Source organism: Brucella pituitosa, from assembly GCF_965577835.1.
Taxonomy (GTDB): Bacteria; Pseudomonadota; Alphaproteobacteria; order Rhizobiales; family Rhizobiaceae; genus Brucella; species Brucella pituitosa.
Genome location: NZ_OZ264092.1, coordinates 1,756,212 through 1,984,049, shown reverse-complemented (window position 1 = coordinate 1,984,049; position 227,838 = coordinate 1,756,212). Strand labels below are relative to the sequence as shown.

The window sequence follows — 227,838 nt, the reverse complement described above, 5'->3', positions numbered from 1 at the left end:
TTGCGCCCTACGCCGCTCAACTCAAGGCAATATTTTAATTATTCAGCGTCGAGCGGCTCGGTGCCAGCAGGCTGACCATCGCGACCGATGCGGATTTTCTCAACTTTGTCTTCAGCCGATTTCAGCAGCGTGTCGCAATGCTTTTTCAGCGCTTCGCCGCGCTCATAGATGCGAATGGATTCCTCCAGCGGCACATCACCCCGCTCCAGATCATCGACGATCTTCTCAAGCTGCTTCAAGGCATCCTCGAAGCTCATAACTGCAATGTCGGTGTTGGACGGTTCGGTTACCATGGTTTATCCTTTCAACAGCCGCGTAATATGAGAAGACGCGGACTGCGACAAGCCCTCAAGATCATATCCACCTTCAAGCACACTCACCAGTCGGTGATTGCAGAACCGTTCAGCACGTTCCATGAGCTTGCCCGTCGCCCAATCGAAATCCGCCTCATCGAGATTGATCTCGGCCAGAGGATCGCGGAAATGAGCGTCGAAGCCTGCTGAAATAAGGATCAAATCGGGCCGGAAGTTGTCCAAAGCGGGCAATACACGACTATTAAACGCCTCGCGAAATTCGCGGCTGCCGGTATTGGGCGAAAGCGGTGCGTTGACGATATTGCCCACACCCACCTCATCTTTCCCACCCGTACCCGGAAAGAGCGGAAACTGATGTGTCGAGCAGTAGAGAACACTCGGATCGTCTTTGAAAATATCCTGTGTACCGTTGCCGTGATGCACGTCCCAATCGACGATTGCGACACGCTCGGCACCGTGACTACGCTGCGCATGGCGGGCGGCGATGGCAACATTGTTGAAAAGGCAGAAGCCCATCGCTGTAGAAAGTTCGGCATGATGGCCGGGTGGACGTGAAGCGACAAACACATTATCCGCCTGCCCGGAAAACACATCATCGACTGCAGCGTTGGCCGCACCAATTGCCAGCAGGGCCGCTTCCCAGCTTTTCGGGCTCACATAGGTATCGACACCGAGCTTGTTGATCGGTTGCGGTGCGTCTTCGTCATCAATGAGGTCGGGAATCTCATTGCGGATCGTTTCGACATAGCTTTCTGGATGCACAAGCAGAATGGCATCTTCCGAAGCAGCCCGTGCTTCCACACGATCAAGACGGTAAAAATCCGGTCCTTCCAGCTCACTCATCAGCGCACGAATGCGGTCGGGCCGCTCGGGATGTCCGGGCGGTACGCGATGTTCAAGATAGATCGGATGCCAATAAAGCCGTGTGGTCATGGCGCTCCTGTAGCATCTTTAACAGACAGCACTATGTCAGATGATTTCCGTGCGCGATATGTTGATGCCGAAACCTTCGAGCCCGACATAGTGACGCTCCCGCGATGCCAAAAGCACGATCGAAGTGATACCAAGATCTTTCAAAATCTGTGCACCCAGACCGATCTGGCGCCATTCTTCCTCGCGGGCAACGGCTTCCGCATGAGCTTCATGTTCCGCCAGCAAAGCTTCACGCGCACGCGCATCGCGGTGATCTGCACGCACACCGACCGAGCCTTCACGCAGATAAACCAGAACGCCGCGGCCTTCCTTGCCCATACGCTTCATGATCTCGTCGAGATTGTTGCCGCCTTTGCCGAAAACATCGCTCAGCACATCTTCGCGGTGCAGGCGGACAGGCACATTCTCACCATCACGAATATCACCGAAGACCACCGCCACATGCTGCATCGGCTCCCATGGGAGTTCGTAAGTATAGGCATGCGCCGCGCCAGCACAGGTGCCGATTGTAGCGTCACCGACCCGCTTGACCAGCGTTTCCTTACGCTGGCGATAGGCGATGAGGTCCGCGACCGTTACGCGATGCAGCGCATGCTTTTCAGCAAATGCTGTCACGTCAGGACCACGCATAACCGTGCCGTCATCATTGATCAGTTCGCAGATGACGCCGATGGGCGGCAGGTTTGCGAGTTTGCAGAGATCGACTGCCGCTTCGGTATGGCCAGAGCGCATCAGCACACCGCCTTCACGCGCAATAAGCGGGAAAATATGGCCGGGACGTACGAAATCGCCAGCGCCAGCATTGGGGTTCGCCAGATTGCGCACCGTAAGCGTGCGGTCGTCAGCTGAAATGCCGGTCGTCGTACCGTGACGGTAATCAACAGTAACGGTGAAAGCCGTCGTATGAGCGGATTCGTTTTCAGCAACCATTGGCGCAAGATTGAGTCGCTTGGCCTCTTCACGTGGCATCGGCGTGCACACGATGCCAGACGTATAGCGCACAATAAAGGCCATCTTTTCGGGCGTGCAGTGAACGGCGGCAACGATCAGATCGCCTTCGTTTTCGCGTCCGTCATCATCCATGACCACAACGATTTCGCCACGTTCGAAAGCGCGCAGCGCATCAACGACCTGTTTCTGATTATAGCTCATTTCAGCCTCAATGGTTGTACCACAGCTTCAGTCGAAAACCGGCCCTCAGTTCCTGAAACTATTCTCTTCATACCAAGGCGCTAAGATGCTGACGCATCACGCCTGGAAAATGTTCAGTCGCCATACAGGCTTAATCAATACCCAACGAGTTGCACCGATGGGGTATTGGTCTTACCCGTCACACGCGCCCCGTCTGACCGCGATGACGCAAATAATGATCAGCAATTGCGCAGGCGACCATCGCTTCGCCAATCGGCACTGCGCGGATACCCACGCAAGGATCATGACGCCCCTTGGTCATCACGTCCACTTCCTTGCCGTCCTTATCAATGGATTTGCGTGGCGTGAGGATCGATGAGGTTGGCTTCACTGCAAAACGCGCAACAACTGGTGCGCCCGTTGCAATACCGCCCAGAACCCCACCCGCATGATTGGACAAGAACAGTGGCTTGCCGTCATTGCCCATACGCATTTCATCAGCGTTCTCTTCGCCTGTCAGGCGTGCAGCTTCAAAACCATTGCCAATTTCCACGCCCTTGACGGCATTGATCGACATGAGCAGGCTTGCGATATCCTGGTCGAGCTTGCCATAAATCGGCGCGCCGATGCCAGCAGGCACGCCTTCAGCGACAATCTCAATGACCGCGCCAACCGACGATCCGCTCTTGCGAATGCCATCGAGATACTCCGCAAACAGCTCGACCGAACCAGCATCGGGCGAGAAGAAAGGATTGTTATCCACTTCCGACCAGTTCCAGCGGCGACGGTCGATGCCGTGCACACCCATGGCAACCAGCGCACCCTTGACCTCGAGGCCCGGCACAATCTTGCGAGCGATAGCGCCGGCTGCAACGCGTGCAGCCGTTTCGCGCGCAGAAGAGCGACCACCGCCGCGATAATCCCGAATGCCATATTTGACGTCATAGGCATAATCGGCATGGCCCGGACGGTATTGGCGCGCGATATCGCCATAATCTTTAGAGCGCTGATCGGTGTTTTCGATCATCATCGAAATTGGCGTGCCGGTGGTGGTCATGGTCACACCATCATCGCCCAGCAGTACGCCGGACAACACGCGCACCTGATCCGGCTCGCGGCGCTGTGTTGTGTATTTCGATTGGCCGGGCTTGCGCTTGTCGAGATAGGCTTGGATTTCGGCTTCCGTGAAGGTGATGCCGGGAGGGCAGCCATCCACCACACAACCAAGCGCCGGACCGTGGCTTTCGCCCCAGGTTGTTACGCGGAAGAGATGACCAAAACTGTTATGAGACATTGCTAAGCCCGATTAAGGAATGCGCCTTTTCAGGCAGGATACGGGCTGGTTTTATTGGCCTTTTCAGCCATGGTCAAATTATAGCTCGGAATAGGCGCATTGAGATCGCAAAAAATCCTTCGGATCATCCATATACCGCATTCTTTTTGACACATTCCACCGACTAAAATGGGGGAAATAATCACATTGCGCTGCCCCTTTTCTACTCGTACAGTCAAGCAATACAACCAGAGGGAAGCGATCGCGCAAAATGCAATTCGTGTCGAATCGGTCAGTTGACGGTCGGGCACTCAAACGGAGGATGACACCCATGCAGTATATTGTGGGACTGATCTTCATCATTGCCTCTCTTTTTTCGACCGTCGCCATGGCGGATGATGTCGAGGGTAAGATCACTGGCATTAATCAAGACAAAGAGACAATCACGCTGGATGATGGCAAGACCTATAAATTGCCCGGCGAGTTTGACTATTCCGCCATTTCCAAAGGCATGAAGGTTATCATTCTCTATGATGAGGCTGACAATACCCGCTTCATTACCGACATTCAGGAAGCGCCTTAAATATCACTTAGAGCGGTTCCCGCTCTAAGTATTTGTTTAAGCATTGACCTTACGCAAGACCGGTCTCCACTGTTACTGGGGATGCTTTAACCTCAAGCACCGTACCCGTGTCGTATTGACGAACAAAATCGACGCGGGCTCCGTTCCAGTGATAGCTGTAATGTCGTCCCTGAACGGGAATCGTTACAACATTCGGCCAAAAAACCCCGATACAGAACCCGCCGCGCATCCGCACACTTGGCCATAGCAGCCCATGGCTCCCCTGAGCGCGCAGTTCTCGCCCTTCGACATGTGAAGCCACATAATCAACCGGATCAAGCACATCCGGCACCTTGCTCACATCATCGAGTTTCCGGTCGACACTCCCAATCAGCGCCCGAAAGTCTGAAGTCCAGCCAGGTTCTTCATTGGTCGCGCGCATGAATTTTTCATGATGGTGGATGGTTTCAGCAACTGCCACATTTTCTCGGTCCGCAGCATAATAAATACCGTAACTTCCGTCGCTAAAGCGACCGGGTCGCTGCGTGGAGCAATGCACGAACGGCGCCATCAAGTATGATGCACCATGACCCGCTACTCGCCGGTCGGCAGGCACTTTGCCGAGATCACCGATCTCGAAACGAATACGCGGATTGGTTTTTTCTTCAACGGAAGCCAAGGCCTCCCAATCGCGGGGGTCGGCAATATCTTCAAAAAGATCAATGGGGGGATGGATAGAACGGATGATGCGATAGGTCTGCGGCCAGTGAACGTGGCGCTTTACGGCCAGCCCACTTACCATGCACCGCGCTCCGCATTCAGCCAGTCACGAAGGGCAGCGAGATCGGAGATTTCACCACGCAGCATGAGATCAAGCGCCGAAAGCCCGCCAAAGGCAGCATTCGGCTTCCTGATCCAGGCATAACCGCGCGCTACATCTCGAAACAGATAACGCAGGCCTTTGTGAATGCCCATGAGATGCGCCATCCGCATCCGCAGATCGCGATCGATGCGGCCTATAGTGCCTTCTTTCCAGCGCGCCCAGGTGCGCGGGGACATATCGCCCAAAAGCGTGCAGGCCTCAGCATCCGACAGCTTCCATGCCTTGAGCAAATTAACCGTGGTCCTTGCAAGTGCACCCGCTTCCTCGTCGGTGATCACGCTTGTCAGGCCGCCTGCGGGCGTTATGCTGATTGGTTGAAGTTCCATCGCTCATCTTCCTTATGGCGGAAAGATAGCATATTTTTGCCAAATGGCAATAAAGGCGTTTTACGACCTACGACCCTATGCCTTCCGAAGCCATCCGCTGCGGATGACACGAGCCCATTCCGGCCTGCCCGCTTGTTCGGCCAGCGAAGCCATACGTGTCGTATCATAGGGAATGCTACGGAACATGACCTGCCAGCCCAACGCACCGCTTTCGATTATGGCATAAGAGGCATTCGGCGTTCCGGTCTCGACAATATGCGGCACCGGCTGGTCATCATCATAGCCCGGGCAGCCTACGCTTCCGGGATTGACGATCTGACGACCGTCACTCAAACGCACCACGCGCGGCGTATGCGTATGACCGCAAAGAATAAGCGAGGCAGCAATATATTCTGCTTCCGCTTCAATTTCATCACGACCGCGCAGAACGACATCGCCGGTTGCTGTGACGGTTTCCAGCCAGTAAGTCGTGTCGCTCGTCGGTGTACCATGGCAGATGAAAATCTGCCCATCCGCCAATGTCAGCGCGACGGGCAAATTGCGGAGCCATGCAAGGTGCTGCTCTTCGATTTGCTCAAAAGCAACGCGATCCGAAGGCCCCATCTCGGCGACAGGTTCTTCCACCAACCAGCGGTCATGATTACCACGAATGGAGATCATCTCGCGCGCCATCAGCATGTCCGCCGTCTCACGGGCCGCGAGTGGCCCGCTCAGATGGTCACCAAGATTGATAATGGTTTCAATACGCAAGGCATCGATATCAGCCAACACAGCCGCCAATGCATCGCTGTTGCCATGAATATCTGCAATAACTGCAAAGCGCTTGAAGGGCATATTTTTCTCGCAAGATGAAGCTTTTCAGCGCGAATATAACGACACCGCTTCATAGACCTGAAAAGCTATCCGGCTTTTTAAACCCACTCAAGCTTGCCGTTTTCAAACTTCAGAATTTTATCCTGTGGAATGGAGAGGTTTGCGGCGGCGTGGCCGTCCATATCGCCATAGAGATAAAACAGGGTGCGTATGCAGCCGCCATGCGTCACGCAAACAGTTGGCCATTCCACCGCTTCAACCCAGCGACCAATCCGCTGTGAAAGCCGCATATAGCTTTCTGCAGTTTCACCCGGCGGGATGAAATTCCATTTATCGCGGGCGCGGGCTTCGACGAGATCGATGCTCTCCTGGGCAATGTCTTCCATCATGAAGCCTTGCCAGTCGCCGAAATTCACTTCCATCAACTGCGGATCGGTGCGAAAGTCGTAAGGGTCGAGTCCCATGCGTAAACGAATACGTTCCATGGTTTCGCGCGTGCGGCGCAGCGGGCTTGCCACGAAATCGTAACCTGCCCCATTGCCGATCAGCGATTTCAGCATATCACCATTGCGATCGGCCTGCGTGCGACCATGGGCGTTGATATCGATATCGAGTTGCCCCTGAATGCGCTGCGAAACATTCCAGTCGGTTTCACCGTGACGCGAAAAGTAGATGATCTCCCGAGCCAAAAGCCTACCTCTATCTGCCGCTTGATTTCATCGTATAACGCGCAGTTTTGCGCATGTGCTCTTTACTCGATAGCCTTCCTTAACCGGAAAGACATAAGAAAAATCCCGAAAAGTCGGTCAACTTTTCGGGATTTGGTATTATCCGGCTCAGTCTTTGATGACCGAAATATCCGGCGCATCGACCGCCTTCATGCCGATGACGTGATAACCACTGTCGGCATGGTGCACTTCGCCGGTAACCGAGCGAGACAGGTCGGAGAGGAAGTAGAGACCGACGTCACCTACTTCATCGATAGTCACAGTACGGCGCAGCGGCGCATTATATTCGTTCCACTTGAGAATATAACGGAAATCGCCAATGCCGGATGCGGCAAGCGTCTTGATCGGGCCAGCTGAAATCGCGTTAACGCGAATATTCTGTGGTCCAAGATCGACTGCGAGATATTTTACGCTTGCTTCAAGTGCTGCCTTTGCAACGCCCATGACGTTGTAGTTCGGCATAACTTTTTCAGCACCATAATAGGTTAGCGTCAGAATAGAACCACCGTCAGCCATCAGCTTTTCTGCACGGCGCGAAATTGCCGTCAGCGAATAAACTGAAATCAGCATCGTGTTCTGGAAATTGGCTTCGCTTGTGTCGACATAACGGCCAGTCAGTTCATCCTTGTCGGAGAAACCAATCGCGTGCACGACGAAGTCGAGCTTGCCCCACTTCTTTTCAAGTGCTTCAAAAACAGCATCAATGCTTGCACCGTCAGCGACATCGCAATGTCCAGCGACGAAAGCGTCCAATTCTTCAGCCAGTGGCTCGACGCGCTTCTTCAACGCATCACCCTGATAAGTGAATGCGAGTTCCGCACCAGCTTCACGAGCAGCCTTGGCAATTCCCCAGGCGATGGAACGGTTGTTGGCTACGCCCAGAATCAATCCGCGCTTGCCCTGCAACAAACCTGACTTTGCGGTCATTAAGGGTCCTCATCGAAATATAATCAACTAGATGCCCTATCGCACAGGCTTGCAACAGCTTCAAGCAATTGCGCGTAAAAAGCCGGGTATTGTGATTTTATCGCACAACAGAGTTGTGCTCGTGCATCGGCTAAAGGTGGGGAATGTGCCAGCACGGGTAGTTTCCGGGGCTGAATGCAGCAACTGCTTCCAGCCCCGGTACAGTTTAGTCAGCCTTACGCTTGCGCAAAAACTCTTCCAGCTCTGCGTCGCCGCCTTCCGGCAGCATGATACGGACATGGACATAGAGATCGCCATGACCACCAGCTTTGAGTGGCAGGCCTTTGCCTTTCAGGCGCAGCACCTTGTCGGAACTGGACCATGCCGGCACCTTGACGGCGATGCGTCCGTTGAGTGTATCGACTTCCGCTTTGCCTCCAAGAACCGCATCGGCAAGCTCGACCGGAAGATCAACATGAACATCGCGGCCTTCAAGCTTGAAGCGCGTGCTTGGCTTGAAGTGGATTGTCACCAGAGCATCGCCGGGCGTACCGCCCACGATGTGTTCACCCTGCCCTTTAAGCCGGATAGTCTGGCCATCTTCAACAAACTGCGGGAGCTTGATCTTCAGATGCTTGCCATTCGGAAATACGGCTTCGACCTTGTCGGCCCCGGCTGCCTGCTCAAGCGTAATGTTGATCGACGCAGAAAGATCACTGCCTTTCACAGGGCCGCGCTGCTGACGTGCGCCACCAAAAGCACCACCGAACAGATCGTTCAATATGTCTTCCGCACCGCCAAAGCCGCCCTGCGGACCACCCCCACGCTGGCGAAAGCCTGCAAATGGATCACCGCCGCCGCCGAAGCCAGCATGCCCGTCAAAGCCGCCCTGCCCGGCAAAACCCTGAAAGGCAGGCTTGCCTTCGGCATCAATCTCACCACGGTCAAACTGCCCGCGCTTGTCTTTGTCGCCAACGATCTCGTAGGCTTGGTTGATCTCCGAAAAACGCTCCTGTGCCTTTGGGTCATCCTGGTTCTGATCCGGATGGTGCTTTTTGGCCAGCTTGCGAAAAGCCGATTTTATTTCTTCGGGCTTCGCCGTTTTGGCGACGCCCAGCACGCTATAGGGATCGCGCATAAAAGTCCTCATTCAGGAAAAATGACTGTAATCTCAGTCGTTAGACTCAGTTTGCCATAATATGCGCACTAAGCTCAGAAACTTCCAGAGTTACAGAGGCCAGTTTCCCAAAAAGCTTAGAGCGGTTCTCGTTAAGATTGAAACGTTGGAACCCCTCTATCTATTTGTTTTGCGCATGTCCGAACGCAAAACCGGTTCCCACTTTTGCTGGAAATGCTTTAAATTGGTGCAAATGAAGTCACCGTCCACTGACCGCCGCGCTGCATGCAGGCTTCACCGCGATAGATGGAAACGCCGTCGAAGGCTTCACGCGACGTCTCAAACTGGCGGCACAGACCATCGCCAGACTTTGTCTCAGCAACCGTCGTGATTGTTCCCTGACTGCCAGTATCCGGATTTGCCCACGGAACTGGCGTCTTGCCCCATTGGGTGAAATCGAGCGCCGATACGATACTCTTGATGGTCGACTGATCGGAGAGCTTGCCTGTATCCGTCTCAGTTTTCTGCGCAGGTTTCACTGACCCCGTGATCGTTGAAGAATCAGGCGCCGCCTTCTCGATACTGACTCCACCCATGGCACAACCAGCCAACGACAGAACAACCATAGCAAGAGCCGCATGACGCAGAAGTGCCATACCAGAAACTGTAGAGTCGTCATATTTTTCGCGGCGAGCGGATAGAGCAGCCAACGGTCTTCCCTTAAATACATCCTAAAGATGTAGGAATTATGGGGGATATGGAGTTAACAAGCGGTTCGCGGGCAAGGTAAACAAATCAATACCAAAGGACAACGGTATAAAATTGGTGGGCACAGCTTCTATCACTCAAACTCTATCCTTGTTTGCGAGCAGCTAAAGCCGTTTCACACTTCTAGGGATGTGCTCTAAATCTGCCATCATTGATTTTCAGATTGCAAAAATACCGATCCAAGGAGGAAAATGTGATTTCCCGCCGTGGCTTACTTTTTGGTGGCGCAGTCATTGCCACAACAATCAACATGCCTGTTTTGGTCGCAAAGGCACAAAGCACCAGGATTTCGCTCTGGCCCAACTCCCCACCCGGTGGTGGTGGCCCGAGCGGCTCTTCACAAGTCAGTGCAAAAGGTGCCGTCACGAACATTGCCGTGCCAGGTCTCGAGGTTTTCGTTCCTGACCGTCCAAACGGTGCTGCTATGATCATTGCCGGCGGCGGCGGATATAAGCGCATCGAGGAAGGCAAAGAGTCCAACCCTGCAGCGCGCTGGCTTGCTGAAAGAGGCATTTATGCCTTTGTGCTGACCTATCGCTTGCCCATCGAGGGCTGGACAAATGGGCCACTGGCACCGCTGCAAGATGCGCAACGTGCTTTTCGTATTGTTCGTACACATGCTTCAAACTGGAATATCGACCCGCACAGGATCGGTGCGCTTGGCTTTTCAGCGGGTGGCCATCTGATGGGCCTCACCGCCACGCGCTCAGCTTACGCATCCTACGAGCCCGTCGATGGTGTCGACATGCAATCTGCGCGGCCAGATGTTGCGGCACTGATTTATCCTGTTATCACACTCGAAGCGCCGTATGACCACACTTCAACACGGCGCTCCCTCGTAGGGAAGCATCCCAGCAACGCAGCGGTTCGGCAATGGTCGGTTGAGAGCCATGTGGGCAAAAACTGCCCGTCAATTTTTCTGACACAAGCCGACGACGATAAGATTTCAAACCCTGCAAACAGTCGCATCATGCAGCGGGCTTGCGAGCAGGCGAACATTGCAGTGGATTTTCACCCCATCATATCGGGAGGTCACGGCTTTGGCATGGGTCGCCCCGGAACGCCGACTGAAGTGTGGCCAAGCTTGTTTGAAAACTGGCTCCGCGCGCAAAACATGCTTGTGTAATCTGCCGCAACAACCAGGCATGGACAAAGCTTACGAATTGGACGAGGTTCCTAACCGCAAATAAGCGAACATGCTTTCCAATCGAACTGCGAAACAGAAGATATGACCAGCGCCACCGAAGATTTCACCCAAAGCTCAGAACCATTCAACCTCTTCGCTGAATGGCTCAATGATGCAACCAGGAGCGAACCGAACGATCCGAATGCACTGGCTCTGGCCACTGTCGATCCGGACGGCCTGCCCAATGTGCGCATGGTGCTGCTCAAGGATTTCGATGAGCACGGCTTCGTCTTCTACACCAATTATGAAAGCACGAAGGGACAGGAAATTCTGTCTGCCGAGAAAGCCGCGATGTGTTTCCATTGGAAATCATTGCGCCGTCAGGTGCGAGTGCGTGGCCCTGTCGAGAAGGTCAGTGACGCAGAAGCCGACGCTTATTATGCCTCACGCCCGCGCGGCAGCCGCATCGGTGCCTGGGCATCCAAACAGTCGCGACCGCTTGAAAGCCGCTTTGCACTCGAAAAGGCCGTTGCCGAATATACGGCCCGATATGTCATTGGTGATATTCCTCGCCCTGCTCACTGGTCTGGTTTCCGCATTCGCCCAACTTCCATTGAGTTCTGGCATGACCGTCCCTTCCGCCTGCATGACCGCGTGTTGTTTACGCGACCCACGCCGGATGGCGACTGGAACAAGGACAGGCTCTATCCATAAAGGAACAATAAAAAGGCCACCGTTTTGGTGGCCTTTTTATATATTCTAGACCAGCGGTTTGACCGCCACCCAAAGACTTCCCAGCACGAGGCCTAAAAAGATAATCAACCCGACAATGTTGTTCGATTTAAACAACCTCAGACACTGATCCGGGTTATCAATATCGAGCACAATGATCTGGCGATAAAGATGTGCACCTGCGGCAAGCAGACCTGCCAGCGCAGGCATTGGCACCTGAGCCACAGCGAAAGCCGCCGCGAAAAACCCGATCGCACCACCATAAAGCACCATCAGCGCTGTCTTCGTATGTTTTCCGAAGAGGCGCGCAGTCGAGCCGACGCCGACCAACGCATCATCTTCCTTGTCCTGATGAGCATAGATCGTGTCATAGCCGATCACCCACAGGATCGAACCAATATAAAGCAGCACAGGCGGAAGCGCGAGTGAACCTTCCACAGCTGCCCAGCCCATCAGCGCACCCCAGGAGAAGGCAAGCCCAAGCACCACTTGCGGCAGATTAGTAAATCGCTTCATGAAAGGATAGGCCGCGACGATCAGCAGTGAGCCAACCCCAAGCCCGATCGAGAACCAGTTGAACTGCAACACAACAGCCAGCCCGACCAGGGCCTGTAAGACCAGGAACAGCTTGGCCTGTTTGCGCGTCACTTGCCCTGACGGCAGCGGCCGCGACCGGGTACGATCAACTTTGTCGTCAATATCCTGATCGGCAAGGTCGTTATAGGTGCAGCCGGCACCGCGCATAGCGACGGATCCAATAAAGAATAATACGAGATGCCAGAGTGATGGCATGACCGCCCATGCACCGTCGCCCGGCTGTGCACCGGCGCCTGCAACCAGTGCCGCCGACCACCAACATGGCCACAGCAGAAGCTGCCAGCCTATTGGCCGATCCCAACGCGCAAGCTGAGCATAAGGCCAGAGCCATGGCGGCAGAATACGGTAGACCCAATGGCCAGATGGCGCGTCCTTGACCCTTCCGCGAGTTTCCCGCGACTGGACATCCGAATTTGCCTCTAAGTGCTGCATGATTGCCTGCTTTCCTGAAACTGCGACGGCCTCTCCCGCTTTTTATCGAAAAATTGCGATACTACCCTTGCTCGCACGCGCGATGGGCAATAGAGACCCGAAGTAACTACAGCATCGGCCCAAAAATCGGAATCGATTTTTGGGAAACACGATGCGTAGATTAAATAAGGTAGAGCGTCCTTGTGTAGCTCCCAAGAGGGCGCACGGCGCTCTAACTGGTTATTTACTTATCTCACGCGCAGGGAGCAAGGCATGAAAGTTCTGTTGATCGGTTCTGGTGGCCGCGAACATGCACTGGCATGGAAACTTGCCGCATCTGCAAAGCTCGAAAAGCTCTATTGCGCGCCCGGCAATCCCGGCATTGCCGAATATGCGGAACTCGTCGCACTTGATGTGACCGACCACGCAGCCGTCATCGCCTTTGCCAAAGAAAAAGCCATTGATCTTGTTGTCGTAGGTCCGGAAGCGCCGCTTGTAGCAGGCCTTGCCGACGATCTCGCTGCGGCCGACATTCGCGTTTTCGGACCATCAAAGCTCGCAGCCCAGCTTGAAGGCTCCAAAGGCTTCACCAAAGACCTTTGTGCCCGCTTTGATATTCCGACTGGTGCTTACGGTCGCTTCAACAATGCGCCAAAAGCCAAAGCCTATGTCCGTGAAATGGGCGCCCCCATCGTTGTCAAAGCCGACGGCCTTGCCGCAGGCAAAGGCGTGGTGGTTGCCATGACACTTGATGAAGCGCTCGACGCCGTCGATGCATGCTTTGAAGGCGCATTCGGTTCCGCTGGTGCCGAAGTGGTCGTGGAAGAGTTTCTTGACGGCGAGGAAGCCAGCTTCTTCTGCATTTGCGATGGCAAGACCGCACTGCCACTCGGCTCAGCACAAGACCACAAGCGCGTCGGCGATGGCGATACGGGTGTAAACACCGGCGGCATGGGAGCCTATGCCCCTGCCCCTGTGATGACACCGGAAATCGTCGAGCGCACCATGCGCGAGCTGATCGAGCCAACCATGCGTGGCATGGCAGAAATCGGGGCACCTTTCTCCGGCGTACTTTTCTTAGGGCTGATGATCGGCAAAGACGGACCCAAGCTCATTGAGTACAACACCCGCTTCGGTGACCCTGAATGTCAGGTGCTGATGATGCGCCTTGAAACAGACCTGCTCGACCTCATCAATGCAGCCGTTGATGGTAAACTCGATGAAGTTTCGCTTGAATGGAAAGACCAGCCAGCGCTTACGGTCGTCATGGCTGCGGAAGGCTATCCAACCAACGTGAAAAAAGGCAGTGTCATTCGCGGCCTCGACAAACTCGAAGGTATCGAAGGCCTGAAAGTCTTCCACGCTGGCACAGCAGAGAAAGACGGCAAGCTCATTGCCAGCGGCGGGCGCGTGCTTAACGTTACAGCTATTGCCGAAACGGTCGCTGAAGCACAGGCCAATGCCTATGATGCAGTCAAAAAGATCGACTGGCCGGAAGGTTTCTATCGCTCGGATATTGGCTGGAGAGCTGTCGAACGGGAACGCTCAGGCAAGTAATTCAAGCGATATGGACGCGGTTTCGTCCTGCCTTCTTGGCCTGGTAGAGTGCTGCATCTGCGCGACGCATCGTCTCATAAAAGCCCTCGTCGTCCACTTGCTCAGCCACACCAAAGCTTGCAGTAGGCCCCCAATCCGGCGCCTTTCCTGCAAAACGCATTTCAGACAATGCCTGGCGCAGGCTTTGCGCCAGAGATTCGGCAGCAGCCATATCGCTATCTGGAATGAAGACAACAAATTCTTCTCCACCCATACGCGCAGCCACGGCTGATCGGGGCAATCGTGTTTTGAGCAATTTGCCAAAGGCCGCAATCACTCGGTCGCCGCCATCATGTCCGTAGGTGTCATTGACGCGTTTAAAGAAATCCAAATCGCTCATAATCACCGAGTAATGAATACGCGCGCCCTTACGCACCAGCACGCGGGAAACATGGCGATCAAAACCACGTCGATTATAAATCTGAGAAAGCTCATCGACTTCTGATTGCTCACTGGCCTCCCCCACCATGTGTGAAACCGTGCTCAACAGCAGCAATAGTCCGCGGGCGACTTGCACGAAAACGCCAATAGAAAGCGAGACAAGCACATGTAGTGTATTGGCTTCATCCTCAGGCCGCATATCAGATCCAGGCCAAGTGATGAGAAAGGCTTTCGACAGATAATGAAGGCAACTGAAGGTCGCGAGGGCCATCATCAGTTTATCAACCAGACGCGGCATTCCAGAGCGATAGATCACCCTGATCATCAGAAGCTGAACAAGACAGAGTGGCAACTGATAGAGAAAACGATGCAGGAACGATGTGCGCGGCAGCTCGTAAATCAAAACATTGCAAACAATGGCGGCAAGAAAGAACCCGCCAATAAGCTTCCAGTCCGTCTTTTGCCTGTAGATGCTTTGCAGGCCAAGAATTATTGCGAGAAAGGTTGCTATCAGAAGCGCGAATGAAACAGGCACAAGCAGCCGTGGATTGGTTGCAAGCGGAATCCAGTATCCGAAGATTGCGACGAGTGCGGAGGATATAGACGCGAGCGTGAACCAGCGTGGGGCAGAGTAATTGCGTTCCTGAATAGCAACAAAAGCAAAAGTCAGGATAAAGACGCATGAAACCGTCAGATTAACAGTCAGGAAGTACGGTACGAACGTCATATAACGGTCCCTTTGAACATGCTGATATTCTAATTTAAGACCAAGAAAATTTCGTAAACGCCGGAATTTCCATATGCCGTTATTCTGGTTGTGATTTACAAACCCCCATGCGTTAAGCTCGAAAAGCTATATAGTTGCAACGTTCCTTCGCAATATTCGGGTTACAATATTTTATATTGATAATAGTATTTTTATGATTTTTGGAAAAGCGCCTTGTAAAAGCCGGGAATGCCGCATATATATCGGGCATCGATTTTGTTTTCGAATGTTGCGGCGTGCTTTCGCCACCCGGTATTTCTTTCAAACTCGTGAAATTCGGCGATGGATTTCGATCCATTATATTTTAACCGTGCGATTTGAAAGGAATTCAACATGGCAAACGGAACAGTAAAATTCTTTAATTCAACCAAGGGCTTCGGCTTCATTCAGCCTGATGACGGCGGCGTAGACGTGTTCGTACACATCTCGGCTGTTGAGCGTTCGGGCATGCATTCGCTGAACGAAGGCCAGAAGGTTAGCTTCGACGTGGTCGCAGACCGTCGTTCGGGCAAGAACGCTGCAGAAAACCTGCAGGCTCTCTAATTATTTTTTGGGCGAGGCTCTAAACAGCTTCGCCCAGATAATAGAGCAAAGAGATTTGTCTCCGACCTTTGACCACGGATGTACTGGCACTGATCGTTGAGACAATATGAAGGTCGGGTATTGCCCGGCCTTTTTATTTTTACCGCTGTTCTTTGCTGAGTCCCCAAAATTCCTCTGGAGCACTTACAAAAAGGGTCAAGCGGTTTGCATGGGCAATGCGTGAAGACCAACAGTTTGAGCGCCAATCTGATTCAGCCAGACCCAGATGCTCTCCAGCACATTAGAGCGCAACGCATTTTATCATATCCGTGCGCTACACTTTAAGCCTTTGCTTTTACGCATGTCTTTGTTCCAAAATCCATTTCCACTTTTGAGAGACATGCTTCAAATGTGCCGCGTAACATCGCCTTCGAGCTAACATGGTGTGAGGCATTGGACTGATGAAAGTGGCGCAATCAAATATAGCGAAGCTGTAATAGGGTCTTTGGAGAACCACTCATGTCAGATAACGAAAAAGAAAACCTGACCAAAGATACGCTCTTCAAGTCCAATCCTTCGAGAATGGAAGCGAAGAACGCGACGACAGATAAGGCCGCCAGAGCCATTCTGCAGAGCGAACGCGATGCCGTAGATGCGAAGACCGCTCGTCTGCGTGCGGCACGTCTCAGTCGCGACCAAGCTGAATAATGCCACAACCATTCTTCAAACTATCGATAACTTCATCGTGTGAATATTGACGTTTACGTAATAAGCCGATAGCTCTTACTTATGACCAGCCATTGGGCTGAACGGATTGTCGGAGGTCTACAGGCAATTCGGAGCCTTTTGAGGAAGAGGTTTTTAGGAGGAAAGATGTATCGCGCGCCGGTTTCTGAAATTTCGCATACGCTGATGAAGGTCGCAGGCCTTGAGAAGGCGATTGAAGACAACCGTTTTCCCGAATTGTCCGCCGATCTGGCGGAAGCTATTCTGGAAGAAGCAGGCAAGTTTGCCGCCGAGCGCGTCGAGCCGCTTCGCATTACCGGCGACAGGCATGGTGCGACCGTCAAGGACGGCGTTGTCACCACGGCGCCCGGCTGGAAAGAGCTTTATCGCGACTGGATTGATGGTGGCTGGAACTCGCTAACCGGAAATCCCGAATATGGTGGACAAGGTCTCCCGACCATGATGTCGGTCGCCGTCAGCGAAATGTGGAATTCCGGTACACTTGCTTTTGCTATCGCTCCCACGCTCACGATGGGCGCGGTTGAAGCCTTGGAAAAACACGCTTCGAAAGAACTGAAAGACACCTATCTTGAAAAGCTCATCACCGGCGAGTGGATGGGCACTATGAACCTGACAGAACCGCAAGCCGGTTCTGATCTGGGCGCTTTGCGAGCACGTGCAGAGCGCAGCGACGATGGCAGCTACCGTATCTTTGGCCAAAAGATTTTCATCACCTATGGCGAGCATGACCTGACCGACAATATCGTGCATCTGGTTCTGGCCCGCCTGCCCGATGCGCCTGCTGGGACCAAGGGCATATCGCTGTTCCTCGTACCGAAGTTCCTCGTCAATGCGGATGGTTCGCTTGGACGACGTAATGATCTGTTCTGCTCCGGCCTTGAGCACAAGATGGGCATTCACGCCTCCCCTACCTGCACCATGATCTATGGCGATGGGTTTGTGAAAGGCGAGGAAACAGGCGCTGTCGGCTATCTGATCGGCGAAGAAAATCGCGGTCTCGCCTGCATGTTCACCATGATGAACAATGCCCGTCTGTTGGTCGGCATTCAGGGTGTCGGCGTTGCAGAAGCCGCGTATCAGCAGGCACTTCATTATGCCAAGGAACGCAAACAGGGCCGCGCCGTCGGCGCTGATCCAAAAGCTGGCATGAGCCCGATCATCGAACATCCGGATGTGCAACGCATGTTGCTCACCATGAAGGCGCTGACACAGGTTGCCCGCTCCGTTACCTATTCCTGCGCTCATGCTATCGATATGAGCCATGCAACCGAGGGTGCTGACGCGCAATTCTGGTCGGATCGTGCAGGTCTTCTCACGCCTTTGGCCAAAAGTTTTGCAACCGATGTCGGTGTGGATGTTGCTTCGCTTGGCGTGCAAATCCATGGCGGCATGGGCTTTATTGAAGAAACCGGCGCTGCACAATTGCTCCGCGATGCGCGTATTACCCCGATCTATGAAGGCACCAACGGCATTCAGGCTATAGACCTCGTGTTGCGCAAATTGCCGCTTGGTAATGGGGAGCATATTGCGGGCTTCTTCGCAGAATTGCAGAAAGAAGCAGACAAGGCCAAGGCCTCAAACCGTCCTGAGCTTGGTGAAACAGGATTGCGTCTGTCCACTGCCATCAATGAAGCCCGCGAAGCCACGGAATGGTTGCAGAAAGCAGCAAGCGAAGGCCGGACAGAGGAAGCGTTGGCTGGTGCCACGCCTTACCAGCGTCTGCTGTCGCTGGCCGCTGGCGGTGCTTATCTGGCGCGTGCAGCCCTTAACAGTGACGATGCAGGCCGTGCTGCCCTTTGCCGCTTCTTTGCCGAAAACATGCTAGCCGAAGTCAGCTCGTTGAAGGATACGGTCATCACCGGCGCATCCAGCCTCGCTGCGGCCAAATCTGCATTGGAGGCCTGATCATGAGCGAGCATGTTCTGATCGAACGCAAAGGTGCTGTGCAAATCATCCGGCTTAACCGCGCTGACAAGAAGAATGCCATTACACGTGCCATGTATGCCACCATGGCCAAGGCGCTTATTGATGGCGATGCGGATGAAGACGTGCGCGTACATGTGTTTCTCGGTGTTCCGGGTGCTTTTTCGTCCGGCAACGATATGCAGGATTTCATGGCTGCGGCTTCTGGCGGCAGCATGGGCAATGATATTCTGGATTTTCTTGGCGCCCTTTCGGGTGCGAAAAAGCCAATTGTCTCAGGCGTCGATGGCTTGGCCATTGGGATCGGCACAACAATTCATCTTCATTGCGATCTGACATTTGCCACCAGCCACGCGCTGTTCCGCACGCCATTTGTTGATCTTGGACTTGTACCGGAAGCGGCATCCAGCCTGCTTGCGCCGCCATTGATGGGCCACCAGAAAGCATTCGCACTTCTGGCGCTGGGCCATGGCTTCGACGCACAGGCAGCCCTTGAGGCAGGCATTGTCTATAAGGTCGTCGAAAGCGGCGAGCTGGAAACAGAAGTGCTAAGAGCGGCTGAAGAAATTGCCGCCAAACCTCCGCAGGCCATGCAGATTGCTCGCAGCCTGATGCGGATGCCTGCCGAACCCGTTGCTGACCGCATTGCACGGGAAGCAAAGCATTTTTCCGAACGGCTTACCTCGAACGAAGCGCGCGAAGCCGTGATGGCGTTTCTCAGTCGTAAAAAGTAATCTGAACAAAAAATTACCCGGATGGAGTTACCATCCGGGTGGCTTGCTGGAGGTCAGCCAAGTTGGTTGCTCCGGCATCGGGGCCTTTAATGTCTGGAAAGGTCCTTCATCTTTCCAGACGACCACCGAGCGGCGCGTTATTCTTTAGATAGTGTAGAAATCCGACGAGAACGTGTTCACACGTGAATGTGATGACTGCCTTAGAGCATTTCCTGTTTTTCTTGAATCATTGGAAATGCTCTATCTCTTTGTTTTTTCGCATTATCCGACGCAAAACCGCTTCGCACTTTGCTGGAAATGCTCTAGTTTCATTTCAATTTCTAGCGATAATCTCACGGCCTTCAATGACCATGCGCACACCCAGCGAACCGGTCTTGCGACGAGCAAGGAAGCGTGGGCGACGGCGGCGCGGTTCCTGTCCCTGACGCCGCGCCTGTGGCTCTCCCGTGCGAACCGGGCCAGTGCTTTCATAAAGTGGACGAGCAACGCCATCTTCTTCCACCAGCATCATTGGCAGGCTGAAGGCTGCTGCCCATGCGCGCCAGTCAGCCGCGACATCGGTCAGATCATGAGCAACCAGCAGTGGCACGGAAAGCTGCGGATCTTCGTGCATCAGCTCGAGCGTTACGGTGATTTCACCAAACTCATCTTCCACAGCACGGGCAGCTACACCAACAAACGCATTAATCGGCAGTGCGATCGACATGGGCAGGCCACTCGAAGGCAGGATTTGCCGAATGACTGCACCACGTTCACTGATGGTGAAGGTTACGTCTGCATCGCAATCCTCTGCCGCATAGGTCACGACCTGCGGAAGATGAAACGGATCGAGCCGAAGTTCCTGACCTGCCCATTCTGGCTTCTTAAGTCCGCTGCTCATCATTTTGACGCCTCTGTCTATCTCTGCCTGTTTTTATTTTTTGAGAGCCAGTTATTCCGGCTTCTCTTTTTGAGCGATGGTTCGCTCTTGTTGATTTGGAGAATAGACCGCGATTATTACCGATGCGCTTAACGCGTTAGGTTAACTTTTCCCTGCTTTTTCATTTGGTTACCGGTTTGCAACCAGGTGTAAGAAGTCGGTAATTCTTGCTAATTTACGTTTACATAAATGAAAAGGCGGACAGTTACCTGCCCGCCTCGATATTGCCTTATTTGCTGAAATTACAGCACTTTACCCGGGTTCATGATGCCCAACGGGTCGAATGATTTCTTAATACGACGCATCAATTCGAGCGCGACATCCTGCTTGAAGAAGGCAAGTTCCTCACGCTTCAAGACGCCAATGCCGTGCTCGGCGGAGATCGACCCGGTATAAGATGCAACAATTGTGTGAATGCGGTGATTAAGGTCATGCCAGCGATCAAGGAAAGCCTGCTTGTCGGCACCGACTGGCTGCGACACATTATAATGCAGATTGCCGTCGCCAATATGGCCAAAGCAGACAATACGCGAACCGGGAATCATTTCGAGCGTCGCTGCATTGGCTTCGTGGATGAAGGCCGGGATTGAAGAGACTGGCACAGAAATGTCGTGCTTGATCGAGCCGCCTTCCGGCTTCTGCGCCCAGGACATTTCCTCACGCATTTTCCAGAACATCTGCGCCTGCGCCACACTTTCGGCAATCGCCGCATCCTGAATGATGTCGTTCTCAAACGCTTCCGTCAGGATGGTTTCAAGTGTCGTGCGGGCATCGTCTTCCGAGCGCGAAGATGAAATATCAACCAGCACATACCAGTCATGCGGGCTTTCCAGCGGATCGCGAACGCCGTCCACATGGGCAACAGTGAACTCAACGCCCACGCGCGGCATCAGTTCAAAGCCAGTCAGCGACGGGCCTGCATGTTCGGTCGCAAGCTGGAACAAGCGCAGCACGTCTTCCGGGCTACGCAGGCCGGCATAGGCCACGCCCTTTCCCTTTGGCTGCGGGAAAATCTTGAGCACTGCAGCCGTGATAACGCCAAGCGTGCCTTCAGAACCGACGAACAGATCCTTCAGGTCATAGCCGGTATTGTCTTTCTTCACATAGCGCAGATCGTTGAGGATTTCGCCGCTTGGCAGAACCACTTCAAGACCGAGGCAAAGCTCACGCATATTGCCATAGGCAAGAACGGCAGTGCCACCTGCATTGGAACCGAGATTGCCGCCAACCTGACAGGAACCTTCGGCACCAAGCGACAGCGGGAACAGACGGCCCACTTTCTGCGCTTCATCCTGAAGGTTTTTCAGGATCACACCGGCTTCCACTGTCACCAGATTGCCAACCGGATCAACCGAGCGCACCTTGTTCATGCGGCCAAGCGACAACACAACAGTGGTGTTGCTTTCATCAGGCGTCTGACCACCAACAAGACCGGTATTGCCGCCCTGCGGAACGACCGGCGTTTTGGTTTCCGAAGCAAGCGCCATAATTGCGGAAACTTCTTCCACCGAAGCCGGGCGCAGAACCAGTGGCGAACGGCCCTGATAGAGATCGCGCTGTTCGATCATAAACGGTGCGATGTCTTCCGGCGCGGTCAGTGCATTCTTTTCGCCAACGATGGCTGCGAAACGTTCGATCAGGGCGGTGTCGAGCATGTGCTTCTCTTAAGTCTTGGGGGAATTAGCGCGGCGCGGCCGCGCGTTTAAGACGATCATTGATGGCCTCACCGAGACCGTCAAAGGGAATGGGTTCAACGGCGATGGTGCGTGCGCCACTTGCATCGAGCCTGCGCATGAAATCAAACAGATTGCTGGCTGCTTCGCGCAAATCACCCGATGCGCTGAGGTTCAGCACTGCGACCGCTTTGTCGGCATCGGCCACGCGCAAAGGTCCAAAAGCCAGAAGCGCCTCGCCCTGCTCAACATTTTCAGCATTCAACCGCACGGCAGCATTGGGCGCATAATGCGATTCCATCATACCCGGTGCCTGAATTGCGGCCTTATGCTCAGCGCGTTCGAGCTTCAAACCTAACAGCGCTTCAATCTCTTCTGCAGCCAGACCGCCGGGACGCAGCAAACGCACACGCTCGCCTTCGACCTTGATGATGGTGGACTCAACACCCACGCCACAAGGACCGGCATCGAGGATCATATCGATCTTGCTGCCCAGATCATCGGCCACAGCCTTGGCCGAAGTCGGGCTAATGCGACCCGATGTATTAGCGCTTGGTGCGGCAACAGGACTGTCGAGCTGGTTGATGACATCGCGAACCCGCCCGGTGGGCATACGAATGGCTAGCGTATCAAGCCCAGCCGTCACCAGCGGATGGATGGGGCGCGACGTATCCTGCTTGGCCTTAAGCGGCAGAACAATCGTCAGCGGCCCCGGCCAGAAGGCTTCAGCGACTTTGCGTGATATCGGATCGAAAATCACATAGCGCTCAGCCATGGCGATGCTGTCGACATGGGCGATGAGCGGATTGAATTGCGGACGACCTTTGGCGGCGAAAATACCGGCCACGCCTTCGCCATGCGATGCATCGGCAGCAAGGCCATAGACCGTTTCTGTCGGAATCGCGACAAGTCCGCCACGGGTGAGCACAGCCACCGCACGCAAAACAGCTTTATCGTTGAATTCCAGAATATCGGCCAAGGTCATTCTCCTGCCGCCTTAGCTACACAAAGCGTCGCTTTTGAGCAAGGGACTCCGATGCTGAGTTGATGCAAGATCGGAATGAGTTACAAAAAGAAAGGGCGCTTGAAAGCGCCCTTTTGTTGTTTATCCGGCGATTTTCGAGAAATCGGCCACCTTGCTGGTGGCAGTGCGGATTTGTTCAAGCAATGCCAGACGATTGGCACGGACTTTTTCGTCCTCGTCATTGACCAAAACCTTCTCAAAGAAGGTATCGACCGGACCGCGCAGCTTGGCGAGTGCCAGCATTGCGCCGCCGAAATCTTCACGGGCAATGGCTTCTTCGGCTTCCGTGGAGGCAAGGTTCACAGCCGCATAAAGCGCCTTTTCCTCATCAAGCTTCAGCAGAGCAGCATCGACGTTAGCCGCTACCTTCGTGCCCTTCTTTTCTTCCGCAGCCAGAATATTGGCAGCGCGCTTAGTGCCGGCCAGCAGGTTCTTGCCGTCTTCTTCGTTGATGAAGACGATCAGCGCTTCCAGACGACGGGCAACCAGCAGAAGATTATCGGCATCCGATGTCAGAACCGCATCAATGGCATCGTAACGAGCGCCTTCGTCTTTCAGGTAAACCTTGAAGCGATCTTGGAGGAAGGAAAGGAGATCAGCTAGCGGCTCTTTCGACTTATCCCAAATCTCGCTTTCATTAGCTGATGTATCACCATCAGTCACCATGTCATAAAGCTTCGTCAGACGAGCGTGTTCAACCAAAGGAATTAGTGGCGAAGAGCCCTTAGTCGGTTTTTTTTCCTCAACCTCTTTGCTCTTTAACTGAATAAGGATTGAAAGAGTATGCTGATGTAAAATACGTCCGGCCAATTCCAAGCGAACATCGTTATCCAGCAACAAACGGATCACGCCAAGCGCCGCACGGCGTAGCGCAAATGGGTCTTTCGAGCCGGTTGGCTTTTCGTCAATCGCCCAGAAGCCGACCAGCGTGTCGAGCTTATCAGCAAGTGCAACAGCAACCGAAACCGGGTTCTTCGGCACGAAGTCAGACGGACCCTGTGGCTTGTAATGCTCTTCGAGAGCGCTCGCCACGGCTTCGTCTTCGCCCTGAAGAAGCGCATATTTGCGCCCCATTGCACCCTGAAGCTCAGGGAATTCACCCACAACTTCCGTGGTGAGGTCAGCTTTCGCCAGCACGGCTGCGCGGGCAGCAAGCTTCGGATCAGCACCGACCAGCGGTGCAACCTGGCTTGCAAGCTCACGGATGCGTTCGACGCGTGCTCCCTGAGTGCCAAGCTTGGCATGGAAGGTCACATTGAGGCTATCGAGGCGCGCCATGCGCTGATCGAGCGGCTTTTTGAGATCAAGGCCGAACTTCTCACCAGATAGCACAAGCTTGTCGAGATCAGGCAGATCATGCTGATCGGTGTTCCAGAAATAGAGCGCATCGGACAGACGTGCACGAACAACCTTGCCATTGCCATAAGCGATTTCCGTCCCGCCATCGCACGCTGCAATATTCGACACCAGAATGAACTTGTTCGACAGTGCCTCCGTTTCACCCTGCTTGCGGGTGACGAAGCACTTCTGGTTCACGCGGATGGTCAGCTGGATGACTTCCGGCGGGATCGCGAGGAATTCTTCTTCAAATTCGCCCATCAGCACAACCGGCCATTCGACCAGACCCGAAACTTCTTCGAGAAGCCCGGCATCTTCAACCAGTTCAAGACCGGAGGCGAAAGCGAGATTATGTGCGTCCTGCGAAATGATTTCCTTGCGGCGCTCGGCGTCCAGCACCACGAAAGCCTTCTCAAGCTTATCGACGTAATCCTCAAAACGGCGCACCTTGATCGCCTGACCATCGCTTAGGAAACGATGACCATAGGTGACATTGCCCGACTTGATGCCGTCAACGTCGAATTCAACCACAACGGTTTCTTCGGTTTCAGGACCAAAGGTGCAGAGGATCGATTGCAGCGGACGCACCCAGCGCAACGCACCCGGCTTGGATGACGCAGCACCCCAGCGCATGGATTTTGGCCATGGGAAGTTGCGGATCGTTTGCGGTACGAGTTCAGCGATAATTTCTTCGGCAGCGCGGCCCGGCTTTGTCAGATGGGCAACGTAGAAATCGCCCTTCTTTGGATCGGAATGCACATGTGCTTGAGAAACGTCGGTCAGTCCGACTTTCTTCAAAAAGCCGACAATCGCCTGTTCGGGTGCAGTAACTGACGGACCCTTCACGTCTTCATGTACGTCTTTCGAGCGCACAGTCAGGCCACGAATATCAAGCGTCAGACGGCGTGGAGTCCAATAGGCAGTGGTTGCCTCATAGGTGAGACCGGCTTCCACCAGACCATCGGTGATCATCTTCTTGAAATCACCTGCAGCCTTGCGCTGCATACGAGCCGGGATTTCCTCGGAGAAAAGTTCGAGCAACAAATCAGGCATAATAATTACTCGCCCTCACGCTTGAGATTAAAACCACCGGCATCCGTCAACAGAAATGCTTCGCCGCACTGACGCGCGAGATTGCGCACGCGCAGAATATAGCTCTGGCGTTCAGTAACCGAGATCACGCCGCGCGCATCCATCAGATTGAAGACGTGGGATGCCTTGATGCACTGGTCATAGGCCGGGAACACGCATTTATGCAGCGAACCTTCGCCCGTGCTGCCTGCCTTCAGAATGGCTTCGCATTCGCGCTCTGCATCGATGAAGTGCTGATGCAGAATTTCGGTGTTCGCCATTTCAAAATTGTAGCGGGAATATTCCTGCTCGGCCTGCAAGAAAACATCACCATAGGTGAGCTTTTCGTCGCCTTCGAGACCATTGAAGTTCAGGTCATAGACATTGTCAACGCCCTGCACATACATTGCGAGGCGTTCAAGACCATAGGTCAGCTCACCCGCAACCGGCGAACATTCAATGCCGCAGACCTGCTGGAAATAAGTGAACTGCGACACTTCCATGCCGTCGCACCAACATTCCCAGCCAAGACCCCAAGCGCCAAGCGTTGGGCTTTCCCAGTCGTCTTCCACAAAGCGCACATCATGCAGGGTCGGATCAAGACCGATAGCGCGCAGCGAACCGAGATAAAGATCCTGAAGGTTCGGCGGCGATGGCTTGATGATCACCTGATACTGGTAATAGTGCTGCAAGCGGTTTGGATTTTCGCCATAGCGCCCATCCTTTGGGCGGCGCGATGGCTGCACATAGGCAGCTTTCCAAGGCTTTGGCCCGAGCGAACGCAGCGTCGTCGCCGGATGGAATGTACCCGCCCCCACTTCCATGTCGTAAGGCTGCAAAATAGCGCAACCATGTTCCGCCCAATAGTTATGGAGCGTCAGGATCAGGCCCTGAAAGGAACGGGTGGGATGCATATGTGCTGGCAACGTACTGGACACGGGGTCAGGCCTTGTTATTGAAATGATGGCCCGGTCTAATTTGTCCGTCACGCAGGGTCAAGCATGCGAGCCATTGCGCGCGGTAAAATCAACGCGCAATGGATGGTTTGTGCCTGGTCTGCGTTAGTTTGCAGCAGGTTTTTCTGTTTCAGGCTTTGTAGCGTCTGGCTTGGCAGCATCAGCTTGCGCAGGATTGGCTGGATCAGCAAGGCCCGACTTCAGCTTTTCCTCGATCTTGGCGAGTTCTTCCGGCTCCGGCTTACCTGCAATGGCATGGTTCCACTGGAACGTTGCCTCAAGCTGACGATCCGCACGCCAGTAAGCGTCACCAAGATGGTCATTGATCGTCGGATCTTCCGGGCGCAGCTTGACGGCTTTTTCAAGCTCCACGACTGCTTCCGGATAACGACCAAGCTGATAATAAGCCCAGCCGAGTGAATCGACGATATAGCCATCCTGTGGGCGCAACTCGACTGCCTTCTTGATCATCAGCAGCGCCTCATCGAGGTTCTCGCCGCGATCAACCCATGAATAGCCGAGATAGTTCAACACCTGTGGCTGGTCAGGATAAAGCTCCAGCGCCTTCTTGAAATTTGGCTCTGCCTGATCCCATTCCTTCAAACGCTCATGTGCGATGCCACGCTGATAGAAGACCGGCCAGTCCTTGCGTTCAGGTGACTTGATCTGCTCAACGGCCGCATCGTAGATTTTTGCGGCATCAGCAAAATTCTTGTCCTGTGCATAGACACCGCCCAGTGCCAGATAGGTACGAAGATCGGTCTTGTCGCGGTTGAGCAAGGTTTTCAACTGCTCAATCGCTTCGCCTGTCTTTTCATTTTCAGCGAGATTAAGCGCCCGCTGCATTTCTGCATCGCGCCTATAGGGCGACTTTTCAGGAACGCGACCGTAATATTCGACCGCCCTTTCAGGCTGGCGCAGCTTCGCCGAAATATCGCCAAGTTGATAAAGCGTAGCATCATTATCGGGACGCAATGGCAGTGACATTTGCAGATAAAGCTTGGCAAAAGCTTCCGCACCGCCACGGTTGATCGCAGTACCGAGCGTATAAAGCACTTCGCCCACACCCTGCTGCGGCGTCTCGATCAGGCGAGGATATTTCTGTCCAGCCTCGATCTTTTCGCGCATCTCGGTAATGGTCATGCGACCGTTCAGAAGCTCTTCAGCATCTTTCAGAATCTTGATCGCGCCATCCTTGTCACCCTGACGCAGCTTGAAGGAGGCATAGGCCATCACAATGCGTTCATAGGTATCAGGTGCAGCACTTCCGCCCGGACGGTCGTCAATCGCCTGCTGGTAATAGTTACGTGCATCCTGCTTGTCACCAGCGATGTCGGCAATCAGCGCCGCATTATAAATGCGGAACAGGCCATACCATTCAGGGCCGTTGATCTTCACGACGTCTGCAAGCGCGCGCTTCGGATTACCCTGCCCGACCTTAACCCATGCGCCCATGAGGCTGGTCGCAAGCTGATCCATATCGGACTGTATCGACAGCATCAGGAGTGGGCCAGTCTTGCGATACTGCTTCCTGGAAATGGCGTCGATTGCCAGAGCGACACGCGAAAAGCGTTCAATCTCAGGCTGATTCTTCAGCTCTTCCGCAAGCGGCAAAGCATCCTTGAAACGGCCTTCTGTCAGAAGTGCAAGAAGCAGGTTCTGTTTGATAATATCGTTGCCGGGGTCAAAGGCCATGGCCTGACGGTAGAAATCTACCGCAGCACCAATGTTGTTGTCGGCTTCTGCCGTGCGGGCTGCAAGATAGGCACCTGCAAACGAACCGGCGCGCACTTGCGACACAGGATCAGGATTGGTTTTAGCCATTGCCGCATTTGCTGGCAGCGCTACTCCCGCTAGAGCCAAGAGAAGCAATCCGTAAAGCGGACGACGTTTCAATCCCTGCCGCATAAAGCCCAGTCCTCTTTCCAATTCCGCATAAGTTCCCCTATTCAGAGGCACCTCAAGCATGGCCTTTTTGGGGTACACGCGCAAGAAAAGCATCCGTGATGGATGCTTTTCTTTTCATTGTGACTCCGCATGTCGTTATCCCGAAACCGCTTCCCACTTTCGGGCGACATGCTCAACAAAGCATCCCTAATGAATGCTTCGTCGTTGTTTAATCTTGGTTTTAATTAACGCGGCTGATGCAGAAATCGATCACTTCGATCAGTGCGTCTTTCTCAGGTGTTGCCTTGAGCGGCGCCAAGGCATCGCGGGCGATTTCACCGAAATGCCGCGCGCGCTGTACCGTATCGGCAATCGCACCGTGCTTCGTCATCAGACCAATGGCCTTTTCAAGTGACGCGTCGTCGCTGGCACCCTCTTCAATCGCGTGCTTCCAGAATGCGCGCTCTTCATCGCTACCCCGACGATAGCTCAGGATAACCGGCAAGGTGATCTTGCCTTCACGGAAATCGTCGCCTGTGTTCTTACCAAGATCGGCAGCCGAGCCACCATAATCCAGCGCATCGTCAACGAGCTGGAAGGCGAGGCCGAGATTGAGACCGTAGTCGCGCAGCGCTGCACGATCCGAGCGCTGTGCCTGAGCAATGATCGGACCGACCTCAGCAGCCGCTGAGAAAAGAGCGGCAGTCTTTGCCTTGATCACAGCGAGATATTCGTCTTCGGTGGTTTCCATGTTCTTGGCTGCAGCAAGCTGCATCACTTCACCTTCAGCGATAACCGAAGCGGAGGTTGCGAGAACATCGAGTGCATCAAGCGAACCAACGTCTACCATCATCTTGAAGGCCTGACCGAGCAGGAAGTCGCCAACCAGAACACTGGCCTGATTGCCCCAGATCATACGCGCCGTGCTTTTGCCGCGGCGCAAATCGCTTTCGTCAACCACATCATCATGCAGAAGCGTTGCCGTATGCATGAATTCAACTGAGGTTGCGAGACGGACATGACCGTCGCCTTCATAGCCAAACATGCGGGCTGCCGCGAGCGTCATCATAGGGCGCAGGCGCTTGCCACCAGATGAAATGAGATGGTTAGCCACTTCCGGGATCATCTCGACATCGGAACCTGCACGGGACAGGATCATTTCGTTCACGCGGCCCATATCGGCCTTCGTGAGATCGACCAGAGGCTGGACCGACCCTTCCTGTTTCTTTTTCCCGTCGAGATTCAAAACCACACCCAATGTCGTTACTCCTAGCTGCTGACCACACTATGTGTGCGGATCAGAATGCTCAAGACGCTTAAAAGCCCCCTGCACGCCCAAGCTTTTCATTCAGAGCCTGTTCACCATTGAAGGAAGCAGTTGTCAATGCGGTCTATTGATTACACATTGTCGAAATGATCGAACTTATGCGCACAAATGATTCCGTACTGCTGTCCGTCGCCGAAGCGCTGATGAAAGAGGCAGGTATCATCTATTTCATTGCCGACACCAATATGAGCATCCTCGAAGGTTCGCTTGGCATTATACCGCGGCGATTTCTGGTCGAAGAAGACAAGCTGGACGAAGCCCGGCGTTACCTCATCGACGCTGGCTTGGAACACGAATTAAAAGACCATGGCAAATAACATTTCCGAGCACCAGCCTTACACGGTCGATGAAACACTCGATGTGTTCCATCGTGGTGCATTTCACCTCGTACAGCCTGCCATGAAGGGACATCGCTCCGGCGTGGACGCGATGATTCTCGCAAGCAGCGTCCCGCAGGGTTTTTCAGGTCAGCTCGCTGATCTCGGTAGTGGCGCAGGTGCTGCCGGACTGGCTGTGGCCGCCCGTTGCAAGCATGCGCACGTCACACTTATTGAACGTTCTGGCTTCATGCTGAACTTCGCGCATAAAAGCGTCAGCCATCCACTGAATGCAGCCTTGCTTGATCGCGTCGATATTCTCGAAGCAGATGTCTCGCTGACTGGAAAGGCACGCGCTGCCGCTGGCCTCGTCGATGATAGTTTCGACTTTGTCATCATGAACCCACCTTTCAATGAAGCCAGTGACCGCTCCACGCCCGACCCCGTAAAGGCCGAAGCGCATGTCATGCCTGCAGGCATGTTTGATCAGTGGTTACGCACCGCATCGGCAATCCTTCGGCCAGGCGGTAGCGTGTCTATTATTGCGCGTCCGGGTTCACTCGCCTCGATATTAGAAGCTCTGACGGGTCGTTTTGGTGGAGTGAAAATCATTCCGGTACTGCCGCGTCCCGACAGTGCGGCCATCCGCATTGTGATTATGGGCATTCGTGGCAGCCGTGCAGGACTTTCGCTGATGCCTGCACTCATCCTTCATGGCGATGAAGGCAATGATTTCACGGAGCGCGCCACCGCCATCAATAACGGGCAGACTTCGCTGCTTTAAAATTTGCCGCACAGAAGCGAGGCATTCATGGAAATCAGACCAGTCAGAATCGATGATGCCGATGGCATGAGCAAGGTGCTTAAAGAAATTATCGACGCGACCGGACGTGAGCGCAAATATGACCGCGATCATGTCATCGAACTCTATATTGCCGACCCCAACCGTATAGAATGTTACGTGGCGGTTGTTGATGGCGAAGTATTGGGGTTTCAGTCGCTGAAACATGCAACCGAGGGCAATTCTTACGGCGTTGCTGTCGGATGGGGCATTATCGGAACCCATGTCAGCCCACGTGCTGCCCGTAAAGGCTTGGGTTCCGCGTTGTTTGCCGCAACACGCCAAGCTGCAAAAGGTGCCAGGATCACCGATATTGACGCAAGTATCGGCGACGACAACGATATGGGGCTCGCTTATTACGAAGCGATGGGATTTCGCACCTACCGAACCTCACCGGGCCGGATCTGCAAACAATATAAAGTGGAAAATTGAGGACATGCTGCTGATCGTCGGAACCGTGCGACTGCCCGCTGAAAAATTAGAAGACGCACGCCTTGTAATGCAGCGCATGATCCAAGCAAGTCGTGCGGAAAGTGGCTGCATTGAATATTCATATGCTCAGGACATTCTTGATCCCAGCCTCATCCATGTAAAAGAACTCTGGCAAGACCGGGTTTCACTGGACAAACATTTCACTTCTGGCCACATAGCAGACTGGCGTTCCGAGTGGCCACGACTGGGCATAACGGATCGTAATCTCATGCTCTACGATGTAGACGCTCCGGAAATAACCTGAAAAGAAATCAATGACGCCCAATCCGAAGCCCGTTCGCCCCGTTTCCATCATGCGCCGCTTTCTTGATAGTGAATCGGCCGGTGGCATCGTCCTTATGTTCTCTGCGGCCCTTGCACTCATCGTTGCGAATTCACCTTTCTCAAAGGCTTATTTCGACGCTTTGCATTTCTACATCGGACCGCTCAGTCTTGCGCATTGGATCAATGATGCGCTGATGGCTATCTTCTTCCTGCTGGTCGGGCTTGAGATCAAGCGTGAGTTTCTCGATGGTCAGCTTGCAAGCTGGCCCAATCGCATGTTGCCGGGGATTGCTGCTGCGGGTGGCGTTATTCTGCCTGCGCTGATCTTTGTCGCATTCAACTATGGCGACCCTGAAAAAGTGCACGGCTGGGCTGTACCATCTGCCACCGACATCGCATTTGCACTCGGCGTTTTATCGCTGCTGGGTTCGCGCGTGCCTTCGAGCCTCAAAGTCTTTCTGGCAACGCTTGCGATTCTCGATGATCTGGCGGCTGTTGTCATCATTGCTATTTTCTACACTGCCGAAATTTCCATGCCTTATCTTGGTGCGGCATTCGCAACGGCTGCGGTGATGTTTGCAATGAACCGACTTGGTGTAGCCAAGTTACTGCCTTACCTCATCGGTGCGGCGGTGTTGTGGTTCTTCGTGCTCAATTCCGGTGTCCATGCGACGGTTGCGGGGGTTGTGGCAGCACTTATGATCCCGCTCAAGCCCGCCAAGGCGAAGCCAGACGATATGAGCTCACCGCTCCATATCCTCGAACATGCATTGGCAAAGCCGGTTGCCTTCTTCATCGTGCCCGTTTTTGGCTTTGCCAATGCGGGTATTTCCTTTGCCGGGATGAGCCCTTCCATCATCTTTGATACGCTGCCGCTCGGCATCATGCTTGGCCTGTTTGTCGGCAAGCAGATAGGCGTGTTTGGCGCAGCCTGGCTTGCGATCAAATCAGGGCTGGCACAAAAACCAATGGGCGCAAGCTGGGCTCAGCTTTATGGTGTCGCCGTCTTGTGCGGTATCGGCTTCACGATGAGTATCTTCATCGGTCTTTTGTCGTTCCCGTCGGAACTGTTGCAAGCGGAAACGAAAATCGGGGTTCTCACAGGCTCCGCCTTGTCAGCAATATGTGGCTACATACTGCTTAGAATGCTGGCAAAGCCGAAAAAGTGATACGCGATGAATGCCCGGAACACTTTTCCGGGCATTTCTCTTTGTATTTCCAAGATTGATTTCTACATTTGAATGAAGAAGCTTTTTCAACTGGAGTTTGATTTGTCCGGAATATTGACCCGTTTCATTCCGCGCCGTTTTCGCAAAAAAGAAATTGAGATCCCTGTTGTGCGCCTGCATGGCGCCATCATGACTGGCGGCTCGTCTTTCCGGCCGGCACTCTCGCTTGCCACCGCAGCAGGCGTTCTGGAAAAGGCGTTCACCGACAAGGAAACACCGGCGGTTGCGATTTCTGTCAACTCACCCGGAGGCTCTCCGGTTCAGTCGCGTCTTATTTATCGACGCATCCGCGATTTAGCCGATGAACATCAGAAACGTGTCTTCATTTTCGTCGAGGATGCCGCCGCATCAGGCGGTTATATGATCGCGCTTGCAGGCGACGAAATCATTGCAGACCCCTCTTCGATTGTCGGCTCCATCGGCGTTGTTTCGGCATCCTTCGGCTTCCCGGAACTGCTCAAAAAGATCGGTGTTGAGCGTCGCGTTTATACCGCCGGACAGAATAAAGCCGTGCTCGACCCATTTCAGCCGGAGAAAAAGGCAGATATTGATCGCTTGAAAAAGCTTCAGCTTGAAATCCATGAGACCTTTATTGACATGGTCAAGGAACGTCGCGGAAGCAAGCTTACAAATGACCCCGATCTTTTCACCGGCATGTTCTGGACCGGTATAAAGGCCAGGGAAATTGGTCTTATTGACGGGATTGGTGATATGCGCAGCTTTTTGCGCAAGACTTATGGGGACAAGGTGAAGCTCAAACTCATAGAGCCAAAGCGCGGGTTGCTTGGACGCAAGGCACCGGGTGTCGAGATGAGCCTCGGTCTGGGACTTGACCCGACCAGCATTGCCACCAGTCTTGGTGAGGGTTTACTGTCGGCTGCCGAAGAAAAAGCGCTCTGGGCACGATATGGGCTTTGAATTCCATCGTTTCACCATGATATGATGCATAATTGGGTGGATCAGTGTTATGCTATTCGCCAAGACTTTTCCCTGCGTGGTCCCGAGATGGCAATTTCGGGATCTTGTGCAAGCCTGAGGACTAGAGGCCATGCCCCAGCTTATTTTTCTGCTGTTGATCATCGCTGCCGCCTGGTACGGCTACCGTTCCTTCAAACGCGAAGCGGTACGCGTTACCCAGCGCGTGCGCCGGGCAGAAAAAGAAGCGCAGAACCGCGCTCATGGCACGCTCGTTCAGGATCCTAAGACCGGCGAATATTACGTCAAAAAAGATTAGAGCCGTTCCAGTTAAGACTGAATCATTGGAACCGCTCTATCTATTTGTTTTGGCGCATTATCCAACGCAAAACCGCTACGCACTTTTGCTGGAAATGCTTTAATCCTGCTTTTTCTGAATGCATCGTTTTACTGAGGCCGCCGCTCTGGTTCGTCATCCTGTTCATCGTGTGGCACCGGCCAAGATTAATCTCGCGCTGCATGTAACAGGGCGCCGAGATGACGGTTATCATCTGCTCGACATGCTGGTGGTGTTCGCCGATTATGGCGACCGCATAAGCGTTGAAGAAGCGCATCATGACAGTTTCAGCATCGATGGGCGCTTTGCTCAGGGCATACCGCTTGATAGCGGCAATCTGGCCATCAGGGCCCGCGATGTTTTAAAGCAATATGCAGGTCGCGATCTCACGCCCGTTGCAATACATCTTGAAAAGAACCTGCCAGTAGCTTCTGGCATCGGCGGCGGCTCAAGCGACGCAGCAGCAACACTTCTTGCGCTCAATGAAATCTGGCAGCTTGGTCTCGACTTAGACACACTGACGGAACTTGGCCTCAAGCTCGGTGCTGACCTTCCTATGTGTTTGCATGGCGCGGCTGTTGGCACTCCACTCGTTGCGCGCGGCATTGGTGAACACCTGACTACGGTCGCGCAAATACCCCCTCTTCCCTTGCTGCTTGTTAATGATGGCACGGCCGTTGCCACGCCCGATGTCTTCAGGGCATTGACAAAGCGCGACAACCCTTCCCTCCCGTCGCCTTCAGAAAGCGGCATAGAAACAATCTGCGCCTACCTCGGCTCAACCCGCAACGATCTCCTGCCAGCAGCCCTGACGCTTGCTCCACAAATCGAGAATAAGCTCGATCTATTGCGTATGCAGGGCGCACTTTTTGCGCAGATGTCGGGCTCGGGTGCGACGTGCTTTGCCATCTTCAAAGACCGGCAAAGTGCAGATGATGCGGCTTCCAAAATTCAGGCGCAAAAGCCTGACTGGTTTGTGGTTTCCACCCAAACAACGGCATCGTAATTCCGGCGTCAGATAGCCATTTTTCGGCCTCATACTGTTCACATATACTTGAATAAATCGTGTCATATTGGGCATTCAGCCCGCCTCAAGGCTTTATTGTTCACACCTTGCGATACATTCTGTGAACCATATGCTGTCTAGGCGCTGCCGATGGAAAGGCCTATCTCTTGCTCATCGAAACGACGAACACACCGTCGCTTCACACAAACCAAGGAGATAGAAAATGAAAAAGTTTGCTCTTGCTGCCGTAGCCGTCGCCCTTAGCGCCGGTGCAGCACTCGCTGAAAATCCACATGTTGGTGAACCTGCCGATCTTTATGCAAATGATCGCACGCCAGTTGCAACCCAGCAGGTTGATAACACTGCAACCGCTTCCATCGGCCAGTCGTCGTTCCAGGATGGTTCGGCTCATCGCTTCGGTGATGCATCGCCTTCGAGCTTCCAGAACTAATATCGGCGGAAGCAGGTCCAATACAAAAAGGCGAAGTCTCTTCAGGCTCCGCCTTTTGTTGTTTGTGGGGGTATAATGATTTGCGGCAACCGAACAGGCTTCAACTGGCGCGGTAAGCCTTCCAGCTCAAGCCCATTCGATGGCAACGAGCCAAGCGCTTCAAGCCTCACGAGCAAACCAGAGTCCAAAGATGGCTTGCGTGCAAAGAGTTTGCCCAGCAATCCCAAACGCGCCTCTTGCTGCAAAGTAAACCTGGCCGGACCCCAACTTTCTCCCATGTGGCGACGCACAGCTTCTTCCCAGCCGTCTGCCAATATTGCCCCGGGTTGCAAAATCAACAGCCACTCCGTTCGTAACGCATCAAGCGCCTCGGTCAGCTCATCCTCGTTATAAAGAGCACAGCCTGCTCCTTCTGCCACCAGCCTTGTCTCATCGGTCGAGCCTTGATCGACCACAACAACGCGACGCAAAAGCCCTTCGACCACTGCTGGCACCAATGCCGACAACGTGTTCGCCAAAAGCTTTTCAGAATTTAGAGTGACGATAAGAACGGAAAGCATGATCCGTTCTATATCAAGACCTCGTGATCGAAAAGCTGTCTTCCTGTATGTTCTTGCTTTGTTCCTTTCTTTGCGATAGGAATAGATTCATCAACAAGAGAGTCGGTTATGGAAATCATCCAGCAGGCAGATAAAGCAGCATTCGGAACAGGGCGCGCGGAACACGCCAATGCGCTCGTGAGCGAGGCAGGCCTGCGCATTGACCATTCACGTCGTCGCGGGCGCGGCGCTGGCATCAATCCCACAGGGCGATTTGAACCCACCACACGACATGAATTTGACGATGGATGGGAGACGCTTGAAGACCTTCCACCCTTCAAGACAGATGTTCAGGTTGAAAAGCCGCGTACCATCATCACACGCAATGATTCACCTGACATCAGCTTTGATCGGTCCATCAATCCCTATCGCGGTTGTGAGCATGGCTGCATCTATTGCTTTGCGCGGCCAACGCATAGCTATATGGGGCTCTCGGCGGGCCTTGATTTCGAAGCCCGGCTATTCGCCAAGCCCGATGCGCCACGCTTGCTTGAACGGGAACTGGCAAAGCCCGGTTATCAGCCAAAGACCATAGCCATTGGCACCAATACCGACCCTTATCAGCCTATAGAGAGAAAATGGCGCGTCATGCGCGAGGTTCTCGAAGTACTGGAAGCTGCCAACCATCCGGTAGGCATCGTGACCAAGTCGGCACTGGTGGTGCGCGATATAGATATATTGAGCCGCATGGCAGAAAAGGGCCTTGCAAAGGTCGCGCTTTCAGTCACCACGCTTGACGCCAATCTTGCCCGCACGATGGAGCCACGCGCATCGACGCCGACCCTGCGCTTGCAGGCTATTCGTAAGCTCACTGATGCTGGCATTCCGACCAATGTGATGATGGGGCCGATCATTCCCGGCATCAACGATCATGAAATTGAGCGCATTCTGGATGCCGCCTATGCGCAAGGCGCACGCGAAGCAGGCTACGTCCTCTTGCGTCTGCCGTTGGAAGTAGCGCCTTTGTTCAAAGACTGGCTCTTGCGCAACTATCCCGATCGTTATCGCCATGTCATGTCGCTTGTGCGTTCCATGCGTGATGGCAAGGATTATGATGCCGAATGGGGCAAGCGCATGCGTGGAACTGGGCCTTATGCCTGGCAGATCGGTCGCCGCTTTGAGATTGCCGCACGCAAGCTCGGCTTCAATTCCAGACGGCTTCATCTTCGGACAGATCTGTTTGAGCCGGTCGAAAAGGGTGGCAAGCAGCTTTCGCTTTTTTAAGTTTGCGCGCTCACCGTCTCGAACGCGAGCAGTTTGCATGAGTTACGCGTTGCGTATTCAATCCCCGTCTGATGTCCATTTCAGACGGAAGGTCCCTGCTTTTACGCCACCTTCCTCGGCAGGGACCTTGCGGAGAACCAGAAGCAATGCGAGCATTGCCGCCAAATGAAACGCTTGTCTTCTGATTCTCCGCTCCTTTTTGACATCCCGCTCGCACCGGACTTCTCGGAAGAGAAGAAACATCTGGCGCGCGGACTTCTTCATATTGCAGGCATCGACGAAGCAGGTCGTGGGCCTTTGGCCGGTCCTGTGGTGGCGGCGGCTGTGGTGCTTGATCCCAATGATTTGCCTGAAGGACTGGATGACTCCAAGCGGCTTAAGGCTGCCAAACGCGACGCCCTCTACGAAATCATTCTTGCCAAGGCATTGACCGTCTCAGTCGCGAGCTTAAGTGCGCGCAGCATTGACGCCAGCGACATTCGAAAGGCCGCGCTTGAGGCCATGCGTCGCTCATTTATGGGGCTTACCCTCAAACCTTGCCATGCGTTAATCGATGGACGCGATGTACCGCCCGGCTTGACCTGCCCCGGCTCTGCTTTGGTGAAAGGCGATCAGCGCTCAATTTCCATCGCTGCCGCCTCCATCGTGGCTAAGGTCACGCGTGATCGCATGATGGTCCGGGCAGGCAATGCCCATCCTCCCTACGGACTGGAAGTTCATGCGGGTTACGGAACCGTCAAGCATCGGACTGCCATTGAGACAGACGGCCCTGTACCCGGCATTCATCGCTACACATTCGCACCGATCAAAGGGCGCTTTTCCTGCTAACACTTCGGTCTGAACCGAAGCATGTGCGAGCAGCGGACTGCTAGAGAGCAGTACAACCGCTTAAACATGCAGGAAAAGATGAGCCATAAAACCAATATCGTCGTCGAACTAGGATTGCTGTTGTTACTGGCCGCTCTTTGGGGTGCATCCTACAGCTTCATTAAAATCGGCGTGACTACGATCCCACCTATTACCCTCATCGCCGCCAGAACCTTGATCGCAGGATTGATATTAATTGTCATAATCAGGCTGCGCGGTCTGAGGCTGCCAACCGACGTGCTGACCTGGAAATACTTTCTGGTTCAGGCCTGCCTGAACAGCGTCGTACCATTCACCGCAATTGCATGGGCGGAACAGACGACGGAAGCAGGCCTTGCTGCAATCCTCAACTCAACAACACCGATCTTTACATTTCTCATCACGCTTCTGATCACACGCCACGAAGCTGTAACCAGCCGCAGGCTATTCGGCGTTGCAGCAGGCCTTGCGGGCACCTGCCTCATTATAGGTGTGCAGGCGCTTACCGGATTGGGCAATGAATTATGGGCGCAGCTCGCAATTATCGCTGCCACCATCTGCTACGCAGGCGCCGCAATCTTTGGCCGGAATTTCAAAAGTCTTGATCCGATGCTGCCAGCCGCAGGCTCTCTCATCAGTGGCGCGATTATTCTGATCCCATTGAGCCTCATCATCGACCAACCATGGACTCTGACACCCAGCGCTAACTCAGTATTCGCATTGCTCGGCCTTGCGGTGTTTTCAACGGCGGCTGCTTTCACAATCTATTTTCGGCTCATCCACACATTGGGGTCTGTTGGCACCACAGCGCAAGCCTACCTCCGCGTTCCCATTGGTGTCGGTATCGGTGCGATCTTTCTCGGAGAGAGGCTGACATCAACTGCGTGGCTGGGTCTGGCTTTCGTCATCATAGGTGTCATCGCGATGACGCTGCCACCGAAACAGGAACCCTGAAATTTGGTAGGCTCCCCAAATACCATAAACAAAAAACGCCGCCCTTTTGAGGCGGCGTTTTCAAAATTCAATGACTACTGCAGTTAGTTCAGATTGCTCTTAACCTGACCAAGCGCATCCTTGAACAGGGTGCCTGCAACCTTGGCGTCAACCTTGTCAGCAACGATCTTGCCAGCAGCAGCGACAGCCAAATCAACAGCCGAAGCACGGACTGCATTGATTGCATCGGTTTCAGCGGTTGCAATCTTCTGCTCAGCAAGCTTGTTGCGACGAACAACATATTCCTCGGTCGCACGCTTGGCATCTTCAAGAAGAGCCTTTGCTTCGCGCTCTGCAGCAGCGACAATGTCGCCAGCTTCTTTTTCCGCTTCCTTGCGCTTGCGATGATATTCAGCAAGAAGCTGCTGGGCTTCTTCGCGCAGGGTGCGGGCTTCTTCGAGTTCCTTCTTGATGTTTTCGGCGCGCTCATCGAGCGAGCGACCGATCATGCCCGGAACCTTCAGGTAAACAATCAGTGCAATGAAGAGAAGAAGAGCAATAAATGCCCAAAATGTTGAATCCATTTTCGTCTCCTCAGGCGTTTGCGGTTTTGACTGCTGCGGTCACGTCAGCCTTGTCGGCCTTGGTTCCCAGAAGCTGTTCAACAATCGCAGACGTGGTTTCTTCGGCGATAGTACCGACATCGCTCATGGCCTTGGCCTTGATTGCGGCGATACGTTCTTCCGCTTCAGCAAGCTTGCTCTCAAGAGCAGCTTCCGCAGTGGCACGTTCGGCCTCTGCTTCGCCCTTGCCTTTTTCGTGAGCAGCTTCAGCAATCGAAGCGGCCTTGGTGCGCGCAGCAGCCAGTTCCTGCTCGTAAGCAGCAATGGCGTTGTCCGCATCCTGCTTAAGGCGGGCAGCCTGCTCGAGATCCTGTGCGATACGGTCACGACGGTTTTCGATCACGCCGCCGATACGTGGCAGAACCACGCGGGACAGGAACAGATAGAAAAGACCGAAAGTGATCGCCAGCCACAGAAGCTGCGAAGCGTAATGGGTGGAATCAAACGGCGGGAATACGCCGCTGCCGTGTCCGGCATCGTGCGCGACCCCGGTTTCGGTGTGCACAGCATCGGCTGCGCCGTGCTCACCAGCAGCTGGTGCCGGTTGCGATTCGGTGGCGGTTTGGGCAAACGCCGTGGACACGAACATCCAGATTTCCCCTTCAATCCAGCATGCTCTTTTCCGGAAAGAAGTTCCGGATTTATAGAAACATGCTCACTTAGACGTCATATGCAAAGGCCAGCCGCGCTGCATTTCAAGATACAGATCGCGGCAGGCCAGTTTCTTGCGACTGTTTATTAAACAGCGAAGAGGAGCAGAAGCGCGATGAGCAGCGAGAAGATGCCCAGAGCTTCCGTCACAGCGAAACCGAATACCAGACGGCCGAACTGGCTGTCAGCAGCGGATGGGTTACGCAGAGCGCCCGAGAGATAGCTACCGAAAATGTTGCCGAGGCCGAGAGCCGTACCGGCCATACCGAAACAGGCGAGACCGGCGCCGATGTACTTTGCTGCTTCCGCTTCCATGTTAAAGCTCCTTCTGGATTGCAAATTAGTGCGGATTTCTGTTCTGGCGGAAACCCGCCGGCTAGAACCTCAAAGCGCATCACTTTAATTGTATCGATGCGAAGCGCTTTAAATGTTTTCATAACGCATGTTGTTGTCGGAAAACCGGTAAACCACTTTTCCGCAACATGCTTTAGTGACCCGGATGTACTGCGTCGTTGATGTACATGCAGGTAAGGACGGTGAAGACGTAGGCCTGGAGGAATGCAACCAGGAACTCAAGCGCGGTGATCGCGACCGTCATGATAAGAGGCAGGATCGCTCCGCCAACACCAAGTGCACCAAGTGAGCTCAGCGAGACAACGAAGCCTGCGAAAACCTTGAGCGTGATGTGGCCTGCCAGCATGTTCGCGAAAAGACGAACAGAAAGGCTGATTGGGCGCGAGAGGAACGAAATGATTTCAATGGCAACAACCAGTGGGATGATGATGCCCGGAACACCGCTTGGCACGAACAGCTTGAGGAAGCCAATGCCATGCTTGTAGAAACCGTAGATAATTACAGTGCCTATGACGAGCAGCGACAGTGCAAATGTAACGATGATCTGGCTGGTAATCGTATAGAAATACGGGAACAAACCGATAAAGTTTGCGACCAGAATGAACATGAACAGCGAGAAAACGAAGGGGAAGAACTTCATGCCCTTCGACCCGGCCGAATCTCTCAGGCTCGACGCCACAAATTCATAGGCCATTTCCGAAACCGACTGAAGGCGACTTGGGATCAGTCCACGGCTCGACGACGTGAAGTAAAGAAAGCCTGACGCAAGCACCACCGTTGCGACCATAAAGGCCGAAACATTGGTGAACGACAGGTCCAAACCACCGACGTCGATCGGAATCAACCGGGAAACCTGGAACTGATGGATCGGATCGTTGGCCAACTTAACCTCGTCTGTCGTTCCTGCCCTAAGGCGTTTCAGTCGCGAACCAAAGGCTCGCCTGGGCGTTTCAGTCTCGGGCGAACCGCCCGCTTGTCTTAAGTGTCTATACGCGAACATTTTCGTGATGTCCGCGAAGACTTATTCCTTATCGCTCTTTTCCACGCTAGACTTATTATTGCCTTGATCGGCAACATAACCTGCGGAACGGAGCACGTTGAGGGTGCCAGCGCCAAAGCCCAGAAGGAGAAATACTATCAACCCCCATGGCGACGTGCCTGCGTAGCGATCAAGAGCCCAACCAATTACTGCGCCAACCACGATACCAGCAATAAACTCGCTGGAGAGTTTCATGGCCTGCGCGACGGAACTGGATGTTTCCGAACGCTCATCCTCAGAAGCCGGTGGTTTAAGCACCCTCTTTTTGGCCAGTTCGGCCTCAAGGCGGTTCAAACGCTGATCCAGCCCCCCGGAAACAGTTTTGCGGTCCACATCCCTGCCTACACCGGATGACTTTCCGGGCTCAGTGCCGCTCGTCATTGGCAGCTCCTTTTGCAAGAAATGCGGGCCTTAAAAGCCCATTTCCAAGTTGCGCGCAACATATTGACACACCGCGCGCTAGTCAAGGCGGTCAAGCAGTTGCTTCAAAAGGTTTTTTCTCTAGGAAATGCAATGATTTAGCCGATGGTGCGACTCATTTTCCGCCCAAAGTCGGAGTTCATGCAGCAATTCGGCTTCAAAATTGGAATCGAATTAGGCGAAGCTCCGCACATGGATTCATCAATGTGCACCTGTTTCAAGCGACGTTCGAGACAAATAAATGTGTCCGAAAGTGATTTCGTAGCAAGCCACTTGAACAGACGACTGTTATTAGCTCCAGCCGCCGCCATAAGTGCGATAGAACACATGAAGGCCGATCTTGGTCATCTTCTTCATGGTGGGCGCCCAGAACGGGCTGACATAGGTCGCGTGATAATGGGTGGAGGAACCAACCTCCGGCAGCCAGATCTGACCGGCGGTGACTGTTTTGGCGACCTGCTGCGCCATGCGCCATTGTGGCATTTCAGTTACGCGATGCTTTTGCCCATCGCAGGCAAACGAAAACTGGCATGCATTGAGCCAGTTGCGATTCTGATAGACCACATCGCAAATGGTTCCCGGATAAGACGGGTTGCGAACGCGATTGAGTACGACCTGCGCTACGGCTACCTGTCCTTTGACGGTTTCGCCGCGCGCTTCATAGTAGACTGCCTCTGCGAGACACTTCTGCTCTTTCGAGCCAAACGATTCTGCAGGCAAAGGCGTAGCCGCCCATGCGTGGTCCTGTTCACTGATCGGCGGCACAAAACGACCGCTATCTGCTTCCGGCGTCAGAATACTTTCGAAGGGCGAAGTTTTGCCGTAGTCGGGCTTAGAAGGCGCATAGCCCAACGCGAGAACGTCGGGCTCATTATTGTTGATCAGCTTTGCCAGCTGCACAGGTATGTCCTGTCTGGATTTGGGTGGTTTGACCGCGTGGAACGCCATCGCGATCTCAACCTCCTTCCCTTCAATGCTGGATTTTGAGAAGGCCATGCGCGCATCGATTTTTTCGCGCGGCGCTGTGATCATGCTGATTTTCTCAAACATGCTGCCCGCGTTGAAAGCCCGCGCCGGAGCCTTAGGCTTCACAGAAACGATGCGACCGGTCTTGTCCGTACGATTGATGCGATTCTCATCGGGATTGGGATCATCGACGCCGAGCTTGGCGGTCTTCTGACCACCAGAAAGTGCAACGCGGCCAATGCCCGGCACCTGAATACCTGTTGCAGCAATACTGCCTGTGACCGTCGTTGCATCGACAAAAGGCATTTCGGCCTGATGCAGCGAGCCGACCGGAGCTTTGGCGACAAAGGCGGTCCAGCGATGCCCTGCCACGTCTGCAGTCGGTACAAGGCTTGCCATATCCTGAAAGGCGATTGCATTGGAGTTGAACAGATAGGCGATCGCAGCCAGCAAAAGCGGCACCAGACGATGCGGCTTGCGCACGACATGACGTGGCTTGGCGCGAACAGCGTAATAGCGACCATCCTCGGGACAATAGCCCGTTACCGGATAATGCCATACCGGCTCGGCAGCGGCCTTTGACCGGCCAAACAGCGCTCGTATGGAACCAAAACGCACCGCAAACTCCACTCGCAACGATTACTTAACTATAGCGAATAATGGAGTATTAACCTTGATGGATGGTTAACGGTATTTTGTTTACCCTTTGAAAAGATTGATTAATTTTGAATTAACGCCGTTCCCGGAGGTTTGTTTTTATTTGCTTTTTTAGCTATCCCAATAGCAAATGCGTTCAGGCAAGAGCGTGCTGGATTTATCTGGAATGCAAAAGGAATTTAAAATGGTCGGCAAAAAGACATTGAATACAATGGTGGTGGCACTGATTGTCCTCCCCTTTCTGGCTTCAAATCTTAATGCTGAAACCTTTGATCGTGTGGTGATCCTTGCCAATACACCCAAAATCACCCGTTGGGCCGTCATTCATCAGAAACCCGATCCGGCTCACAATGACCCTTATTATCATTTGGAGGCGTTCGAACATAAGAAGGGCGCTCAGCCTTGGGTGTTCAAGCGGCTTGCACATCATATGGTGATCACCAGCGAAGCGCTCGAGAAGAGCCGCAACAAGAAGCGCGCTGGCACATATGCCTATAAGGATGTCGAGTTCTGGATCACATACAAAATGTGGCGTGATAATCCGGAAATCCGTGCGCAAACGCCCATTTGTGAAACGAGCATCAAAGACTGCCTTGAACGCGCCACAGACCCAAAATAAGCGACCAATATGATCAGGAAAATTCTTTTCGCCGTCGTTCTCATCGCTGTCGGCTTGTTCGGCTACACCAAGGTCATGGCGCGCGTCGGTTCAGGCGAGCCGCCACAATCTCTCCCTGCGGAACAACAGGCAGACGCCATAAAGGTTTATAAAGGTGAGCGTCGGATGACGCTGCTGCGCGATGGTGCCGTGATCGGCACATATCGGATTGCACTCGGCGGCAACGGCGATGGGGGACATAAGAGCCGCGAGGGCGACCAGAAAACACCTGAGGGCGCTTACATCATTGATTGGCGCAATCCGCGCTCAATGGCCCATCTGAGCCTGCATGTTTCCTATCCGAATACTGCAGACCAGAGTGCAGCCGATGCGGCAGGCTATGCACCCGGCGGCAATATCATGATCCACGGCCTGCCTAATGGCTGGGGATGGCTTGCCTCTGTGCACCATCTCTGGGACTGGACGGACGGCTGCATCGGCGTGACCAACACGGAGATGCGCGAAATCTGGTCGAAGGTGCCAAATGGCACCCCCATCGTCATCGAGCCCTAATTCAGCTTCACTGCCCAGCGCTCGATATCGGCACTTTGACCGATCAGGGCCAGACCATTGGCAATCGAATCAAACTGGTTCGAGCTTGTGACCATTGCATCCGGGAAACGCTTTTCAAAAGCCTCGCGGATGGCAGGCACGAAGGATGTGCCGCCCGTCAGGAAGACACGATCGATACCCGCAAAAGTAAGCCCCGCATTCTCCACAGCCTGCTCAACTGATTGTTCGATATTCGCCACGTCATCGGCAATCCAGTTGTCAAAATCGTTGCGGGTGATATCGGACCTGATCTCGAAATCATCAGCTTTGAAATGAAGCTCAGATATTCTTTCCGATGACAAGCGTACTTTGAGGTTTGAGACGGCGCGATAAATCTCATAACCGTAGTCGTTCTCGATCAGGTTGATGAAATGCTCGAGCGGTTCGGGATCGACGGCATTCTTCGCAAGATCGGTCAGTGCGCGAATGGTGGCTGGCGAGTTCATCAGGAACAGCGTATTCCACCGTGCGAAGTTCGCATAATAATGACGCGGTATCGGCAGGCGTTTGCCGAAAGATTTATATTCGCCATTTTTACCCAGAAGCGGGGAAACCGCATTGTCGATAATGCGATAATCGAATGTGTCGCCTGCAATGCCGAGACCGGTCTGGCTCAATGGCGTGAAACTTAGGCCCTGCGCACCCACTTCAAATCGCACGATAGAAAAGTCGCTCGTACCGCCGCCAAAGTCGGCCACAAGAACAGTCGATTCGGCCTTCAGCTCCTGCGCGTAGAAATATGCAGCCGCCACAGGCTCATACACATAATGAATATCGGTAAATCCAAAAGCGCGAAATGCTTTTTCATAGCGCTGCATGGCCAGCTCTTCGTCCGGCGAAGCCCCGGCAAAAATGACCGGACGACCAATGACAACACGATTGCCCTTAGGGGGCAAACGATCCCCAAGGCGCGCTGCAACTGACTCCAGAAAAGTCTCGAGAATGTCCTCAAACTTGAAGCGCTTGCCGTAAACCGGCGTGTCGGTAAAGGATTTTTGGGCTGCAAACGTCTTGAAGGATTGCAACATACGGGTTGAGTGCGGCGCGTTGACGAACGCGTCCATTGCCCATGGACCACTTTCCGACGTGCGTTCGCCGGTTTCGCGATCCTGCCAGAAACAAAGAATCGAGCGATAGCCGGTTACATCAACGCCATCTTTCGGCACGCTCAGTACTGCCGTCGAACCATCGGGTGAAGCCAGCGACAGGACAGTGTTTGTCGTGCCAAAATCGATGCCCATCGTGACACCGCTGAACTGGCTCTCGCTAACTGTCATCATAATCTGCCTCTGGTATTGGGGAATTTCAGGAGGCGGCGACGTAGCAGACCGATTAGAGTTTCTCAAGGCAAGAAACTTTAATAAGAGACAATCAGAATTGATAGTTTAAAGGAGCACCAATGTCCCGCTTTGAAAACACAACCGCAGTTATAACCGGTGCTGCGCGTGGTCTGGGGGCTGCTCTTGCCTTTTCGCTGGCTGAAGCCGGATGCAATATCGTGCTTTGCGGGCGCAGCATGAACGCGCTTGAAACCACGGCGAAGAGTATTGCGCAAAATACTGGACAGAAGGTCGAAACCGTTCAGGTTGACCTCGCTGATACCGCAAGTGTTGCGACTGCCATTGAAACTATCAAGGCGAAGCATTCCGCAATCGACATTCTCATCAACAATGGTGCGATGTGGCTTGAAGATAGGCAGGAAGACTATTCCGAAGTGGAAGTTGCAGGCGTGATTAATGCCGCCGTCACCGGCACATTCCTCTTCACACAAGGACTGCTGCCACTTCTAAACGCTTCACCGCGCCCGGATATTGTCACCATCGGCTCGATCAGCGGCTTGCCGAACGCACCATTGCAGACAGTCTCGATTCCGTTTTATGCAGCAAAGCGCGCGCAGGCGGCACTGGCAGACGGTCTGCGGCAAAAACTTGCCGGAACGCCGGTGCGTTCCATCGTCGTGCATCCGCCTTATCTTGAAGATGCGTCGCCGCTGGAAGACAACTGGCAGGCCTCAGCTAAGCGGAAAAAGGGCGAAGCTGCCACTAGCCGCGATATTGTCGAATCGGTTCTGTTTGCCCTCACCCGCCCGCGCCATGTGTCACTGTCGATCACTGTCGATGCGGATGAAGGTGGCGTATTTGGGTAAGACAACAGCACCTATTATAAAAATGACATCACAAATAAAAAAGCCCGGTCTCACGACCGGGCTTTTTGCTTATTTCTTCTTCTTCGCACGACCCGCGAACGGATTATCCGATGTCTTTAGCGACAGGCGGATCGGTACGCCCGGCATTTCGAATGTCTCACGCAGGCCGTTGATAAGATAGCGCACATAGGATTGCGGCATCGCATCAGGACGCGAGCAGGAAACCACAAAGCCCGGCGGACGGGTTTTGATCTGCGTCATGTACTTGACCTTGAGACGACGTCCGGAAACAGCCGGTGGCGGCTGATGCGCAATAACGCCTTCAAGCCAGCGGTTCAGGCGGCCTGTCGAGATACGACGGTTCCAGATTTCATGCGTCTTAACGACGTTTTCCATGAGCTTATCCAGCCCCTGGCCACGCTCGCCTGAAATCGGCACAGCGCGAAGGCCGCGCACCTGTGGCAGAAGCCGTGCAGTCTTTTCGTAAAGATCTTCGAGAACCAATTGGCGATCTTCGATCAGATCCCATTTATTAAACGCGATAACCGGTGCACGGCCTTCGCGAATGATCAGATCGGCAATCTGCAAATCCTGTTTTTCAAACGGGATCGTTGCATCAAGCACGATGATAACAACCTCAGCAAAGCGAATCGCACGCAGGCCATCGGCAACGGAAAGCTTTTCGAGCTTTTCCTGCACGCGCGATTTGCGGCGCAGACCGGCCGTATCAAAAAGCTTGATGTTACGTCCGCGCCATTCCCAGTCAACGGAAATCGAGTCGCGCGTGATACCGGCTTCAGGGCCCGTCAGCAAACGGTCTTCGCCAAGCATCGTATTGATCATTGTGGACTTGCCTGCATTCGGACGTCCAACAATGGCGATGCGCAGTGGCTTGGTTGTATCGTATTCCGGAATGATTTCTTCATCCGGGTCTTCGATATCATCGCCTATCAGCTCACCGACTGCCTTCGGTGTGAAGACTTCATCGGCTGCTTCTTCTTCACGCTCATCTGCAAAGACACGTTCTTCGCCCAAAAGCTCGACAATCGCATCACGCAGGTCAGGCATGCCCTGACCATGCTCAGCAGAGATCGGGCAAGGCTCACCCAAACCAAGCTGGAAAGCATCATAAAGACCCGACTGCGCACCGCGTGCTTCCGATTTGTTTGCTACCAGAACAACCGGACGGTTTGAACGGCGAACAAGTTCGGCAAAGGTTGCATCGGTCGGCGTAATGCCAGCCTTGGCATCGATCACAAACAGGATCGCATCGGCTTCCTGAATGGCAGCCTCAGTCTGCGCGCGCATGCGCGCTTCCAGACTGTCATTGGCAGCTTCTTCAAGACCAGCAGTGTCGATAACCTGAAACTTCAGATCGTAGAGCTTTGCATCATGGATGCGCCGGTCGCGCGTAACGCCCGGCAAGTCATCGACCAGCGCCAGCTTACGGCCGACGAGGCGATTAAACAGTGTGGACTTGCCGACATTGGGACGCCCGACGATGGCGAGAGTGAAACCCATAGGTTCGTATTACTCCGAAGATAAGCGCGGCTTAAAGCGTTTCGCGCTTATATTAGTGTTGCTAAACGCTTTAAGCATTTACTTCTTTGCTTGTCGTTATCGGAAAACCGGTACCCACTTTTCCGCGACAAGCTTTAGCCTTGTTGAGCTTCCGGCATCTTGATGCCAGCGCCGCGCATGAGATCTAGCATTGTGTTGGCGCGTTGGCGGATATTCGCCGGCGCCAGATTGTCATTAGCAATCTGCTGATAGAGCTTGGCAGCATCGTCGAAACGCTCTGCCTTCCAAGCAGCAAGGCCCAGCGCTTCGCGAGCGCTGGAACGCATTGGATTGCCATCTGCCGAAAGGGTTTCAACGCGCTTTGCGACATCATCATAAGAACCAGAATCAACAAGCAGATAAGCCGCACGCAGGCGAGCGACATCACGCATTGGAGCAGGTACAGCATTGTCGGCAGAAACAGCATCAAAGGCTGCAACGGCTGCTGCCACATCGCCCTTTTCTGCCTGAACGGAGGCCGCACGCAGACGTGCCAAAACCGGATAAGAGCCGTAACCGGTCTTTTCCAGATCATCGAGCGCAGCAATAGCTTCATCGTTCTTGCCGGAAGAAGCCAGATCGAGTGCTGCCAGGAACCTGTCACCGGAAGCGGAGGCTTTGCTGTCAGTCCAATGCTGATAGCCAACCCAGGCGGCCGTACCGATAACGACCGCAACCGCACCGCCGATCAAGATGGGGCCGAAGTTTTTCCAAACCTGCTTTGCCCGTTCCGAACGGAGTTCCTCGTTTACCTCGCGAATGAAACTGTCGTCTGCCATGGACCTGCCATCTTTAGTAGAGTGCAACGGATTTGAAGCCGCGCTCTAAAACCCGTTGATCTTAATTTATCTATTCTGGCGCTTTTAGTCGGAATTCACGCCATATGTAAGACCTGTCGGCGAAATAAGCTGTAAGTGCAAGAAACAATGTACATCTATGTCGGAGCTTCGCCATATTTTGTGACTAACAAGCAACTTTTCCAGTCAGATTGCGTTCATTCCCCCATGCGCCTCATCACTCCCGCCGTCATCATCGCCTCCTCACTCGCTGCAAGCCCCGTCCTCGCCCAGACGACGAAGCCACAATATGTGCTGATTTCGTTTGACGGCGCGCATGACAACAAGCTTTGGACGCGTTCACGGGAGCTGGCGAAAAACAACAATGCACATTTTACCTATTTTCTGTCCTGCGTCTTTCTGATGGAAAAGAAAGACCGCCGCGATTATCAGCCCCCGCGTAAGCGTGCTGGCGCATCCAATGTCGGCTTTGCACTGAGCCATGATGAAGTTGTGACCCGCCTCGACAATATCTGGAAGGCACATCTGGAAGGCAACGAGATCGCAAGCCATGGTTGCGGCCATTTTGATGGCACCAGCTGGTCAACCGCAGACTGGAACAAGGAAATCAAGGAATTCCGTCGCATCACGGCAGACGCCTATAAGAACAACAGCATCGAAGGCGAGCCGGAAGGCTGGCAGGAGCTGGCCCGCAAGGGCATCAACGGTTTCCGCGCGCCTTATCTCGCGGCATCTAAGCCGGTGCAGGATGCGTTGAAAGCCAATGGCTTTCGCTATCAGGCTTCGTCCATCACACGTGGACCGGAACTGCCACAGATAAATGGCCAGTTCGCATCCTTTGGCCTGCCGCTTATTCCTGAAGGGCCATCCCAGCGCGCTATCGTCGGCATGGACTACAATCTCTATGTTCGTCACTCAAAGGGCAAGGAGCTACCTACCCAATCAGCAGAGTTTGAGGACCGCGCCTACAAGGCGTTTCGTACCGCTTTCGACAAGCAATATGACGGTGAGCGCATTCCGCTACAGCTCGGTTTTCATTTTGTGCTGATGAATGACGGTGCCTATTGGCGGGCCATGGAACGACTGGTTGCGGAAGTCTGCAACAAACCAGATGTCAAATGCACGACCTATAATGATTATCTCAACAGCAGCACCGACGCACACTCCGATGGTCTGGGCGACAGTGCAGCTCAGAGCAGAGCACAGGCTTTATGACATGAGGCCCAGATTTTCCTGATCCAGTACAGGCGCTGGCGGTCCTTCAATAGCTGCCTCAAAGCCACGTAAACGCTTGTAGATTGAAAGCAGCTCAATAATCGTCGTCCATGAGTTGACGAGATATTGGAACGAGGTCCGCACCTGCTCGAAAACATTGGAAATCTGGCTCATCAAACCAAGCGTCAGCTTACCTGCTACGATAGAGGGAATGAGGATCAGGAGCGGAAAGATATTATCCGCCTGCAGATAGAAAATACGTGCGACGTTGAAATAGACATAGTGGAAATAGAGCCTGAAATAATTGTGGCGAACATTGGTGAAAAGCTCGCGCATGGTGACAGGCTCTGCGCGATTAGCATGGTCCTCGCCATAAACCAGTTCCTTACGGTAGGCCGCTTCCACGCGCTGATTGTTGAATTCCAGACCCGGTAGCTTGATACCAACGAGCGCCAGAAAGCCCGTCCCGAATATAGCCCAAACTATCGCAGCCCAGACCAGCGCATGTGGAATTACGCCAATTATTGGAAGTTCGCTGACCTTTTTGGAGAAGGTGAACAACACTGGCAAAAAGGCAATCAACGTCATAACCGATTTTACAAGGCTTACACCCAGCTGTTCCAGCGTGGTGGAAAAGCGCATTGTGTCTTCTTGCACGCGCTGGGCGGCACCTTCGATATGACGCAATTTCTGCCAATGCAGCATGTAATAATCGTTCATGGCCGTACGCCAGCGAAAAATATAATGACTGACGAAGAACATGCTCAAGACGCCGATGGTAATGGCCAAAAAGGCAATCCCGGCAAAGTCCAGTGCGCCCCAGTAAAAATCAACAGCAGATACAGCACCCGGCGTACTCAACCCCTTCTGCACCATGTCATAGAACGGCCCATACCAAGTGTTGATCGCGACACTGACCTGAACGCTGAAATAGGTTGTAAACAGGATGAGAGCCGAACCAAGGATCGACCAACGCTGCCATGGGTGCGACGAGAACGCACTCCAGAAAGCATAGAACGCAAACACCGCAACGGCAAAATAAATGTAGAACCACAAAAATGGTGCGGACCAGAAGACGCTAGCGCCGATGATCGGCGCAGACTCTGCCGCTGCACGTGGCAGGCCGACAAACCGTCCAAGAGTGCTCCCCCCATCATACCAGCCAATGACAGCAAGTAGTGTCCAAAGAAGAGCTGAAGAAAAGAGCAGTTTGGGACGCGGAAAGAATGATACGAACATCAGGAAAATCCAAAAATGCAATTCTGCATTTATGAAATGCCTGTCCAACGTCCTTTACCAGTTAAATTTTTGTAAGGTTTCCCGTTACTTGGCAGCCTTGCCAGCGGCAAGGCCTATGAAAGCTGTGACCAGCAACGCAAAAGCGGCGATCAGACTTGGCAGGGTAAACGAGCCGGAATATTGCGCCATGAAGCCGGCAACCAACGGCCCTGCAATCTGGCCAATACTGAAACAGACTGTCATGCGCCCAAGTGCGCGCTTTGGCGAATGGGGTGCGAGAACACGCGCAGCCTGAAGGCCAAAGGCAGTCAAAGCCATGAACGTCAAACCCAACAATGCACCGCCAATCAGTGGGCCAAAAGGTGCGGGCAGAACCACACTTGCGGCAACGCCAATCGCTTCCAATACGGCAGTCAGAGCAAAGGCAGAAAACAATCCGAATTTTCTGATAGCAGGCGACCATAGCCAGATTGAGGGTGCAGCGCACAATCCGGTTATGACCCAGACCGCCGCTTCCATCAGCGGCCCGCCCTCATTGGAACGCACGATGGCAATGATGAATGTCGCCGTAATCACATAACCAAAACCAAAAATGCCATAAGCCAGCGCAATTGCATTGAACGCGAAACTGTTTGGCAAAGCCGGTTCACGCTTGCCATTCGTGCCACCGACCGGGCCTTCCTTCACGAGATAGGCCACGAGAGCGGCCAAGATTACGCTCAGAACAGCCGCGCCCATCCAGTCTGCTTTCCAGCCAAGGCCGGACAGCCGAATGGCAGCCACCATTACTGCGGAAATTGCAATACCCGCACCCACGCCACCGAAATGCAGTGCACCGAGCCCTGCCCGCTCCGCTGCCGTGATATGGCTCAACACGATTGCGGTTGCGAGAATCATGGTGACGGCACTGATGAAACCTGCTGCAAACCGGATGATTGAGAACAGCCACACGCCATCGACCAGTGCCATGAGCGCACAAAGCACGGCACTGATGATCAGCCCCACAAGCACGCTGGCGCGTTCAATACCGGCAGACCAGCCATAGCCGCCAACAACCGCCCCAAGCAGATAACCGACATAATTGGCTGATGCGATGAAACCGGCATCGGCAGCATTAAAGCCCACATCCGCCATCATGCCCGGCAGGATTGGCGTATAGATGAAGCGACCAATACCCATTACCGCGATCATGGCGAGGAAGCCGCCAAAGGCATAACGGAGTGCAATCTGGTGCGGGTATGTCTGGGAGAGTGTCTTGTTCATGGCGGGGAAAATACGCTTCGCGCGAAGCCATACAATTGAATTTTTCTGATGGGATCAATCATCCGAATTCAGTTCAACTTTCCGGCATCGAATGCGGAAGTCATACCGATGACACGTCCGTGTTTGGTTTGGGCGGGCGCACCGGTACACTGTCAGGCTGGGCCGAATGCAGGAAATGCAGCAGTGTTTCATTCACCGATTGCAGACGGAAAGCCGTATCGCGCCAACTGAAATCAATGTCCTGCGGCACAGCTGTCAGGCGTTCCGGCACCTCGCCTTCATCCAGATTGCAATTGTGGATCACCGATTGCAACGCCTGTGCAATCCATTCTGGTGGCGAAGCTTCTTTCTTGCGCAGCGCATTGCCGAGAGCTTCGCCGAACAACAGTGCCGATGCATAAAGACGAATGCCACGACGATCATAGCGGCCTGCCATTTCGCTGACCTCACGTGCGACAAGGCGCCCGCGGAGCGACCAGCGCGCATTGGATCGCGCCAATGCAATCCCATCACCCAGCGCATTGACTGCGCGTTGGGCCTGCGTGAACTGGTTTATGGCGCTTTGCGCATGAACAACGTCTTGCTTTTCAAGGGCAATCGCTGACTGTTTCAATCCTTTCAGAATATTATCGACCAATCCCCGCACGGCTCTGTCAATGAGTCTCACCGGATCGGGCGTCACCAATATCTGACTGAACAGAAGCCCGACGCCAGCACCGACCAGCACATCAATGAGACGCGTCATACCAGCGACCTGCGGCCCCATAGCCAGAACCAGAATGGCGGAAACGCCCGATTGGATGGCGATTGCGGGTGCCAAGCCGAATGTCGTTGCAAGCACCATGGCTATGCAGGTGACAACACTCATATGCAGAACCGGAATTGTTTCCGGCAGAAGCAGCGACAACTCCCCTACCACAACACCTGTTGTAACGCCGGTAATGACACCAATCGCCTGTTTGCCATGATTGGGAAGATTGGGTGCCAAGCAGATAACGGCTGTCACCATTGCAAAGACAGGCCGTGGCTGGCCAAGCATCCACTGGCAAACCAGCCACGCGACCGCACCGGCAACAGAGGCAATCAACGCATCCCGCCAACTGACCGACCATTGCTGGAAAATTTTGTCTATCCGCTTATGCATGGTTTGGCCTGCCTGCTATCGTCATGTGAAGACATATTATCTAAGGCAAACCTTGAGATGCTCAAGCTTTGAAGAACGCTTCGTATTGATCTGGCTTGAAGCCGATGGTTAGTTTTCCGTCCTTATCGAGTACCGGGCGTTTGACCATGGAAGGCTGCGCCAGCATCAGCTCCCGCGCCTTCGCAGCATCGACATTCTGACGTTCTTCTTCTGGCAGTTTGCGGAAAGTGGTGCCCGCACGATTGATCAGCTTTTCCCACTCAACATCTTTCAGAAACCGGTCAAGTGTCGCGGCATCGAGGCCTTCCTTCTTGTAGTCGTGGAAGGCGTATTCGATGCCACGATCTTCAAGCCAGGTGCGCGCCTTCTTCATGGTGTCACAGTTTTTGATACCGTAGATGGTCACGCTCATTTCCGACTCCTTTGATCTTGTGTCGCGATCAAAAGCTATCAACCGAAACGTTGCAACCCCTTATCGTGCATCATGAAATATAATGCCCAGCGTATGACGCTTACCTGAGCGCAGACGACTGACGCCGTGCCGCATCTTGACGCGATAATCGCCCCGCGTGCCACGCATCGGTCGATCATTGACTGCAAAAACAACCGCATCTCCTTGTTGCAGGGACACGACCTCGGCTCTGCTTTGCATACGCGGACGCTGTTCCGTCAGTACAAACTCACCGCCGGTGAAATCCTCGCCCGGCCGTGACAGCAGGACTGCCACCTGAAGCGGAAAAGCGAGATCGCCGTAAAGATCCTGATGCAGGCAATTATAGTCACCTTCGACATATTGCAGGATCAGTGGAGTCGGGCGTGTCTGCCCTGCTGCATGGCAGATTGCGAGATATTCATCGTGGCTTGCCGGATATTCCACTCCACTTCCCAGACGTTCGCTCCAGCGATTGGCCAGGGGGCTTAGCCGCGCATATAGCGCCTTGCGGGATGCGCTGATGATCTCAGGCAGCGGATTGGCAAAATACTTGTACTCACCGAGTCCAAAACCATGCCTTGCCATTGAGATAGTCGAGCGAAACGCATCAGAAGCATCATAGAGGCCGACGAGTTCGTTACATTGCTCTTCGGAAAAGAGTTGCCCTAGCGTCGCCGTTCCGAACTGGTCCAGTTCATCGGTGACTTTTTGCCAGTCGTAAGAGGCCAGCTTCTCCTTCATGACTGGCGCTCTCTTTCGAGCAAATCACGCTTGCGTTCAACACCCCAGCGATAACCGGACAGGCCGCCATCATTGCGCACCACGCGATGGCAAGGAACCGCAACTGCAATCTTGTTGGCACCGCAGGCTTGTGCCACCGCACGCGTTGATTTGGGCAGACCGATCGTTTGGGCAAGCTCGCTATAACTTACTGTTTTGCCAAGCGGAATCTCGCGCAAGGCCCGCCACACGCGCTGCTGAAAAGCTGTGCCTCTTAAATCAAGCGGCAGATCGAATCCTATGCCGGGATTTTCGACAAAGCCGATGACCTGCGCGATGTGATTCTCGAAATCGCGATCTGCGCCCACAAGCTGCGCTTTCGGAAAGCGCTTTTCCAGATCAACAATCAGCTCCTGCGGATCCTCGCCCATCAGAATGGCACAGACCCCCTTCCCGCTTTCGGCTACCAAAACAGCACCGAGGGCGGATTGTCCGATGGCAAAGCGGATGGTTTCGTTTTCACCGCCGGACTTGTAAGCCTTCGGCTTCATGCCGAGGATTTTGTCCGAAGCCTCATAGAAACGGCTGGAAGAATTATAGCCTGCCTCGTAGATCGCGTCCGTTACGCGACTGTCATTGGCTTTGAGGGCTGCGCGCATTTTTCCTGCACGATGTGCATCGGCATAGGCCTTCGGCGTCAGACCAGTAAAGCTTTTAAAGATGCGATGGAAATGTGCTGGGCTGGCACCAGCAACGCGTGCAATCTCCTCAAGTGCCGGAACTTCATCAGCATTTTCGATGAAGCGGCAGGCGGCGGAAACCATATCCGCGTAACGCGCAGTATTTTGTGTCTCCAGCGTTGCATCGAAATGCGGCTTGCACCGCATGCAAGGGCGAAAGCCAGCGTGCTCCGCATCGTCGCAAGTGATAAAAAACTGAACATTTTCGCGTTTACCACGGCGCGATGGGCACGACGGACGGCAATAAACGCCCGTCGTGCGTACAGCGTAAACGAATTCGCCATCTGATGCCTTGTCGCGCGCCAGCACTTTTAGCCAACGGCTTTCATCAGTGTCATTGTTGCTTGTCAGCGTGCGTGTCATCAGGTTCATGTCCGTTATCCTTCTTACTATGAAGGAAAGCTAACGCTTAACAAGACCGACAACACTCCGCTGCTTGCTTTCAAATTTTTGAAACGCTTTTTATACCAAGGCGGCTCAAGATGCTAAGGCATCACGCCTTGATAAAGTTCAAGCGCCACTCGGGCTTAACCAAAGTCCAATGAGTTTCACTCAATGAACTTTGGTATTAGGCCTTACGCGCTTCCTTGATAGCGTCGATCAGGCTCTGCTCATTCATCACGCCACCATAAAGTCTGGTGCCTATGACAAACGATGGCGTGCCGCCAAAATTAAAGGCTTCACCCTGTTCCATGTTGCGCTCAAGAATACCGTTGATCCGAGCAGCGTCGACTTTGTAAGCAGCTTCAAGCTTTTTCGGATCAAGACCAGCTTTCTTAAGTGCTGCATCCGTCTGGTCCTTGGTCAGACGACCCGGTGTTAGCATCATGGCTTCCATCGCCTTGACATAATCACCGGACTTTTCGGCTGCCAGCACCAGTCGCGCCGGATAGGCAGAGTTGTCACCAAAGATAATCCAGTCTTTCAGCACCAGCCGCACCTTGCCGTCATTTTCGACAACCCGCATCAGTTCAGCGTGGCCCTTTTTGCAGTAGGGACACTGATAGTCGAAATATTCAACGATAGTGACATCGCCATTGGGATTACCGAGAACCGGGATTTCCTTGTCATAAAGAACATCGGCGACGGTCGGCACACGCTGAGCGAAGCTCTCGCCGCCAGAAATGGCTATTGTTGCGGCACCGGCTGCGGTTGCTGCCAGCATCTGACGACGATTGATCATTAGCTTTCTCCTTGCCCAGACTGGGACCTAGATTGAGACTTGTCCAGAACGACGACACGGCTTCCGCTGGAAACACGCTTGTGAAGGTCGAGAATGTCCTGGTTGAAAAGACGGATGCAGCCTGAAGATGCGGCTTTACCCACGGACCATGGCTCATTCGTACCGTGGATGCGATAGAGCGTATCTTTGCCGTCGCGATAGAGATAAAGGGCTCGCGCGCCGAGTGGATTGCGGATGCCGCCTTCCAGACCCTTGGCATATTTCGCATAGTGATCAGGATTGCGCTTGATCATATTCTGCGTCGGTGTCCAACGCGGCCACTGCGCTTTATAGGCAACTTTTGCTTCGCCGCTAAAAGTCAGGCCAGCGCGACCAACGCCCACGGAGTAGCGCATGGCCTTGCCGCCGGGCTGCACGAGATAAAGATAGCGTGCATAGGGATCGACGATGATGGTTCCAACCGGATGGCTGGTCTGGTAGTTCACTTGCTTGCGCAGATTACGCTCGGCGATTTTGCTCAGATCAAGTGCCGCAATCTGATTACCGCCATCATTGACCGCACCATACATGACCTCATATTCGCTCTTTGCCGTCTGCACTTCAGGCTCTGGCAAAGGCTCAACAACAGGTGCCGCCGCCACGGGCTGAGGAGCGACAGCAACCGTCTCTGGCATCGTCACTGCGATCGGCCTATCTGACGATGTCGTCGTGCAAGCCGCAACTGCAAACGGCAGAAGGCTGATCAATATCAGTCGCGCTAAGGACGCAGTTGAGCGCCCCTTTTGATTGTGAGTGGTCAATGCCCCATACCCCAAATGTCCCCGAGCCATGTTCAATTTAGAGCGCATTTCGATCTGATTGAATCAGATCGGCGCTCTAACCTTTCGTTTTGACGCGCGTCTTGTTCCGAAAACCGGTTTCCACTTTTCGGGACGCGCTCTCATAAGCCTTGTTTCTGACCGGCCTTTAGAAGTCCGACAGAACGTTCAATGGTTGCCGACGATACATCGCCGACCAATCTTGTTCCTTCAGGCTCTTTGCTGGCATTGTTGAAGAAAACCATGGTTGGCGGACCTGCCACTTTGAGCTTTGCCATGAGATCGGCATTGCCCGCATTGAGGTCCGAGACATCCGCCTTGATAAGCTGATATCCGCCAAGCGCTTTCTTCACGCCTGCATCCGGCAGGACGCGCCGCTCCACAGTGGAGCAGCTTACGCACCAATCTGCCGTAAAATAGACCAGCGTCGGCTTGTCGCCGCGCGCCGCATCCAGCTTTTCCTGAAGGGCAGAAACCGTTTCGACCGGCGCGAATCGCAGCTCGGCCAAGTTATGGTTAACGTCACGATTAACCAATGCCGCCAGCGGTTGCAATGGATCGCGACCACCAGAAGCCACCCCGAGCATCAAAATGACGCCATAGACGAAGGCCGTCGTGCCAATGGTGCGGGCGACGACACTGCGCCCCGGTATCTTGAGAAAGGCAAAGCTTGCAACGCCAAACAGCAGCAAGGCCCAAAGCACCATATCCACGCCCGAAGGCAATAAAGGTGCCGCCATAAAAATAGCGGTTGCGAGAAAACCAAAGCCAAAGACCTGCTTGAACATTTCCATCCACGCCCCGGCACGTGGCAAGGTGCCTGCGCCAAGCGTAGCGAATGCGATCAAAGGCAAGCCTTTACCAATACCAAGCGCGAACAAGGCGCTGGCTCCAAGGGCAACATTGGCGGTTTGTGCGATATAAAGCAGCGCACCTGCCAAGGGCGCCGTAACACAAGGGCCGACGATCAGCACCGACGAAAAGCCGAGAACTGCGGCGGAGAGCTTTGAACCGGTGCGCTGCCCGGTTTTAGCTGAAACTGCGCTCACCCAAGAGGATGGCAGCTGTATTTGGAACAGGCCAAACATCGACAGGGCAAGCAAGGTGAATATTCCGGCAAGTGCCAGCGCCATCCATTTGGACTGCAGTACCATTTGCAGGTTTTGGCCGGACCAGCCCGCAATCGCGCCGATGACTGCAAAACCAAGTGCGAGGCTGACGACATAGGTACTGGACAGAACGAAGCCACGTCGTGCAGTAAGTTTTTCGCCTTCTCGCGCCAGAGTTCCCGCAACAATCGGATAGATTGGGAACACGCAAGGCGTAAAAGCCAGCAGCCCGCCGAAAGCAAGAAACGCAGCAATCACCAGCGCTGAACCGCCCTGATCGAGAAGACTTTCGACCATGCCTTTTTCAGGAGCGAGTGCGAAAGCTTTGCCTTGGTCATTCGGAGTTGAGGCGGCCGTAAATGGAGAGCCTTGCGAAAAAGCCTTACCCATCTGGCTGCTGACTGCGAGCGTCACCGGATCAATGGTACGGGTTTCAGGGCGATAGCAGATTCCATCTTCCTGACACCCTTGATAGGTCAGCTGAATGGGCTCGCTACCCACCGGAACACTGGCACTTGCTCGCGTGTAATAGACTTCGAGCCGTCCGAAATTCGGATCATCCTTGGCGATGCCCGGTTGCGTATCGACGGTAAGTGCTACGCCTTTTGCATCTTTTGCTTCGATATGATCGCGATAGAGATAGTAGCCGTCGGAAATCTGCCAGTTCAGCAGGAGCCGGTTGTCGCCATCCTTCGCTACACTTAAACCAAAAGCATCATCGACCGGCAGCGGGCTTGCAGCCAGCACAGGTGAAAAAGCAAACATAAGAAAAGCGGCGAGTATCGCGAAAAAGCGCATTCGGGTTATTCCGGGTAATTTGATTCGTGCAAAATAGTTTAGGTTGTAAAAAGCAAATGCTGCCGTCACCTTAAGGCAGCCTTAAGCTGGCAAAGCGAGAAGCCGCTTACAGATGAAACAAGGCGGAAACAGGAAGACACATGCGCATTCTGGTGGTTGAAGACGATGCAATCCTGCTCGACGGGCTTTCCGTGGGTCTGGGATTAGCCGGATTCACCGTGGATGCTGTTGCAAACTGTGGCGATGCGGAAGCAGCGCTTGCCGCCCAGAATTACAACGCGGTTGTGCTCGACCTGATGCTGCCGGATGGCTCAGGTCTCGACATCCTGAAATCCATGCGTCAGGCACGGGATGAAACACCGGTCCTCTTGCTGACCGCACGCGATCAGGTGCCCGAACGCATTGCAGGGCTTGATGCAGGTGCAGATGATTACGTCGGCAAACCCTTCGATCTGCACGAGCTTGCTGCACGCGTTCGAGCCATTGCACGGCGCGGCTCAGGTCGCGCCAGTGCTACACTTGAATGGCAAGGCGTAGAACTTGATCCGGCTGAAATGTCGGTACAATTCAAGGGCGAGCCGCTTCGTCTGACACGACGTGAATTTTCGATATTGCGTACTTTGATGGAACGCCCGACAGCGACGGTTTCCAAGTCATCGCTCGAAGAAGCGCTTTATGGCTGGCAGGAAGAAGTCGAAAGCAACGCAGTCGAAGTGCATATTCATCACCTGCGCTCCAAGCTTGGTTCAGGCTTTATCGAGACTGTGCGCGGTGTCGGTTACAGGCTCGCGGGAGCTCAGGCATGAACTCCATTCGCAGTCGCCTCACCGGTATATTGATCGGCATCACCTGTCTCGTCTGGTTATTTGCCGTGATCTGGATTCATGTGAGCACCCAATCGCGACTTGAAAAAGTGCTGGATGCGCGCCTCATGGAAGCCGCCCGCATGGTCAATTCGCTTTTGATCGAGCGGCGCGTTGAGGTTAATCCCGATGGCGACGGCGGACAGCTTTCACTCAAGCCGATGGATGATTTTCCCCACTATGACCGCCAGCTTTTCTGCCAGATCTGGGCAATCGACGGAAGGCTTGTTGGGCGGTCTGAAAGCGCTCCGGGCGAACGCCTGACCGATGTGGCCAATGGCTTTTCAGATACAGTTGTCGCTGGCGACCGCTGGCGAGTATTTGCGGTTGAAAATACAAAGCTCGGACTGCGTGTCATGGTGGGCGATAGCCTTTCAGTGCGTGAGCGGCTTGTGCAAAACGTGGTGACAGGCGTCGTACTACCGGCACTGCTTCTGCTGCCGATCCTTGCCAGTATGATCTGGCTGTGTGTGCGGCGTGGACTCAACCCATTGAGCAATCTTGCAGCAATCTTGTCCAAACGGGATGCGAGAGACTTACGGCCACTCCGAGAAGAGAAGCTTCCGTCAGAAATTGCCCCGGCTGTTTCGGCGCTGAACGGGCTTTTCCATCGTGTGGAAGAAGCGCGGGAACGCGAACGTAATTTCGCAATCTTTGCCGCACACGAATTGAAAACCCCGCTTGCGGGCCTCAAAACGCAGGCTCAGATTGCCGAGAGTGCAAAAGACGATACCATGCGTATCAATGCCGTTCGTCAGATTGCAGCTGGCGTGGATCGCACCAGCCGTCTGGTCAACCAGTTGCTTGATCTGGCAGCGCTCGAAACAGGCGACGAAATGGAGCCGCCAGCGCCCGAACCCGCTTGCCAGCTTCTGGTTTCTATCTCAACGGATATGCGAATGCTCGCGGCGCATCGTGGCGTCAAAATAGAGTTACCAGGTAATCTGCCGCTGGTCACAATGCGATACCCGCACCTCTTTACGCTCGCTATGCGCAATCTGATCGAGAACGCCGTCAACCATTCGCCGGAAGGCGGTTCGGTACGATGCAGCCTTTATCAGGATGGCGAACATCTCGTCTTCACTGTTGAGGATGACGGGCCTGGCATACCGCCGGAGGAAATGACCCATGTGACCGAACGTTTCTATCGCGGTGCGAATAGAAGCGAGAACGGCAGCGGTCTTGGCCTTCCCATTGTCCAAATGGCAGCAACACGTATGGGCGGTGAGGTGCAGTTGCATAACCGTGCTGAAGGTGGCCTGCGTGCCCTCCTCATTATTCCGACACAAGCTGCGGCATAATACCAAGGCGCTGAGATGCCGACGCATCACACTTGGCAACTGACTTCCCCCGAAACTCCCAATTCATCGCAGGCGCTCCGATCTTTTTGTTTTGGCGCGCATCTTGTCCGAAAACCGTTTCACACTTTTCGGGATGCGCTCTAACGCTCGTTGATTTAGATCAATGACACCCTTTCGCAGAGAGCCGATAGAGAACTATCGCTATAGCTGTCTTCACTTCGACAGCTTCTGACTTGCGCTGCGAGGGGATTAGATGAACTACGCCGCTGGAACAGTCCTTTCTGGTCTGGGAGCACTTTTTGCCGTGCTTCTGGCCGGATTTTCTCATGATGAGTTGTTCAGAACCCATATGTGGATTCTGTTCGCTACACTTGCCATCTTCGCCATTTTGCTGATGCGGAACGCCGATTATGGCCTGACGCCAAAGAAGGTTGACCAGTCCACCTATATGGACGGGCCGATCCGCTATGGCGTGATCGCAACAGTATTCTGGGGCGTTGTTGGCTTTCTGGTCGGTGTACTTATCGCGGCCCAGCTCGCTTTTCCAGATCTCAATCTGGAACCTTATCTGAACTTTGGCCGCTTGCGTCCGCTGCACACCTCAGCAGTTGTTTTTGCATTTGGCGGTAACATCCTGATCGCCTCATCCTTCTATGTCGTGCAGCGCACCTGTCGCGCCCGCCTCATTGGCGGCGATCTGGCCTGGTTCGTGTTCTGGGGCTACCAGCTCTTCATCGTGATGGCTGCAACCGGCTATCTGCTCGGCATCACGCAGAGCCGCGAATATGCTGAACCGGAATGGTATGTCGATATCTGGCTTACCATCGTCTGGGTCGCCTATCTCGTTGTCTTCCTCGGCACCGTGTTGAAGCGCAAAGAACCACATATCTATGTGGCAAACTGGTTCTACCTGTCGTTCATCATCACCATCGCCATGTTGCACATCATCAACAATCTGGCGATCCCGGTATCGTTCCTCGGCGTGAAGAGCTATTCGGCCTTCGCAGGCGTGCAGGATGCCGTGACACAGTGGTGGTATGGTCATAACGCAGTTGCGTTCTTCCTGACCGTGCCATTTCTCGCGATGATGTACTATTTCGTACCCAAGCAGGCGAACCGTCCGGTCTATTCCTATCGCCTGTCGATCGTTCACTTCTGGTCGATCATCTTCCTCTATATCTGGGCTGGCCCTCATCACCTCCATTACACGGCTGTTCCCGATTGGGCGCAGACGCTCGGCATGGTGTTCTCGATCATGCTCTGGATGCCTTCATGGGGTGGCATGATCAACGGTCTGATGACGCTTTCCGGCGCATGGGACAAGGTTCGTACCGATCCGATCATCCGTCTGATGGTTGCAGCGATTGCCTTCTACGGCATGGCAACCTTTGAGGGTCCGATGCTTTCGATCAAGGCAGTCAACTCGCTGTCCCACTACACGGACTGGACCATCGGTCACGTTCATGCGGGTGCGCTCGGCTGGAATGGCATGATCACATTTGCTGCCGTTTACTACCTCACACCAAAACTATGGGACCGTGAACGCCTCTATTCGATCCGCATGGTCAACTGGCACTTCTGGCTCGCAACACTCGGCATCGTGCTCTATGCCGCCGCCATGTGGGTTGCCGGCATTCAGCAGGGCCTGATGTGGCGCGAATACGACGATCAGGGTTTCCTCGTCTATTCCTTCGCCGAAACCGTGCTCGCAATGTTCCCTTACTACGTGATCCGTACGGCAGGCGGTCTGCTTTACCTCGCCGGTGGACTGGTGATGGCATGGAACGTCTACCAGACCATTCGCGGCAATCTGCGCAAAGAAGCCCCAATGGGCGGTGCCCGGCCTGTAGCCGGCACCACGATGCAGCCAGCCGAATAAGGAGTGTGATTTATGTCTATTCTGAAAAAACACTCCAAGCTGGAGAGAAACGCAACACTGCTGCTGATCGCCTCGCTCGCTGTGGTTACGGTCGGTGGTATCGTTGAAATCGCGCCGCTGTTCTATCTCGAAAACACCATCGAGAAGGTGGAAGGGATGCGTCCTTATTCTCCGTTGGAACTCGCGGGCCGCGACATCTATGTGCGTGAAGGCTGCTACCTCTGCCACAGCCAGATGATCCGTCCGTTCCGCGACGAAGTGGAACGCTACGGTCATTACAGTCTGGCGGCGGAATCCATGTACGATCATTCGTTCCAGTGGGGCTCAAAACGCACGGGGCCGGACCTTGCGCGCGTCGGCGGACGTTACTCCAATGAATGGCACGTACAGCACCTGATCCGCCCGCGTGACGTGGTGCCGGAATCGGTCATGCCAAGCTACGCTTTCCTCAAGGATCGTCCGCTTGATGCCAACAACATCGCTGCGAACCTGAAGGCCAATGTGGCAGTCGGTGTGCCTTACACGCAGGAGATGGTCGACAACGCGCTTGCTGATCTGAAGGCGCAGGCCGATCCAAACGCCGATACGTCCAGCGTCGAGGCCCGTTACCCTAAGGCACGCGTTGGCGATTTTGACGGCAATCCGCAGGTCATTTCGGAGATGGACGCGCTGATCGCCTATCTTCAGATGCTCGGCACCCTCGTTGACTTCTCGACCTACGATCAGTCCCCCAAAGCGAGATAAAGCGGAGATTTAGCGATGGATTACAATACCCTACGCACTTTCGCCGATAGCTGGGGCCTGCTTGCCATGGCGCTCTTCTTCGTCTTTGTCATTCTCTTTGCCTTCCGCCCCGGAAGCAAAAAGAAAGCCGATGAAGCGAAGGAAATTCCATTCAAGGACGACAAAAATGACTGACAAACAGATAGATGAAGTCAGTGGTGTAGAGACCACCGGCCACGAATGGGATGGCATTCGGGAACTCGATAATCCTATGCCACGCTGGTGGCTCTGGACCTTCTACGCGACCATCGTTTGGGCACTTGCCTATGTCATTGCCTATCCGGCATGGCCGCTGATCTCCAACTCAACAGCAGGCCTGATCGGTTGGTCGAGCCGCGGCGATTTCTGGAAAGAAAACGCCGCGATTACTGCCGATCGTCAGGGTATTATCGACCAGATCAAAGCCAAGGATGTGCATGAGATTCTGGCCGATGAAAACCTGCGCCAATATGCGATTGCAGGTGGGGCGGCCGCTTTCCGTGTCAACTGCGTGCAGTGCCACGGCTCAGGCGCACAGGGTGCGCCCGGCTATCCAAACCTCAATGATGATGATTGGCTGTGGGGTGGTTCGGTTGACGACATTCTCACAACCATTCGCCATGGGGTGCGCTCCCCTGACGATAGTGAAACGCGCGTTTCGGAAATGCCCGGCTTTGCCGATGTTCTCGAACCCGCGCAGATACGCGATGTCGCAGCTTACGTGGTCAGCCTTTCCGGCACGCCACATGATCCAGCCATGGTTCCAGAAGGCCAGAAGGTTTTTGCTGAAAACTGTGCCGTCTGTCACGGCGCGGATGCAAAGGGCTTGCGTGAATTTGGCGCACCAAATCTCACCGATGCCATCTGGTTCTACGGCTCTGGTGAAGACGCTATTGCGCGTCAGGTCACGCGGCCAAAACATGGTGTGATGCCTGCTTGGGAAACACGCCTTGGTGATGCGACCGTTAAACAGCTTGCAATTTTCGTCCACTCGCTCGGCGGTGGTGAATAACGACTACTGGCCCCTTTCCGGGGCCAGTTAAAATAAAGGGCAGCTCCAGTTGAACGGCAAATCGGGGCTGCACTCATGTTACTGCATCGGAACGGACGGCGAATAACCACCCCGCTCTCAATTGTTGCAAGTGCGATCTACCGGCAAGCCAGCTTCTGTCTGTCCGGCATCGTGCTTCAGGAGCAAGGCAAATGTCAGATGATGTCGAACGCATAGACGTTCAGGCAGTCAATTCCCCCAAGACCCGCCCCCCAATGAGTGGGAAGTCGCTCTATGCGGCGCGGGTAAAGATATTTCCGAAGCGCGTGCAAGGCAATTTCCGCCGCTTCAAATGGATCATCATGTTTATCACATTGGGGATCTATTACCTGACGCCGTTTCTTCGCTGGGATCGTGGGCCATATGCGCCCGATCAGGCAGTGCTGATCGATCTGGCCAATCGCCGCTTCTATTTCTTCTTCATCGAAATCTGGCCGCAGGAATTCTATTATGTTGCAGGTCTGCTCATCATGGCGGGCCTTGGTCTGTTTCTGGTGACATCGGCGGCTGGGCGCGCCTGGTGCGGCTATACCTGCCCGCAGACCGTCTGGGTCGATCTTTATCTGGTTGTCGAGCGCGCCATTGAAGGCGACCGCAATGCCCGCATGAAGCTCGACAAGGCACCATGGAGCTTCGACAAGGTCTGGAAGCGCGTAACCAAGCACGCAATCTGGATTGTCATCGGCGTTCTGACAGGCGGCGCATGGATTTTCTATTTTGCCGACGCGCCCACCCTTCTCATGGATTTTGTGACCGGTCAGGCAGCACCCGTCGCCTATTTCACCGTCGCGATCCTGACGGCTACGACCTATGTTTTCGGTGGTCTGATGCGCGAGCAGGTCTGCACCTATATGTGCCCATGGCCGCGCATTCAGGCAGCGATGCTTGACGAAAACTCGCTGACCGTGACCTATAATGACTGGCGCGGCGAACCGCGCTCACGCCATTCCAAGAAGGCATTGGCTTCAGGCGAAACCGTTGGCGATTGCGTCGATTGCAATGCCTGCGTTGCCGCCTGCCCGATGGGTATCGACATTCGTGACGGTCAGCAGCTTGAGTGCATCACCTGCGCGCTCTGCATTGATGCCTGCGACAGCGTGATGGACAAGGTTGGCAAGGAACGTGGTCTGATTTCCTATGCAACGCTTGCCGATTACGATTGGAATATGGCGCTCGCCACCAACAATGGCACCGCCCCTATTGATCCGGCACGCGTTTATGAAGCGCCGAACAAGCTCTCCGGTGCCGTTGAGCATCTGTCGTGGAAAAAAGTCTTACGTCCGCGCATCCTGTTCTACTTCATCGTCTGGGCGCTAATCGGCCTGACGCTGGTTATCTCGCTTTCGATGCGTCAGCGCATCGGCATCAACGTGCTGCATGATCGCACACCGCAATATGTGTTGCTGTCCGATGGCTCGATCCGCAACGGTTATACGGTCAAGTTGCTGAACATGATCCCCGTTCCGCGCACCTTCCGTCTTTCAATCGAAGGTCTGCCGGGTGCAACGCTGACTGTTCAGGATGAAAACATCGATGCGGACGGCAATTATGATGTGCCAGTTGAACCAGACAGACTGAAGACGCTGCGCGTTTTCGTAACCCTGCCGCATGATGCTATCATGGAGCCCCGCTCTGACTATGAAATCGAAGTGCGCGACGCAGACGGCTCTGAAAGCGCACGCTACAAGGCAACCTTCATGGCCCCGGAGAAGAAATGATGTCAGTAAAATCGAAAACGTCAGGTACTTTTACCGGCTGGCACATGCTGGGCATCATGATTGCTTTTTTTGGCGTCATCATCGCTGTCAATATGACCATGGCTTACAAGGCTATCAGCAGCTGGAGCGGGCTTGTGGTGAAAAACACCTATGTCGCAAGCCAGGAGTTCAACGACAAAGCCGAGACCGGCAAGGAACAAGCTGCACTCGGTTGGCAGTCACAGCCATCTTATGCAGAAGGTGTGTTCAGCTGGAAACTTGCGGATCGCGACGGCAAAGCCATAAACGTGACCGGCGGCACGGTTGAATTCAAGCGCCCGGTCGGTGATGTCCATGACACCAAAGTCACTCTCAGCGCGGGTGACGAGGGTGTGCTGACCGCGCCGCTTGAACTTGGCGAAGGCGCGTGGATCATGGAAGTCAATGCCGATACCAATGAAGATTATGGTCTTGAAGATCCCTATCGCCACATCATCCGCGTTCTTGTGAAGGACGGGAAGATCTTATGAGTTGCTGCGTTGAAAATGCTCAGATAGCCACTGCCATTCAAGCTGTCTCGCCAGATGAAATGCTGGTTGCGAGCCGTGCGTTGGGCGATGGCCTGCGCCAGCTTGACCTCTCGGTTCCGGGCGTTCATTGCGGCCTCTGCATCAAGACCATTGAAGAGGCGCTCGGCAAGCTCAAGGGCGTCGCTTATGTTCGCGTTAATCTCACAGCGCGCCGCGTCACCATTCGCTGGAAGGACGGTGAAACACCGCCCGATGTGGTCGATCCGCTGCGCCGCCTTGGCTACGAGGCGCATATTTTCGATATGGTTCAGGATAAGGACCCGACCTTCACGCGGCTGTTGATTGCACTCGGCGTTGCAGCCTTCGCATCCAGCAATGTGATGCTACTGTCGGTTGCAGTCTGGTCGGGTGCGGATGCCGCCACCCGCGATATGTTTCACTGGATTTCCGGTCTTATAGCGCTGCCGACACTGATTTATTCGGGTCGAATTTTCTACGTTTCTGCATGGAATGCCTTGCGCACCCGACGCGTGAACATGGATGTGCCGATTGCGCTCGCCATCTCGCTCGCCTTTGGCATGAGCGTTTATGAGACGATGAACCATGGGCAGCACGCCTATTTTGATGCCTCGGTTTCACTGCTGTTCTTCCTGCTGATTGGCCGCACGCTCGACTATCTGATGCGTGCACGTGCGCGTTCTGCTGTTCGCGGTCTGGCGCAATTGAGTCCGCGCGGTGCGGTGGTGATTGGTGACAATGACGAGCGCAACTATCTGCCGGTCAATGAAATCCGCCCCGGCATGCGGATTATCCTTGCCGCTGGCGAACGTGTGCCGGTCGATGCCAAAGTCGAAGATGGTCGCTCAGAACTCGATTGTGCGATTGCATCTGGCGAAAGCGATGCGGTTCCAGTTGGCCCCGGTTCAGACATTCGCGCCGGAACCATGAACCTCTCAGCCCCGCTCGTCATTCGTGCGACCGCTGAAGCAAAGGATTCGTTCCTCGCCGAAATGGTGCGTCTGATGGACGTGGCCGAAGGTGGTCGCGCCTATTATCGTCGCCTCGCTGATCGCGCCTCGGAGCTTTATGTGCCGATGGTGCATACGATAGCCTTTGCGGCATTTGTCGGCTGGATGATCTATACCGGCGGCGACTGGTATCGCTCGATCTATATTGCGATCTGCACACTCATCATCACCTGCCCCTGTGCGCTGGCACTTGCCGTGCCAATCGTTCAGGTGGTTGCAGCTCGCCGCCTGTTTGAAAATGGCATCATGATCAAGGACGGCTCCGCCATGGAGCGGATGGCTGAGATCGACACTGCTGTGTTCGACAAGACCGGTACGCTGACACTTGGTCAGCCACGCCTGACTAACCGCGATGCGATCAACCCGAACCACCTCGAAATTGCTGCTGAACTGTCGCTTTATTCGCGTCATCCATTGTCGCGGGCGCTTGCGCTGTTTTCAGGCGCAAAGCCAATGACGGCCTTCACCCGCATTGAGGAAATTCCTGGTGCTGGCATTGAAGCCGAACTGAACGGCACAATCTATCGGCTTGGCAAGCGCGAATGGGCGGACAACCATGCAAATGCCGCTCTTTCTGATGGCCCAGAAACCTGCCTTTCCATCGACGGCAAGCTGGTTGAAACCTTCCGCTTTGAAGACCAACCGCGCGAAGATGCGGCGGCCGCCATCGGTGCGTTGAAACGCAATGGCTTGAAGCTTGAAATCATTTCCGGCGACAAACAGCCTGCCGTGCAAAAGCTGGCCGGTTATCTGGGTGTTGATACTTATCGTGGCGAAGTTCTGCCTGCTGACAAGTCACAACTTGTGCAGGAACTCACCGCCGATGGTCGCAAAGTTCTGATGGTCGGTGACGGGCTGAACGATGCGCCAGCGCTCGTCGCGGCCCATGTTTCCATGGCCCCGGCAACGGCTGCCGACATTGGCCGCAACGCTGCCGATTTCGTGTTCCTGCGCGAAAGTCTCTCCGCCGTACCGCTGGCTTTTGCTGTATCAAAAGAAGCAGGCCGATTGATAAGCCAGAACTTTGCGCTTTCCATCGGCTATAATATCATTGCTGTGCCGATTGCGATTTTCGGCTATGTAACGCCGCTGGTGGCGGCACTTTCGATGTCGCTGTCATCGATTGTGGTAGTGAGCAACGCCATGCGACTTAGGGCCGGAAAACAAAAGCAGCCGGTGCAGACCAGCGTTGCACCTGCTGTCGTTCTCAAGGAAGCGCACAAATGAGCGGACTGCTTTTCCTTATTCCTATCGCGCTGGGCCTGGGGGTTCTGGGCCTTGCGGGATTTCTATGGTCGTTAAAAAACGGCCAGTATGAAGATCTGGATGGCGCGGCTACGCGCATTCTGATCGACGACGAAACTAAGCCAATATCAAAATAGCCCTGAAATCATTGACGTTTGTTCCGGTAGGACCGGGCATGAACAGATCATCGATTGCGTCAAATGCCGCCCATGCATCATTGGCATTAAGCCGGGTCGCACCATCTTCGCCAGCCTTTTGCAGCCGTGAAACCGTTGTACCGTCGGCAAAAGCTCCGGCATTATCTTCCGAACCGTCAATGCCATCGGTATCTGCTGCCAGCGCATGAATATTCGCATAGCCATCAATATCGAGCGCAAAAGCCAGCAGAAACTCGCTGTTGCGGCCACCCTTGCCGCCTTTGGCACGGATGGTCACGGTGGTCTCACCACCGGAAAGCAGAACAACCGGCTTTTTAAACGGGCGATCACGATCCGCCACTTCACGCGCGATTGCCGCATGAACATGCGCTACTTCGCGCGCCTCGCCTTCCATTGAATCGGACAGGATCACCGCTTCAACACCATGGCGCTCGGCTTCCTTGACTGCGGCCTCCAGTGAGACGGCTGCTGACGCAATCACCCGCACTTCATTGTCGGCAAAGATCGTGTCGTCAGGCTTCGGCGCATGAGCCTTCTCGCTTTTGATATGCGCGAGCACCGCCTCCGGCAGTTCAAGCTTGTAGCGGTCGATGATTTTGAGGGCTTCGTCACGGCTGATTTTATCAGGCACCGTCGGGCCGGATGCGACAAAGGCAGGGTTATCACCGGGAATATCCGAAACCACCAGCGAGAAAACCTTTGCCGGATGTGCGTGCGCTGCCAGCCTCCCGCCCTTGATGGTCGAAAGATGTTTTCGCACGGCATTCATAGCCGAAATCGGCGCACCAGATGCCAGCAGCGCTTTGTTGACCGCAATCTCGTCCTCAAGCGTCAGGCCTTCGGGCGGCGATGGCAACAAGGCAGACCCTCCACCAGAAACAAGCGCCACCACAAGGTCATCTTCTGTGAGGTTCGACACTGCATCGAACAGTCGCTTTGAGGCCGCAAGCCCGGCATCATCAGGCACCGGGTGCGATGCCTCAATGATCTCAATGGTTTTGCAGGGCGCACCATAGCCATAGCGCGTGACGACAATGCCTTCGAGTGGTGCGTCCTCCCCCTCATGCCGCTCGGCCCATGCCCGCTCGAATGCAGCCGCCATCTGTGCCGAACCCTTACCTGCACCGATCACAATCGTCCGGCCCTTGGGCTTGGCAGGCAGATTGGCGCGGATCACCAGTTCAGGATCAGCAGCAGCAACCGCTGCATCGAACAGGCTGGTCAGAAACTTCTTCGGATCGGTGATGGCGGTCATGAGATTCCCGATTTTGTTTATTGTTTCACAGCACTATTTCGTGCCGCGCATATAAAAGCAATGGAGCCGGCCATCTCCCTCCAGATAACCAGCTCCATGTTCTCCCCTCCAGAGAAATCAAACTTGGGGATTATGCAACGTCATGGTTTGCCATGCGTTCCAGCGCACGCACCAGTCCAGAATGATCCAGACCGTCGTCACCATGAGCCGCACAAGAGTTGAACAATTCCTGTGCTGTCGCGGTATTCGGTAGCGAAACGCCCAAAGCCTTCGCGCCCTGCAAAGCCAAATTCAAATCCTTCTGGTGCAGCGCAATGCGGAAACCCGGATCGAATGTGCGCTTGATCATGCGTTCGCCGTGTACCTCCAGAATACGCGAGGAAGCAAAGCCACCCATCAGCGCTTCACGCACCTTGGCCGGATCGGCACCCGCTTTGGAGGCAAAGACCAGCGCTTCGGCGACAGCTTCAATATTGAGCGCGACGATAATCTGGTTTGCGACCTTGGTGGTCTGGCCATCACCGCAATCGCCCACAAGCGTGATGTTCTTGCCCATCAGTTTCAGCAGAGGCAGTGCGGCATCAAAACTTGCCTGTGCACCGCCTGCCATGATGGAAAGGCTCGCGTTCTTCGCACCGACCTCGCCGCCTGACACTGGTGCATCGATATATTCCGCACCGGTTGCCCGGACTTTTTTCGCAAACTCCTTGGTTTCGATAGGCGAAATCGAGCTCATATCGATGAGCGTCTTGCCCTTGCCCAAGCCTTCCACAACACCATTCTCACTAAACAGAACGTCGGCTACCTGCGGCGTATCCGGTAGCATGAGGATGATTGTCTCACATTCCGCAGCCACTGCCTTGGGCGTATTGAGAACAGTCAGTCCTGCATCCAGCAAGTCTTTATGCGGGGGCTGCGTATGCTTTGAGGTAAAAAGCTGGTGGCCTGCATTTTGCAAATGCTGCGCCATTGGCTTGCCCATGATCCCCAATCCGATGAAGCCGATCTTGGCCATTTCGCTTACTCCCTATTCTAACTTATGCACTCAACCGTTCAGCTTCATATTGTTTGAACCAGCCAAGACCTTCCTCGGTTGTGGTCTTGGGCTTATATTCGCAACCGATCCAGCCCTTGTAACCGGCGGCTTTCAGAGCTTCGAACACATATGGATAGTTGATTTCGCCGGTGCCCGGCTCGTTACGACCCGGATTATCAGCAAGCTGAACATGCGCAATCAGCGGCTTGTAGCGTTCATAGGTGGCGATCAATTCACCACGCGTGCGCTGCTGATGATAGAGATCATACTGGATGAAGAGGTTGTTGCTGCCGACCTCGTCAATGATCGAAACTGCCTGCTCCACCGTATTGAGATAAAAGCCCGGAATATCATAGTGATTGATCGGCTCGATCAGCAGGCGGATGCCATGCTTGCCCAGTTCCTTTGCGGCAAGCCGCAAGTTGCTGACGAAAGTTGCGCGTAGCACATCGGGATCAGCGCCCTGTGGGGCAATACCTGCGAGGCAATTGACCTGCGAACAGTTAAGCGTTGTCGCATAATCAATCGCGTCGGCAACACCACGGCGGAACTCATCGATACGATCAGGCAGAACAGCAATACCGCGTTCGCCACCACCCCAGTTGCCTGCAGGCAAATTGTGCAACACCTGCGCCAAATTGTGCTTGGTGAGTGCGGCTTTCAGCTCATGGCGGTTGAAGTCATAGGGGAAGAGATATTCCACCCCTGTGAAACCGGCTTTGGCGGCGAGAGCGAAGCGATCCATGAACGGCACTTCGTTGAAAAGCATGGTGAGATTGGCTGCAAATCTTGGCATTTCCGCCTCCTCTATTTTTCTAGGCAATTGTGAACGGAAAACCGCTTCACACTTTTCCTGCAATTGCTCATTTTTAATCCAGCAGCATGGCAATCGCCGTTGGCGCATCTTCGCCACGTTCGGCGAGCTCTTCAAACTCGACGACCTGATCGATATCCACCCCCATGGAAATATTGGTGACACGCTCAAGGATGAATTCCAGAACAACCGGCACCTGATGCTCTTCCATCAGCGCCTTGGCCTGTTCAAAACCTTCCGCGAACTGGTTCGGACTGCGAACCCGGATCGCCTTACAGCCGAGGCCTTCCGCAACCGCTACGTGATCGACGCCGTAACCCTTTTCCGCGTCACCCGATGCGTTGATGTTGTCGAAGGCGAGACTGACCTCGAAATCCATATTGAAGCCGCGCTGCGCCTGACGAATGAGGCCGAGATAGGAATTGTTCACGACCACATGAATGTAAGGCAGCTTGTGCTGTGCACCGACCGCCAGTTCCTCGATCATGAACTGGAAATCATAGTCGCCTGAAAGCGCAACGATTGGGCGATGAGGATCGGCAGCGCGGACGCCGAGAGCGGCGGGCAATGTCCAGCCCAATGGGCCAGCCTGACCACAATTGATCCAGTTGCGCGGACGATAAACATGCAAGAACTGCGCACCGGCAATCTGGCTCAGACCAATGGTCGTGACATAACAAGTGTCGCGGCCAAAGGCCTTGTTCATCTCTTCATAGACGCGCTGCGGCTTGAGCGGCGTCTGATCGAAATGGGTCTTACGCAGCATGGTTTTCTTGCGGGTCGCACATTCCTCGGCCCAGCCCGACCAGTCGCGCAGCTTGCCAGCGGATTTCCATTCGGTCGCAACGTCGAGCAGCAATTTCAGAGCTTTAGCAGCATCCGAAACAATACCGAAGTCCGGTGCGAAAACACGGCCAATCTGGGTCGGTTCGATATCGACGTGGATGAACTTGCGGTCTTTTTTATAGGTTTCGACATTGCCGGTATGGCGGTTTGCCCAGCGGTTTCCGATGCCTATGACTGTATCTGACGCAAGCAGGCTGGCATTGCCATAACGGTGCGACGTCTGAAGACCGCACATGCCCGCCATCAGGCGGTGATCATCGGGGATGACACCCCAGCCCATCAAGGTTGGAATAACCGGAATGCCGGTGATTTCGGCGAACTCAACCAGAAGATCGGAAGCATCGGCATTGATGATGCCGCCGCCTGCAACAATCAGCGGACGTTCCGCTGCGTTGAGCATGGCAATGGCCTTTTCGGCCTGTGCACGGGTTGCTGAGGGCTTATATGCTTCCATCGGCTGATAGGTATCGATGTCAAACTCGATTTCGGCGAGCTGGACATCGATCGGCAGATCGATCAGAACCGGGCCGGGACGACCCGACTTCATGATATGAAATGCCTTCTGGAAAACAAAAGGCACCAGTGCTGGCTCCATAACCGTAACCGCCCATTTGGTAACGGGGGCTGCGATCTTGGCAATATCGACTGCCTGGAAGTCCTCTTTGTCGAGGCGCGCGCGGGGGGCCTGGCCTGTAACGCAGAGGATTGGAATTGAATCGGCGGATGCCGAGTAGAGGCCGGTGATCATATCCGTACCAGCTGGGCCGGATGTGCCGATGCACAGACCAATATTGCCGTACTTTGCGCGGGTATAGCCTTCAGCCATGTGTGAAGCGCCTTCAACATGGCGTGCAAGAATATGGCGGATAGAACCACGCGCTTTCATGGCGGAGTAAAATGGATTGATCGCTGCGCCCGGCACACCGAAAGCGCAATTGATCCCTTCTTTTTCCAGCACAAGTACGGCTGCATCGACTGCACGCATTCTGGCCATGACGGCTTCCTCCTATGGAATAATTCTCCATTTACAAAATCTATAGCCAAAAAATGGAAATGCATACCATTATACGGAAATAAAGATTTTCAACAGAATGGAGATAATCGCCACGCCCTTTTCGAGGTCATGGGGATAAGGTAGTGATAGAAAAACAAGGAATCGGAGGCGGCTGATGGAACAGGTAAAAGCGAAGCGGGGCCGCAAGGCAGCGGAAAACGCGGCACCTTCATCCGTTCAGGTTCTGGATCGCAGCCTCAAGCTTTTGGCACTTATTGCCGAGAATGACGGTTCGACATTGACCGATCTGTCTGATGCAAGCCACATGGCACCTTCAACCGTGCATCGACTTCTTTCATCACTCGCAAATCACGGCATGGTTTCGCATGATGCGGAGAGCGGCGACTGGACCATCGGCGTCAAGGCATTTGAAATCGGTAATGCCTTTCGCCGCTTCCGCAAGCTCGGCACTCTGGCGCGACCTTATCTCAAGCAATTGATGGAAGCGAGTGGCGAGACCGCCAATATCGGCGTCGAGGACGGCGGCGATGTCGTGTTCATCTCGCAGATCGAAAGCCATGCGCCGATGCGCGCTTTTTTCCGCCCGGGGCGCCGTGGACCGATCCATGCATCCGGCATCGGTAAGGCTGTGCTTTCGACATGGTCGGATACAGAGATTGCGCGAACGCTTTCGGGAAGAACACTTGAGCACTTCACACAACGCACACTCGACACGTTACCTGCCCTGTTGAAAGACATTCAGGAAACCCGCACCCGTGGCTGGTCGATTGACGATGAAGAACATACGCTCGGCATGTGCTGCATCGCAGCACCTATTTTCAACGAGTATGGGGAAGCAATTGCGGGCATTTCCGTTTCTGGACCTGCCGTGCGTTTGCCTAAGAAAAAGCTGGAAGAACTTGGGCCGATGATCCGCAAGACAGCCGATGAGCTGACCCGAACCATGGGTGGCAAGCGCCCGGAAGAGCTTTAGAACGCGCATCTATTCCGCAAACCATTTCACACTTTTCGGGATACGCTTCAAAAACAGAAGAACCCGCAGCAGATTGCTCCGCCACGGGTCCTCCCTCTCCCTCCTCCAGAGATTTCTTTAGGCGAGTTCGGCCTTCAGCGGCTTTCCCGCGATATAGGTCTCGACAATCGCACGGTCATCACCGACCGTTTGCAGCAGGAACAACTCCTGTTCAAGCGTTGCCCCTGCAGCCATGCGAAGACGCATCGGCGATGTCGCTGCCGAATCCAGCACCACGATATCGGCTTCGGTGCCCTCATCAAGCGTGCCGATCTTGTCTTCCATTGAGAGCGCGCGGGCATTGCCGAGCGTCATCATGTAGAATGACTGGAACGGATTGAGACGGCTTCCGCGTAGCTGCAAAACCTTGTAGCCCTCATCCATCGTGCGCAGCATCGAAAAGCTAGTGCCGCCGCCGACATCGGTTGCGACTGCCATGCGCACGCCCGATGCTTTCAGGCGGTCGCGATCGAAAAGGCCGGAGCCGAGAAACAGGTTCGAAGTCGGGCAGAAAACCGCAACCGAGCCGGTCTCCGCCATCACCTGCACTTCACGCTCTTCAAGATGGATGGAATGGCCAAGCAACGTCTTACTGCCGAGCAAACCATAATGCTCGTATATGCCGAGATAATCAGGTGCATCCGGGTAAAGCGATTTTGTGAACTCAATCTCTTCGTGATTTTCCGAGAGATGCGTCTGGATGAAGCATTCAGGATGCTCGCGTGCAAGCGCCTGACTTGCTTCCAGCTGTTCTGGCGTCGAGGTAATCGCAAAACGCGGCGTGATCACATAATCGAGGCGATCCTTGCCATGCCAGCGGGCTATTAGCTGCTTGCTGTCATCATAACCCGATTGAGCGGTATCACAGAGTGCGGGCGGCGCATTGCGGTCCATCATCACCTTGCCGCCAAGCATACGCATATTGCGATGCTGCGATGCACGGAAATAGGCATCAACGCTCTGCGGGTGTACCGAGCAATAAGCGACAGCCGTGGTGGTGCCATGGCGGATCAATTCGTCCAAAAAGCGCTCAGCGATAAATTCCGCGTGCTGCTCATCGGCGAATTTTTGCTCTGCCACAAATGTATAGGTGTTGAGCCATTCGAGAAGATTGGCCGCGTAGGACGCAACAACCTGCGTCTGCGGATAATGGATGTGTGTATCAATGAAGCCGGGCAGGATGAGATGTGGGCGATGATCGGCAACCTTTACGCCGCTGCCTGCTTCAGCACTTATCTCGGCGTAGTCTCCGAGACGCGTGATGCGGCCATTTTCGACAAGCACGGCACCATCTTCGATATAGCGATAGGATTGACTGTCATCCAGACTCTGCGGTTCGTCACGAAAGGTCAGCACGCGGCCACGGATGAGAAGTTTGGTCATTATTGCTTTGCTCCAGAAGTCGCAGATTCATACCAGGAAGCGAGCAGCTTGCGCTCCTCATTGCTTACGCCGGTAACATTGGCGGGCGGCATGGCATGGGATCGACCAGCCTGCAAATAGATTTCGCGCGCATGCGCGGCAATTTCCCTATCAGTTTCAAGGACTACACCTTTAGGTGGCACAATGATGCCTTCCCAACCCGGCTCCTTTGCATGGCACATCGCACAACGTCCCAGAACGGTATCCCGCACTTTTTCAAAGTGCGGGTCCGAGATGAAAGTCTGCTGCAGCGATGAAACCTTTTGTTCTTCTGGTTCACCCGTCAGAATCTTCGGTACAGTCGACAGCCACATGATGATGATGAACAGGATAACCGTCACCAGCCAGGTCCATGTCGGGCTACCCTTGCGGGCGTGCTGCGTATTGAACCAATGGCGGATCGTGACGCCCATCAGGAACACCAGCGAGGCGATGATCCAGTTGAACTCAGTCCCGAATGCCAGCGGATAGTGGTTCGACAGCATCAGGAACAGAACCGGCAGCGTCAGATAGTTGTTATGCGTTGAGCGTTGCTTGGCGATCTTGCCGTATTTCGGATCGGGCTTGCGGCCTGCAATCAGATCCGCCACCACGATTTTCTGGTTCGGAATGATGACCATGAACACGTTGGCAGACATGATCGTCGCGGTGAAAGCACCCAGATGCAGGAAAGCTGCACGACCCGTAAACAGATGCGTATAGCCCCAGGCCATCACCACCAGAATGCAGTAGAGGATGACCATCAGGAGCGTATCGCTCTTGCCGAGCATCAGCTTGCAGATCGTGTTATAGGCGATCCAGCCGAATGCCAGCGAGGCAATCGAAATAGCGATTGCAACCGGTGCTGAGACATCGAGCACATTCGGATCGACCAGATAAAGATCGGCGCCCGCATAATAGACGATGCAGAGCAAAGTGAAGCCTGACAGCCAGGTGGCGTAGGATTCCCATTTGAACCATGTCAGATGCTCGGGCATCTCGGCAGGTGCAACCAGATATTTCTGGATGTGATAGAAACCGCCGCCATGGACCTGCCATTCTTCGCCATAGGCGCCGACCGGCAAGCCTGGACGCTGGCGCAAGCCAAGGTCCAGCGCGATGAAATAGAAAGACGAGCCGATCCACGCAATCGCGGTGATGACGTGTAGCCACCGCACTGCGAAGCCCAGCCAGTCCCAGGCCACGGCAAGATCATACATCCGGCACTCCCATTCTCAGAGCGCCATGCGCCCAAAAGGACGCATAAAGGACGCTCTGTCTCGTTTTCGTTGACGCATCGCGCTTTCCAAAAATCCATTTCGATTTTTGGGCCGATGCGGTGGCCCCATTGTTCGTTACTTTATTATGTGCCAAAGCTTGGCCCTTATGGGAACGTCACATCACGACCATCACTTTCAAAAAAATATATACAATGGTGGAACGGACGCATGTCTTATCTTGATAATCTGCGCGTTTTTGTGCGCGTTGTCGAATTGGGAAATTTGTCGGCGGCAGGTCGCGACCAGCGCGCTTCGCCAGCTGTTGCAAGTAATCGAATCAAGGAGTTGGAGAAGCATCTTGGTGTGCGGCTTTTCAACAGAACGACACGCAAGCTGACGCCAACCGAGCACGGTCGCATATTTTATGATGGTGCTTTAAAAATTCTCGAAGCCGTGGATGAAGCCGAAGCAGCCGTTGCTGAACTGGCAAAAAACCCAAAGGGTTCGATTCGCATTACAGCACCTCTGGGGCTGGGTCGAAGGCTCATCGCATCAGGGATTCCGGAGTTTCACGACAAATATCCGGACATAGAAGTGCGCCTGCGACTATCTGACCATGAGATCGACATCATGAGTGAAAGCGTTGATGTTGCTTTCAAATTGGGTGTTCTGGAAAATTCGAACCTGCGGATGCGCGGCATTCTGAACTGCGAACGTGTGATCTGTGCTGCACCCGAATATCTGGAAAAGCATGGCATTCCGCAATCGCCCGAGGAACTTCTGGGCGACAAACACGATTGCCTGCTCCTGCGCTTTCCCGGTTCGAAAGAATATTTCTGGTCTCTGCAAACACCGGAAGGTCTGCGCAAATTCGAAGTCACCGGGCCTTACGATTCCGATGATGGCGACGTATTGACGCAATGGGCGCTCGGCGGGCGCGGAATTATCAACAAGCCGCTGTTTGAAGTGAAGGAATATATCCGTGACGGGCGGCTGGTTCCTATTCTTGCAAGCACGCCACCAGCGTCGATCCAGCTCGCTGCGATCTATCCGCATAAGCGGTTTCAGGACCCGAAAGTCCGTCTGATCATCGATTTCATGACAGAGCGTTGCCAGCGTCTGATCCGCGAGGCACTGGCTTAAAAAGACGCCCGCCTAATCAATTGAGTTAGGCGGGCTGTAAAACTTTACTGGAAACCAGAACGGCGGTTAAAACCTCGGCCGCAGCCAATGCGGCAATAACTTCCGGTCGCTTGTCTTTAACGACCGAGCCGCCAACCGGACAGACGAGATTTTCAAATAATTCTGCGCGACCGATTTCGCGTTTCAACCAATTTTTGAAAGTGGCCTTCTTGGTCTTCGAGCCGATCATACCGACATAGACGGCATCGTCACGCTGCAAAGCTTCCGTCACGATCAGGAAATCAAGCGCATGGTCATGGGTCAACACGATGAATGCGCTGCCGGGTGGGGCCGAACGCACCACCTGTTCGGGCATGGCTGCAAGACAGGTTTCAACGCCGGGCGCATCAACGGCCATCAGTTCCGCTTCACGCGTATCAACCAGGATAACCCGCACGGGTGTCAGTGAGAGCGTATAGGCGAGAGCATCACCGACATGGCCTGCACCAAAGATATAAACATGCGGACGGGTGGCGATTTCGGCATCGACCTTTGCGATTAGTTCTTCAGCCAGTCCGCGATTGACGCGCCGGAAGCTCAACCCAACACGACCGCCGCAGCACTGGCCGATTTCTGGGCCAAGTGGTACATCCATGGGGGAATCTTTACCGCCAGCCAAAATCTTGCGGGCATGGTCGATTGCCATATATTCGAGCTGCCCGCCGCCAATGGTGCGAAAAATCATATCGCGGGCGACAAGCATCCACGCGCCCGCATCGCGCGGGGCCGAACCTCGGACATCGGTGACTTCAATCAGAACACTATCGGGCCGCTTGTTGAGAAACGCCCTGATGTCGTCCCGCCTGCCCAGCATCGCATCAGCCTTTCTGACTTCGCAGCCGCTCGATTGCCATCAACACGCGCTCCGGCGTTGCTGGCGCATCAAGGCGCGGACTAATTTTGTGATCGGCAACGCTCGCCACCGCATCCGACAGCGCATAAAGCACCGACATGCCATGCGGCAGCGGCGGCTCGCCAACCGCCTTTGAACGATGGATTGTTGGCTCATAAGCCTCCGACCAATCGGTCAGCGCGACATTGAAAATCTTTGGACGGTCTGATGCCAGCGGGATCTTATAGGTCGATGGTGCGTGGGTGCGCAGCCTTCCTTTGTCATCCCAGACAAGCTCTTCCGTGGTCAGCCAGCCCATGCCCTGCACGAAGCCGCCTTCCACCTGACCAATATCAATCACACGGTTCAGCGAACGGCCCGTATCGTGAAGAATATCGGTGCGCTCCACCACATATTCGCCGGTCAGCGTATCGACCGATACTTCCGAGCAGGCCGCGCCATAGGCATAATAATAGAAGGCGTGGCCTTTACCCTTGGCACGATCCCAATGGATTTTCGGTGTCTTGTAATGCCCCGACGCAGAGAGCTGCACACGGCCAATATAGGCTTGCTTCACCAGATCATTGAAGCTGATTTCCTGATTACCAACGCGGATACGGTTAGGGAGGAAGACGACCTGATCTTCCGGCACCTGATGTTGCTGCGCGGCAAAGCGAATGAGGCGTTTCTTGATCTGACGCGCCGCATCCTGTGCGGCCATACCGTTCAAATCGGCCCCGGACGATGCTGCCGTTGGTGCAGTGTTCGGCACTTTCGCGGTTGTTGTTGCGGTAATCTTCACACGATCAAGATCGATCTGGAATTCTTCGGCCACTACCTGCGCCACTTTGAGATGAAGCCCCTGCCCCATCTCCGTGCCGCCATGGTTCATATGCACCGAGCCGTCATTATAGACATGCACCAGCGCGCCAGCCTGATTGGATTCCGTCTTGGTGAAGGAAATCCCGAATTTCACTGGCGTCAGTGACATGCCGCGTTTGACATAGCGGCTTTTCGCGTTGAATTCGCGGATTGCCTCGCGACGCTTCGCGTAATCCGCACTGTCTTCCAACTCAGCAACAATGCGCTGGATGATGCAGTCTTCCACCTTCTGGTGATAGGGCGTCACATTGCGCGTGCCACCTTCGGTGCCCATGGCATCGTAGAAATTGAGCTTGCGGATTTCGAGCGGGTCTTTGCCGACAGCAAAAGCCACTTCCTCAATCACGCGCTCGGCACCCACCATGCCCTGCGGACCACCGAAGCCACGGAATGCCGTGTTGGACACGGTATTGGTATAAAGCGGGGCGGACTGCGCATGAACAGCCGGAAAGAAATAGGCATTGTCGCAATGAAATAGTGCGCGGTCGCCAACCGGACCGGACAGATCGGCAGAGAAACCAGCATTTAGTGCAAACAGATAATCGACACCGAGAATATTGCCCTCATCGTCAAAACCGACTTCGTAATCGATCATGAAATCATGACGCTTGCCGGTCGAGGTCATATCCTCATCACGGTCGAGCCGGATTTTCACAGCGCGCTTATGCTTCTTGGCCGCAATGGCTGCAATGGCTGCCCATTGATTGGCCTGCGTTTCCTTGCCGCCAAAACCGCCACCCATACGCCGCACTTCAACCGTCACCGAATGGCTCGGCACGCCAAGCGCATGGGCCACCAGATGTTGCGTTTCGCTTGGCCCCTGCGTCGAGCAATAGATGGTCACATCTTCATCTTCGCCGGGGATGGCAAGTGAAGCCTGTCCTTCGAGATAAAAGTGATCCTGTCCACCGACAAGCATCTGCGCTTTGACCTTGCGCGGGGCGTCGTCAATGGCCTTGCGGGCATCGCCGCGAATAAGCGTGAGTGGCGTGAAGACCAGCCGATCCTTGTAACCATCAAGACCCGCAATCGAAAACAGGCCGGGCATTTCTTCATATTCGACTTTGGCAAGACGTGCAGCGCGGCGTGCCTGATCACGCGTGCGGGCAACAACCGCAAAAATCGGCTGACCATGAAACTGCACGTTATCGACCGCGAAGATCGGATCGTCATGCATGCCCGATGGCGAGACATCGTTTTCGCCCGGCACGTCCTTATAAGTCAGCACATCGACAACGCCGGAGGCCGCGCGCACAGCCGATAAATCAACCGCAATGATTTTGGCATGGGCAACAGTCGAACAACCTATACCGATATGCAGCGTGCCTTCGGGTTCTGGAATATCGTCGATATAGACCGCTTCGCCCGTCACATGCTTATGCGCGGAATCATGGCGCTGATCGGTTGCGACACCGCCTTTAATACGGGCGGCTTTTATTTCATTTGCAGGATGCTTGTTCATGTCATCCTCCCTATGCGGCAACAACGTTTGGCTTACGCAAAGGTTCGGCTTGCCCTTGCGTTTCAGCATAAAAGCGACGGAGCAAATTCTTGGCGACCAGCAAGCGATAATCAGCCGTCGCGCGCATATCGCTCAAAGGCTGATAATCAATTGAATAGGCATCAAGTGCAGCCTCAACCGTTGCATCATTCCATAGCTGGCCCATCAGTGCCGCTTCAACGGCCGACGCCCGCTTTGGCGTTGCTGCCATTCCACCATAGGCGATACGGATGGATGCAACCTTGCCCTCATTATCGAGTGTCAGATGGAAGGCACCAAGCGTTGCCGTGATGTCTTCCTCAAAACGCTTGGAGATCTTGTGAATGGCAAACTGGCTGCGCTCATCTGGCACCGGCACATGCACGGCTTCCACAAATTCGCCGGGCTGGCGATCCTGTTTGCCATAGGCAATGAAATAGTCTTCGAGGGGAATTGTCCGGCGTTCGGCACCTTTGCGCAGCGTCAGCTTTGCATCAAGCGCGATCAATGGCGGTGGCGTATCGCCAATCGGCGAACCATTGGCAATGTTACCGCCGATGGTGCCCATATTGCGCACCTGTTCACCACCAATGCGATTGATGAGATTTCCCAGCGCCGGAATGCGTTTTGCGAGGAAGGAGAAAGCTTCCGTATAAGTCACACCCGCACCAATGGTGATGACCCCGTCTTTTTCGCTGACGGTGCGCAGTTCTGCGAGATGACCGATAAAGACGACCGGCGAAATATCGCGCATCATCTTGGTGACCCAGAGGCCAACATCGGTTGAACCAGCAACGATTGTTGCCTTGGCTTCGGCTGCATAGATAGTGGCAAAATCATCGAGGTCGGCAGGCACGACCAGACGATCCTTACCACTACCCACTTCAACCCGCGCGCCATCACGCAAGGCGTTAAGCTGGCTGATGACATGCGCACGTTCAGCCGCAAGCGGATCTTCCATCAGCGTACCATAATCAGAGATTGCGCGGGCCGCGCGCATGATGGCTTCATAGCCAGTGCACCGGCAGAGATTGCCTTGCAACGCCTTTTCAATCTCAACGTCTGCAGGCTTTGGATTGCGCATCCAGAGACCATAAAGCGACATGACAAAGCCCGGCGTGCAGAAACCGCATTGCGAGCCGTGAAAGTCGACCATCGCCTTTTGCACCGGATGCAGGCCACCGTCGGACCCGCGCAGATGCTCGATGGTCACGACATGGCAACTATCCAGCGAGCCGACAAAACGGATGCAGGCATTCACGCCTTCATAGATCAGCTCGTCGCCCACAATCTTGCCGACAAGGACCGTGCATGCACCGCAATCGCCTTCGCCGCAACCTTCCTTGCTGCCACGAAGTTTGCAGGCAAGACGCAGATAATCGAGCAAAGTTTCGTCAGGCGAAACGCGGTCGAGCTCTACCGTCTCGCCGTTCAGCAGAAAGCGGATATTGTGTCGGACTGCTTGACCCATATCGCTTAGCTCCCGCGATAGGTTGAATAGGAAAATGGCGAAACCAGAAGCGGCACATGATAATGCGCCTTTTCGTCAGAAATGCCAAAGCGCAGCGGCACAACATCCAGAAATGACACGATGTCATCGCTCTTTCCGAAATATTCGCCAACATGGAAAAGCAGCTCATACGAACCAGTATGCAGCGCATCACCTGCGAGCAGCGGCTCGTTGCAGCGACCATCCGCATTTGTGCGTATCTCACGAAGCGTTTCTGACTGCTGATTCCCGATGCGGCGTAATTCAATGCGTAAGTTTGCTGCTGGCTTGCCGCTCACCGTATCGAGGACATGCGTCGTCAATCGGCCCTGACCGCTCATTTCCTGACCCATTTATACTCCTGCTGCCTGCACGATTCTTCCGACCCTACCGTTAGGACCATTGCAAGCAATTGTTTTTGTGTGATTTATTTCACGCAAGACGTGAACGTTTGCGAACCACACTTGTTCCCGATTTTGAGTATTTACCGAAGTTCTGTCCTGGGAAAGATGATAATCGTTGGATGTCTTTCAAAATTTTGAGGGGGAATGGTCCGCGTAATTCTTTATTATCATAAGAAAAACCATGAATAATTGAGGGAAGACCATATGAGTTATCCGCGCAATCTGGTTGGCTATGGCCGCAACACACCAGACCCACGCTGGCCGGGCGGGGCCAATATCGCCGTGCAATTCGTCGTAAACTACGAAGAAGGTGGCGAAAGCTGCATTCTCGATGGTGACCCTGCATCCGAAAACCTGCTTTCCGAGATCGTGGGCGCACAAGCGTGGAATGGTCAGCGCAACCTCAATATGGAATCCATCTACGAATATGGCGCCCGCTCCGGCTTCTGGCGTTTGTGGCGCGCTTTCACGCGACGCAACATGCCGGTGACGGTCTATGGCGTGACCCTTGCCATGGACCGCAACCCCGAAGCCATCAGTGCCATGAAAGAAGCGGACTGGGAAATCGCCAGTCACGGCCTGCGCTGGTGGGAATATAAGGACGTTCCCGAAGACGTGGAACGCGAACATATTCGCGAAGCGGTGCGCCTGCATACGGAAATCACCGGCTCGCGCCCTCTGGGTATTTATCAGGGCAAGCCTTCGGATAACACGCTGAAGCTGGTGATGGAGGAAGGTGGCTTCCTCTATTCGGCCGATTCCTATGCGGATGAGTTGCCTTATTGGGTGAAGGGGCCGAAGGGTCCACATCTGATCGTGCCTTATACGCTCGACACCAATGATATGCGCTTTGCGACCCCACAGGGTTTTAACTCCGGCGATCAATTCTACACCTATCTTAAAGACACGTTCGATGTGCTTTATCGCGAGGGTGCGGAAGGTGCGCCAAAGATGATGTCGATTGGTCTTCATTGCCGTCTCGTCGGGCGTCCGGGTCGTGTGGCAGCGCTTGAGCGCTTCCTCGATTATGTGCAGAGCCATGACAAGGTGTGGGTTGCGAAGCGCATCGATATTGCCCGCCACTGGCACGAGCACCACAAGCCGAAACAAGTCGATGTGGTGCCATCCAAGGCCAGCAAGACGGATTTTGTTGCGCGATATGGCGGCATTTTCGAACACTCGCCATGGATTGCCGAACGCGCCTATGACACCGGCCTGACGGAACTCGCCGATTCTGCATCCGGTCTTCACACGGTTCTGGTCCGCGCTTTCCGTGCGGCATCAGACGATGAAAAACTCGGCGTGCTGTGCGCGCATCCTGATCTTGCCGGTAAACTCGCAGCGGCCAAACGCCTGACGCCTGAATCCACCTCCGAGCAGGCATCCGCCGGTCTTGATGCGTTGACGGACGATGAGCGCAAAACGTTCACCGAACTCAACGACGCTTACACGCAGAAATTCGGCTTTCCTTTCATCATCGCGGTCAAGGGCCGCAACAAAAGAGAAATTCTCGACGCTTTCAAGCGGCGCATCGAGAACACGAAAGCTGCCGAGCTGGAAACGGCGTCCGAACAGGTTGAGCGCATCGCGCTGCTGCGGCTCAAAGATATTCTCCCTGAGACACTTTACTAGGATAAGACAATGAGCCGTAATTATTATGCACCGACCGGCGGCCTGCCGCCCCAGACGCAACTCCTGACCGATCGCGCCATGTTCACCGAAGCCTATGCGGTTATTCCGAAAGGCACATTCAGCGATATCGTCACGAGCTTTCTTCCCTTCTGGGACAAGACGCGGCTGTGGATCATCGCCCGCCCGCTATCAGGTTTTGCCGAGACTTTCTCGCAATATATTATGGAAGTGCAGCCCGGCGGCGGCAGCGATCGCGCGGAACTCGATGACGGTGCGCAGGGTGTGCTGTTTGTCGTTGAAGGCGAAATCACCGTCACGCTTGCAGGTAAGAATCATGTGCTGACCGAAGGCGGTTATGCCTATCTGCCGCCCAAAAGCGGTTGGACGCTTCGCAACAATTCAGGCGCTGTTTCGCGCTTTCATTGGGTGCGCAAGGCTTATGAATATGTCGACGGTCTTGATGTGCCGGAGCCGCTTTTCCTCAATGAAAAGAACATCGCACCGACGCCAATGCCAGACACCAATGGCGCATGGGCCACAACACGCTTTGTCGATCCGAACGATCTGCGCCACGACATGCATGTGACGGTCGTGACTTTCGAGCCGGGCGGCGTCATTCCATTTGCTGAAACCCATGTGATGGAACACGGGCTTTATGTGCTCGAAGGCAAGGCCGTCTACCGGCTCAATCAGGATTGGGTGGAAGTGGAAGCCGGGGACTTTATGTGGCTGCGCGCTTTCTGCCCGCAGGCTTGCTATGCCGGTGGTCCGGGCAAATTCCGCTATCTGCTTTACAAGGACGTAAACCGACACATGAAATTGTCGCGATAGACGCCACGCATCACTCTCCTGACAAAGGCCGGATTTGCTCCGGCCTTTTCTTTAGAGCGTAATTCTGATTGCTTTCCCAAATAAAAACGGCGGGCCGAAGCCCGCCGCCACCATTCTTCTGACTGGAGATCAGATTAAAATAACAAAGCAGTCCTTCTACTTTGTCGAATGGTATCTCTGTATATCTAGTTTTCTAATTGCATATAATACCAATATATATTGAGAATATTTGCATTAATATTAGTAAACTGGAAAATTAGGATTATCAAATTTCGTGTACTGGCCGCCACGTAATGTAACGGCCAGCGCACTTATTAGCCAGCGCACTTATTAGAACGAACGCTGGAAGCGAACCATGCCCTGCCATGCGTCCTTACCCTTGAGGTAGGACTTGTCGTCCTGCCACTTGGTGTAGGAAACTTCTGGAGTAACAGTGAAGCCAGGCACCATTTCATAGGCAACATTAGCGGTTGCAGCAAAGGTGCTGCTGCCGTCATAAGCAGCCTGCACATTGAAAGTCGCCTGTTCGGTTGCCTTGAATGCAGCACCACCCCAGACAGCCCAATCGCCACCCCATGTGCCGTAGAAGCTGCTGATCGCCCGGACCTGACCGACAACGTTGCCGGAGTCATCCTTCACGTCGAAATACTTGTCCTTATTCGACTTGTAACCGCCCATAACCCAGAGCGAGAAGCGATCCGTGAGGTTTACGTCGCCACGCAGCTTGCCTGCCCATTCTTCGTTACGAGCGTCATAAGCTGCAACAGCTGCAATCTTGCCCCAGCCCTGTTCATATTTCACACCACCAACGACATGCGGGGCGTAATCCTTGATGACGCCGTCGTAGCCGTACTTGCTATCAGTATCGGCGTTGTTGCCCTGTTCAAGCGACAGAATTGCCGACAGGCCATTGTCACCATTGAAGGTATAGCTGATAAGGCCGGTGCGATAACCACCTGCAAGGATCACGTCATCGTTGATGACATCGCCAAGGTAACCAGGGAAGGTAACGAAAGCCGACTCGTCGAGACCAACGCGAAGACCACCGAGCTGGATATAGCCGTAACGCAGTGAGCCGGATGCGCCTTCTACGCCGTTGCCCCAGTCATAACGGGTTTCAGCAAAGGTCTTGAGGGTGCCAAGTTCAGTTTCCGAAGCCGTGCTGAAGCGGAGTGTGAAGCGAGCCTTGTTGTCCCAGGTCTTACGCTTGTATCCGTCACTCGCAAGGGCAGCGCCGTCGCGATCGGTAAATCCACGGCCATATACATCGTTGCCACCAGTCAGATCGTAACGAACATAGCCGGAGACGCGCAGGCATGTCTCGGTGCCGGGAATGTAGAAATAGCCTGCACCATATGCATCGCAAACGCGTACGTATTCAGCGGCCTCTGGTTCTGGTGCAACGATTGCATCGGCAGCTTGAGCCGCACCATTTCCCGCAGCGATGACTGCTGCCGAACCCAGAAGAAAACCCTTAATAGTCATTTTGATATGCCTCCAGCAAATATGAATAATTAACACTATCGACTGATAGAATGAATCCAATACAGATCTCAATTACAACTTATCAATCATGGAAATAATAAATAACCATGTGGCAAATCCAGCACTATTTAACAGTATATTATATTTAACCAACTAATATTTACTTAAAGTATAGGCTATTTATATTAAACTATATTCCTTTACCAATTAATTGGTTATTATCTTACGAATACCAATTTTCTAATTCATGCCTGACCGCTTTAAAGGCCTGAACCTTGCGAAGGCAGTTCTCTTATCCGAGAAGACCAACCTTTACGATAAGCCCCGGCCTGCCCTTGATTGCAGAACTACGACAAACTTACAAAGTAGAATATTCAATTTTTTATAATCTATATTTTAGAAATCAATTACATTGCCGACTTCACGCAATATATTATCTATTGCATTTAATTTGACTTTGTGATTATTAATATATCATGGTCGGTAAGTTGTTTAACGACCTTCTCTCATTGCCACTCAGAAGAGAATGTATTAATGAAAACTTATAGCCTGATCGGCCTTGCAATTGGCTTTGCTGTGGTTTCGAGTATTCCGGCGTTTGCCGCCCCTCTCCCAGGCGGCGCAAGCACCCTCCAGGAAACATATCAGGACTGGACTGTTTCCTGTCAGTCCGAAAAAGAAACAACTGTCTGCGCTATACGGCAGGATCAAAGCAGCACTCAGACGGGTCAGCGCGTTCTGACTGCCGAGTTGCGCAATATACCTGGTGGTAAGGTTGAAGGTGTCATTCTAATGCCATTTGGCCTTGATCTTGTAAAAGGCGTTGCACTGAAGATCGATGAAGCTGACGGGCCGCAGCTGACATTTTCAACCTGTCTGCCGCAGGGCTGTCTGGCACCAGTGAGTTTTGATGCCAAGCAAGTGGCCGCTTTGAAGGCCGGCACTAATTTGAACGTGAATGCGACTGCGCTTAGTCCAAGTCAGGCTGTGGCTTTCAAAATTTCGTTGAAAGGTTACGGCGCAGCACTCGACCGTATTATTGCACTCACGAAATAATTTGGGGGCATTTGATTTTAGCGGATACATAGGGATATCCGCAGCCTCACAGATCATGCCGTATGGTTTCTACCGTACGGCATTTTTTTGTGATCCGCGCTGATTGAAAGTTTCACACTTGTCCAGCCTGAAAAGACCTTTCAAATTTAGAGCGGCTCCAGTGGATAAAGAACCCTTGGACCCGCTCTAAATATTTGCCTTTGCGCAATATACCACGCGAAATTGTTTCGCGTTTGTGGCTCAAATGCTCGTAATTATTTTGATACGACACTGATGCGCATGAGAGAGCGTCGCCAGCGCATGGTCATCAGCACAGAAACTATCGCAAGCCCTGCCGCCAGACCAAGCCAGACTCCTGCCCCACCAAAGCCAAACTGGAATGCAAGCAGCGCACCGAACGGCAGTCCTACACCCCAATAGCCGACCAATGCCAGATACATGGGTACGCGGGTATCTCTGAGGCCACGCAGCATACCTGCAGCCACCGCCTGTGCTCCATCGACAATCTGGAAAAGTGCCGCGAGCGCAAGAAATGTCACGGCCAGTTCGATAACGGCAAAGTTTTCTGGATCTTTGAGATTAAGAAACACACCGATAAACAGACGCGGAATCAGAATCATCAACAAGCCCATGATCGCCATGAAACCCACGCCAAGCGCATAGGCGCTCCAACCGGCATAGGCCACGGCCTGAGCGTCGCCACGGCCGTAAGCCCGCCCCACGCGCACGGTTGCAACCTGACCGAACCCGAGTGGCACCATGAAACTCAGAGAAGCGACTTGTATAGCAACTGCATGAGCAGCCATGGCAGTGGGGCCGATATAGCCCATCATGACAACGGCTGCATAAAAGATCGACGTTTCAAACACAAAGGTCAGCGCCATCGGAAAACCTATGCGCCAGAGCTCAACGAAACGCGGCCAGTCCGGACGCCAGAACCGCCCAAACAGCCGATACCGACGGAACCGGCGGTGACGCATGGTAATGAAAGCCATGCCCAGAAACATCATCGTACTCGACAGGGTAGTGGCGATACCCGCGCCATGGAGTTCCATTCTTGGAAAACCGAAATGGCCGAAAATCAGTGTCCAGCCAGCCAGCGCGTTAAACCCGATAGCGACGGCTGCAACAATCAGCGTCCACATCGGCTTTTCCATCGCCGCAAAGAATGAGCGCAGCACGATATAAAACAGATACGGCAACAGTGCCCATTGCAACGTATGCATGAAATCGGTCGAGCGCGCGGCGATATCCGGTTGCTGACCAAGGAAGAGGAATATTTCCTCGCAATGCCAGAGCACGATCCAGATCGGAATCGAGATGATAATGGCCGACCACATGCCCTGACGCACGGTACGGCGCACATCGCGCACCGAATGACGGTTCCTGCCAAGTGCAATGGCGATCATCGGCATCACAGCCGAAACCAGCCCCATCGAGAAGATCATCAGGGTGTGATAGAAACTCGTCGTCAGGAGCGCCGAAGCCAGCGTGTCCTTGCCAAGACGGCCAATGAAGATCACATCGGTCGCAGTCAATGCTGCCTGTGAAAGATTGGTCAGAATCAGCGGCCAGCCCAATTTGAGAGCCATCCCCATTTCCCGGGTCCAGCGCTGAACGCTGCTCATGTGAGGCTCATGAAAGCCCGCATCAAATGTATTGGTCACAAACTTACTCCCGGGGCACACCCCGTACCATCCGTGGCCGTCAACCCATCGGACAATCCATAACGAAAGCACGCGCCGAGACATCAAAGGCTCAGAGACCAGGTCGATCTGAGGAGAATGGCGTGTGATACGAGTATCGATCGCCCCATGCCGGCTAAGAGCGTTCATCGCTTCAAAAGCGACTTCGCCCCAACTTTTCGGGTTATTCAATTTCTATTGGGAACGTTGTGGATGTTCCAGAAATTGATCCGGAGCCAGGCGGGCTGCGCATCGATTTGCACAAAATTAGAGCACAATGGATATCAGACTTGCTTAAAGAAGCAACACACCTTGGGAAGTAAATTCTGATCTCCTGACATGCATGGAAATCAATTTCCAGACATGTCGCAAAAATGCACTTTCTGGTCTGCAGAACAGTTGACCGTTACATCTGATTATCTAGGAATGTCGCGGATGCAATTTTGCGAGGGAAATCATGCGCAGCACCAAAGTCATCCATATTGTCGGCTGTCACGCAGAAGGCGAAGTTGGTGATGTCATCGTCGGTGGCGTGGCCCCTCCTCCGGGCAATACAGTGTGGGAGCAGTCGCGCTTCATCGTCAGTGACGAGACCTTGCGCAACTTCGTGTTGAACGAGCCGCGTGGCGGCGTGTTCCGCCATGTCAATCTGCTGGTTCCACCAAAAGATCCGCGCGCGCAGATGGGTTTCATCATCATGGAACCCGCCGACACCCCGCCCATGTCCGGCTCCAATTCGATCTGTGTCTCCACGGTTCTTCTGGATAGCGGCATTATCCCTATGCAAGAACCAGTCACGCGCATGGTGCTGGAAGCGCCGGGCGGGCTCATCGAGGTGGAGGCTGAATGCCGTAACGGCAAGGCTGAGCGCATCAGTGTGCGCAACGTACCGTCTTTCGCGGACCGTCTGGATGCATCGCTGGAAGTTGAAGGCCTCGGCACGATCACCGTTGACACAGCCTATGGCGGCGACAGCTTCGTTATTGTTGATGCAGCTTCTATCGGAATGAAGATCGAGCCGGGCCAAGCGCGGGAACTCGCCGAGATTGGCGTGAAGATTACCAAAGCCGCTAATGAACAGCTTGGCTTCCGCCATCCTGAAAAAGACTGGAACCACATTTCCTTCTGCCAGATCACCGAGCCGATGACGCGCGATGGCGACGTACTGACCGGTATAAATACAGTTGCCATTCGACCGGCGAAACTGGATCGTTCGCCAACCGGCACCGGCTGCTCGGCGCGCATGGCCGTGCTTCATGCAAAAGGCCAGATGAAAGTCGGCGAGAAATTTATCGGAAAGTCCGTGCTGGGCACAGAGTTTCACTGTCGGCTGGACAAGGCTCTGGAGCTTGCTGGCAAACCGGCCATCAGCCCGATCATTTCCGGTCGCGCATGGGTGACGGGAACTTCGCAGCTCATGCTCGATCCGAGCGATCCGTTTCCAAGCGGCTACCGTCTGTCGGATACTTGGCCAAATATGCCTGAGTAAGCCAGAGCGAGGCACCAATAAAAAACCCCGCACAAAGCATGGCATTGGGCGGGGTTTTCTTTATTCATTCAGATTGAGCTTACGCGAAATCCAATGCACGGTCGCCGTCTTCGTCCTTGATGCGCGATGGCAGGCCTATCTGGTTCAGGATGTGGAGGAAAGGCTTCGGGTTCAGCTCTTCCACATTGACCATCTTCTTCACATCCCATTCACCCGAGGCGATCAGGATTGCGGCCGCAACCGGCGGAACGCCAGCGGTATAGGAAATGCCCTGCGAACCCACTTCGTTGTAAGCGTCCTTATGGTCGGCAACGTTATAGATGAAGACTTCCTTCTCCTTGCCGTCCTTGGTGCCTTTGACGAAATCACCAATGCAGGTCTTGCCGGTATAATCAGGTGCCAGCGACGAAGGATCAGGCAGAACAGCCTTAACCACCTTGAGCGGGATAACTTCCAGACCTTCAGCAGTTTTCACCGGCTGTTCGGACAGAAGGCCCAGATTGTTCAGCACCGTGAAGACGTTGATGTAGTGATCGCCAAAGCCCATCCAGAAACGCACATCGGCGTTCGGATAGTTCTTGGACAGCGAATGCACTTCATCATGGCCGGTCATATAGGCCTTGCTCGGGCCGACGACAGGCAGGTCGAAAGTGTGACCAACTTCGAACATCTTGTTCGACTGCCATTCACCACCCTGCCAGGAATAGACCGTACCGGTGAATTCGCGGAAATTGATTTCCGGATCGAAATTGGTCGAAAACCAGCGGCCATGCGAACCGGCATTGATGTCAACGATGTCGATGGATTTAACTTCATCGAGATAGTCGTCGGCAGCCAGACGCGCATAAGCATTGACCACGCCCGGATCAAAGCCGATGCCGAGAATGGCGGTGATGCCCTTCTCTTCGCATTCCTTCAGGTTCTTCCATTCGTAGTTGCCATACCATGGCGGGGTTTCGCAGATTTTCTTCGGATCTTCATGGATCGCGGTGTCCATGTAAGCCACGCCCGTATCGATACAGGCGCGAAGAACCGACATATTGAGGAAGGAAGATCCGACATTGATGACGATCTGAACGCCGATTTTCTGGATCAGAGCCTTGGTGGCTTCAATATCCAGAGCGTCCAGCGCATGCGCTTCCAGTTTCACCTCGGTCTTGAGGCTCTTCTTTTCATGCACGCTATCGATAATCTTGCGGCATTTCTCAACCGTGCGGGACGCAATATGGATATCGCCCAATATGTCAGAGTTTTGCGCACATTTATGTGCAACAACCTGTGCCACGCCCCCGGCGCCGATAATGAGAACGTTCTTCTTCATTTTCTGTCGATGCTTCCTCTTCCAGCGGTTTCCCGCCATCTGTTTCGCGTCCCCGGCGCTCTCAGCCGCGGAACCTGTTTAAGTTTTACGCCGCTGAGTAATACCGCGACGCAGGGTTCAGGAGAGCGAACCCTCGAAATCCGCATAATCAAATTCGCGGACAATTTTGACCGTGCCGTCGAGTTCACGCACGGCAATGGCTGGCATTTTCACGCCATTAAACCAGTTCTTCTTGACCATCGTATAACCGGCCGCATCTTCAAATGAGAGGCGGTCGCCAATGGAGAGCTCCTTGTCGAAATTGAACTCACCGAAAATATCGCCAGCAAGGCAGGACTTGCCGCAGATCATGTAGCTATGATCGCCATTGTTGGGTGCCATCTTCGCCTTTTCGCGATAGATGAGCAGATCGAGCATATGTGCTTCGATCGAGCTATCGACGATGGCGAGGTTCTTGCCGTTATAAAGCGTGTCAAGAACCGTCACTTCCAGCGTCGTGGTTTTGGTGATCGAAGCCTCACCCGGCTCCAGATAGACCTGCACGCCGAACTTTTCCGAAAACGCCTTCAGGCGTGTGCAGAAATCATCGACCGGATAATCGTCTCCAGTGAAATGAATACCGCCGCCAAGGCTGACCCATTCAACGCGATGCAGAAGTGAGCCAAACTTTTCTTCAATATCGGTCAGCATCTTGTCGAAAAGACCGAAATCGGAATTCTCGCAATTGTTATGGATCATGAAGCCGGTCACGCGGTCCATGACCTTTTCAACCTTCGCAACATCCCATTCGCCAAGACGGCTGAACGGACGCGCCGGGTCAGCCAGATCAAAGGTCGAAGACGAAATGCCCGGGTTCAGACGCAGGCCACGCTTGATATGTGCTGCCTTGTCGGCAAAGCGCTCCAGCTGGCCAATCGAATTGAAGATGATCTTGTCAGCATGCGAAATGACTTCATCGATCTCGTTATCGGCATAAGCCACGCTATAGGCATGGGTTTCGCCGCCAAATCTTTCATGACCGAGACGCACTTCATTAAGCGAGGACGACGTGGTGCCGTCCATATATTCGCTCATCAGATCAAACACCGACCATGTGGCAAAGCATTTCAGCGCCAATAGCGCCTTTGCGCCGGATTTCTCGCGCACATAGGCAACCTTTTCCATGTTGCGCTTCAGCTTGGTCTTGTCGATCAGATAGTAGGGCGTCTGGATCATGAGCGTTCCGGGTCGTCAATTGGGGAAATATGGCCTGTCCAGCTAGGCTGGCGAGCACGTTGTTTGAGTCTGGCGCGCATCTCATCCGAAAACCGCTTGCACTTTTCGGGACACGCTTTAAAGCCGCTGTTGGTACAGGCTTATAGGAAGCTTGTGACAGAAACACAAATCCGCCACAGACGTTTAGAGAAAAAATTCTCCGACGCGGCAGCGGATTCTGTAATTCTTAGCTTCATATAGAGTTTTTCTGCCAAATTTGAACCCCTTTGAATTTTTATTGAAGCCGTTTTACTTCATTCCCCATTCCGAAGATCAAAAAAGCATTTTATAAGGCCAGCCAACGCGTGCGGACAGCGGGCATCAACCCGCCTCTGAAATGCGGGATAGGACCAGGGAAAGAAATGCAGATCGAAAATCCAGCCGCCACTGCCACAGCAGGGGCTACTGCAGGCTGGGGAGAATTGTTCGCGGGCAGGAATGCGATCCGTTCGCTAACACTTGTGGGCGGCGTTGCGCTCCACGCTATCAATGTTTTCATTGCTACAACCATATTACCAACCGTTGTCGCCGATATTGGCGGCATGGACTATTACGCCTGGAACACGGCGCTGTTTGTAACAGCCTCGATTCTTGGCTCGGCCCTTGTGCCAAAACTTCTTTCGCAGGCCGGGCCGCGTAACGCCTATCTTGTAGCCGCCATTATCTTTGCAGCCGGAACACTGGCCTGTGGCTTAGCACCTTCCATGCCAGCCATGCTCGCGGGTCGTGTTGTGCAGGGACTTGGCGGTGGCATGATGCTGGCGCTGTCCTATGCCATGATCCGTATCGTCTTTGATGAATCGCTCTGGCCTCGCGCCATTGCGCTCGTTTCCGGCATGTGGGGCGTGGCAACGCTTGTTGGCCCGGCTATTGGCGGCATTTTTGCTGAACTTGGCGTGTGGCGCGCAGCCTTCTGGTCGCTTGTGCCGGTGATCGGTATTTTTGCCATCATGGCGACGCTCATCCTGCCAAAACGCGCGGGCGATGATGAAGCCAAAGACAAGCTTGCCTGGCCACAGCTTATTCTGCTGACGGCAGCCGTGCTGATCGTCTCGGCGGCGAGTATTTCAGCAAGCACGTTCTGGAATGTCGCTGGCGTTGTAATTGCTTTTGCTGTGCTGCTGTTGCTTGTCATTGTTGAACGGAAGGCCACGAAACGCATTCTGCCGAAAGGCACTTTCAGCATCAAGCGACTTGGTGCGCTCTATATGACGATGGGCTTTCTCGGTGCATCAGTCACAAGTTCGGAAGTCTTTGTGCCACTGTTTTTCCAGGTATTGCATAACCAGTCACCATTGGTGGCAGGCTATCTTGCAGCACTCATGGGCGGCAGCTGGACGCTTGGTTCCATCGGCTCATCGGGTGTATCCGGTGCCCGTGTGAACCGTGTCATCCTTGCAGCCCCTGTTATGGGAATAGCCGGCATGGTGACACTTGCGATTCTCGTCCCTCCGGGCAGCGAAGGACATTGGTATGATCTTCTACCGATCTGTCTTGCCATGGCAATTATAGGCTTTGGTGTCGGCATGACATGGCCGCATCTGCTCACCCGCGTCTTCAAACGTGCTGAAGCTGCGGACCAGAATCTGGCTTCTGCGTCACTAACCACGGTGCAGCTGTTCACGACGGCCATGGGGGCAGCGCTCGCTGGCATGGTTGCCAATCTGGCAGGGTTAAGCAATCCCGGTGGCGTAGCAGGCACTGCCAATGCAGCGCTCTGGTTGTTCATCGGATTTTCCGCCCTTTCAGGCATCGCACTGCTTTCTGCCATAGCGCTTGTTCGCAGCTCGCGCTGACACACAAAAAGCGGCTTCCGGAGGTACAACATACTCCGGAAGCCACAGCGATTAGAAAGCAATTCCTTGAGGCTGCGTTTGAATTCGATTTAATTGCGCGGAGAATACAAACCGATGACTCTTGATGTCGGGACGCAGAAGCATTATTCCAACTTCCGTAATCTTCGTCCGGCTATGGCGCAGCATACCGGCAAATCACGACCTCGCGGAAGCCACCCTGAAGGCAGCCAGACGCGATCCCCTATGATTGCGATTAGAACGCTCGCTTCTTGAGAAGCGAGCACCGTGAAAAGCGAAACAGAGACAGTTCCGACAATGAGCAGCAATTTTAATCAGGAAACCGTTCTTGACGTTCACCACTGGACCGACAGGCTGTTTTCCTTCCGCACCACGCGCGACCAGGGCTTTCGCTTCCAGAGCGGCCAGTTCATCATGATCGGCCTTGAAGTGAACGGCAAACCGCTGTTGCGCGCTTATTCGATTGCTTCCAGCGTCTACGACGAACAGCTCGAATTTTTCTCGATCAAGGTGCAGGACGGCCCACTGACGTCGCGCTTGCAGCATCTGAAAGAGGGCGACAAGATTCTCGTCGGTAAGAAGCCGGTCGGCACATTGCTTTATGATAATCTCATTCCGGGTGACAATCTGTGGCTGCTTTCGACGGGCACCGGCCTAGCACCGTTCCTCTCAATCATCCGCGATCTTGAAGCCTATGAGCGCTACAAGAAAATCATCCTGGTTCATGGCGTGCGTGAAGTGAACGAGCTTGCCTATGCAGACCTCATCACCAAAGAACTGCCGGAAGATGAATTCCTCGGCGAGATGGTGCGCGAGAAGCTCATTTATTATCCGACTGTGACCCGTGAAGAGTTCCGCAATCAGGGTCGTCTTACGGATCTGATCAGCTCGGGCAAGATTTTCGAGGATTTGGGCCTGCCAAAGTTCTCCGAACAGGACGACCGCATGATGCTCTGCGGAAGCCCGGAAATGCTTGCCGACATGCGCCAGATTCTCGAAGGCCTTGGCCTCGAAGAAGGTAGCCAAAGCGAAGCCGGTCACTTCGTCATCGAAAAGGCTTTCGTCGAAAAGTAAGACTTTGCGCTCAGGCGATGTTTAAAAGGGTGGCCAAAGTGCCGCCCTTATTTTTCGTATCTTGCTTTATCCGGCACCAGCACTATGCTCACAGCCATGATAAAGTGTTCGAGTACCCCCTGCATCGCGCTCCTGTGATTTCATCACAAGTTTCATCACTGGGAGCATGAACGTAAGCAACCACACGGTTTCTTGCGGGGTTTTCGTTTGCATATACGCAAGCGGACAAATGCCGATCTGATCGGCGATTACGCATTATCCCAAACAAAGCTGCTTCGTCACTTTTGCCGGATATGCCTGATGCAGTGAGCACTCTCATGAAAAATTACTTTGAAAGCCCGTTTAAGGGAATCACCCTCGATAAGCAGGTCACACATCCAAACATCATCGTAGGGCGTTACAGCTATTATTCCGGCTATTATCATGGCCATAGTTTCGACGATTGCGCCCGCTTTCTCCTGCCCGATGAAGGTGCCGACAAGCTCATCGTCGGCAGCTTCTGCTCAATCGGATCGGGTGCCGCCTTTATCATGGCGGGCAATCAGGGTCATCGACACGACTGGATCAGCACCTTCCCGTTCTTCTTCATGCCAGAAGTGGACATATTTACGGGTGCTGAGAACGGCTACGCTCCCTCTGGCGATACAGTCATCGGCAATGATGTGTGGATTGGCTCTGAAGCCATCATCATGCCCGGTGTGAAGATCGGCCACGGTGCAATCATTGGCACGCGAGCGTTGGTCACGCGCGACGTAGAACCCTATGCGATTGTCGGTGGCAACCCTGCCCGCACAATCCGTTCGCGTTTCAACGAAGCAAGCGTCAGCATGCTTCTGGAAATGCAGTGGTGGGACTGGTCCGACGATCAGTTGAAGGGCGCCATGCCTATTTTGACCGGCGGTGATATTGCAGCGCTTTATCACTATTGGCAGAGCGTTGTTCACTGCAGGTGACATGGGGCCTGCTCGCAATTTGCGAGCAGGCTTTCTCCACGCGATACAGCTGTGAAGTCTAGAGCACATCCCGAAAAGTGCGAAGCGGTTTTCGGAAAAAGATGCGCTTAAAAACAAATGGATAGAGAATTTCCAATGATTCAATCAAAACAGGAAATTCTCTAGAGCATAATTCCTTAAACTTGGATCAGTTTAAGGAATTATGCCCTGATTTTAAAGGGTTAGAGCGACCTTTGGGCGTCCTATAGGACGCCCGGTGCTCTAATCTTCGGATCATGTAAAGCCAGCTCATATCTCACATATGAAAAAACATGATTGCAATATTCATATTTACATGGCAGTTATAACTGACTGACTATCAGTCAGTCAAAGCAACAGCCTGAAAGGTCGGCTAAAGTGTGCGTGCAGGTCTTTCAGGTTGTCGTCCTCAAAAATCAACCAAAGATAAGCGCTGCGGCTGGTTTAGAGCGCAGTTCGATCTGACTGTTTGTTTTTTAGCGTGTTATCCCGAAATCATCTCACACTTTTCGGGATGCGCACGGTCCAATGTTAACGCGCATCTTCTCCGAAAACCGTTTCACACTTTTCGGGATGCGCTCCAAGACTGCTGCGGCAGAAGCGAGATCCTATGTTACACGATACAGAACAATGGCCTTACATAGTTACCCTTGCCAAAGGCCCCTCTACGATTGAAGACGTGCGTGCGTTTTTCGACAGCTGGAACGCATGGCTGGATGAAGGAAAGCCGTTCATTGCCATTCGTCGCTTTGTTGACGAGGCAGCACTTGTTCATCCAGATGGCGCTCCACGCGAAATCAAACAATGGTTTCAGCAAAATGCCGAACGTATCCGCAATCAGGTTATGGCGATGATTAGCATCGTGCCAGAATCCGTGTATGAGGAAGCAAGTCGTATGGATGCGGAAAAGCTGTTTCGCGTGCCAGCAGGAACATTTTCTAATGTGGATGCAGCACTGCACTGGCTCGAAGACAGAGTTGTGCGTCCCAATCAGCTTGCCTTTGACAGAGTAGCGATCCGCACAAAACTGGAGACATAGATTTGCCAGCAGCCAAGCCCAAGCCCCGCACGAAACCGGCCGAGATACGCCGTAGCGAGCTGATGGCGGCTGCTGAAACGATCTTTCTGGAAAAAGGCTTTGCGGCAACAAGCGTCGATGAGATCGTACGCAAAGCCGATGTTGCCAAGGGCACATTCTATCTGCATTTTCGCAGCAAGGATGATATTCTGACCGCGCTGCGTGAGCGGTTTGTTACATCCTATTGCGAAGACCTCGACAGGGAATTGGACGCAGTACCGATGGGTGACTGGAACGGGCGTCTTTCGGCCTGGGCCGCGACCGGGGTCGCAGGCTATCTCGATAATTACCGCGTGCATGATCTGGTTTTTTATGATTTTCACCCACCCATGCGGCATGTGAAGCAGGAAAACCCGGCCGTCCTTCGACTTGAAAAACTTCTGAGAGATGGTCAAGCTGCGGGAATCTGGAAGATCGATAACACACGCTTGCTGGCAACACTTCTCTTCCATGCATTGCATGGCGCGGTCGACGACTTCATCATCCGCTCAAACATCACAGAACGCGATGAAATGGTTCGCGGCGTGCAGGATCTGTTTTTGAAAGCAGTCAGATCTTAGGCTCAGCTATTTCTTAACGCCAAACACATGTTCAGGCCCCGGAAAAGACCGCGCGCGCACTTCTTCCGCATAGGATTTTGCGGCATCAGAAACCTGCGGAGCAAGCTCGGTAAAGCGCTTGACGAAACGCGGTGTAAAATCCTGAAACAGTCCCAGCATATCATCTGATACAAGGATTTGGCCATCGCAGGCGGATGACGCACCAATACCAATTGTTGGAATTGTCAGCGTCTTAGTGAGCTCACGAGCCAATGGCTCGAAAGTGCCTTCTATTACCAGCGCAAAAGCACCTGCATCCGCAATTGCCTGTGCATCGCGGCGAATTTGATTGGCTTCCTCATCATCGCGGCCCAGCGAGCGAAAGCCGCCGACCGTATTGACCTGTTGTGGCATCAGCCCGACATGGCCGAAGACCGGAATGCCACGTTTAACGAGGAATTCAACCGTCTCGGCCATTTCCTCGCCACCCTCAAGCTTCACGCCGTCGCAGCCTGTTTCCTGCATGATGCGCGCTGCGTTGCGGAAAGCCTGCTCTTTCGATTCCTGATAAGAGCCGAAGGGCATATCAACAATTACGCAAGCATGCTCGACGCCACGCATAACCGCCTGCCCATGCGCAATCATCATGTCGAGCGTAACGCCAAGGGTCGAATCCATTCCGTAAAGCACCATGCCAAGCGAGTCGCCCACCAGAAGCAAATCGCAATGTGGATCGAGCAGGCGCGCAATTGGCGTCGTGTAGGCCGTGAGGCTGACAATCGGGCGCTCACCCTTCATCGCTTCAATCGCCTTTGGCGAAAGGCGCTTCTTTTTAACAGTCGCGCTCATTTCAGGCTGCCTTTTCCTGCGCTTTAAACGCTATCACCCGATTATCAAGAAGGCGCGTTGAACCGAGCCGCACAAAAAGCGCCACCAGGACCGGCCTGCCCTGTACCGAAGTCAGACGCTCCAGCGTTTCAGGATCGCGTAATGCGATGACTTCCGGTGTCGCCAGCGATTCCGTTTCAATGAACACACGGATTGCAGCCTCAAATGCTTCCGGATCGTCGATGCCGGAACGATAAAGTCGCTCAGCTTCGTTCAGTGCCTTTGGCACGATGATCGCAGCCGCGCGTTGCTCGGATGTCAGATAGACGTTGCGTGACGAACAGGCGAGCCCATCATCTTCACGCACGGTTTCAACACCAACCACACGCACAGGGATCGCCATATCCTCGACCATGTGGCGAATGATGACGAGTTGTTGAAAATCCTTCTCGCCAAAATAAGCAGCGTCAGAGCCGATAATGTTGAAAAGCTTGCTGACAACTGTTGCGACGCCTGCAAAATGGCCGGGGCGCGCCTCACCTTCCATCTGGTTGCCAAGTGTCGGCACGTCCACCACGGTCTGCATCGGGCGCGGATACATATCCGACACCGCAGGTGCAAAAAGGAAATCCACATTTGCATGGCGCAGCAGATTTGCGTCACGTTCGAGATCACGCGGATACTTGTCGAGATCTTCATTGGCGCCGAATTGCAGCGGATTGACGAAAATCGAAACGACCGTGACGTCATTTTCCGCACGTGAACGGCGAACAAGTTCGAGATGCCCTTTGTGAAGATAGCCCATCGTCGGCACGAGACCGATGGTTTTACCGCTCTTGCGTGCGGCGCCAAGCGCCTGCCGCAAATCTTCAATCGTATGGATGATCTGCATGAGGATCTCCCTGCCAGCAACCGGATTTTAGTCGCCAGTCCTATAGCGCGCCCTCAAATATGACAACAGCACTTTTGTTAGTGAATATCCGAGAAGAGCGAAAAACCTCAGTTTCCGACTGTACCGCTCACCGTATTGCTAACCGTTCTACCAAACCTATCAATCTGCTCATCATAGGTTCGGCGCGTATTCGGATCAAAGACTGCAATCGGCGCACTCACGACGAGCGAGGCGGCACTGCCCACGCCTTGCGCAGTACCAAGTGCAACAGCACCCAGCCGTTCGCCCAACCCGATATCAGAATCGGTGATAGTCTGGCCTGTTACGAGACGTTGACCGATCAGCTGAACAACCTCAGGACTTGATGCAAACTTGCCGTGATTGAGCCTGTCACCGGCTTTAAGCTGGGTCAGATCGATAACAGTTATGCCAGCCTTTTCAAGCTGTGACCTGTACGGCTCAACCGAAGGATCAATCTGCCCAAGTCGGTCAACATTGCCGGAGATGAAGCGTGAAGCGCGCAGTGCACGGTCATCGCGTGACGTGAAAAGCGTGAACCGTGGGTGGTCCTTACCCATGGCGCTGAACTGCTTATTGAATACATCCACATCAAGATCAGGCGACGCAAGAATGACGTCGGAAATCTTCGGATTGACACGCTTATCGCGGATCGCCATCTGACGCAGCGCCTCAACCGTCAGCCAGCTGCCCATGGAGTGGGCCATGACGGTGATGTCTTTCACACGCGGATCTTCGGCGATTTTGCGCAGGGTCGTTTCCAGCGCATCGCGCGAATAATTCGTGCTTTCCTTGTCGTAATTATAATCGAACACGCTACCGCGCGACGGCCATGTGAAAATGACGGGCGCTACTTCAGCGCCAGAATCGTGCACGATCTGCGCAAAGCGATAGACCGAGTCCTCATAAGTATTATTGAAGCCGTGAACAAAAACCATGACCCGACGGGATTTCGGCAGGCTATGATCAAGCCATTGTCGCGCGCCGGTTTCCGTGTTGATCGCTTTTACTTCAACGGTCGTGAAATCCTTCAGCGGATTGGCTGGCAGCTTTTTAGGCCACTGAACCTCACCAACCTTGCGGTTCTTTTCTGGCGGGATGGAAACCATAATCTCCGTCAGGCTAATTTCCTGATCACGTTCACCGGAAAACAGCGTTCCGGGATTACCGGACGGTGCACGGGTCGTCGCCACCATAAGATCGACCTTCGATGCGCCCGGCACACTTTCCGCAACTGGAATAAGGACGCCGTCAGGACGGCTGGCACAGCCCGCGATCAGGGTCAGACAGACAAGCAATGCCGGGGCAGTACGACGAATGATGCTCCGCAAAACCCAACTCTCCTGACAAAATCCAAACCCAGATAACGCCAATCCAAGGCGAGGCGTGCAGTTAATATATTCTTTACCTGAGAGGATAAGCCAAGTCCTAATTGTCAGGGCCTGTGGAAAGATGCTGTTGCTGCGGCTTCTCGGTTACACACTGTTTCCGTAACCAACACTTTCCCGCACGCCTCTTGCGCCCAATATTGGAACCAACAGTGCAAACAATTTCATTTATGCGCAGGAGGACACAAAATGACTTCAGACCTTACCCCACAACTCACAGGGCTGCATCATCTGACAGCCATCACCGCAGATGCACCTGGCAACAGGCGCTTCTATACAGACACGCTTGGTCTTCGCCTCGTCAAGAAGACGGTCAATCAGGACGATACCAGCGCCTACCATCTGTTTTACGCCGATGGACTGGCATCTCCAGGAACCGACATCACGTTCTTCGACTGGCCCGTACAGCGTGAACGGCGTGGCACGCATAGCGTTTCCCGTACCGGATTGCGCGTAAACGGCGTTGAAAGCCTCGACTGGTGGCGCAACCACCTCAATGAAAAGGGCATCGAAACCGGCGATATATTCGAAGTTGCTGGTCGCGCAGTGCTCGATTTTGAGGATCCGGAAGGTCAGCGCCTGCGTTTGACCGATGATGGAGGCACCGGTGCAGCACATAGCTGGGAGAAAAGTCCGGTTCCTGCTGAGCGGCAGATACGCGGCCTTGGTCCCATTACGCTAAGCGTTCCCGATCTGGCACCGACAAAAATCGTGCTGGAAAAGGTAATGAACATGCGTGAAGCCGGTGACTATGCTTCGCCCGATGGCGAAGGCCATGTCCACGTGTTTGAAATGGGCTCAGGTGGTGCCGGCGCAGAACTGCATATCGCCGTGCAGCCCAATCTATCACCAGCCGGTCAGGGCGCAGGTGCCGTGCACCATGTTGCATTCCGCACACCGGATCAGGAAACCATGCAGGAATGGGTGGATCGCCTCCGGGCTTTCCGCATCCCATCCAGCGGTGAAGTCGAGCGCTATTACTTCCGCTCGCTCTACTTCCGTGAACCCAATGGTGTGCTGTTTGAAATTGCAACTGATGGTCCCGGCTTTGCAGTTGATGAACCGCTGGAAAGTCTCGGAGAGAACCTGTCGCTACCACCCTTCCTTGAAGGAAAGCGCCAGGCAATTGAAAAGGGCTTGAAGCCACTTGATTAATACAAAAGGCCGCCGGATTTCTCCGGCGGCCTTTTTTGGGGTTTAACATACAGAGGTCAGAGCTTGCGCTGCAGCCATTCACCAGCCAGACGAACATCTTCATCTGTCAGTCCATGACCACCTTCGGTGGAGAGAACATCAAGTTCTGCACCATCAGCCCGCAAGGCTTGCTCCAGTTTGCCGGATGCATCGCCAAACGGATCGCCAATCCCGTTGAGCAACAGAATCTTAGCATCCGAAAGGTCCGCAACCGGTTGCTCTTCCAGAACGTCCGTTGCACGCAACAACACGGCTTTGCGTACGACATGTGGATGGAGCCGCATAAAGGCCGCAAGCAGATTGGCGCCGTTGGAGTTTCCAATGAACGCAGTCCGTTCCGGATCAATACCGTAGGCAACAATCGCACCTTCGACAAAAGCCTCGAAAGCCTCGGCCTCAGACCGAATGTCCTCCTGGTCGAACCGTTTCAGATCGAAACGGCGAAACCAGCGCTGAATGCCTTCTTCCGTGCTGCGTCCCCGAACACCCAGAAGCGTTGCGCGCGGTGCAGCCAGACGAGCAAGCGGCATGAGGTCGTTTTCATTGCCGCCGGTGCCATGCAGCAGAACAAGCGTACTGCCATCCGGGTTTTCCGGCTGATGGATACGATGCACAAAAGGCAAATCGCGATAGATCACCCTTTCCTCACCCGGCAAGCCAAATTGCGGCATACGGGATCGGATCGCATCCGCCTGCTGCTCGTTGCCCGGTGGCACGAACAGAACCCGACCCAGCGATTCCACTGGTTCATCCAGGGTAAAGCCGGGAGCATCGGTGGCAAATTCAAACAGGGTTCCGCCCGGCTCACGGACATAGAGCGACGTGAAGTATTTACGGTCATGTACGTTGACTTCACTGGAGTTAAGCTTTGAAAGCTCCTTCTCAAGCTTTGTCACATCATCCGTTATAGCCGCACGAAACGCCACGTGGTCAGCAATGCCTGTTCCGGGAATACCCGGCCAGAAGCCACTTGCATCGCGAACGTCAATCACATCGCCTGAATCAGAGACCAGACGATCAATCGTGCCTTCCCTGGCCTGAGCGCGGAAACCGAAATAGCGTTCGATGAAGCCAACTGTCTGTTCTGGTGCCTCAGACAAAATGGTTGCCGAGCGTATCCGGCGCACAACATGTTCCGCAGGAATATCGCCTGAAACCCATGCGTCATTGGCTGCAAGATCGCTGCCGACCAGCTTGACGATAACGCCATCCGGATCGCGCAAGCGAAGCACCGGCTCGCCAAATTCCTGTACCGGACCTTCAGACTGCACGTGATAGCGCAATGCCCGCTCCAGCCAAAAGCCGACCGAGGTGCGGTCGATCGCAAGGGCAATTTCGCTAACCTGACCATGACCGACACGGCCCCTTGCACCATCTTCCCAGACGAGGAAAGTGATCAAAGACCCCGGCGTTCCAGAACGGTCGCCATAGAACAGGTGCAGCTGTTCCGCATCTTCAAATCCACCTGTCCGCTTGACTATACGCAGACCGAGAAAGCCAGCATAGAAGTCGACATTGGCCTGAACCTTGCGCGTAATCAGCGTGAGGTGATGGATCCCACTGGTCATGATTGCAATCTCCCGCGTTTCGTGGCGGCAAGTCTCTCAGACGGAGACAATCACCGCAAATGTGAAGTTACCCGAGAGATAGTTCACATTGGCTCGAATGCCCATGGGGCTGTGCGGCGACGCACTGTTAACAGTTCAGCATTTGGGGAGGTTCAGAAAAGAAAAAGGCCGCGCGGGAGGAGGATGCGCGGCCTGATCTTGAATACGGCTGGGAGGAGGAGTGCCGTATCCCGCATCGGGTTCTGGGAGGAGGAGTGAACCCGATGACTAATAATTACCCGCAGCCTCTTTATTCAACAACGGTCAATAACGCATATCAGTTATGCAAATACGCCGATGCTTAAGATTGTTGCAGAAACACAAACGCACACAATATGCTTATATTATAAGCATATTGAACAAAATATGCTGAAAAATCAGCACTTCAGAGAAGCTGGGCGATGAACGGCGCAGCCAAAACATTGACCAAACCGACCAGAACCATGACGAGACCTGCAATCGAGCCTTCCTCGCTGCCGATCTGATGGGCCTTGGCAACACCAGCCCCATGCGCGCCCATACCGAACAGTGCGCCGCGCGCGAGAGCCGAGCGAAGCGGCAACCAGTTGAGCATCACCTCACCCAGCGCTGCACCGAATACACCGGTCAGCACCACGAAGATGGCTGTCAAATCAGGCGTCCCGCCAATATCGCCGGAAACCGTCATGGCGAAAGGTGTACTCATGGAGCGCGGCATCAGGCTGAGGCTTATAGCGTCATTCAATCCAAGAAGATGCGCAAGCCCCCAGGCCGAAAGCATCGCAGAAGAGCTGCCAACCACGACACCAACCAGCAGAACCGGCCAGTAACGACGAATAGTTGCGCGTTGCTGATAGATGGGAATGGCAAAGGCCACCGTTGCCGGGCCAAGGAGCGCGACCAGCCAATGCGTCGCACTGAAATAGCCGCGGTAGTTTTCATTAAGGCCGATAAGCAAGGCCATCAGCAGCAGTGGAGTGATCGCAAGCGGCGTCAGCCACCACATGGGAAAACGGCGATAAACGCGCTTTGCAGCAAGATAGAGAAGGATCGTAGCCGCCGACCAGAATAGTGTCGCCACATAGGGGTTACTTAGTGGCATAGCGAGCGCTCAGACGATAGCAGAAGTCTACAGTCAGTGCCGTCACAGTCATAACGGTCAGAGTTCCAACCAGAATGACCGCCATAATCTTCACACCCAGCATACCGAGCAGTTCCTGATGTTCCAGAACTGCCAGAACTGCAGGCACAAAGAACAGCAGCATTTCAGCAAGAAACCATTCAGCACCGCGCTTCATGCTGAATAGGCTTACACGTCCACTCAGAAGCAACGCCAAAACCAGCGCCATACCAACAATGCCGCCAGGCAGTGGCAGACCGCTTAAACGAACAAACGCCTCACCGGCCAACCAGAAACCGACCAGCGTCGCAATCTGCATCAAGCGGCTGTTGTGCAGCGCATAGCGAAAACGGATCATCAGGTTATGGGCATTCATGGTCATGTTCCAATGCTGGTATTTGTGAAACCAATATAGGCCCGAAATCGATATTCCAGAAATGAATTGATTTCATTGCAGCTATTCCATTATAGAATAGCTTATGAACTTACGTGGCTTTCAGGCATTCGTGGAAGTGGTGCGGCAGGGCGGCTTTTCCGCCGCGGCCCGTACCATCAATGCTACACAATCGACCGTCAGCAAGACGGTGCGGCAGCTCGAAGACGAACTCGAAATCATTCTGCTGGACCGCGAAACCACCCCTCCCCGTCTGACAAGCGCAGGTGAAATCGTCTATCGGCGCGCACTGGCTATGCTGACGGAAAAGGACGACATGCTGACTGAGCTTGGCGAGTTGCGCGGGCTGAAGCGCGGTCTTTTGCGCCTCGGATTGCCACCCATCGGTTCGAGTGTATTGTTCGCCCCGGTCTTTGCGACCTTTACCAAACTTTACCCGGATATCGACATTCAGCTCGTCGAGCATGGTAGCAGGCGGCTGGAGGAATTGCTTCTTGCAGGCGATATCGAACTTGCCGCTTCGCTTCTGTCGCTCGAAAGCAATTTTGAATGGCAGGCGGTGCGTCGGGAGCCGGTGGTGGCACTGCTTCCTGCCAGCCACACCTTCGCCGATAATGGCGGCATCCCTTTGCAAGACATTGCCAGTCTGCCCTTCATTCTGTTTGAAAGCGGCTTCGCCCTCAATCATATCATTCTCGATGCATGCCATCAGCACGGATTGTCCCCGAACATTGCCATGCGTTCCAGCCAGATCGATTTTATCGTGGAACTGGTAGCCGCTGGTATGGGTATTGGCTTTCTGCCACAAATGATTGCTGAACAGCGCAAGCACCCCGATGTCCGCATCCATAAGATCAAAGGCGCGGAACTGAACTGGGACATGGCCCTGATATGGCGAAAGGGTGCGTTTTTATCCCATGCCGCACGGGCCTGGCTCACGCTATGCAAGCATGAAAACACCCATCACGAGGCTTGAAACCCGCACCCGCGCGCCTATCTCAATTGAATACACCGACGCCAAGGGGAGCTATAATGCGCCCATCACCCATACGGCTTTAAGAGGAGGCCATCATGGAAGGTCAGGTTATATTCTATAAGGGCGACAGGATCATTTACCGGCACCACGTTGAGGTGCAGGAAGACGACTATTCAAAAGGCGTCAACGACGCACTCATCGCCTTCCAGCGCAACTATGCCGGCTTCGATCTTGCCGACGACAGCATCCACATCCGCTTTAAGCGACCAGGTGACGTTTGAAACCTGCAGACATCCTGGAGAAAGTTTCGTCTGAGAAATCAGGCGAAGGCTGCCTCGCGTGCAACGCGGTGAATATCGGTACGTGACAGACCGAGATCATAAAGCTCGCGGTCGCTGCAGCCACTGAGTTCGCGCAGATTTTCGCGATACTGCATCCAACGGGAAAACTGGGTACGAAGGTTGTTCATGATGGTATCCCCTTATGTGCAGCACACCTCTTTTCAGGATGTGCTGTGCTTTTTTACCTTCCTCCCAATATGAAGTTTCCGCCTTTTCAATCGTTTTGAGAAGTGCATAAACTGCATGGCTGCAATGCCAAACCCGCCACCTTAAAAGAGCAGATAGGTAACGCAGTTCGTTATCTTGCGCGAAAAAGTGATCATTAAAACAGGCCTCATATCAGTTGGGAGAGGCTTAGAAACTTGTAATCTTCCAATTTTAATTAAATCTACCTATCTGACTTAACAGGATAAGATTCCCTAACATATGAACAAAACGATATTTATTGTCGGCAATGGCCCCCTTGACCATGATTTGTCCGCTGAAATTGACGCTGCCGATCTTGTCCTTCGTTTCAATGAACCGCGCGTCTCTCTCGGAATGAGCGGTACAAAGACCGACATGCTTATGCTCGCCACCTCGAGCAAGCAGATGGAACAGTGGATCAAGGATCCAGCCTTCATCAATTCGGAAATTGTTCGCAATACCCCGGAAATGCTGTTTGCCTTCCACCCAAGCATCATCAAACGGTTTCATCATCACCCAAACATTCTGTCACGGCTCAAAGGTCGCCGCGCCGACTGGACCAATGAGGCGATTGACTATTTCGGCCGGGCTGGCAAGAAAATCCGCATCATGCCATCGCAGGACTATTTTGCTGTTTGCGACGAGCTTGGTATCAGCGCCGATCGGATGAAAGAGGTTTTCCCAAGCACTGGGTTCTTTGGCATCTGGCTGGCTTTACGCAAATACTCGCAGCCCGAGTGGGATATCAAGATTTGCGGATTCAGCTGGGAAGGCTGGAAGCGCCATGACTGGAATGCCGAACGAAAATGGATTGAAGAAAAGATCGCCGCGGGGCTTCTTCATAAAGTAGGTTAGAGCGCATCCCGAAAAGTGTGAAACGGTTTTCGGACAAGATGCGCGTGAAAACAAATGATTGGAGCGCCGACCTGATTCAATCAGATCGAAACGCGCTCTAATAAGTGCGACTTGCGAAAATCATGCGCATGGCAGATATAGAAATCCGCTTCGGCTGAAATTACTTTTTGCGCGCTCAGGTTTTACATGAACATCAAGGCTTTCATCATTCATTTGACGCGCGCGACTGACCGCAAGCCGCAAGTGGATAAACTCATTCACGAGCTGCCAGTAAAAACGGAAGTAATCGATGCTGTTGATAGCCGCACCCTCACAGACGCTGAGATAGGCCGCGTTTACAAACACAAGCTTCATGCACCGCGCTATCCGTTTGAGCTTAGCAAGAACGAAATTGCCTGCTTCCTGTCCCATCGCAAAGCATGGCAGGCCATCGTCGACCAACAACTGGACGCAGGCTTCGTCATTGAAGACGATATTGAACTCACTGATGTTTTCAATGCTGCCTTCCATGCGGTCAGCAATCATTTTGAGCCCGGCAGTTTCGTACGCTTTACATTCCGCGATGACCGCGAGGATGGACGCGAAGTTTTCCGTAACAATGAAGTGCGTATCATCATTCCAAACCCGATTGGGCTTGGCATGGTCGCACAGCTTGTAAGTTTCGATGCTGCTAAAAAGCTGCTTGCAATCACAGAACGATTTGATCGTCCTGTCGACACGACAATTCAGATGCGTTGGGTTACTGATTTACAGCCGCTCGCAGTCATTCCTGGTGGCGTGAAAGAAATTTCTGCGCAGCTTGGCGGCACGACCATTCAGCACAAGAAATCCCTTTCCGATAAGCTTAAAAGGGAAATCATGCGCCCTATCTACCGGATGCGTGTGCGCGGCTTCTCCTCAAGATCGAAGTGAGACAAATGGCGGTCCCCGTTCTTCTTTATCACCAGATTGCACCTCTGCCGCACAAGAAGATCCCGTTTCGCGGCCTTTGGGTTCATCCGGACAAGTTCCGCAGCCAGATGGCGTGGCTGAAACGGCTCGGCTATCAGGGCCTCTCGCTGCGAAACGCTATGCCCTATATCAAAGGCGAGAAGATCGGGAAGGTTGCAGTCATCACCTTCGATGACGGGTTTCTCAATAATTATGAGAATGCCCTGCCGGTTCTTGCGGAGTTCAACTTTACCGCAACCAATTACTTCGTCGCAAATCAGGTTGGCGGCAGCAATATTTGGGATCAGGCCATGGGTGTTCCCTCGACACCCTGCATGTCGGTGACACAGATGCGCGAATGGGCGGCCTTGGGTCATGAAGTCGGTGCACATACAGTCGACCATGTTAATCTGGAAAAGACGCCCGAAGAAGAAGCTCGTCGACAGATCGTGCAGTCCAAAACCATGCTTGAAGACATGCTCGGATCAGAAGTGACAAACTTCGCTTATCCCTATGGTGGGAATCACCAGACCCACCGCGACATGTGCCGCGACGCTGGTTTTGAAACTGCGACAACGACCGTTCATGCACGGGCGCGTGCAAGCGACGATCGCTTCGGCATGCCGCGCGTTTATGTTCGCCGCAGAGATATGGCACCCAAATTCATTTTCCGCCTCATGACGAAATGACCAACTTTTTCATCCAAGCGCTGAAAACCGGCTATTTGTTTGATTTTGATCAATGCAGCTTCACGAAAGCGTGGCAAATTGCCCGCCATTGCGCCATGGACGCAAACACGCAAAAGCGGTACTAGAGCAATAACAAGGAGCGTATAATGGACTATCGCCGGTTTTTTGAAGAAGCGATCGACCAGCTGCACGCCGAGAAGCGTTACCGCGTTTTTGCCGATCTTGAACGCATTGTTGGACGTTTCCCCCGAGCTACCTGGCGCAACAATGGCATTGCACGTGAGATCACCGTCTGGTGCTCGAACGACTATCTTGGCATGGGGCACCATCCTGATGTGATTAAGGCGATGTGCGAGACCGCCAACAGCACTGGTTCCGGCGCAGGCGGCACCCGCAATATTTCGGGCAACAATCACCCACTTGTAGAACTTGAAGCCGAACTTGCTGACCTGCATGGCAAGGAAGCTGGCCTCGTTTTCACGTCCGGTTTTGTGTCCAACGAAGCCTCGATTTCGACCATTGCACGTTTGCTTCCAAACTGCCTGATCCTTTCTGACGAACTGAACCACGCTTCGATGATCGAAGGTGTGCGTCGTTCGGGTGCAGAAAAGAAGATTTTCCGTCACAATGACGTCGAGCATCTGGAACAGTTGCTCAAGGCCGCAGACCATTCCCGCGCCAAGCTGATCGTGTTTGAATCTGTCTATTCGATGGATGGCGACATTGCGCCGATCGAGAAGATTGCCGATCTGGCCGACAAGTATAACGCCATGACCTATATCGATGAAGTTCATGCAGTTGGCATGTATGGCGTGCGCGGCGGCGGCATTACCGAACGCGACGGTCTTGCACATCGCATGGATATTATCGAAGGCACGCTTGCCAAGGCATTCGGAGCACTGGGCGGTTATATTACCGGTTCACGCGCTATCATCGATGCCGTTCGCTCCTATGCGCCGGGCTTCATCTTCACAACATCACTTCCGCCGGCAGTTGCCGCTTCCGCTACCGCTGCGATCCGTCACCTGAAGGTTTCGCAGGTCGAGCGCGATGGTCAGCAGCGCCAGTCGCAGCGCGCCAAGGATGTTCTTTCGGCTGCCGGTTTCCCGGTCATGCCGTCGGAAACCCACATCGTGCCAATTCTGGTTGGCGATCCTGAACTGTGCAAGAAAGCCAGCGACCGTCTTCTCGACGTACACGGCATCTATATCCAGCCGATCAACTATCCGACTGTGCCACGCGGCACAGAACGCCTTCGCATCACACCGTCGCCATTGCATGACGACCTGCTGATAGACGGCCTCAAGGATGCGTTGCTGGAAGTATGGAATACGCTCGGCATTCCATTTGCTGAACCGGATGCACCAAAAGCTGCAAATTCCGACCGCGTTATTCCGCTGATGGTTTCAAAAGCAGGCGGCTGATAAACACAGTATATAGAATTGAAAAAGGCCGGTAAAAACCGGCCTTTTTTGTTTTTAGAGATCATTAATCCAGCGAACCAATCTTGCAGCGGCCTCATCCACCTGCTGCTGATCGCGACAGAAGCAGAGGCGGAAAAAGCCTTCGCCGCCAAGCCCGAATGCACTGCCCGGTGCAAGGCCTACATTGGCATTATCAACCATGTCGATTGCAGCCTTGACCGAATCCGTCACACCATCCACACCGAAGAACAGATAGAAAGCCCCCTGCGGCGGCGTGAGACGGACCTTTCCAGTGCTTTGCAAAGTTGCGCAGAGATGATCTCGTGTTGAGCGCGCGCGTTCAACCTGCATGGCAATAAAATCATCGCCGTGGTCGAGCGCCGCAACCGCACCGCGCTGCATGAACTGCGCAACACCGGAATTAGAATACTGGATCATATTTTCAACAACGGGGCCAATCGAAGGATGAACGGTCATCCAACCCACGCGCCAGCCAGTCATCGCCCAGTTTTTGGAAAACGAATTGACGAAGATGATGCGGTCGTCGGGTTCCATGATGTCCATGAAAGAAGGTGCGCGTCCGCCACCGTAATAGAAATGGGTGTAAATCTCGTCGGCAATGATCCAGATGCCCTTCTCGCGCGCCATCTCGAGAATAAAGCGCAGTGTTTCGCGATCCGCAGTCCATCCGGTCGGATTGGATGGCGTATTGATAAATATCGCGCGCGTGCGTGGGGTGACGGCTGCGGCGATCTTCTCAGGATCAAGCACCCAGCCATTGGCACCGAATTCAAGTTCCACGGGCACTGGAACCGCACCGGCAAGTCCCGCTGCGCCAACAAAATTGGGCCAGGCCGGTGAGAGATAAATCGCTTCTTCACCTGCACCCGTTGTTGCCTTCAGCGCCATCTCGATGGCGTGCATGCCCGAACCAGTGACATAGAAGTTATCGGGCGTGAAGGATTGAGAAAAATGGCGCGCATGATAGCGAGCAAGAGCCTCGCGCAGATCAGGAATACCAGCCTGCCATGTGTAGAAGGTTTCGCCGTCGGCAATTCCCTTCTGAGCTGCCTCGCGGATGAAATCCGGCGTGGAAAGATCGCCCTCACCGACCCACAACGGAATCAGGCCCTCTTTGCCACGACCGTGATTGGCAACGGCAACAATGCCGCTTTCAGGTGATTGAGCTGCTTCACGGCGAAGATTGGCGATAAGCGTCATTTGTTCCCACATAAAATTCGATTTTGATTACACCTGCTTAGCAAGGAGCAATCATGAAATCACGTGGCATTTTGTGATGATCCGATCAACCACATTGATGGGTCGAACCGGTTCTCACCTTGGGAAGGCGCGCACAAAAAACGGAGCCATGAAGGCTCCGTCGTTTGTCAAAAATTTTGGGTCGCCTATTCTGGGAAAAATCAGGCTTTGCTCTGCTTTGCGAGGAGATCGCGGATTTCGGCGAGCAGCACTTCGTCGCGCGGCAGCTCTGCAGCAGCTTCCGGCTTGGCTTCTTCCTTCTTCTTGAGCCTGTTCATGCCCTTGACGACGAGGAACAGAACCCATGCAATGATCAGGAAGTTGATAAGCAGCGTAACGAAATTGCCGTAAGCGATGGTCGCACCGGCTTCACGAGCTGCAGCCAGCGTGGTCTTCGGATCCCCAGCAAGCTGAATAAACATATTGGAGAAATCGATACCACCCGTCAACAAACCGATGATCGGCATGATAATGTCATTGACGATGGAATTGACGAGGCCACCGAACGCCCCGCCGATGATAACACCGATGGCCAGATCGACCATATTGCCCTTGAGAGCAAATTCTCTGAATTCTTTCAACATTAGCCTGTATCCCTCTCGAACACGAACTCAAACCGGGCCGTCTTTGCTGCGGATAAGGTTCGCCAGATAAACTTCTCGCTGTGAACCGATGAGATCAGGGATGATCACAAATGTTCACTCGCTAGTTTGTAGGCTAAAATAACCGAAGAAAAGATGAACTGTGCAAAATGCACCGTTTAGAAGTGTCTTTTTTTGAATTTGCTAATGTTTGGGAGCTGGAGACGCAAAAGATGCGTCTCCTAAAACAAATTTAAGCAGCAAACCGCTTGGTTGCTTCAATCAACTCATGCGTAATTCCGGGCTCGGTCACCGCGTGACCGCTGTCTTCAACAATTTTGAGATCAGCTTCTGGCCACATCTTCTTGAGCTGCCATGCATTGATGAATGGCGTACAGATATCATAGCGGCCATGGACGATCACGCCCGGAATCTGCCGGACACGTTCGACATTCCGCAGAAGCTGGTCATCGCTTTCAAGGAAGCCACCGTTCTGGAAATAGTGGCATTCGATACGTGCAAAGGCGATGGCGTGATGATCTTCTCCAAAAGCTTCAACACGAGCAGGATCAGGCTGCACCGAGAGCACTGAACCTTCCCATCGCGCCCATAGACGGGCAGCTGCAAGCTGCACCTGCGGATCGCGATCGGTCAGACGCTTGTAATAAGCTGCGATCATATCGCCGCGTTCTTCCTCAGGGATATGCTCCTGATAGGCCTCGAAGTGATCGGGGAAAATGATGCTCGCACCGTTGGAATACATCCAGTCGACTTCAAACCGGCGCACCATGAAAATGCCGCGTAAGATGATTTCCGACACGCGTTCCGGATGGGTTTCCGCATAGGCAAGGCCCAGCGTCGAGCCCCATGAGCCACCGAAAACCTGCCACTTGTCGATGCCCAGATGTGCACGAATATGCTCCATATCGGCCACCAGATCCCAGGTGGTATTCTCGCGCAATTCTGCATGCGGTGTAGAGCGACCGCAGCCGCGCTGATCAAAAAGGATGATGCGGTATTTCTCTGGATCATGCAGGCGACGCATGGCGGGCGTGATGCCGCCGCCCGGCCCACCGTGGATCATGATAACAGGTTTGCCATCAGGATTGCCGCACTGCTCGACATGGATGCGGTGTAATGACGAAACCTGCAGCATCTCTTCCTTGAAGGGCTGGATTTCCGGATAAAGCGTATTGCGCGTCATTTAATGCCTTTTCGTTCCCGCTAGAGCATTTCCAGTTTAAACTGAATTGTTAGAAATGTTCTGTCTCTTTGTTTAAGCGCATCTTGTTCCGAAAACCGCTTCACACTTTTCGGGATGCGCTCTGGAGCATTCCCCGTTTTGCCGGGAAGGCTCTTGTTCATCACTGAAATTAGCACACAATACGGCCAGAAGGCGGCAATGCGACATATGAATCCAGCTAAGCAATGCTATTTTTGGTTGCCCGGAACAAAAATCGGCATAAAACGGAAAGGCTGCATGTAAAGTGCAGCGCATGGGGAGGACTTTCAGAATGGCGTGCGAGGCTTATGCAATTCATTATCGCTGACGACCATCCGCTTTTCAGAGGTGCGTTGCGACAGGTTCTGTCAAGCCTTCCTGAAGAAGCAGAAATCCTTGAAGTCGGCGATTTCGATGCAGCGAAAAAGCTCGTCGTAGAACGCGACGATATCGACTTGCTTTTGCTTGATCTGACCATGCCTGGCGGGACTGGCCTTTCTGGCCTGGTCACGTTGAAAGCACTTCAGCCTGCTTTGCCGGTCATTATTGTATCAGGCACCGATGACGCAGCAACAATCCGGCACGCGGTCGAATTAGGTGCATCAGGCTTCATCTCGAAATCCGCAAGTATGGAAACCATCGGCGAGGCTGTGCACGCCGTGATCGCAGGCGATATCTGGACACCGTCCGACATTGATCTCGATCAGGCACATGATCCTGAAATCGAAGCGCTCATCAACAAGATAAGAACACTCACACCCCAGCAGACACGCGTATTGACCATGCTTGCCGAAGGCCTGCTCAACAAACAGATCGCCTACGAACTGAATGTATCAGAAGCGACGGTCAAAGCGCATGTCTCCGCCGTTCTGCAAAAGCTCGGCGTTGATAGTCGCACACAGGCGGTCATCCTTCTGTCGCGCATAGGCAGCGACGCGCTGACCTCAGAAGCCAGCTGAAACTATTTGTTTTTACGCATTTACCTCACGCATCGAAGCGGGATAAGAAATCAGTCCAGTGGACTGATTTTCCCGTGTAGGCGTTTCGTACCTTTGCTGGAAATGCTAATAAGTCACTCTGCGGCTGTTGGACGGCTGGAAGCGGTTTCGCGCTGATGCAGTGCACTCGATAGAAGCGAGCGCAACGCTGCCGGGCGCAATGGCTTGTGCAGGACGATGACATTTTCATCGTCAGCACGCTTGCGAACTTCTTTGGAGCGATCAGCTGTCAGCAGAATAGCCGAAATTTCATGTTTGAAGCTTTCCCGCGCAAAGCCGATCATGTCCAGCCCGTTTTCATTATCGAGATGATAGTCGGCGACAATAATGTCTGGCGGAACTTCCCGCTCGACACAGAATACCTTCAGCTCGGAACCGCCACGCAACGTGGTTACATTGCAGCCCCAGCCAGTCAGAAGCGTTTCCATCCCGGCCAGAATATTGGCGTCGTTGTCGATACAAAGCACATCAAGGCCGGTGAGGCTCGACGCACGCTTCACGCCCGTGCGGCTTGCAACCTCTTCCATAGGAGCAGGTGCTGCGCTGATTGGAATGCGCAGCGTGAAAACGCTGCCTTTCCCTGGCGTTGAGGATAGTGTCAGGGGCAGCGACAATACACGTGCAATACGATCGACAATGGAAAGGCCCAAACCAAGGCCTTCCGCCTCACGCATGCCTTCATCAAGACGCGTAAACTCACGGAAAACCAGTTTCAGTTTCTGCTGCGGGATGCCAATCCCGGTATCAAGCACTTGCAATTCAATAAAATCGCCACGTCGGCGAACACCAAACAGAATGCCACCCTTACGGCTATACTTGATTGCATTTGAAACCAGATTCTGGATGAGGCGTCGCAGCATGTTGCGGTCTGTCTTCACCACGATACTCGACGGCACCACCCGCAGTTTAAGCCCCTTTTTACGAGCCATCGGTGTGAAATCTGTCGCAATCTGACTTAGAAGCTTATCGAGACGGAAGACCGAAACTTCCGGCTTGAGTGCGCCCGTATCGAGCCGCGATATATCGAGCACCATGCCCAGGATAGCCTCGACCGATTCAAGTGAAGAATCGATGTTGCGGGCGAGCTGGCTGGTTTCTGCACGTCCAAGCTTTTCTGTCAGCGCTGTACTGTAAAGCCGTGCAGCATTGAGAGGCTGCAAAATGTCATGGCCAGCTGCAGCCAGAAACCGTGTCTTGCCAAGGTTTGCTTCTTCGGCTGCGGATTGTGCCTTTGCAAGCTTCTGGTTCACGTGCGTCAGCTCGGCAGTACGATCCGCGACGCGCTGTTCAAGAACTTCGGCCGCCTTCTGGCGCATCAGATCGGCCTCAACTTCGGCAGTAATGTCTGTATAGGTTGCGACAAGCCCCCCATCCGGCATGGGATTAGAATTGATCTCCAGCACCTTTCCGGTCGATTTCAGCGTCATGCGCCATGGCTGTCTGAGGGTTGCAAGAGACCGTATAACCGAATGCTGCGCGTTGACGGCAAGATCGCCGCTGCTGGCCAGATGCTCGACAATTTCGGACACCGGAATACCGACCTGCATCACTTCATCCGGCAGATCAAAATGAGCACGGAACTGACGGTTCCAGCATGTCAGCCGCAGATCCTTGTCGAGCACCGTTATGCCCTGATCCATCTGATCGAGCGCAATTTGCAGAAGATCCCGATTTTGTTGCAGGGCGACAGACGCATCATCAAGCAATTGCCGTGCGTCACGCGCAGAGGCATCGTTGCGTTGGAGAAGCAACGACAGGACGAGACGCGCCGACGAGGAACCGACAGCAGTGCCCAGCAATTGCTCCGCATAGCGGATCAACGGTGTGTCCACCGTCATGCCGGGATCGAGCCTGCGCTGCTCTCGCCCTTCAAAACGAAGGAAAGCCCGCTCAACACGTTCGGCTCCGAGATAGCGGGCCATGGTTGCTTTGAGTTCTGCGACCGTAACCGTTGTCCGAAAGCGCTTGAGGGTCGGCGTACCAATAAAATAGCGCGGCAGAAAAATACTTGCCTGAATACGTTCAAGCGGTGTGGAGGCACGTGAAAGTGAGCCAAGAATGTAAAACAAGGTGTTGGCCGCAAGGCTCCACATGACGCCATTGGTCAAAGGCAAAGCATCGGTGCCAAACAAGGCCTCAGGCCGTAAGGCGGTAAAACCAAGAAAGCCTTCGCGCAGGATCTCCGCGTCTTCCGGAGCCATGGTTGGCAGAAGCAACGTATAGGACCAGATCAGAAAGCCAGCAGACAGGCCGAGCATTGCGCCACGTCCATTGGCATTGCGCCAGAACAACCCGCCGATAAACGAGGGCATAAACTGCGCAATGGCTGCAAAAGATATCAGACCGATGGATGCGAGGTGAATATTATTGGACGCCATGCGGTAATAGACGAATGCCAGCGCCAGAATGCCGATGATCGTCAGTCGCCGCGTATTGAGAATGATCATCGTCAGATCGCGCTGTTCAGTCGGATGGCGAACAGCGAGCCTGCGAATGATAAGCGGCAGCACAAGGTGATTGGAGATCATGATCGCCAGCGCCACGCAAGCAACGATAACCATAGCCGTGGCTGCTGAAAGCCCGCCGAGAAAGGCTATCAGCGCAAGCCAGTGGGCACCGGCTGATAGTGGCAGTGCCAGCACATAAAGATCGCCACTGACTGTATTGCCAAGCGTCATGACGCCGATGAGCGCAATCGGGAAAACGAAAATATTGATCAGGATCAGATAAAGCGGAAACAGCCATGAGGCGGTACGCAGTTCTTTCTCACTGCGGCTTTCAACAACCGTCACATGAAACTGGCGCGGCAGCATGATGATGGCGGCAGCACTCAACGTCGTATGCACGATCCACGTACCGATTGAGGTTTCATAGTGAAAGGCATCAAGGGCTGCTGGCGATTGCGAAATCTTCTCGATCAATTCTCCCGGCGAGCCAAAAACAAAGAAGGTGCAGGCAAAACCAACTGCAAGAAATGCGGAAAGTTTGATCACTGATTCAAGTGCAACCGCCAGTATAAGGCCGTTCTGATGTTCGGTCGCATCTGTGTGACGCGTGCCGAACAGAATGGCGAAGACTGCCAGAACGGCAGCCACCGGCAGGGAAATATCGCCAAAGACAAACGAGGACGGATCAAAGGCCGAGCCATAATGCTCCATCACCAGCCCGACGCTGCCGGAAACCGCTTTAAGTTGCAGCGCGATATAGGGAATGGAGCCGACTGCTGCGATACAGGTAGCAAGCGAGGCCACGCCAAAGCTCTTGCCATAACGGGCAGCCAGAAAGTCAGCGATGGAGGTAATGTGTTCTGACTTCGCCAATCGTACGATGTGGCGCAACAGGCGATTGCCGAGCGTGAAGACCAGAATTGGACCGATATAGATGCCCAGAAACTCGAGTCCACGCTGCGCCGAGAGGCCAACCGAACCGAAGAATGTCCATGACGTGCAGTAAACCGCGAGACTGAGTGCGTAAATATAGGGGCGTGGAGCGCTGCTCCAGCGTGCGGCGCGCCTGTCGCCGATGCTTGCAACCGCAAACAACATCAACAGATATAAAAATGCCGCGCCTATAATTCCCCAGCCCTGCATTGCCGGACCATCCTCCCCTGCTGCTCCCCACTAATTGGAGGAAGCAGACATGGGAAGGCAAGCATTTTCATAGGTAGCGCGCAAGGCCCACCATATTATCAACTCGTTACTGAGCGGGCGCCGTACGCTCAGTAGGCTTATCGGCTTCGCTGTCGAAACTCTTCGTAACGTCCATGAAGCGACGCATGAAACGTTCCATATAGCCAAGAGACTGCTCAAACTCTGCATCTGTTGGCAGCTTGGACGCTGCTGCTGATGCACCACCTGCTTCAAGGGCTGTAACCTTGTCCTCGAGCTTCTTCACCCGATCCTGCAAATCAGAAAGATCGGTTTCGTAAGCCTCCCGATCCTCGGTCGCCATCTTGCAGATAAGCTGTCCCTGTTGCTCATTGCAAACCGACAGTGCACCGGTGCGCGTATCGAGCCGAACATAACCAGTTTCGGTGCCTTCAAGGCGATAACGCCCATTTTCCTCAGCATAGGCCCCGCTTGCAACAAAGCTTGTACCCAGCAATGAAACGGCTGCGAGTGTGCGAAATAGCGGCATGGTGTTGCCAGACATGATTCGATCTCCTTCAGAGCATATTTTAAGCACATCTTGCCCGAAAACCGTTTCACACTTTTCGGGATGCACTTTAAGCTTCCACCCAACATATGGGAGCTATGCAAGAAAAACGAACATGTCATGCTTTGATTTTCTGGTTAATTCGGTCTAGAGAGCAGCCATGACCAAAACGACCATCTACAAGATCGCCCCGCGCGATCTCTGGGCGCAGGCAGAAGAGGCTGGCATTTTTACCGGGGCACCGGTTGATATTGCCGATGGCTATATCCATTTCTCCACCTATACACAGGTGCGCGAAACAGCCGCCAAACATTTTGCCGGGCAAACGGATCTGCTGCTGGTAAGCGTGGATGTGACTGCCTTAGGCGATGCACTGAAATATGAAGCCTCGCGCGGCGGGGCACTGTTTCCGCATCTTTATGCGACACTGCCAATGTCTGCAGTCACGAAAGTTGAGCCATTGCCGCTCGACAAAGATGGACTCCATATCTTTCCGGAGCTTGAGGATAAATGAGCGGGCTTTTTGAACTTATCGGGCGACGGGCATTGTTCTCGTTCGATGCCGAGCAGGCGCATGGTTTGTCCATTGCTGGTCTTAAAACCGGCATCGTCACATGCAGCTGCCCCAATGACCCTGCACTTTCGGTCAAGATTGCGGGACTGCAATTCCCGAATCCGCTGGGCATGGCTGCGGGCTATGACAAGAATGCCGAAGTGCCGGACGCGCTTCTGAAAATCGGTTTTGGCTTCACAGAAGTCGGCACAATCACCCCGCGTCCACAAAGCGGCAATCCGCGTCCACGCATCTTCCGCCTGGTAGACGATCGCGGCGTCATCAACCGCCTTGGCTTCAACAATGAAGGTCATGATGCGGCTTTCAAGCGACTGTCCCAGCGTGCAGGCAAAAGTGGTATCGTCGGCGTCAATATCGGTGCCAATAAGGATACCGAAGATCGTATCGGTGATTATGTGGCTGGCATCCGTAAGTTCTATCAGCTTGCGCGCTATTTCACCGTCAACATTTCGTCGCCCAACACGCCGGGCCTTCGCAATCTTCAGTCGCGCGAGGCATTGCGAGAACTGCTTTCGCGCGTGCTTGCAGCGCGTGACGAAGAAGGCAAGATGTGCACGCTGAAACGACCTGTCTTCCTCAAGATCGCGCCTGATCTTTCTGACGAAGAACTGGATGATATCGCGGCGGAAGCTAAAGCGCAGAAGCTCGACGGCATCATCGTTTCCAACACCACGCTTTCACGTGCTGGCCTGAAAAGCACTGAGAACCGCGAAGAAACCGGTGGGCTTTCCGGCGCACCGCTTTTCGAGCGTTCGACCATCATTCTGGCCCGTATGCGCGAACGTGTCGGCCCTGACATGCCTCTGATCGGCGTGGGCGGTATCGACAGCACCGAAACAGCGCTCACCAAGATCAAGGCTGGTGCCGATCTCGTGCAGCTTTATACTGGCATGATCTATCGCGGGCCGGGCCTCGCAACAGAAATCCTGCGTGGGCTTTCCAAAGCCGTACAAGCCGAGGGTGTGGCAAACATTGCCGCGCTGCGTGACCGCGACACGAAGGAATGGGCCGAACGCCGCCTTCCTGATTAAACTTTGCTTGAGCATGCTCCAAAAAACTCAGACCTGTATCGGCGCGGCAGCAATGTCAGAAGTGTTATACCTCGGATCGACAGAAACAGATTGATTGCCAGCCAAAGCCCGTGATTACCCATCACGGGCTTTGCTGCATAAAGTACCGCCAGAAAGAATATCAGCGAGAAGAACATCATATTGCGCATGTCGCGCGACCATGTTGCACCGATATAGACGCCGTCCATATGAAAGGCGAGCAGGCCCGTGAGGCCCGTGAGTGCCGCCCACGGCAGATATTTGATCGCCTCATCACGCACGTCCGCAGCCTTTGACAGCAGGCCGATAATGGCATCACCAAACACCATCAGGATCAGTGCAATCGCACTGGCCATGACCAGCCCCCATACGAAGGTCAGCTTGGCACCACGCACGAAAGCGGGGCTGTGACGCGCACCGACCGAACGCCCAACAATCTGCTCAACAGCTGCGGCCATTCCATCAAGGAAGAAACCGCAGATGAGGAAGAAATTCATCAACACCGCATTTGCTGCAAGCGTCACAGGTCCAAGCTCCGAGCCAGCGCGTGTGAAGAAAGCAAACGCCGTCAAAAGCAGGATCGAGCGGATCATGATGTCGCGATTGAGCGCGATCATCCGCACAATGCCAGCCTTGTGCAGAATGTGCCTGATATCCGGGTGGCGTCCCGTTTGCCTGTGGAAATGCCGCATAACAAGAAACAGCCCGACAATAGCGGCCACCGTTTCGCCGGTCACAGTTGCCCAGGCAACGCCTTCGACACCCCAACCCAGTTCCAGGCCGAGCACGATACAGAGTACAATATTGATGCCATTGATAAGCACCTGAAGGCTCAACCCGAGCACACCCTGCCCCCGGCCAAGCAGCAAACCAAGCACTGAATAATTGATCAGCGCGACAGGTGCCGACAACATGCGAATGGAAACATAGCTCACCATCGCTGCCTGTGTTGCGGGCGTTGGATGAATAAAATCAGATGCGATAGTGAGGACAAGCGGCAGGCTCAGGATCATCAGACAACCGGCAACGATTGCTATGATGATTACGCGCCAGAAAATCGCCTGTTCTTCCGCCTTATCCTCCGCACCCATGGCTTGTGCCACAAGGCCGGTCGTACCAGAACGCAGGAAGCTGAACATCGTCAGCAGAAAATCGAAAACCAGCGCACCGATTGCCAGTCCGCCAATCAGTTCGGCCTGCCCCATCTGCCCGACCACGCCCATATCCACCAGCCCCAGCAGAGGCGTAGTGATAGCGGCCAGCGTCATCGGCACGGCGATCATCATCACCATGCGATTGGTCACTTCAAATGGTCTGGAAACGATGCCTTTTTCGTGCAGCATCTGATCCATGGCTGACCCCGACAACTGATTAGCAATAAGAGGAAGCTCTACTCTGGAATTTCCGGAAACGACAGAAAATTCGGCCACCGCATTGTCGCAGGTCTGACAGCATTATGTCAGTAGGTTAAAGCGTGTCGCTTTAACTGTTATTTTTAGCATGTCTCCCAAAACCGGTTCCCACTTTTGGGAGACGCGCTCTAAAGCCCCAACATCATCGCCCAGTAAATGCGACGCGGATTATTTTCAGGCGTTGCCCAAGCAAGGCCGTAATGCTGAAAAGTCGGATCGAGCATGTTTTTGCGATGGCCGGGCGATTTCATCCAGGCATCGAAAACGGTTTGTGTATTGGGCTGACCAGAGGCAACATTTTCCGCAGCGGGACCGCGAATTCCCGCCTGTTTCAGCCGTGATACGAACCCATTGCCCCAGCCAACCGAGTGGCCGATCTTGCCGTGGCTCGCCATACGCCTTGCTTGATAAAGCGCGGCCTGTTCGAGCTTGCTGTCAGTCGCCATCGACGACAGGCCGTTGGCCTTGCGGATTTGATTGAACAGTTCTGTCGGATCGACGTCTGCTGCGGCATCCGCAAAACCTGCAGGCAAGGCGGCGAAAGCCAGTGCACCACCGGCAAAGACCAAAAATCCACGCCGGGAAAGAATAAATGTGTCGTTCTGCTGCATTTGTCCGATTTCTGAGCGGTTCAAATTGAAGCATTGGTCGGCACAAAAATGCAGCGCAGTTTTGGCTCAAATGCTCTGATTATTTCCGGTAACTCAGGATGCGGAGCAAAATAAAGGCAGGAATAACGACTGCCGCACCAAGAATGAGATAATCGGCAAAACCAGCAATTGCTGAGAAGCCCATATTCCACAGACGCAACACAAAATCGCGGATGCCATAGAGGATATCATACGGCGTCCAGTGGAATGCGCTCATCACAACGCCCACCACAAGCGAGATCAACACAAGCTTGATCAGCACACGCGCCGGCGTATCGCCAAGAAAACGGTTCACACCATCAGACATGCAAATCTCCTGCGTCAAAGCATGCCTCGGAAAAGTGGGAACCGGTTTTCCGTTAAGACATGTGTAAAAAAACGAAAGCTTCATCTTCTGCCAGAGCGGCAGTTTCGTCGCGGAAAATAGGAGGTCGGTGCGGGATTCGCAAGTTATCTCGGGAATTCAGTGCTGTTTACGATATTCGCGCGGGGCTTTTTGCTTCTGCCTGATAAACGACCGGTTCATGCTGCGCGTATCGGTAAAGCCGCTGGCAACGGCCACTTCCAGAAGCGACAGTCCGGTTTCCGATAACAGTTCTCGCGCCTTCTTGACCCGCAACTCCTCGCGCACCTCAAATGCTGTTCGCCCTACTGCCATGCGGAAACCACGCTCCATCTGGCGTACAGAAATGCCGAGCTTGCGCGCCACATCGATCATCGGCACCGGCTCTTCCAGCGTTTCTTCGAAAATACGGATCGCCTTGCGGATCATCGGCGAGCGAACGCCATTGAAGCTGAGCGCTGGCTGCTCTGATCGCACCAGCTCATAGGGGATCATCAGGATGGACGCGCTTTTGCGCGCCAGTTCCTCCGAGATTTCATTCTGGATGATCGATAGAGACAAGGAGGCTGCGCCCAGCCCACCTGCGCAGGTATAGTGCCGACCGCTACGGTGAAAAAGGCTGGTCGTGTCAGCCGTATGGCCATCGAAAAGATCGACGAAATCGTCGCGGTGAAACCAACTGACACAGCAATTGCGATCATCCAGCAAGCCGCCCTCGGCCAGAAGGAACGCCGCCGTGCAAAGGCCTACCACCGTTTTGCCCCGTTTGTCGGCTCGCTTGATCAGATCAATCAGCGCCTGCTGACGCGGGCGATATTGTGCAAGCAAACCGCCAACCACAGCCACATAGTCACATTCATCAAGTTCGCCGATGGGAGCGGTCGGCTCAATGACCATGCCGGAACTGGACGTGACCGGATCGCCTGACAATGTGCAGATTTTCCACCCACACCGGATCTGACGGCTCTTGTCACGGTCATCGGCTGCCAGTCGAAACGGATCAAGAAACAGACTGAGTGCCGTCAGTGTAAAGCCCGGTAGCGCAACGATGCCCACCAATAGACGCTGCTTTGGCAGATCTACTGTGTTTTCCCGTACCTCGTCCTTCCCATGCTTCACTCTTCCAGTCTCCTCCACTTCATCCCTAGTTTATAAAAGCGGGATCAGGAAGAGTGCAATCACCGGAAATGCTTGGAGAGCTTGAGTTGCTGCGCCTGATAGTTCGATCCGAGATCAACGCCGTAGAGCGCCTTCGGGCGATTCAACATATGCTCATAAACAAGACGGCCGACAATCTGGCCATGTTCGAGAATGAACGGGACTTCATGACTGCGCACTTCCAGAACCGCACGGCTTCCGGTGCCACCAGCGGAGCTGTGACCGAAACCGGGATCAAAGAAGCCCGCATAATGCACACGGAATTCGCCGACCAGCGGGTCGAAAGGCGTCATTTCAGCTGCGAAAAGCGGCGGCACATGCACGGCTTCACGCGAAACCAGAATATAGAACTCATCAGGATCGAGCACGAGCTCTCGTGACCCGCGATCATAGATAGGCTCCCAGAAATCCAGCACGTCATGCGCGGCGCGCTTATCGACATCGACAACAGCCGTATGGTGCTTACCGCGATAACCGATGAGCTTGTCTTCACCACCTGACAGATCGACCGAAAGTGCGATACCACCACCCGAAATATTCGGCATTTCAGAAGCGACCAGCGTTTCATTCTGATGAAGGGTCGCGAGTTCTGCTTCGCTCAGTTGCGCACGACCCTTGCGGAAACGGATTTGCGACAGGCGTGAACCGGTGCGGGCCACAATCGGGAAGGTACGCGGGCTGACTTCGAGATAAAGTGGACCTTTGTAACCAGCCGGAACCTTGTCGAACTCCTGCGCCCCGTCTGTGATGACGCGCGTGAAGATATCAAGACGACCGGTTGAACTCTTGGGATTGGCTGACGCTGACAGCTCTGGCGAAAGTGACAGGCTTTCGAGCAATGGCACAATGTAGACACAGCCGGTTTCAAGCACGGCACCAGCGGTCAGATCAATCTCGTGCAGCTTGAGGCGTTCAAGCTTGTCGATAACTGGTGTACCAGGGCCAGGCATGAAGGATGCACGCACACGATAGGCTTTCGCACCCAACCGCAGATCAAGGCTGGCAGGCTGAATCTGATCCACATCCAATGGACGCGCGGATTTGAGCAAACCGCTTTCAAACAGCGCAGCGATATCCGCATCTGCCAGAATTCCTGCATCCCTCTGCGTCATAACACTGAACTCCGTGACTTACTTAAATTTTGGTCTATGACCATTGACCGCTCCCGACACCAATGCCAACCCTGAAACCCCGCAGTTTGTGGGTTTTCCGCAGGAATCACAGCTATAAGAGCTTTGGCAGGCAGGGGTTTTCCTGAAAACTGATGTTCCAAGCATTGACGACCCCGGCCAAGAGGCATAAGGAAAAAGTGTTCCGTGGTGATTTGGCCGGCCGGCTTGCAGCCACGTTAAAGAATTCGCTAAATGAGGCCGCGGTTCGTTACCGGCCTTTTGCGTTTTCGCAAGGCCGGTTTTTTATTGGCCGCCGAGGCGCCTCCGTGCCCCGGCCGACCAGCTTTCGACAGGTTGGAAAAATGACGAATGAGACTACCCGCAAGTTCCGCCCGGCAACTCAACTCGTTCATGCAGGATCGCTGCGTTCGGGCTTTGCAGAGTTGTCTGAAGCCCTCTATCTGACGCAGGGCTTCCTCTACCCGACGGCAGAAGCCGCCGAAGCTCGCTTCACAGGCGAAGACCCGGGGTTCATCTATTCGCGTTATGCCAACCCAACCACCGACATGTTTGAAAAGCGCATGTGCGCACTTGAAGGTGCAGAAGATGCACGCGCCTTCACATCCGGCATGGCAGCGGTTGCTGCGTCCATTCTCTGTCAGGTACAGGCAGGCGAGCACGTCATCTGTGCACGCGCCGTCTTCGGATCGTCGCGCTATATTATTGAAACCCTGCTGCCACGCTATGGCGTGGAGTTTTCGATCATCGACGGTTCGAAGATTGAAAACTGGAAAGCTGCGGTTCGCCCGAATACCAAGGTGATGCTGCTCGAAAGCCCGTCGAACCCGACACTTGAGGTTATCGACATTGCGGCTGTAGCAGAAATTGCCAATGAGATCGGCGCAAAGCTCATCGTCGACAACGTGTTTGCAACGCCACTTTACCAAAAGCCGCTGGAACTCGGTGCGCATATCATCGTCTATTCCACAACCAAACACATCGACGGTCAGGGTCGCTGTCTTGGCGGTATCATCCTTTCCGATCAGGAATGGACCGAGGAAGTTCTGCAACCTTACTTCCGTCATACCGGTCCGGGTATGAGCCCATTCAACGCCTGGATCATGCTGAAAGGCCTTGAAACGCTTGGCGTTCGCGTGCGTCAGCAGACGCAGTCGGCTGCAGCCGTTGCCGATGCGCTTGCCGGTCAGGCAGGTGTGAAGCAGGTCATTTATCCCGGCCGCGCCGACCACCCGCAGGCCGACATCATCGCCAAGCAGATGACTGGCGGCTCGACGCTGATCGCGCTGGAACTCGAAGGCGGCAAGGAAGCGGCCTTCAAGTTTGAAAATGCGCTTCAGGTCTTCAGCATTTCCAACAATCTGGGTGATGCAAAGAGCATCATCACGCACCCCGCCACAACCACGCACCAGAGCCTCACCGATGAAGCCCGCGCAGAGCTTGGCATTTCTGACGGTATGCTGCGTATCTCGGTGGGCCTTGAGGATACGGACGATCTGGTTGAGGATGTTCTGGAAGCGCTAGAGCGCGTTTCGATCTGATTTGATCAGATCGGCGCTCTCTCTTCTTTTTTACCGCGCATCTTATCCGAAAACCGTTTCACACTTTTCGGGATGCGCTTAAAAGGCCGCTCGTTAATACGATTGTACTAATCCAGCGTCTTTTGATCGCAAAATGATGCATAAACAACGCAATTGCCGGAACATTTCGGCAATTGCGGCATAATTGTCCGCTTCAAATCGTTGACCTCTCGCGCAACTTTGGCGATAGCTTTGTGAAGTGTATTTGATGCGATTCAAAGGCGGGTGCGTATGTACAGAGCGGTAACGCGGGGTATCGAAGTAACGGCCGAGCCCTTTTATCTTGAAGATCAGTCTGAGCCTGAAGAAAATCGCTATGTCTGGGGTTACCGGATCACGATCGCCAATAATTCTTCCGATACCGTACAGTTGCGCTCGCGTTACTGGCAGATCACGGATGGAAATGGTCAGATAGAAGAAGTGCAGGGAGATGGCGTTATCGGCGATCAGCCAACGCTGAACCCCGGCGACTCCTATCAGTATTCTTCAGGCTGCCCACTCACCACCACATCCGGTGTGATGGTGGGGCGCTATCAGATGCAGGCTTCTGATGGAAAAGCTTTTGAAGTCGATATTCCGGCCTTCTCGCTTGATATTCCCGAAACACGCCGCACACTGAACTGAAAAAAAGGCGCTTCAAAAGAAGCGCCTTTTTTTCATCACTTCGCAAACTGCTCGGGATCGAACTCATAGGTCGTGGAGCAGAATTCGCATGTCACCGAAATCTTGCCGTCCTTAACGCTGTCCTGAATTTCTTCAGCCGAGAAATTATTGAACACGCCTTCGATCTTATCTCGCGAGCATGAGCAATCATCCTCAACGCGGATCGCTTCATAGATGCGCACGCCACGCTCGTGGAACAGACGATAGAGCAAGCGCTCTGAACCGACCTGCGGATCAGTCAGTTCGGAGCTTTCGATCGTTCCGACCAGTGAACGCGCTTCATCCCAGCCATCGTCTTCAGGACCGAGAATAGCGGTGTTCTCGTCGCCATCGCCACCCGGAAGATCTGGCATACGCGAGCGTATTTCGGATTCTGGCAGAAACTGAATCATCAGACCGCCAGCGCGCCAACGCTCGACCAGTTTGCCGTCGCCACCCCGTTCGACAAGCTTCGCAACGCTCAGCTTCATGTCGGTTGCAATCTGTTCGGACTGACGGAAATAGGTACGTGCAATTTCTTCCAACGTCGATCCATCAAGCGCAACGATGCCCTGATAGCGTTGTGTATGCGCGCCCTGATCGACCGTGAAGGCAAGCGTGCCACGACCGAGCAGCTCTTCAGGACGAGTTTTGCCTGTGCTCACGGCTTCCCTGACGCGTTCGGCATCAAAGCGTGCATAGGCGCGCACGGAACGCGGCGTGCGGAAATCTACGACCAGCATATCGACAGGACCATCAGACTGGGTCTGGAAGATAAACTTGCCGTCGAATTTCAAAGACGTGCCAAGAAGAACAGTCAGAACCGTTGCTTCGGCCAGAAGGCGTGCGACATGTTCCGGATAGTCGTGGCGTTTCAGAATAGCGTCAATGCTGCCGCCCAATTGTACGGCGCGACCACGCACGTCGAGCCCCTCCACCTGGAAGGGCACAACGGCATCGTCGCCGGCGAAGTCGAGGTCTTCCAGAGCGATCTGGATGTCTTCGACTTCGATTTGCTCATTGCTGATCTTGTCAGACAAATTATGCTCCCAATCAGCTGTTTTGCAGGCACCATGCCAGAATGGCCTTCTGGGCGTGGAGCCTGTTTTCAGCTTCATCGAATACGACCGATTGTGGGCCGTCGATCACTTCGTCGGTCACTTCCTCACCACGATGCGCGGGCAGGCAGTGCATGAAAAGCGCCTTAGGGTCAGCATTAGCCATCAGACGTGCATTGACCTGATAGGGCATGAAAACATTATGGCCACGGGCATGATCTTCCTGCCCCATCGAAACCCATGTGTCGGTGACGATGCAATCCGCACCGCTTACCGCCTTGTCCGGGTCCGCTGTGGACATGATGTTCGCGCCGTTTGCCTTTGCCCAATCGATATATTGCTGCTTCGGCTCGCTGCCTTCCGGCGTTGCGATATTGACGTTGAAATCAAAACGCGCCGCAGCTTCCACAAGCGAATGAAGAACGTTGTTACCGTCCCCCATCCAGGCAAAGGTCTTGCCTTTGATCGAGCCGCGATGTTCCTCATATGTAAGAACGTCAGCCATGATCTGACAAGGGTGTGTGTCATCGGTCAGTGCATTAATTACAGGAACGGTCGCATATTCGGCCAATTCCAGCATACGATCATGCGATGTTGTGCGGATCATGATCGCGTCCACATAGCGTGAAAGCACCTTTGCGGTGTCTGCAATGGTCTCGCTGCGGCCGAGCTGCATTTCCGAACCCGTGAGCATGATCGTCTCACCACCAAGCTGGCGCATGCCTACATCAAACGAGACGCGGGTACGTGTGGACGGCTTCTCGAAAATCATTGCCAGCACCTTGCCGGCAAAAGGCTTTTCGATTTCGCCAGCCTTCAGACGCGCCTTGCGCGCCTTGGCATCTTCCATAATGGCGCGGAGTTCACCGGCTGGTACGGTCGAAAGGTCGATGAAGTGCTTGATACCGCTATTGTTCGCCATAATCTCACGCCGTCTTGCTGGTCGGATTTGCGATTGCAAGCCGCTCTACGGCCATCTCAATACGCTTCAATGCTTCACGAGCCTCTTCAGGCGTCGTGACCAGTGGCGGAAGAAGTCGGATGACGTTGTCACCAGCGCCAACGCTCAGGAAATGCTCGTCGCGCAGAGCCTGAATAAGCGTCACGTTTGGCACAACGCATTTGATGCCCATCAGAAGGCCGCGGCCACGGACTTCAGACACGACACTGGGATAGCGATCAATAATCGATGCAAGACCCTGTTTCATGGTCAATGCAGTTTCCTGCACGTTTTCGAGGAAACCGTCAGCCAACACCACATCAAGCACGGCATTGCCCACAGCCATAGCCAGTGGGTTGCCGCCATAGGTGGTGCCATGCACGCCAGCGGTCATGCCCTTGGCTGCTTCAGCCGTTGCAAGACAGGCGCCCATAGGGAAGCCGCCGCCGATACCCTTGGCGACTGCCATAATGTCCGGCGTGATGCCCGACCATTCATGGGCAAACAGTTTGCCGGTACGGCCAACGCCAGTCTGCACTTCGTCAAGGATCAGAAGAAGGCCCTTGTCGTCGCAGATCTTGCGAATAAGACGCATGAATTCTTCCGGGAAGCCGCGCAGACCGCCTTCGCCCTGCACAGGCTCAAGCAGAATAGCAGCCGTTTCGTCGGTGATCGCGGCACGCAGCGCTGCTTCATCGCCAAATGGCACCTGATCGAAGCCGTCGACCTTCGGGCCGAAACCTTCGAGATACTTGGCCTGACCACCAGCAGCAATCGTTGCCAATGTGCGACCGTGGAATGCACCTTCAAAGGTGATGATGCGGAAGCGCTCAGGATTGCCGTTGACATAATGATAACGGCGCGCGGTCTTGATCGCGCATTCCAGAGCCTCGGCACCGGAATTGGTAAAGAACACTTTATCAGCGAAAGTCGCCTCAACCAGACGACGACCGAGCTTCTCCTGTCCCGGAACCTCGTAGAGATTGGACAGATGCCACAGCTTGTCAGCCTGATCTTTGAGTGTATTGACCAGATGCGGATGGGAATGGCCCAGCGAATTGACTGCAATGCCTGCAGCAAAATCAAGATAACGGTCGCCGCCTTCGGTAATCAGCCAGATGCCCTCACCTCGCTCGAAGCGCAGAGCCGCACGATTATAGGTGTCGTAGAGCGGTTGCACAGTCGTAACGTCGGTCATTGCAGTCAGGCCTCCATAAGCCTTGTAAATGCAGCGCCTCCGGCCAAGCCGGTCAGGCAGCGTTTCCCATTGTGTTGATGTCCCGCGCATGAACGCAATCGTTCGCAGGCGGGTCGGGGATCACATGTCTTTGCATGATCCTCCCGGCGGAAATAAAAAACCGCCCTCAGGGCGGCAATATTTAATCCCGCGCGTATATTGGCGTTCACAAAAAAAATGTCAATCAAAGCCCACCCGGATAATCATGCATCTTTATGCATGAGTTCATGCGGGAAGCTCACATTATTAAGAGCGGGATTAAGATGGCACCTATGCAGTTGGAGGGGTGGCATTTTGCAGATCGGGTCGATATATAGACACCAGATGTTCTCCCTGACGGGATGTCACCCTGAAAAGCTGCTGCAAAATACGCGCAACTGACTCAGAAAAACCGTCTTTTGCACCCAAGTTGGGGAAAACCATAAAAATGGAATCCGCCTGACAGGGCTATCCCTTGTCATGGAGTCGTTGATTAATGTAGTTTCTATTCAAAGCAAAAAACTACATTTCGTGCGACGGACCTAGTCACCCGGATAGATATAGTGTTTGTGCCTGGAGCAATCCGGGAGCACTGGCGGATTCCGGATAACGAAAACTGATTGGAGCCCAGGGCGATGAACTGGACAGATGAGCGCGTCGAACTGCTGAAGAAATTATGGAACGAGGGCTTGAGCGCAAGCCAGATCGCAGCACAGCTTGGCGGCGTGAGCCGCAATGCAGTGATCGGCAAAGTGCATCGTTTGAAGCTTTCGGGCCGTGGCAAAACCACCACGGCTGCTCCGCGCAGTAAAAAAGTCAATACTGTTGCGGCCACTCCACGTCCTGCTGCAACCCAGACGAATGGCGGCATCAGCCGCCCTCAGGCGACAACGACTATCCGCACTGCAACCGTTACACAAACCGTCGGTGCAACCGCACTTCAGATGGAATATGTGGCTGATGCAGTGACTGAGCGGGTCGTAAGACCAGCCTCGGACGTTGTTGTACCTATTTCCCGCAAGCTGACCTTGCTGCAGCTTAGCGAACGCACCTGCAAGTGGCCAATCGGCGATCCGCTCAATGAAGATTTCCACTTCTGCGGCAGTGAATCCGGTGAATCCAGCCCCTATTGCGGATATCATTCGAAACTGGCTTTCCAGCCAACGGCAGAACGTCGCCGGGCACGCTGAACGACGATAAGCCAAATCGCAAAAATCTAAGCCCCGGAGCGGAAACGCTGCCGGGGCTTTCGTTTGCAGCAGTCTTGTTCTTCGAGCGCATCCCAAAAAGTGTAAAAACAAATAACGAGCGCGCCGATCTGACCCACCCCGAAATCGTTCCGAGATGATCTCTTAGAGCACCGATCCGATGGAAACAGATCGGTGCTCTAAGTATTTGTTTCGTCGCATTATCCTGCGCAAAACCGCTTCGCACTTTTGCTGAAAATGCTCTGACTCAAGCCCGCTTGGGCAGGCGCACCAGAAAGGTTGAACCTTCGCCCAGCTGCGAACGCACAACCAGTCGCCCGCGATGGCGCGCCAGAATGTGCTTGACGATCGCAAGCCCCAACCCTGTTCCCTTTTGCGCACGGCTGGTTTCAACATCGATACGATAGAAGCGCTCTGTGAGACGTGGCAGATGTTCAGCGGCAATACCCGGACCAAAATCCTGTATGGAAGCCACAGCCTCGGATGCACCGCCATTGTTCTCTTCGTCCAATTTCAGAATAACGCGCTTACCGCCCTGCCCATATTTACAGGCATTCTCAACCAGATTCTGGAACACCTGAATCAGTTCATCGCGCGTCCCCGTCACGTTGACCGGATGATCCGGCAAATGGCGTTCAATCGTGACATCCAACCCCGCGGCCAGCGGGCTTAGCGTATCTGCCACATGATTGAGCACAGCCGTCATATCCACGCATTCATTCACAGCCAGATGGGCACGCATTTCAAGGCGTGACAACGACAGGAGATCATCTATCAGGCGCGACATGCGCTCAGCCTGTTTCTGCATGATGACGAGAAACCTGTCACGCGCTGCTGCATCGTTGCGCGCAGGTCCCTGCAGCGTTTCGATAAAGCCCAGCAGTGAGGCAAGCGGGGTGCGCAGTTCGTGACTGGCATTGGCAATGAAGTCCGAACGCATACGGTCAATGCGCCGTGTTTCGCTCTGATCGCGGAAAAGAAGAACAAACAGCTCTGGCTTGCCGTCAGCATCACGCAGCGCCTTGACCATCGCCTTATACCAGCGATCAATCGGCACGCGCTCAAAATAGTCGATGCTGCGCGGTTCGCCGTCTGCAATCACCCCCTGGATGAGCGCATGCATTTCCGGCGCACGAAAACGCAGATAAAGGCCCGTGTCCTTTTCAAGAGATTGAAATGCATCAAGAGCGGCGGCATTGGTAAAAAGCACAGTTCCACGCTGATCGAAAACGATCATCGGATCGGTTAACAGCTCTGCCAGTCGTTCGCCCGAAACATCAGCCATTTCATTGGTTGAATGCACGCCCTGCGGCTTATCTTCGATGGCATCTTCGCGCGTCGCACTGGCAACCCAGATAGCACCTATGATGATCAGAACCATCAAAGCGATACGGAACCATAACGGCAATTCCAGCACCATGATGCAGACTACCAGTACTATGCTGGCAATGAGCACGCCTTTGACCCTGAGAAGCGGAGCGAAGAGGGGTTCCTCTGGCTCGGAACCGGGCGAAGGCTGGTTGCTGTTTTCACTCATTCTGACATCTCTCACTTATTGCACCGCGCAAGCAATCTACCCTGGAACGCGTTTCGATCTGATTGAATCAGATCGGCGCTCTAACTATTTGTTTTCACGCACGTCGTTAACGAAGAACCGCCCCCCCATTTTTCCGTGACATGCTTTAGCCAAGTCATTGTCCCAAAAGCGAGTAAGCGATCCTTTACGCGGCTTATAAACAGCCCATATCATGCATAATGCGATATGGGCACTTTTCGTAGCGTGCCTCTCTATAAACCAAAGGAGCTTGCCGTGGGTGACAGTTCAAAGACAGCTAACAAAAAGAAAACAGAAAAGGACAATTCGAAATCCACTGACAAGCCCTTGAAGATCAAAATCGATGGCGATACCCACAAGTTCGATATCAATGATCCGAAGCTTCCAGATTGGATAGATGACCGGGCTCTGCAGTCCGGCGGCTATCCCTATGCTGAAAAGATGAAAACGAAGGAATATGAGGAAACGCTGGAGCGTCTTCAGATCGAACTCGTCAAGATGCAGTACTGGTTGCAAAGCACAGGTGGGCGCGTAATTTCAGTGTTTGAAGGACGCGATGCCGCCGGCAAAGGCGGTACGATCTTCACAATCCGTCAATTCATGAACCCACGTACTGCACGCAACGTCGCGCTGCCCAAGCCAACTGAAACCGAACGTGGCCAATGGTATTTCCAGCGCTATGTGCAGCTTTTCCCAACGACCGGCGAATTCGTCACCTTCGACCGCTCCTGGTATAACCGTGCCGGTGTTGAGCGCGTCATGCAATTCTGCACGCCAGAGCAAATTGAGACATTCCTGACGGAAACCCCGGATTTCGAGCGAATGATTGTCACTGATGGCATTCACCTGTTTAAGTTCTGGCTCGATATTGGTCAGGAAATGCAGCTCAAACGCTTCCATGAACGCCGCCACAGCCCGCTCAAGAACTGGAAGTTCTCGCCCATGGATGTGGCAGGCATTTCACGCTGGGACGATTATTCCACTGCTTTGCATACAATGCTGGAACGCACTGATACAGGCTATGCGCCATGGACAATCATCCGCTCCAATGACAAGCGACGCGCCAGACTTGCTGCAATCCGGCGCGTTTTGCTGAGCTTGCCCTATGAAGGACGTGATCTGGAAGCCATTGGCCCCGAAGATCAATCCATTATCGGGCGTGGGGCCGAGTTCCTCGCATCTAAAACACCCACCCCTTCATCCTCCAACAAATAGAACACACTTGGCTGGTGCGGAGTTTTCTCCCAGAGATGCGGCTTTCGCACCAGCTGCCAAAGCGCACGCCAGGCTGAAATGGAGATCAGGACCCAATAGGCAGGAATAGCCAGAATATAAGCGTAACCACCCAGTTCCGTCGGTTCCATCGTTTTGGAACCAAGCACGTAAAAGCTCAGATAAGCCAGCATGATATTGACGAGATCAATGCGCAACAGCCACAGATTTTCCGAGCCAAGCGGTCCGACGAGCATCATAGCGACAAGTACAGCCACCGTCATAAGCATGAATGGATGCAAAAGCGCTGAACCGATAATACCGAGCGTATAAATCTGGTTGACCACGAACCGCCACCAGCCGAGCTCACGCCAGGTCATGTAGGGGTTTCGGCCATGCACAAGCCACGTCTGCATCCACCCCTTGATCCAGCGCGTCCGCTGTTTGTGCCAGACGGAATAATCCACCGGTGCATCCTCAACCGTGCCACGGGTGATAACATCAATGCCATAGCCAAAGCGGGCGAGCCGCATACCAAGATCGGCATCCTCCGTCACATTATACGCGTCCCATCCGCCAACCTGATCGAGACAGGAGCGGCGAAAATGATTGGAGGTGCCACCTAACGGAATGACAAGCCCTTGCGATGCAAGCCATGGCAGCAGGCCCCGGAACAGGGTCGCATATTCGAATGCGAACATACGCGTGAGCAAATTCTGCCGAAAATTTCCAATAATGAGCGGTGCCTGAACGCAAGCGAGTTGCTTGCCTCCCCGCTGAAATGCCTGCCATGCCTCAAGCAACTGGTCAGGATGCGGGCGGTCCTCCGCGTCAAAAACCGCAACTATTTCTCCGCGCGCAAACTGAAGCGCGTAGTTCAATGCCTTAGGCTTGGTGCGCGGCCCGCCCGAGGGCACGAGAACCAGTTCATAATTGGAAGGCAGCGGCCTTCCTCTGATCTCAGCAATCGTATCGAAATCGTCCTTCTCACACACAAGTTTGATATCCAGCTTGCTGCGCGGCCAGTTGAGCCGATCAAGCGAGGCCAGCAACTGCCCGACCACGGCCTGCTCGCGATAGAGAGGCACCAGAACTGAGTAGACTGGCAAGTCACGTCGTTTGAAAGGCATAATCTCGGGAAAACGCAAACGTCGGCTGCCAATGGCGGCAAAAAGACGAATAAGCACACAGCCGAAGAAGAACAATGTCAGACACACATGTAAAGCCAGAATGGTTTCTGTCGGCCAGTTCACGATACTGGCGATAAATGCATAAAGCCCCATCGCTATGATGAATGCCTGAGGTGTCTCAAGAACACGGGACGCAGAAAAAAGCTGCGGCGTCATCGCATGCGCTCGCGCAATGAGATCTTTCTGATGACGCTGCCGCAAAATTCTCTTGATGAATGAGGGCGTGCAAATCCTGATCCGATCCCGCAGGTCCGGCGACTGACAAATATGATCCCGCAATTTCGCGATGCGATTTTCAGTTGGTGCCAGATAAAGATAGGAAGTGCCGTCTCGGCCGAGCACCATCAACTGGCCAGGCTCAGTGAAAATGGCCGATGTCTCTTCGCCCGTGACAAAGACCCGGGACGATAGAACCTCTTCTGTAAATGTCAGTTCAAGATAATCGGCTATCGCTTCGAAAAGCAGTGCTTCTGAAACACCCTGTTGATGTGCAACTTCATCGCAGAAACTTGTCCCGTTTATGATAGCCGCTTCATATGCCTGCTTCAGGCAATCACGCGGCACGCCACGGCGCTCCAATCTGGCGGATATGGCAGTGCATATCCCCAGATCGAACGCAATCGATCCATTACTCATAGTACCCCCGCACTACTACTGGATTATTTTCAATTATTACTAATATTAAATTCAATTCATGATGTGGTTTATTTATAATGCTAATTTATGTATTTATTAAATAATCCCACATATAGATATTTATTTCATTCTATTTAAAATAGAAACAGAATTATTCACTTCAAATAGAAGTTATTTTATTTTTACGTCCTGTTGGGCCAACCCATTCAAAATCATTGCATATTTTCCCACACAGGCTCTATTAACGTGAAATTATAAGATATTGCTTAGACAAAGCACCGATGAAACGGCACCTTTTGAGCATAGCGGTTGCAGCTTGTTGGCTTTTGAACAGCCTTCCCGCCGGCGCACAATCCGCACCCAAGGCACCTGACTTCTTCAATCAGAAGGAAAGGCTAGCGTTGCCGTCTCTCCAGGGCCTCAGCAGGCTTCGCTTTGTAACGACGCTCGACTTTCCACCCTTTAATGCACTGAACGAGGCTGGGCAGCTTTCCGGCTATAATGTTGATCTCGCCAAAGCGCTTTGCAATCAGATGGGATTGAGTGACATCTGCCAGATTGAAGCTGTGCCTTGGAACGAGCTTGAAGCCAGGCTTGAAAGCGGAGATGCAGAGGCAATCATTGCAGGTTTCAGTGCCAATCCACAAAACCGCGAGAAATTTGTCTTCACCCGCGCTTATATGCGCCTTCCTGCCCGCTTCGCTACAATCAAAGCAAACCGTTTCTCTGAGCCCGCTTCTATCGCTGTACGCGGCAAGAATGTCGGCGTCATTGCAGGAACGGCACACGAGCAGCTCCTTAAAGCTTACTTCCCGCAAGCCCTCGCCAAACCTTATCCAGATCGCGCAGCACTACTGACCGCATTGCAAAAAAGCGAAGTGGATGCAGCATTCGATGACGGAATGGCTCTATCGTTCTGGCTGGAGAGTGATCAGGCCAATGATTGCTGCAGCTTTGTCGATGGGCCTTATCTTGCGCCGCAATACCTTGGCCCCGGTTTAAGTATAGCTGTAGCACCTAAAAATGCAGCGCTAGCGAGCGCTTTCAACAGCGCACTTCAATCACTGCAACAGCAGGGCAAACTCACAGAGCTGTATCTGCGCTATTTTCCGAACAGCTTTTATTAGAGCAGTCTCAACAGCTCGGGCTTAATTGGAACCGCTCTCCCCGACTCGCGCCGAATGCGCCGTTCAGCAGCTAACTTAAATTAAGCTGGTTGATCCGGAAATGCGCCATTGTCAAAGCCAAGCCTGTTCGAACACGAGCCAATTTCGTGCCATTTTGTCGCACCAAAGTGTGCACCACAAACTGAATTTTCAGTGATTTTTGAAATTTCCGATTATTCGATACTTACAGTATGTAAGTAAAATTATTTGAAATCAGAATATTGTGTGGGATTTATTGAAAATATTTGGTGCATTTACGCTCGCACCCTCGTAACTTTCGTGTCGCTTTTATCATATTTCGTCAATAAATCTAGCCGTTTATTTGAGCTTGAAGATTTCTTCTTTTAATCGATAATCAAAATCGAGGAGAAGGAGGAATTATACATGTACCAAGGCATTAGCACTCATTGGCACAAGACTCCTGCACAGACCCAACGGTCACCGAATGAAGCAACCTACGTGTTCTTCGGTATCTTTCTGGCGTGCCTGACAGTTCCGGCGGCAATCATTCTTTGGGCAATCGCTCAAAGCATAATGACGCATTTCTAGAAAAAGTCAGGCGATCTCGCTGTATATTGCCGAGACGTCAAGCAACGGTCGTTGATGTGAGTGTATGGAGAGCGTGACGAGAAGGCGCGAGCGGCGCTTGGGGAGGTTTGCTCATAAATATGACCCAACATGTGCAGGTGTCATTAAATCCATCGCATGTTGCCTGCAGTTCAACAAAAAGCCCGCCAATTGGCGGGCTTTTCTTTTTCGGTCTTGAGCGCCACACACAGCCTACTGCATAATTCCTTAAGCGTGACCAGCTTAGAGCGCATCCCGAAAAGTGTGAAACGGTTTTCGGAAAAGATACGCGTTAGAACAAACGGTTAGAGCGGCCTTTGTGCGCCCGATAGGGCGCACATTACTCTTATAGGCTGCGCGAGGACACCGGATCAGTGAGCCTGGCCATTTTCGTCGCCCGGAGCAGTCTGCACCGGAGCTGGGGTGGCAGCCACATCGTCGGGACGCTTCTTAGGCGGCTTGCGAGCGATCAGGCTGTAGAACATCGGGATGAAGAAGGTTGCGATAAAGGTCGCAGCCAACATACCACCGATAACGCCTGTACCGATCGAGTGACGGCTTGCCGAACCTGCACCCGAGCTGATTGCCAGCGGAACCACACCAAGGATGAACGCCAGCGACGTCATCACAATCGGGCGGAAACGCAGACGCGCAGCTTCAGCAGCAGCCTCGATAGCCGACTTGCCCTCTTCACGTTGCAATACCGCGAACTCCACGATCAGGATCGCGTTTTTCGCCGCAAGACCTATCAGCGTCACCATACCAATCTGGAAGTAAACGTCATTGGTAAGACCACGCAGATCGGTCGCAAGAAGCGCACCGAAGATAGCGAAGGGCACAGCTGTAATAACCGCCAGCGGAAGGCTCCAGCGCTCATACTGGGCGGCGAGGATCAGAAACACCATGATCAAACCGAAGATCATAGCCTGATTGCCACTGCCGCTCGTCGAGACTTCCTGATAGGCAGAGCCCGTCCAGGCAATCTGGTAACCCTGCGGAAGCACTTCAGCCGCAACTTCCTGCATCGCCTTGATAGAGTCACCTGACGTGTAACCCGGCGCTGGATTACCGGTGACCTTTGCAGCATTGAACGCATTGAATCGTTCGAGCTGATCAGGACCGACGACGCGCTTTACCGTCACCAATGCGCTGAGCGGGATCATGCTGCCAGAGTCGGCGCGCACAAACACATGCTTCAAATCGCTCGGATCACGGCGGAACTCAGCCTCCGACTGCAAGTTGACCTGATAGTTTCGGCCATAAAGCGTAAAGTCGTTGACATAAACGCTACCGAAGGTCGCCTGCATCGCGGTGAATACCGAGTTGATCGGCACACCCATCGCCTTGGCTTTTTCGCGGTCGAGCTGAATGTCATATTGCGGCACATTCGGATCGAATGTTGTACGTACGCCTGTCAGTTCCGGGCGCTTGGCTGCGGCGTCTGTCAAAAGCTTGGTCGCATTGGTCAGCGATTCAACACCACCACCCGTACGATCCTGTACGTAGAGTTCAAAACCGCCCGTCGTGCTCAGTCCCATGATCGGAGGTGGATTGAATGCCAGAACCAGACCGTCCTGAATGCCCGCATTCATACCCATGATAGCACCGGGCAGATTACGCGCATCGACATCAGGTGTCGTGCGTTCTTTCCAGTCCTTGAGCATGATGAACATCGTACCGGCACTGGTCTTCAGACCACCCGAGAGCAGATCGAAGCCGGAGACTTCAAACACGCTTTCGACAGCAGGATGCTTGCGAATATTGCTGCTGGCCTCATGAAGAACTGCCGTCGTGCGTTCCAGCGATGCCGCTGGCGGCAGGATGGCCACACTGAACAGGAAGCCCTGATCTTCATCCGGCAGAAGCGAGCTCGGCACTTTCTCAAAGAGATAATATGTAGCGCCCAACAGACCTGCGAAAATAAGCAAACCGATGGAAGCACGTTTCAGGAAGAAGCGCACACCACTGGTATAGCCGCGCGTCAAACGATCAAAGAAGCGATTGAAGATGCGGAACGGCAGCATAGGCTCATGATGGCCTGGCTTAAGGATCAGCGCGCACAATGCAGGTGTGAGCGTCAAAGCCACAATACCGGAAATCGTCACCGAAATCGCGATCGTAACAGCGAACTGCTTATACATTTCGCCGACCAGACCGCCCATGAAGGCGACCGGAATAAACACGGCGCAAAGCACGAGAACAATCGCGATAACAGGCCCCGTCACCTCGCTCATTGCCTTGATGGCAGCTTCACGCGGCGGCAGTTTTTCCGTCGTCATGATACGTTCGACGTTTTCCAGCACCACGATGGCGTCGTCCACGACGATACCGATGGCGAGAACCAGACCGAACAATGTCAGCAGGTTAATGGAGAAGCCAAGCACATACATGCCCGCAAATGTACCGATGATCGAGATTGGAACCGCGATAACCGGGATCAGTGTCGCACGCCAGTTCTGAAGGAAGATAAAGACCACCAGAACCACGAGGATAATCGCCTCGATGAAAGTATGGACCACTTCCTCGACGGAGACCTTAATGAACTTGGTCGTATCGAATGGAACCGAATAGTCGATGCCTTCAGGGAAGCTCGTCTTCAACTCCGCCATGCGGTTCTGAATGAGTTCCATCGTATTGAGCGCGTTGGCACCCGGCTGCAGATAGATCGCAATCGGAACTGCGGGTGTGCCATTGAGAGCACTGTCGACGAGATAGCTCTCCGTCCCCAGTTCTACGCGCGCGACATCCTTGAGCCGAAGCGTTGCAGCATTCTTGTCAGAACGCAGAATGATGTTCTCGAATGCTGACGCGTCAGGCAAACGGCCCTGCGTTGTCGCAGTATAGGTGAATGGTCCCGCCTGCGGGTCAGGCTGATCGCCAAAACGACCCGCTGCAAACTGCGCGTTCTGCTCCTGAATAGCTGTCTGAACGTCCGAAGGCGTCAGATTATATTGTGCAAGCTTATCAGGACGCAGCCAGACACGCATCGAATAATCGATATTGCCGAGAAGCTGAACGTCACCCACGCCCGTAAGACGCTTGAGATCGTCAATGACGTTCAGAAGCGCATAGTTACCGACATAAGTACGGTCGTAACGATCGGTGGTGGAGAACATCGCCACCATGCCGAGAATCGTGCTCGAACGCTTGTCGACGGTAACGCCGAGACGCTGCACTTCCTGCGGCAGGGATGAAGTCGCACGCTGCACACGGTTGTTAACATTGATGGTCGCCTGATCCGGATCGGTACCCAGAGCAAAGGTCACGGTCAGCTGCATGGTGCCGCTGCCAAGGCTCGAGGACTGCATATAGAGCATGTTCTCGACGCCATTGATCTGCTGCTCAAGCGGCGCCGCAACGGTCTGCGTCACCGTTTCCGCGCTTGCGCCCGGATAGGTCGCACTGACGACCACCTGTGGCGGCGTCAGCTCAGGATATTGTGCGATAGGCAGGATCCGCATCGAGATGAGGCCTGCCAGCACAATGACGATAGAAATAACCGCCGCGAAAACCGGACGGTCGACGAAGAATCTATTCATTTCTTGTCTGCCGCCTGTTCTTTACCAGCCTCTGCTCCTGCATCGCCTGCAGCCTTCTCAGCCGAAGCGTCAACCGGCTTAACCGTCTTGCCTGGAGCAGCTTTAATCACGCCTTCGGTGATGATGCGGTCGCCAGCCTGCAAGCCGTCGCTTACGAGCCATGCGTCCGTCAGTTCACGCGAAATCGTAACGGGGCGAACTTCCGCAACGTTATCCTTGTTCACAACATAGACGAACTGCCCCTGCGGGCTCTGCATCAATGCTGCTTTTGGAACCAGAATTGCATTGTCGATGGTAACGCCAAGAATAGCTGCACGCACAAACTGACCAGGGATCAGACGCTGATCAGGATTTTCCACGACAGCGCGCGCGCCCAGCGTACCAGTTTCGGTATCGAGCGATGAAGACGTGAAGTCGATAGTGCCTTCATGATCATAAGCCTGTCCGTCACCAAACAGAATCTTGATGCGCAGACGATCGGCGTCCTGACCCGTCGCGCCCCTCGCCTCGCGCAGCTTGCGGATTTCCGCAGCTTCCGTGTCGGTGAAGGAGAAATTGATGTAGACCGGATTGATCTGGGTGATCGAGGTCAACAGACTCGATGTCGAATCTGTACCGATAAGGCTGCCTTCAGAAACCTGTTCAAGGCTGGTGATGCCGCTGATCGGCGCAGTGACTTTGGTATAGCTCAGATTGAGTTCTGCCGTCCGCAACTGTGCTTTGGTGGCTGCAACAGCGGCCTTGTTAAGATCGCGGGTTGCAAAAGCAGTATCGCGGGCAGCCGCACTTTGCACCTTTTGCTGAACGAGCTGTTCGGCACGTTCTGCATCGCGGATCGACTGTTGATACTGAGCTTCAGCCTGAGCGACCTGTGCCTGCGCACGAGCCAGTTCCGCCTCATACGGCGCCGGATCGATCTCAAAAAGCACGTCGCCAGCTTTGACTACAGTGCCTTCTACGAAATTGCGGTGCAGAAGAATGCCGCCGACACGAGCGCGCACCTGAACATCACGATATGCACTCACCCGAGCTGCATATTCGTAAGGGACGGAAACGTTCTGCGCCTTGATTTCTGTAACAGTGACTGGAGGGGGCGGTGGCGTAGCGCCTCCCGGAGCCTGCGCGAATGCAGACTGTCCTGCAATGATGAAAAATGCGGCTCCCGCCGCAAAAAGCCGAATAGAACGGTTCATGGTCATAATGGGAGTTGCCCTTGATGTCGCACGGTGCGGCCGAATAAACATACACGAATGTTTGTAAATACGAATTACCGTGTTATAGTCAATCACCTAATGTTACATATCACGAATGAGTTATCCCAATTTTAAAGTAAAAACCTGAAGAGGTTTTGGAAACTTTTCACTTTGGAATATCGAAAGAACCCGAATGCGCAGGACCAAAGCCGAGGCCGCGGAAACACGCGACGCCATTCTCACGGCCGCCGAGCATGTCTTTCTGGAACGCGGCGTAACTCAGTCTACATTAATGGAAATCGCAAGCCATGCCGGTGTGACACGGGGTGCGATCTATTTTCATTTTCACGACAAACTCGACGTTTTTCAAGCGCTCATCAGCCGTACTCGTTTTCCACACGAAGAGATTATGCTACAGGCGGCGGCCTGTGACCACCCCAATCCTCTCTATGTCCTTGAACAATCGATCCTAACGGCGATGGAACTCTTCATTACCAATGAACGTCAGCAGAATGTTTTCACGATCATTCACCAGCGCTGCGAGTATGTTGGTGAGAACGCCCCGGTCGTTGAACATCTGAATGAAGCACGCACCAATGTGCTGTCTCTTTTCATAGGGCTGCTTGAAGTCGCAGAACGTCGCGGAGAACTTTCCAGAGAATGGACATCTTATACAGCAGCACAAATTCTGCTTGCTGTTCTGGGCGGGCTCCTCAATGAGTGGCTCAGAAGCGAGCGTAGCTTCGATCTTGTCGGTTCAGGCAACAAGGCTATCAAAACAATGATACAGTCTATGCGCAGCGAACAATTCGCCGTTAGCTGATGTCCGCCTGATATCGTAACGGGACCGCCTTATCACCGATAGAGAGTGTTTGCCGCGTGCGGATGCACCCAACCCACAAAGTTGGGAAAGACGATCAACAGCATTTTAATTTACGCTTACGTCAATGTAACTCTTGCGATTACGACGAAAGTCGCCCACATTAATTTCTGAGGAGCACGCCTGTCAGTCTTTCTGAATCAGGCAGCATTGGGAGAAGGGTGGCGGCTTGCTACTCAAACAAAGGACGGAGCAATCCGGGGAGAAAGCATGGCGAAAAAGGCAACCGAAACTGAGAATACGTCGAGCAAGGCAACAGCCACTGTGCCTGCACCAGATAAGATTTGGCTGAAATCCTATCCGAAAGCCGTGCCACATGAGATCGATCTGAGCAAAGCCACATCTATTGGCGACATGATCTCCGCCGCATGCCGACAGTTCGCTGACAGGCCAGCCTTTACCTGTATGGGCAAGGACTTGTCCTACAAGGATTTGGACGAAAACTCTCGCGCACTCGCCGCATGGCTTCAATCACGTGGACTGGTCAAGGGTGATCGCGTTGCAGTGATGATGCCCAATATCCTGCAGTATCCGATTGCGATTACAGCAATCCTGCGGGCGGGCCTCGTCGTCGTGAACGTCAATCCGCTTTACACACCCCGCGAGCTTCAGCATCAATTAAATGACTCAGGCGCCAAAGCGCTGATAGTTCTCGAAAACTTTGCCTCGACCGTCCAGAAGTCACTCGCTTCCATTCACGTGCCGAACATTATCGTTGCCTCTATGGGTGACATGCATGGATTGAAAGGCCACATCATTAATCTTGTGGTGCGCAAGGTGAAAAAACTGGTGCCAGCCTGGAGCATTCCCGATCATGTGCGTTTTAAGGATGCGCTGGCACAGGGGCGCGGCAAGTCCTTTAATCCGGTCCCAGTCAATAATTCCGATCTCGCCTTCCTGCAATATACCGGTGGTACAACAGGTGTGTCCAAGGGCGCAATGCTGAGCCACAACAATATTCTCGCCAATGTCGAACAGATGCATACCTGGATGGACGTCGCATTCCAGAATAAAGGCAAGCCGAAGGAGCTCAACTTCGTCTGCGCCCTGCCGCTCTATCACATCTTCGCTCTCACCGTGAATGCGATGATCGGCATCAAGCTGGGCGCGCGCAATATTCTCATTCCGAACCCGCGCGATATTCCGGCCTTCGTAAAAGAATTGCAGAAGTATCCGTTCCATATCTTTCCTGGCCTCAACACCCTGTTCAACGCTTTGATGAACAATGACGACTTCAAGGCGCTCAACTTCAAGCCACTTATTCTCACGCTCGGTGGTGGCATGGCCGTGCAACGCCCCGTCGCTGAACGCTGGCAGCAAATGACAGGCTGTCACATCACTGAAGGCTATGGCCTTTCCGAAACATCGCCCGTTGCCTCTGCCAATGCGCTCGATGCGACAGAATTCAGCGGCACTATTGGCCTGCCAATGCCATCAACGGATATCGTCATTCGCGATGATGACGGCAAGGATCAGCCGCTCTGCGAGGTCGGCGAAATCTGTGTGCGTGGTCCGCAGGTTATGCTCGGCTACTGGAACCGGCCTGATGAAACCGAACGTGCCATCATGGCCGACGGCTTCTTCCGCACCGGCGATATGGGCTTCATGGATGAAAACGGCTTCACCAAGATTGTGGACCGCAAGAAGGACATGATCCTTGTTTCCGGCTTCAACGTCTATCCAAATGAGATCGAAGAAGTGGCTGCAGAGCATCCCGGTATCGTGGAATCGGCTGCTGTGGGCATTCCCAACGAGCATTCAGGCGAAGTGGTGAAGCTCTACGTGGTGCGTCGCGATCCGAACCTCACAGAAGAAGATGTGAAGTCCTTCTGCGCTCAGCGTCTCACCAACTACAAGCGTCCGCGCGAAGTGGAGTTCCGCGATGCATTGCCGAAAACCAATGTCGGCAAGATTTTGCGTCGTGAACTGAGGGACTAAACAGTCTCAGGATTATAGATGATCGCAAGCTGCGGCTCTGTTGAGCCGCAGCCGGTGGAGCTTTGTGTCGAAGGAAATGGAACGATGATTGAAGAAATCACCTTCGAGGCCAGTGATGGCTTTCCGCTTTCGGGCAAGCTGTTTCATGGCAGTGGCAACAAGCCATTGGTGCTGATTTCATCAGCAACAGCCGTACCGCAGGGCTTTTATGCAGCCTTCGCCAAGCACCTGATTGCCGAAGGTGCACGCGCGGTTCTTACCTATGATTATCGTGGTGTCGCAGCTTCGCGGCGTGCCCGCAAGGCAGTGCCCGAGATCCGTTTCAGGGATTGGGCCACGCAGGATTTCCCCGCAGCACTCCATCGCCTGCAAGCTGTTGCGCCGGGACATGAAATGGTCGGCATAGGCCAATCCTTCGGCGGACAGGCACTCGGCGTGTCTGGAAGCTCCGACGCCTTTTCGCGCTATGGCATGGTGGCTACCATGTCGGGTGCAATGCATCTTCTGGATGATAAATGGGCCTGGCCGCGCATGAACATTGTCGGCGTGCCGGTCTCCTATCTCACGCCCAGTATGCCTCGCTGGATGAATGGCGAGCCAATTCCCGGCTCGGTATTCCGGGATTGGGCGCGGTGGTGCCGGATGAAGAACTACTTTTTTGATGATCCGCAGCTTGGTGCTGCTGACCTTATTGCCAAGGTCAAAACACCCATTTTGTCTGTGGGACTTGAAGATGATCCGTGGGGAACGCGGCGCGCAGTCAGCCACTTTCTGAGCTACCACACGAGCGCGCCGATTGAGCAGCTCTGGTATTCATCAGCAGACACCGAAGGCCAGCCAATCGGCCATCTTGGCTTTTTCCGCTCGCGCTTTGCACAAAGTCTGTGGCCGGAAATGACGGAATGGCTGCTGGATGGCGTTTCACCATCCAGTCAGGATCATTTGAGCAAGTCAGGCAAGCCTGCGATGGAGTCGAGCACCACATCGGCGTGAGGCTCAAGCGCCTCGCGTGGACTGTTGCCCGACAAAACACCAACGCCAAGACCGGCCTTCGCAGCCTGTGCCGTTTCAAGATCGTGCAGATTGTCGCCGACCATCGCGATGGCGCTTGGTTCAAGGCCGACTTTTTCTGCGAAATAGAGCAGTGGGTCCGGATACGGCTTGGGACGTGCGGCTGTATCATACCCAATCACCACATCAAAGTAGTGGTCAATGCCTAAGGCCTTTGCGGTCGCATGAGCACCCGCTTCGGAATCATTGGTGGCAATGCCAAGGATAAAACCCATCGCGCGAAGGGTTTCCAATGTTTCCCGCAAGCCTTCGATCGCCACAGCAGAACGCGCACCTTCGGCAACCGTATAGGCGTCGAACTCACTGATCTTGGCTTTGAAACCGGCCTCGTCAATATCCGGGTGCCAGAGCTGCACAATGTCTTCGACTGTTCCGGCAGCGATTACGGAATTGGCGCGAAAGCGCTTTTCCTGCCAGTCATAGCCGCCCGCATCCAGCAAGGAACGCGCGCGATGCTCATCACCATTGGCGGTGCGCTGTGCAAGATTCCATGACACGGCAAACCACGTGCGGTCGAAATCGATCAATGTACCATCCTTGTCGAAAAGGATGGCACGGATCGCTTTCAGCTTTTCGGAAGCGGGCAGCGCACTCATGCTTCTAAGGCGCCGGAACGCTTCTTGACTGCCGATGGTTTTGCAGCAAGCAGTTTTAAAAGATCATCGCCACGGCGGACATAGCGCAACGTGCGGCGAGTCAGAATTCGGCCTGCCTGTGGCGCGGTCAGCGTAATGTCGTCTTCCGGCTCACCCGGTTTCGTGACGACCGTTACGAGCTTTGCACCCGCTTCCACCACATCGCCGGGAGCAACATGATAAAGCACCATGCCACCTTCCGGTGCGCGCAGCATTTCCACATTTTCAAGCGGCGTTATCAGACCCTTGTAATCGAGATCGAGCTTCACGCTTTTGTCGACAATCACGCCACGATGGACGAGAAACTTGTAGAGACCTTCAGCATCACCTTTGCCCATATCGGCATAGACATCGCTGAGGCCACGGAATTCGACCGTGGTAACGGCGCGGCGTTTCATATTGCGCTTGTCAGCAGGCATTTGCAGAACCGGATGCGCGCAGGCTTCCTCGAAGGCAGCGTCTGCTGTCGTGTCCCATGCGAGGATCGCGGTCGAGCCAAGCGCCACGGCCAGATCCTTCATGTCTTCCACAAATTCCTTGGCGATATAGACGTAGTTTTCGCTTTCATCATCGCAGTGAAGATCAAGCACAATGTCATTGGCAAGAGCCATCTTCAAAAGCGTAGCCTTGAGACGCTGTACAAGCGCGACAGGCGCATCCGGGCCGGGCAGTTCACTGGTATCGAAATCAGGCAGCAACGGGAAAGCGCGATTGAAATTGACCGCCGAGAAAAACTCGAAGCGACCCAGATGCTGATGTGCCTGCCACTGGTTCGAACCAATCGGATTTGCCTGTGGGATAACCGTGATATTGCCAAGAATGCGGCCTTCTTCAGATGCCTTTTTCAGCATCGGAACGAGAAAATGCAGAGCAGCCTGCCCCGGCAATTCACCGCCATGCAACGAGGATTGCAGATAAGCGGTCGGCGCATCACTGTCTTTGCCTGCAAAACGCAACACACGCAGTTCAATGGCGTTACCCGGTACATCGCCGGCAAACTCGATAATCTCGGTCTTCATTTTAGTTCCCATTTTCATTCAGCACTTCATACCTAGACGGAAAAAAAGCCGGGTGTGAAACCCGGCTTTATCCTTATCCACCTGTTTGTAGTATCAGGCTTTGCGGCGTGCGTGCAAATGCGCAACGAGGCCGATTGTCGAAGCATCTTTGCCTTCAGCAGATTCAGCACCGGAAACCACCGGCAGAAGCTCGGTTGCCAGTTCCTTGCCAAGCTCCACGCCCCACTGGTCGAACGCATTGATGCCGAAAATCTGCGCTTCGACGAATACGCGATGCTCGTAAAGGGCGATCAGACGACCAAATGCAAAAGGGTCGAGCTTGTCGTGAACAAGTGTGAGCGACGGACGGTTGCCCGAGAACACGCGATGCGGTGCAATGCGCTCGACTTCGCTTTCAGGAAGGTTCTTGCTCTTCAACTGCGCGCGGGCTTCATCCAGCGTGCGGCCCTTCATCAGCGCTTCCGACTGCGCAAGGCAATTGGCAAGCAGCATTTCATGCTGATGATCGAGGTGCTTTTCATGGCCCTTTGCCGCAACGATGAATTCGAGCGGAATAGTGTCGGTGCCCTGATGCAGAAGCTGGAAGAAGGCGTGCTGGCCATTGGTGCCGGGCTCGCCCCAGACAACCGGACCAGTTGGACCGGAAACGGGCTTGCCGTCGACCGTCACGCTCTTGCCGTTCGATTCCATATCGAGCTGCTGGAGATAGGCCGGAACACGCGCCAGACGCTGATCATAAGGGATGACAGCGCGGCTACCATAGCCACAAATTGCGCGGTGCCAGTAACCGATAAGACCGAGCCAGATTGGCAGGTTCTTTTCCAGCGGTGCATCACGGAAATGCACGTCCATCGAATGCGCACCCGCAAGGAATTTGCGGAAATTGTCTGCACCAATCGCGATCATCACCGGCAGGCCAATCGCCGACCACACCGAATAGCGGCCGCCAACCCAATCCCAGAAGCCAAAGACGCGTTCTTCGCCAATGCCGAATGCTGCAACCTTATCAAGGGCTGTGGAAACGGCAGCAAAATGCGCGCCAACTGCGTCTTCACCCAGTGCATCGGCAATCCATTTGCGCGCGGTCTGCGCGTTGGTCATGGTTTCGATGGTGGTGAAGGTCTTGGAGGCGACGATGATGAGCGTCGTTGCCGGATCAAGCGCATTGAGCGTGTCGGCAATATGTGCGCCATCGATGTTCGAGACATAATGCGCGCGCGGTCCGTCATGGTAAGGCGAAAGTGCGATCGTTGCCATGACCGGGCCGAGATCAGAGCCGCCGATACCGATATTGACGATGTCGGTGATCTTCTTGCCAGTCGCACCCTTGATCGAGCCTGAACGGATGCCATCGGAAAAGGCAGCCATACGGTCGAGAACTTCCTTCACGTCAGGCAGAACGTTATGGCCATCAACCAGCACTTCCTTGGACGTGGTGTCACGAAGGGCCACATGCAGCACAGCGCGGTCTTCAGTATTGTTGATGTGCTCGCCTGCAAACATTGCAGCGCGACGACCTTCCACGTCAGCAGCCTTGGCCACTTCAGTCAGAAGCGCAACCGTCTCGTCGTTGACACGTGCTTTCGACCAGTCAAACAGAAGATCGTCCAGAGATAGCGAATAGCGCTCAAAACGGCCTGGATCGGCTTTAAAGGCTGCGCGCATGTCCTTTGGTGCAGCGTCCGTCCAGTGCTTTTTCAGCTGTGCGACCGTTGCTTCAAGCTTCGCCGCGTCTCTTGCCATGATGGTACTCCCGGTCAATCAAATCGATTTAATTGTCTTAATAGAGCATTTTAGTGGAGAAGTGCATCCGTTAAATTACAGAAATTTTCCATTTTGATGTCGTTCCGTATAGGGATATGCATCAATTTAGGTTGATCAGGAGCAGTGTAAAGCATGGACCTCGTCGGAGAAGAAAGAATCGCTGCACCCCGGCAGGCCGTATGGGACGCGCTCAACGACATTGAGACGCTGAAAAACTGCATTCCGGGCTGCGAAGATCTCGAACGTCTGTCGGACACGGAAATACGGGCAGCGCTGAAAGTCAGTCTCGGCGTGCTTAAAGTTCGCTTTCACGGCATGCTCGAACTTTCCAACATGAACCCGCCCGCCTCCTATACGATCTCTGGACGCGGTGAAGGTTCCATTGCGGGCTTCGCCCATGGCGATACCGATGTAACACTCACCACGGACGGTGATGATACGATCCTCACTTACGTGATCCGGGGTGATGCAGGCGGCAAGATCGCCCAGCTCGGCTCGAAACTGCTCGGCTCGGTGGCACGCAAGGTCGCGGATCGCTTCTTTGCCAATATCGGTGCTGCGGCCGCGCAAAAAGCGGCAGAAAACGCCGCTGCAAAAACGGCATAATTTCATTCCAAGATGGTATGAGAATAGATGGGAAAGCGTTTTTGCTTTTCGCCCTTATGAGATAGTCGATAACGCGTAACCCGTGACAAGGCCTATCGGCATGAAACCCAGAGATACCGCCACCTATATTTTTCTTGCCGTAGCATGGGGGCTGTCGTTCCTCGTGGTGTTGCGCGTGGTCGAAGCCTTTGGCTGGGTCGGCGCGGTTGCCTTCCGCTCCTTCATTGCGGCTGGAACGCTTTTTGTAATCGCGAAACTCTCCGGACGCAGGCTTGATTTTCACGCGGGCTGGAAACCCTTCGCCGTGGTTGGCGCAACCACCGTTGCAGGCCAGCTGATCGGCCTTTCCTATGGCACACCGCTGATCGGCACGGCGATGGCCGCGATCTGCGTTGCATCCATTCCGCTGTTCTCGATGGTTATCAGCCAGCTCTGGGGTCTTGAGCGCATTACTTCACGCGGCCTGATCGGCCTGTTGCTCGGCGTGACCGGCATCGTGCTGCTGGTTGGCTTCCCGGCCGTTGCCGTCACGCCTGCATTCGTGATGGGCTGTATTGCCGTGCTTTTCTCCTGCTTCTCGGCAGCTTTCGGCAGCAATTATGCAAGCCGTCGTCTTTCTACAACCGGCTCATGGGAAACCACCATCGGCGCATTCGTGTTTGGCGGCATTCTGACTTTGCCACTGATTTTCGCCATTCCTGTACCAACAACACCGGGGCTCGTTGACTTCATCTATCTGCTGGTTTCGGCCTGCGTGATGAGTGCGCTTACCTATGTGCTTTATTTCAAACTGGTCGGGAATGTGGGACCGACCAAAGCCATCAGCGTCGAATTCGTGGTAACGGTCATCGCGGTTCTGGTGGGTGCGGTGTTCCTCAAAGAACAGCTTTCGTTGATCCAGTTTGTCGGTGCTGCCGTCATCATTGCAGGCTGCGCACTGGTGCTGAGCTCGCGCCCTGCCCTGCCAAAAGAAGCGGAAGCTTTTCAGGAATCAGAAACAGAGAAAACCTCTGACAATAACATTCTCAAATCAGAGACAATCTGATTTCACACTCTGATCATCTGTCAAAGGCCCGCGCTTCCAAAGCCGGGCCTTTCTCTATTTCTAGTGCCTAACTCTCATAAATTGACCAGATGATAAAAAATTTGACCTTCCGTAAAAATCTGTCATCCTGTCAGTAACGGGCACCACGCGACGGCAAAGATCGCAGCCCGGAACAGAGTTCAAGGTGCGCAAAGGGAACCCGCGCCTTAACAAGCAAAAATGGGAGATGCGATCGATGAGATCAGCAGAGAATTCGCCTATTGATGCAATTGATAATCCGGGACATGCGAACGGGCCTGATATTCATGGCTCGCGGCTTGAGAAGGCCGACTATGCGCATGTTTTCGATGATCTGCATCCACCGCTGAACAAGCATGAAGCCCTCGTTGAATCCGACCGCTGCTATTATTGCTATGATGCGCCCTGCATGAATGCATGCCCGACCAGCATCGATATTCCGCGTTTTATTCGCCAGATTAACACCGGCAATGCAATCGGTGCGGCAAAGACCATTCTCTCAGAAAATATTCTGGGCGGCATGTGCGCCCGCGTCTGCCCGACAGAAACGCTTTGCGAAGAAGTGTGCGTTCGCGAAACTTCGGAAGGCAAACCGGTCAAGATCGGTCATTTGCAGCGCTATGCCACAGATGTTCTGATGGAAACCGGCAATCATCCTTTCAAGCGCGCACCCGAAACCGGCAAGCACATCGCAATCGTTGGCGCGGGCCCGGCAGGTATCTCCGCAGCACATCGCCTTGCGATGTATGGGCATCAGGTGACGATTTTTGAAGCGCGGCCCAAGGGCGGCGGTCTTAATGAATATGGTATTGCCGCCTATAAGACGGTCAATAATTTCGCCCAGCGCGAACTGGAATTCGTGCTGAAAATCGGCGCGATCAATATCGAATATAACCAGACGCTCGGTCAGGACATCACCATTGAAGCGCTGAAGGCTGGCTATGATGCAGTTTTCCTCGGCATGGGCATGCCAGGCGTCAACGATCTGGCGCTTGTCGGCGAAGATGCGCCCAACGTGATCGATGCGGTGGATTACATCGCCAATCTGCGTCAGGCAAAAGACCTCTCATCCCTCCCCGTTGGCCGCAATGTGGTAGTGATCGGCGGCGGCATGACCGCTGTAGACGTTGCCATTCAGACCAAGAAGCTTGGCGCTGAAAACGTGACAATCGTTTATCGTCGCGGTCAGGAAAGCATGAATGCCAGCGCCTATGAGCAGGAACTGGCACAGATTCATGGCGTGGTGATCCGTCACTGGTTGCAACCGCATGCCCTTGAGCGGAACGAAGACGGCACGGTCAATGCCGTGGTCTTTGAATATACCAATGCCGATAGCGGCAAGCTTTCCGGCACCGGCGAATATCTCATTCTTGAAGCCGATCAGGTGTTCAAGGCTATCGGCCAGAAGTTTGAACCAGAGCCAATTGCTGGGTCTGGCATCGGGCTTTCCAAAGGACGCATCAGCGTTGATGAAGATCGTCGCACATCCGTTGAGGGCATATGGGCGGGGGGCGACTGCGTTGCGGGCGGTCAGGATCTGACCGTTGCATCGGTGGAAGACGGCAAGGTTGCCGCAGAATCCATCCATGCGACGCTGACAAAACGTCCCGAAGCCATTGAAGGCTTTGCCGATGCGGTGTTGTCGGGCGGCGCACTTCATGCGCCCTCCCCGTCTGCTTCGCGCGACCGCAGTGTGCCATTGGGCCAGGAACAGGGCTGAGGAGAGTAAAAATGGCTGATCTTTCAACGAACTTCCTCGGCATTAAATCTCCGAACCCGTTCTGGCTGGCTTCGGCTCCGCCGACTGACAAAGCCTACAATGTTGAGCGGGCTTTCAAGGCTGGCTGGGGTGGCGTGGTCTGGAAAACGCTGGGTTCCGAAGGCCCACCGGTGGTCAATGTCAATGGTCCGCGCTATGGCGCAATCCATGGCGCTGACCGGCGCTTGCTTGGTCTCAACAATATCGAGCTGATCACCGACCGGCCGCTCGAAGTGAACCTGCGCGAAATGAAAGAAGTGAAAATGCGCTGGCCCGACCGCGCACTGATCGCTTCGATCATGGTGCCATGCGAAGAAGAAGCGTGGAAAGCAATCCTGCCCCTGGTGGAAGAAACTGGCGCTGACGGCATTGAGCTGAACTTTGGCTGTCCGCACGGCATGAGCGAGCGCGGCATGGGTGCGGCTGTCGGTCAGGTGCCGGAATATGTCGGCATGGTCGTGAAATGGTGCAAGCAATATAGCCGCATGCCGGTGATCACCAAGCTGACGCCGAACATCACCGATATTCGCAAGCCAGCACGCGGCGCAAAGGCCAATGGCACCGATGCTGTATCGCTGATCAACACGATCAATTCGATTGTGTCGGTTGATCTGGACAGCATGTCGCCGGTTCCGTCTATTGATGGGCGCGGCAGTCATGGCGGTTATTGCGGACCAGCGGTTAAGCCTATTGCGCTCAACATGGTGGCGGAAATTGCGCGCGATCCTGAAACCTATGGCCTGCCAATTTCCGGCATTGGCGGCATTACCACATGGCGCGATGCGGCCGAGTTTATTGCACTTGGTTGCGGCACGGTTCAGGTCTGTACGGCTGCTATGACCTATGGCTTCAAGGTCGTTGAAGAAATGATCGACGGCCTGTCCGACTGGATGGACAGCAAAGGCTATCAGACGCTCGATGATTTCCGTGGCATGGCCGTGGGACATGTCAGCGACTGGCAGTATCTCAACCTCAATTATGTCACCAAGGCACGAATTGATCAGGATTCATGCATCAAATGTGGTCGTTGCCATATTGCCTGCGAAGATACCTCGCATCAGGCAATCACCAATCTGGTGAATGGTGCGCGGCACTTTGAGGTGATCGATGAGGAATGCGTTGGCTGCAATCTTTGCGTAAATGTCTGCCCGGTTGAGGATTGCATCACCATGGAGCAGATCGGCGATTTCGATCCGCGCACCAAGGCACCGATCCCGGCACAATATGCCAACTGGACCACGCATCCGAACAATCCGGTGGCCGTGAAAGAGGCCGCCGAATAAAACAGAAACGCCGGGCAAAAACCCGGCGTTTTCTTTTGCTGTATTTGTTTTTAACGGCTGACGCGTTTGCCTTTTTCCGGCTCGAACACATGGCTTGTTGCCGGATCAATCGCAATGGTCAGCACGTCGCCCGGACGCACGGTCAGGCGCTCGCGGAACAGGCAGGTAATCGGCTGATCGCCGAGCTTGCCCATGACCATGATTTCCGAGCCGGTTGGCTCAACGATTTCGACCGAGACCGGAACGCCGTTATCGGCAATCTTCATATGTTCAGGGCGCATACCATAAACGGCCTTGCCCGAAAGACTTGCATAATCGCCTTCCGGAAGCGGCATACGGAAGCCGCCGTCGGCCACGAACGAACCTTCTTCGATCTTGCCATTCACAAAATTCATTGATGGCGAACCGATAAAGCCTGCGACAAACATGTTGGCCGGGCGATCATAAAGATCGAGCGGCGCACCGATCTGTTCAACTAGACCATCACGCATGACGACGATCTTATCAGCCATGGTCATGGCTTCGATCTGATCGTGGGTCACGTAAATCGTGGTGGTCTTCAGACGCTGATGCAGACCCTTGATTTCGCCGCGCATCTGCACACGCAATTTAGCGTCGAGATTGGAAAGCGGCTCATCGAACAAAAACACCTGCGGATCGCGAACAATCGCACGACCCATGGCCACACGCTGGCGCTGCCCGCCGGAAAGCTGGCGCGGAAAACGGTCAAGCAGCTTGTTCAGCCCAAGAATTTCCGCTGCACGATTGACGCGGCTGTCGCGTTCTTCCTTCGGCGCATTTTTCAGCATGAGCGCAAAGCCCATATTGTCGGCCACCGTCATATGCGGATAGAGCGCATAATTCTGGAACACCATGGCGATGTCGCGTTCCTTGGCGCGCAGGTCATTGACCACACGCGGGCCGATGGCGATTTCGCCGTCACTGATTTCCTCGAGTCCTGCGATCATGCGCAAAAGCGTTGACTTGCCACAACCCGATGGGCCGACCAGCACGACAAATTCGCCGTCCTGAATATCCACGGACACGCCGTGCAACACGCCGACATTGCCATATTTCTTGATTGCATTTCGGATGGATACAGATGCCATCTTGAACCTCAACTCTTATTTGACGGCGCCTGCTGTCAGACCTGCAACGATCTGGCGCTGTGCGAAAACGGTTAGCAACAGGACCGGCAATGTGACCACAAGGGCTGCGGCGGCAAGCGGACCCCAGCTGACCTGTTCAAAGGACAGCATGTTGTAAACTGCGACCGGCAGGGTGCGTGTCTCGCGACTTGCAAGCACGATGCCGAAAACGAAATTGTTCCACGAGAAGATCACCGCAAGGATGAGCGACACCACAACGCCAGGCTTGGCGATGGGAAGTGCCACTTTCCTGAACACCTGCCACGAGGATGCACCATCGATAATGGCGGCTTCTTCAAGCTCCATAGGGGTCGTCTCAAAATAGCCGATCATGATCCAGATCACGATTGGAACAGTCACAACGAGATGGATGATGATCTGCGGCCAGAGCGTGCCGAGAAGGCCGAGCGTCTGGAACAGCAGGAACAGCGGGATCAAATAAGACAGGCCCGGTGTCATACGCGCAATCATGATGACGATTGCCGACTTGTTGGCGCGCAGTCGTGCGATACCGTAACCCGCCGGAACACCGACCAGCAATGCCAGCAAGGTGGCTGTTCCGGTGACCAAGATACTGTTCCAGAAATAGAGCAGAAAGTCGTTGGTCTCGAAAATTCCGGTATAGTTCGACCACGCGATGCGGTCAGGGATGAGGATTGGCGGATAAGCGCCGTTGTCGATTTCATATTTCAACGAAAGCGACAGCATCCAGACGAAGAAGAAGATTGCGGGCGACACGATCACGAAAACCATGAGTGCCGTGCCAAGCTTGGAAAGGATTGACTTACGTGCCATGGTCAGTCCTCACGAGTTCCACTTGGTCCGCTGGCGCAGGGCCAGAAGAACCATCGACATGGCGATAATGACAATGAAGAACACCACGGCAATCGCCGATCCATAGCCAATGTCGTAATAGGAAAACGCCACGTTATAGAGATAAATATTGATGGTTTCCGATGCCGTTCCGGGACCGCCCTGCGTCATCGCATAGATGATGTCGAAGCTTTTCAGCGCATCAATCGAGCGAATGATAACGGCCACCATGATAAACGGCAGGATCATCGGAAGCGTGATATAGCGGAACTTCTGCCAACCATTGGCACCATCGATTTCCGCACTTTCAAACGGATCACGCGGCATGGAAGCAAGGCCGCCCAGCACAATCAGCATCACCAGCGGCGTCCACTGCCAGGTTTCAACCAGCACCAGCGACGGGATAACCGTGCTCTGATTAAAGATCCACTCTTGCGGCGCAATGCCGATCAGCGAGAGAAGATAGTTCAGCACACCCAGCTGCGGGTGATACATCATGGTCCAGACAAGGGCGACCGCAACTGGCGTTGCCATCATCGGCATCACGAAAATACCGCGCAACAGTCCGCGCATTGGCAATTTGCTGTCAAAGACCAGCGCCGCAATCGTGCCCAAGATCATCGGAGCCACGACCGAGAGAACCGTATAGACAACCGTGTGCCACATGGATTCCCAGAAGCGCATATCGGCGGCGAGACGCAGATAATTGTCGAAACCGACAAAGCTCTGTTCACCGCCGAGCTGCCACTGGTTGGCACTCATCCAGAGTGTAAACACCCATGGGAAAACGATCACCGCCCCGACGGTAATCAAGGCTGGAAGAACGAACGGCCAGTAGCTTGGCCGCAAGCGACCTGTGACCGGCTTGGTGGCAGGAACAGCTTGCGCTGTTCCTGTTTTTGCACCTATCGGGGCGGCAGATGTCATTTTCCTTCGCTCCGTGCGAGGACCGGACGGAATTCTTCCGTCGCGCGTTTCATTTCAGTTTCTGCGTCAGCACCGTTCAAGAGATTGGTGAGGCCAACACCGATAATGTCGCGGAATTCCGTGACCGGCACGATGACTGGCAGGCAGAGCTGGCTGATCGGGGCAGACTTCGAGAGCGCTTCCACCCAGCCTTCCGGCATGGTGACGCCCTTGCGGACTTCTGCATCGTCGATGATCGACTTGCGGAACGGAACGCCCGATCCCGATTGCAGAAGACGCGCGCCCATTTCCTTGGAAATAGCCCACTGGCAATAAAGATATGCGGCTTCTTTGTTTTTCGAAGCTTCGGTCACGCCGATACCGTCGCCGGTGGTCGGGGCTGCCTGTGCATTCGGGCCTGCTGGCATGACGCCATAGCCAACCTTGCCAACAACGCGCGACTTGTTCGGATCTTCGAGCGGTGGAGCAAAGCCGATACCATCAAGCCACATACCAACGCGGCCCTGAAGGAAGTTCGACTGGCATTCGGCCCAGTTGAAGCCCGCAACACCGGGAGGTGCCGATTTGGTCATCAGGCGCTGGTAAAGCTTGGCGGCTTCAATGCCTTCTGGTGAATCCGTCTGGACATTGCCATCCGCATCCACCGACTGCTTGCCATAACCGAGCAGAAGGCTGGTATAGACCGGAGCATTGGCATTCTTCATGCCGCGTGCAACGAAACCATAGGTTCTGGTTGATGGGTCCGTCAGGGCTTCAGCGGTTGTGACCAGCTCTTCAAACGTCTTAGGGAATTCAAGGCCCTTCTCCGCAAAGAGATCCTTGTTCCAGTAGATGATCCAGTAATCAACCGAGAACGGCAGCGCGCCGAAGCGGCCATTGGCGTCCTTGGCGAAGGTCAGACCAGCACTGGCGAAATCATCTTCTGTGAGTGACGCATCGGTCAGCGTCGGGTCTTTCAGGAACGGGTTGAGGTCGGCAAGCCAACCGCCCTTTTCAAACTGGCGCTTCTGAACGTGATAGCTGATATGGATAACGTCGAAACTCGGACGGCCTGAAGTCAGCTCGATCACCGCCTTCTGGCGCTGCTGCTGTTCCGGCGTCTGCTCGGAGTTCACCTTGATGCCAGTGAGTTCTTCGAATTCCTTCTGATATTTCTGAAGGATTTCGCCGCGCGGGCTCTTGATGAGGTTTACTTCAAGTGTGGTCCCGGCATACTTCTTCCAGTCGACACCCGACTGAGCGAATGATGGGCTGATGCCCGTGACACCTGAAGCGGCAATGGCCGCTGTTCCCGCCAGAAACTGACGACGTGTTGGACGTAATAGATTCATTACATGCTCCTCCCCTGTTGTGTTCCTGATCAGGCGACTCCTCTCGCATGACCATGGCCTTTAAATGTGCAAAGCCAGCTTCCGTGCATTGTTGATATGAACGGCGATGGCATCCATGGCTGTCTGCGGATCGCGTGTTTCGATTGCAGCAAGGACAGCGAGATGCTCCTGCATGACCGGGATAACGCGCCCGGTGATGCGGAAACGTTCCTGATTGATCAGGCGCATCTTGATCGTATTGGTCTGATAGGCGCGCCAGATGATTTCATTGTCGAGCGAGCCGACAATTGTATCATGCAAGCTCCAGTCGATATTCTGCGCCTGCTCTTCGAGCTCTGGTGTTTCGCCCTCACTCATTGCGCGATTGAGCGTGTCTTCATGCTCAGCGCGCAACGAACGCAACAGCTCATCGGAAGCCGCCTGACAGAAGATGGCAATCGCCTCCTTTTCGATGAAAAGGCGGAACTGAAACGCTTCGCGGATCAGATTGAGATCGATATGGGCGATCTGGAGCCCGCGCTGCGGCACGGTCTTGATAAGACCTTCCGCTTCGAGGCGCGGGATCAGTTCGCGGATAGCACCCAGCGGCAAGCCCGTCATGGTGACAAGCTGGCGCTGCGAAACGAACTGGCCCGGATGAAAATCACGCGCCAGCAAATGCTGGGTGAAGCTCTGATAAGCCTTGTCCCGCAATTTTACCGGTTCGTTGTGATCGTCCGCCAAAGCCTGTCCCCTCTCAGTCCCGCTTGCTTATGCCGCCCTTAAGCTGCTTTTGCCATATGCAAACGGTCAAATACACTGCCAATTGCATCGAAATCCGCATCATTCAGTGAAATCAGCGGCGCGCGTACGCGACGCCACTCCTTGTCACCCGTATGACGCGCCACCATGGCCTTGACCGCAGGCGTGACCGGATAGTTCAGCAATTGCTGTACTGCGCCGACCAGTTCAGCATCGTCCTGACCGTTATTGATCATGCGCAGAAGGCGATCCGGGAACAGGTTTGCCATGCCGGAAATCGCACCCTGCCCACCGAGACGTACACCGGCGGCAAGATCACGCTCATCGCCGATCAGGATCGCAATGTCCTTGTGGGCTGCAAGCAGCTTTTCCGTATAGGCCCAGGTGCCGGAAGAATCCTTCACGCCAGTAATGATGCCACCAAAGGCTGCGCGCAGACGGGTGATCAGATCGACCGAAAGCTCAACCGCTGTCACCGATGGGATGTTGTAGAGAATGATGCTGCGGGCATCGTCACCCAAACCTTTGAAGACTGCCGAGAACCAGTTGAACAGGCCTTCATCCGAGAGGTTTTTGAAGTAGGAAGGCGGCGCCAGAAGAATGGCCTTGCAGCCGCGACGCAGTGCATCGGCAGACTGTGCGACCGCATCGGCAATCGAGTTTTCCATCACACCAACAACGATGTTGGAAGCAGCAAAGCCCTGCGCGATGAAGGCATCGAGAAGCGCTGCGCGCTCGGCGTCACCAATGGAAGAGCCTTCGCCGGTGGTGCCGAACAGGGTTACGCTTGAGCAGCCGTTATCAAGGCGTGCGCGGGCATGCTTCAGGGCACGGCTGACATCGATTTTGCCATCTGCGTCGAATGGTGTCGTAAGCGCTGCAGAGAGCCCGAAGCGCTCCTGCCGAGAATGATTGTGTGCCAAAACTGGCTCCTCCCAAATTTGAACTTCAGGTTTGCACATACTAACATGTTAGTAAAGAGTCAATTCGGGTTCAGTGCGTAATCGTGCTTTTTGGAGGAGTGTTTTGATGCTTATTGAGCGGGGACGATGCCGCTTTCGATGAAGGAAAGAACTTCCGTTTTGCTTGGTGAACCGGCACGTCCGCCGAAGCGCGCGCATTTGATGGCGGCGGCTGCATTGGCAAAGCGGATGATGTCGGTCATCGGTTTACCTTCCACCAGGCCACGTGCAAATGCGCCATGGAAGACATCGCCCGCGGCCAGCGTATCCACCGCATTAACCTTGAAGCCCGTCACATGGGAAACAGGCTTGCCAGCACCTTCAGTCCAATAGCAGCCATCTGCGCCAGCCGTGACAGATGTGAAAACATCATAGCGGTTGCTGAGAATACGGACACATTCACGCAAATCAGGCGTGCCCGCGACGCTGATTGCAGCAGGTTCTGACGCAACGATATGGGTTGCAAGCGGTAGCAGCGTTTCCAGCAATTCGACAGGCGCGGTATCGGCATCCAGAATAGCCGGAATACCGGCATCGCGAGCCGTACGCAGCGCCGTTTCCGCAGCCCATGGCCAGCGCACATCGGTCATCACGGCAGCATAGGTTCCGGCCGCGATTGGGGGCACGGTTTCAGCCGGGCCTGCAAGCCTGCGATCATAAAACGGCACGATAATGCGCTCACCATTTGCATCGACGAGGATCGAGGAAAATGCTGTGCGCGCGCCTTCCAGCCGCCTTATATGCGAACAATCAATACCTTCGGCCTCAAGCTCTGCGAAAGCGCGATCGCCCACCGGATCAGTCCCGGCAGATGCCCAGAGCGCCACGTCGCCACCAAGCCGGGCAATCGCAGCAGCGGCGCTCGAGGCCATGCCAGCAGCAATCTCGACCGCTTCGCGCGGCAGGTATTTGCCTGCCTGTTCGGGAAGCGTATCGAGGCGGAAAATGGTGTCCATTGTGAGGGCACCGACACAGAGAATTTTGGAAGTCATGATCAGGAAATGAGACCTTCCGAGCGAAGCGTCGTCCAGAATTCGTCCGGGATCGACTGCTCGAACCAGACCACATTTTGCCTGATCTGCTCCGGCGAACGTACACCGATCAGAATGGAGCTGACGGCCTCATGCCTCAACGGAAACTGCATGGCGGCAGCGGCAAGCGGCACATGATACTCATCGCAAATATCATGCAGCCGATTGGTGCGCGAAATGATTTCAGCAGGTGCATCGGCATAGTCGAACTTCTGTTCGCCGCCGCGCGGTGCCGCGAGAATTCCTGAATTGAACACACCGGCGATTACCAGTGCCATGCCGCGCTTTTGCGCCAGCGGCAGAAACTCTTTTTCGGAAACCTGATCGAGCAGCGAGTAGCGGCCAGCCAGAAGCGAGCAATCGAGATCAGCCTCTTCCAGCGCATCGCGAATGATCTGCCATTCGTTCACACCAAGACCAAAGCCCTTGATATTACCTGCCGCGCGCAGTTCGGTCAGCGCACGGAAACCACCGCCCCTAGTCAGCGCGTTCCAGTGAAACTCGTGCCTGTCGGCATGGGTCACGCGGCCAATGTCATGAACATAGAGCAGATCGATTTCTGGAAAGCCGAGACGCTGCTGGCTGTCATCGAAGCTGCGCATGACGCCATCATAGCTGTAATCAAAAACCTCACGGAAATTGAGGCCATTATGCCAGCCAGAATCAAGCGGATTCTTTGGCGGCGCTGGTGGCAGGGTGCGACCAGCGCGCTCATTGGTCATCAAGCGGCCAACCTTGGTGGAAATGACGGCGCGCTCGGGTTTTTCGCGCAACATATCGCCAAGAAGATGCTCGCATCGGCCATAGCCATACATTGGTGCGCTGTCGAAATAACGGATGCCGCTGTCCCAACCAGCTTCCAGCAAAGCGTCCGCATCAGCACGCGAAACCGGCGCATAAAGCCCACCCAAAGGTGCAGTTCCCAGACCAAGCGCGGTTACAGTCAGACCGGTACGGCCAAGCGCCCGTTTCTCGGATGCTTTCAAATGCATGGGTATTTCCTCCATCGCGGCATGCAACATGCCGCACTCCTTTTTCACCGCGTCTTATCCAAAAACCGCTTCGCACTTTTTGGGACGCGCCGCCTCTTTCAGCCCACCTTATCCAAAAACCGCTTCGCACTTTTTGGGACGCGCTGCCTCTTCCGGCGATTGATAGGAGCAAGCATGCCAAAGCGCAATCGAAAAAGCCTGCGCATGCGAAGAGCCTATTCACGTGCAAATAAACCATGCTTGACAGCCCCGAATTCCTGTCGATATTACTATGATGTCAGACCAATTTAAGAACCAATAAGGGAACCGGCTCTGACCTGATTGCGCGTTGAAACTCTGGGCTGATCTCTGAGTCCGTCTGTGAAATGGAGGCAGAATGAAAGATCGCAGGTTGCTGCAGATAGCTCCATTACCGCCGATGGATCGCGCCCGGCAGGTAACAGATGCGCTCGCCAATTACATCGCGACAGCGCAGCTTCAGGCCGGAGATCGCCTTCCCGCCGAACGTGAATTGATGACCGCGCTGGCCGTGGGGCGCTCCACCATTCGCGAAGCAATCCGACACTTTCAGGCATTGGGTGTGATCGAAGCCCGCAAAGGCAGCGGCACCTATCTGCTCAAGCCGATTTCGGCGGCAACTATTCACATGCCTCTCTCATTCGACCCCGCACAATTGCGCGATGCATTGCTGCAATCGCTTGAAGTACGCCGTGGCATCGAAGCCGAAGCCAGCATGGTTGCCGCGCGCAAACGCACGGCGGAAGACCTCATCATCATCGAACGCAATCTCAATGAGATGGAACGCGTTCATATCGCGGAAGGCACGTCAGGCCCGGAAGATCTGGCGTTTCACCTCGCCATTTACGACGCGACCCATAACCCGCTTTTCAGACAATTGCTCGAACAGATGCGCGAAGCCTTCTTGCACTTCTGGGATCATCCGTTCGAGCGGGTCGATTTCGCGCGGCGGACCTTTCCGTTCCACCGCACGCTCTTTAACGCCATCGTGGCCCAGGACCCTGAAGCCGCGCGGCAGGAAACACTCAAAATCCTCGACATTGTCGAGGAAGACATCAAGGAAATGTCCAAATGACCGACGGGATGGATCCGCTGGATTTTGCAGCACTTACGGTTGCCCATGATGAAGGCAATGCATACGACGCCGTGGTTCCACCCATCGTGCAGACCTCGCTTTTCACCTTCCCAAGCTATGACGACATGGTCGCCTCCTATCGCGGCGAAAAGGTTCGCCCGATCTACACACGCGGCCTCAACCCGACCGTGCGGGCATTTGAAGAAATGCTGGCAAAACTTGAAGGCGGCGAAGACGCGCTGGGCTTTGCAAGCGGCATGGCTGCGATCTCTTCAAGTGTGCTGGCCTTCGTCAATCCGGGTGATCGCATTGTTGCCGTGCGCCATGTCTACCCGGATGCATTCCGCCTGTTTGGCACCATTCTGAAGCGCATGCAGGTGCAGGTCGATTATGTCGACGGACGTGACGAGGAAGCGGTTGCAAAAGCCCTGCCCGGTGCAAAGCTCTTCTACATGGAAAGCCCGACGAGCTGGGTCATGGAAGCCCATGATGTCGGCACCTTGGCAACTATTGCCAAGCAGCATGGCGTGTTGAGCATCATCGACAACAGCTGGGCCAGCCCGATCTTCCAGCGCCCACTGTCGCTTGGCGTTGATCTCGTCGTGCATTCGGCATCGAAATATCTCGGTGGTCATAGCGATGTCGTGGCCGGTGTCGTGACCGGCTCGAAAGAGCTGATCAATGCAATTCGCGCGGAAACCTATCCATATCTCGGCGGCAAGCTTTCACCGTTTGATGCGTGGCTTCTGGTGCGCGGTATGCGCACCTTGCCGACGCGCATGAAGGCGCATGAGGCTTCGGCACTGGAAATTGCAAAGCGTCTTCAGGCGCTGGATGTGGTTGAAACCGTCTGCCACCCGGCACTCGCCAATCGTCTGCCTGCGGGGCTCAAGGGCACGTCCGGCCTGTTCTCGGTCATCTTCCGGGAAGGCGTGAACATTCGCGAATTCTGCAATCATCTCGATCTGTTCAAGCTCGGCGTGAGCTGGGGCGGACATGAAAGCCTGATCGTGCCGGGCGAAGTCGTGCTGCAGCAGAAGGCGCAGCCAAATTCAGCACATACGTTCGGCATCGACCCGCTCTCCGTGCGCCTACATGTCGGACTGGAAGGAACGGAAGCGCTGTGGCGGGATATTGAAGGAGCGCTCGCAGCATCGACCGAATAACGAAAATCTAGTGAGGAGCAATAAGGGGAACTGCAATGAAAAAACTAATAGCAGCCGCATTCGCAACCATGCTTTTGAGCGGTACGGCACTTGCTGATACCACTCTGAAGCTTGTTGAAGTCATCACCAGCCCAGAGCGCACCAAGACGCTTGAATCCATCGTTGCCAAGTTTGAGGCAGCCAATCCGGGCACCAAAGTCGAAATCATTTCGCTGCCATGGGGCGAATCCTTCCAGAAATTCGCAACCATGGTTTCGGCTGGTGAAATTCCCGACGTCATGGAAATGCCGGACACCTGGGTTTCGCTCTATGCCAATAATGGCATGCTGGAAAACCTCGAACCATATCTCGAAAAGTGGGAAACCACGCCAGACCTGACCGAGCGCGCACTTGAGCTTGGCCGCAGCGTCAAGAACACGGCCTATACACTGCCTTACGGCTTCTATCTGAACGCCATGTTCTACAACAAGAAGCTACTGTCGGAGGCTGGTGTGTCCGAGCCACCGAAGACGATGGACGAATTTGTCGAAGCCTCCAAAAAGATCGCAGCCCTTCCCGGCAAGTCCGGGTTCTGTATGCGTGGTGGCCCCGGCGGCCTTAATGGCTGGGTGATTTTTGCTGCATCCATGGCCGGTGACAATAAGTTCTTCAACGAAGACGGCACCTCGACCATGAACAGCGAAGGCTGGAAAAAAGGCATCACCTGGATGGTCGATCTCTACAAGAACGGCCTTGCACCGAAGGACAGCGTCAACTGGGGCTTCAACGAAACCGTCGCCGGTTTCTATAGCGGCACCTGCGCCTTCCTCAACCAAGACCCGGATGCGCTGATCGCCATTGCCGAACGCATGAAGCCGGAAGATTTCGGCGTTGCCATCATGCCAAAGGGCCCGGCTGGCAAGACCTTCCCAACCATCGGCTTTGCCGGCTGGTCGATGATGAGTGGCAGCCAGAACAAGGACCTCTCCTGGAAGCTGATCTCGATGCTGGAAGGCCCGGAAGGCAACATCGAATGGAACAAGCGCACCGGTGCCTTGCCGGTTCTCAAATCCGCTCAGAACGATCCGTTCTATAGCGGCGAGCAGTTCAAGGGCTGGTTCGATGAACTGGCTGACAAGAACGTCGTTCCAACCGTGATGCCGACCTATCTGGAAGAGTTTGCCTTCTTCAAGGATTCGCTCGTCATCAAGACCTCGCAGGAAGCGCTTCTCGGCGACATCACGCCGGATCAGCTGGCCGACCAGTGGGCAGAATATCTGACCAAGGCACAGCAGAAGCACCTTTCAAAGCAATAGCAACATGAACAGCTTGCAGGCGTGGAACAGCCACGCCTGCAAAGCGAATGATGCAGCCCCGCGAAGGGAAAAATGATGAACGACACCGCTTCCATAAAGGCCCCGGTGCACAACGACGTGCCAAAGCAGGATCGTCGCAGTTTTCTGCAGCGACTTGCGCACGCCTCCGAACCTTACCTCTACAGTGCCCCCGCACTGATCCTCATCGGCGCCGTCATGCTGGTTCCGCTGATCCTCGGCGTCTCCTATGCCTTTCGCGACATTCAGTTGCTCAACCCGTTTTCGGGTGGCTATGTGGGGCTTGATCATTTCCGCGAACTTGCGACCGATCAGGCTTTCTATCGCTCTTTGAAAAACACACTCTGGTGGACCGGTTGCTCGGTGCTGCTGCAATTCGTGTTCGGGCTTATTCTTGCCCTGCTGCTCGACAAGCCATTCGCCGGACGTGGGCTGGCACAGGCGCTGATCTTTCTGCCATGGGCTGTGCCGACCTTCCTCACAGGTCTTAACTTTGCATGGCTTTTTAATCCGGTTATCGGCCCGCTGCCGCATTGGCTACATGCAATCGGCATTCTGAGCGCACCAGACAACATCCTGTCCGACCCCAATCTGGCCATGTGGGGTATCATTACCGCCGGTGTGTGGTGGGGTATTCCGTTCTTTGCCATCACCATGCTGGCCGCCTTGCAGGCTATCCCGCGCGATCTTTATGAAGCGGCAGCCATCGATGGCGCTGGCCCCGTCCAGCGTTTTCTCTCAATCACGCTTCCTTACCTTGCGCCAACCATGGCTATCACCATTTTGCTGCGCACCGTCTGGATTGCCAACAGTGCTGATCTGATTGTCGTGATGACCGGCGGTGGCCCTGCCGACCGGACGCAGATCGTCGCGAGCTACATCTTCACGCAGGCCTTCAAACGGCTTGATTTCGGCTATGCCTCGGCGATTGCGATGGTCCTGCTTGTGCTGCTGATGGTCTATTCGATGCTCATCGTGCTGTTGCGCCAGACGCTTCTGAACAAGGATTGAGGCCATGACCAACCGTAAACTCTTCCTTGTCGGCGCGCATCGCATTGCCATTTTGCTATTCGTCCTGTTTGCACTGTTTCCGATCTTCTGGCTGGTGAAGGTTTCCGTCACACCCAATGATCTGCTTTACAGCGAAGGCGTGCGGCTATGGCCATCGCGTATGACGTTCAATCACTTCAGCCATGTGTTGAATAACAGCTCATTTCCGCTGTTTTTCCGCAACAGCCTGATCGTGTCCGGCTCAACCGCCATCATCGTTACGCTGCTGGCATCGCTCTCCGGCTATGCGCTGTCACGTTTCAACTTCCGCGCCAAATACTGGATTGTGGCGCTGATGCTGCTGACGCAGATGTTTCCGCTCGTGATGCTGATCGCGCCGATCTACAAAATCATGGCACCGCTCGGTCTCACCAATAGCCTGATCGGCCTTATCATCGTCTATTCGGCATTCAATGTGCCTTTTGCCACCTTCCTGATGCAGTCGTTCTTCGACGGCATTCCGAAGGACCTCGAAGAAGCCGCCAAGATCGACGGCGCAACGCAGTTCATGGCTTTCCGCCAGATCATTCTGCCGCTAACTCTACCCGGTATTGCAGCAACGCTCGGCTTTGTTTTCACCGCAGCGTGGAGCGAGCTTCTGTTCGCGCTGATGCTGATTTCCGGCAATGATTCAGCCACGTTCCCAGTCGGGCTTTTGAGCTTCGTCTCAAAATTCTCGGTCGATTTCGGACAGATGATGGCAGCGGGTGTGCTCGCGCTGATCCCGGCCTGTCTCTTCTTCTTCCTCATTCAACGATATCTCGTGCAGGGCCTCACGGCTGGCGCGGTCAAAGGCTAGAGCATGTCTCCCAAAAGTGGGAACCGGTTTTTGGGATAAAGACATGCGTTAAAACAAATAGATAGAGCATTTCATACGTTCCATCTTAAACAAGAAATGCTCTGAGAGGATTTTCCCCTATGGCTTCCATCGATATTCAGTCAGTCCGCAAAAGCTATGGCGAACATGCTGTTCTGCACGGCGTTGATCTTGAGATCAAAGATGGCGAATTCATTGTGCTGGTCGGCCCGTCAGGCTGTGGCAAATCCACATTGCTGCGCATGATTGCTGGCCTTGAAGACATCACTGCCGGCCAGGTGCAGATCAGTGGCAAGCGCGTCAATGAACTGGCACCCAAAGACCGCGATATTGCGATGGTGTTTCAGTCCTATGCGCTCTATCCACATATGAGTGTCGCCGACAATATGAGCTACAGTATGCGGCTGCGCAAAACGCCGAAAGAAAAGATCGCAAGTGCCATCAAATCAACCGCCACAAAGCTCGGCCTCGAACCTTTGCTGGAACGTCGTCCGAAAGCGCTTTCCGGTGGTCAGCGTCAGCGTGTAGCTATGGGCCGCGCCATTGTGCGTCAGCCCAAGGCCTTCCTCTTTGACGAGCCGCTTTCCAACCTCGATGCCCGCCTACGCGAGCAGATGCGTGCCGAAATCAAGAAACTGCACGGTGAGCTGAAAGCCACATCCATCTATGTGACACATGACCAGATCGAAGCCATGACTCTGGCCGACCGTATCGTCGCCATGCATGGTGGTGTGGTGCAACAGGTCGGCTCTCCACTGGAGCTTTATGACCGCCCGGCCAATCTCTTCGTGGCAGGTTTCATCGGTTCACCCGCCATGAATTTTCTCGACGTATCCTATCTTGAACAGGATGGTGGTCCGCGTCTGAAACTCAAGGACGGCACGCTCATCGCGCTGCCGCAGCCGGTAAAACTCAAGGATGGCGCGAACGCCACGCTAGGCATTCGTCCCGAGCATGTACATATCGAGAATTCAGCAGACCTGACAGCTGCTGTTGATCTGGTCGAGCCGACCGGCTTCGGCATTATTCTGCATCTCAGCCTGCACGGATTGCCGTTCAAGATTTTCACGCTGGATCGCGATGCGCTTCATGCGCAGGGTTCTGTTCAAGTGAGCTTCCCGGCACAGCATCTCCATCTGTTCGATGGCGAGGGAAATCGCGTCGATAGCGCTTAAACTGCATCCGAAAACCGCGCCTGAATGCTCTGCGAAAGCAGAGCAACGGGGCGGCTTTGATCCCCAGCCTTGAGCCAGATCAGTTCTTCAATCTCACTGGAAGCGGCAGGAATCTGCCCTTCTTTCAGGGTGAGATGAAACAGCTCTGCTTCAACTGTGGAATCAAGTTCGTTGGCGGCAGGCGCTGACATTTTTGCAGCAAAGCGCAACTGGCTCTCGTCAATGCAAATGCCAAGCTCTTCCTCTATCTCGCGGATGAGTGCTATTTGAGGCTGCTCGCCCGCATCAATCTTGCCACCGGGTTGGAAGAAAATCTCGCTGCCGCGCTTGCGCACGAGGAGGAAACGGCCCGCTTCATCGCGGACAATGGCTGCTGCAATAAGAATCGTTTTCATGATGACGAAACATCGTCGCGAACACGCACACCGTCAAGAATGACTGCAGCAATGGAGCGCGCCGTCTGCTCATAAAAATCTGGTTCTTCCGTGCGCTTGCCAAGTATGGCTGCGACCTGAACCGAGAAGTCGGAATAATGCTGCGTTACCGCCCAGATCGTAAAAATCAGGTGATAGGGATCAATCGGCGCAATGCGCTTTTCCTCGATCCAGCGATGAATGACACGCGCCTTTTCATCAACCAGATCTTTCAGATGGCCTTTCAGAAAATCAGTAATTGCCGGTGCGCCATGCAGGATTTCATTGGCGAACAGGCGGGATGCTTCCGGACGTTTTGCTGAAAGCTCAAGCTTCTGCGCGATATAATTGCGAAGCTCCTCAAGCGGATCGCCTTGCGGGTCGATGCTCTCAAATGGGCCAAGCCATTCGGTGAGCGTTTCTTCAAGAACCGTCACATAGATATTCTGCTTGCGCGGAAAATAATAAAGCAGGTTTGGCTTCGACATACCTGCCTTTTCGGCGATCTGATCAACTGTTGAGCCGCGAAAGCCATAGGCGGAAAAAACATCCAAGGCGGCGTCCAGAATAAGCCTGCGGTTGATCGCCTGAATGCGCGTCGCACCTTCCGTCTTCTCGTTCGCACCTGCTTCGGCGGGAGCTGTCGCATCTGTGACCATTTAACACCTTCTGACGAAGCAAAATTTCTTAAAACCGCTTGACCGCTGTCGAACGCTCTTCTAGCCTGCATTTTGACCAACTAGTCAAGTTTTTGCAAATACTGCAAGAAGATTGAGGCCAAAGAGCCGGGTCGCGGGAACAACATAACATGCGAAGCGCTGGCAGCAATGCCACCGTTGATGCATGCTTGAAATGTGGAGGCAGAGCGTATGGTGCTCAGCAACAATCCCAGTTTCAGCAATCTCAAGGTCGATGGCGATCGCCTGTGGGACAGCTTGATGGATATGGCCAAAATTGGCCCTGGTATTCGTGGTGGCAACAACCGCCAGACGCTGACCGATGAAGACAGCGAAGGCCGCCAGCTTTTCCAGTCGTGGTGTGAAAAAGCCGGATTGTCGATGACCGTCGACACGATGGGCAATATGTTCTTCCTTCGCCCCGGCGAAGATGCGGATGCTGATCCGGTCTATATGGGCAGCCATCTCGACACGCAGCCGACAGGCGGCAAATATGACGGCGTGCTCGGTGTGCTTGGCGGACTTGAAGTCATGCGCACATTGAACGACACCAATATCAAGACAAAGCGCCCTATCGTCGTGGTCAACTGGACCAATGAAGAAGGCACGCGTTTTGCGCCTGCAATGCTTGCTTCCGGCGTTTTCGCCGGTGTGCATGAGCAGGATTGGGCCTATGAACGCACGGACGCCAAAGGCAAGAAATTTATCGATGAGCTGGAGCGTATTGGCTGGAAGGGCGATGAGCCGGTCGGCAAGCGCAAAATCCATTCGATGTTCGAGTTGCATATCGAACAAGGTCCGATCCTTGAGATTGAGAACAAGAACATTGGTGTCGTCACCCATGGTCAGGGACTGTGGTGGTTGCAGGTAACCCTGACCGGCAAGGAAGCGCATACTGGCTCGACGCCGATGAAGATGCGCAAAAATGCAAGCCTGGGCTTGGGCAAAATGCTGCAGCTTGTCAACGAGATCGCCATGTCGCATCAGCCTGATGCTGTTGGCGGCGTGGGCCATATCGAAGTCTCGCCAAATTCACGCAATGTCCTGCCGGGTCAGATCGTTTTCACCGTCGATTTCCGCTCACCGGATCAGAAAACACTGGATGCCATGAAAGAGCGTTTTGAGGCCGAAGCACCAAAGATCGCTGAGGAAATTGGCATCGGCATCGAGATTGAAGTGGCTGGACATTTCGATCCTGTCACATTCGACGAAGGTTGCGTCACCGCCATCCGCAATGCAGCTGAACGGCTTGGTTACAGCCATCGCAATATCGTTTCGGGTGCTGGACACGATGCCTGCTGGATCAATCGTGTAGCGCCAACTGCCATGGTTATGTGTCCATGTGTGGATGGCCTGAGCCATAATGAAGACGAGGAAATTTCAAAGGAGTGGGCATCGGCTGGTGCTGATGTGCTGCTTCATGCCGTATTGGAGACTGCTGAAATCGTGAGTTAGCATTCCCACCATCCAATACTGCTGAATGTTCGCAACAAAACCAAAAAGGGGAACGACGAACATGGTTAGTTCTGGGGCAAGTAAGGTCATCAAAGGCGGCACCGTGATTACGGCAGACCGCACCTTTAAAGCCGACGTTCTCATCGAAGGCGAGAAGATTGTTGCCGTGGGCGATAATCTGACCGGCGATGAAACCATTGATGCATCGGGCTGTTACATCATGCCCGGCGGCATCGACCCGCATACGCATTTGCAGATGCCCTTCATGGGCACCTATTCATCCGATGATTTCGACACTGGCACCGCCGCAGCCCTTGCTGGCGGCACGACAATGGTTGTGGATTTCGTGCTGCCTGGCCCGGAAGGCAACCTGCTCGATGCGCTGCAGGAATGGTTCCAGAAAGCAGGCAAGGCGCGCACCGACTATTCGTTCCACATGGCGATCACCGGCTGGAGCGAACGCGCGTTTAATGAAATGCCGGAAGTGGTGAAGCGCGGCATCAATACGTTTAAGCACTTCATGGCCTATAAGGGCGCGTTGATGGTCAATGATGACGAGATGTTCGCATCGTTCCAGCGCTGCGCCGAGCTTGGCGCCATGCCACTCGTTCACGCGGAAAATGGCGATATCGTTGCGCAATTGCAGGCCAAGCTTTTGGCTGCTGGCAATGACGGACCAGAGGCGCACGCCTATTCACGCCCACCGGAAGTGGAAGGCGAAGCCACCAACCGCGCCATCATGATTGCCGATCAGGCCGGTGTTCCACTTTATGTGGTGCACACATCCTGCGAACAAGCGCATGAAGCAATCCGCCGTGCGCGCCAGAAAGGCATGCGGGTTTATGGCGAGCCGCTTATCCAGCATCTCACCCTTGATGAAAGCGAATATCACAATCGCGACTGGGACTATGCCGCGCGCCGCGTGATGTCACCGCCATTCCGCGACAAGGTCAATCAGGATAGTCTCTGGGCCGGGTTAGCTGCCGGAAGCCTGCAAGTTGTGGCAACAGACCATTGTGCTTTCACCACCGAGCAAAAGCGCCATGGCATTGGCAATTTCACCAAGATTCCGAACGGCACAGGCGGGCTTGAAGAACGGTTGCCGGTGCTCTGGACACGCGGCGTTCGCACCGGTCGTCTGACGCCCAATGAGTTCGTGGCGGTCACCTCCACCAATATTGCGAAGATTCTCAACATCTATCCACAAAAGGGTGCGATCCTGCCGGGTGCTGATGCCGATATCATCATCTGGGACCCTGAAGCGACCAAGAAGATCTCTGCCAAGACGCAGCATTCTGCCATTGATTACAATGTGTTCGAAGGTTTCGAACTGAAAGGCCTGCCGGTCAAGACGTTCTCGCGCGGTCGCCTCGCCTTCGACAAGGGGCATGTGACAGCGCAGCCGGGCGATGGTCGTTTCGTTGAACGCGAGCCTAACGGCGCAGCCAACCGGGCCCTGTCGCAGTGGAAAGAAATCGTTGCTCCGCGCAAGGTGGAACGCAGCGCCGAACATATGCCGATAGGGGTCTGATACATGGCTCTAGCTCAGCTTCGGGAAATGCGCATGAATTTGGAAAACAGCGTTGCCCCGGAGAGGGGCTTGGAAAACGCACAAACCGTGATCGACATCAAGGATCTCTCCCTGGTGTTCGAGACCAATGATGGTCCGGTCCATGCGCTTTCCAATATCAATCTCGCTATAAAGCGCGGCGAGTTTGTTTCGTTTATCGGTCCGTCGGGTTGTGGCAAGACCACGCTGATGCGTGTGGTGGCCGACCTTGAACAGCCAACCTCGGGCTCTGTAACCGTCAACGGCAAGACGCCCGCACAGGCGCGGCTTGACCGCTCTTACGGCTATGTATTTCAGGCGGCAGCACTGTTTCCATGGCGCACCATCGAAGACAATATCAGCCTGCCGCTCGAGGTGATGGGCTATGCTGCTGCCGAGCGCAAACTGCTTATTGAAAAGAACCTCGCACTGGTGAACCTTGCGGGTTTCGGCAAGAAGTTTCCATGGCAGCTTTCCGGCGGCATGCAGCAGCGCGCATCGATTGCCCGTGCACTGTCATTCGATCCAGACATGCTGCTGATGGATGAGCCTTTCGGCGCGCTTGACGAGATCGTTCGCGATCACCTCAACGAACAGCTTCTGAAACTTTGGGCCGCAACGCAGAAGACCGTGATCTTCGTCACGCACTCCATTCCTGAAGCCGTCTTTCTGTCGACAAAGATCGTCGTGATGAGCCCGCGTCCGGGCCGCATTCATGAAATCATCGACTGTGATCTGGGACCGGATCGGACACTGGATATCCGGGAATCGGAAGCTTTCCTGAAGATAGCTCATCGTGTGCGCGAAGGTCTGCGGCTGGGGCATATCCATGAATAAATTGCGGGGGCAAAAGTCAGGTGAAGGAGGGCGAGAATGACAGCCTTTCTTCGTGACAAATTTATTCCGGTAACGACGGTTTTGCTGGCGATCATCGGGCTTTGGTATCTGCTTGCGGTCTTTCTCAATGCGCCGTTTGAGCGCGATCAGGCAGAGCGGGCCGGAACCGAGATTTCATTCTCGACAATTGCGGCCAATACGATGCATCAGGATCGCCCGGTCCTGCCTGCGCCGCATCAGGTCGCGGAAGAAATCTGGAAAACCGTGTTTGATGTGAAACCGAGCTCCAAGCGCAGCCTTGTCTATCATGGCTGGGTGACGCTCTCATCGACATTGCTCGGTTTTGTGCTGGGATCGGCGCTTGGTGTGTTGCTCGCGGTCGGCATTGTACATTCGCGCACCCTCGACAAAAGCCTGATGCCGTGGATCATCACCTCGCAGACAATCCCCATCCTCGCTATCGCACCGATGATTATCGTGGTGCTGAATGCGATTGGTATTTCGGGCTTGTTGCCAAAGGCCATCATATCGACCTATCTCTCCTTCTTCCCCGTTGCGGTGGGCATGGTCAAAGGCCTGCGATCCCCCGATGTGATGCATCTCGATCTGATGCGGACCTACAACGCTTCACGGAATCAGGTGTTCTGGAAACTGCGCTGGCCTGCTGCAATGCCCTTCCTGTTCACATCGATGCAGATTGCAGTCGCTATCAGCCTGGTGGGGGCTATCGTCGGCGAGCTGCCGACAGGTGCCGTCGCCGGACTTGGCGCACGTTTGCTGGCCGGTTCCTACTACGGCCAGACGGTTCAGATATGGGCCGCACTCATCGCAGCAGCCATCATGGCTGGTGTTCTGGTGGCCCTCGTCGGGTTTGTCGCAAGCGTCGTCAACCGACGCATGGGTGCAAAGCCAGAAAGGGCGGCAACATGACAAATGTTATAATCATTGTCGCACTGATTGCCGTCTCATGGGCAATTGTCGGTTGGGTGGCAAGCCTGAAGCCTCGCAATGCGCACAGCCAGAAGCTGCTGGACATTGCCGTCCCTGCCCTCTTCGGCATCGCGATGCTCCTTTTGTGGGAAGTCACCGTGCGGTTGTTTGCCGTACCGCAGGTGCTTTTGCCTGCGCCATCGGTCATATGGGCGCGGATCACGAGTTCGGTTCCAATCCTGTGGGCCGATTTCCAGCAGACCTTTATGAAAGCCGTCATCATCGGCTATGTCGCAGGTTGCGGTCTGGGCTTTGTCACGGCCATCATCGCTGACCGAGTGCCATTCCTGCGCAAAGGTCTGCTACCGCTTGGCAATCTTGCTGCCGCCCTTCCCATTGTCGGCGTCGCGCCCATCATGGTGATGTGGTTTGGCTTCGACTGGCAGTCAAAGGCAGCCGTCGTCATCATCATGACCTTCTTCCCGATGCTTGTGAACACAGTGGCGGGACTTGCGGCAAGTGGCTCGATGGAACGCGATCTGATGCAGACCTATGGCTCGAACTATTGGCAGACGCTGATCAAGCTGCGCCTGCCGGCAGCCATGCCATTTATTTTCAACGCGCTCAAAATCAACTCCACGCTGGCGCTGATTGGTGCGATTGTCGCCGAGTTTTTCGGTACACCGATTGTCGGCATGGGCTTCCGCATATCGGCTGAAATCGGGCGCATGAATGTGGACATGGTCTGGGCTGAAATCTTTGTAGCCGCTCTTGCGGGATCGCTCTCCTATGGGCTGATCGCGCTGATCGAGCGCAGAATGACATTCTGGCACCCTTCATACAGGAGGGCATAAGCCTGAATATTTGGCATCTGCAAAAATAAGGTAGAGCCTTAACCAGAGGAGAACTGAAATGAAAAAGGCAATTTCTCTATGCCTTGGAACAGCCGGACTGGCGCTCGCGCTCATGAGCAGCTCGGCAATGGCAGCTGACAAGCTGACCTTGCAGCTCAAATGGGTGACGCAGGGACAGTTTGCAGGCTATTACGTCGCCAAGGACAAAGGTTTCTATGAAGCCGAAAATCTCGACGTGGAAATCAAGCCGGGCGGCCCGGACGTGGCTCCTCCGCAGGTAATCGCCGGTGGTGGCGCTGACGTGGTGGTGGACTGGATGCCGTCGGCGCTTGCGACACGCGAAAAAGGTGTGGCGCTCGTCAATATCGCACAGCCGTTCAAGAAATCCGGTATGATGCTGACCTGCCGCAAGGACACCAACATCACCAAGCCGGAAGACTTCAAAGGCCGCACGCTTGGCGTCTGGTTTGGCGGCAATGAATATCCGTTCCTGTCATGGATGAGCCATCTGAAAATTCCGACCGAAGGCGGCAAGGATGGCGTGACCGTACTCAAGCAGGGCTTCAACGTCGATCCGCTGATCCAGAAGCAGGCCGATTGCATTTCCACCATGACCTATAACGAATATTGGCAGGTGATCGACGCCGGTATTCCTGCCGATCAGCTCGTCGTGTTCCCTTATGAAGAACAGGGCGTCGCCACGTTGGAAGATGGCCTATACGTTCTTGATAAGAGTCTTGACGATCCTGCAATGGTCGACAAGCTCGCCCGTTTTGTCCGTGCTTCGATGAAGGGCTGGCAATATGCATCTGAAAACCCTGCCGAGGCTGCCGAAATCATTCTCGACAATGATGCTTCGGGTGCTCAGACCCAGGAAGTTCAGGAGCGCATGATCAAGGAAATCGGCAAGCTGATCGACGGTTCGGATGGCACGCTTGATGTGGCGGCAGCAGACCGCACAGTTGATACGCTGCTTGGCGGCGGTTCCGATCCGGTCATTACCAAGAAGCCGGAAGGCGCTTGGACGTCCAAGATCACGGATGCGATGAAGAAATAACAAACCTCGCAGCAAAAAAGCCCGGTCCTATGACCGGGCTTTTTTCATTTCAACTTTTCTTCCAGTGCTACGGCCCTGACCAGCTCGCGCTCAAGCCGTGCTTCTTCTTCAACTCTTGGCTTGGTGAAGCGACCAAGAAGAAGATAGGCGACCGGCGTCACAAACAAGGTTGCGATCGTGGCAAGACCCAGGCCACCAACTATTACCCAGCCAAGCGCCACACGGGCTTCCGCGCCTGCACCACTTGCGAGAACCAACGGTACACCGCCGAGAACCGAACAGATCATGGTCATGCAGACCGGGCGCAGGCGGATATTTGCCGCCTCTTCAATGGCCTCACGAACATTCATACCCTTGTCACGCAACTGATCGGCAAATTCGACAATCAGAATACCGTTCTTGGCCATGATGCCGACAAGCAGCACAAGCCCGATCTGGCTATAGACGTTGAGGCTCGTGCCGGTCAGGATCATCGCGAAGACAGCACAGCCAAGACCCAGCGGCACGGTTGCCATAACGATGAGCGCACTTACAAAGCTTTCAAACTGTGCTGCCAGAACCAGCAGGATGATGATGATGGCAAAGCCAAACACCAGTGCAATACCGGTCGAGGTTTCACTCAGTGTCGAGGCTTCGGCCAGTGGAATAATATGCGCGCCGGGTGGTAATAGTGGTGCTGCTATTTCCAATGCGGCGGCATAGGCGTCGCCCAAAGCAAAATCGCTGCGCAGATCACTCGTGATAGCGATAGACCGCTGCCGCTCTTCGCGGTTGAGCTGTGGTGGAACCGCTTTTTCGACCACCGATGCAATGGACGACATCGGTACATAACGACCATCTGTTGTCTTCAGGAAGACGTTTTCCAGATCGGTCGGGTCGTTAATCGGGTTGGTGGTCGATACAAGCTTCACATCGAAACTTCTGTCGCCAACATAGACCGAACCGATTTTACGACCATCAAGGACAGCCTGAACCGCATTGGCGAGACCGGTGATATCAATACCAAGATCGGATGCACGCTCACGGTTGATCTCGACAGAAAGCTGCGGCTGCGTCGGTTCAACCGACAGACGCGGCTGCACGAAACGGGGATCTTTTTCGAGCGCCGAAACAATAGCGTCAGTCGCTGGACGCAGTTTCGCATAATCCTGACCAAGCACCGCAAACTGCAAACCATTGCCTGCACCGCGAATACCCAGACTGTTCGGCTGCGCCGTGAAAATACGCACCGCTGTAATACCGCGTGTACGCGCAGTGATATCGGCCATGATTTCCTGCTGCGAGCGGCTGCGCTCTTTCCACGGTGCCAGTGTCAGAACCATAAAGCCGTTATTCGACGACCCGCCCGACCCGGCAATGCCATAAGTGGTCAGGATTTCGCCGCTATCGCGCAAAGGCTGGATCGCTGTTTCGATCTTCTCGAGCTGCGATTGAAGAAATTCAACGCTGATGCCCTGTGGCCCATTGATGCGTAGAATGGCAACCGCGCGATCTTCCGTCGGTGTCAGCTCCTGTCTCAGCATACCGAAACCGACATAGGACACACCGGCAAAAAGTATTGCGACCAGAACGACAATGAACGGGGCAGAAAGACAGGCATGGAGGCTCTTACGATAAAAGCTTGCCAAACCACTGCCGATCCGACGCAGAAATTTTGGACCATGGCCGCCGCCTTCAGAGGTTTCAACACCCTCTTTAAGGAACCGCGATGCCAGCATCGGACAGAGCGTCAATGCCACAATCGATGACAGCAAAATTGCAATCGCCAGCACGAAACCAAACTCGCGGAAAAGACCACCAGCTTGTCCCGGCAGGAAGGAAATCGGCACAAACACAGCCACAAGTGTAAGTGTCGTTGCGATGACAGCGAAGAACACTTCCTGTGTGCCAAGGACTGCCGCCGCACGTGGTCCCATGCCCTGATTGCGTCGCCGCACGATATTTTCGAGCACCACAATCGCGTCATCCACCACAAGGCCAGTCGCAAGCACCAGCGCCAGCAAGGTGAGAATATTGACCGAGAACCCGCTGAGATAGATCGCCGCAATCGTGCCGATCAATGCCACAGGCATAGCCAGAGCCGGGATAAGTGTCGCGCGGATATCCCAGAGAAACATGAAGATGATCACGACAACGATGATAACGGAAGCAATCAGCGCAATCTCAACTTCGTGGATAGCGCCATTAATGAAGCTTGCATCGTCGCTGGTAACTGTCACATCGACGCCGGGCGGCAACGTATTTTTCAGGTTGGCGACGGCTGCCCGGATGCCTTCCGAGATATCGAGCGTGTTCGACTGCGCCTGACGCACGATGCCAAGACCAATGGCCGTCTTGCCGTTCGAACGCACAGCCGAACTTTCAATGTCCGGTCCCAGTGTCACCGTTGCGACATCGCGGAGCTGCGTGCGCCCTTTGATATAGACGTTCTCGAAATCTTCCGGTCGTTCAAGATTGGCCGTGGCGCGAACCACAATCGACTGATCGGAACTGCGCAACGAACCCGCTGGCGCATCAAGGCCCATGGAAGAAAGCGCACTCGAAATATCCGCAATGGTTAGCCCGTAACTTGCAAGGCGTGCCTGATTGATATCGATGCGGAAAATCTTGTCGCGATCACCATTGATCTGCACATCGGCGACACCGGGAACAGCCGAGAGCACATCCTGGATCTGATCTTCCACCAGCACCGTCATGTCATCGACCGCCATAGTGTCGGACGTGACAGCAAGGCGCATGACCGGATCGGCATTGGAATCGGCCTTGATGATGCGCGAAGGATCAGCTTCTTCGGGCACATCGTTTGCCACGCGTGAAATAGCGTCACGCATATCAGCGGCGGCGACATTGAGATCAACGCCGTCGTTGAACTCGACCGTGACACGGCTGCGCTCAAAAGAAGATGACGAGGAAATGGATTTCACGCCCGACACGCGGGCAACCGCATTCTCCAGAACCTGTGTCAGCTGACGATCAATGGTTTCAGCCGAAGCGCCGCTGAAATCGGTGCTGATGGTGACAACGGGCCGATCCACATCCGGCAGCTCGCGGATGTCGACGCCGGTAAAGGCCGCAAGGCCTGCAACGATAATCAGAACATTGATGACGAAGGCAAAGACCGGGCGCCGAATGAACAGCGCTGTCGACCCACCGGTATTGCCCGAATGCGAATTAGGATTGCTCACGCTTTATCCTCACCCTGCAACGCGGCTTTTGGCGACTGGATCAATGCGGGCGGTGCCCTGCTCATCCTGCAAACGGACCGGCGCATCGTCGCGCACGGTCTGCACGCCTTGCGTAACGATCATGTCGCCTTCCTTAACTGCACCGTCGATCAATATGTTGGTCGAATTGCGCTGTACGATGCGCGCAGCGACTTTCTTCGCGACGCCTTCTTCCACGCGCCAGACGTAAGAGCCGTCGGCACCCCACTGGATAGCCAGTGGATCAACGGAAGGATAATTATCTCCCGGGAACAAGACAGTCACCGAGAACGACATGCCGGCGCGCAGACGATCCTGATCGTTGTTGATCTCGGCACGAACATGCAATGTGCGGCTCGCTTCATCAAGCATATTATCAACAGCGTTGATTTCACCCTTATGCGTCACACCGGGAAATGCTGTCGATTCGGCCGTCAGCGGCTGGCCGACTTTGATCTGCGGTGCAAAACGCTCGGGCACCCAAATATCGATCAGCACCTTGGAGCGATCATCAATGCGGGCAATTGAAGTTTGTGCGGTGACATAATTCCCGGCATTAACCGGCAGAATACCAACAACACCGGAAATCGGCGCGCGCACCGTGCGGCGGCTCAGCGCAAGCTGCGCATCGTCCAGTACAAGCTTGGCGTTGGACAAAGCCAGATCAGCTTCAACTTCCTGAACAACGGTTGCCGTATTCGTGGCCCGCAAACGCGCGATACGCTGCCGGGTGGTTTCGGCATCTTTCAACGCAATCTGTGCTTTGCTGACTGCAATGGTTTCGGTCTCATTGTCGAGGACCGCAATCGGATCACCCGCCTTGATGAAATCGCCCGCTTTCACAAGCAGCTCATTCATATAACCGCTCGAATAAGGCGTGACCGAAACTGTACTGAGAGCGCGTGCTGATCCGATGGCTGTCAGGCGATTGTTGATCGTCTCTTCACCTGCCGGTTCAACAACAACGAGCGGAGCGCCGCGTCCCGAAGATGATCCATGCGCCTGCGGTCCGGGAGCTGCGCCTGATGCCGTTTGCGCCGAAGAGTCTTTATTTTTATAGATATACCAACCGCCACCAGCGGCAGTAACAATAAGCAGGCACAGAACAATCTGCTTCCAGGACTTCATTCAACTCTCCGGCAGGGCCTTGTCGAAGGCATCGACGGGCCTCTGATTCAAACCATCCATATTCACGTTGGGCGCAGGATAAGCTGCAAACAGTATCAAAATAATGATCGCCCCAATAGTTGCACCGAAAGTGCCACCATTGAAGCATCACAGATTTCCCTTTTTGCGAGTTTGCACGTCGCGATTCCGCACGTCGAGTTAAATTTCGGTAATGCTGGTAAAGGAACCCAACGGACCTGTTTCAATCAAAAGAGACAAAGCCCGTTGGAATTATCTCGTGCCACCATATATAGAAGGCGATATTTGTATGTTCGCATTGTGATGAGCTTTCTGAATAAGGCGCGGCCGCATCGCAGCCACACAGCCTGTCGATTTGGATTTAACGTATGGCGGCTGTTGAAAAAACCATGGATACGGGTGGGGTCGTTGCCGATACAGCCGCGCGTTCTCCCGCTACGGCATCCCCACAGGACGATAAGACTTCGCCCATCCATTTCACGCGCCTTCGCTGGCGCAACCGGCTTTCAAGCAAGCTCCTCATTCTGACGGCTCTTGCCGTTCTTATCGCTGAGGTTCTGATCTTCGTGCCATCTATCGCCAATATGCGGGTGCGTTGGATGAGTTCGCGCCTCGACACCGTGTATGCCGTCAGCGAAGTGCTTATTGCGAGCGGCAATATCAATATTCCACGCGAAGTTCAGGACAAGGTGCTGCTTGCAACCGGGACCAAGGCAATTGCTTTGCGCGAAGCGGGTGCATCTCATCTTCTCGCAATGAGCGAAATGCCGGGCACTATCGATCAGGTGGTCGATCTCAATAATATCAGTGAAGCCGCTGCCATCTGGGATGCGTTTGGAACGCTGTTTAACGGCGGCAATCGCACTTTGCGTATTTATGGATCGAACCCGCCATCCGCCAATCCCGGACGTATTATCGAAATCGTCACTTCAGATGCACCGCTGCGCCATGCCATGCTGAGTTATGCGACCAATGTTGCGATCATCTCTCTGCTTATTTCGGTGATTGCCGCGAGCCTCGTTTATCTCATCATTCACGAAATGCTGCTGCGCCCTGTGCGCCTCATGCATCGCAATATGATCGACTTTGCCTCAGCACCCGACAATCCAACCCGGATTCTTGTGCCAGAAAACCGCAAGGACGAGTTCGGCATTGCACAACGACAGATCGCACATATCCAAAGCGATTTGCAGCGCACGCTGAAAGAACAGAAGCATCTGGCCGATCTCGGCCTCGCAGTTTCCAAAATCAATCATGATATGCGCAATATTCTGGCATCGGCGCAGCTCATGTCAGACCGGCTGGCCGACACCCAGGACCCGATGGTGCAGCGTTTCGCGCCAAAGCTTATTCACACGCTGAGCCGTGCCATCAATTACTCCGAAAGCGTTATGGCCTATGGCCGCTCGCAAGAGGCCCCGCCTGCCCCGCGCCGCGTACAATTGAGCACCGTCATTCTTGATGTGCAGGAAACACTCAATCTGAAAGCGGAAAGCGGTATCGAGTTCGAAAATCTCATCCCTGTTGATTTTGAATTGAATGTCGATTCCGAACAGCTGTTCCGCGTGTTGCATAATCTGTGCCGTAACTCCGTGCAGGCGATGGAGCGCGATCGGCGCAGCGATGTATCCACCGTCAAGCGTCTCACACTTTCTGCCGGTAGAATCGGAACGACAACAATTATCGGCGTAGAAGACACTGGCCCTGGTCTGCCGCAGAAAGCGCGCGACAATCTCTTTACAGCGTTTAAGGGCTCCACACGAAGCGACGGCACAGGGCTTGGTCTTGCAATCGCGCAGGAACTGGTGCGTGCGCATGGCGGCACAATCGAACTGCGTGAAGATCGGCCCATTGGCGCGCATTTCGAGATTCGCCTTCCTGACTTGCCCAATTGGGGCGAAAGACGCAGCAATCAGCACGGCAGCGACGCGACTTAAGAATCTTGTATCAATACGATGAAACGACACGCATCAGAGGATTGCGTTCGATACTAGAGTTTCGCCCGACATAAATGCTGGTTCAAACCTGAAATTCAAAAAATCCACTCGATTCATCAAGTTGCTAGTGGGCTGATTCACTGCATGATTCCCGCTTTGCGAATGCTGTCTCGTCCTGAATTCACGCCATTGCCTGGCTTTCATGCGTTTTCCCCATTTCGAAACAGGCTCTAAAAGCCCGCAAAGCCGGGCATTGATAAGAAAACTTCACATAAGCGCATTTTTTTCCAAGAAGGTGCTTGCTTTTAGTAATCCGTCCGATTATCAACCGCCCATCGCCGCAGCAATCGCGGCACACAGGCAAGCACCCGTAGCTCAGCTGGATAGAGCACCAGACTACGAATCTGGGGGTCAGAGGTTCGAATCCTTTCGGGTGCGCCATTCTTTCTCAATAAAATTCGATTTTTTTAGATCAGCGGTAACGCTGATTTACTAAATTTATTCAGCCACTTAGCCGAGAAGACCCCCCTGCAGGATTTTTACCTGTGCGGGAGCTACGCCAAGTGAGATGAATTTGCTTTTTCATTCGCAAAATCAAATCGCAGATCATGGCGAACAGCAATGATATCTATCATTGTAAAGTTCGATCTTTTATCTCAGGGGATACGGTCTTGGTTTCCAACCTAGGGGAAACTGGTGCTGCGAGAGAGGATTGAACTCTCGACCTCTCCATTACCAATGGAGTGCTCTACCACTGAGCTACCGCAGCATTCTCTTGAACGCGGCGGACTTCTGACACATCATTACGCAAATCGCAAGCAACCAATCACAATTATTTTCACATAATGTGGAAATCCCCCGCCCGCCTCCACAGAAGGCGCTTTTCCCGCGCTTTCTGCCGTAGTAAACAACCTTCATGAACGAAGATGACACCCACGACGAGAAACAAAATCAGGCGGACAGGCGCAAAAAGCGGCTTGCAGAGCAGCTTCGGGCGAATCTGGCACGTCGTAAAGCACAGACCCGTTCGCGCCGCGCCGGCGATGCCGACGAACGCAATACTGGCATCACTGCGGGAAAAGACGACACCGATTAACATGCGGTTCAATTTTCAAGGTTAGTATATCAGGCAGAACAAAACCGCAGCCGGCAAAGCCTTTCTTGAAGATAGCGAGTGGCTGCGATAAAAGCACAATTCAATTCTTGGTGGCGTCGCGGTTCGGCTATGATTCGTGATCGACGTAATTCCGCCGCAAGAACAGTCATTTCATAATGCAACGCCCGCAGGCATGAACGCTGCGGAATTTGCAAAAATCGATTACCGGGCAATGGCTTCGGCCCAGAAGGTGAAACAGCATGGATCGCATCAAAATCGTCGGCGGCAACAAGCTCAACGGCGTTATTCCCATCTCTGGCGCGAAAAATGCCGCGCTTCCTTTGATGATCGCCTCCCTTCTCACCGACGATACGCTGACGCTCGAAAACGTGCCGCATCTCGCCGATGTCGAGCAGCTGATCCGCATTCTTTCCAATCACGGTGTTGATTATTCGGTCAACGGACGCCGCGAACACCAGAATGGTGCCTATTCGCGCACCATCCATTTCACAGCCCGCAATATCGTCGACACCGTTGCTCCTTATGAGCTGGTCTCCAAGATGCGTGCGAGCTTCTGGGTTATCGGACCGCTTCTGGCTCGTATGGGAGAAGCCACCGTATCACTGCCCGGCGGCTGCGCAATCGGTACGCGCCCGGTTGATCTGCTGCTCGAATGCCTTCAGGCTCTCGGCGCGCAGATCGATATTGAAAACGGCTATGCCAAGGCGCGCGCGCCAAAGGGTGGCCTTGTTGGCGCGCACTATCGCTTCCCGAAGGTTTCAGTTGGCGCAACCCACGTGATGCTGATGGCAGCAGTGCTGGCCAATGGCGAAACCATTATTGAGAACCCTGCACGCGAACCGGAAGTCGTCAATCTGGCGGATTGCCTCAACGCCATGGGCGCAAAAATCACCGGTGCTGGCACCGAAACGATCCATGTTCAGGGCGTGACCAGCCTGTCAGGTGCACGCGTTCGCGTTATTCCTGATCGCATTGAAACCGGCACGTATGCCATGGTTGTTGCGATGACTGGTGGCGACGTTCTGCTTGAAGGTGCTGAGGCAAGTCAGCTGACCGCAGCACTCGATACGCTGCGCAAAGCCGGTGCTGAAATCACCGAAACCAACAGCGGTCTGCGTGTTGTGCGCAATGGTCACGGCATTCATCCGGTTGACGTGACGACCGATCCATTCCCCGGCTTCCCTACCGATCTTCAGGCACAGTTCATGGGCCTGATGACCATGGCAAAGGGAACGTCGCGCATTACCGAAACGATTTTCGAGAATCGCTTCATGCACGTGCAGGAACTGGCGCGCCTTGGCGCAAAGATTTCGCTGTCCGGTCAGACTGCAACTGTTGAAGGCGTCGAACGTCTCAAGGGTGCACAGGTTATGGCGACCGATCTGCGTGCTTCGGTTTCTCTCGTCATTGCAGGCCTTGCAGCTGAAGGTGAAACCATCGTCAACCGCGTCTATCACCTTGATCGCGGCTTTGAGCGTCTGGAAGAAAAGCTCTCGCGTTGCGGCGCGAATGTCGAACGCATCAGCGGTTAATTGCTTAAAAGCCGGAAATAATTTTCCGGCTTTTCTTTTATCGCAGGCAGATTAATCAACAGGCTGAAAAGCCTGTCGATTTTTTTGTGCTGGCATGTAAAGTTGCTTCCACATCATTTTGAAAATAGCAGGGAACGATGCCAGATATGGAAATGTTGAAGCTTGTGGCGCTGGATGAGGAGGATTTGCAGGTCCTGTCCGCCCATCTTCAGGATGCAGTCCTAAAAGTCTCCGATCTTCAATATCTTGCGAAGGACAAGCGTTTTGTCCTGACTGCCAACCGTTTTGCTTGGGAAGAGGCAAAGCCTAAACTGTTCCGCAAGCCGCAATATCAGCGTCGTCGCACGGCCCTGCATTTCAATCGTGTCACAGCTGCAAAAGCTACCGGCATCGACCGGCAAAAATCGGATGAAGTACTCTCGCTGCTGGCCATTCGTTTCGTTCCCGGTGAAGCGCCTGCCGGAACATTGGAACTGACTTTCTCGGCAAATGCGGCTATCCGTCTGGATGTAGAATGCATTGAAGCACAGTTGACGGATCTCGGTCCTGCCTGGGAAACAAATACCCTGCCGCGACACGACGCCTGATTGCCGCTGACAACCGCTTCACATACCTGACGGGCACCGCCCAGACTGACAATTAAAGGAATACCAGCGTGGTCACGACGCTCAGACAAAACGATCCCGATTTTGAACAGAAGTTTGCAGCTTTCCTCACCGGCAAGCGCGAAGTCTCGGAAGATGTGGATCGGGCTGCCCGCGAAATCGTTGATCGTGTGCGCCGCGAAGGCGATTCAGCGCTTATTGAATATTCGCAGCGGTTTGATCGTATCGATCTGAATAAGACCGGCATCCGCGTGACGGAAGCGGAAATCGATGCGGCCTTTGATGATGCACCGGCTTCAACCATTGAAGCTCTCAAACTCGCCCATGAGCGCATCGAAAAGCATCATGCGCGTCAGCTGCCCATGGACGACCGTTATACCGACGCGCTTGGCGTAGAACTCGGTTCGCGCTGGACGGCCATCGAAGCGGTTGGCCTATATGTGCCCGGCGGCACAGCGAGTTATCCAAGCTCAGTGCTGATGAATGCCGTGCCTGCGAAGGTCGCGGGCGTTGATCGGATTGTCATGGTCGTCCCCTCGCCCGATGGCAAGCTCAATCCGCTAGTTCTGGTTGCTGCACGGCTCGCAGGTGTGTCGGAGATTTACCGTGTCGGCGGGGCTCAAGCCATTGCAGCACTCGCCTATGGCACTGAAACCATTGAGCCGGTCGCCAAGATCGTCGGCCCTGGCAATGCCTATGTTGCTGCCGCCAAGCGCATTGTGTTCGGCACTGTTGGCATCGACATGATTGCAGGCCCTTCCGAAGTGCTGATGATTGCCGATAAGGACAACAATCCCGATTGGCTGGCCGCTGATATTCTGGCGCAGGCAGAACATGACACTGCAGCACAGTCGATTCTGATGACCAATGATGAGCCTTTTGCAAAGGCTGTTGAAGAGGCTGTGGAGCGTCAGCTTAAAACCTTGCCGCGCGCTGAAACAGCCGCCGCAAGCTGGCGCGATTTCGGTGCCGTCATTCTGGTTGACGATTTTGAAGCAGCCATTCCGCTGGCAAACCGCATTGCTGCGGAGCATCTGGAAATCGCCACGGCAGATCCGGAAGCGCTTTTGCCAAAAATCCGCAATGCCGGTTCGGTCTTTATCGGCGCCTATACGCCGGAAGTGATCGGCGATTATGTCGGTGGATGCAATCACGTTCTGCCAACCGCGCGCTCTGCGCGTTTCTCGTCTGGCCTTTCGGTTCTTGATTATATGAAGCGCACCTCGCTTCTCAAACTCGGCCCGGATCAGTTACGCGCCCTCGGTCCCGCAGCTATCGAAATCGCTCGTGCCGAAGGCCTCGACGCCCACGCGCAGTCCGTTGCCATCCGGCTTAATCTATGAGGTATCATGACCGCCGGCGTTCCTAATGCCCGTCTTGTTGACGTCGAGCTCGATGAATCCATCGGCCGTTCGACGCCTGACGTCGAGCACGAACGCGCGGTCGCGATTTTTGACCTGATTGAAGAAAATGCCTTTCACCCGGTGGGTGATCATACCGGCGGGCCGTACAAGCTGAAGCTTTCGCTGATGGAATCACGCCTGATTTTTTCCATCATGCGTGAAAGCGGCGACGATGTTGCGACTCACATCCTCTCATTGACTCCATTGCGGCGTGTTGTGCGCGACTATTTTCTCGTTTGCGAAAGCTATTATGAGGCCATTCGCTCAGCGAGCCCCAGCAAGATTGAGGCAATCGACATGGGGCGGCGCGGCTTGCACAATGAAGGCTCGCAAACCCTGCAAACGCGACTGAACGGCAAGATCGAAGTCGATTTTGCGACCGCACGGCGTCTTTTCACGCTCGTCTGCGTGCTGCACTGGCGGGGCTGATCCTTGATGAGCAATCAGGAAGCGATTGTCCCAGCAGAAGAAAGCGAAGTCGTTAAACGGCCCACTTCTGTACTTTTCGTCTGCGGCAAGAATTCCATTCGTTCGCCAATTGCCGAACTTCTTGCAAGAAAGCTGCTTCCACCCAATATGTATATTGCTTCTGCCGGTGTTCAACGCGGCGAGCGCGACCCGTTTGTCGATGCCGTGCTCATTGAAGAAGGCCTGTCGCTCGATGCCCGGCAACCGCGCGGACTGGAAGAACTGGCGGACGGCTATTTTGATCTTATCATCACGCTTACCCCGCTCGCGCATCATACGGTGCTTGAACGGATGCGCGGCTTTTCAGTGGATGTGGAATATTGGCCCACGCCTGATCCAACACTTATGACGGGAAGCCGTGAGCAGATCCTGAATGCATATCGTGATGTGCGCGATCGCCTGAAGCGGCAAATCACAGAGCGATTAGCCCCAAAATAACATCGCCCAATTCGGTTGTTCACAAATGCCGTCTAATCATATAGGTTCCGGCCAAATTTAAAGCTGCGGCCCGATTTCGGGCCAATCTATCAAAGAAAGTAACAGGTATCGCATGGCGAAAGAAGAAGTCCTCGAATTTCCGGGCGTTGTTACGGAACTGCTGCCGAATGCAATGTTCCGCGTGAAGCTCGAAAACGAACATGAAATTATTGCCCACACTGCAGGCCGCATGCGCAAGAACCGCATCCGCGTTCTCGCCGGCGACAAGGTTCTGGTCGAAATGACCCCTTACGACCTGACCAAAGGCCGTATCACCTACCGCTTCAAGTAAGCAGCCCCTATCTTTCGGGAAACTTAGTTCCAGGAAAAACCTTGTCTATGAGTGCGCAACATAAGCTGGTTCTTGCCTCCGGCTCTCCCCGCAGGATCGAGCTTCTGGGGCAGGTCGGCATTGAGCCAGATCATATTCAGCCAGCAGATATTGACGAAACGCCTGAGCGCGCGGAACATCCGCGTTCACTGGCGCGTCGTCTTGCGCGTGAAAAGGCAAAAGCCGCACAGGAACAATTGAAGGGCGATGAAAACTTCGCCAATGCTTTTGTTCTGGCGGCTGACACGGTTGTTGCCGTGGGACGTCGTGTCCTGCCCAAGGCAGAGATCAACGACGAAGCACGGGAATGTTTGCGCCTTTTGTCAGGACGCACGCATAAGGTTTTCACCGGCGTGTGCCTTATTCTGCCCAACGGCAATCTGCGTCAGACGCTTGTAGAGACGCGCCTGCGTTTCGAGCGTCTGACACGCAAGCAGATTGACGCCTATCTCGCTTCGGGCGAGTGGCGCGGCAAGGCTGGTGGTTATGCCGTTCAGGGGCTTGCAGGCAGCTTTGTAGTCAAGCTGGTTGGATCATATACCAATGTGGTTGGCCTCCCCTTGCAGGAAACTGTAAGCTTGCTGGCCGATGGCGACTATCCGGTTTATGCCAATTGGATAAACGGCAAGGTCTGAGAATTCCCATGAGCGACAAGAAAGATATATCTGCAGCTGCCGGTTCGCGCGTTACACCGTTGCGCCCGACTCGCCCCTGCCCTGAATGTGGTAAGCCATCGGTTCGTGATACGTATCCGTTCTGCTCGCCACGTTGCAAAAGCATTGATCTCAATCGTTGGCTTTCGGGAAGCTATGTCATTCCTGGAAAAACGATTGAAGAAGAGGAAGAAAACGACAACTGAGGCTGGGTAATATCGATTTCCACAGTGAAATCGGCACTTTAGCGTGTTTATAAGAAATCTTATAAAAATTGCGATGGGGTGCTGGACAGCGCGAAATTTAATGCTATAACCCACCCACTTCCGGCGGACACCAACACCGCCACACGGTGAGAAATCACTGCAAGGATGCCCGGATAGCTCAGTTGGTAGAGCAGCGGATTGAAAATCCGCGTGTCGGCGGTTCAAATCCGTCTCCGGGCACCACTCTAAGCCATTCATATCATTATCGTTTCTGACTTTTCTCATTTCTCAATCCAATCAAGTTTGACGCTTTTTTCAGGCGGGTTTGACAGTTTTTGTTCTTCGCCTGTTCATTTCAGCGTCTAAATCCGTCACGGTTGCCGACATTAGTTTGCTCACATCTGCACGGCGCGAATAGTGTTTCGCCATGGCTTCGGTTTTGTGGCCAAGCATCGCCGCAATCGTCTCATGATCCTTGCCCATTTCGCGGAGAATCGTTGCCACGGTGTGACGCAAACCTTTGAGAGTTAGGCCCGGAGTTATAGTGCCGGTTTCTTCCAGCTTTTTTTTCAGTTTCGCCCAATTGGTACTAAAGCCATTATAGGTCCACGGCCTTCCGTAGCTATTGGCGCAAACAGTAATTGCATCATGTTTGGGGGCGCGTTCTATGGCTTCAATAACAGGCGACGGAAGCGGCAACCAAACCGCAACACCAGTTTTCCCGCGCTGCGTATCAATCTTCCCATTAGCGACTGCCGAGCGTGGCAAATTAAGAGCATCTTGCGGGTCCAGACCACAATACATCATCAGGATCATCGGCAACGCCATATGGCTGGGAAGCGCCTCAAGAACCGCATGGCGTTCTGCATCCGTCCAAGGACGGTTCGCGTCGGCAGTGCCTTTCGGGCGACGAATGCCCTTGATATTCAGCGCTGGATTAATCTTCACATAGCCGCGCTCAAGCCCCCAGGCGAACGTCAAAGCTATGACTGTCTTGACGTAGTTACCAAAGCGGCGACCGTGCTTTTCAGCCGCCTTGTCACGGATCTTCACAACGAGAGGCGGAGTAAATCGATCAATAGGAGTATCGGCGATAGGCTGTAAATAATCGAATATGCGCTGATAATCTGCCTTTGTACGCAATGCGAGGTCTTGAAACGATACACCCGCACGATAGCGCGAAATGAGCATACCAAGAGTCCCCGGCTTCGCGTTATCGCCTTTATCCAGTAACGCCTGAATGCGTGCGCACTCAGCTAGAAATGACAAACTGCCAAGCGGAAACTTGGCAGTGTCGATCATAGTACCGCTCTTACGATGACGGCAGCGCCATTTGAAAGGCAGCTTTTTATCTTGCCAAATCTGAAACCCTTTGACGCGAACGATTGCCATTAGCCTAGCCTTTCAAGCAATCGATCATCGTCGCTGATTCCACCAGATTTGAGCGCATCAATCCACGCATCAAGATCGTGCATATCGTAAAGCTTGTCGCCGTTTGGCATGTCGATTTGAACGACCGTGCACATACCAACGAAGTGCTTAACTGGAAGGCCGCAATATTCGGCAGCGTCCCTCGCCTTCAACAAACGGCGAGGAGGAACTTTGATGTTAAGGGTAGTTACGGCCATCGCCATTGCTCCTTGGAAATTGCAGCCTCTCTCCATGTTGAAGGGCTGGAGAGAGGCTTGAGACAAACTGCAATCAGTTTGCCCCGTTCAGGGTGTCGCTTTTCCCTGAAACTAATTCTTGATACGAACGAACACGGTAAGAGCGTCAGCAGACGCACTGGCAACGATATGGCCTACGGCGGGATCATCACCTTCTACGCCGGTAATTTCATCGCCATTCCAATAGGCTTTGGAGCCTTCCACAATGCCTGCCCCTGTTGCCTTCGGCAGCTTGAAAACCCCTTCAAGCGAGACGGCAACTTTTGCGCCCTCAGCAGCGGACGTTGTGGCAACTCCAAAAAGCGAACCGAACATATGCGCTTCGCCGGAAGCTATGCCGCCTGCCGGTGCTGTGAGGTCAACGATATTTGCGGGCTGAACAAAATTCTTCATTGTCAGTAACCCTTTCTTCCATGAACATTAAAAATGCGCGGTGCGACACGATCCGCTCCCGCAAGCTGCCTTTCCAAATCGGCAATCGCTGATGCAATTTCCGCATCGGATCGGTATTCAACCGTTTCCCCTTGATAAGAAGTTGATCGAATACCGAGCGCTCGTAGCTTACGCAGATCAGCCAGACGCGCCGTTATTTCTGCGCGTGAAGCCATTTACTCACCGTGATCGAGACGGGTCCACGAACGCCATTCAAGCCAGCCAAGGCCGAAGTCCTGACGGATTTTGAAGTCAATCGTGTCGGTATCGAAATTTTGGCGGCTGTCAGTAAATGGCGCTTCGTTACCCTTCAACAGAACGCGGGTAGCTCCATCCATTTTAGAAGGCTCAGCAACCAGCCAGCTTGTGTTCAGACGCGTTAGACGAGGTTCCGCCACAACCTGAAGCTTTCCAGCCATCGGATTGACATCCGCAATAGCTGAAGCCGCAACAGACGCAACGATCTGTAATGCTGATGCTTCAAATTCAGGATCAACCAGCCAATGTGTCGGATATTCGCCAATGATGACATTGCCCTTGCCCTTACGGCGAGCCATGCGGGATCGCAGTGTCATCAATTCCGTGACCATAAGCGCAGGAGCTTGGATCGTCAGCGGCGAGATATTTGAACGACTTGCATCAAAAACAGCTTTGCCATCTGCCATTTTAGGACCAGCACCGTTGCTCTGCTCTAGGAAAGTGACCTGACGCTCAGCAAGGTCAGCAGCCAACCGGCGACCATATTTTGAACCCATATCGCCGAGACGCGAACCGGCATTGATCGACAGTTCACGAGTGATCGAAGTCACGCCGCCGATTGTGCTAACGAAAATCGTCTCGCCACTTTCATCGACATAGGAATGCTTGTAATGGCCGTTTTCCAGCTTGTCGCCGATAGCGAGTGTTGTCCAATCGACAAGGCCAGACGTTTCCTTGTTGAAGGTTTCGACTGTGGTTTCACCAAATAGCGAAGCGATAGGTGCGACTGCGGCCTCATATTCGCGGCGCATCGAGAGATTAAACGTACCGCCAGCAATAATTGCATAATCGGAAGTCGCGGCTGCATTGCGCATTACCAGAGTGTCAGAAAGGCCAGATACAGACTGCCCTGCATTACGAAGCAGGCGGCGAGCAAATGCGGCCTCACCTTGTGCGAAGACAGCAGATGCGGGACCAGTTGGCGTTGCTCCACGATTGAGCGCATCGAACGCCTCAATTGCAGCGCGACGCAAAACAATCGGATTATCCAGCGTCTGATTGTTGTGGTGGGTTGCACTGCGGACGGCAGGCTTAGCGGCAAGGCTAGAAAGCAGCTTTTCCATCTTATCTTCATTGCTTGCATCAGAAGCCAAAACTTCTTCAATTGTTTCTTCTGGAACGCCTGCCGCTACTGCGAGTAAGCGCAGTTTGTCGGTGTCGTTTGTTTCGTCCAGCACGTCTTCGACCTCAAGTTCAGGGTCCATCGTGTTACTCCGTATCGTTGCGTTAGGGTCTGCCGGATCAATGACAAGCGAACCTTCAACGAACCGCCCGGCGACAGCTCTCCGCATTGGTTTTCCAGAATGGGGGTCTTTGCCCTTCTGCCAATGAGAGACAGAGAATCCGACCGAAAAGCCGGTCTGCGCTCCATCCTTCAAATTGGCGGCAATTGCCGCATTATCTTCACGACTGGAAAGAATAGCTTCTGCGACCAAGCCCCGGATTCCGCCTTCCAGTTGCTCAACGCGAAAATTGCGGAGCCGCCCGATAGTGTCACGGGCGCTGGAAGAATGATCCATTTGCAGGGGAAGGCTTTCCGGCAAACCACTTGCCAGAAATGCATCAAGGTCAATTATCTCGATATGATCACCACGATCTACCGGCGCATCAGTAGCTGCAATCACTGTGAAACTGCGTGTTTCTGGATCAAACGAATTGGTTCGAGCCGCAGAGCGGAAATAATGAATGGTCATGCGGTTTCCTCCTCGGTATTTTCCGAAGGCTTCACGACGAGCGGCGCAGCAGGCTTAAAAGTGTCGGCTTTGATTTCAGCTTCAACCGAACCAAATTCGCGACCACGGCTTTCAATGATTTCCTTGCGGCTTTTGATGCCAGCATTGAGAAGCACCACATCGGCGTCAGCTTCCTTGAGCGGATCAATCTGCGGCCAGCTTGGTTCAATCCATTCCGGTTCAGCAAAATCGTCCTTGGAACCGCGCAACATTTCCACGGCCTGCCAACGGCGATAAAGCGGGTCCATGAAGCCATCAATGATCAGCAACGAGCGGCGAGCGTCAGACTTACGGCGAGCCGTCATAGCGCCACCGCGAAAGCTGGAATAGTTCACGCCTTCAAGATCGCCGATAAGGTCTTCATAAGTGCAACCAATCGCAGCCGCGATCTGGCGATAGAGGATTTTCAGGTATGCAGGCAGATCACCAGCATCGCCACCGTCAGCCAGGTCAACGGTCTCACCCGGATTAAGACGAACGGTTGCACCCGGCTCCATACTGGGAGCCGAATTGCCATCAAAAATATCACTTCCATCAGGCGTCGTCAGAAATGCCGTGAACAGCGCCGCCACCTGTAGCTTTTTGAGGCCAGCTTCAACGGCAATACTGGCCGTATTTAGAACAGGCAGAACAGAAACTAGCGGCGAAATTCCGCGCACCTGTCCCGGAAACTCACGCTCAAAAATATGCAGCACATCAGCAGCAACAAATCGCTCTGAAGGCTGATAAACCCCGAACGGGTCTTCTGGTGACTGTGGCAAAATCCAATATGCCAAAACACGATCATACTGATCCAGTTCAATACCCGCGATGATGCGGCGACCGTTGCCCATATCTTCGCTCTTAGAGCGATCAAGCTGATCTGGATGCAGCATTTGCACACAAGCCTGCCCCTCAATTGTCGGGAGTAATGCAAGTGCCTCACCGTAGATTACCCATGAGCGAGCGATTGAACGCTGCAAAGCTACGAGTGTCTGCAATCCTGACGGATCAAAACGGCGGCTATTGAAGGCCTTATCCAGTTTCACGTTCGCATGATTAAGCCATACGCCGTCACCAACAAGATTTGAGACAATAGCTTCCACGCCAGAGCGCATAACTGGATCGTTCAAATACAACCCCGCCGCTCTCTGGCCCACCAATTGAGCAGCGCCACGAATGTCCTGACCAGCCGAAACCGTGCGCGGATCATCTGGCCAATGGCCAGCAGCGTTCACGCTCCGAGCATGATTTGCTTTTGCTTTGTTCTTATTTCGGGCGAAAAAAGGGAAAGAGAATGCCATGTTTAAATCTTTCCAGCTTCAAGCAAAAATATACGGTTGATGCAGAGGGCGATCATCTGTTCAACCTCAACAAGTATGCCAACATGGTGGATCATACGCGCTCTATAGGTATCCACATCCCAAACGCCATCGCCCTCCATTTGAATGTAATACTTTTCATTATCTAAAACGGTAATGATCCCACGGCGCATATTTTGTACCTGTTCCGGGCCAATAGGTATCCATCTATGCTCCCCTTCAACGAGTATCACCTCCGGATCCGAAGCCACGTATTCGATAGCAATAGTGCCTGCAATCATTGCCATCTCGACTGCATCTGACGGAGGAACGCCGTAGCGGTTAACTTGCTGCATGAAATCAAGAAGTATTATGCCCATAGCTGAATAGAGGCGCTTCCCCGTTTTACCGGGCTTTTGATCCCCTACATCCAATATGCCACGCTGGTTCCAGTTTTGCAGTTGCTTAGCCTTTAAGTTAGGCAGCATTCTCAAAACTTCATTCTGGGTAAAACGTGGTTCATCAAGATCAACTATCATGCTTTTGATACTCGCATGAGCTTCAAAAAATGTCAATAAAGAAACTCATGTGAGGCTCATAATTCGCTTAGGCTTCGATACGCTCAACCATGGCATCATAGAATCTGGATACGACAATAAAATTTTGCCCACATTTCTTCAGATCAGCCCGCAGATGCGAAGAAAGTGTATAGATTGCCGATATGCGCTCATCATCTGTAGCGCCCATCGCCCTCCCTTCTGACAACCGTTCCACTGCAAAAGCGTAATCCTTCATCTCTTCGAGCGCTATTTCAATGATGTCGAGCGCATCACCGCACGAACGAACGCTTACGCCGTTTTCCGGTACGTCTTCGCGGAGCACAGTATATGTGTGTGTTTTAGATAAACCTTCGGCGTTATCCGGAAATGATGATTTTGACATAATGGCGCTCCAATTGATTTAAAATCGTAACACTGATACGATTGCAACAAAGCGATTCCATGTCAATATTAATCGTAACAGTGTACTGAAAATGATAGATATTCAATGTCGCATGGCGCGAGCAGCACTTGGGCTAGGTGTACGCGACCTCGCTAAATTAGCGCACGTCTCACCAGACACAGTTGCACGCCTTGAGCGAGGCGAAAAATTGAAGGATGAGACTGTTCTGGCCATCGGTGCAGCACTTGAGCAATCTGGGATTATTTTTGTTGCTGAAAATGGTGAAGGACCAGGTGTCCGGTTGAAAAAGAGGGCCACATAATTGCGCCCTCCCTCAGAACTTTATTTGAACGAAATCAATAAGGTAGTTGTTGAGCTTGGAAGCTCCGATTCAACTTCGGCCTACTTTGGTATATTGGGCACCATCATCGGATCACTAATATCCGGAGCTATAACTTGGTATTTTTTCAACAAATCATCTAAAAATCAGCAGAAAAAAGAAATAGATGATAAATTCCTGACACAAAAAACTAAATCCATACATACATCTGTCAAGGTCATGACAATTCTCAATGAAATGCATGATATGAAGAAACTTCTAGATGATATGATTTCAAAATCAAAGAATAGTCCAGATTTTCTATGGGTTGCTGTAATGCCAATATCTGGAATGTCAGATTACACGACGACAATATCACCTGATGATATTGAAGTACCTTTTCAGATCGGAGAACTATCTATAGCCAATGATATAATTCGTTTATCTTTGCGGTGGAAAGCTAATCATGCAGTCATAAAGAATTATTGCCAATTAAGAACAGAGATTGCTAATTACATAGATTTATCAAAAGCAAATGACAAAGGAGAAATACAATTAACCGATGAAGATATGAAAGAAATAGCGCCCAGGGGAAACACACTAAATATTTTGATAAGCAGTATCGTGGAAAATTTAAATACTGATATAGACGATGGAATCAAATCAACAAAAATACTTCGGGAAAAACTCAATAAATACTTTTGTGATTATGGAGGATTTCCTGAAATTGACATGACCGTAATAAAGATTTAGACTTTCATGGTTAATATTTGTATTATAACGCGCGTCATCATCGCAGCCACTTCGATTTGGTAAAGGCCTGCACGTTTACTTTAGCCATTTCTACTCCTCTCCTCAAATCATCAACGCGTTGATCCCAATTGATATTGAGGATTTGCCGCGCAGCAAAACCATAGACCACACAATCCAGCGCTTCGGCCCTACGACCGGGAATGCGCTCGAAACGTCGCTGTGGCTGGCCACGCGTATAGCGCACCACCACCCGCTCACTCGCAAGTTGCTCAAACCAAACAAGTGGCAAACAATCAGAGAAACGAATAGTGCGCCCACGAGACAACCGCGCCGTCAAATGAGCCTTCAATCCATCTACACCGACGATCCAAAGCGAACCGCCTTTCACCTTGGACTTGGATTTCTCAATCCATGGTCGATTGCCGTTCACTCCCTTGATTGCCAGCACCTTGCGCGACGAACGCGGAAAACAGAATGAATAGACGTTCTCCATCGTCTCGCCGTCAGAGCTATCAATTGCAACAGCATCAAGTCCCAGCTTGCCGCCAAGTGGATGATCAAAACGCATTTTCAAAACCGCATCGAGTTCCGTCCATGTCGCATCGTCGTCTGGCAAACCCCAGATAACCTTATGATCGAGAATGAAGGCTTCGCCGTCTCGCGTCCAGCCGATGATTGTAACCTCAAGGCGGTCGCGCTGCGTGTCTACCCCAGCAGTTAAGGCAAGAACATTCTCTGGCAGCAAATCGAGCGACACTGGCTCAACGCGGCTTGCCAGTTCTCTATCGTCCATTTCCTCGCCGCTTTCGCGCCAGCCTTGCCCCAGCACGAGATTGACAAACGTTCGCAGCAATTCCGGATCGTCTTTGGCATCAAGAAACTCTTTGGCCAGAATGCCCCATGCTGCATTTTCCAGCGGCGAAACAAGCGAGTTAATCCGAAACCCAGCATGGCCTTTGACTTCGGGCGCTGTGATGCGCCAACGGCCAGCCGCAACCATTGCGCCCTTATTTCTTTCTTCCACAACAGAGCCGCAGCCTGGACAAGCCCAATGCGCTTTTTCTGGCTCACCTTCAGGCCAATGAATGTCTTTCCATTCGATAACGTGGAAGTCACCGCAATGCGGACAAGGAACCTCATAGATTCGCTTGTCTGATCGCTCATAAGCACTCAGCACGTGACTGGTATCTTCAAAGATCGGCGTTGATCCAATAATGATCTTTCGATCTGGAAACGACATTGTACGGCGTTCGGCAATCGGGATTGGACTGCCTTCCTTGGTCATTTCCATGCCGTCAGTTTCGTCCATGATCAAGATACGTGCATTGTGAGCGCGCAGATTGCGCGGAGCCTTTGCCGCGATAACCTTGAGACTGCCACCGGGAAAGCGACGAGAAAGAAGCGTGTTGCGCTTTTCGCTTCCATGATCACCAGCCAGAACATTCGCCAGACATGGTGATGCTTCGAAAGTAGGCTCCACATTGGACACAACGAACGTTCGGCAATCGTCCTCAGTCGGCAGCACAAAGAGCACGGGAGCCGGCTCATTGACAACATGAGAACCTAGCAGACCAACCAGCAGCGTGGTGTAGCCGATACGGGCCGACTTAACGACTGTGATGCGCTCAATCTTGGTATCGGTCATTGCATCCGCCATGCCGCGCTGAAATGGATACAACCGAATAGGTCCACGCAATGACGACACATCGGCAGGAAGCTTTACTTCGCTCTCGATCCATTCTGACAATTTCAATTTTGCAGGCGGAATCGTCGCCCGTCTTGCTCTAGCCCGCAAATCAAGAAGCACTTCACTGGTCATTTCCGAACTCCGTAAGCATGCGGCGCAGCTCGCCGTCGATGATTTCAATGTCGGCCGCCGTCAGATCCGGCAAAAGCTGACGCAACCGAGAAGGCACTGCGAGAACGCTTGATCGCATCTGCATCCACTCCCCGGCCCACATTCGTTCAACCTCAACAGCAGGAACCAACTCACGCCGCATCGCCGCGTTTTTCAGTTCAACGGCATCGGCTTGAGCCTTTGCCAGTCTGGCGCGTTCCGCTGTGAGAGAGACGGATTGTTTTTCTTCTCCGAACAACGTCGCACCCTGCGCCTGACTAGCTGCGCGTGTCGGATTAATATTCTCTACGATCCAAAGTTTGCCCCGTGCCACGTCAATCTTGCCATCGCTTTCGACAGGCATACCTGCCGTGATCATCTGCGACACACGACCGGGAGAAACATTTACCAGCTTCGCAAAGCCGCCTTTGGAAATACTGCGCGGCTCTTGCTTTAGGGCTGGATCGGCTGAAACTTCATGATCAATATTCATGATCATCACCAACTAACCAATTGTTTTTAGCTATAAAATTTAATTGCAGAGACAGAAACGTCGTGGTGCGAAATACCCGCAGCAAACCAACAAAGGAAGGACCCGAAAACCTCATCATCCCACCGCCAACGCCCTGACGTTCATTGCGCCTGCCTGCCTTGCTCGCAATGCATTCATGAATGCATCTAAGCCGCGCGGCCCACTACGAGGGAAAGCCATTGACTGCGCTTCACACGGAAAAGGCCAACCTCTTTTTTCAAACTCGCTTTGCCACTCGCCCCATAAAGCGCTGCCCGCAATGACGGCTTCCATCTCGCAGACTAATCCCCTCACCGCTGGCACCAGCGCTGCCGGTGTAAGCGCCTTTGGTTCATCGAACATACGATTGACCTCTGGCCAGCCGTGCCTTGCCTGATGTTCCATCACAAGGGCTGGACGTTTCTCGACCTCAATCAAGTTACGAAGCAATGCAGTCCTCGGCCTTGGAAGTTGTGTCGGTTGCTTCGACAACTCGTCAAAGATCGCTAACGCCCAACCCGCTTTGAAAGCATCATCGGCGGGATCACCAGCGCGGTTTGCGTTCAAGGATTTATTCAAAGATTTATTCAAAGAAGTTTGTTGGACTCTGGTGTCCACCTTTTCAGGCTTCAAATGTCCACCTTTTGGGACACTGGTGTCCACCTTTTCGGTTAAAGGTGGACGCTCATGTCCACCTTTCTGACCGCCATTAAAGACAGCAAAGTAAGTTAACGAAACCGCTCGCCCACCCTTACCCTTAGTCGAAAGGTGCCCTTGCGCCTTAAGCAGCAGAATAGCTCGCTGGATCGTCTTAGCGGAACACCCAGAAGCGTTTGCAAGTGTTTCGTGTGAAGGCCACGCATTGAGATTACCGCTGCCTGAAAAGCCTTTACGGTTGAAATATCGACTAATGCGAAATGCGACATCACGTGCAACTGGCGTTAGTTCAGGATCATCAAAGACCTGATCCAACCAAGTCATCCGGCTACGAGTGAAATCATCGCTGGAAGCTGCCTGTGTTGCCATCAGAAACAGCCCTCCTGACGCGCCAAGCTGATGACATCGCCAATCTCAGCATCTAATGCGGCAACAGCTTCCAGAACCCCTGTCTGGTCAAACTCTGCTATCGAACAACGAAAGGTCGCAAGAGCGTCCTCAAGGCGCTCTTGAAGGCGGTCAATCACGCTTTCAAAATCAGCCCGCACACCGTCATTTTCATCCGAAAAGCCGAGGAAAAGACCATCTACAAGATCGTCAATGCGGTTTGACAAACTGTTGCTAAGTGCTTGATTTTCTGTTTCAAGTTTGACAGAATTATTTTCGCAACAGTCTGTTTTTTCGAGAATGGTGCTTGATTGAAAATCCGCGTGTCGGCGGTTCAAATCCGTCTCCGGGCACCATCTTCCTCCTGACAATGATTTCCCAATATTGCGCAGCACTTTAGCGGCTACCTTATATTCGGTGGGTTTGATCCGGAACACTCATGAAATTTTCCCCTGCCGATCAAGACGTCCTCTTCCGCATTCTGCGGTGGCGGCGAGATGTGCGCCATTTTCTATCTGATCCTGTTTCCGATGAAATTCTCGAAATGCTGCAACAGGCAATGGCCTATGCGCCATCCGTCGGAAATTCGCGTCCGTGGAGAATCTTTGCCGTCCAGAGCATCAAAATGCGCGAGGCGGTGTATGATGTATTTGAAAAATCAAACTGTGATGCAGCAAATATCTACGACCCCGCTCGTGCCCGGAAATATGAGAAACTGAAGCTGGAGGCTATCCGCACAGCTCCGGTTCAACTCGCCATTTTCACCGAAACAGACCCCGTTGAAGGCCACGGACTTGGACGACAGACAATGGCTACCACACTGGAGCAAAGCACAGCGATGGCAGTCCAGAATCTCAATCTGGTAGCCCGTTCACTCGGACTTGGTGTCGGCATGGTTTCTATTCTCGATCCACACGCAATGAAGCACCTGTTCAGCACGCCAGAACATTGGAATTTCAGTTTTTATCTGTGTATCGGCTGGCCATGCTTCGCCAGCGATACGCCCCTCCTGCACGAGAACGGATGGCAAGAAAATACGACCCTCCATTGGAGCACGTTATAGATCACAATCATCTTTTGGCCTGATCGCTCAGCAAGTGGCTGAGGCGCATTTGATAGTTGATCGGAACAGCCCAATTTGTTTAATGAGAGACATGCTTCTACACGACAAACATCGGCTCGCGGTTCTCACATCCTATAACACGATCGAGATGGGGCAAGATCGCACGCTGGATGCGCTCTGCAACCTGGTTCTGTCGACGTTTGGTGTACCCATGGCAGCTGTGTCGCTTGTCGATGAAAGTGTGACGCACCATATCGGTATGGCAGGCTGCGTGTTCGGCGATGTGCCCAACGAAAACACGTTCTGTTCCCGCGCAATCGAAAGCACAGACCCTTTTCTGATAGAAGATGCCACTTCCGATGATCGTTTTGCCACCAATCCTTTCGTGAAAGACGCTCCGGGTATCAGATTCTATCTCGGCGCTCCGCTGATTGCGCCCGATGGCTCAACACTTGGTGCGATTTGTGCACTGGATACCAAAGTCAGACACTGCACTCCTGATGAGAAGATTAAGCTCGTCAGTCTCGCCAGTACTGCCGTCGAGATTCTGAGCATGCGTCGCTACATGCGCGAAGCCTGTAAATTGGCGCTTGTCGACGGATTGACCGGCATCACCAATCGCACTGGCATTGAGTTGGAAATCGAAAAGGCAATCATTGCATTGCGCAATCACGGCCTCCCCTTCTCGCTGCTTTATTTCGATGTCGACCGGTTCAAACAGGTCAATGACGAGCGTGGCCACGCCGCAGGCGACACGTTGCTGCGACTGATCGGCGAAACGCTGGCTGGGCGCAATCGTCCGGATGAGGTCAGCGCACGTCCCGGCGGCGATGAATTCATCGTACTGCGCCTGGGCGGCACAAAGGCAAGCGACCTTGCAGAAACTCAGCAGATCAAGGCTTTGCTTGATGATGCCGTTGCGCGTGAAGGCTTCAATGTCAGTTTTTCGATGGGCCTTGTGAGCTTCACTGTTGCGCCTGCCGATGTGACCGCAGCGCTTTATGCGGCAGATGCACTGCTTTATGACGCCAAGCGGCGTGGTAAAAACCTGATCTCTGCCGGCGAACAGAAGTAAGGCTTCACTTTTCAGTGAGACTGAGGCCTGTTGCCTTGCTGCAATTGATCTGCAGCACATCTTCTGCGACCACTGCACCTACAGATAATTGGGAATGTTATCTGGCGGGTTTCAGCGCATATCGCTTATCATCACATGACTTATTCAACATCTTAGCGAGGGCTTTCCATGATCTGGACCTTGTTCGGCATTCTTTCGGGTGCCTGTATCGCCATTCAGGCACCGATCAATGCCGCACTGGCGCGAGGGCTTGGATCGCCAGTCACCGCCGCTGCAATATCGTTTCTGTCGGGTGCGGTCATTCTTGGTATGATCGCAGCCGTAACGGCGCGTGTGACAGGTGCAATTCCAGCGTTCAATGTACCTGCGAGCTGGCTGTTTGTGGCTGGCGGCGCGCTCGGCTGCATCTATGTCACGACATCGGTGTTGCTGACGCCACGCATTGGCGCTGCTGCCGTGATGGGTCTTGCGGTCGCTGGACAATTGATGGCCGGACTGGCTGCAGACCGCATCGGCTTCATGGGGGTAGCTGTGCGCGAGATCACAGCGGGACGCGTCGCTGGAGCCGTCCTGCTTCTCACCGGCGCGCTGATGATCCGCTTTCTCTGAGGCATTTCCAACAGAAGTGCGAAGCGATTTTGCGTAAGTTATTGCGTAAAAGCAAAAGCCGCGCTGGCAGTATTTCCAGCGCGGCTCCTTTTTAATCAACCCTTGAAGGTGTATTCCGCAATCGACTGCGGCTTCATTTCAATCGAGAAGCCTGGCAGCGATGGCGGCATATAGGCCGCGTCCTTGATGATGCATGGCTCGATGAAATGCTCGTGCAGATGGTCAACATATTCGATCACACGACCGTCCATGGTGCCGGAAACGGCCACATAATCGATCATCGAAAGATGCTGCACATATTCACACAAGCCAACGCCACCGGCATGTGGCCAGACCGGCTTGTTGTATTTTGCAGCAATCAGCAGCACGGCCAGAACTTCATTCAGGCCACCCATACGACATGAATCGATCTGAACGATGTCGATAGCGCCTTCCGCGATGAACTGCTTGAACATGATGCGGTTCTGGCACATTTCGCCGGTCGCAACCTTCACATCGCCAATGGCTTCGCGAATCTTGCGATGGCCTGCAACATCATCCGGGCTGGTCGGTTCTTCGATGAAGAAGGGCTTGGAGAAGGCAAGCTTGTTGACCCACTCGATTGCCTGATCGACTTCCCAGACCTGATTGGCGTCGATCATCAGATAACGATCCGGGCCGATTACTTCGCGCGCGATGGTGAGACGACGAATATCGTCTTCGAGATCGCGGCCAACCTTCATCTTCACATGATTGAAACCCTCGTCGATGGCTTCCTGGCAAAGACGACGCAGCTTGTCATCGTCATAGCCGAGCCAGCCAGCAGACGTCGTGTAGCAAGGATAACCCTTGGCTTCGAGCTTCGCGATACGCTCGGCCTTGCCGGCTTCCGCTTTACGCAGAATTTCGACAGCTTCGTCACGCGTCAAAGCATCGGTGAGGTAGCGATAATCGACGATATCGGCGATCTCTTCCGGCGACATGTCGGCGACAAGCCGCCATACCGACTTGCCGGACTGCTTTGCAGCCAAATCCCAGAAGGCGTTGACAACAGCGCCGGTGGCAAGATGCATGGCGCCCTTGTCCGGACCAATCCAGCGCAGCTGGCTGTCGCCGGTCAGGTAGCGCCAGAACTTGCCGGGGGTCGCGAGGAAATCATCCATCGAGGCACCCACGACCAGATGACGCATGGCGAGAATCGCCTGACAGCAAATGTCGTTGCCGCGTCCAATGGTGAAGGTCAGGCCATGGCCCTTCAGCGCCTCGTCATCCGTATCAAGGATAACATAGGCCGCCGAGTAGTCCGGGTCCGGGTTCATCGCGTCAGAACCGTCCAGACTTTGCGAAGTCGGGAAGCGCAGATCGAAGACGCGCAGATCAGTAATTTTCGTCATGATTTATCCGTGATCAGAGCACGCTCCCCAACCGTGAAAACCGGTTATGGGGAGCATACTCAAAAAATTAAACGTCAGCGCGCACGTTCTGCTTCTGGGTGCCGAGGCCTTCGATGCCGAGTTCGACAACGTCGCCAGCCTTGAGATAGCGCGGTGGCTTCATGCCCATGCCAACGCCAGGAGGCGTGCCGGTGGAGATGATATCGCCCGGCTGCAAAGACATGAACTGCGAGAGATAGGAAACGAGGTGGCGTACGCCATAGACCATGGTCTTGGTCGAGCCGTCCTGCATGGTGTCGCCATTGACCTTGAGCCACATTCCAAGGTTCTGCGGATCGGCAACCTCGTCCTTCGTCACCAGCCATGGACCTGTCGGACCAAATGTGTCGCAGGATTTGCCCTTGGTCCACTGACCGGCGCGCTCGATCTGGAAAGCGCGTTCCGAGACGTCGTGCAGCGTGCAATAGCCAGCAACATAATCAAGCGCATCCTCTTCCGAGACATATTTCGCGGTCTTGCCGATGACGATGCCGAGTTCGACTTCCCAGTCGGTCTTTTCCGAACCGCGGGGGATCAGCAGATCATCATTCGGGCCGACGATGGCCGAAGTTGCCTTCATGAAGATGACCGGCTCTGGTGGTACAGCCATGCCGGATTCTGCTGCGTGATCGGCATAGTTGAGGCCGATGCAGATGAACTTGCCGGTGCCTGCAACACATGGGCCAAGGCGCGGGTTGCCTTCGACCTTTGGCAGCGCATTGACATCCAGCGAACCGAGCTTGGCGAGTGCTTCAGGGCTGAGAACGGCACCCGACAGATCGCTGACATGGGCAGACAGATCACGGATATTGCCGTCGGCATCGAGAAGGCCCGGCTTTTCCTGACCGGTTTCGCCATAGCGAAGAAATTTCATGAGTTTACTCCTTGTGGGGATGCTGAATTAGTAACGATGGGGCGCCTAGGGTAGTTGAGATTCTGGTTATGGCGTGCCGAAAATGGTGTTTTTCGAGAACCGGAGCAGAGTGTACTTAAAGGTACATGAGCACCGGAAGCGCAGAAAAGTGCCATTTGCAGGCCGCCAGAGCTTGAATATCGACTACCCTAGATCGTCCAGCCTCCATCAATGTTATAAGCCTGACCGGTCGTGTAAGTTGCACCTGCGAGATAGACTGCGAGATCGGCGATTTCTTCCGGCTGGCCGATACGGCCAATAGGCTGACGCGCGATGAAGGCTGCACGCTGCTCTTCGTAATCGCCCTGTGCGCGCAGACGGTCCTGCAGCGATGGGCTTTCAACCGTACCGGGGCAGATGGCGTTGCAGCGGATGCCATTGGCAACATAGTCGGCAGCAACAGCCTTGGTCAGACCGATGACAGCCGCCTTGGTGACGCCATAGGCAAAGCGGTTCGGCACGCCCTTCACGCTCGAAGCAACGGAGGCCATGTTGACGATGGCACCGTCCTTGCGTTCCAGCATACCCGGCAGCACGGCCTGAATGGTGCGGATCATCGCCTTGACGTTGAGATTAACGGCAAAGTCGAGATCTTCGTCCTTCATCTCAAGGATTGAGCCGCCATGGACGACGCCCGCGCAGTTGAACAGGATATCGACCTGGCCGATCTCGGCGACCGCTGCCTTCACTTCCACCTCGTCAAGCACGTTGAGCTTGCGGGTGATAATGCCCGAAACGCCTTCGATTTCCTTGAGTGCGGCCTCGTTGATGTCGGTCGCATAGACCTTGGCGCCAGCTTCCGCAAAAGCCAGCGCACTTGCACGGCCAATGCCCTGAGCGGCGGCTGTCACCAGTGCGATTTTTCCATCAAATCGTATCGTCATTTTCAAGCCTTCCGTTCGACAAGCAGGATGTGGTCGCAAGCCAGCACCACTTCATCCCGCTGATTAAGCACTTCGCACCGCTCGGTAACGCGGCCCATATTTGCCCTCTTCGGGTCATCTTCCTTGGCGCTGATTGTCACGCGCGTGCGGATCGTATCTCCGATATGAACCGGACGAATAAAGCGCAGACGATCATAACCATAGGAAAATGCAACCGGATTGATCAGCGTTGCGGTCAATCCGACACCGATTGCAAAGATCATTGTGCCGTGGGCAATGCGCTGACCACCCGGCAGGGTCTTGGCGAATTCCGCATCCATATGATGCGGAAAGAAATCGCCCGTATGCCCGGCGTGAACCACGAAATCCGTTTCGGTGATCGTGCGGCCATAGGTTATGCGCTGGTGGCCTAATTCATAATCTTCAAAATAGATCGTCTGTTCAGACATGATCAAAACTCCGGTTTTGGAGCAAGCGGCGTGGCGGGCGCAGCGCTCGACTGATAGGCCGCTTCGACCAGCGCCATCGTGTGCCATGCATCTTCGACCGAGCCGATAAGCTCTGCATCTTCGCCGGTTGCGAAGCGCTGCAACTGCGCCATGCGGTTGAGGAAAGCATCAGGGAACCACGCGCCTTCAAGCGGCACGGAAACCCAGTCGTCCCCGCCCTTTGGCTTGATCCAGAGCTCGTCCGGCTCTCCACGCGGATAATCGAGATTGACGCCAAGTTTCACATAGGCAGCGCCCTCGGTGCCGCAGATGCGAAACTCGCAAGCCTGAAACTTGCGGCCGAAATCATGGTCGTGATTGACCGACAGCGCGCAGCGGACCCGGTCGCCATAATCAAGAATCGCGGCGGTTCGGGTCTGAGCCACATCGTGGTTCGGGTGGCCAATCGTTTTGGCGTGAACGCCGAGCGGATTGCCGAGCAGACCGCGCACGAAATCCAGATAGTGGATCGAATGCATGGCAATCTCGATGCGTGGCAGACCTTTCAGGAACGGCCACAGGCCCCAAGGGGTCGCAAGCGCCAGCCATGCGTCGAAATCCACCACTTCACCAAGCAAGCCCTTATCGACAGCATCATAAAGTGCCAACATCATTGGCGCGAAACGCAGCTGGAAATTCACCGCCGCTTTCAGATTGCGCGCGCGGCAGACTTTCAGAATTTCCGTTGCTGCGGCAAGATCGCTGCCCATTGGCTTCTGGATCAGAACAGCCGTACCTTCCGGCAATTGCGCGAGGATCGAAGCATGGGACGACGGCGGCGTTGCCAGATCGAATATCGCGCCTTCAACCGCAAGCGCCTCTTCAAGACTTGCAAAAGCCTTCACGCCCCACTGTTCGGCAAGCGCTGATGCCTTATCCAGATTGGGGTCGAAAATGCCCGCAACCGGAAAGCCCCCTTGCTTATAGGCAGGCAGGTGCGCGTCGCCGACAATGCTGCCCGCACCGAAAATCACGATGGGTTTCAGTGTGCTCGGCTTTGGCCACCATTGGCGCAGGCTTTTCGGATCAAAAGCTTCAGTCATGATGGAAAACCTCCTCCATCATGGCCCACCACTCGCCGTCTTTGCGGGTTTCAAGCGGCTTCTGGCATGGCATGCAGACCGACCACCATTCCTGATTTTTCGGGTTATCGGCCATCTTCTTCATGTCGGCTTCAAAGTCGGTGCCGACATAGTCCCATGTGCCAAAAAGCAGGTTCTCAGGCTCTTTGAGAAAGATCGTGTAATTGGTGATGTTGCATTCGGAAATGAGCGCCAGAATTTCCGGCCACACGCTCGCGTGCAGCTTTTTATATTCTGCGATTTTTTCAGGCTTCAGCCCGATCACCATACCCATTCGTTGCGCCATTACGACCTCACGATCTCGCGGGTGAATTCGGAAACCGATCGCGCGCGCACGACATCCCAATTCCACGAAATACCAATGCCCGGCTCGGAAGGCGCAATGGCGTGACCGTCGCGGATTTCCATACCTTTGGTGGTTAGATCATCAAGCTGCGGAATATATTCGACATAGCGCCCGTTCTGCACGGCACAGGTGAGGCTGACATGCAGCTCCATCAGGAAGTGCGGGCAAACCGGAATGTCGAAGGCTTCTGCGGCATGTGCCACTTTCAGCCATGGCGTGATGCCGCCGATACGCGCCACATCCACCTGAACGATGGAGCATGCGCCCTTCTGCATATATTCGCGGAAATGGCGGATCGAATAGATCGATTCACCCACTGCAATCGGTGTCGGGGTGGAACGGGTCAGGCGGATATGGCCATCGAGATCATCCGCCGGAAGCGGCTCTTCAATCCAAGCGAGATCGAGTTCTTTCAGGCGCTCGGCACGACGAATGGCTTCGTCGACCGTAAAGCCCTGATTGCAGTCGGTCATGATTTCAAAGCCATCGCCCACGGCTGCACGAACAGCCGAAAGACGCGCATAGTCTTCCGAACCATGCGGCTTGCCAATCTTCACCTTGGAGCCGGAGAACCCCTTGGCTTTGGCTTGCAAAGCATCCTCGACCAGCGCTTCTTTCTCGATATGCAGCCAGCCACCTTCGGTCGTGTACAGCGGGCAGCGATCCTTTGCACCACCTGCAAGCTTCCACAGCGGCAGGTTCTGTTTCTTCGCACGCAAATCCCAAAGGGCCGTATCAATCGCAGCCAACGCCAAAGCGGTAATCGCGCCGATGGTTGTGGCGTGGGTTGCAAATTCAAGCTTACGCCAGATCGCCTCGATGCAATCCGCATCCTCATTGAGGATCAGCGGCACCAGATGGTCGTTCAACAGGCGCATAACGGACGAGCCGCCCGTGCCGATGGTGTAGCTGTAGCCCGTACCCACCGCACCATCACTGTCGGTGATGGTGACGATTGGCGTTTCCTGACTGACAAAGCTCTGGATCGCATCGGTGCGCTTGACCTTCGGTGGAAGGTCGACCATGCGCAGTTCGACTTTTTCAATACGCGCCATAACTATACCGCCAGACTCTTGCCGCTTGCAGCATCAAACAGATGCGCCTGCGACAGATCAAAATGCATAGAGATCGCTTCACCGGAATTGAGGTGACGCGGGTTCAGCATACGCGCCACCCATTCCTTGCCGGCGAACTCGACAAAAACCAGCGTTTCATTGCCAAGCGGCTCGGTGATCGAAACGCGCAGTTCGCCCTCATGAACGGCGTCTCCCGATGAAAGCCCATGGCCTTTCGGAAACAGATCATCCGGGCGCAGGCCGAACGTGACCTTTGCACCATCCTTGACCTGAGCCTTGAATTGGGCAGGCACCGGCAGACGATCACCATTGGCAAAAACCAGTTCCGCTCCCTGCACGGTTGCCTCTGCCATATTCATCGGCGGCGAGCCGATGAAGCCCGCAACAAACTGCGTTGCCGGGCGCTTAAACACTTCATCCGGGGTTCCGACCTGTTCAATATGGCCGTCACGCATGATGACGATGCGGTCGGCCAATGTCATGGCCTCAACCTGATCATGCGTCACATAAACGACGGTGGACTGCACCTTGGCATGGAGCTTCTTGATCTCCGTGCGCATCTGCGTGCGCAGCTTCGCATCGAGGTTCGATAACGGCTCGTCGAACAGAAACACTTCCGGATTGCGCACAATCGCGCGGCCCATGGCAACGCGCTGGCGCTGACCGCCTGAAAGCTGTGCCGGACGGCGTTCCATCAAGGCTTCAAGGCCAAGAATAGCGGATGCTTCATTGACGCGACGGTCGATTTCCGCCTGGGGCTGCTTGGCGATTTTGAGCGAGAAACCCATGTTTTCGCGCACAGACATATGCGGATAAAGCGCATAGGACTGGAACACCATCGAGATGTTGCGATCACGCGGCGGCAGATCGTTGACCACCTTGCCGCCGATTTCGAGCGCGCCGTCGGAAATGCTTTCAAGACCTGCGATCATGCGCAGCGTCGTGGACTTGCCGCAGCCCGAAGGGCCAACAAGCGCTACAAATTCCTTGTCGGCGATTTCGAGATTAATGCCATGCACCACTTCGATTGTGCCATAGCGCTTGACGAGATTTTTAATGGAAAGCTGAGCCATTGTAATATCAACCTTTAACCGCGCCGAACGTCAGACCAGCAACGAGATGCTTCTGAACGATGAATGTGAGGGTCAGCGCCGGAATAATCATCACGACCGCCAGCGCACACATGCCGCGCCAGTCGATGGTGAATTCAGCGGTGTAATCGAGAAGACCGACAGGAAGGGTCTTGGAATTAATGGAGCGGGTGAGCTGGGAAGCCAGCGCATATTCGTTCCAAGAGGTAAGAAAGGCGAAGATACCTGCGGTCGCAATGCCGGGACCAGCGAGTGGAAATTCCACCTGCCAGAAGGCCTGCCAGCGCGTGCAGCCATCAATCTGGGCTGCTTCCGCCAGATCCTTCGGCACCTGACGGAAGAAGCCGTCGATCAGCCAGATCGTAAACGGCACATTGAGCGCCACATAGGTGATGATCAGGCCAAAATGCGTATCGATGATGCCGATGCGCGAATAGAGCATGAAGAGCGGCAGCGAAAGCGCAATGCCCGGCACCGAGCGCGTCAGCATGAGGCCGAGGAAGGTCGTCGACTTCCCCCAGAAGCGGAAGCGCGCAAACGCATAGCCACCCGAAACGCCGACGATCAGCGCAATAATGGTGGATGTGACCGAGATAATCAGCGAGTTGCGGAAATAATCCCAGACCGGAATACCGCCGCCGCCTGCGCCCGAGAACATGGCACGATAAGCCTCGAAGGTGATTTCCTGCGGAATCCAGACCGGCGGCTTTGCCATGATTTCGACTGGCGGACGCAGCGAGGACAGCACGATCCACAGACCGGGCAGGCAGATGATCGTCATCGCGAGAAACAGGCCGATGAGGTACGCGACTTTCTTGACGCGACGTAGCAGGCGATGCTGATCATTAGAGAGGGTTTTGGAAGCCATGATTACCACTCCGCTCCAATTTGCGCGCGTGCGGCTGCAAGCTTGCGGAAGAACATTACGGTGAAGAGGATCGACAGCAGGATCGCGACATAGGCCATGGCATTGGCCAGCCCCATCTGCGCATCCGAATAGGCGGTGCGTCCAACCAGCGTCCAGATCAGCTCGGTTCGCCGTGCCGGGCCACCATCGGTCATGATCTTCACGATGTCATAAGCGCGCGCCACATCAAGCGAACGAATAGTCATTGCGATGAAAGCAAAGGGCATCAGATAAGGCCAGATGACATAGCGGAATGTCTGCCATGGCGTGCAGCCGTCGACGCGCGCGGCTTCAACCGGGTCCTGCGGCATGGACAGAAGACCGCCCAGAATGAGGATTGCAAACACCGAGGTCGACATCCAGACTTCTGCCAGCAAAATGGCAAACAGCGCCAGATTACCGTCGATCAGCCACGGAATAGCCTGGCTGGTGATGCCCAGAGATTGCAGTGCATTGTTCACAAGACCGATATTGTCGTTGAACATGAACTTGAACTGGAAGCCGACGAGCACCGGCGAAAACATCATCGGGAACATCATCAGCGTGCGCAAAACACGCTGGCCATGGGTGGCCTTATTGATGAGCAGCGCCAGACCTAGACCGAGCAACATTTCCAGATTGAGCGCGATGGTGAGGAAGATCACCGTGCGAATGAATGCAGCCCAGAACACCCAATCACTCATGATGCGCTGATAGTTACGCAAGCCGATGAAGTTGAACAGGCTTTCAGGACGCGTCAGCCGGAACGGCGTGAAGCTTGAATAGAGCGAAAGCGCGAGGGGAAACAGAACCACCGCTGCGAGAATGATGAAGGCCGGAAGCAAAAGCAGAACCGGCGGGGAAATTCGTTTAAACATTGTTCTTCCGAAGCGGTCATTAAGCGCAAAAGTGGCCCGCCCCGGTTAGAGCGGGCCATGAAGTCATAGTTTAAATCAAACGGCGGGCTTAAAGCTCGCCCGCATCCTCAAGGATCTGCGTTGCCTTCTTGGCTGCATCATCAAGCGCCTGCTGTGAGGTCTTATCGCCAAGGATCGCCGCCTGAAGTTCAGGATAAACAGCGTTGGAAATCTCGATCCAGGATGGGGTCTGCGGAACCGGGAAAGCGGTCTTTGCCGTTTCCTGGAACACCGAGAGAACTTCCTTCTTGTATGGATCGGAAGCAGCCTGTTCGATGACATAATCCCAGACGGCGGTGCGGGTTGGCAGCGTACCTGCCGCCGATTCCTGCTTCTGCGAATCCTCATTGGTCAGGAACCAGACGAGCGATGCGGCAGCTTCCTTGTTGTTGCAGGTTTCAGTGACCGAGAAGCCATGATGACCTGACCAGCCAGTGCGCTTACCCGATGAACCTTCCGGCGCGACGGCGATACCGACATTGCCTGCGACTTTCGACGACTTTGGATCGTTGAAATAGGTCGCCCAGCCCGGCCAGTCCAGATTGAGTGCAATGGTGCCGGATGCAAAGCCAGCGCCCAACTCATCCCACAGATAGTTGGTGGTGCCTGCAGGAACGGCCTTGGCCTTGTAAAGATTGACGAACCAGTCGAGCGCACGGACACCGGCTTCAGAATTGAAAGCAGGCTTGCCGTCCTTGAGATATTCGCCGCCTTCAGCGACTAGCATTTCATAAAAGCGGCCATTGATCGCTTCTTCCTTGCCCGCAAACTGCGTGCCGTAGAAATTTGGCGGGTCAGCGAAGAACACAGCCTGATCGGAAACTTCCTTCCAGGTCTTTGGCGGCGCCAGATCGTAGCCGTATTTTTCCTTGAATGCCGCCTTCTTGGCGTCATCTTCGTAGAGGCTCTTCTGATAGTAGAGCGCCGAGACATCGTATTGCGCGCGCGGCAGCATGATCAGCTTGTCGTTAAGCGTCGAAGCCTTGATGACCGATGGCACGAAGCCTTCGATTTCTTCCTTTGGAACCAAAGCGTTCAGGTCGGCATAAAGGGTAGGATATTGTGGCGCAAAAGACGAGTGGTTGGAACCAACACACCAATTTATCGAGCCGGATGCAATGTCCGACTTGATTTCCTTGTCCAGCTCGAAGTGGTTCTTCTTGGACAGAATGTTGACCTTGGCACCGGTCGCTTTTTCCCATTCGGCAATGCGCGAATACAGCGCTTCATACTGCTGACCGCCAATGAGCTTGGCGTCAATTGTAACGCCTTCAAATTTGCCCGGAAGTTCCGCAGCCCCCGCAGAAACCATACCCAGCGCAAGCAGGACTGAACCTGCCAGCACAGATGTCGTAAAATTCCTCATGCTTTCCTCCTCATGACGGGCACCTCCCGTGCCCGCACCCAATTGTAAATTGTGTATTTATATGCAAACATAATATTCACAGCCGGTCAAGGCGCTTTCGCTGCGTTCACGACTTTCATCACTTGCGATGTTCGTATATGAAGAAGGCTATTCATGAAGGGGGCCAGTTTGGAAACGGATGATCGCTACCGCGCGCCTGCGCTGGACAAGGGGCTGGATATTCTCGAATTGCTGGCGAGCGTCGATGGCGGCTTAAGTCAGGCCGAGATTGCCAAATATCTCGACCGCAGCCCCAACGAGTTTTATCGGATGCTCGATCGTCTGGTGAAGCGCGGTTATGTGACCAAGCTCGAAGGCGACCGTTATTCTCTGACGCTGAAGCTGTTCGGTCTTGCACATCTGCATGCGCCGGTGCGCAGACTTGCATCATTCGCCACGCCCTTCATGCGCGAACTCGCAGACCGCTCAAAGCAAGCCAACCAGCTTGCCGTGTTTGATCGCGGTTCTGTTGTGGTGATCGCCCAGCAGGAAGCCCCGGATTATTGGGGAATTTCGATCCGCGTCGGCTCACATATCAGCCTGTTTGATACAGGTTCCGGCCATGTGCTTTTAGCCTTCCGCTCGCCGGACGAGCGCAAGATGATGATCGCCGAATATGTGAAGGGCGGCGAAAGTGCACAGCTTGACGACAACTTCTATGAGCGTCTCGATCAGATCCGCGAGCGCGGCTACGAGATGATGCCAAGTGCGCAGGTGGCTGGTGTCTATAACCTCTCGGCACCGATTCTCGGGCCGGACGGCACATGCATTGCAGCGCTCACCTGTCCTTATGTCACGCTCGTTAATTCGGCATCAGCACCCGACATCACACAGACGATCAATTTGCTGCAAAAGACGGTCAAAGACCTGTCGAAGCTGGTTGGTTCCGATATCGGAACAACTGATTAAACAGCAGTGATAATTCTTATTTGAAAACTCTCTTCTTTTTTGAAAGTATGACATCGGAGGAGAGTTTTCATGATTATCGATACCCATCTGCATCTGATAGACAAAAGCGCGCTCAACTATCCATGGCTGGGAGACGTACCGGCGCTCAACCGCGACTTTCTGTTTGACACCTATCGGAAGCAGGCCGAACGCTGTGGCATTACAGCAGCGCTGCATATGGAAGTGGATGTTGCGGCTGATAGCATTCAAGCCGAGACGCACCATGTTCAGGATATTTCAATCGCGAATGGTGGCTTCATAAAAGGTGCAATTGCCTCCTGCCGTCCGGAAGAACCGGGCTTTCCCGAATATCTCGAATTGCAGCTTGGTAATCCTTTCGTCAAAGGCTTTCGTCGTGTGCTGCATGTCGTACCTGATGACGTTTCTGAGGGTGTTCTTTTCCGCGAGAATATCAAGCGGTTGCAAGGCACTGGCCTGACCTTTGATCTCTGCACACTCCCACACCAGACCGACAAGGTGCTGGCACTTGCCGATCTCGCACCAGACGTGCAATTCGTGCTCGATCACTGCGGCGTTCCGGACATCAAGTCAGGTGCGCTGGACGGCTGGAAAAAGGGCATTAACGAGATTGCGCAGCACGACAATGTGACGGCAAAGATTTCCGGTGTGGTCGCCTATGCCGATGCTGAAAGCTGGACCGTCGACACTGTGCGCCCCTATGTAGAGCATGTCATTCAGGCCTTCGGCTGGGAGCGGATTGTGTGGGGCAGCGACTGGCCGGTCTGCACACTAGCGAGCAATGTCGATGCCGGGCTTTCGACATGGGTGGCGACAACCCATGCGCTTCTTGAAGGATGCAGCGAAGACGAAAAAGCGCTGCTTCTCTCCGAGAATGCAACGCGTCTCTGGAAGCTATAAAATTGATAAAGCTGGCGGATTAACCGCCAGCCAATTTGTTGAATTAAAAGCTTTCGCGGAAAAGCCGATTGAGATCGGCCACGACATCTTCCGCCTTCTCATTGTTCAGCAAGCCCTTATTGATACGCTCGGAAGCCGCTTCCTGAAACGGCATATAACCGTCATGGCGCGGACGCACCCATGCACCTTCCAGCGTCGCGCGCGTATCGCGGTAGAAGTCAGACGTCGCCGCATTCACAGCATCGTCCTCCCAAGCATCTGCATGTCCCGGCTGACCGTTGGAAGCCGCATAAAGCCCCTTCTGCACCTCGCCACTTGCGATCCAGTAAGCAAAGTCGATTGCTGCTTCAGGATGTTTGCTGAAGGCTGAAACAGCAATGCCCGTACCGCCCAGAGCAGAACCCGCAACCCCCGCCGCACCCGCTGGAATATCCGCAAAGCGAATCAGTCGATCACGGAAGCCCGGCATGGCATAATTCACATAGCCATAGATTAGCGGCGAACAGGCAATATCCGAATCCGGCTTTGCCATTTCTTCAAACACCGCAATCGGGTCCATGCCGAAACATTCCGGCTTTACGAGCGAGGCAATCTCACGCAACTGCTCAAAAGCTTGTGAGCCATCCTCAACAGAGATCAGCTCGCCTTCGACCGCGCAGGGCGTTCCAGCATTGGCAACGAGAGTATAAAAACACATCAGCGAATGCGGTGAGCGCAGTGGCAGCAGAACTTTCCCGGCGCGGGCTAGACGCAGCACCTCACCCCATGAGGTGGCTGGCTTGTCCATCAGGTCCGGACGCCATGCCTGAACCTGTGTGGCGGCATCAAGCGGAAATGCCCATTGCCGCCCTTGCCAGTTATAGCTTGGGAAGGACTGGCCCACAGAACCATCGGCAAGCGCCTTCAGTTCCGCCTCGCGACCCGCCACATCAAGCGGCACAAGGCAGCCTTCCTTGGTGATCTGGCCCACATGCGGATGATCGATCACGATCATATCGAAATTGCGCGCCAGTTCCTCAACCGGAAAGGTCTCGAAATCCTGTAGCGACCGCTTTTCCCACTCGATTTCAACGCCCTTGTCAGCAAGCCATTGCTCGGCACCTGCAACCATCGGATCATAGCCACGCGGATGGCTCCAGGTCATGCCTTTAAGCTTGATCGTGCTCATAGACCGAACTCCTCGCGAATTTCTTTGCTGTTTTCGCCAATGCGCGGGGCTGCGCGTGCAACCTTCGGGCGCTGTCCGTTGATGCGCAGTGGGGAACGTGTGGTGGTGATGGAAACATCATCTTCACGCGTCACAGTCTGGAGCATGTCGAGAGTTGAAAAACCTTCGCTTGCAAGCAGTTCTTCCCAGTTGAGAACGCGCGCGCACCAGATATCAGCTGGTTCCAGAATGGCGAGCCATTCATCGACCGTCTTCGTGGCAACACAATCAGCGATCAGCCGCTTGATTTCATCGCGCTTGGCAAAAGCCAGTTTGGCATCCTCAATGAAAGGTGCAAGCGTATCTGTTTCAAGCAGTGGTGCGAGTTTCGCAATCGGCATCATGGCAATCGCCAGATAACCGTCCGCTGCTGGATAGACACCGTAAGGTGCTGCAAGATAGGCATGCGCGCTGCGGAAATCGGAACGCTTTGGCAGGCGGCGACCATCGTTAAGGTGGGTGGTCAGCACTTCAAACTGGAAATCAACCAGCGCTTCAAGAAGACTGGTCTCGACATGCGAACCTTTATTGGTGATGCCGCGGCGAACCAGCGCTGCGAGAATTCCCTGTGCTGCTGCTGCGCCCGCCAGCATATCGGCAACCGCCAGACCGAAGGGCACCGGTCCCTGCCCTTCATCACCATTGAGCCACATGAGGCCCGAGCGCGCCTGCGCCAGTAGGTCCTGTCCCGGACGCCCGACCCACGGTCCCTCTTCGCCGTAGCCACTGATGGAAGCATAGACAAGGCGTGGATTTATCTCTTTGGTCGCTTCGTAATCAAGACCAAGACGCTTGATGACACCGGGACGGAAATTCTGAATAACCACATCGGCCTGTGTGAGAAGCTTCTTCAACGCAGCTAGATCGTCAGGATTTTTGAGGTCAATCGCAAGGCTGTCCTTGCCGCGATTGATGGCATGAAAAATCGTGGAATCGCCGCCGATTTCCGTGTCGCTCAGATAGAGCCTGCGTGAGAGATCGCCGCCATCGGGCCGTTCAATCTTGATGACGCGTGCGCCCAGATCCATCAGACGCAACGAGCAATACGGCCCCGACAGAAACTGGCTCATATCAACAACGACAAGCCCGCTCAGCGGCAGTTCGCTTTCCGACATCGGGAAATTCCCTCCTCATGAATTTCTTATGTGAATACAGTCTTCACATATGGATTTATAGAAGGCAAGGCTGAAATTGGGGTAAAAATGCAAAAACGCCGCCCGGTTGGGCGGCGCTTTCAGTCCCGATTTGATGAATTGGATTGCATGTTAAACCTCGTTACTGGCCAGTTCCAGCAGTGTCCAGACGTGATCCGCGAATGAGTTCCACACTTCGATCCGGTAATGATCGGCATCCCACTTCAACAGAATGATCTGGGCATGATCGAAGATCGTGCGGGCAGCACCTGGAAAGCTCATCTGCGAAAGCTCAAGCGGGGAAGCGGCATTCAACAGCCATTCGGCTTTGGGCCCGGAAATATCGATGCCGGTTTCCCGATGGCTTACTTCCGTCAGGCTGTGCGGCTCTGTTTCATAAAGCGTGGCGAAAGCCTGCGTAATCGCAGCACCCTTGGCTTCATCAGCCCAGATATACCATTCATCCGGTCCGATGCAGGCAACGGCAATCTCGTCCGTGCGGATCAAACCGCCGATCTTTGCCGGGATTTTTGCGCCCAGCGCTTTTTCGGCCAAGGCCAGTTTTGCCGGGGCAATGCGCAGGATGAAACGGGCGGCATCATCGGCTGCATGGATTTCCAGACGACCGGGAATGACGACCTTGCGGTTCGAATAAGGTTTTGTCTCAACAAGCATGGTTCAATCCTTATCCGTTCAGTTTCTTGCCTTCGGGATCATAGAAGACCATTCCCGAAACCACAGCCTCATGCACTGTGCCATCAGGCATCGGCATATAAAGCGTTTCACCCATACGATCCTTGCCACCGGAGACCACTGCCATGGCGATGGAACGACCAAGCGCCTCGCTCCAATAGGACGAGGTGACATGACCAAGCATGGTCATCGGCAGCGCCTGCTTTGGATCGGCAACAATCTGCGCACCTTCTTCCAGCACCAGCTTCGGATCGTTGGTGAGCAGACCCACAAGATGCTTGCGATCCGCTTTCAGCATATCCGGACGCGCCAGCGAACGCTTGCCGACGAAATCCGGCTTCTGCTTGCCGACAGCCCAGCCAAGGCTTGCATCATCCGGCGTAATCGTGCCGTCAGTGTCCTGACCGACAATGATATAGCCCTTTTCAGCGCGCAGAACGTGCATGGTTTCGGTGCCGTAAGGCGTGATGTCGTATTGCTGACCGGCCTCATAGAGCGCCTTCCAGAGTGACAGGCCGTAACGGGCAGGCACGTTGATTTCATAGCCCAGCTCGCCGGTGAAGCTCATGCGGAACAGACGCGCTGGCACGCCAAGGAATGTGCATTCCGCCACCGACATATGCGGGAAGGCTTCATCGGAAATATCCAGACCTTCAACCATTGGCTCAATGAGCTTGCGCGCATTCGGGCCATTGATTGCCACCACTGCCCACTGTTCGGTGGTCGAGGTCAATGAGACTTTCAGGTCAGGCCATTCAGTCTGGAGATAGTCTTCCATCATGTTGAGAACACGCGCGGCGCCGCCGGTCGTGGTCGTCACGTGGAAGCGATCCTGCGTCAGACGACCAACAACACCGTCATCGCGGATGAAGCCATCCTCGCCGAGCAGCAAACCATAGCGGCAGCGCCCGACACCAAGCTTCGTCCAAGGATTGGTATACATGCGGTTCATGAATTCCGCTGCATCCGGGCCAACCACTTCGATCTTGCCAAGCGTTGAGGCGTCGAAAATGCCGAGTGACTGGCGGGTTGCCTTGCACTCGCGCGCCACGGCCTGATGCATGTCTTCGCCGGTTTTCGGGAAGTACCATGCGCGACGCCACAGCGAGACCGGCTCGAAAGCAGCACCGTGCTGTTCGGCCCAGCTATCGATTGGCGTCTTGCGCGTGACATCAAACAGCTTGCCGCGATTGTAACCGCAGAAAGCACCAAAGGTTGTTGGAGTATAAGGCGGGCGGAAGGTGGTGAGACCAACCTGAGGCGTTGGGCGCTTGAGCGCATCGGCTGCAACCGCCAGACCGTTAATGTTCGAGGTCTTGCCCTGATCGGTCGCCATGCCATTGGTGGTATAGCGCTTGACGTGCTCGATGGAATGGAAACCCTCGCGCACGGCCAGACGAATATCCTTGGCAGTCACATCGTTCTGGAAATCGATGAAAGCTTTGGCCTTGCCCGGATCGCGATCAGTTGGCAGTTCGCGACAGCTTACGCCGTCACAGACGAAATCACCGGCAACTGCATATTCAGATGCTTTGGCCTTATGCCCGGCATCGGAGGCAGCAGCGGCACCCGCTTCCGCACCCTCGCGCAATGCGGCCTGCAGGTCGAAATTGCCATTGCCTGCACCGGCACAGCGGCTTTCCTCGGTGCGTTCGCCCGGCAGATAAATCTGACGCGCTTCATCCCAGACGAGAGAGCCTTTCGTGTGCGAGAACAGATGCACGCTCGGATTCCAGCCACCGGACATCAGCAGCACATCGCAGGCAATGGTACGTGCAGCACCAACCGAGCCATTGGAAACCGGATTAGCCCGCACAGACGACACGCGATGGCGTCCGCTGGTATCCGTCACAGTCCAGCCGGTTAGTGTTTCAATGCCGAGCATTTTTGCGCGGTTAATAAGGCTGTCGGCAACGCTTGAACGCACGTCGATGATGGCCGGAACCTTCACACCTGCAACAGCGAGGTCAAAAGCCGCAAGCCATGCACTGTCATGCGAGGTGACGACGACAGCCTGATTGCCGACCTTAACGCCATAGCGATTGAGATAGGTGCGTGCGCTCGATGCCAGCATCACGCCGGGACGGTCATTGCCTGCAAAGACCAGTGGCTTTTCGATAGCGCCCTGCGCCAGCACCACCTGCTTTGCGCGCACACGCCACATACGCTCACGCGGCGCATTGGAGGCAGGCTTGGCCTGATGATCGGTCAGGCGTTCGCAAAGACCAACCATGTTCTGATGGTAATAGCCAATGGCCGTCGTGCGCGGCAAAAGCGTGACATTCGGATTGGCTTTCAGCGCTGCTATAGTTTCATTGAGCCAGTCCCAGCTTGCGCGGCCATTGATGACCGGCTCCGGTTCCGACAGAAGCGAGCCGCCAAATTCTGCCTGCTCGTCAACGAGGATAACCTTCGCGCCACTCTTTGCGGCTTCAAGGGCAGCCGCCAGACCGGCAGGTCCACCACCAGCGATCAGAACGTCGCAGAAAGCATAGCGGCTGGCATAGGTGTCCGGGTCTGGTTCGGATGGCGACTTGCCAAGACCCGCAGCACCACGGATGAAAGGCTCATAGACCTTGTTCCAGAAGCTTTTCGGCCACATGAAGGTCTTGTAGTAAAAGCCTGCCGAGAAGAACATGTAGAACGCATCATTGATCGCACCGACATCGTGCTTCAGCGACGGCCAGTGGTTCTGGGTTTCAGCCTTGAGACCATCATAGAGTTCCAGCACCGTGGCGCGGGTGTTCGGCTCGTAACGGCCCGGTCCACGCGAAACACCCATCAGTGCATTTGGCTCTTCGGAACCGGCAGAAAGAATGCCGCGCGGGCGGTGATATTTGAACGAGCGACCGGCCAGATGTTCGCCATTGGCAAGCATGGCGGATGCCAGCGTATCACCTTCAAAGCCGGAATAGGTCTTGCCGTTGAGGGTGAACCGAACGGACTTGGCCTTATTGACACGGCCTTTGTTATGAATGCGCATATCGGTCATTATTTCGTCTCCGCAGCCGGAGTTTCTGCCAAAGCAGGACGGGGCTCACCGGCCTTGTAGGTGGTGACAAACTTGTCGCTCACCGTGTCGCGCACCGCATTGAAAAAGTGGCCGCAGCCATTGATATGCCGCCAGCGTTCATAATGGGTGCCGCGCGGATTGGAGCGCGTGAACAGGAAATCGCGCCATTCATCATCGGAAAGCGTCGAGGGGTCGGCTGGGCGCGCAATATGCGCTTCGCCCGCATAGGCGAATTCCAGCTCTGGGCGTTCCATCTCGCAATAAGGGCAACGGATAAGAAGCATTTTGTGTTTCCCCTATTCCTTAGTGAGCCACGGCGGCAGCAGCCGCTTCATCGATCAGACGACCGGTGGTGAAACGTTCCAGCGTGAAGGGTGCGTTGATCCAGTGTGGTTCGTCGCGGGCAATCGTATGGGCAAAGACATGCGCCGAACCCGGTGTCGCCTTGAAGCCGCCCGTACCCCAGCCGCAATTGACAAACAGGCCCGGAACCGGCGTCTTGCCAATGATCGGCGAGCGATCCGGCGTGACATCAACAATACCGCCCCATTTGCGCAGCATCCGCATACGGGTGAAGATCGGGAAGACTTCGCAGATGGCCGCAAGCGTATGCTCGATCAGTGGCAGGCCGCCACGCTGGCTGTAAGACACATATTGATCAGTGCCCGAACCAATCACCAGCTCGCCTTTGTCGGACTGGCTGATATAGGCATGAACCGTGTTGGACATGACCACGCATGGGAAGATCGGCTTGACCGGCTCGGACACGAGCGCCTGCAGCGGATAGCTTTCAAGCGGCATCCGCACGCCTGCCGTATCCATGACGACGGATGTGCTGCCAGCAGCAGAAACCGCCACTTTCTTGGCCTTGATGAAACCGCGTGGCGTATCAACACCTGTCACACGGCCCGATGCATCGCGGCGAATGGCCGTGACTGGGCAATTCTGGATGATATCAACGCCGCGCTCAGTCGCACCACGAGCATAGCCCCAGGCAACCGCATCGTGACGGGCCACGCCGCCGCGCCGCTGCAAGGTGGCGCCAACAACCGGATAGCGCGCATTGGCTGAAATATCGAGCGGCGGGCAGTATTCCTTCGCCTGCTCCTTGGTCAGCCATTCATTGTCGATGCCGTTGAGACGATTGGCATGGATGTGACGCTTGAAGCTCTGCACATCATGCACCGTATGGGCCAGCATCATCACGCCGCGCTGCGAGAACATGACATTGTAGTTGAGGTCCTGACTCAAGCCTTCCCACAGCTTCATCGCATGTTCGTAGAGATGTGCGCTCTCATCATAGAGATAGTTGGAGCGGATAATTGTGGTGTTGCGCCCGGTATTGCCGCCACCAAGCCAGCCTTTTTCGATGACCGCGACATTGGTGATGCCATGTTCCTTGGCCAGATAATAGGCGGCCCCCAGACCATGCCCGCCCGCGCCGACGATGATCACGTCATATTCGGCCTTGGGCTCGGCATTCGGCCATTGTGGCTTCCAGTTCTTGTTGCCGGACAGCGCATTTTTAATGATAGAAGCTGCAGAAAAGCGGGACATGTACAAACCACCAGTCTTACGGTTCATGCACCCATGCGGCACACGAAAAATCTCTGACGATATTTGTATTGGCTCACGAGCAAGATCGACAGCAGGCTTGCGTCAAAAGACGTCACAAATACGACATTTGCACCATTTCGCGACATGGCGAAGATCGGAGGGCCCAAGTGTTGCAATTCGCGTCTGACAAGGACAGTAGTGGAACCCGATTTGAACGCGCCACATCAACTTCGACTGGATTGCTAATGACCGACACACTGCCGCTTAAG

Annotated in this window: 218 protein-coding genes, 3 tRNA genes, 2 pseudogenes and 1 riboswitch (2 of these 224 running past the window's edge); of the genes and pseudogenes, 100 read left to right on the top strand and 123 right to left on the bottom strand. The window is 54.1% G+C overall.

The features are described from left to right. A protein-coding gene (locus tag ACSME1_RS09505; protein ID WP_105705654.1) for a DedA family protein crosses the window boundary here: on the top strand, positions 1-38 show its end. 481 nt of this gene lie to the left of the window's left edge; only the last 38 of its 519 coding nucleotides appear in the window; the start codon falls outside the window, past its left edge; it ends in the stop codon at positions 36-38. On the opposite strand, the gene ACSME1_RS09500 is transcribed toward ACSME1_RS09505, so the two are convergent. From ACSME1_RS09500 to aroC, 4 genes are all read right to left on the bottom strand, one after another. After that, the gene (locus ACSME1_RS09500) at positions 39-293 is read right to left on the bottom strand and encodes an exodeoxyribonuclease VII small subunit (protein WP_007873761.1); all 255 of its coding nucleotides are present in this window, start codon (positions 291-293) and stop codon (positions 39-41) included. A 3-nt stretch (positions 294-296) separates the two neighbouring features. Next, the gene (locus ACSME1_RS09495) at positions 297-1,247 is read right to left on the bottom strand and encodes a histone deacetylase family protein (protein WP_024896153.1); all 951 of its coding nucleotides are present in this window, start codon (positions 1,245-1,247) and stop codon (positions 297-299) included. Positions 1,248-1,283: 36 nt separating this feature from the next. Then, complete coding sequence (gene ribB / locus ACSME1_RS09490; RefSeq protein ID WP_024896152.1) at positions 1,284-2,399, bottom strand: 3,4-dihydroxy-2-butanone-4-phosphate synthase; 1,116 nt, start codon at positions 2,397-2,399, stop codon at positions 1,284-1,286. A gap of 178 nt (positions 2,400-2,577) precedes the next feature. Beyond that, complete coding sequence (aroC, locus tag ACSME1_RS09485; protein WP_024896151.1) at positions 2,578-3,672, bottom strand: chorismate synthase; 1,095 nt, start codon at positions 3,670-3,672, stop codon at positions 2,578-2,580. Positions 3,673-3,982: 310 nt separating this feature from the next. On the opposite strand from aroC, the gene ACSME1_RS09480 reads away from it, so the two are divergent. Then, positions 3,983-4,234: a DUF1344 domain-containing protein gene (locus ACSME1_RS09480; RefSeq protein WP_024896150.1), complete on the top strand. Its 252-nt coding sequence runs from the start codon at positions 3,983-3,985 to the stop codon at positions 4,232-4,234. Between the two features lie 49 nt (positions 4,235-4,283). On the opposite strand, the gene ACSME1_RS09475 is transcribed toward ACSME1_RS09480, so the two are convergent. The 7 genes from ACSME1_RS09475 to ACSME1_RS09445 form a co-directional block, all read right to left on the bottom strand. Then, positions 4,284-5,015: an RES family NAD+ phosphorylase gene (locus ACSME1_RS09475; protein ID WP_024896149.1), complete on the bottom strand. Its 732-nt coding sequence runs from the start codon at positions 5,013-5,015 to the stop codon at positions 4,284-4,286. Next, positions 5,009-5,422 carry an MbcA/ParS/Xre antitoxin family protein gene (locus ACSME1_RS09470; protein WP_024896148.1) on the bottom strand — a complete coding sequence of 138 codons (414 nt, stop codon included), beginning with the start codon at positions 5,420-5,422 and terminating at the stop codon, positions 5,009-5,011. The genes ACSME1_RS09475 and ACSME1_RS09470 overlap by 7 nt, the downstream gene beginning before the upstream one ends. Positions 5,423-5,497: 75 nt before the next feature. Further along, on the bottom strand, positions 5,498-6,256 hold the full coding sequence (locus ACSME1_RS09465) for a metallophosphoesterase family protein (RefSeq protein WP_024896147.1): 759 nt from the start codon (positions 6,254-6,256) through the stop codon (positions 5,498-5,500). A 77-nt stretch (positions 6,257-6,333) separates the two neighbouring features. Then, a complete protein-coding gene (locus ACSME1_RS09460; RefSeq protein ID WP_024896146.1) occupies positions 6,334-6,924 on the bottom strand; it encodes a histidine phosphatase family protein in 591 nt (196 codons plus the stop codon). Positions 6,925-7,071: 147 nt separating this feature from the next. After that, positions 7,072-7,890 carry an enoyl-ACP reductase FabI gene (gene fabI / locus ACSME1_RS09455; RefSeq protein WP_024896145.1) on the bottom strand — a complete coding sequence of 273 codons (819 nt, stop codon included), beginning with the start codon at positions 7,888-7,890 and terminating at the stop codon, positions 7,072-7,074. Positions 7,891-8,095: 205 nt separating this feature from the next. After that, complete coding sequence (locus tag ACSME1_RS09450) at positions 8,096-9,007, bottom strand: DnaJ C-terminal domain-containing protein (RefSeq protein WP_024896144.1); 912 nt, start codon at positions 9,005-9,007, stop codon at positions 8,096-8,098. A 218-nt stretch (positions 9,008-9,225) separates the two neighbouring features. Further along, positions 9,226-9,696 carry an RT0821/Lpp0805 family surface protein gene (locus ACSME1_RS09445; RefSeq protein WP_235822326.1) on the bottom strand — a complete coding sequence of 157 codons (471 nt, stop codon included), beginning with the start codon at positions 9,694-9,696 and terminating at the stop codon, positions 9,226-9,228. Positions 9,697-9,947: 251 nt separating this feature from the next. Between ACSME1_RS09445 and ACSME1_RS09440 the strand changes: the two genes are divergently transcribed. Both ACSME1_RS09440 and pdxH read left to right on the top strand, forming a co-directional pair. Further along, a complete protein-coding gene (locus ACSME1_RS09440) occupies positions 9,948-10,880 on the top strand; it encodes an alpha/beta hydrolase (RefSeq protein ID WP_024896142.1) in 933 nt (310 codons plus the stop codon). A 102-nt stretch (positions 10,881-10,982) separates the two neighbouring features. Beyond that, positions 10,983-11,594: a pyridoxamine 5'-phosphate oxidase gene (gene pdxH, locus ACSME1_RS09435; protein ID WP_024896141.1), complete on the top strand. Its 612-nt coding sequence runs from the start codon at positions 10,983-10,985 to the stop codon at positions 11,592-11,594. Positions 11,595-11,639: 45 nt separating this feature from the next. On the opposite strand, the gene ubiA is transcribed toward pdxH, so the two are convergent. Beyond that, the gene (ubiA, locus tag ACSME1_RS09430) at positions 11,640-12,641 is read right to left on the bottom strand and encodes a 4-hydroxybenzoate octaprenyltransferase (RefSeq protein ID WP_024896140.1); all 1,002 of its coding nucleotides are present in this window, start codon (positions 12,639-12,641) and stop codon (positions 11,640-11,642) included. Positions 12,642-12,893: 252 nt separating this feature from the next. On the opposite strand from ubiA, the gene purD reads away from it, so the two are divergent. Further along, the gene (gene purD / locus ACSME1_RS09425) at positions 12,894-14,177 is read left to right on the top strand and encodes a phosphoribosylamine--glycine ligase (protein ID WP_024896139.1); all 1,284 of its coding nucleotides are present in this window, start codon (positions 12,894-12,896) and stop codon (positions 14,175-14,177) included. A gap of 1 nt (position 14,178) precedes the next feature. On the opposite strand, the gene ACSME1_RS09420 is transcribed toward purD, so the two are convergent. Continuing rightward, entirely contained in the window at positions 14,179-15,324 is a 1,146-nt protein-coding gene (locus ACSME1_RS09420) for a GGDEF domain-containing protein (protein ID WP_024896138.1), read from the bottom strand. Positions 15,325-15,696: 372 nt separating this feature from the next. Here ACSME1_RS09420 and ACSME1_RS09415 point away from each other — a divergent pair, with 372 nt between their 5' ends. From ACSME1_RS09415 to ACSME1_RS09400, 4 genes are all read left to right on the top strand, one after another. Next, complete coding sequence (locus tag ACSME1_RS09415; protein WP_024896137.1) at positions 15,697-15,906, top strand: cold-shock protein; 210 nt, start codon at positions 15,697-15,699, stop codon at positions 15,904-15,906. Positions 15,907-16,404: 498 nt separating this feature from the next. Further along, the gene (locus tag ACSME1_RS09410) at positions 16,405-16,593 is read left to right on the top strand and encodes a hypothetical protein (protein ID WP_105705328.1); all 189 of its coding nucleotides are present in this window, start codon (positions 16,405-16,407) and stop codon (positions 16,591-16,593) included. Positions 16,594-16,758: 165 nt separating this feature from the next. Then, positions 16,759-18,537: an acyl-CoA dehydrogenase gene (locus ACSME1_RS09405; RefSeq protein ID WP_105705330.1), complete on the top strand. Its 1,779-nt coding sequence runs from the start codon at positions 16,759-16,761 to the stop codon at positions 18,535-18,537. Between the two features lie 2 nt (positions 18,538-18,539). After that, positions 18,540-19,289 carry a crotonase/enoyl-CoA hydratase family protein gene (locus ACSME1_RS09400; RefSeq protein WP_105705331.1) on the top strand — a complete coding sequence of 250 codons (750 nt, stop codon included), beginning with the start codon at positions 18,540-18,542 and terminating at the stop codon, positions 19,287-19,289. A 313-nt stretch (positions 19,290-19,602) separates the two neighbouring features. Here the strand turns inward: ACSME1_RS09400 and ACSME1_RS09395 are convergent, their stop codons facing one another. The 8 genes and pseudogenes from ACSME1_RS09395 to ACSME1_RS09360 form a co-directional block, all read right to left on the bottom strand. Then, positions 19,603-20,172, bottom strand: a complete 570-nt coding sequence (locus ACSME1_RS09395; protein ID WP_024896133.1) for a DUF6101 family protein — start codon at positions 20,170-20,172, stop codon at positions 19,603-19,605. 278 nt (positions 20,173-20,450) lie between these two features. Beyond that, complete coding sequence (locus ACSME1_RS09390) at positions 20,451-21,863, bottom strand: FAD-binding oxidoreductase (RefSeq protein WP_105705333.1); 1,413 nt, start codon at positions 21,861-21,863, stop codon at positions 20,451-20,453. Positions 21,864-21,888: 25 nt separating this feature from the next. Beyond that, positions 21,889-22,866 carry an L-threonylcarbamoyladenylate synthase gene (locus ACSME1_RS09385; RefSeq protein WP_435654918.1) on the bottom strand — a complete coding sequence of 326 codons (978 nt, stop codon included), beginning with the start codon at positions 22,864-22,866 and terminating at the stop codon, positions 21,889-21,891. A gap of 120 nt (positions 22,867-22,986) precedes the next feature. Next, complete coding sequence (locus ACSME1_RS09380) at positions 22,987-23,301, bottom strand: DALR anticodon-binding domain-containing protein (RefSeq protein WP_435654953.1); 315 nt, start codon at positions 23,299-23,301, stop codon at positions 22,987-22,989. A 177-nt stretch (positions 23,302-23,478) separates the two neighbouring features. Further along, a pseudogene (gene glyS / locus ACSME1_RS09375) lies at positions 23,479-25,248 on the bottom strand (glycine--tRNA ligase subunit beta); the annotation flags it as partial. Between the two features lie 53 nt (positions 25,249-25,301). Beyond that, entirely contained in the window at positions 25,302-26,228 is a 927-nt protein-coding gene (locus tag ACSME1_RS09370) for a glycine--tRNA ligase subunit alpha (protein WP_036566691.1), read from the bottom strand. A gap of 147 nt (positions 26,229-26,375) precedes the next feature. Then, the gene (locus tag ACSME1_RS09365; RefSeq protein ID WP_024896128.1) at positions 26,376-28,178 is read right to left on the bottom strand and encodes a tetratricopeptide repeat protein; all 1,803 of its coding nucleotides are present in this window, start codon (positions 28,176-28,178) and stop codon (positions 26,376-26,378) included. A gap of 220 nt (positions 28,179-28,398) precedes the next feature. Next, positions 28,399-29,415 carry a polyprenyl synthetase family protein gene (locus tag ACSME1_RS09360; protein ID WP_024896127.1) on the bottom strand — a complete coding sequence of 339 codons (1,017 nt, stop codon included), beginning with the start codon at positions 29,413-29,415 and terminating at the stop codon, positions 28,399-28,401. A gap of 155 nt (positions 29,416-29,570) precedes the next feature. Here ACSME1_RS09360 and ACSME1_RS09355 point away from each other — a divergent pair, with 155 nt between their 5' ends. From ACSME1_RS09355 to ACSME1_RS09315, 9 genes are all read left to right on the top strand, one after another. Beyond that, the gene (locus tag ACSME1_RS09355) at positions 29,571-29,801 is read left to right on the top strand and encodes a DUF2007 domain-containing protein (protein ID WP_024896126.1); all 231 of its coding nucleotides are present in this window, start codon (positions 29,571-29,573) and stop codon (positions 29,799-29,801) included. Beyond that, entirely contained in the window at positions 29,791-30,585 is a 795-nt protein-coding gene (locus tag ACSME1_RS09350) for a tRNA1(Val) (adenine(37)-N6)-methyltransferase (protein WP_051514712.1), read from the top strand. The genes ACSME1_RS09355 and ACSME1_RS09350 overlap by 11 nt, the downstream gene beginning before the upstream one ends. Positions 30,586-30,612: 27 nt before the next feature. Further along, positions 30,613-31,074 (top strand): GNAT family N-acetyltransferase, encoded by a 462-nt coding sequence (locus ACSME1_RS09345; protein WP_036566688.1) that lies wholly within the window; start codon positions 30,613-30,615, stop codon positions 31,072-31,074. Between the two features lie 4 nt (positions 31,075-31,078). Continuing rightward, positions 31,079-31,378 carry a putative quinol monooxygenase gene (locus ACSME1_RS09340; protein ID WP_024896123.1) on the top strand — a complete coding sequence of 100 codons (300 nt, stop codon included), beginning with the start codon at positions 31,079-31,081 and terminating at the stop codon, positions 31,376-31,378. A gap of 10 nt (positions 31,379-31,388) precedes the next feature. Continuing rightward, the gene (gene nhaA / locus ACSME1_RS09335) at positions 31,389-32,567 is read left to right on the top strand and encodes a Na+/H+ antiporter NhaA (protein ID WP_036566685.1); all 1,179 of its coding nucleotides are present in this window, start codon (positions 31,389-31,391) and stop codon (positions 32,565-32,567) included. Between the two features lie 102 nt (positions 32,568-32,669). Then, positions 32,670-33,545, top strand: coding sequence for a S49 family peptidase (locus ACSME1_RS09330; RefSeq protein ID WP_036566713.1), 876 nt, complete (start codon positions 32,670-32,672; stop codon positions 33,543-33,545). Positions 33,546-33,675: 130 nt separating this feature from the next. After that, on the top strand, positions 33,676-33,861 hold the full coding sequence (locus ACSME1_RS09325; protein WP_024896122.1) for a membrane protein: 186 nt from the start codon (positions 33,676-33,678) through the stop codon (positions 33,859-33,861). Positions 33,862-33,979: 118 nt separating this feature from the next. Continuing rightward, the gene (locus tag ACSME1_RS09320; protein WP_024896121.1) at positions 33,980-34,885 is read left to right on the top strand and encodes a 4-(cytidine 5'-diphospho)-2-C-methyl-D-erythritol kinase; all 906 of its coding nucleotides are present in this window, start codon (positions 33,980-33,982) and stop codon (positions 34,883-34,885) included. 223 nt (positions 34,886-35,108) lie between these two features. Next, positions 35,109-35,336 (top strand): hypothetical protein, encoded by a 228-nt coding sequence (locus ACSME1_RS09315; RefSeq protein WP_024896120.1) that lies wholly within the window; start codon positions 35,109-35,111, stop codon positions 35,334-35,336. 41 nt (positions 35,337-35,377) lie between these two features. Here ACSME1_RS09315 and ACSME1_RS09310 read toward each other — a convergent pair whose 3' ends face one another. Beyond that, the gene (locus ACSME1_RS09310) at positions 35,378-35,896 is read right to left on the bottom strand and encodes a glycosyltransferase (protein WP_024896119.1); all 519 of its coding nucleotides are present in this window, start codon (positions 35,894-35,896) and stop codon (positions 35,378-35,380) included. A gap of 108 nt (positions 35,897-36,004) precedes the next feature. Between ACSME1_RS09310 and ACSME1_RS09305 the strand changes: the two genes are divergently transcribed. From ACSME1_RS09305 to ACSME1_RS09295, 3 genes are all read left to right on the top strand, one after another. Then, complete coding sequence (locus ACSME1_RS09305) at positions 36,005-37,159, top strand: PA0069 family radical SAM protein (RefSeq protein ID WP_024896118.1); 1,155 nt, start codon at positions 36,005-36,007, stop codon at positions 37,157-37,159. 165 nt (positions 37,160-37,324) lie between these two features. Further along, entirely contained in the window at positions 37,325-37,987 is a 663-nt protein-coding gene (locus ACSME1_RS09300) for a ribonuclease HII (RefSeq protein ID WP_036566682.1), read from the top strand. 78 nt (positions 37,988-38,065) lie between these two features. Beyond that, positions 38,066-38,959, top strand: a complete 894-nt coding sequence (locus ACSME1_RS09295; protein WP_105534762.1) for a DMT family transporter — start codon at positions 38,066-38,068, stop codon at positions 38,957-38,959. Positions 38,960-39,042: 83 nt separating this feature from the next. On the opposite strand, the gene ACSME1_RS09290 is transcribed toward ACSME1_RS09295, so the two are convergent. From ACSME1_RS09290 to ACSME1_RS09265, 6 genes are all read right to left on the bottom strand, one after another. Beyond that, positions 39,043-39,522, bottom strand: a complete 480-nt coding sequence (locus tag ACSME1_RS09290; protein WP_024896115.1) for a F0F1 ATP synthase subunit B — start codon at positions 39,520-39,522, stop codon at positions 39,043-39,045. A gap of 10 nt (positions 39,523-39,532) precedes the next feature. Then, on the bottom strand, positions 39,533-40,150 hold the full coding sequence (locus tag ACSME1_RS09285) for a F0F1 ATP synthase subunit B (protein ID WP_024896114.1): 618 nt from the start codon (positions 40,148-40,150) through the stop codon (positions 39,533-39,535). Positions 40,151-40,299: 149 nt separating this feature from the next. After that, on the bottom strand, positions 40,300-40,527 hold the full coding sequence (locus ACSME1_RS09280; RefSeq protein WP_007632966.1) for a F0F1 ATP synthase subunit C: 228 nt from the start codon (positions 40,525-40,527) through the stop codon (positions 40,300-40,302). Positions 40,528-40,699: 172 nt separating this feature from the next. Further along, entirely contained in the window at positions 40,700-41,449 is a 750-nt protein-coding gene (locus tag ACSME1_RS09275; RefSeq protein WP_024896113.1) for a F0F1 ATP synthase subunit A, read from the bottom strand. A gap of 138 nt (positions 41,450-41,587) precedes the next feature. Beyond that, a complete protein-coding gene (locus tag ACSME1_RS09270; protein ID WP_435654917.1) occupies positions 41,588-41,986 on the bottom strand; it encodes an AtpZ/AtpI family protein in 399 nt (132 codons plus the stop codon). Positions 41,987-42,316: 330 nt separating this feature from the next. Continuing rightward, positions 42,317-43,609: a cell wall hydrolase gene (locus ACSME1_RS09265; protein ID WP_024896111.1), complete on the bottom strand. Its 1,293-nt coding sequence runs from the start codon at positions 43,607-43,609 to the stop codon at positions 42,317-42,319. Positions 43,610-43,832: 223 nt separating this feature from the next. Here ACSME1_RS09265 and ACSME1_RS09260 point away from each other — a divergent pair, with 223 nt between their 5' ends. Continuing rightward, positions 43,833-44,267 carry a DUF5086 family protein gene (locus ACSME1_RS09260; RefSeq protein WP_024896110.1) on the top strand — a complete coding sequence of 145 codons (435 nt, stop codon included), beginning with the start codon at positions 43,833-43,835 and terminating at the stop codon, positions 44,265-44,267. A gap of 9 nt (positions 44,268-44,276) precedes the next feature. Next, positions 44,277-44,819, top strand: coding sequence for a L,D-transpeptidase family protein (locus ACSME1_RS09255; RefSeq protein ID WP_105705334.1), 543 nt, complete (start codon positions 44,277-44,279; stop codon positions 44,817-44,819). Here ACSME1_RS09255 and ACSME1_RS09250 read toward each other — a convergent pair. Then, entirely contained in the window at positions 44,816-46,138 is a 1,323-nt protein-coding gene (locus ACSME1_RS09250) for an Hsp70 family protein (RefSeq protein ID WP_425598489.1), read from the bottom strand. The genes ACSME1_RS09255 and ACSME1_RS09250 overlap by 4 nt on opposite strands. Positions 46,139-46,257: 119 nt before the next feature. Between ACSME1_RS09250 and ACSME1_RS09245 the strand changes: the two genes are divergently transcribed. Then, positions 46,258-47,004, top strand: coding sequence for an SDR family oxidoreductase (locus ACSME1_RS09245; RefSeq protein WP_024896107.1), 747 nt, complete (start codon positions 46,258-46,260; stop codon positions 47,002-47,004). A 69-nt stretch (positions 47,005-47,073) separates the two neighbouring features. Here the strand turns inward: ACSME1_RS09245 and der are convergent, their stop codons facing one another. After that, complete coding sequence (der, locus tag ACSME1_RS09240) at positions 47,074-48,525, bottom strand: ribosome biogenesis GTPase Der (RefSeq protein ID WP_024896106.1); 1,452 nt, start codon at positions 48,523-48,525, stop codon at positions 47,074-47,076. Positions 48,526-48,659: 134 nt separating this feature from the next. After that, positions 48,660-49,343, bottom strand: a complete 684-nt coding sequence (locus ACSME1_RS09235; protein WP_100559648.1) for a tetratricopeptide repeat protein — start codon at positions 49,341-49,343, stop codon at positions 48,660-48,662. A gap of 225 nt (positions 49,344-49,568) precedes the next feature. Here ACSME1_RS09235 and ACSME1_RS09230 point away from each other — a divergent pair, with 225 nt between their 5' ends. Beyond that, positions 49,569-50,576, top strand: coding sequence for a polysaccharide deacetylase family protein (locus ACSME1_RS09230; RefSeq protein ID WP_435654916.1), 1,008 nt, complete (start codon positions 49,569-49,571; stop codon positions 50,574-50,576). Here the strand turns inward: ACSME1_RS09230 and sbmA are convergent. The 9 genes from sbmA to dsbD all read right to left on the bottom strand — a co-directional run bounded on the left by sbmA (position 50,571) and on the right by dsbD (position 60,023). Then, the gene (gene sbmA, locus ACSME1_RS09225) at positions 50,571-51,815 is read right to left on the bottom strand and encodes a peptide antibiotic transporter SbmA (protein ID WP_105705338.1); all 1,245 of its coding nucleotides are present in this window, start codon (positions 51,813-51,815) and stop codon (positions 50,571-50,573) included. The two genes, ACSME1_RS09230 and sbmA, sit on opposite strands and share 6 nt — an antisense overlap. An 84-nt stretch (positions 51,816-51,899) precedes the next feature. Further along, a complete protein-coding gene (locus ACSME1_RS09220; RefSeq protein WP_105705339.1) occupies positions 51,900-53,078 on the bottom strand; it encodes a YbfB/YjiJ family MFS transporter in 1,179 nt (392 codons plus the stop codon). 100 nt (positions 53,079-53,178) lie between these two features. Further along, positions 53,179-54,222, bottom strand: coding sequence for an FUSC family protein (locus ACSME1_RS09215; RefSeq protein ID WP_024896102.1), 1,044 nt, complete (start codon positions 54,220-54,222; stop codon positions 53,179-53,181). A 61-nt stretch (positions 54,223-54,283) separates the two neighbouring features. Beyond that, positions 54,284-54,634 (bottom strand): ArsC family reductase, encoded by a 351-nt coding sequence (locus ACSME1_RS09210; RefSeq protein WP_105705341.1) that lies wholly within the window; start codon positions 54,632-54,634, stop codon positions 54,284-54,286. A 60-nt stretch (positions 54,635-54,694) separates the two neighbouring features. Continuing rightward, positions 54,695-55,396 (bottom strand): 2OG-Fe(II) oxygenase, encoded by a 702-nt coding sequence (locus ACSME1_RS09205; protein WP_105705342.1) that lies wholly within the window; start codon positions 55,394-55,396, stop codon positions 54,695-54,697. Beyond that, a complete protein-coding gene (gene ada / locus ACSME1_RS09200; protein WP_105705344.1) occupies positions 55,393-56,487 on the bottom strand; it encodes a bifunctional DNA-binding transcriptional regulator/O6-methylguanine-DNA methyltransferase Ada in 1,095 nt (364 codons plus the stop codon). The genes ACSME1_RS09205 and ada overlap by 4 nt, the downstream gene beginning before the upstream one ends. Positions 56,488-56,683: 196 nt before the next feature. Continuing rightward, entirely contained in the window at positions 56,684-57,298 is a 615-nt protein-coding gene (locus tag ACSME1_RS09195) for a DsbA family protein (RefSeq protein WP_024896098.1), read from the bottom strand. After that, entirely contained in the window at positions 57,298-58,050 is a 753-nt protein-coding gene (locus ACSME1_RS09190; RefSeq protein ID WP_036566706.1) for a L,D-transpeptidase, read from the bottom strand. The genes ACSME1_RS09195 and ACSME1_RS09190 overlap by 1 nt, the downstream gene beginning before the upstream one ends. Before the next feature lie 188 nt (positions 58,051-58,238). Then, positions 58,239-60,023 (bottom strand): protein-disulfide reductase DsbD, encoded by a 1,785-nt coding sequence (gene dsbD / locus ACSME1_RS09185; protein ID WP_024896096.1) that lies wholly within the window; start codon positions 60,021-60,023, stop codon positions 58,239-58,241. 140 nt (positions 60,024-60,163) lie between these two features. On the opposite strand from dsbD, the gene ACSME1_RS09180 reads away from it, so the two are divergent. The 10 genes from ACSME1_RS09180 to ccoS all read left to right on the top strand — a co-directional run bounded on the left by ACSME1_RS09180 (position 60,164) and on the right by ccoS (position 70,516). After that, on the top strand, positions 60,164-60,829 hold the full coding sequence (locus ACSME1_RS09180) for a response regulator (RefSeq protein WP_024896095.1): 666 nt from the start codon (positions 60,164-60,166) through the stop codon (positions 60,827-60,829). Next, positions 60,826-62,187 (top strand): ATP-binding protein, encoded by a 1,362-nt coding sequence (locus ACSME1_RS09175; protein ID WP_105705345.1) that lies wholly within the window; start codon positions 60,826-60,828, stop codon positions 62,185-62,187. The genes ACSME1_RS09180 and ACSME1_RS09175 overlap by 4 nt, the downstream gene beginning before the upstream one ends. A gap of 253 nt (positions 62,188-62,440) precedes the next feature. Continuing rightward, positions 62,441-64,066: a cytochrome-c oxidase, cbb3-type subunit I gene (gene ccoN / locus ACSME1_RS09170; protein WP_105705347.1), complete on the top strand. Its 1,626-nt coding sequence runs from the start codon at positions 62,441-62,443 to the stop codon at positions 64,064-64,066. 12 nt (positions 64,067-64,078) lie between these two features. After that, on the top strand, positions 64,079-64,810 hold the full coding sequence (gene ccoO, locus ACSME1_RS09165; protein WP_024896092.1) for a cytochrome-c oxidase, cbb3-type subunit II: 732 nt from the start codon (positions 64,079-64,081) through the stop codon (positions 64,808-64,810). Between the two features lie 15 nt (positions 64,811-64,825). Then, positions 64,826-64,984, top strand: a complete 159-nt coding sequence (locus ACSME1_RS09160) for a CcoQ/FixQ family Cbb3-type cytochrome c oxidase assembly chaperone (protein WP_024896091.1) — start codon at positions 64,826-64,828, stop codon at positions 64,982-64,984. Then, positions 64,977-65,840 (top strand): cytochrome-c oxidase, cbb3-type subunit III, encoded by an 864-nt coding sequence (gene ccoP, locus ACSME1_RS09155; protein ID WP_105705349.1) that lies wholly within the window; start codon positions 64,977-64,979, stop codon positions 65,838-65,840. The genes ACSME1_RS09160 and ccoP overlap by 8 nt, the downstream gene beginning before the upstream one ends. Before the next feature lie 191 nt (positions 65,841-66,031). Beyond that, positions 66,032-67,597, top strand: a complete 1,566-nt coding sequence (gene ccoG / locus ACSME1_RS09150) for a cytochrome c oxidase accessory protein CcoG (protein ID WP_105705351.1) — start codon at positions 66,032-66,034, stop codon at positions 67,595-67,597. Beyond that, the gene (locus ACSME1_RS09145) at positions 67,597-68,106 is read left to right on the top strand and encodes a FixH family protein (protein ID WP_105705353.1); all 510 of its coding nucleotides are present in this window, start codon (positions 67,597-67,599) and stop codon (positions 68,104-68,106) included. The genes ccoG and ACSME1_RS09145 overlap by 1 nt, the downstream gene beginning before the upstream one ends. Then, a complete protein-coding gene (locus ACSME1_RS09140; protein ID WP_105705355.1) occupies positions 68,103-70,361 on the top strand; it encodes a cation-translocating P-type ATPase in 2,259 nt (752 codons plus the stop codon). Before ACSME1_RS09145 ends, ACSME1_RS09140 begins: the two co-directional genes overlap by 4 nt. Continuing rightward, positions 70,358-70,516 carry a cbb3-type cytochrome oxidase assembly protein CcoS gene (gene ccoS, locus ACSME1_RS09135; RefSeq protein WP_024896086.1) on the top strand — a complete coding sequence of 53 codons (159 nt, stop codon included), beginning with the start codon at positions 70,358-70,360 and terminating at the stop codon, positions 70,514-70,516. The genes ACSME1_RS09140 and ccoS overlap by 4 nt, the downstream gene beginning before the upstream one ends. On the opposite strand, the gene ACSME1_RS09130 is transcribed toward ccoS, so the two are convergent. From ACSME1_RS09130 to gcl, 4 genes are all read right to left on the bottom strand, one after another. Continuing rightward, positions 70,497-71,792 (bottom strand): glycerate kinase type-2 family protein, encoded by a 1,296-nt coding sequence (locus ACSME1_RS09130; protein WP_105705356.1) that lies wholly within the window; start codon positions 71,790-71,792, stop codon positions 70,497-70,499. The genes ccoS and ACSME1_RS09130 overlap by 20 nt on opposite strands. Positions 71,793-71,922: 130 nt before the next feature. Further along, positions 71,923-72,807 (bottom strand): 2-hydroxy-3-oxopropionate reductase, encoded by an 885-nt coding sequence (locus tag ACSME1_RS09125; protein ID WP_024896084.1) that lies wholly within the window; start codon positions 72,805-72,807, stop codon positions 71,923-71,925. Positions 72,808-72,829: 22 nt separating this feature from the next. Then, on the bottom strand, positions 72,830-73,624 hold the full coding sequence (hyi, locus tag ACSME1_RS09120; RefSeq protein WP_024896083.1) for a hydroxypyruvate isomerase: 795 nt from the start codon (positions 73,622-73,624) through the stop codon (positions 72,830-72,832). A 73-nt stretch (positions 73,625-73,697) separates the two neighbouring features. Next, the gene (gcl, locus tag ACSME1_RS09115) at positions 73,698-75,482 is read right to left on the bottom strand and encodes a glyoxylate carboligase (RefSeq protein WP_024896082.1); all 1,785 of its coding nucleotides are present in this window, start codon (positions 75,480-75,482) and stop codon (positions 73,698-73,700) included. Positions 75,483-75,657: 175 nt separating this feature from the next. Between gcl and ACSME1_RS09110 the strand changes: the two genes are divergently transcribed. Beyond that, on the top strand, positions 75,658-76,476 hold the full coding sequence (locus ACSME1_RS09110) for an IclR family transcriptional regulator (protein ID WP_036566676.1): 819 nt from the start codon (positions 75,658-75,660) through the stop codon (positions 76,474-76,476). Between the two features lie 117 nt (positions 76,477-76,593). Here ACSME1_RS09110 and guaD read toward each other — a convergent pair whose 3' ends face one another. Both guaD and ACSME1_RS09100 read right to left on the bottom strand, forming a co-directional pair. After that, positions 76,594-77,898: a guanine deaminase gene (guaD, locus tag ACSME1_RS09105; RefSeq protein ID WP_024896080.1), complete on the bottom strand. Its 1,305-nt coding sequence runs from the start codon at positions 77,896-77,898 to the stop codon at positions 76,594-76,596. Then, positions 77,898-79,136, bottom strand: a complete 1,239-nt coding sequence (locus ACSME1_RS09100; protein ID WP_024896079.1) for a urate hydroxylase PuuD — start codon at positions 79,134-79,136, stop codon at positions 77,898-77,900. The genes guaD and ACSME1_RS09100 overlap by 1 nt, the downstream gene beginning before the upstream one ends. Positions 79,137-79,364: 228 nt before the next feature. On the opposite strand from ACSME1_RS09100, the gene ACSME1_RS09095 reads away from it, so the two are divergent. Beyond that, positions 79,365-80,279 carry a LysR family transcriptional regulator gene (locus tag ACSME1_RS09095; RefSeq protein ID WP_024896078.1) on the top strand — a complete coding sequence of 305 codons (915 nt, stop codon included), beginning with the start codon at positions 79,365-79,367 and terminating at the stop codon, positions 80,277-80,279. A 25-nt stretch (positions 80,280-80,304) separates the two neighbouring features. Here ACSME1_RS09095 and xdhC read toward each other — a convergent pair whose 3' ends face one another. From xdhC to uraH, 4 genes are read right to left on the bottom strand one after another with little or no spacing between them, the layout of a single operon-like run. Beyond that, a complete protein-coding gene (gene xdhC, locus ACSME1_RS09090) occupies positions 80,305-81,132 on the bottom strand; it encodes a xanthine dehydrogenase accessory protein XdhC (protein WP_024896077.1) in 828 nt (275 codons plus the stop codon). A 4-nt stretch (positions 81,133-81,136) separates the two neighbouring features. Further along, the gene (xdhB, locus tag ACSME1_RS09085) at positions 81,137-83,494 is read right to left on the bottom strand and encodes a xanthine dehydrogenase molybdopterin binding subunit (protein WP_024896076.1); all 2,358 of its coding nucleotides are present in this window, start codon (positions 83,492-83,494) and stop codon (positions 81,137-81,139) included. Between the two features lie 10 nt (positions 83,495-83,504). Then, positions 83,505-84,983 (bottom strand): xanthine dehydrogenase small subunit, encoded by a 1,479-nt coding sequence (gene xdhA / locus ACSME1_RS09080; RefSeq protein ID WP_024896075.1) that lies wholly within the window; start codon positions 84,981-84,983, stop codon positions 83,505-83,507. Between the two features lie 5 nt (positions 84,984-84,988). After that, positions 84,989-85,354 (bottom strand): hydroxyisourate hydrolase, encoded by a 366-nt coding sequence (uraH, locus tag ACSME1_RS09075; RefSeq protein ID WP_105705359.1) that lies wholly within the window; start codon positions 85,352-85,354, stop codon positions 84,989-84,991. 255 nt (positions 85,355-85,609) lie between these two features. Here uraH and puuE point away from each other — a divergent pair, with 255 nt between their 5' ends. Both puuE and ACSME1_RS09065 read left to right on the top strand, forming a co-directional pair. Next, positions 85,610-87,037 (top strand): allantoinase PuuE, encoded by a 1,428-nt coding sequence (gene puuE / locus ACSME1_RS09070; RefSeq protein WP_100559687.1) that lies wholly within the window; start codon positions 85,610-85,612, stop codon positions 87,035-87,037. Positions 87,038-87,046: 9 nt separating this feature from the next. Next, positions 87,047-87,868 carry a bifunctional allantoicase/(S)-ureidoglycine aminohydrolase gene (locus ACSME1_RS09065; protein ID WP_024896072.1) on the top strand — a complete coding sequence of 274 codons (822 nt, stop codon included), beginning with the start codon at positions 87,047-87,049 and terminating at the stop codon, positions 87,866-87,868. 330 nt (positions 87,869-88,198) lie between these two features. Here ACSME1_RS09065 and ACSME1_RS09060 read toward each other — a convergent pair whose 3' ends face one another. Continuing rightward, positions 88,199-89,353 carry a porin gene (locus tag ACSME1_RS09060; RefSeq protein WP_024896071.1) on the bottom strand — a complete coding sequence of 385 codons (1,155 nt, stop codon included), beginning with the start codon at positions 89,351-89,353 and terminating at the stop codon, positions 88,199-88,201. 534 nt (positions 89,354-89,887) lie between these two features. Between ACSME1_RS09060 and ACSME1_RS09055 the strand changes: the two genes are divergently transcribed. Further along, entirely contained in the window at positions 89,888-90,409 is a 522-nt protein-coding gene (locus ACSME1_RS09055) for an invasion associated locus B family protein (protein ID WP_024896070.1), read from the top strand. A 254-nt stretch (positions 90,410-90,663) separates the two neighbouring features. Here ACSME1_RS09055 and ACSME1_RS09050 read toward each other — a convergent pair whose 3' ends face one another. Then, on the bottom strand, positions 90,664-92,076 hold the full coding sequence (locus tag ACSME1_RS09050) for an MATE family efflux transporter (RefSeq protein ID WP_105705361.1): 1,413 nt from the start codon (positions 92,074-92,076) through the stop codon (positions 90,664-90,666). Positions 92,077-92,551: 475 nt separating this feature from the next. Between ACSME1_RS09050 and ACSME1_RS09045 the strand changes: the two genes are divergently transcribed. Further along, entirely contained in the window at positions 92,552-93,583 is a 1,032-nt protein-coding gene (locus ACSME1_RS09045) for a trans-3-hydroxy-L-proline dehydratase (RefSeq protein ID WP_105705363.1), read from the top strand. A gap of 79 nt (positions 93,584-93,662) precedes the next feature. Here ACSME1_RS09045 and ACSME1_RS09040 read toward each other — a convergent pair whose 3' ends face one another. Then, positions 93,663-94,904, bottom strand: a complete 1,242-nt coding sequence (locus tag ACSME1_RS09040) for a saccharopine dehydrogenase family protein (RefSeq protein ID WP_100559693.1) — start codon at positions 94,902-94,904, stop codon at positions 93,663-93,665. A gap of 117 nt (positions 94,905-95,021) precedes the next feature. Further along, positions 95,022-96,119 (bottom strand): carboxynorspermidine decarboxylase, encoded by a 1,098-nt coding sequence (gene nspC, locus ACSME1_RS09035; RefSeq protein WP_100559695.1) that lies wholly within the window; start codon positions 96,117-96,119, stop codon positions 95,022-95,024. 401 nt (positions 96,120-96,520) lie between these two features. Here nspC and ACSME1_RS09030 point away from each other — a divergent pair, with 401 nt between their 5' ends. The 5 genes from ACSME1_RS09030 to ACSME1_RS09010 all read left to right on the top strand — a co-directional run bounded on the left by ACSME1_RS09030 (position 96,521) and on the right by ACSME1_RS09010 (position 101,655). Next, positions 96,521-97,954 (top strand): MFS transporter, encoded by a 1,434-nt coding sequence (locus ACSME1_RS09030; RefSeq protein WP_105705365.1) that lies wholly within the window; start codon positions 96,521-96,523, stop codon positions 97,952-97,954. Positions 97,955-98,269: 315 nt separating this feature from the next. Continuing rightward, the gene (locus ACSME1_RS09025; RefSeq protein ID WP_024896063.1) at positions 98,270-99,046 is read left to right on the top strand and encodes a ferredoxin--NADP reductase; all 777 of its coding nucleotides are present in this window, start codon (positions 98,270-98,272) and stop codon (positions 99,044-99,046) included. Between the two features lie 317 nt (positions 99,047-99,363). After that, a complete protein-coding gene (gene catB, locus ACSME1_RS09020; protein ID WP_024896062.1) occupies positions 99,364-99,999 on the top strand; it encodes a type B chloramphenicol O-acetyltransferase in 636 nt (211 codons plus the stop codon). Positions 100,000-100,627: 628 nt separating this feature from the next. Continuing rightward, positions 100,628-101,056 carry a hypothetical protein gene (locus tag ACSME1_RS09015; RefSeq protein WP_105705367.1) on the top strand — a complete coding sequence of 143 codons (429 nt, stop codon included), beginning with the start codon at positions 100,628-100,630 and terminating at the stop codon, positions 101,054-101,056. Between the two features lie 2 nt (positions 101,057-101,058). Continuing rightward, positions 101,059-101,655: a TetR/AcrR family transcriptional regulator gene (locus ACSME1_RS09010; RefSeq protein ID WP_036566672.1), complete on the top strand. Its 597-nt coding sequence runs from the start codon at positions 101,059-101,061 to the stop codon at positions 101,653-101,655. Between the two features lie 6 nt (positions 101,656-101,661). Here ACSME1_RS09010 and panB read toward each other — a convergent pair whose 3' ends face one another. The 3 genes from panB to ACSME1_RS08995 form a co-directional block, all read right to left on the bottom strand. Further along, positions 101,662-102,483, bottom strand: a complete 822-nt coding sequence (gene panB, locus ACSME1_RS09005; RefSeq protein ID WP_105534759.1) for a 3-methyl-2-oxobutanoate hydroxymethyltransferase — start codon at positions 102,481-102,483, stop codon at positions 101,662-101,664. Between the two features lies 1 nt (position 102,484). Continuing rightward, positions 102,485-103,354, bottom strand: coding sequence for a pantoate--beta-alanine ligase (gene panC, locus ACSME1_RS09000; RefSeq protein ID WP_105705369.1), 870 nt, complete (start codon positions 103,352-103,354; stop codon positions 102,485-102,487). A 107-nt stretch (positions 103,355-103,461) separates the two neighbouring features. Then, on the bottom strand, positions 103,462-104,703 hold the full coding sequence (locus ACSME1_RS08995) for an alpha/beta hydrolase (RefSeq protein ID WP_105705371.1): 1,242 nt from the start codon (positions 104,701-104,703) through the stop codon (positions 103,462-103,464). A gap of 246 nt (positions 104,704-104,949) precedes the next feature. On the opposite strand from ACSME1_RS08995, the gene ACSME1_RS08990 reads away from it, so the two are divergent. Further along, positions 104,950-105,915, top strand: coding sequence for a ring-cleaving dioxygenase (locus tag ACSME1_RS08990; protein ID WP_105705373.1), 966 nt, complete (start codon positions 104,950-104,952; stop codon positions 105,913-105,915). A gap of 56 nt (positions 105,916-105,971) precedes the next feature. On the opposite strand, the gene ACSME1_RS08985 is transcribed toward ACSME1_RS08990, so the two are convergent. From ACSME1_RS08985 to ACSME1_RS08975, 3 genes are all read right to left on the bottom strand, one after another. Then, positions 105,972-107,522 carry a VOC family protein gene (locus ACSME1_RS08985; RefSeq protein ID WP_024897789.1) on the bottom strand — a complete coding sequence of 517 codons (1,551 nt, stop codon included), beginning with the start codon at positions 107,520-107,522 and terminating at the stop codon, positions 105,972-105,974. A gap of 424 nt (positions 107,523-107,946) precedes the next feature. Further along, positions 107,947-108,642 carry an LrgB family protein gene (locus ACSME1_RS08980; protein ID WP_024897790.1) on the bottom strand — a complete coding sequence of 232 codons (696 nt, stop codon included), beginning with the start codon at positions 108,640-108,642 and terminating at the stop codon, positions 107,947-107,949. Then, complete coding sequence (locus tag ACSME1_RS08975) at positions 108,629-109,036, bottom strand: CidA/LrgA family protein (protein WP_036567364.1); 408 nt, start codon at positions 109,034-109,036, stop codon at positions 108,629-108,631. Before ACSME1_RS08975 ends, ACSME1_RS08980 begins: the two co-directional genes overlap by 14 nt. A 103-nt stretch (positions 109,037-109,139) precedes the next feature. Between ACSME1_RS08975 and ACSME1_RS08970 the strand changes: the two genes are divergently transcribed. Next, the gene (locus ACSME1_RS08970) at positions 109,140-110,030 is read left to right on the top strand and encodes a LysR family transcriptional regulator (RefSeq protein WP_105705375.1); all 891 of its coding nucleotides are present in this window, start codon (positions 109,140-109,142) and stop codon (positions 110,028-110,030) included. A 95-nt stretch (positions 110,031-110,125) separates the two neighbouring features. Next, entirely contained in the window at positions 110,126-110,311 is a 186-nt protein-coding gene (locus tag ACSME1_RS08965) for a hypothetical protein (RefSeq protein WP_105705377.1), read from the top strand. A gap of 38 nt (positions 110,312-110,349) precedes the next feature. Here ACSME1_RS08965 and ACSME1_RS08960 read toward each other — a convergent pair whose 3' ends face one another. Beyond that, the gene (locus ACSME1_RS08960; RefSeq protein WP_084486813.1) at positions 110,350-110,499 is read right to left on the bottom strand and encodes a DUF1127 domain-containing protein; all 150 of its coding nucleotides are present in this window, start codon (positions 110,497-110,499) and stop codon (positions 110,350-110,352) included. Between the two features lie 298 nt (positions 110,500-110,797). On the opposite strand from ACSME1_RS08960, the gene ACSME1_RS08955 reads away from it, so the two are divergent. The 4 genes from ACSME1_RS08955 (at position 110,798) to hemA (ending at position 114,455) form a co-directional block, all read left to right on the top strand. Then, the gene (locus ACSME1_RS08955; protein WP_024897794.1) at positions 110,798-111,412 is read left to right on the top strand and encodes a glycosyltransferase family 29 protein; all 615 of its coding nucleotides are present in this window, start codon (positions 110,798-110,800) and stop codon (positions 111,410-111,412) included. Between the two features lie 186 nt (positions 111,413-111,598). After that, positions 111,599-112,324 carry a glycosyltransferase family 25 protein gene (locus ACSME1_RS08950; protein WP_024897795.1) on the top strand — a complete coding sequence of 242 codons (726 nt, stop codon included), beginning with the start codon at positions 111,599-111,601 and terminating at the stop codon, positions 112,322-112,324. A gap of 5 nt (positions 112,325-112,329) precedes the next feature. After that, on the top strand, positions 112,330-113,031 hold the full coding sequence (locus tag ACSME1_RS08945; protein ID WP_024897796.1) for a polysaccharide deacetylase family protein: 702 nt from the start codon (positions 112,330-112,332) through the stop codon (positions 113,029-113,031). Positions 113,032-113,177: 146 nt separating this feature from the next. Next, positions 113,178-114,455, top strand: coding sequence for a 5-aminolevulinate synthase (hemA, locus tag ACSME1_RS08940; protein WP_024897797.1), 1,278 nt, complete (start codon positions 113,178-113,180; stop codon positions 114,453-114,455). 54 nt (positions 114,456-114,509) lie between these two features. Here hemA and ACSME1_RS08935 read toward each other — a convergent pair whose 3' ends face one another. From ACSME1_RS08935 to pip, 3 genes are all read right to left on the bottom strand, one after another. Then, the gene (locus tag ACSME1_RS08935; protein ID WP_024897798.1) at positions 114,510-115,676 is read right to left on the bottom strand and encodes a pyridoxal phosphate-dependent aminotransferase; all 1,167 of its coding nucleotides are present in this window, start codon (positions 115,674-115,676) and stop codon (positions 114,510-114,512) included. A gap of 200 nt (positions 115,677-115,876) precedes the next feature. Continuing rightward, the gene (mscL, locus tag ACSME1_RS08930; RefSeq protein ID WP_024897799.1) at positions 115,877-116,299 is read right to left on the bottom strand and encodes a large conductance mechanosensitive channel protein MscL; all 423 of its coding nucleotides are present in this window, start codon (positions 116,297-116,299) and stop codon (positions 115,877-115,879) included. Positions 116,300-116,549: 250 nt separating this feature from the next. Continuing rightward, a complete protein-coding gene (pip, locus tag ACSME1_RS08925; RefSeq protein ID WP_024897800.1) occupies positions 116,550-117,500 on the bottom strand; it encodes a prolyl aminopeptidase in 951 nt (316 codons plus the stop codon). 326 nt (positions 117,501-117,826) lie between these two features. Between pip and ACSME1_RS08920 the strand changes: the two genes are divergently transcribed. Continuing rightward, complete coding sequence (locus ACSME1_RS08920) at positions 117,827-118,477, top strand: response regulator transcription factor (RefSeq protein ID WP_024897801.1); 651 nt, start codon at positions 117,827-117,829, stop codon at positions 118,475-118,477. A gap of 113 nt (positions 118,478-118,590) precedes the next feature. On the opposite strand, the gene ACSME1_RS08915 is transcribed toward ACSME1_RS08920, so the two are convergent. Together ACSME1_RS08915 and ACSME1_RS08910 are read right to left on the bottom strand one after the other, a co-directional pair. Beyond that, positions 118,591-122,106 (bottom strand): PAS domain-containing hybrid sensor histidine kinase/response regulator, encoded by a 3,516-nt coding sequence (locus ACSME1_RS08915; RefSeq protein WP_024897802.1) that lies wholly within the window; start codon positions 122,104-122,106, stop codon positions 118,591-118,593. A gap of 106 nt (positions 122,107-122,212) precedes the next feature. Continuing rightward, entirely contained in the window at positions 122,213-122,668 is a 456-nt protein-coding gene (locus ACSME1_RS08910; RefSeq protein ID WP_435654915.1) for a hypothetical protein, read from the bottom strand. A 163-nt stretch (positions 122,669-122,831) separates the two neighbouring features. Here ACSME1_RS08910 and ACSME1_RS08905 point away from each other — a divergent pair, with 163 nt between their 5' ends. Next, positions 122,832-123,185: a DUF952 domain-containing protein gene (locus ACSME1_RS08905; RefSeq protein WP_024897804.1), complete on the top strand. Its 354-nt coding sequence runs from the start codon at positions 122,832-122,834 to the stop codon at positions 123,183-123,185. Further along, complete coding sequence (locus ACSME1_RS08900; protein ID WP_024897805.1) at positions 123,182-124,276, top strand: quinone-dependent dihydroorotate dehydrogenase; 1,095 nt, start codon at positions 123,182-123,184, stop codon at positions 124,274-124,276. The genes ACSME1_RS08905 and ACSME1_RS08900 overlap by 4 nt, the downstream gene beginning before the upstream one ends. On the opposite strand, the gene ACSME1_RS08895 is transcribed toward ACSME1_RS08900, so the two are convergent. From ACSME1_RS08895 to ACSME1_RS08875, 5 genes are all read right to left on the bottom strand, one after another. Then, on the bottom strand, positions 124,273-125,646 hold the full coding sequence (locus tag ACSME1_RS08895) for an MATE family efflux transporter (protein ID WP_435654914.1): 1,374 nt from the start codon (positions 125,644-125,646) through the stop codon (positions 124,273-124,275). The genes ACSME1_RS08900 and ACSME1_RS08895 overlap by 4 nt on opposite strands. Positions 125,647-125,834: 188 nt before the next feature. Continuing rightward, a complete protein-coding gene (locus ACSME1_RS08890) occupies positions 125,835-126,317 on the bottom strand; it encodes a CAP domain-containing protein (protein ID WP_024897807.1) in 483 nt (160 codons plus the stop codon). Positions 126,318-126,396: 79 nt separating this feature from the next. Next, positions 126,397-126,663 (bottom strand): DUF6460 domain-containing protein, encoded by a 267-nt coding sequence (locus ACSME1_RS08885; RefSeq protein WP_007873508.1) that lies wholly within the window; start codon positions 126,661-126,663, stop codon positions 126,397-126,399. 156 nt (positions 126,664-126,819) lie between these two features. Beyond that, a complete protein-coding gene (locus ACSME1_RS08880) occupies positions 126,820-127,836 on the bottom strand; it encodes a GlxA family transcriptional regulator (protein ID WP_024897808.1) in 1,017 nt (338 codons plus the stop codon). Between the two features lie 41 nt (positions 127,837-127,877). Then, positions 127,878-128,969 (bottom strand): 2'-deoxycytidine 5'-triphosphate deaminase, encoded by a 1,092-nt coding sequence (locus tag ACSME1_RS08875; protein WP_024897809.1) that lies wholly within the window; start codon positions 128,967-128,969, stop codon positions 127,878-127,880. 194 nt (positions 128,970-129,163) lie between these two features. Next, a riboswitch (SAM riboswitch) is annotated at positions 129,164-129,243 on the top strand. An 88-nt stretch (positions 129,244-129,331) separates the two neighbouring features. Between ACSME1_RS08875 and ACSME1_RS08870 the strand changes: the two genes are divergently transcribed. Together ACSME1_RS08870 and apaG are read left to right on the top strand one after the other, a co-directional pair. Further along, positions 129,332-130,528: an O-succinylhomoserine sulfhydrylase gene (locus tag ACSME1_RS08870; protein WP_105705379.1), complete on the top strand. Its 1,197-nt coding sequence runs from the start codon at positions 129,332-129,334 to the stop codon at positions 130,526-130,528. A 270-nt stretch (positions 130,529-130,798) separates the two neighbouring features. Then, positions 130,799-131,191, top strand: a complete 393-nt coding sequence (gene apaG / locus ACSME1_RS08865) for a Co2+/Mg2+ efflux protein ApaG (protein ID WP_024897811.1) — start codon at positions 130,799-130,801, stop codon at positions 131,189-131,191. A gap of 35 nt (positions 131,192-131,226) precedes the next feature. On the opposite strand, the gene ACSME1_RS08860 is transcribed toward apaG, so the two are convergent. The 3 genes from ACSME1_RS08860 to ACSME1_RS08850 are packed head-to-tail and all read right to left on the bottom strand — an operon-like array spanning position 131,227 to position 134,405. Further along, positions 131,227-132,249, bottom strand: a complete 1,023-nt coding sequence (locus ACSME1_RS08860; RefSeq protein WP_100559736.1) for an Hsp33 family molecular chaperone — start codon at positions 132,247-132,249, stop codon at positions 131,227-131,229. Positions 132,250-132,262: 13 nt separating this feature from the next. Beyond that, positions 132,263-133,189, bottom strand: coding sequence for an ornithine carbamoyltransferase (gene argF, locus ACSME1_RS08855; protein WP_105705381.1), 927 nt, complete (start codon positions 133,187-133,189; stop codon positions 132,263-132,265). 4 nt (positions 133,190-133,193) lie between these two features. Next, complete coding sequence (locus tag ACSME1_RS08850) at positions 133,194-134,405, bottom strand: aspartate aminotransferase family protein (protein WP_024897813.1); 1,212 nt, start codon at positions 134,403-134,405, stop codon at positions 133,194-133,196. Positions 134,406-135,058: 653 nt separating this feature from the next. Between ACSME1_RS08850 and ACSME1_RS08845 the strand changes: the two genes are divergently transcribed. Beyond that, positions 135,059-135,613, top strand: a complete 555-nt coding sequence (locus tag ACSME1_RS08845) for a GcrA family cell cycle regulator (RefSeq protein WP_024897814.1) — start codon at positions 135,059-135,061, stop codon at positions 135,611-135,613. Between the two features lie 265 nt (positions 135,614-135,878). On the opposite strand, the gene ACSME1_RS08840 is transcribed toward ACSME1_RS08845, so the two are convergent. Then, positions 135,879-137,168: an ATP-binding protein gene (locus ACSME1_RS08840; RefSeq protein ID WP_024897815.1), complete on the bottom strand. Its 1,290-nt coding sequence runs from the start codon at positions 137,166-137,168 to the stop codon at positions 135,879-135,881. A 273-nt stretch (positions 137,169-137,441) separates the two neighbouring features. On the opposite strand from ACSME1_RS08840, the gene ppk2 reads away from it, so the two are divergent. After that, a complete protein-coding gene (gene ppk2 / locus ACSME1_RS08835) occupies positions 137,442-138,401 on the top strand; it encodes a polyphosphate kinase 2 (RefSeq protein WP_024897816.1) in 960 nt (319 codons plus the stop codon). Here the strand turns inward: ppk2 and ACSME1_RS08830 are convergent. Next, positions 138,329-140,224: a glycosyltransferase family 2 protein gene (locus tag ACSME1_RS08830; RefSeq protein WP_105705383.1), complete on the bottom strand. Its 1,896-nt coding sequence runs from the start codon at positions 140,222-140,224 to the stop codon at positions 138,329-138,331. The two genes, ppk2 and ACSME1_RS08830, sit on opposite strands and share 73 nt — an antisense overlap. Positions 140,225-140,505: 281 nt before the next feature. Here ACSME1_RS08830 and ACSME1_RS08825 point away from each other — a divergent pair, with 281 nt between their 5' ends. Then, complete coding sequence (locus tag ACSME1_RS08825) at positions 140,506-141,351, top strand: transporter substrate-binding domain-containing protein (RefSeq protein WP_024897818.1); 846 nt, start codon at positions 140,506-140,508, stop codon at positions 141,349-141,351. Positions 141,352-142,328: 977 nt separating this feature from the next. Here ACSME1_RS08825 and ACSME1_RS08820 read toward each other — a convergent pair. Further along, positions 142,329-145,496, bottom strand: a complete 3,168-nt coding sequence (locus ACSME1_RS08820; protein WP_024897819.1) for an efflux RND transporter permease subunit — start codon at positions 145,494-145,496, stop codon at positions 142,329-142,331. After that, positions 145,493-146,695: an efflux RND transporter periplasmic adaptor subunit gene (locus ACSME1_RS08815; RefSeq protein ID WP_024897820.1), complete on the bottom strand. Its 1,203-nt coding sequence runs from the start codon at positions 146,693-146,695 to the stop codon at positions 145,493-145,495. The genes ACSME1_RS08820 and ACSME1_RS08815 overlap by 4 nt, the downstream gene beginning before the upstream one ends. A 187-nt stretch (positions 146,696-146,882) precedes the next feature. On the opposite strand from ACSME1_RS08815, the gene ACSME1_RS08810 reads away from it, so the two are divergent. From ACSME1_RS08810 to ACSME1_RS08800, 3 genes are all read left to right on the top strand, one after another. Next, the gene (locus ACSME1_RS08810; protein WP_105705385.1) at positions 146,883-147,512 is read left to right on the top strand and encodes a TetR family transcriptional regulator; all 630 of its coding nucleotides are present in this window, start codon (positions 146,883-146,885) and stop codon (positions 147,510-147,512) included. A gap of 267 nt (positions 147,513-147,779) precedes the next feature. Further along, positions 147,780-149,507: a long-chain fatty acid--CoA ligase gene (locus tag ACSME1_RS08805; RefSeq protein WP_024897822.1), complete on the top strand. Its 1,728-nt coding sequence runs from the start codon at positions 147,780-147,782 to the stop codon at positions 149,505-149,507. Between the two features lie 84 nt (positions 149,508-149,591). Continuing rightward, positions 149,592-150,500: an alpha/beta hydrolase family protein gene (locus ACSME1_RS08800; RefSeq protein WP_024897823.1), complete on the top strand. Its 909-nt coding sequence runs from the start codon at positions 149,592-149,594 to the stop codon at positions 150,498-150,500. Here ACSME1_RS08800 and ACSME1_RS08795 read toward each other — a convergent pair. The 3 genes from ACSME1_RS08795 to pgi all read right to left on the bottom strand — a co-directional run bounded on the left by ACSME1_RS08795 (position 150,446) and on the right by pgi (position 153,975). After that, positions 150,446-151,174, bottom strand: coding sequence for an HAD family hydrolase (locus ACSME1_RS08795; protein ID WP_024897824.1), 729 nt, complete (start codon positions 151,172-151,174; stop codon positions 150,446-150,448). The genes ACSME1_RS08800 and ACSME1_RS08795 overlap by 55 nt on opposite strands. Continuing rightward, positions 151,171-152,232, bottom strand: coding sequence for a succinylglutamate desuccinylase/aspartoacylase domain-containing protein (locus ACSME1_RS08790; RefSeq protein ID WP_024897825.1), 1,062 nt, complete (start codon positions 152,230-152,232; stop codon positions 151,171-151,173). Before ACSME1_RS08790 ends, ACSME1_RS08795 begins: the two co-directional genes overlap by 4 nt. A gap of 93 nt (positions 152,233-152,325) precedes the next feature. After that, positions 152,326-153,975 (bottom strand): glucose-6-phosphate isomerase, encoded by a 1,650-nt coding sequence (gene pgi / locus ACSME1_RS08785; protein ID WP_024897826.1) that lies wholly within the window; start codon positions 153,973-153,975, stop codon positions 152,326-152,328. A 153-nt stretch (positions 153,976-154,128) separates the two neighbouring features. Here pgi and ACSME1_RS08780 point away from each other — a divergent pair, with 153 nt between their 5' ends. The 4 genes from ACSME1_RS08780 (at position 154,129) to preA (ending at position 158,707) form a co-directional block, all read left to right on the top strand. Continuing rightward, a complete protein-coding gene (locus tag ACSME1_RS08780; RefSeq protein ID WP_024897827.1) occupies positions 154,129-154,602 on the top strand; it encodes a CoxG family protein in 474 nt (157 codons plus the stop codon). A gap of 100 nt (positions 154,603-154,702) precedes the next feature. After that, positions 154,703-155,647, top strand: a complete 945-nt coding sequence (locus ACSME1_RS08775; RefSeq protein ID WP_105705387.1) for a DMT family transporter — start codon at positions 154,703-154,705, stop codon at positions 155,645-155,647. Between the two features lie 226 nt (positions 155,648-155,873). After that, positions 155,874-157,385: an NAD(P)-dependent oxidoreductase gene (locus tag ACSME1_RS08770; protein WP_181152044.1), complete on the top strand. Its 1,512-nt coding sequence runs from the start codon at positions 155,874-155,876 to the stop codon at positions 157,383-157,385. Between the two features lie 11 nt (positions 157,386-157,396). Then, positions 157,397-158,707, top strand: a complete 1,311-nt coding sequence (gene preA, locus ACSME1_RS08765; RefSeq protein WP_100559752.1) for an NAD-dependent dihydropyrimidine dehydrogenase subunit PreA — start codon at positions 157,397-157,399, stop codon at positions 158,705-158,707. A gap of 50 nt (positions 158,708-158,757) precedes the next feature. Here preA and ACSME1_RS08760 read toward each other — a convergent pair whose 3' ends face one another. The 8 genes from ACSME1_RS08760 to ACSME1_RS08725 form a co-directional block, all read right to left on the bottom strand. Continuing rightward, positions 158,758-159,816, bottom strand: coding sequence for an ABC transporter ATP-binding protein (locus ACSME1_RS08760; RefSeq protein ID WP_024897830.1), 1,059 nt, complete (start codon positions 159,814-159,816; stop codon positions 158,758-158,760). Positions 159,817-159,831: 15 nt separating this feature from the next. Next, positions 159,832-160,650: a carbohydrate ABC transporter permease gene (locus ACSME1_RS08755; protein ID WP_105705389.1), complete on the bottom strand. Its 819-nt coding sequence runs from the start codon at positions 160,648-160,650 to the stop codon at positions 159,832-159,834. Positions 160,651-160,659: 9 nt separating this feature from the next. After that, entirely contained in the window at positions 160,660-161,595 is a 936-nt protein-coding gene (locus tag ACSME1_RS08750; protein ID WP_105705391.1) for a carbohydrate ABC transporter permease, read from the bottom strand. After that, complete coding sequence (locus tag ACSME1_RS08745; RefSeq protein ID WP_024897833.1) at positions 161,592-162,926, bottom strand: ABC transporter substrate-binding protein; 1,335 nt, start codon at positions 162,924-162,926, stop codon at positions 161,592-161,594. Before ACSME1_RS08745 ends, ACSME1_RS08750 begins: the two co-directional genes overlap by 4 nt. Positions 162,927-162,986: 60 nt before the next feature. Further along, positions 162,987-163,649 (bottom strand): GntR family transcriptional regulator, encoded by a 663-nt coding sequence (locus ACSME1_RS08740; protein ID WP_024897834.1) that lies wholly within the window; start codon positions 163,647-163,649, stop codon positions 162,987-162,989. A gap of 38 nt (positions 163,650-163,687) precedes the next feature. Continuing rightward, positions 163,688-164,590, bottom strand: a complete 903-nt coding sequence (locus ACSME1_RS08735) for a dihydrodipicolinate synthase family protein (RefSeq protein WP_105705393.1) — start codon at positions 164,588-164,590, stop codon at positions 163,688-163,690. A gap of 110 nt (positions 164,591-164,700) precedes the next feature. Beyond that, entirely contained in the window at positions 164,701-165,621 is a 921-nt protein-coding gene (locus ACSME1_RS08730) for a PfkB family carbohydrate kinase (protein ID WP_105705394.1), read from the bottom strand. A 2-nt stretch (positions 165,622-165,623) separates the two neighbouring features. After that, complete coding sequence (locus ACSME1_RS08725) at positions 165,624-166,652, bottom strand: aldo/keto reductase (protein ID WP_105705396.1); 1,029 nt, start codon at positions 166,650-166,652, stop codon at positions 165,624-165,626. Positions 166,653-167,028: 376 nt separating this feature from the next. Here ACSME1_RS08725 and ACSME1_RS08720 point away from each other — a divergent pair, with 376 nt between their 5' ends. The 6 genes from ACSME1_RS08720 to ACSME1_RS08695 all read left to right on the top strand — a co-directional run bounded on the left by ACSME1_RS08720 (position 167,029) and on the right by ACSME1_RS08695 (position 173,266). Continuing rightward, positions 167,029-167,745, top strand: coding sequence for a FadR/GntR family transcriptional regulator (locus ACSME1_RS08720; protein ID WP_024897838.1), 717 nt, complete (start codon positions 167,029-167,031; stop codon positions 167,743-167,745). Then, a complete protein-coding gene (locus tag ACSME1_RS08715; protein WP_105705398.1) occupies positions 167,742-168,911 on the top strand; it encodes a PLP-dependent transferase in 1,170 nt (389 codons plus the stop codon). The genes ACSME1_RS08720 and ACSME1_RS08715 overlap by 4 nt, the downstream gene beginning before the upstream one ends. Before the next feature lie 35 nt (positions 168,912-168,946). Next, on the top strand, positions 168,947-170,206 hold the full coding sequence (locus tag ACSME1_RS08710; RefSeq protein WP_105705400.1) for an ABC transporter substrate-binding protein: 1,260 nt from the start codon (positions 168,947-168,949) through the stop codon (positions 170,204-170,206). Between the two features lie 75 nt (positions 170,207-170,281). Continuing rightward, on the top strand, positions 170,282-171,235 hold the full coding sequence (locus tag ACSME1_RS08705) for a carbohydrate ABC transporter permease (protein ID WP_105705401.1): 954 nt from the start codon (positions 170,282-170,284) through the stop codon (positions 171,233-171,235). A gap of 4 nt (positions 171,236-171,239) precedes the next feature. Beyond that, a complete protein-coding gene (locus tag ACSME1_RS08700) occupies positions 171,240-172,073 on the top strand; it encodes a carbohydrate ABC transporter permease (protein WP_024897842.1) in 834 nt (277 codons plus the stop codon). Positions 172,074-172,192: 119 nt separating this feature from the next. Further along, positions 172,193-173,266 carry an ABC transporter ATP-binding protein gene (locus tag ACSME1_RS08695; RefSeq protein WP_024897843.1) on the top strand — a complete coding sequence of 358 codons (1,074 nt, stop codon included), beginning with the start codon at positions 172,193-172,195 and terminating at the stop codon, positions 173,264-173,266. On the opposite strand, the gene ACSME1_RS08690 is transcribed toward ACSME1_RS08695, so the two are convergent. After that, complete coding sequence (locus ACSME1_RS08690) at positions 173,263-173,661, bottom strand: NUDIX hydrolase (RefSeq protein WP_024897844.1); 399 nt, start codon at positions 173,659-173,661, stop codon at positions 173,263-173,265. The two genes, ACSME1_RS08695 and ACSME1_RS08690, sit on opposite strands and share 4 nt — an antisense overlap. After that, positions 173,658-174,338 (bottom strand): TetR family transcriptional regulator C-terminal domain-containing protein, encoded by a 681-nt coding sequence (locus ACSME1_RS08685; protein WP_024897845.1) that lies wholly within the window; start codon positions 174,336-174,338, stop codon positions 173,658-173,660. The genes ACSME1_RS08690 and ACSME1_RS08685 overlap by 4 nt, the downstream gene beginning before the upstream one ends. A gap of 210 nt (positions 174,339-174,548) precedes the next feature. On the opposite strand from ACSME1_RS08685, the gene ACSME1_RS08680 reads away from it, so the two are divergent. From ACSME1_RS08680 to ACSME1_RS08655, 6 genes are all read left to right on the top strand, one after another. Beyond that, on the top strand, positions 174,549-175,811 hold the full coding sequence (locus ACSME1_RS08680; RefSeq protein WP_024897846.1) for a Zn-dependent hydrolase: 1,263 nt from the start codon (positions 174,549-174,551) through the stop codon (positions 175,809-175,811). Between the two features lie 61 nt (positions 175,812-175,872). Further along, on the top strand, positions 175,873-177,342 hold the full coding sequence (gene hydA, locus ACSME1_RS08675) for a dihydropyrimidinase (protein WP_024897847.1): 1,470 nt from the start codon (positions 175,873-175,875) through the stop codon (positions 177,340-177,342). A 33-nt stretch (positions 177,343-177,375) separates the two neighbouring features. Further along, entirely contained in the window at positions 177,376-178,197 is an 822-nt protein-coding gene (locus ACSME1_RS08670; protein WP_024897848.1) for an ABC transporter ATP-binding protein, read from the top strand. Positions 178,198-178,233: 36 nt separating this feature from the next. Continuing rightward, the gene (locus tag ACSME1_RS08665) at positions 178,234-179,127 is read left to right on the top strand and encodes an ABC transporter permease (RefSeq protein WP_024897849.1); all 894 of its coding nucleotides are present in this window, start codon (positions 178,234-178,236) and stop codon (positions 179,125-179,127) included. Continuing rightward, positions 179,124-179,981 carry an ABC transporter permease gene (locus ACSME1_RS08660; RefSeq protein ID WP_105705403.1) on the top strand — a complete coding sequence of 286 codons (858 nt, stop codon included), beginning with the start codon at positions 179,124-179,126 and terminating at the stop codon, positions 179,979-179,981. Before ACSME1_RS08665 ends, ACSME1_RS08660 begins: the two co-directional genes overlap by 4 nt. A 58-nt stretch (positions 179,982-180,039) precedes the next feature. Then, positions 180,040-181,038: an ABC transporter substrate-binding protein gene (locus ACSME1_RS08655; protein ID WP_024897851.1), complete on the top strand. Its 999-nt coding sequence runs from the start codon at positions 180,040-180,042 to the stop codon at positions 181,036-181,038. Positions 181,039-181,082: 44 nt separating this feature from the next. Here ACSME1_RS08655 and ACSME1_RS08650 read toward each other — a convergent pair whose 3' ends face one another. Continuing rightward, the gene (locus ACSME1_RS08650; protein WP_024897852.1) at positions 181,083-184,223 is read right to left on the bottom strand and encodes an efflux RND transporter permease subunit; all 3,141 of its coding nucleotides are present in this window, start codon (positions 184,221-184,223) and stop codon (positions 181,083-181,085) included. Positions 184,224-184,232: 9 nt separating this feature from the next. Beyond that, positions 184,233-185,369 (bottom strand): efflux RND transporter periplasmic adaptor subunit, encoded by a 1,137-nt coding sequence (locus ACSME1_RS08645; protein WP_024897853.1) that lies wholly within the window; start codon positions 185,367-185,369, stop codon positions 184,233-184,235. Positions 185,370-185,755: 386 nt separating this feature from the next. Here ACSME1_RS08645 and ACSME1_RS08640 point away from each other — a divergent pair, with 386 nt between their 5' ends. Continuing rightward, entirely contained in the window at positions 185,756-187,324 is a 1,569-nt protein-coding gene (locus tag ACSME1_RS08640) for a sensor histidine kinase (RefSeq protein ID WP_105705405.1), read from the top strand. 364 nt (positions 187,325-187,688) lie between these two features. Continuing rightward, positions 187,689-187,765, top strand: a tRNA-Arg gene (locus tag ACSME1_RS08635). Positions 187,766-188,018: 253 nt separating this feature from the next. On the opposite strand, the gene ACSME1_RS08630 is transcribed toward ACSME1_RS08635, so the two are convergent. Further along, positions 188,019-188,093 (bottom strand) — tRNA-Thr (locus ACSME1_RS08630). 147 nt (positions 188,094-188,240) lie between these two features. Here ACSME1_RS08630 and ACSME1_RS08625 point away from each other — a divergent pair. From ACSME1_RS08625 to ACSME1_RS08580, 10 genes are all read left to right on the top strand, one after another. Next, a complete protein-coding gene (locus tag ACSME1_RS08625; protein ID WP_024898065.1) occupies positions 188,241-188,420 on the top strand; it encodes a hypothetical protein in 180 nt (59 codons plus the stop codon). 260 nt (positions 188,421-188,680) lie between these two features. After that, a complete protein-coding gene (murA, locus tag ACSME1_RS08620; protein ID WP_100559783.1) occupies positions 188,681-189,973 on the top strand; it encodes a UDP-N-acetylglucosamine 1-carboxyvinyltransferase in 1,293 nt (430 codons plus the stop codon). Positions 189,974-190,119: 146 nt separating this feature from the next. After that, complete coding sequence (locus ACSME1_RS08615) at positions 190,120-190,560, top strand: DUF2948 family protein (RefSeq protein WP_024898067.1); 441 nt, start codon at positions 190,120-190,122, stop codon at positions 190,558-190,560. A 68-nt stretch (positions 190,561-190,628) separates the two neighbouring features. Then, positions 190,629-191,921 carry a histidinol dehydrogenase gene (gene hisD, locus ACSME1_RS08610; protein WP_105705407.1) on the top strand — a complete coding sequence of 431 codons (1,293 nt, stop codon included), beginning with the start codon at positions 190,629-190,631 and terminating at the stop codon, positions 191,919-191,921. Between the two features lie 6 nt (positions 191,922-191,927). Then, positions 191,928-192,410 carry a UPF0262 family protein gene (locus ACSME1_RS08605; protein WP_024898069.1) on the top strand — a complete coding sequence of 161 codons (483 nt, stop codon included), beginning with the start codon at positions 191,928-191,930 and terminating at the stop codon, positions 192,408-192,410. A gap of 6 nt (positions 192,411-192,416) precedes the next feature. After that, positions 192,417-192,887, top strand: coding sequence for a low molecular weight phosphatase family protein (locus tag ACSME1_RS08600; RefSeq protein WP_105705409.1), 471 nt, complete (start codon positions 192,417-192,419; stop codon positions 192,885-192,887). Between the two features lie 112 nt (positions 192,888-192,999). After that, entirely contained in the window at positions 193,000-193,218 is a 219-nt protein-coding gene (gene infA, locus ACSME1_RS08595) for a translation initiation factor IF-1 (protein WP_002965531.1), read from the top strand. Positions 193,219-193,265: 47 nt separating this feature from the next. Continuing rightward, the gene (locus ACSME1_RS08590) at positions 193,266-193,892 is read left to right on the top strand and encodes a Maf-like protein (protein ID WP_024898071.1); all 627 of its coding nucleotides are present in this window, start codon (positions 193,266-193,268) and stop codon (positions 193,890-193,892) included. 8 nt (positions 193,893-193,900) lie between these two features. Further along, positions 193,901-194,116: a DNA gyrase inhibitor YacG gene (yacG, locus tag ACSME1_RS08585; RefSeq protein WP_024898072.1), complete on the top strand. Its 216-nt coding sequence runs from the start codon at positions 193,901-193,903 to the stop codon at positions 194,114-194,116. A gap of 167 nt (positions 194,117-194,283) precedes the next feature. After that, a tRNA-Phe gene (locus tag ACSME1_RS08580) sits at positions 194,284-194,359 on the top strand. 72 nt (positions 194,360-194,431) lie between these two features. Here ACSME1_RS08580 and ACSME1_RS08575 read toward each other — a convergent pair. The 8 genes from ACSME1_RS08575 to ACSME1_RS08540 form a co-directional block, all read right to left on the bottom strand. Then, a complete protein-coding gene (locus ACSME1_RS08575) occupies positions 194,432-195,418 on the bottom strand; it encodes a tyrosine-type recombinase/integrase (RefSeq protein ID WP_435654913.1) in 987 nt (328 codons plus the stop codon). An 89-nt stretch (positions 195,419-195,507) separates the two neighbouring features. Beyond that, complete coding sequence (locus ACSME1_RS08570; RefSeq protein ID WP_435654912.1) at positions 195,508-195,744, bottom strand: hypothetical protein; 237 nt, start codon at positions 195,742-195,744, stop codon at positions 195,508-195,510. Positions 195,745-195,855: 111 nt separating this feature from the next. Then, the gene (locus ACSME1_RS08565) at positions 195,856-196,176 is read right to left on the bottom strand and encodes a DUF2190 family protein (protein WP_105705413.1); all 321 of its coding nucleotides are present in this window, start codon (positions 196,174-196,176) and stop codon (positions 195,856-195,858) included. Positions 196,177-196,178: 2 nt separating this feature from the next. Continuing rightward, positions 196,179-196,391 carry a phage head-tail joining protein gene (locus tag ACSME1_RS08560; RefSeq protein ID WP_105705415.1) on the bottom strand — a complete coding sequence of 71 codons (213 nt, stop codon included), beginning with the start codon at positions 196,389-196,391 and terminating at the stop codon, positions 196,179-196,181. Continuing rightward, positions 196,392-198,167, bottom strand: a complete 1,776-nt coding sequence (locus ACSME1_RS08555) for a hypothetical protein (protein WP_105705417.1) — start codon at positions 198,165-198,167, stop codon at positions 196,392-196,394. It lies immediately after the preceding gene. Next, positions 198,164-199,423, bottom strand: coding sequence for a phage portal protein (locus tag ACSME1_RS08550; RefSeq protein ID WP_435654911.1), 1,260 nt, complete (start codon positions 199,421-199,423; stop codon positions 198,164-198,166). Before ACSME1_RS08550 ends, ACSME1_RS08555 begins: the two co-directional genes overlap by 4 nt. A gap of 68 nt (positions 199,424-199,491) precedes the next feature. Next, positions 199,492-200,061 carry a hypothetical protein gene (locus ACSME1_RS08545; RefSeq protein WP_146113549.1) on the bottom strand — a complete coding sequence of 190 codons (570 nt, stop codon included), beginning with the start codon at positions 200,059-200,061 and terminating at the stop codon, positions 199,492-199,494. Positions 200,062-200,092: 31 nt separating this feature from the next. Then, a complete protein-coding gene (locus tag ACSME1_RS08540; RefSeq protein ID WP_105705423.1) occupies positions 200,093-200,428 on the bottom strand; it encodes a hypothetical protein in 336 nt (111 codons plus the stop codon). Between the two features lie 91 nt (positions 200,429-200,519). Here ACSME1_RS08540 and ACSME1_RS08535 point away from each other — a divergent pair. After that, positions 200,520-200,618 (top strand): annotated as a pseudogene (locus tag ACSME1_RS08535) (transcriptional regulator); the annotation flags it as partial. 156 nt (positions 200,619-200,774) lie between these two features. Next, positions 200,775-201,500, top strand: a complete 726-nt coding sequence (locus ACSME1_RS08530) for a hypothetical protein (protein ID WP_146113550.1) — start codon at positions 200,775-200,777, stop codon at positions 201,498-201,500. 37 nt (positions 201,501-201,537) lie between these two features. Here the strand turns inward: ACSME1_RS08530 and ACSME1_RS08525 are convergent, their stop codons facing one another. The 4 genes from ACSME1_RS08525 to ACSME1_RS08510 all read right to left on the bottom strand — a co-directional run bounded on the left by ACSME1_RS08525 (position 201,538) and on the right by ACSME1_RS08510 (position 205,329). Beyond that, positions 201,538-203,319, bottom strand: coding sequence for a phage terminase large subunit family protein (locus tag ACSME1_RS08525; RefSeq protein WP_105705428.1), 1,782 nt, complete (start codon positions 203,317-203,319; stop codon positions 201,538-201,540). Beyond that, positions 203,309-203,830 carry a DNA packaging protein gene (locus ACSME1_RS08520; RefSeq protein ID WP_105705430.1) on the bottom strand — a complete coding sequence of 174 codons (522 nt, stop codon included), beginning with the start codon at positions 203,828-203,830 and terminating at the stop codon, positions 203,309-203,311. The genes ACSME1_RS08525 and ACSME1_RS08520 overlap by 11 nt, the downstream gene beginning before the upstream one ends. A gap of 114 nt (positions 203,831-203,944) precedes the next feature. Then, positions 203,945-204,874 (bottom strand): helix-turn-helix domain-containing protein, encoded by a 930-nt coding sequence (locus ACSME1_RS08515; RefSeq protein WP_105705432.1) that lies wholly within the window; start codon positions 204,872-204,874, stop codon positions 203,945-203,947. Continuing rightward, on the bottom strand, positions 204,874-205,329 hold the full coding sequence (locus ACSME1_RS08510) for a hypothetical protein (protein ID WP_146113551.1): 456 nt from the start codon (positions 205,327-205,329) through the stop codon (positions 204,874-204,876). Before ACSME1_RS08510 ends, ACSME1_RS08515 begins: the two co-directional genes overlap by 1 nt. A gap of 2 nt (positions 205,330-205,331) precedes the next feature. On the opposite strand from ACSME1_RS08510, the gene bluB reads away from it, so the two are divergent. The 3 genes from bluB (at position 205,332) to ACSME1_RS08495 (ending at position 207,639) form a co-directional block, all read left to right on the top strand. Next, on the top strand, positions 205,332-205,955 hold the full coding sequence (gene bluB, locus ACSME1_RS08505; RefSeq protein WP_024898087.1) for a 5,6-dimethylbenzimidazole synthase: 624 nt from the start codon (positions 205,332-205,334) through the stop codon (positions 205,953-205,955). 91 nt (positions 205,956-206,046) lie between these two features. Next, the gene (locus ACSME1_RS08500) at positions 206,047-207,030 is read left to right on the top strand and encodes a sensor domain-containing diguanylate cyclase (protein WP_181153609.1); all 984 of its coding nucleotides are present in this window, start codon (positions 206,047-206,049) and stop codon (positions 207,028-207,030) included. Positions 207,031-207,198: 168 nt separating this feature from the next. After that, positions 207,199-207,639, top strand: a complete 441-nt coding sequence (locus ACSME1_RS08495) for a DMT family transporter (RefSeq protein ID WP_105705438.1) — start codon at positions 207,199-207,201, stop codon at positions 207,637-207,639. A 95-nt stretch (positions 207,640-207,734) separates the two neighbouring features. On the opposite strand, the gene ACSME1_RS08490 is transcribed toward ACSME1_RS08495, so the two are convergent. The 11 genes from ACSME1_RS08490 to ACSME1_RS08440 all read right to left on the bottom strand — a co-directional run bounded on the left by ACSME1_RS08490 (position 207,735) and on the right by ACSME1_RS08440 (position 218,100). Beyond that, positions 207,735-209,012 (bottom strand): L-fuconate dehydratase, encoded by a 1,278-nt coding sequence (locus tag ACSME1_RS08490; RefSeq protein WP_105705440.1) that lies wholly within the window; start codon positions 209,010-209,012, stop codon positions 207,735-207,737. A 67-nt stretch (positions 209,013-209,079) separates the two neighbouring features. Next, positions 209,080-209,925, bottom strand: coding sequence for a fumarylacetoacetate hydrolase family protein (locus tag ACSME1_RS08485; protein WP_105705442.1), 846 nt, complete (start codon positions 209,923-209,925; stop codon positions 209,080-209,082). A gap of 188 nt (positions 209,926-210,113) precedes the next feature. Next, a complete protein-coding gene (locus ACSME1_RS08480) occupies positions 210,114-210,848 on the bottom strand; it encodes an SDR family oxidoreductase (RefSeq protein ID WP_105705443.1) in 735 nt (244 codons plus the stop codon). Positions 210,849-210,850: 2 nt separating this feature from the next. After that, positions 210,851-211,297 (bottom strand): MaoC/PaaZ C-terminal domain-containing protein, encoded by a 447-nt coding sequence (locus tag ACSME1_RS08475; protein WP_105705445.1) that lies wholly within the window; start codon positions 211,295-211,297, stop codon positions 210,851-210,853. Positions 211,298-211,299: 2 nt separating this feature from the next. Then, a complete protein-coding gene (locus tag ACSME1_RS08470) occupies positions 211,300-212,379 on the bottom strand; it encodes a Gfo/Idh/MocA family protein (protein WP_105705446.1) in 1,080 nt (359 codons plus the stop codon). Then, positions 212,372-212,704, bottom strand: a complete 333-nt coding sequence (locus tag ACSME1_RS08465) for an L-rhamnose mutarotase (protein ID WP_100559913.1) — start codon at positions 212,702-212,704, stop codon at positions 212,372-212,374. Before ACSME1_RS08465 ends, ACSME1_RS08470 begins: the two co-directional genes overlap by 8 nt. Next, complete coding sequence (locus tag ACSME1_RS08460; RefSeq protein ID WP_105705448.1) at positions 212,704-213,819, bottom strand: mandelate racemase/muconate lactonizing enzyme family protein; 1,116 nt, start codon at positions 213,817-213,819, stop codon at positions 212,704-212,706. Before ACSME1_RS08460 ends, ACSME1_RS08465 begins: the two co-directional genes overlap by 1 nt. 2 nt (positions 213,820-213,821) lie before the next feature. Continuing rightward, positions 213,822-214,913 carry an ABC transporter ATP-binding protein gene (locus ACSME1_RS08455; protein WP_024898096.1) on the bottom strand — a complete coding sequence of 364 codons (1,092 nt, stop codon included), beginning with the start codon at positions 214,911-214,913 and terminating at the stop codon, positions 213,822-213,824. 7 nt (positions 214,914-214,920) lie between these two features. Further along, the gene (locus ACSME1_RS08450; protein ID WP_105705449.1) at positions 214,921-215,799 is read right to left on the bottom strand and encodes a carbohydrate ABC transporter permease; all 879 of its coding nucleotides are present in this window, start codon (positions 215,797-215,799) and stop codon (positions 214,921-214,923) included. A gap of 2 nt (positions 215,800-215,801) precedes the next feature. Next, on the bottom strand, positions 215,802-216,695 hold the full coding sequence (locus tag ACSME1_RS08445; protein WP_024898098.1) for a carbohydrate ABC transporter permease: 894 nt from the start codon (positions 216,693-216,695) through the stop codon (positions 215,802-215,804). An 88-nt stretch (positions 216,696-216,783) separates the two neighbouring features. Then, positions 216,784-218,100, bottom strand: a complete 1,317-nt coding sequence (locus ACSME1_RS08440; RefSeq protein WP_094541376.1) for an ABC transporter substrate-binding protein — start codon at positions 218,098-218,100, stop codon at positions 216,784-216,786. 153 nt (positions 218,101-218,253) lie between these two features. Between ACSME1_RS08440 and ACSME1_RS08435 the strand changes: the two genes are divergently transcribed. Together ACSME1_RS08435 and ACSME1_RS08430 are read left to right on the top strand one after the other, a co-directional pair. Further along, positions 218,254-219,048 (top strand): IclR family transcriptional regulator, encoded by a 795-nt coding sequence (locus ACSME1_RS08435; protein WP_036567467.1) that lies wholly within the window; start codon positions 218,254-218,256, stop codon positions 219,046-219,048. A gap of 69 nt (positions 219,049-219,117) precedes the next feature. Next, the gene (locus tag ACSME1_RS08430; RefSeq protein WP_105705451.1) at positions 219,118-219,966 is read left to right on the top strand and encodes an amidohydrolase family protein; all 849 of its coding nucleotides are present in this window, start codon (positions 219,118-219,120) and stop codon (positions 219,964-219,966) included. 43 nt (positions 219,967-220,009) lie between these two features. Here ACSME1_RS08430 and ACSME1_RS08425 read toward each other — a convergent pair whose 3' ends face one another. The 6 genes from ACSME1_RS08425 to ACSME1_RS08400 all read right to left on the bottom strand — a co-directional run bounded on the left by ACSME1_RS08425 (position 220,010) and on the right by ACSME1_RS08400 (position 227,569). Next, complete coding sequence (locus ACSME1_RS08425; protein WP_105705453.1) at positions 220,010-221,134, bottom strand: extracellular solute-binding protein; 1,125 nt, start codon at positions 221,132-221,134, stop codon at positions 220,010-220,012. Then, positions 221,131-222,288, bottom strand: coding sequence for a CaiB/BaiF CoA transferase family protein (locus tag ACSME1_RS08420; RefSeq protein WP_024898102.1), 1,158 nt, complete (start codon positions 222,286-222,288; stop codon positions 221,131-221,133). Before ACSME1_RS08420 ends, ACSME1_RS08425 begins: the two co-directional genes overlap by 4 nt. Before the next feature lie 150 nt (positions 222,289-222,438). Next, entirely contained in the window at positions 222,439-222,981 is a 543-nt protein-coding gene (locus ACSME1_RS08415; RefSeq protein ID WP_100559925.1) for a sarcosine oxidase subunit gamma, read from the bottom strand. A gap of 10 nt (positions 222,982-222,991) precedes the next feature. Beyond that, positions 222,992-225,991 carry a sarcosine oxidase subunit alpha gene (locus ACSME1_RS08410; RefSeq protein ID WP_105705454.1) on the bottom strand — a complete coding sequence of 1,000 codons (3,000 nt, stop codon included), beginning with the start codon at positions 225,989-225,991 and terminating at the stop codon, positions 222,992-222,994. Next, positions 225,991-226,296 (bottom strand): sarcosine oxidase subunit delta, encoded by a 306-nt coding sequence (locus tag ACSME1_RS08405; protein ID WP_024898105.1) that lies wholly within the window; start codon positions 226,294-226,296, stop codon positions 225,991-225,993. The genes ACSME1_RS08410 and ACSME1_RS08405 overlap by 1 nt, the downstream gene beginning before the upstream one ends. A gap of 19 nt (positions 226,297-226,315) precedes the next feature. After that, positions 226,316-227,569: a sarcosine oxidase subunit beta family protein gene (locus ACSME1_RS08400; RefSeq protein WP_024898106.1), complete on the bottom strand. Its 1,254-nt coding sequence runs from the start codon at positions 227,567-227,569 to the stop codon at positions 226,316-226,318. Between the two features lie 245 nt (positions 227,570-227,814). Between ACSME1_RS08400 and ACSME1_RS08395 the strand changes: the two genes are divergently transcribed. Continuing rightward, positions 227,815-227,838 carry the 5' end (the start) of an HD domain-containing protein gene (locus ACSME1_RS08395; RefSeq protein ID WP_435654910.1) on the top strand. It continues 630 nt past the right edge of the window, so 24 of the gene's 654 nt are visible here — the first part of the coding sequence; the start codon lies at positions 227,815-227,817; its stop codon lies beyond the right edge, outside the window.

What these genes read in the sequence shown, in the direction of transcription:
- ACSME1_RS09500 (WP_007873761.1), bottom strand. Translation starts at nt 293, where the DNA reads ATGGTAACCGAACCGTCCAACACCGACATTGCAGTTATGAGCTTCGAG.
- ACSME1_RS09495 (WP_024896153.1), bottom strand. Translation starts at nt 1,247, where the DNA reads ATGACCACACGGCTTTATTGGCATCCGATCTATCTTGAACATCGCGTA.
- ribB (WP_024896152.1), bottom strand. Translation starts at nt 2,399, where the DNA reads ATGAGCTATAATCAGAAACAGGTCGTTGATGCGCTGCGCGCTTTCGAA.
- aroC (WP_024896151.1), bottom strand. Translation starts at nt 3,672, where the DNA reads ATGTCTCATAACAGTTTTGGTCATCTCTTCCGCGTAACAACCTGGGGC.
- ACSME1_RS09480 (WP_024896150.1), top strand. Translation starts at nt 3,983, where the DNA reads ATGCAGTATATTGTGGGACTGATCTTCATCATTGCCTCTCTTTTTTCG.
- ACSME1_RS09475 (WP_024896149.1), bottom strand. Translation starts at nt 5,015, where the DNA reads ATGGTAAGTGGGCTGGCCGTAAAGCGCCACGTTCACTGGCCGCAGACC.
- ACSME1_RS09470 (WP_024896148.1), bottom strand. Translation starts at nt 5,422, where the DNA reads ATGGAACTTCAACCAATCAGCATAACGCCCGCAGGCGGCCTGACAAGC.
- ACSME1_RS09465 (WP_024896147.1), bottom strand. Translation starts at nt 6,256, where the DNA reads ATGCCCTTCAAGCGCTTTGCAGTTATTGCAGATATTCATGGCAACAGC.
- fabI (WP_024896145.1), bottom strand. Translation starts at nt 7,890, where the DNA reads ATGACCGCAAAGTCAGGTTTGTTGCAGGGCAAGCGCGGATTGATTCTG.
- ACSME1_RS09450 (WP_024896144.1), bottom strand. Translation starts at nt 9,007, where the DNA reads ATGCGCGATCCCTATAGCGTGCTGGGCGTCGCCAAAACGGCGAAGCCC.
- pdxH (WP_024896141.1), top strand. Translation starts at nt 10,983, where the DNA reads ATGACCAGCGCCACCGAAGATTTCACCCAAAGCTCAGAACCATTCAAC.
- ubiA (WP_024896140.1), bottom strand. Translation starts at nt 12,641, where the DNA reads ATGCAGCACTTAGAGGCAAATTCGGATGTCCAGTCGCGGGAAACTCGC.
- purD (WP_024896139.1), top strand. Translation starts at nt 12,894, where the DNA reads ATGAAAGTTCTGTTGATCGGTTCTGGTGGCCGCGAACATGCACTGGCA.
- ACSME1_RS09420 (WP_024896138.1), bottom strand. Translation starts at nt 15,324, where the DNA reads ATGACGTTCGTACCGTACTTCCTGACTGTTAATCTGACGGTTTCATGC.
- ACSME1_RS09415 (WP_024896137.1), top strand. Translation starts at nt 15,697, where the DNA reads ATGGCAAACGGAACAGTAAAATTCTTTAATTCAACCAAGGGCTTCGGC.
- ACSME1_RS09410 (WP_105705328.1), top strand. Translation starts at nt 16,405, where the DNA reads ATGTCAGATAACGAAAAAGAAAACCTGACCAAAGATACGCTCTTCAAG.
- ACSME1_RS09405 (WP_105705330.1), top strand. Translation starts at nt 16,759, where the DNA reads ATGTATCGCGCGCCGGTTTCTGAAATTTCGCATACGCTGATGAAGGTC.
- ACSME1_RS09400 (WP_105705331.1), top strand. Translation starts at nt 18,540, where the DNA reads ATGAGCGAGCATGTTCTGATCGAACGCAAAGGTGCTGTGCAAATCATC.
- ACSME1_RS09395 (WP_024896133.1), bottom strand. Translation starts at nt 20,172, where the DNA reads ATGATGAGCAGCGGACTTAAGAAGCCAGAATGGGCAGGTCAGGAACTT.
- ACSME1_RS09390 (WP_105705333.1), bottom strand. Translation starts at nt 21,863, where the DNA reads ATGCTCGACACCGCCCTGATCGAACGTTTCGCAGCCATCGTTGGCGAA.
- ACSME1_RS09385 (WP_435654918.1), bottom strand. Translation starts at nt 22,866, where the DNA reads ATGACCTTGGCCGATATTCTGGAATTCAACGATAAAGCTGTTTTGCGT.
- ACSME1_RS09370 (WP_036566691.1), bottom strand. Translation starts at nt 26,228, where the DNA reads ATGCATCCCACCCGTTCCTTTCAGGGCCTGATCCTGACGCTCCATAAC.
- ACSME1_RS09365 (WP_024896128.1), bottom strand. Translation starts at nt 28,178, where the DNA reads ATGCGGCAGGGATTGAAACGTCGTCCGCTTTACGGATTGCTTCTCTTG.
- ACSME1_RS09355 (WP_024896126.1), top strand. Translation starts at nt 29,571, where the DNA reads ATGATCGAACTTATGCGCACAAATGATTCCGTACTGCTGTCCGTCGCC.
- ACSME1_RS09350 (WP_051514712.1), top strand. Translation starts at nt 29,791, where the DNA reads ATGGCAAATAACATTTCCGAGCACCAGCCTTACACGGTCGATGAAACA.
- ACSME1_RS09345 (WP_036566688.1), top strand. Translation starts at nt 30,613, where the DNA reads ATGGAAATCAGACCAGTCAGAATCGATGATGCCGATGGCATGAGCAAG.
- ACSME1_RS09340 (WP_024896123.1), top strand. Translation starts at nt 31,079, where the DNA reads ATGCTGCTGATCGTCGGAACCGTGCGACTGCCCGCTGAAAAATTAGAA.
- nhaA (WP_036566685.1), top strand. Translation starts at nt 31,389, where the DNA reads ATGACGCCCAATCCGAAGCCCGTTCGCCCCGTTTCCATCATGCGCCGC.
- ACSME1_RS09325 (WP_024896122.1), top strand. Translation starts at nt 33,676, where the DNA reads ATGCCCCAGCTTATTTTTCTGCTGTTGATCATCGCTGCCGCCTGGTAC.
- ACSME1_RS09320 (WP_024896121.1), top strand. Translation starts at nt 33,980, where the DNA reads ATGCATCGTTTTACTGAGGCCGCCGCTCTGGTTCGTCATCCTGTTCAT.
- ACSME1_RS09315 (WP_024896120.1), top strand. Translation starts at nt 35,109, where the DNA reads ATGAAAAAGTTTGCTCTTGCTGCCGTAGCCGTCGCCCTTAGCGCCGGT.
- ACSME1_RS09310 (WP_024896119.1), bottom strand. Translation starts at nt 35,896, where the DNA reads ATGCTTTCCGTTCTTATCGTCACTCTAAATTCTGAAAAGCTTTTGGCG.
- ACSME1_RS09305 (WP_024896118.1), top strand. Translation starts at nt 36,005, where the DNA reads ATGGAAATCATCCAGCAGGCAGATAAAGCAGCATTCGGAACAGGGCGC.
- ACSME1_RS09300 (WP_036566682.1), top strand. Translation starts at nt 37,325, where the DNA reads ATGAAACGCTTGTCTTCTGATTCTCCGCTCCTTTTTGACATCCCGCTC.
- ACSME1_RS09295 (WP_105534762.1), top strand. Translation starts at nt 38,066, where the DNA reads ATGAGCCATAAAACCAATATCGTCGTCGAACTAGGATTGCTGTTGTTA.
- ACSME1_RS09290 (WP_024896115.1), bottom strand. Translation starts at nt 39,522, where the DNA reads ATGGATTCAACATTTTGGGCATTTATTGCTCTTCTTCTCTTCATTGCA.
- ACSME1_RS09285 (WP_024896114.1), bottom strand. Translation starts at nt 40,150, where the DNA reads ATGTTCGTGTCCACGGCGTTTGCCCAAACCGCCACCGAATCGCAACCG.
- ACSME1_RS09280 (WP_007632966.1), bottom strand. Translation starts at nt 40,527, where the DNA reads ATGGAAGCGGAAGCAGCAAAGTACATCGGCGCCGGTCTCGCCTGTTTC.
- ACSME1_RS09270 (WP_435654917.1), bottom strand. Translation starts at nt 41,986, where the DNA reads ATGACGAGCGGCACTGAGCCCGGAAAGTCATCCGGTGTAGGCAGGGAT.
- ACSME1_RS09260 (WP_024896110.1), top strand. Translation starts at nt 43,833, where the DNA reads ATGGTCGGCAAAAAGACATTGAATACAATGGTGGTGGCACTGATTGTC.
- ACSME1_RS09255 (WP_105705334.1), top strand. Translation starts at nt 44,277, where the DNA reads ATGATCAGGAAAATTCTTTTCGCCGTCGTTCTCATCGCTGTCGGCTTG.
- ACSME1_RS09250 (WP_425598489.1), bottom strand. Translation starts at nt 46,138, where the DNA reads ATGATGACAGTTAGCGAGAGCCAGTTCAGCGGTGTCACGATGGGCATC.
- ACSME1_RS09245 (WP_024896107.1), top strand. Translation starts at nt 46,258, where the DNA reads ATGTCCCGCTTTGAAAACACAACCGCAGTTATAACCGGTGCTGCGCGT.
- der (WP_024896106.1), bottom strand. Translation starts at nt 48,525, where the DNA reads ATGGGTTTCACTCTCGCCATCGTCGGGCGTCCCAATGTCGGCAAGTCC.
- ACSME1_RS09235 (WP_100559648.1), bottom strand. Translation starts at nt 49,343, where the DNA reads ATGGCAGACGACAGTTTCATTCGCGAGGTAAACGAGGAACTCCGTTCG.
- ACSME1_RS09230 (WP_435654916.1), top strand. Translation starts at nt 49,569, where the DNA reads ATGCGCCTCATCACTCCCGCCGTCATCATCGCCTCCTCACTCGCTGCA.
- sbmA (WP_105705338.1), bottom strand. Translation starts at nt 51,815, where the DNA reads ATGTTCGTATCATTCTTTCCGCGTCCCAAACTGCTCTTTTCTTCAGCT.
- ACSME1_RS09220 (WP_105705339.1), bottom strand. Translation starts at nt 53,078, where the DNA reads ATGAACAAGACACTCTCCCAGACATACCCGCACCAGATTGCACTCCGT.
- ACSME1_RS09215 (WP_024896102.1), bottom strand. Translation starts at nt 54,222, where the DNA reads ATGCATAAGCGGATAGACAAAATTTTCCAGCAATGGTCGGTCAGTTGG.
- ACSME1_RS09210 (WP_105705341.1), bottom strand. Translation starts at nt 54,634, where the DNA reads ATGAGCGTGACCATCTACGGTATCAAAAACTGTGACACCATGAAGAAG.
- ACSME1_RS09205 (WP_105705342.1), bottom strand. Translation starts at nt 55,396, where the DNA reads ATGAAGGAGAAGCTGGCCTCTTACGACTGGCAAAAAGTCACCGATGAA.
- ada (WP_105705344.1), bottom strand. Translation starts at nt 56,487, where the DNA reads ATGAACCTGATGACACGCACGCTGACAAGCAACAATGACACTGATGAA.
- ACSME1_RS09195 (WP_024896098.1), bottom strand. Translation starts at nt 57,298, where the DNA reads ATGATCAATCGTCGTCAGATGCTGGCAGCAACCGCAGCCGGTGCCGCA.
- dsbD (WP_024896096.1), bottom strand. Translation starts at nt 60,023, where the DNA reads ATGCGCTTTTTCGCGATACTCGCCGCTTTTCTTATGTTTGCTTTTTCA.
- ACSME1_RS09180 (WP_024896095.1), top strand. Translation starts at nt 60,164, where the DNA reads ATGCGCATTCTGGTGGTTGAAGACGATGCAATCCTGCTCGACGGGCTT.
- ACSME1_RS09175 (WP_105705345.1), top strand. Translation starts at nt 60,826, where the DNA reads ATGAACTCCATTCGCAGTCGCCTCACCGGTATATTGATCGGCATCACC.
- ccoN (WP_105705347.1), top strand. Translation starts at nt 62,441, where the DNA reads ATGAACTACGCCGCTGGAACAGTCCTTTCTGGTCTGGGAGCACTTTTT.
- ccoO (WP_024896092.1), top strand. Translation starts at nt 64,079, where the DNA reads ATGTCTATTCTGAAAAAACACTCCAAGCTGGAGAGAAACGCAACACTG.
- ACSME1_RS09160 (WP_024896091.1), top strand. Translation starts at nt 64,826, where the DNA reads ATGGATTACAATACCCTACGCACTTTCGCCGATAGCTGGGGCCTGCTT.
- ccoP (WP_105705349.1), top strand. Translation starts at nt 64,977, where the DNA reads ATGACTGACAAACAGATAGATGAAGTCAGTGGTGTAGAGACCACCGGC.
- ccoG (WP_105705351.1), top strand. Translation starts at nt 66,032, where the DNA reads ATGTCAGATGATGTCGAACGCATAGACGTTCAGGCAGTCAATTCCCCC.
- ACSME1_RS09145 (WP_105705353.1), top strand. Translation starts at nt 67,597, where the DNA reads ATGTCAGTAAAATCGAAAACGTCAGGTACTTTTACCGGCTGGCACATG.
- ACSME1_RS09140 (WP_105705355.1), top strand. Translation starts at nt 68,103, where the DNA reads ATGAGTTGCTGCGTTGAAAATGCTCAGATAGCCACTGCCATTCAAGCT.
- ccoS (WP_024896086.1), top strand. Translation starts at nt 70,358, where the DNA reads ATGAGCGGACTGCTTTTCCTTATTCCTATCGCGCTGGGCCTGGGGGTT.
- ACSME1_RS09130 (WP_105705356.1), bottom strand. Translation starts at nt 71,792, where the DNA reads ATGACCGCCATCACCGATCCGAAGAAGTTTCTGACCAGCCTGTTCGAT.
- ACSME1_RS09125 (WP_024896084.1), bottom strand. Translation starts at nt 72,807, where the DNA reads ATGGCCAAGATCGGCTTCATCGGATTGGGGATCATGGGCAAGCCAATG.
- hyi (WP_024896083.1), bottom strand. Translation starts at nt 73,624, where the DNA reads ATGCCAAGATTTGCAGCCAATCTCACCATGCTTTTCAACGAAGTGCCG.
- gcl (WP_024896082.1), bottom strand. Translation starts at nt 75,482, where the DNA reads ATGGCCAGAATGCGTGCAGTCGATGCAGCCGTACTTGTGCTGGAAAAA.
- ACSME1_RS09110 (WP_036566676.1), top strand. Translation starts at nt 75,658, where the DNA reads ATGGAACAGGTAAAAGCGAAGCGGGGCCGCAAGGCAGCGGAAAACGCG.
- guaD (WP_024896080.1), bottom strand. Translation starts at nt 77,898, where the DNA reads ATGACCAAACTTCTCATCCGTGGCCGCGTGCTGACCTTTCGTGACGAA.
- ACSME1_RS09100 (WP_024896079.1), bottom strand. Translation starts at nt 79,136, where the DNA reads ATGTATGATCTTGCCGTGGCCTGGGACTGGCTGGGCTTCGCAGTGCGG.
- ACSME1_RS09095 (WP_024896078.1), top strand. Translation starts at nt 79,365, where the DNA reads ATGTCTTATCTTGATAATCTGCGCGTTTTTGTGCGCGTTGTCGAATTG.
- xdhC (WP_024896077.1), bottom strand. Translation starts at nt 81,132, where the DNA reads ATGCTGGGCAGGCGGGACGACATCAGGGCGTTTCTCAACAAGCGGCCC.
- xdhB (WP_024896076.1), bottom strand. Translation starts at nt 83,494, where the DNA reads ATGAACAAGCATCCTGCAAATGAAATAAAAGCCGCCCGTATTAAAGGC.
- xdhA (WP_024896075.1), bottom strand. Translation starts at nt 84,983, where the DNA reads ATGGGTCAAGCAGTCCGACACAATATCCGCTTTCTGCTGAACGGCGAG.
- uraH (WP_105705359.1), bottom strand. Translation starts at nt 85,354, where the DNA reads ATGGGTCAGGAAATGAGCGGTCAGGGCCGATTGACGACGCATGTCCTC.
- puuE (WP_100559687.1), top strand. Translation starts at nt 85,610, where the DNA reads ATGAGTTATCCGCGCAATCTGGTTGGCTATGGCCGCAACACACCAGAC.
- ACSME1_RS09065 (WP_024896072.1), top strand. Translation starts at nt 87,047, where the DNA reads ATGAGCCGTAATTATTATGCACCGACCGGCGGCCTGCCGCCCCAGACG.
- ACSME1_RS09060 (WP_024896071.1), bottom strand. Translation starts at nt 89,353, where the DNA reads ATGACTATTAAGGGTTTTCTTCTGGGTTCGGCAGCAGTCATCGCTGCG.
- ACSME1_RS09055 (WP_024896070.1), top strand. Translation starts at nt 89,888, where the DNA reads ATGAAAACTTATAGCCTGATCGGCCTTGCAATTGGCTTTGCTGTGGTT.
- ACSME1_RS09045 (WP_105705363.1), top strand. Translation starts at nt 92,552, where the DNA reads ATGCGCAGCACCAAAGTCATCCATATTGTCGGCTGTCACGCAGAAGGC.
- ACSME1_RS09040 (WP_100559693.1), bottom strand. Translation starts at nt 94,904, where the DNA reads ATGAAGAAGAACGTTCTCATTATCGGCGCCGGGGGCGTGGCACAGGTT.
- nspC (WP_100559695.1), bottom strand. Translation starts at nt 96,119, where the DNA reads ATGATCCAGACGCCCTACTATCTGATCGACAAGACCAAGCTGAAGCGC.
- ACSME1_RS09030 (WP_105705365.1), top strand. Translation starts at nt 96,521, where the DNA reads ATGCAGATCGAAAATCCAGCCGCCACTGCCACAGCAGGGGCTACTGCA.
- ACSME1_RS09025 (WP_024896063.1), top strand. Translation starts at nt 98,270, where the DNA reads ATGAGCAGCAATTTTAATCAGGAAACCGTTCTTGACGTTCACCACTGG.
- catB (WP_024896062.1), top strand. Translation starts at nt 99,364, where the DNA reads ATGAAAAATTACTTTGAAAGCCCGTTTAAGGGAATCACCCTCGATAAG.
- ACSME1_RS09015 (WP_105705367.1), top strand. Translation starts at nt 100,628, where the DNA reads ATGTTACACGATACAGAACAATGGCCTTACATAGTTACCCTTGCCAAA.
- panB (WP_105534759.1), bottom strand. Translation starts at nt 102,483, where the DNA reads ATGAGCGCGACTGTTAAAAAGAAGCGCCTTTCGCCAAAGGCGATTGAA.
- panC (WP_105705369.1), bottom strand. Translation starts at nt 103,354, where the DNA reads ATGCAGATCATCCATACGATTGAAGATTTGCGGCAGGCGCTTGGCGCC.
- ACSME1_RS08990 (WP_105705373.1), top strand. Translation starts at nt 104,950, where the DNA reads ATGACTTCAGACCTTACCCCACAACTCACAGGGCTGCATCATCTGACA.
- ACSME1_RS08985 (WP_024897789.1), bottom strand. Translation starts at nt 107,522, where the DNA reads ATGACCAGTGGGATCCATCACCTCACGCTGATTACGCGCAAGGTTCAG.
- ACSME1_RS08980 (WP_024897790.1), bottom strand. Translation starts at nt 108,642, where the DNA reads ATGCCACTAAGTAACCCCTATGTGGCGACACTATTCTGGTCGGCGGCT.
- ACSME1_RS08975 (WP_036567364.1), bottom strand. Translation starts at nt 109,036, where the DNA reads ATGAATGCCCATAACCTGATGATCCGTTTTCGCTATGCGCTGCACAAC.
- ACSME1_RS08970 (WP_105705375.1), top strand. Translation starts at nt 109,140, where the DNA reads ATGAACTTACGTGGCTTTCAGGCATTCGTGGAAGTGGTGCGGCAGGGC.
- ACSME1_RS08965 (WP_105705377.1), top strand. Translation starts at nt 110,126, where the DNA reads ATGGAAGGTCAGGTTATATTCTATAAGGGCGACAGGATCATTTACCGG.
- ACSME1_RS08960 (WP_084486813.1), bottom strand. Translation starts at nt 110,499, where the DNA reads ATGAACAACCTTCGTACCCAGTTTTCCCGTTGGATGCAGTATCGCGAA.
- ACSME1_RS08955 (WP_024897794.1), top strand. Translation starts at nt 110,798, where the DNA reads ATGAACAAAACGATATTTATTGTCGGCAATGGCCCCCTTGACCATGAT.
- ACSME1_RS08950 (WP_024897795.1), top strand. Translation starts at nt 111,599, where the DNA reads ATGAACATCAAGGCTTTCATCATTCATTTGACGCGCGCGACTGACCGC.
- ACSME1_RS08945 (WP_024897796.1), top strand. Translation starts at nt 112,330, where the DNA reads ATGGCGGTCCCCGTTCTTCTTTATCACCAGATTGCACCTCTGCCGCAC.
- hemA (WP_024897797.1), top strand. Translation starts at nt 113,178, where the DNA reads ATGGACTATCGCCGGTTTTTTGAAGAAGCGATCGACCAGCTGCACGCC.
- ACSME1_RS08935 (WP_024897798.1), bottom strand. Translation starts at nt 115,676, where the DNA reads ATGACGCTTATCGCCAATCTTCGCCGTGAAGCAGCTCAATCACCTGAA.
- mscL (WP_024897799.1), bottom strand. Translation starts at nt 116,299, where the DNA reads ATGTTGAAAGAATTCAGAGAATTTGCTCTCAAGGGCAATATGGTCGAT.
- pip (WP_024897800.1), bottom strand. Translation starts at nt 117,500, where the DNA reads ATGACGCGCAATACGCTTTATCCGGAAATCCAGCCCTTCAAGGAAGAG.
- ACSME1_RS08920 (WP_024897801.1), top strand. Translation starts at nt 117,827, where the DNA reads ATGCAATTCATTATCGCTGACGACCATCCGCTTTTCAGAGGTGCGTTG.
- ACSME1_RS08915 (WP_024897802.1), bottom strand. Translation starts at nt 122,106, where the DNA reads ATGCAGGGCTGGGGAATTATAGGCGCGGCATTTTTATATCTGTTGATG.
- ACSME1_RS08910 (WP_435654915.1), bottom strand. Translation starts at nt 122,668, where the DNA reads ATGTCTGGCAACACCATGCCGCTATTTCGCACACTCGCAGCCGTTTCA.
- ACSME1_RS08905 (WP_024897804.1), top strand. Translation starts at nt 122,832, where the DNA reads ATGACCAAAACGACCATCTACAAGATCGCCCCGCGCGATCTCTGGGCG.
- ACSME1_RS08900 (WP_024897805.1), top strand. Translation starts at nt 123,182, where the DNA reads ATGAGCGGGCTTTTTGAACTTATCGGGCGACGGGCATTGTTCTCGTTC.
- ACSME1_RS08895 (WP_435654914.1), bottom strand. Translation starts at nt 125,646, where the DNA reads ATGGATCAGATGCTGCACGAAAAAGGCATCGTTTCCAGACCATTTGAA.
- ACSME1_RS08890 (WP_024897807.1), bottom strand. Translation starts at nt 126,317, where the DNA reads ATGCAGCAGAACGACACATTTATTCTTTCCCGGCGTGGATTTTTGGTC.
- ACSME1_RS08885 (WP_007873508.1), bottom strand. Translation starts at nt 126,663, where the DNA reads ATGTCTGATGGTGTGAACCGTTTTCTTGGCGATACGCCGGCGCGTGTG.
- ACSME1_RS08875 (WP_024897809.1), bottom strand. Translation starts at nt 128,969, where the DNA reads ATGACGCAGAGGGATGCAGGAATTCTGGCAGATGCGGATATCGCTGCG.
- ACSME1_RS08870 (WP_105705379.1), top strand. Translation starts at nt 129,332, where the DNA reads ATGACGAATGAGACTACCCGCAAGTTCCGCCCGGCAACTCAACTCGTT.
- apaG (WP_024897811.1), top strand. Translation starts at nt 130,799, where the DNA reads ATGTACAGAGCGGTAACGCGGGGTATCGAAGTAACGGCCGAGCCCTTT.
- argF (WP_105705381.1), bottom strand. Translation starts at nt 133,189, where the DNA reads ATGGCGAACAATAGCGGTATCAAGCACTTCATCGACCTTTCGACCGTA.
- ACSME1_RS08850 (WP_024897813.1), bottom strand. Translation starts at nt 134,405, where the DNA reads ATGACCGACGTTACGACTGTGCAACCGCTCTACGACACCTATAATCGT.
- ACSME1_RS08845 (WP_024897814.1), top strand. Translation starts at nt 135,059, where the DNA reads ATGAACTGGACAGATGAGCGCGTCGAACTGCTGAAGAAATTATGGAAC.
- ACSME1_RS08840 (WP_024897815.1), bottom strand. Translation starts at nt 137,168, where the DNA reads ATGAGTGAAAACAGCAACCAGCCTTCGCCCGGTTCCGAGCCAGAGGAA.
- ACSME1_RS08830 (WP_105705383.1), bottom strand. Translation starts at nt 140,224, where the DNA reads ATGAGTAATGGATCGATTGCGTTCGATCTGGGGATATGCACTGCCATA.
- ACSME1_RS08825 (WP_024897818.1), top strand. Translation starts at nt 140,506, where the DNA reads ATGAAACGGCACCTTTTGAGCATAGCGGTTGCAGCTTGTTGGCTTTTG.
- ACSME1_RS08820 (WP_024897819.1), bottom strand. Translation starts at nt 145,496, where the DNA reads ATGAATAGATTCTTCGTCGACCGTCCGGTTTTCGCGGCGGTTATTTCT.
- ACSME1_RS08815 (WP_024897820.1), bottom strand. Translation starts at nt 146,695, where the DNA reads ATGACCATGAACCGTTCTATTCGGCTTTTTGCGGCGGGAGCCGCATTT.
- ACSME1_RS08810 (WP_105705385.1), top strand. Translation starts at nt 146,883, where the DNA reads ATGCGCAGGACCAAAGCCGAGGCCGCGGAAACACGCGACGCCATTCTC.
- ACSME1_RS08805 (WP_024897822.1), top strand. Translation starts at nt 147,780, where the DNA reads ATGGCGAAAAAGGCAACCGAAACTGAGAATACGTCGAGCAAGGCAACA.
- ACSME1_RS08800 (WP_024897823.1), top strand. Translation starts at nt 149,592, where the DNA reads ATGATTGAAGAAATCACCTTCGAGGCCAGTGATGGCTTTCCGCTTTCG.
- ACSME1_RS08795 (WP_024897824.1), bottom strand. Translation starts at nt 151,174, where the DNA reads ATGAGTGCGCTGCCCGCTTCCGAAAAGCTGAAAGCGATCCGTGCCATC.
- ACSME1_RS08790 (WP_024897825.1), bottom strand. Translation starts at nt 152,232, where the DNA reads ATGAAGACCGAGATTATCGAGTTTGCCGGCGATGTACCGGGTAACGCC.
- pgi (WP_024897826.1), bottom strand. Translation starts at nt 153,975, where the DNA reads ATGGCAAGAGACGCGGCGAAGCTTGAAGCAACGGTCGCACAGCTGAAA.
- ACSME1_RS08780 (WP_024897827.1), top strand. Translation starts at nt 154,129, where the DNA reads ATGGACCTCGTCGGAGAAGAAAGAATCGCTGCACCCCGGCAGGCCGTA.
- ACSME1_RS08775 (WP_105705387.1), top strand. Translation starts at nt 154,703, where the DNA reads ATGAAACCCAGAGATACCGCCACCTATATTTTTCTTGCCGTAGCATGG.
- ACSME1_RS08770 (WP_181152044.1), top strand. Translation starts at nt 155,874, where the DNA reads ATGCGATCGATGAGATCAGCAGAGAATTCGCCTATTGATGCAATTGAT.
- preA (WP_100559752.1), top strand. Translation starts at nt 157,397, where the DNA reads ATGGCTGATCTTTCAACGAACTTCCTCGGCATTAAATCTCCGAACCCG.
- ACSME1_RS08760 (WP_024897830.1), bottom strand. Translation starts at nt 159,816, where the DNA reads ATGGCATCTGTATCCATCCGAAATGCAATCAAGAAATATGGCAATGTC.
- ACSME1_RS08755 (WP_105705389.1), bottom strand. Translation starts at nt 160,650, where the DNA reads ATGGCACGTAAGTCAATCCTTTCCAAGCTTGGCACGGCACTCATGGTT.
- ACSME1_RS08750 (WP_105705391.1), bottom strand. Translation starts at nt 161,595, where the DNA reads ATGACATCTGCCGCCCCGATAGGTGCAAAAACAGGAACAGCGCAAGCT.
- ACSME1_RS08745 (WP_024897833.1), bottom strand. Translation starts at nt 162,926, where the DNA reads ATGAATCTATTACGTCCAACACGTCGTCAGTTTCTGGCGGGAACAGCG.
- ACSME1_RS08730 (WP_105705394.1), bottom strand. Translation starts at nt 165,621, where the DNA reads ATGACTTCCAAAATTCTCTGTGTCGGTGCCCTCACAATGGACACCATT.
- ACSME1_RS08725 (WP_105705396.1), bottom strand. Translation starts at nt 166,652, where the DNA reads ATGCATTTGAAAGCATCCGAGAAACGGGCGCTTGGCCGTACCGGTCTG.
- ACSME1_RS08720 (WP_024897838.1), top strand. Translation starts at nt 167,029, where the DNA reads ATGAAAGATCGCAGGTTGCTGCAGATAGCTCCATTACCGCCGATGGAT.
- ACSME1_RS08715 (WP_105705398.1), top strand. Translation starts at nt 167,742, where the DNA reads ATGACCGACGGGATGGATCCGCTGGATTTTGCAGCACTTACGGTTGCC.
- ACSME1_RS08710 (WP_105705400.1), top strand. Translation starts at nt 168,947, where the DNA reads ATGAAAAAACTAATAGCAGCCGCATTCGCAACCATGCTTTTGAGCGGT.
- ACSME1_RS08705 (WP_105705401.1), top strand. Translation starts at nt 170,282, where the DNA reads ATGAACGACACCGCTTCCATAAAGGCCCCGGTGCACAACGACGTGCCA.
- ACSME1_RS08700 (WP_024897842.1), top strand. Translation starts at nt 171,240, where the DNA reads ATGACCAACCGTAAACTCTTCCTTGTCGGCGCGCATCGCATTGCCATT.
- ACSME1_RS08695 (WP_024897843.1), top strand. Translation starts at nt 172,193, where the DNA reads ATGGCTTCCATCGATATTCAGTCAGTCCGCAAAAGCTATGGCGAACAT.
- ACSME1_RS08690 (WP_024897844.1), bottom strand. Translation starts at nt 173,661, where the DNA reads ATGAAAACGATTCTTATTGCAGCAGCCATTGTCCGCGATGAAGCGGGC.
- ACSME1_RS08685 (WP_024897845.1), bottom strand. Translation starts at nt 174,338, where the DNA reads ATGGTCACAGATGCGACAGCTCCCGCCGAAGCAGGTGCGAACGAGAAG.
- ACSME1_RS08680 (WP_024897846.1), top strand. Translation starts at nt 174,549, where the DNA reads ATGGTGCTCAGCAACAATCCCAGTTTCAGCAATCTCAAGGTCGATGGC.
- hydA (WP_024897847.1), top strand. Translation starts at nt 175,873, where the DNA reads ATGGTTAGTTCTGGGGCAAGTAAGGTCATCAAAGGCGGCACCGTGATT.
- ACSME1_RS08670 (WP_024897848.1), top strand. Translation starts at nt 177,376, where the DNA reads ATGAATTTGGAAAACAGCGTTGCCCCGGAGAGGGGCTTGGAAAACGCA.
- ACSME1_RS08665 (WP_024897849.1), top strand. Translation starts at nt 178,234, where the DNA reads ATGACAGCCTTTCTTCGTGACAAATTTATTCCGGTAACGACGGTTTTG.
- ACSME1_RS08660 (WP_105705403.1), top strand. Translation starts at nt 179,124, where the DNA reads ATGACAAATGTTATAATCATTGTCGCACTGATTGCCGTCTCATGGGCA.
- ACSME1_RS08655 (WP_024897851.1), top strand. Translation starts at nt 180,040, where the DNA reads ATGAAAAAGGCAATTTCTCTATGCCTTGGAACAGCCGGACTGGCGCTC.
- ACSME1_RS08645 (WP_024897853.1), bottom strand. Translation starts at nt 185,369, where the DNA reads ATGAAGTCCTGGAAGCAGATTGTTCTGTGCCTGCTTATTGTTACTGCC.
- ACSME1_RS08640 (WP_105705405.1), top strand. Translation starts at nt 185,756, where the DNA reads ATGGCGGCTGTTGAAAAAACCATGGATACGGGTGGGGTCGTTGCCGAT.
- ACSME1_RS08625 (WP_024898065.1), top strand. Translation starts at nt 188,241, where the DNA reads ATGAACGAAGATGACACCCACGACGAGAAACAAAATCAGGCGGACAGG.
- murA (WP_100559783.1), top strand. Translation starts at nt 188,681, where the DNA reads ATGGATCGCATCAAAATCGTCGGCGGCAACAAGCTCAACGGCGTTATT.
- ACSME1_RS08615 (WP_024898067.1), top strand. Translation starts at nt 190,120, where the DNA reads ATGGAAATGTTGAAGCTTGTGGCGCTGGATGAGGAGGATTTGCAGGTC.
- ACSME1_RS08605 (WP_024898069.1), top strand. Translation starts at nt 191,928, where the DNA reads ATGACCGCCGGCGTTCCTAATGCCCGTCTTGTTGACGTCGAGCTCGAT.
- ACSME1_RS08600 (WP_105705409.1), top strand. Translation starts at nt 192,417, where the DNA reads ATGAGCAATCAGGAAGCGATTGTCCCAGCAGAAGAAAGCGAAGTCGTT.
- infA (WP_002965531.1), top strand. Translation starts at nt 193,000, where the DNA reads ATGGCGAAAGAAGAAGTCCTCGAATTTCCGGGCGTTGTTACGGAACTG.
- ACSME1_RS08590 (WP_024898071.1), top strand. Translation starts at nt 193,266, where the DNA reads ATGAGTGCGCAACATAAGCTGGTTCTTGCCTCCGGCTCTCCCCGCAGG.
- yacG (WP_024898072.1), top strand. Translation starts at nt 193,901, where the DNA reads ATGAGCGACAAGAAAGATATATCTGCAGCTGCCGGTTCGCGCGTTACA.
- ACSME1_RS08575 (WP_435654913.1), bottom strand. Translation starts at nt 195,418, where the DNA reads ATGATCGACACTGCCAAGTTTCCGCTTGGCAGTTTGTCATTTCTAGCT.
- ACSME1_RS08570 (WP_435654912.1), bottom strand. Translation starts at nt 195,744, where the DNA reads ATGGCCGTAACTACCCTTAACATCAAAGTTCCTCCTCGCCGTTTGTTG.
- ACSME1_RS08565 (WP_105705413.1), bottom strand. Translation starts at nt 196,176, where the DNA reads ATGAAGAATTTTGTTCAGCCCGCAAATATCGTTGACCTCACAGCACCG.
- ACSME1_RS08560 (WP_105705415.1), bottom strand. Translation starts at nt 196,391, where the DNA reads ATGGCTTCACGCGCAGAAATAACGGCGCGTCTGGCTGATCTGCGTAAG.
- ACSME1_RS08555 (WP_105705417.1), bottom strand. Translation starts at nt 198,167, where the DNA reads ATGACCATTCATTATTTCCGCTCTGCGGCTCGAACCAATTCGTTTGAT.
- ACSME1_RS08540 (WP_105705423.1), bottom strand. Translation starts at nt 200,428, where the DNA reads ATGTCAAAATCATCATTTCCGGATAACGCCGAAGGTTTATCTAAAACA.
- ACSME1_RS08525 (WP_105705428.1), bottom strand. Translation starts at nt 203,319, where the DNA reads ATGACCAGTGAAGTGCTTCTTGATTTGCGGGCTAGAGCAAGACGGGCG.
- ACSME1_RS08520 (WP_105705430.1), bottom strand. Translation starts at nt 203,830, where the DNA reads ATGAATATTGATCATGAAGTTTCAGCCGATCCAGCCCTAAAGCAAGAG.
- ACSME1_RS08515 (WP_105705432.1), bottom strand. Translation starts at nt 204,874, where the DNA reads ATGGCAACACAGGCAGCTTCCAGCGATGATTTCACTCGTAGCCGGATG.
- bluB (WP_024898087.1), top strand. Translation starts at nt 205,332, where the DNA reads ATGAAATTTTCCCCTGCCGATCAAGACGTCCTCTTCCGCATTCTGCGG.
- ACSME1_RS08500 (WP_181153609.1), top strand. Translation starts at nt 206,047, where the DNA reads ATGCTTCTACACGACAAACATCGGCTCGCGGTTCTCACATCCTATAAC.
- ACSME1_RS08495 (WP_105705438.1), top strand. Translation starts at nt 207,199, where the DNA reads ATGATCTGGACCTTGTTCGGCATTCTTTCGGGTGCCTGTATCGCCATT.
- ACSME1_RS08490 (WP_105705440.1), bottom strand. Translation starts at nt 209,012, where the DNA reads ATGACGAAAATTACTGATCTGCGCGTCTTCGATCTGCGCTTCCCGACT.
- ACSME1_RS08485 (WP_105705442.1), bottom strand. Translation starts at nt 209,925, where the DNA reads ATGAAATTTCTTCGCTATGGCGAAACCGGTCAGGAAAAGCCGGGCCTT.
- ACSME1_RS08480 (WP_105705443.1), bottom strand. Translation starts at nt 210,848, where the DNA reads ATGACGATACGATTTGATGGAAAAATCGCACTGGTGACAGCCGCCGCT.
- ACSME1_RS08475 (WP_105705445.1), bottom strand. Translation starts at nt 211,297, where the DNA reads ATGTCTGAACAGACGATCTATTTTGAAGATTATGAATTAGGCCACCAG.
- ACSME1_RS08470 (WP_105705446.1), bottom strand. Translation starts at nt 212,379, where the DNA reads ATGACTGAAGCTTTTGATCCGAAAAGCCTGCGCCAATGGTGGCCAAAG.
- ACSME1_RS08465 (WP_100559913.1), bottom strand. Translation starts at nt 212,704, where the DNA reads ATGGCGCAACGAATGGGTATGGTGATCGGGCTGAAGCCTGAAAAAATC.
- ACSME1_RS08460 (WP_105705448.1), bottom strand. Translation starts at nt 213,819, where the DNA reads ATGGCGCGTATTGAAAAAGTCGAACTGCGCATGGTCGACCTTCCACCG.
- ACSME1_RS08455 (WP_024898096.1), bottom strand. Translation starts at nt 214,913, where the DNA reads ATGGCTCAGCTTTCCATTAAAAATCTCGTCAAGCGCTATGGCACAATC.
- ACSME1_RS08450 (WP_105705449.1), bottom strand. Translation starts at nt 215,799, where the DNA reads ATGGCTTCCAAAACCCTCTCTAATGATCAGCATCGCCTGCTACGTCGC.
- ACSME1_RS08445 (WP_024898098.1), bottom strand. Translation starts at nt 216,695, where the DNA reads ATGTTTAAACGAATTTCCCCGCCGGTTCTGCTTTTGCTTCCGGCCTTC.
- ACSME1_RS08440 (WP_094541376.1), bottom strand. Translation starts at nt 218,100, where the DNA reads ATGAGGAATTTTACGACATCTGTGCTGGCAGGTTCAGTCCTGCTTGCG.
- ACSME1_RS08435 (WP_036567467.1), top strand. Translation starts at nt 218,254, where the DNA reads ATGAAGGGGGCCAGTTTGGAAACGGATGATCGCTACCGCGCGCCTGCG.
- ACSME1_RS08430 (WP_105705451.1), top strand. Translation starts at nt 219,118, where the DNA reads ATGATTATCGATACCCATCTGCATCTGATAGACAAAAGCGCGCTCAAC.
- ACSME1_RS08425 (WP_105705453.1), bottom strand. Translation starts at nt 221,134, where the DNA reads ATGAGCACGATCAAGCTTAAAGGCATGACCTGGAGCCATCCGCGTGGC.
- ACSME1_RS08420 (WP_024898102.1), bottom strand. Translation starts at nt 222,288, where the DNA reads ATGTCGGAAAGCGAACTGCCGCTGAGCGGGCTTGTCGTTGTTGATATG.
- ACSME1_RS08415 (WP_100559925.1), bottom strand. Translation starts at nt 222,981, where the DNA reads ATGCTTGTTGAGACAAAACCTTATTCGAACCGCAAGGTCGTCATTCCC.
- ACSME1_RS08410 (WP_105705454.1), bottom strand. Translation starts at nt 225,991, where the DNA reads ATGACCGATATGCGCATTCATAACAAAGGCCGTGTCAATAAGGCCAAG.
- ACSME1_RS08405 (WP_024898105.1), bottom strand. Translation starts at nt 226,296, where the DNA reads ATGCTTCTTATCCGTTGCCCTTATTGCGAGATGGAACGCCCAGAGCTG.
- ACSME1_RS08400 (WP_024898106.1), bottom strand. Translation starts at nt 227,569, where the DNA reads ATGTCCCGCTTTTCTGCAGCTTCTATCATTAAAAATGCGCTGTCCGGC.